This window comes from Lactiplantibacillus paraplantarum (assembly GCF_003641145.1).
Taxonomy (GTDB): domain Bacteria; phylum Bacillota; class Bacilli; order Lactobacillales; family Lactobacillaceae; genus Lactiplantibacillus; species Lactiplantibacillus paraplantarum.
Window position 1 is genome coordinate 807106 of sequence record NZ_CP032744.1, and the last position, 230686, is coordinate 1037791.

Below are 230686 nucleotides of genomic sequence, written 5' to 3' on the forward strand. Positions count from 1 at the left end.
CGATTTATGCCCAGCCGACTAGTCGCAGTACGGCCATAGCAATAATGCCCGTGATAACGACAGCTAGTAGGCTCTTGGTGAGAATGCCGGCAAGAATAGCGGGAATCGAGGCGTAAATGTTGGGTAGGTCGAATCCTGGCCAGTGCCCCGCATGGTAAGTTAGGAGACTTTCAACAAAGATGGCGGTCATGATGGCGACTGGAACAAATGATAGAAAATTAATTAACCAATGGGGGACCGTCAGATTTTTAATGATGGCAAAAGGGACGATGCGTGATAGCCAAGTTACGAGACCACAAAGTAAGATGGTCGCTAAAATGTAAGCACTCACTTGGGGCTCACCACCATTCCGAAGCCACAGCCAAGCAACGTTGCAAAGATCAAAGCTAAGTTGCCGGGGACCCAGCGCATGAGAAAATACATGGCGAGGGTGACGAATAGCACGACCCATAATTGGGTGGGTAGGGACTTACTACGATCCGTGATAATCTGTAAGTAAAGTAATCCAATAAACATGCCAACCACCGCGAAGTCTAAGCCAAATTGGTTAGGGTCAGTAATTAGGTTACCTAGGAGACAGCCAACCACCGTCGCAGCCGCCCAAACTAAATAGGCGACAAGATTAGCGGCGTGTAACCAACTTGTTTTCAATTGTTGCTTAGTTTGATTTAGTTTATTCATGCTGAGTGCAAAGGTTTCATCAGTTAATAACGATCCTAGACCAATATTTTGCAATAAGGAATCTTTTTTAAAATACTGGGCGACCGACATGCTCATTAAAATCATGCGTGAATTGATCAAAAAAGTGGACAAGACGATTGCTGAAATTGGACTACCGGCTAGCAGCATACTGATAATAATAAATTGGGCGGAACCGGCGTAGACAATTAACGACATCAGTAGAACGGCCCAAACTGACAGATGGCTCGTGTTAGCAACGATGCCCATTGCTAGGCCGACGCCAATGTACCCGAAGACAGTGGGAATCACATCTTTGATACCCGCACGAAAGGTTAAACTAGAATCCATAAATATACGATCTCCGATTCAATAAGTATGAGTTAACCAGCACTAAATGGGGTTATCTGACAGTTAGCGTGGTTAATGAAAAAGGATAACTATGTAGGTTAATGCCGAGTGCATATTGGTGATGAAAAAGTAGGCTTGATGCGTACTAGTGACTAGATAAAGGCGTGTTAAAAAATAGTTTACTACTTTCGGTGAAAATAATGAAGGAAATTATCATTGATTTTTAATCGTGACGTTACGAAATTGTCGCTTGCATTTCAAATGCTGTGGGCGTAACATAATCACATTGATTTTTTGAAAGGACAAATGGTGGGAGAAAATGACTCTGGAACAATTAGCAGCCCATAGCGGGGTCGCTGCTGATAAAATCGTCGCCTATACCAATGCTGGGTTATTACCTTGTAAGGACATTAACGCGCATTTTAGTGCCGATGATGAATATTGGCTAGATATGGTCAATTGCTTCTTAGAAAATGGCTCATCCGTTGAGGATTTGAAAGATTTAATGCCACTTTGCGAACAGTGTGCAGCTCAATAAACAAGTTAAAACAATCATACCAATTCTGCTGGAATTGGTACGATTGTTTTTTTACATGATTGTTTATTGGTTACTAAATATGAAAACTAAAGTTGGCAGTGCTGGATCGGCGGTTGTTTCCCCTGTGATCGTCAAAAAATGCGCAGGTGTTGTGCAAGTTTTTAGTTAGCATTAATTATGATTAAAACGCACCGATTAGTTAAAGTCAAAAGCGGCCAGCTTAAGCCCGCTGGAAATAGTTCTGGTTGGCGTAGAACTGTTTGGTTGGTGCTTCCTAGGCCGACCTCCAGGCATTTCTGCCAATTGCCGGAACGTGGTGGGCACAGATTTGAGCCGAAGTGCACGTCTCAAATGCTGGCCTTCCACTAACCAAGCCAAAAACGCTTGCCAAGTGGAATTTCACCACTTGGCATTGGCCGAAACGCCTTCCAGCCGGGACAGTATTCGAATGGCAGACATAGGAGTACTCAATTTTTGATAAACGGATTGTTGCTTTTCACAAACAGAAATTTTGTCGTTTGACTGTCAGATTGCCACTGATATTATGACAGATTAACGGTTTCTCAATAACCATACTAACTATCTGAGAAGTCTAAAAATAGTCAATGATAACTTAACGTTCAATTGAAGTTCCCGTATCAAGATATTCAACGACTAATTACACCAAGTTAAGCGGTCGTTCATTAGACATTCGAGCGGCTTACCGAAACGTGTTCGGGGCCACTAATGTGCTTGCTACGCCAACGAACTAATGCCAAGACCGTATTAATCCGTTGGCGTAGCAATGCTCGGCTTCAATTCGTGGCCCCCACACTCTTGAGACTGGAGGGGCTGGGTGACAATGCTCAGTAGCCAAATTATTCTTAGCTGGAAGTGGGTTGCTTCCGGCTTAGAATAAGACTCGTATTTGAGATGACGCGGGTTGGGCGTTAGCTCAAATCGATGTCGGCTACGTTCCAGCAATTGGCACCCAGCCCCGGAGGTCGGATTAGGATGCGCAACCACGGACAAACAACAATCCAAAATCGGTGCGTTTTAATCATGATTAGTCCGAATGAACTAATTGGTGTAATACGTATTTGTGGCGCGTCGTTGGGACAACTGTTAATAGGAATGTTGCTTTCCGCATAGGGGAGATGCGTTTCATCGGAATATAAATGAATTTATATCAGCTAGCAGGATTGGTGGACTAACGGTATACTTATTGAAGCATAAACACCAACCAAAAAGGATAGTGAAGCAGGTATGAAATCGGGGAAACAACGGGTGTCATTATTGATATTGTTATGTTTGATGGTGGTCGGCTTAGCTGGTTGTCGTAACAAGGATTATTCACGGTCAATCGAGAACGGGTTAAATGCGGTTGCTGAGAATAAGTATCAAAAAGCACTGACGTATTTTGATAACGCTTTAACGCAAAAGCCTAAGGACGAAAAGGCACAGGCGTACCGGGATCAAACGCAGGCCTACTTGACGACGACCGCTAAGTTGAAGTCTGGTGAAGTTAAAACAGCGTTGGCGACGGTTGATAAGGGGGTTGAAATCGCGAACGGTGCAACGAGCTTAACGAATAAGCTGAAACAATTGAAAGTCACCGTAACTAGTGATTATCAGGAATATCAGCAATTGTCGGACGATGTTAAAGCCCAGTTAAAGGTGAAGAACGGTAATTATTCAGCTAGCGTGCTCAAACGTTGCGCAGCGATCAACTGGGATAAAAAGCCTTATTTGAAATCGTTGAAGCCTAAGGTCAAACAGTTATTAACTGCAGCTAAGAAGGCCAAAACAAAAATGAAAGTCAGTGCAGCTGAAGCCAAACGAGCAGCAGCTTTGCGCCAGAAGATTGCCGCTGCGAAAAATAAGTGGGACATGGACGCCTTAGACGATGTGCCCGACTGGTTCATCTTGGCGCTCTTCGCAGACGATAGCGATGTGGATGATGCGGCTGAGACGTTAGATGACGAATATGATAGTCAGGCCGACGACAATGACGATGATTCGGATCGTGATGATCAAACGGCTGATTCGAATGATGATACGAACGATAATTCGACTGATGCTGATGATGATTGGGATGATCAAGATACGGATTCGACCGACGATTACGACGATGATTCCGATACTAACAGTGACGCCGACAGTGATTCAGATTATTCAGAAGATGATGACGATGAAGATTCGAATAGTGATTATGACGATGATAGTGAAAGCCAGTCTGATGACGATTATGATGATGACACTGATAGTGAGTCCGATGACGATTATGACGACAGTGATGATTATGATACTGATGATCAATATGACGATGATGATGACTACGATGACGCCGAGAGCCTGCTCAACCCGGCATCTGTTCAACCGTCAGTGGCCGACCGACTGTTTGCGTCGGTTAGTTGTTAGTCGTTCAGCGTTAAAATCACAAAAGATCGTCTGACAGTTTTAATAATGCAGTGATGTGCGATATAAAAACAAACGTCCGCGTTGATCTAATCAACGCGGACGCTTGTTTTATTACGTGGAATGTATGCCTGAGTACCGGTTGATCACGGGCAAGCCTTTGTCTTAGTGCTAATTAAGGTTGATGTTTAAAGCGAGCGTAAATCGAGCGTAAATCGAGCGAATTGTTGAAAATCCGATGACTATTAAGACCATGATTTGTACGACGCCAGTGGGTTGCTGAATTTGCCCGACGATAATGTAAGTCAGAATAGCCAAGTTGATCAGCCAACCAAATCGTCTTATTTGCTTAATTATAAAATTTTTAGGGCCTGTTTTACTGATCATATCAAGTAAAAGGGCGATGATGATCCAAAACAATCCTGATGTTGAGTTATCGTGCATGTAATCATTCCTTTAGACGTCTGACTTTCTAATGACATCGTAACAATCAACTTGGTACGTGATAATCGTATCATTTGCTCGAAAGCACCAAAATCATGTTTTAGTAAAGATAGTGTACATTTTCAGAAAAAAACGTGAATTTTTTTGTAAACCGCTGGCATAATTAACCAGCGCATCGATTTTTGAATAAGTGTGGTCTTGACGCTGGGACTCCGCCGCTAGTTTTGGCAAGACGTTAGTGGAAAGGGGACACAAACCATGATTATTTTTAGACAACAAAGACCCCGGCATGCCGGGGTCTTGCTAGTTATTTTTTATGGTTAGTTCAAGCTATTTGCTAGCCTTAACTGTTTTTAGCATACTCTGAATGGCATTGGCTTGATACTGAGCGGCCGCTGCTTTTTGAATTTTTGCGAGTTGCGCTTTGCTCATCGTTGGGTTCTTGACCATTGCGGCCTTGACCTGATTAGTCACGTAAACTTTAGCACGCGCTTTTAATGTTGCTTGTTGTTGCTTCATCAATTTGCTGAATTGCTTGGCTTGCGTTGTGCTCAGGACGACCCAGTTCTTGTTGATATAGAAGTAGTTGGTTCGCTTGATCAACTGTTTGTCATTGTTGGCTAAGCCAAACCAAAACTTCATGGCGTTACTCTTATAAGTCCAGCGTGTCGTCTTAGTAACTAACTTAGGCGTCGCGGTCGTCGTCTTAACTTGGTTAGCCGTCTTGACACTAGCCGTTGTATGGCTAACTTTTTTCTGATTAGTGGTCTTTTTATAAATATAGACCCGGTGCTTGTCAGCGGTACCCACACTTTGATAGAGCAATAAATCAAGTTGCTTGCTACTACCAGCGGACTTTAATGCTTGCGTGGTGGTGGTCGTCGTTTTGACCATCCCGTAATGTTGACCATCATTCTTGGAGACGAAGACGATCGAGGTCACTAAGAGCGCCGCAAAGATAACGGATAGGCTGATTCGTAACGTATTTTGGTGAACGTAGATAAATGATAAGAAGAGCGCTACTGCGCTAACAACGAGTAATACAAGAATCATTAGTCGTTCACCTCCTTAGTATTCATAACCGGTTTAACGGAATGTTGCTTGCCCTTCATGAAGAAGGCGACAACTAGGCCGACAACGGAGAAGCCCACGGCCACCCAGAAAGCAGCATGGTAACCATTTAAGGTTGCGTTAAAGTAGCCGTTCTGGTAGCCGAGTGGGTTACTCTTGATCAAGCTGTGAGCCGGTTTAGTGGCATCCGTAACGTTTGATAAGACGGAAGTCAAGATGGCCGTCCCAATGGAACTGGCAATTTGACGCGTCGTGTTATTAACGGCCGTCCCATGCCCCATTAATTCAACGGGTAGGGCGTTCATCCCAGCAGTCGTTGCCGGCATCATGACCATGGCGATCCCGAACATCCGAACCGCATAGAGCACAACAATATAGACGGTTGCGGTATTACGAGTAATGAATGCAAATGGAATGGTTCCGATGGTCAGTAAGAACATCCCTAAAATAGCTAAACGTTTGGCACCAAAACGGTCAAAGGCTCGACCTGTAATTGGGCTCATAACCCCCATCATTAATGCTCCGGCTAATAATGATAGTCCGGATTCAAAGGCGGAGAAGCCATGAATGATTTGCAAATAGAGTGGAATAACCATTTCAGCACCGACCATGGCCATGTTGGCAACGGAACTCAAAATCGCTGCAATCGTAAATTCGGCGTGTTTGAAGACCCGTAATTGTAAGAATGGATTTTCCATCGTTAATTGACGCCAGATGAAGCCAATGATGAAGATAACACCAATAATCAAAGTTGAGAGGACAACGGCAGAAGTCCAGCCATTGTCACCAACGGATGAAAAGCCGTATAGCAAACTCCCAAAACCAATGGTTGAAAGCACTAGTGAGGCAAAATCTAGTTTGGGCTTAGATGTTTCCAGAACATTAGCCATGAAGAAGAAGCCAGCAATCAAAACGATGGCGACGATTGGAACGATTAGACCAAATAAGTCACGCCATGATAGGTTGTCAATGACCCACCCAGATAACGTTGGGCCGATGGCTGGGGCTAAACCGATAACGATACCGGCAGTCCCCATGGCGGCCCCACGCTTATCAGCGGGGAAAATCGATAACATGATCGTTTGGAGTAGTGGCATGGTTACGCCGACCCCAACGGCCTGGATCAAACGTCCAGTCAGTAGGAAGCCGAAGTTAGGTGCCGTCCAGCAAATAATAGTTCCTATTTCAAAAATAGCCATTGCGGTCAGGTATAGCCATTTAGTAGAAATCCGTGAACTTAGCCATGCACTGACGGGAATCATAATCCCGTTGACTAACATAAATCCGGTTGTTAACCATTGAACGGTCGACGTTGTGATATCAAAATCTTTCATCAACGTTGGGAAAGCAGTGGTTAAAATCGTTTGATTAAGAACGGTACAAAAGGTACCGATTAATAAAACTGCAATGAGTAAGCCACGGTTATAGGGCTTCCCATGCGTATCAACAGGAGTTGACAAGTAAATCCCTTCTCTCTAAAAAAGTACGTTGTCTAATATAATCGGATTTATCAACTTTGTCAACAAACTTGACATTAATATCAAAAATAATATACTGAGTATTGAAATTGTTAGAAAAGGGGTTAACCTGTGGATAATCGAGAAGATGGCGTATTTTTCAAAAAATTCAAAGAACAAATTCATAAGCACCAATTTACAATTGGGATCAGTGATTTGGCGAAAATGACCGGTGTCTCCCAGACACAACTACGCTACTGGGAGCAAAAAGAATATATTCATAGTCTGAAAGCAACTGAGAAGAATGCGACACACCGCTATTCGTATGGTACGTTGATGCGTGTTCATTTTGTTAAGATGATGCTAGATGAAGGGTTTACACTAGCGGCAGCTGTTGAGCGGGCCAATGGTTATAATAATCAAATGGAAATGATGCGCATCTTTATGATGACGGCATTTCAAGGAATTGAAGAACGTGATGGGCACCATATGGTCAAATTGGGTTACTTTGATGAAGCAAAGACGCAACGTCTGTACTGCTACATTCAAGATGAACAGCCACACTATCGACTTTATCCGGTTAAGTCAGAAGGCTAGCAACCTTCAGCTTGTGTAACTGATTGATTAATGTTAAATTTAAGTTGGTAAGTATCGGTAAGTCACTTGGGCATTTAAGTTTCCCGTTCGTCAACCGATCTTATGGCTGGGTTGACCGTCGTCATGTTGGTCGTGTTTTGAAGTTTAACTTTGCAAAAGGATTTACAACGGAGCGCGAATAAGCGCTGAGAGATGCCTAGCTCGGCTAGGTAGTAATCGTGCATAAAAACAACGTGTAATTGAAACTAGTAGTAGTCTTCAATCGCCCGGTGATGATATTTGCCAGAGGTCCCAAGTGCTGCGGGAAAGCTTGGGGCTTTTTTTGTAGCGTTAACATGTAACACCACGACTATTGCGTGATACGCACAAAAAAGAGATTGAGCTTGAACTCAATCTCTAAAAATTAATCATAAATTGTAGAATTGTTAAGAAGTTGCGATTTGGGCAAACTGGGCGGCTAACCATTCATTCCATGGTAGCGCGGAATTACCACTAGTAAAATATTTTTGATCGAGCCGATCAATCAAATTGATATAGGCCGTAAATGAAAAGTTAACGGTATCATTCAAACGCTGTGCCTTGGTCATGTAGCGGCCATAAGTAAGGTGTTCATTGATGTCGGTCATATAAGTGGCAACGTCATAGTTGGACATCACTTCCAGGTTGTTAGCGTCAAAAAGCTGTAAGTAAAAGGCTGCAAAGTCTTCAACCGCTTTATGCTGCAAAGAACGATCTAATTGCGTAATTGATAATTGAGCATCATTATTCACGATGCGGTTCCTCCTTAGTCGAACAAGCACGCTTATAAATTAGTAACCAAGTTGGTTATTTTGCGCTACAATTAATTATGTCACGATTAGACAATTAATTCAAAGCTTTGTGACCATTAAAGACTAGAACTGGTGTCTTAATTGTAGTAAGATGGTAGAATTATATTTAGAGAGATTTAGAAGTAACTATTTAGTTGAGGTGAAGAATATTCATGACCCCCATGAAGGAAGATTACTTAAAAATTATTTTCGAGCTTGGTGGTACGAAGAAAAAGGTGTCTAATAAGCAGATTGCTTTAAGCCTAGACATCGCGGCTGGTTCTGTAACGGAAATGGTCGGTAAGTTAGTTCAGGAAGGTTTGGCAAAGCATACCCCTTATGCCGGCATTTCGTTGACCAAAAAGGGGATTCGCTACGCTGAGACGTTAGTTCGGAAGCACCGTATCTGGGAAGACTTTTTAGTCGATAAGCTTGATTACGATTTGCCGGATGTGCATACAGAAGCTGAAGTGCTGGAGCACGTGACGAGCGAACGGTTAGTGGATTCTTTAGAGGCCTTTTTAGGTCATCCCACGCATTGTCCACATGGTGGTGCTATTCCAGATAAGGACGGGCATTACCAGGAAGATAGTCATACGAGTTTGGCGGATACGCCAGATGGCACGACAGTTACGATTGAGCGTTTTATTGATAACCATGATTTGTTAGTTTACTTACATGATACGTTACTCAAAATTGGGCAACAAGTGACGGTTTTGAAACACGATCCGTTCGAAGGACCAGTGACCGTTGCAATTGAAACGACTGGTGAAGAAATCCCCGTTAGCTTTAAGGCGGCGCATAATGTCTTTGTTAAGTAGGGAATGTTAAGGACGTACCGAACAAACTAACTTATGATTAGTTAGTTATTCTGTTTCATTTATCATCACATAAACATTTCATGGAAATCATGGTGTTTAGCTACCTTTTTTAGAAACAATATGCTACAATTACTCTTGTAGCTTGGTTAGGTAATTTTGGTCAGATCGTTTCAATAAACTATCCCCATTTGTACCGAATCATGATTTACATTATTTTATACGTGCAAAATGCACTAGGAGGATTTTTTATTATGGAACACGGAACAGTTAAATGGTTCAACGCTGATAAGGGTTTTGGTTTTATCACTCGCGAAAACGGTAGCGATGTCTTTGTACATTTCTCAGCTATCCAAGAAGACGGCTTCAAGAGTCTTGATGAAGGCCAAGCTGTAAACTTCGACGTTGAAGAAAGCGATCGTGGCCCACAAGCAGTTAACGTTACTAAAGCATAATTAACAGCTTAAATGGCTTAAACCGGTTACGGGAATTACTTCCTGTGACCGGTTTTTTTATTGACCATATTTATGCTGACTAATGATGACAAATAAAGCTTTACTAACGGCCTGACATTGGCTAAAGTAAGGATAATTAGAGAAAGCAATTACTTAAGCACGAGGAGGGATGACCGTGACGACTGATGAAATGATTATTGCGACTTGCTTGAAGGCGGGGAAAATCATGGTCGAAAATGGTTCTGAGATTTCGCGAGTGGATGATACGATGATGCGGATTGCCCAGAATGCCGGGGTGGTTGCGGCCAATACCTACGTAACGATTACTGGAGTTATGATGTCGATTCAAGGGCGTAATGCCACCCAGATTGCTGCTGTCAATCAGCGAACAATTGACCTTGAAAAGGTGGCGCAAGTTAATCAGTTATCCCGGGAGTTTGCAGCGACCACGATTGATTTACCAACGTTATACCAGCGACTCAATCAGTTGGATGCAGCTTCCCGGTCATTTCCGTTGTGGCTTCAACTAATTGGGGCCGCACTAGTTAGCGGCCCCCTGATGATCATGTTTCGTCAGGAAACTATCAATACGTGGCCAACTATCATTATTGGAACGTTGGGTTATTTAGTCTTCTACTTGCTTAATCGGTACCTCAAAATCAAATTTTTAAGTGAGTTGACAGCAGCACTTCTAATTGGGTTTAGTGCGGAATGGGTGTGTCAGATTGGTTGGGGAACCAACGTCAACGATATTATTATTGGGGCATTAATGCCGCTAGTTCCAGGAGTGCCATTAACAAACGCGGTGCGGGATACCTTGGCCGGTAATTTTGTCAGCGGACCCGCACGCGGCGTAGAAGCAATGCTGAGTGCGGCGGCGTTAGGTTTTGGGATTGCCGTTGTCATTACACTATTTTAAGCACGGGCGTTACCCGGGCATTCGGAGGGATCACAATGGGTACGATTGGACAATTAGTACTCGCTTACATTGCGGTATTGGGTTTTGGCCTGATTATTAATATTCCGCACCAAGCATTAAATGTTGCGGGCTGGATTGGTACCCTGACATGGGGTGGATACTTGATTGTGCAGGCTTTTGATGGTGGGGTCGTCTTAGGTAGTTTAATTGGCTCAGTTGGCATTGGGGTGCTCAGTAGTTTGGCCGCCCGCTACAAGAAGATGCCAGCTATTATCTTTAACATTCCAAGCCTAGTCTCGTTTGTACCTGGTAGTCAGGCTTATCAGATGGTCCGTAATTTTGCACTTGGTAATTATCGTGAGGCCGTATCATTCACGTTACAAGTTATTATGATTACCGGCGCAATCGCATTGGGCTTTTTATTGGCTGAATTACTTAATCGGTTAATTGCATTTTGTATTCGTCAGTGGCGCTTACGTCGATTGGAATCGTGATGAGAACTAAGGTTAACAATAGCCAGTCCGGCTCTGCTGGCGAGCGAAACTGCAATAATTCATTTGTTTTTCAATTGCGCCGTTAGTATTGAATATGTCACACAGCCAACTCTGCTCTAACGCAGGTGTTAGCTGGAAAGTCCAGCACGACCAGCATTTAACGTTTGATTTCACCAAGCCGTATCGGCGTTCATCAACCATTCGAGTAGCTTTCCAAAATGTGTTCGGTGTACTGAAACTGGTAAATGCTATGCCAATGCTTAGTCAGAAGTGGAGTGCTTCTGGCTTAGAATAAGATTCGTATTTGAGATCATGCAGGTTGTGCGTGAGTTCACATCGATGTTGGCGATGTCCCAGTAATTGCGCCCGGCTCCGGAAGTTGGCTTGGACTAAGCGCACACAAGCTGTCGAACGAGATGCCAACTAATTAACATGATTCATAGCCAACTAACTTAGCGCCAAAAAGGCCCACTGAGCATCCTCACGATAGGGGAGTCTCAGTGGGCCTTTTTATTGTAATCCGCGACGAATAGTCGTTAGCTGCCTAGTAATGTCAGTTATTTAATTTTGGTTGGCGAATTTTTCACCGGTCGTTGCGGCCTTTAAGTCAAGGGACTTACGTAATACGTTAGTGACCCGTTGCTTTTCAGATTGTGACACAACTTCGAAGGATTGCCCATCAATCATCTTACCCGTACCTTGAGCGTGATCAGAAACAATGTTCTTAGTGGCGCTACGGTAATTAGTAACGATGCTAGTTAGGTTACCGAATGTCAAGTCAGTCCGCGTTTGTTTAGCAAGTGAATTTAAGAAATCTTGTTTCAATAAGTTGGAAGCACTAGTGCTTTCACCCAGAATAGCCGTGATCAATTGTCGCTGCCGTTGTTGCCGACCGTAGTCACCGAGGGGATCATCATAACGCATCCGGGAATAAGCTAAAGCTTTAGCCCCGTTCATGTGTTCCTTTTGACCCTTAGTGAAGGTGTAACCTTCATAAGTAAAGGTTCGAATAGGGGTAATGTCGACACCGCCAATTTCGTTGACGACCTTTTTCATCCCACCCATGTTGATTAAAGCGTAGTAATCAATCGGGACATTCAACCATTTTTGAACGGTTTTAATGGTCGTACCGGCACTCCCGTAAGCGTAGGCGGCGTTTAATTTAGTTGGAAAATCTTGTTCAAAACCGGAGACTGCCACTTCAGAATCACGTGGCAAACTCATCAGGGTCGTCGTTTTGGTCTTTGGGTTAATGGTGGCCAGAATAATCGTATCAGTGCGGCCTTTGTAGTTACGACCAAGAGCCCCCGTATCAGTCCCAAGCAATAGAATTGAGACGGGCTTTTTGCCATTTAACACGGCACTGGTATTTCGTGACTTCTTGATGCCACTACTTTTGAAGACCGTGTCGGCTGCGTTTTTGGCGTTAAAGTAAGTCCGTGCAGCAAACGCACCGGTCCCGACTAATAACACGGCAATAATAATCAAAATGGTATTGCGAACGGGGTGCTTTTTCTTGGGCCCGTTACCATTCCCCTGTGATTTTTCACGATGCATTTCTGAGCGACTTGGCATGTCTTCCATGAACTCTTCCTCCAATGGTAATAGTTATTCATAGTTTAGCATTTTTTTGAGTCAGCGGAAACTGAATCCACGTAAGATTTAGTTAGTTAACCGATGACTGTCAGAATAAGCATAACCTTTTTGTTAATAAAACGTGACTAAAATAAGATTTCTTTGTTTTTTTTTAAGGTTCCCTGAGAGATATTAAGGATTCGTTCAGTCGATTAATAGACTATGTTATAATTTTGGTAATTTATATATTAAATGGGGGTTCTTGTTTTGATGATCGATAAGTCGCGTAGTCGGCCGGTCAAGTTTGTCGTTGGGGTAATTCTATTTGCCTATTTAAGCTATTTTATTAGTGACGGCGCAGTTGGTATTGATTTGTTAGACGTGGCCTTAACATCACTGGTTCAAGTTAGTAACAGTGGTATTTGGGTTGCTTTTTACAAGGTAATTGCTTGGCTGGCTTCGCCCGGAATGGATGTTCTATGGATAATTATTCTGGCGTTTTTAATGTATGGGTTCAAGTATAAGATTCAAGCGTTTTGGTCACTAGCTTACATGGTCGGTGCGATGGTGTTGGGCTTCATTACTAAGCATGTAGTTGGCCGAGCGCGGCCAATCGGTCATCTGGCGCAGGACACCGGGTATAGTTATCCCAGCGGACACGTCTTAGGAACCTTCGTGCTAGTTAGCGTGATTGTCATGCTGGTAGTTCCGGAATTACCGAGCTATCGGATGGCGATGATTGTTAAATGGGTGAGTGTGGTTTGGTTAATCTTAGTTATCTTTTCCCGAATTTATTTGAATGCCCATTATCCGACTGATACGCTAGGAGCTGTGTTGTTAGCTTGGACGTGGAGCCAGATCATGCAGTGGCTTTACGTTTTTGGGGCACCAGGATTATTAAAGTGGCCGCTGTTTTATCGTTCGTATTTATAAAGATAATTAACGAACTTAATTCGATTATTATTTGGCAGGGCATCTGACATTTGAATAGTAACTTTGAAGTGAAAGTGATAAAAATCGTTTGACTTAACCGCTACTTGGCAATCAGCCTAGTGGGTTAAGTCAAACGATTTTTTGTTGATAGTCCATGATACTGTCAGTGGTAAAAATTGTTAGGGCGTATCAAATACTTAAAATCAAAAACAGTCAGTTTAGTCTCACTTGGAAAAGATGCAACTGAGCGTGAAACTGGCTGAAGCGGGTTGAGTTATACCGATTTCTAGGTATTATTGCCTAGAAATCAAGCGCTTATCGATAAATGAGAAACGACACCTAAATATTAGTAATGAGTCACGACGAATACGTGACAATGCTTTGCTAGCTTGCAAAGCTAACGATTATCAGCAAGCCATTCTAACGCTAATGTGAGCCAGTGTGCAACGTGAGGTTGGTCAGCATCTGGTTTCCAGGCCGTTTGTGAGTTAGCTAAGGCCAATCCATGGGGCCCGTGCTTAAATACGTGCAATTCATAAGGTATTTGAGCAGTTGCTAATGCATTGACATAAGCTAGTGTGTTAGTTGCGGGCACGATTGGATCGTCAGCGGTGGTCCAAATAAAAGTCGGTTGATTATTAGCGTTAACGTGTTGTTCAGCAGCTAATTCAGTTGGTGTCTGCGACCAAGTGGCCAAAGTGGCTGCATCTTTAGGAAAACCTAGTAAGGGACTGATCACTGGATAGCCTAATAGCACGTTGTTGGGTTTTAAAGTAGCTGGGGCTGTTTGCAGTGTGGTTGCGACGCTGGTTGCCCAGTAATCGTTATATAGCGCTACAATGTGACCGCCAACGCTAAAACCAGCGGGGATGATCTGCTGACTGTCGATGTGCCATTCAGCCGCATGTTGACGTAGTAAGCTGACGGCACGCCCTAGGTCTAGTACCGGGGCTAGTTCGAGTGGTTGCTGATCACTAAGTAGCGTGTATTCTAAGTAAAAGGCTTGATAACCATGACCAGCAAAAGCCATCGCGAGACTTTCAGCCTGTGCCACTGGAATATGCGTATATGAGCCACCTGGAACAATAATAATAGCTGGTAGAGTTGTTTGGTGTGCGTTAGTATCCGGTTGATGTAAATAACCGGTCAATTGCGCGCCTGTATCCGTTAATTTTTGGTTAATAACTTGCATGCAATCACCTCAATTTGATATGGTTAACATAACTATTATAACGCAAGTCAGGTGGAACAGATATGGGCATGGTTACGGTTACAGCTCGCGGCGAGCAACTCGAGTTACGGCCTTTTACGTTGGCAGATACCACGGATTATTACGATTTAGTTCGTGATCCGGCGATTGCAGCATCGGCTGGTTTTACACCAGCACACAGCTTAACGGAGGCCGAGTTTTTGTTAAAACAGCAAGCTAAGCTCCCACAGATTTTTGCGATTGAACTGGTGGCCTACCATCGCGCGATTGGCAGTGTTGGTCTATATGAACGAATGACAAATACGGGGGAACCGGCAACGCTGGAGATGGATCTAGGTTATATGTTGAATGCCCGGTATTGGCACCGGGGAATTATGACAGCAGCAGTCGCTCGTATTTTACAGTATGGATTTAAGACACTTCATTTACGGCGAATCACGGCCAGTTGTTTGGCAAACAATCCAGCTTCCCAACAAATCTTAGTACATGCTAATTTTCGGCAATACGATGCTGTGCGCCATCCGGACTATGCGCCGTTTGGAGCCGGTCAAACAGAACTATTTTATGACTGTGTGGAATTAAACCCTTAGGAGATGAGTTAATGCAACTCGCAAAATCATTTGAGCAGGCTGCCTGCGTGCTGGTGTTATTGGCCACCCAGCAACCTGAAATTCCGTTAACCGCGGATGTCTTGCATGAGCGAATTGGTGGTTCAGCCACGTATATTCGCAAAATCATTCGCAAGTTAGTGGTGGCGGGGCTAGTGACGTCTACTAGTGGTAACAACGGTGGGGTCCACTTAGCTCGCGCACCAGAAGATATTTCCATTACTGATGTGGTCGCGGCCATTGAGGGCACCTTACAGACTTTTCCAAACTATGGCTATTTTGATCAAGTCTTCAAGGATGTCGAACCGGTGGCTCACGAGGGAACTAAGGTAGTCAACGGGATTTTCTCGCGAGCCGATCAATTATGGCTGGATTTCTTGGATCAGCAAAAGTTAGCCACTTTGATCAAAGAATTGTTAGCGGTGAAGCAGATTCCAGTATTGGATTGGACGAACTATTCTGATGATAAAATGGCACAATTAAATACCTTACTTAGTCGAATGCGGACTAGTAAGTGAGACGCCGTACAAACTTAGTAAAAAGTGACAGCGTTTTCGCTTGGTAAACCAATATTGACGCGCTTTTACTAATCCGGGATCATTTTCAAAATGATACGCTTTACTTCACAAGGCTGAAAATGCTGTTATTAAAGCTTTTTTTATGGTATTCTAACAATGAATTTCACAAGATAAAGGAGAACAACATGGCAGATAAGAAATACTATGGGGCTGACGCAATTGTCGATAGCCTTGTAAACCACGATGTTAAGTACGTATTTGGGATTCCCGGAGCTAAGATTGATCGCGTTTTTGAACGGTTAGAACACCCCGTTAATCCAAAAAGTCCGCAGTTAATTGTGACACGGCATGAACAGAACGCGGCGTTTATTGCAGCTGGAATCGGCCGTATCACTGGCAAACCAGGTGTTGTGATGACGACTTCTGGTCCTGGTGCTAGTAATCTGGCAACTGGGTTAGTGACGGCGACGGCTGAAGGCGATCCCGTCCTGGCTATTTCTGGTCAAGTTCAACGTGCGGACTTGTTACGTTTAACTCACCAGAGCATGAACAACGCCGCTCTTTTTAAGCCAATCACTAAGTACAGCGCCGAAGTTCAGGAACCGGAAAATATTTCTGAAGTTTTAGCGAATGCATATCAAGAAGCAACGGCCGCTAAGCAAGGAGCCAGCTTTGTCAGTGTTCCCCAAGATGTGACGGATTCAGTCGTTCGGACGCCCGTTATTACACCAATCCAGGCCCCAAAGTTAGGACCAGCTAGCCCGGTTGAAGCAACGTTGTTAGCCCAAAAAATTAAGGCCGCTAAATTACCCGTCTTGCTAGTTGGGATGCGAGCTTCCTCGCCAGAAGTGACGAAAGCGATTCGGAATTTGGTAGCGGCCGCTAATTTACCCGTTGTCGAGACTTTCCAGGCGGCCGGTGTAATTTCACGCGACTTGGAAGCTAACCATTTCTTCGGTCGGGTCGGCTTATTCCGTAACCAACCGGGCGATATGTTGTTGAAGAAGTCGGATTTGGTCATCGCCGTTGGTTACGATCCCATCGAATATGAACCCCGTAACTGGAATGCGGAAGGTAAGGCTCGGATTGTGGTGATTGATGCTATGCGTGCAGAAATCGACCATAACTTCCAACCGGAAACCGAATTGATCGGTGACATTGCTCAGACCTTAGATTTCTTATTGCCATACATGAAAGGTTACAGTATTAGTGATAGTGCTCAGACATACTTGGGTGAACTACAGGAACGGCTTCAAACCCGTGATTTTGTTCCTAATATTGATAAGCATTCTAAATTAAGTCACCCGTTGTCAGTGATTGCAGCATTGCAACAGCGGGTCAGCGATGACATGACGGTCACCGTCGATGTGGGAAGCCACTATATTTGGATGGCACGTCATTTTCGAAGCTACGAACCACGCCATTTACTCTTCAGTAATGGGATGCAAACGTTGGGCGTTGCTTTACCATGGGCAATTGCAGCAGCTTTAGTTCGCCCTGAGACGCAAATTGTTTCGGTCTCTGGTGATGGTGGTTTCCTATTTTCTGCTCAAGAGTTAGAAACGGCTGTCCGGTTGAAGCAAAATATCGTACATTTGATTTGGAATGATGGAACCTATGATATGGTCAAATTCCAAGAAGAGATGAAGTATGGTGAGGATGCTGCGGTTCACTTTGGCCCAGTGGACTTTGTGAAGTATGCTGAGAGCTTTGGGGCGACTGGTTTGCGGGTGGACCAACCGGCTGACTTGGACAAGGTACTTGATCAGGCCTTTGCAACGGCTGGACCAGTTGTGGTTGATATTCCAATCGATTATTCTGATAACAAAGCCCTAGGCAAGACAATGTTACCAGACCAATTTTATTAAAATTAAACTTGATGGCCGGTTGTCAAAAGATGATGGGTCGGATATAATAGTTGAGTATATCGAAAGAAGAGGACGCGGTTAACAATAGTAACTGGCTAGAAGTGGGTCACCACTAGTGAAGGTCAGTGAACGGGGCAACCGCCGAAATCGATGAATCAGTGACCGATTCATCCGTTGGGCCTTGGTTGAACAAATCAAGGACTGTCGCAGCTAGAATAGTTGCGGGGCGCTATCGACGATGAAATCAGCAATTATGTCAATCAATCTGATTAAAGTCTTTTTGCGCACGTTATCGTGGGGCAGAGAGGCTTTTTATTTTGGTTGTGCTTAACTGAATCGGTGTGAACACTTTTAGATATAAATCGATTTTTGGAGGTTCTGCAATGGCAGAAGAACAACATCAGGAAGTGCACCGGTCCTTACAGACACGGCACTTATCCATGATTGCACTAGGTGGTAGTATTGGGACCGGTTTGTTTGTGGCATCTGGTTCCGCAATTTCAACGGCCGGCCCAGGTGGTGCGTTACTAGCCTATGTTGGTATTGGAATTATGGTTTACTTTTTAATGACCAGTCTAGGTGAGATGGCGACGTATTTACCGGTTTCAGGTTCGTTTTCCACTTACGCGACCAAATTCGTTGACCCGGCCCTCGGGTTTGCAATGGGCTGGAATTATTGGTTCAACTGGGCAATTACGTTAGCGGTCGATATTAGTACGGCGGCTATCGTTATGCAATTTTGGTTGCCGTCCGTTCCAGGCTGGGTCTTTAGTCTAATTGCGTTGGTCCTGATTTTTACGATCAACGCATTATCGGTACGTTCGTTTGGGGAAACCGAGTACTGGCTCTCCCTGATTAAAGTAGTGACCGTGTTAGTGTTCTTAGTCATCGGTGTTTTAACGATTGTGGGTATCATGGGTGGCCATGCTACCGGCTTAAGTAATTTCACCTATAAAAAGGCACCATTTGTCGGCGGTATTCCAACTATTTTAAGCGTGTTTGTTGTGGCTGGTTTTTCGTTCCAAGGTACTGAATTAATTGGAATTACGGCTGGTGAATCGGCAACACCTGAGAAGAGTATTCCCGCGGCTATCAAACAAGTTTTTTGGCGGATCTTATTATTTTACATTTTAGCTATCTTTGTGATTGCCGCAATCATCCCGTATACGTCGAAAGACTTATTAGGGTCGTCGGCCAGTGATATTGCTATCAGTCCGTTTACGTTAGTATTCAAACGAGCTGGGTTGGCGGCCGCGGCTAGTGTAATGAATGCGGTTATCTTAACATCAGTGCTCTCGGCCGCTAATTCAGGGATGTACGCGTCAACACGGATGTTATACTCATTGTCATTACAAGGCTATGCGCCCAAGACGTTTGGCCGAGTCAATCGGCGAGGAATTCCCGTAATGGCGTTACTGGGAACGACGGTCATTGGTTTGCTAACGTTCTTGTCAAGTTTGTTCGGTGCACGAATCTATATCTTCCTTGTTTCGGCTAGTGGGTTAACTGGGTTTATTGCTTGGTTAGGCATTGCCGTTTCACATTTGCGTTTCCGGAAGGCTTTTGTCAAGCAGGGCCACCAACTGAGTGAGTTACGGTACCATGCGAAGTGGTTCCCCTTTGGACCGTGGTTTGCTTTTATCTTGTGCTTAGTGGTTATTATCGGTCAAGACTTGCATTCGTTTGCCACCCTTGATTGGCAAGCCATTGGGGTCACCTATATGAGCATCCCACTGTTTATCATTTTGTATGTCTATTACAAACTTCGCTATCACACGAAGATGATTCCGTTGAATAAGGTTGATTTAACCCGCAAGCAGCATCATAAAAAATAATGAACTGAGTTAAGCTTTATTGAATGCAAAAGTGCGTTGGCCTATTTAATGGTCAAGCGCATTTTTTTATGGCATCTTTCGTGATTTGAGCTTGACTGACGATAACTTTTGAGATGGTCTAAGCGACCTGGGACGCTGATCGCATATCACTGTGAGGGACGTTTTATAAAGGTGCTTAAAATCTAAGGTCATATTTGAGACTAGTGCTATTGAAATTTCAATTGGCCACCAGATTTAGGATGCGATTCATCGATATTTATGGTAATTTGATAAAGGAGAAATAGCGGAATCATTAAAAATTCGCAAACATGACTTTAAGAATGAGCTAGTCCGGCATGACTATGCTAAGCTGAATTGAGAAAGGCAGCGAGAGAGATGTTAAAGAGAAATTTGGTAACAGGATTAGCGTTAGTGTCATTGGTAGGCGTATTGAGTGGTTGTGGTACTAATCAGACGACAGCTAAGAGCGCCAGTAGTACTAGTGCCAAGACGACCAAAACGCAAACTAAGCGGCAACGCTTGATTAGGGCATTGCCGAAGGGCGTTAAGTCAACGGATAGCGACTTAGTAGTCGTTAATAAGTGGCATAAGCGTTCTGAAATGACGTTTAGCAAGTCAAGTGTTGACGGTATTGAAGTTCGTAGTTCAATTGTCAAACCGTTAGAAGCTTTCTTAGCAGGTGCTAAGAAAGCTGGTTATCCCGCAACTTTGGTCTCAGGTTATCGGTCCGTGGCGTACCAAAAAGAAGTTTGGAATCAATCGATTCAAACTTATGAAAATCAAGGGAAGACGGCTAAAGAAGCCTTGAAGCTGACGAAAGAGTACGTAGCCGTTCCTAGTGGTAGTGAGCATGAGACGGGCTTAGCTGCCGATATCATGAATACACATTGGTATAGTACGCACGGCAATCAGTTGCTATCTTCATCAGATAAGAATAAGGGGCAACAATGGTTGATCAATCACGCAGCGGACTACGGTTTTGTATTGCGCTTTACCAAGGATGGTAAGCAGTCGACTGGGATCGATTATGAATCTTGGCATTTCCGTTATGTCGGTAAGGCCAGTGCCCAATTTATGACCAAGCACAACTTAACGCTAGAACAATACGTTAGTTTGTTACAGGCTAAAGAAAAAGCTGCTAAGTAAAATAAAATGCGATAGCTAAATCAGCATAATACCATGAAAGTACGTTAGGAACTAACTAACGTGCTTTTTTGTTCATGCTGGCCTGTCACAAACGGTGGTTGAAACGTGGTAATCAGTGAGTTTAGTTACTGGGCCATGTTATTCCCGTGTGAATAAGCCTAGAAGTTTTTTGCTGAATTGACTCACCAGATATTGCATTTTGAGACGGGGGTGCGTACAATATGTAGTGTTGCTTTTAGAGATAATCAAAATTTTAACGTGATTAAAAGGAGAGACGCCCCATGCTTGTAATGTCAGGAACAATCGGTGCCGGCAAGACCAGTTTGACGCAGTTAGTGGCCAACCATTTTGGCTCTAAAGCGTTTTACGAGTCAGTTGATGATAATCCCATTTTGCCGTTATTTTATAAGGACCCTAAGAAGTACGCGTTCTTATTGCAAATCTATTTTTTGAATAAACGGTTGGATAGTATTAAATCAGCTTTTGCTAACGATTTGGACGTCTTGGATCGTTCGATCTTTGAAGACTCACTATTGTTCCATTTAAATGGTGATCTGGGTCGGGCAACGAATACCGAAGTTGACATTTATGATTCATTGTTGGATAACATGATGCAGGAATTACCAGAAGCGTCGCACCAAAAGAGTCCAGATTTATTGATTCATATTAATATTTCTTTTGATACGATGCTTAAGCGAATCCAAAAGCGGGGCCGTTCTTACGAACAAATCGATCAAGATCCAGATTTGTATAAATATTATCAGACTTTAAATGAACGCTACACGAATTGGTATGCTAATTATGACCACAGCCCGAAGATGCAGATCGATGGTGATCAACTTGACTTTGTGGCTGATGCGGATGCTCGTAAAGAAGTCATTCGGCTGATTGATGAAAAAGTTGCTAGTTTGGGCTAGTTGCCTTTTTGGAATCAATGTTCTATAGTAGACAGTGAATATTAAACACGGCGCGTTTTAAGTAGACGTTCAGAGAACCGGTGGGTGGTGTGAATCGGTAGTCGAAACTCCGGCGCGACAATGTGGGCAGGCAATACTGCACGGCACGGCCGTTATCCGTTTAAGGGTGGGATTAATCATGATCCTGAACTTGGGTGGTACCGCGAATCGCAGTCTCTTCGTCCCAATTGGGAGGAGAGACTGTTTTTATTTACGATTAAAAGTGAAAAGGAGACGTCGTTATGTTAGATGTTAAGATGATTCGTCAGAATCCAGATTTTGTAAAAGAACAGCTTGGTCATCGGGGTGTTGCTGCTAGTGACATCGATGATTTATTAGCTGCCGATGAACAGCGTCGTGAATTGATCGCCAAGAGTGAGCAATTAAAGTCAACTCGAAACCAAGTTTCAGGCGAAATTTCACAAAAGAAGCGCAATAAGGAAGATGCCAGTGCCGAAATTGCGGAGATGCAAAAGGTTAGTGCGGATGTTAAGGCTTTAGATGAACAACGGCGGACAATTGATGCCCAAGTTCAGGATATGGCTGCACACTTGCCGAATATGCCACATCCAGATGTACCAGTAAGCTTAAAAGAGGAAGATGCCGTTGAGTTACGCCGAATCGGTACGCCACGGCACTTTGACTTTACACCTAAGGCGCACTGGGATATCGGTGAAGATTTAGGAATCTTGGACTTTGAACGTGGTGCAAAAGTTTCAGGTAGCCGTTTCTTGTACTATGTTGGCGATGGAGCCAAGCTGGAACGGGCCGTTTACAATTTCTTCTTAGATCAACATGAAGCTGAAGGGTATACGGAAGTATTACCGCCTTACATGGTTACTGATGAATCCATGTACGGTACTGGCCAATTTCCAAAGTTCAAGGAAGATGCGTTCCGAATCACAACGCAAGATTTAACGTTGATCCCAACGGCAGAAGTACCGTTGGTCAACTATTATCGTGATGAAATCATTCCAGCCGAAAAATTACCAGTTTACTTTACGGCTTTATCACCAGCTTTCCGTGAAGAGGCCGGAAGTGCTGGCCGTGATACTAAAGGCTTAATTCGTTTACACCAATTCAATAAGGTTGAAATGGTTAAGTTCACTAAACCAGAGGATTCATGGGATGAATTGGAGAAGCTAACGAACAATGCGGAATCATTGTTGAAGAAGCTTGGGTTACCTTATCACGTGATTACGTTGACGACTGGTGACATGAGTTTTACGGCCGCAATGACCCACGATTTGGAAGTTTGGTTCCCTGAACAGGATAAATACCGTGAAATCTCAAGTTGTTCAAACTGTACTGATTTCCAAGCCCGGCGTGCACACATTCAGTATCGGGATGACGATGGCAAGTTACAATTCGTGCATACGTTGAACGGGAGTGGCTTAGCCGTTGGTCGGACCGTTGCTGCAATTTTGGAAAACTATCAAAATGAAGATGGAACGGTCACGATTCCTGATGTGTTAGTTCCTTACATGCACGGCAAAACGAAGATCGAAAAACAAGGTTAATTAGAATAGACTAAGCGGACTCACAGTTGTGTGAGCCCGCTTTTTGCATAATTAATGAGTATTAAAGGAGGGGTTGCTTCAAGATGGAGGTGTAAATGAAGGCTAAGTACTGCAAATTAGTTCAATAAAGATGGTGAGAGCAGCGACGCAAGTCAATGATTCTCGGTGATAAAGGGCGCTAAAACTAGGCCTAATGAAATTTGTTATCCTTTTTTTGAAAATAGGGTTTGCTATTTTCGGCTACCGTGCTATAATATTTCTTGTCGGAAAAAATATAACTTGTTTATCCAATAAAAAGTATATTTATCCATTTATGTGAAAAAAGTTGTTGACAAGTATTCAACATGATGATAAAGTTAAATAGTTGTCAAGGCGTACCAGTAAGAACTGTTTAGACCGGCAACAAGGCATGATTTAATATCATGCGGGTGTGGCGGAACTGGCAGACGCGCTAGATTTAGGTTCTAGTGTCTTACGACGTGGGGGTTCGAGTCCCTTCACCCGCACATGCCGACTTAGCTCAGTTGGCAGAGCATCTCACTAGTAATGAGGAGGTCGGAGGTTCGAATCCTCTAGTCGGCATTTACAATTTAATAATTTATTATGCGGAAGTAGTTCAGTGGTAGAACATCACCTTGCCATGGTGGGGGTCGCGGGTTCGAATCCCGTCTTCCGCTTTTAATTTGCCGGGGTGGCGGAATTGGCAGACGCACAGGACTTAAAATCCTGCGGTTAGTGATAACCGTACCGGTTCGATCCCGGTCCTCGGCATTTTAAATAAGCACCCATAGCGCAATTGGATAGAGTGTCTGACTACGAATCAGAAGGTTGTAGGTTCGACTCCTACTGGGTGCATTAGTATCGGGAAATAGCTCAGCTTGGTAGAGCACCTGGTTTGGGACCAGGGGGTCGCAGGTTCGAATCCTGTTTTCCCGATCGTTTAACACAGTCTTAGTTACGTACTAAGGCTTTTTATTTAATATTCTCGGGAAGTAGCTCAGCTTGGTAGAGCACTACGTTCGGGACGTAGGGGTCGCAGGTTCAAATCCTGTTTTCCCGATTACGGTTAAACCAACTAAACCAGTCAATTGACTGGCTTTTTTTATGGCCTTTTTTTGGAACTGAGCATGTCTAAGCACATTACTAGCACGTCTTGATAATTAGCGGTAATACCTTACAAGCGGCATTCAGTGTCCTGATCAAGCTAGTTAACACTAACTAGCGTTTTTAGTAGGCCTAAGTAGTCGACTTTTGAGTTTAACGATTGCGCATACCGGATAAATTAGTTGTTGGTGATCTAGACTGGGACATCATTATTAAGATGGCACACAATGATCGGTGACGTAACTTGACATATTTTAAATAGGTAGTTCAATGAATATGAGGACCTCATAAATTAATCATTAGTGCGTGTTAGATGGTCCAATCAATTGAAAGCAAACGGTCAGCGTGCTATGCTGTAACAACCGTTAAGGACATACTGGTCCGCGGTTTGGGTGAAATTCTTTGCTTTTTTTCATTATCCTCGTATAATAATAGTCAATATTAGTCAAAGATAATGAAAAGGGTGAAGCACATGCAAAGTCAAAATATCTCGGATATTATTGAAAAGTATTTAAAAAGTATTTTGGCGGACTCGGAGCATGTTGAAATTCGACGGTCAGAAATTGCCGACCTTTTCAACGTGGTACCCTCACAGATTAATTATGTGATTAAGACCCGGTTTACGATCCAAAATGGTTACTTAGTAGAAAGTAAACGTGGTGGTGGTGGTTATATTCGCATTGAAAAGGTTAATTTGGTCGATGATGCTGATGTGTTAGATGCCCTCATTCAAGTGATCGGCGATTCTATCACACAACGAGACGCCTACGCAGTCGTCCAGAGTCTATATGAGGACGATGTCTTAAATCGTAGGGAAGCGCAGTTGATTTTAGTGGCCATCGATCACGAGACGTTAGGTTTAACGGACCGGGACTTAGAAAATAGTTTGCGGGCTCGGATAATTATCGGGATCTTGAACCACTTGCGTTACGAAAGCTAAAGAAAGCGAGGAATCGCAATGGATAACTTATTTACACCTAGTGCTAAGAGTGTCTTAGTACTGGCACAGGAACAGGCCAAATATTTTAAGCATCAGGCAGTTGGTACGGAGCATTTGCTACTAGCCTTGGCGATTGAGAAGAATGGAATTGCGAATAAGGTGCTGCAACAATATGCCGTTAGTGAAGATGACATTCGCGAAGAAATCGAACGGTTCACTGGCTATGGGACGTTGAGCAATGTTGGCAAGGATACTTACTTACCATATTCACCAAAGGCCAAAGAGATTTTATCCGTTGCTGGTGATGAAGCAAAACGGCTCGGTGCTAACAAGATTGGAACTGAGCATTTATTGCTAGCGATGCTCTCTGATGAAAGTATCCTTTCCTCGCGAATCTTGATGAACTTGAATTTAGATCTTGGTCAGACGCGTAAAGTCGTTCTTCGTAAGCTAGGTGTCAGTGACGCCATGAGCAAGCGCAAGGGGAATGCCACTAATCGCGGTGGTAAAAAGGCTGAAGGAACGCCAACGCTGGATTCATTAGCACGGGATTTAACCCAACTAGCTAGTGAACAAGAGATGGACCCAGTGGTTGGTCGTTCTAAGGAAGTCAAACGGGTGATTCAGATCCTGTCACGGCGAACCAAGAATAATCCGGTATTAATCGGTGAACCTGGGGTTGGTAAGACGGCGATTGCGGAGGGCCTTGCCCAAAAGATCGTTGCGGGCGATGTCCCAACTGATATGGCCGATAAACGGTTGATGATGCTTGATATGGGGTCGCTAGTGGCTGGTACTAAGTATCGTGGTGAATTTGAAGACCGCTTAAAGAAAGTGATTGACGAAATTTATAACGATGGCCACGTTATTTTGTTCATTGATGAATTGCATACCTTGATTGGTGCCGGTGGTGCTGAAGGCGCGATTGATGCTTCTAACATTTTGAAGCCCGCGCTTGCACGGGGCGAACTTCAAACGATTGGTGCCACCACTTTAAATGAATATCAAAAGTACATTGAATCTGACGCAGCTTTGGAACGTCGCTTTGCAACGGTGATGGTCAACGAACCAGCTGAGGATGAAGCCGTTGAAATTTTAAACGGGTTACGGCCACGTTATGAAGAACATCATCGGGTCACAATTACAGATGAAGCCGTTGATCAGGCGGTTAAGTTATCTAGTCGCTATATTAGTGACCGCTTCTTACCTGATAAGGCGATTGATTTGATGGATGAAGCGGCTGCTAAGGTACGGATCGATCAGATGGATCAGCCAACAAAATTATCCAAAAATCAAGATAAGCTGGCACAGTTACGTGAGGACAAGGAAACTGCGATTGAAGCGCAAGATTTTGAACAAGCCGCTGATATCCGTAAGCAGGAAATGCAACTTAAACAACGCCTTGATCGAATTGAGGCAGATCAGGAAGCACAAACCACTGAAGGGACGACCCCACACTATGATTTACAAGTGACGGGTGAAGATATCGCTCAGGTGGTTGCTGAATGGACTGGCGTACCGTTGACACAGTTACAAAAGTCTGAAAGCGAACGTTTAGTCAACTTAGAGAAGATCTTACATGAACGGGTAGTTGGTCAACCCGAAGCGGTGTCCGCAGTGGCCCGTGCCATTCGACGGGCTCGGAGCGGTTTGAAGGATCCGAGCCGCCCAATTGGTTCGTTTATGTTCTTAGGACCAACCGGGGTTGGTAAGACGGAACTTGCTAAAGCGTTAGCCGCAGCGATGTTTGGTTCTGAAGATAATATGATTCGAATTGACATGTCTGAATACATGGAGCGCTACTCAACGAGCCGGTTGATTGGTTCTGCACCGGGCTACGTTGGTTACGATGAAGGTGGCCAGTTGACGGAAAAGGTTCGCCAGAAGCCATACTCAGTCGTTCTCTTCGATGAAGTTGAAAAGGCCCATCCAGACGTTTTCAATATTTTATTGCAAGTCTTAGACGATGGTTACTTGACGGATTCTAAGGGACGTAAAGTCGACTTTAGAAATACGATCTTAATTATGACATCGAACCTTGGGGCAACCACGCTGCGTGACGAGAAGTCAGTTGGCTTTGGTGCAACTGATAAAGCTAATGACTACAATGCGGTTGCAGCAACGATTCGTGCGACATTGAAGCAGACTTTCCGGCCAGAATTCTTGAACCGGATTGATGAGACGATTGTCTTCCACTCATTGAATAAGGAAGAATTACATGAAATCGTTAAGTTGATGTCACAAGAAATCGTTAATCGGGTGGCCCAACAAGGAATCAAGATTAAAATCACGCCGGCGGCCATTGACGTAGTCGCTAAGGCAGGGTTTGACCCTGAGTACGGTGCCCGGCCAATTCGGCGAGCATTGCAGACTGAAATCGAAGACCGGTTAAGCGAAGAATTATTGACTGGTGCGATTAAAGTCGATGATCAAGTAACAATTGGTGCCAGCAAAGGTGCGATTACCATTAACATTAAAAATCAGCCTAAGCCGGATGGTCGTTCGACCGTTTCATCGAAGTAGGTTAAAATAACAACATGATGACGCTTGAAGTAAGTTTTACTTCAAGCGTCATTTTTAGGTTGAGGCATGATTAAAGTCAACTGTAAGGCCCAAGGCTGGTGGTTCGATGCTGATTGGTGTAAATTATAATAGGAAATAAAGTCAAGGAAGAAGATGATGACATGACGACACGAGCTGAGCAGATGGCAAAAACGCACCAGGCAATTTTAGATACGGCCAGAACGTTGTTTTTGAAAAATGGTTATGATGCAACGAGTACTCGTGATATTGCCAATGCGATCGGTATCACACAGCCGGCACTCTACCACCATTTTAAAGATAAAGAAGTGATTTTCTTAGCCGTAATTACAACGGTTGGTGCGGAAATCAGAGCTGGGATTGAAGCGATTCAAGCTCGAACGGATTGGTCACCGCTAGAACAGTTGACGGAAGTGTCATTATTATTGACACATAAACATCCGGCTGATGTTTTCACGTTGATTCACTCGAGCTTTAAAGCACTTACCCATGAACATATCCGTGAGTTAGGCGGAGTATTTGCAACTGATTATGTACAACCAATTCAAACTGTCTTTGAACAACCGGCTATGAATCTACAGTCTGGGGTGACACCACAAATGGCAACGAACTTTTATATTACCAGCCTAAGCCCGCTGTTTAACAGTTTTCATCGTATTGGTGATCCACATGCTGATGAACGAACCCGTGTACAGACCTTATTGAAGATGATTTTATACGGGGTTGCCAGTGAATCAGAAAATTAATCATCATATATAAGTCTACTGGTTGACAACGATAGTTATTCGATGTATATTATAACTTGTCTGTAACCGTGAACTCGAGCGAACGCGCAATCTATTGTCTGTGCGGCTCGTTAATATAAATCCAAAAATAGTCAACTTAAGCGACTATTTTTGGTTTTTTTATGCCCAAAATTCGGTCAAAAACGCATTTGTAACACAAATGTAATATTTGGCTGGAGGCGCGAGTTCCGGAATAATAAGAAGGGGTGAACAACTTGGCCGGACATTTAGTAAAATACGGTAAACACCGTACCCGTAGAAGTTATGCACGTATCAAGGAAGTCCTTGATCTGCCTAACTTGATCGAAATCCAGACCGATTCTTACCAATGGTTCTTGGATGAAGGTCTCCGGGAAATGTTTGAAGATATTATGCCGATCGATGATTTCGCAGGAAAACTTTCACTTGAATTTGTCGACTATCAATTATTAGAACCAAAGTACACCGTCGAAGAAGCTCGTGAACATGATGCCAACTACTCGGCACCATTGCACGTTACCCTACGTTTAACTAACCACGAAACTGGTGAAATTAAGTCGCAAGACGTATTCTTCGGTGATTTTCCATTAATGACTGAACAAGGGACGTTTATTATCAACGGTGCCGAACGGGTCATTGTTTCACAATTGGTTCGTTCACCCGGCGTTTACTTTAATGAAGAATTAGATAAAAATGGGCGTCCTAGCTACGGCACAACGGTTATTCCTAACCGAGGTGCCTGGTTAGAACTTGAAACCGACGCCAAGAATGTCTCATACGTACGGATCGACCGTACTCGGAAGATTCCATTGACGGAATTAGTCCGGGCCTTAGGTTATGGTTCTGACGACGACATTATCGACATGTTAGGTGAAACTGACAGTTTGATGTTGACGTTGGAAAAAGATGTTCATAAGAACACCGACGATTCACGGGTTGAAGAATCCTTAAAGGATATCTACGAACGGCTACGTCCTGGTGAACCTAAGACGGCTGACAGTTCACGGAGCTTATTGACTGCCCGGTTCTTCGATCCAAAACGTTATGACTTCGCACCAGTTGGTCGTTACAAGGTCAACAAGAAGTTAAGTATGAAGACGCGCTTAATGGACCAAACATTAGCTGAAACATTAGCTGATCCTGATACTGGTGAAGTGATTGCGCAAAAGGATACGGTCATTGACAAGAATGTCATGGCTAAACTATCCCCATACTTGGAACGTGACGACTTTAAGACGGTCACTTACACACCATCTGACGAAGCCGTTGTGACGAATCCAATGGTCTTACAAGTTGTTAAGGTTTATTCACAAAACGACCCTGAAAAGGTTGTGAATGTGATTGGTAATGGCAACATTGATTTGAAGTTCAAGCACATTGTGCCTGCTGATATCATTGCTTCCATTAACTACTTCTTCAACTTGCAAGAAGGTCTTGGCTCAACCGATGATATTGATCACTTGGGTAACCGGCGGATTCGTTCCGTGGGTGAATTATTGCAAAACCAATTCCGAATCGGGTTATCCCGGATGGAACGGGTTGTGCGTGAACGGATGTCAATTCAAGATGCTGCGACGGTAACGCCACAACAATTGATCAACATTCGTCCAGTGGTTGCCTCAATTAAGGAATTCTTTGGGTCATCACAATTGTCACAATTCATGGACCAAACCAACCCCTTAGGTGAATTAACGCATAAGCGGCGTTTATCAGCCTTAGGACCTGGTGGTTTGACTCGTGATCGGGCCGGATATGAAGTTCGTGACGTGCACTATACCCACTACGGTCGGATGTGCCCAATCGAAACGCCTGAAGGTCCTAACATTGGTTTGATCAACAGTTTGTCTTCTTATGCGAAGGTTAACCGTTACGGCTTCATCGAAACGCCATACCGGCGGGTTGATTGGACGACGCATAAGGTTACTGATAAGATCGACTACTTAGCAGCCGATGAAGAAGACCAATTCGTGATTGCACAAGCCAACTCCCCATTGAATGATGATGGTTCATTCGTTGAAGACACTGTTTTAGCTCGTAACAAGGAAGAAAACTTGGAAACACCAATCGAAAATGTCGATTACATGGACGTTTCGCCTAAACAAGTGGTTGCCGTCGCAACGGCATGTATTCCTTTCTTGGAAAACGATGACTCTAACCGTGCTTTGATGGGTGCCAACATGCAACGACAAGCGGTGCCGTTACTTGACCCGCATGCGCCATTAATTGGGACTGGGATTGAATACAAAGCCGCCCATGACTCAGGGATTGCCTTGATTTGTCGTCATGAAGGAACGGTTGAATACGTTGATGCTCGCGAAGTCCGCGTTCGTCGCGATGATGGTTCATTAGACACTTACAAGTTAATGAAATTCCGCCGTTCTAATGGTGGTAAGAACTATAACCAACGGCCAATCGTTAAAGTCGGCGATCACGTTGATAATGACGAAGTCTTAGCCGATGGTCCAGCAATGGAAGGCGGGGAATTAGCCCTTGGGCAAAACCCATTAGTTGCTTTCATGACTTGGAATGGTTATAACTTCGAAGATGCCATCATTATTAATGAACGTTTAGTCCGTGAAGACGTCTACACGTCAATTCATATTGAAGAATATGAATCAGAAGCACGTGATACCAAGCTTGGACCTGAAGAAATGACTCGTGAAATTCCTAACGTTGGGGAAGATGCATTGAAGAACCTTGACGAAGACGGGATTATCCGGATTGGGGCCGAAGTTAAAGATGGCGACATCTTAGTTGGTAAGGTAACGCCTAAAGGGGTTACGGAATTATCAGCTGAAGAACGACTACTCCATGCAATCTTTGGTGAAAAGGCGCGTGAAGTTCGGGATACGTCACTCCGGGTTCCTCACGGTGGCGGCGGTATCATCCAGGACGTTAAGATCTTCACTCGTGAAAACGGTGATGAATTATCTCCTGGTGTTAACATGATGGTTCGGGTCTACATCGCGCAAAAGCGGAAGATCCAAGTTGGTGACAAGATGGCCGGCCGGCATGGTAACAAAGGGACGGTTTCAATCGTGGTTCCTGAAGAAGACATGCCATACATGCCAGATGGGACGCCAATCGATATCATGTTAAGCCCAATGGGTGTGCCTTCTCGTATGAATATCGGGCAAGTGCTCGAATTGCATTTAGGGATGGCTGCTCGTAAGTTAGGGATTCACATGGCCACACCTGTCTTTGATGGTGCCCAAGATGAAGATATCTGGGAAGCAATTCGTGAAGCTGGTGTTGATTCTGATGCCAAGTCAATCGTCTATGATGGTCGGACTGGTGAACCGTTTGATAAGCGGGTCGCTGTTGGGGTCATGCACTACATGAAGCTTAGTCACATGGTTGACGATAAGATCCATGCTCGTTCAATCGGACCTTACTCTTTGGTTACGCAACAACCACTTGGTGGGAAAGCGCAATTTGGGGGCCAACGTTTCGGTGAAATGGAAGTTTGGGCCTTGGAAGCTTATGGTGCGGCTTACACCTTGCAAGAAATCTTGACTTACAAGTCTGATGACGTTGTTGGTCGGGTTAAGACCTATGAAGCCATCGTTAAGGGCGAACCAATTCCTAAGCCAGGCGTACCGGAATCATTCCGCGTGTTGGTTAAGGAATTGCAAGCACTTGGCCTTGATATGAAAGTCTTGGATTCTGAAGACAAAGAAATCGAATTGCGGGACATGGATGATGATGACGATGAGGTTGTCAACGTTGATGCACTCAGCAAGTTTAAACAACAACAAGATGAGAAGGCCGCTGACAAAGCCGCAAAAGCTGACGCTGCTAAGCCTTCTGAAACAACCAACGCTCAGCAAGATAATCAATAAAAAGGGAGGTCGGTCCTTTGATCGATGTCAACAAGTTTGAAAGCATGCAAATCGGTCTGGCATCCCCAGACAAGATTCGCAGCTGGTCATATGGCGAAGTCAAAAAGCCAGAAACCATTAACTACCGGACATTGAAACCTGAAAAAGACGGTCTGTTTGACGAACGGATTTTTGGTCCTACTAAGGATTGGGAATGTGCTTGTGGTAAATACAAACGGATTCGTTATAAGGGTATTGTCTGTGACCGTTGTGGGGTCGAAGTGACTCGTAGTAAAGTCCGTCGTGAACGGATGGGTCATATCGAACTTGCCGCACCAGTTACTCACATCTGGTACTTTAAGGGAATTCCTAGCCGAATGGGCTTAGTCTTAGACATGAGTCCTCGGGCACTTGAAGAAATCATTTACTTCGCTTCATATGTCGTTATCGAATCTGGTAACACGCCACTTGAAAAGAAGCAATTACTTTCTGAACGTGAATACCGTGAGAAGAAAGCCCAATATGGTAACGAATTCGAAGCTGCCATGGGTGCTGAAGCCATCAAACGGTTATTAAATAACGTGGATCTTGAAAAAGAAGCTCGTGATTTAAAGGAAACTTTGAAGGATGCTTCTGGTCAGAAACGGACCCGGGCCGTTCGACGGCTTGATATCATTGAAGCTTTCGTGACATCTGGTAACGAACCAGCTTGGATGGTAATGGACGCAATTCCGGTTATTCCCCCGGATTTACGGCCGATGGTTCAATTGGAAGGTGGTCGTTTTGCCACTTCTGACTTGAATGACTTGTACCGACGGGTTATCAACCGGAATAACCGGTTGAAGCGCTTGTTGGACTTAAATGCACCTGGGATTATCGTGCAAAACGAAAAGCGGATGTTACAAGAAGCCGTTGATGCGTTGATCGATAACGGTCGTCGTGGCCGTCCCGTTGCTGGTCCTGGTAACCGACCATTGAAGTCTCTTTCACACATGTTGAAAGGGAAGCAAGGCCGGTTCCGTCAAAACTTACTTGGTAAGCGGGTCGACTACTCTGGTCGTTCGGTTATCGATGTTGGGCCTTTCTTGAAGATGAACCAAATGGGCTTACCACGTCAAATGGCGTTGGAATTGTTCAAACCGTTTATCATGAAAGAATTGGTTAAACGTGAATTAGCTTCTAACATTAAGAACGCTAAGCGGAAGATCGAACATGCTGATGACGATGTCTGGGGTGTGTTGGAAGACGTGATCAAGGAACATCCCGTTCTCTTGAACCGCGCCCCTACGCTTCACCGTTTGGGGATTCAAGCCTTTGAACCCGTCTTAGTTAGTGGTAAAGCGATGCGGCTCCATCCATTGGCTTGTGAAGCTTACAACGCCGATTTCGATGGTGACCAAATGGCCATTCACGTCCCTCTTTCAGACGAAGCCCAAGCCGAAGCGCGGCTCTTAATGTTAGCTGCCCATCATATCTTGGCACCTAAGGACGGGAAACCCGTTGTTACGCCATCTCAAGATATGGTTATCGGTAACTACTACTTGACGACTGAAGAAATCGGTCGTGAAGGTGAAGGCATGATCTTCAAAGACTTGAACGAAGCTCAAAAGGCTTACCAATCAGGTTACGTACACTTGCATAGCCGGGTGGGGGTTCAGGTCTCATCAATGCCTGACAAGCCATTTACAGACGATCAGAAGCAAGCTGTCTTAGTGACGACGGTTGGTAAGGCAATCTTTAACAATATTTTGCCTGGTAAGTTCCCTTACTTGAACGAACCAACCAACGACAACTTGATTGCTGGTACGCCGGACAAGTACTTCTTGAAGCCAGGTGAAGATATTCGTCAATTCTTGGATGCGCAGGAAATTATTCCACCATTCAAGAAAGGCTTCTTGGCCGACATTATTGCCGAAGTTTACAAGCAATATCACGTGACGGCAACGTCACTCTTGCTTGACCGTATGAAGGACTTAGGTTACAACATTTCAACCAAGTCTGGTTTGACGGTTGGGGTTGCTGATATTACTGGTTTGAAAGAAAAACCAGAAATTATCGCTGAAGCTCATAAGCAAGTTAATACGATTTCAAAACAGTTCCGTCGTGGTTTAATTACTGATGACGAACGTTATGAACGGGTCATTGGTGTCTGGAACGACGCTAAGGACCAAATCCAACAAAAACTGATTGAAAGTTTCAACGCGGATAACCCAATCTTTATGATGAGTGATTCCGGTGCGCGTGGTAACATTTCAAACTTTACTCAGTTAGCTGGGATGCGTGGTTTGATGGCTGCCCCTAACGGTAAGATCATGGAATTACCAATCCTTTCAAACTTCCGTGAAGGTTTGTCTGTCTTGGAAATGTTCATTTCAACCCATGGTGCTCGTAAAGGGATGACCGATACGGCGCTTAAGACTGCCAACTCAGGTTACCTGACTCGGCGTCTGGTTGATGTGGCCCAAGATGTTATCGTTCGTGAAAAGGATTGTGGTACTGACCGTGGCTTGCGGATTCACGCAATCATGGAAGGTAACGAAGTCATCGAACCGTTGTATGACCGGATCTTAGGTCGTTACACGATGAAGACTGTCTTTGATCCTGAAACGCATGATGAAATTGTTGGTAACAACGTCTTGATCGACGAAGACTTAGCACATAAAATCGTTGATGCTGGTGTGACGGAAGTTACGATCCGTTCTGCATTTACTTGCAACACTAAGCATGGGGTTTGTGAACATTGCTACGGCCGTAACATGGCGACTGGTGATGAAGTTGAAGTTGGTGAAGCTGTTGGGACTGTTGCTGCACAGTCTATCGGTGAACCTGGTACCCAGTTAACCATGCGGAACTTCCATACCGGTGGTGTTGCCGGGGACGATATTACCCAAGGGTTGCCTCGTGTGCAAGAAATTGTGGAATCTCGGAATCCTAAAGGGCGTGCCGAAATTACCGAAGTTACTGGTACGGTTGAATTAATTGAAGAAAATCCAGCGGAACGGACGAAGGAAGTTACGGTTAAGGGTGAAACCGATACCCGGACTTACACGTTGCCGTTAACAGCACGGATGGCGGTTAGTGAAGGCGACTTTATTCACCGTGGTGCTGCGTTGAACATTGGGTCAATTGATCCTAAACAACTAATTCAAGTACGGGACGTCTTATCAACTGAAAACTACTTGCTCCGTGAAGTTCAAAAGGTTTATCGGATGCAAGGGGTTGAAATTGGCGATAAGCACGTTGAAATCATGATTCGGCAAATGTTACGTAAGGTTCGGGTCATGGATCCGGGCGATACCGACGTCTTGCCTGGGACGTTAATGGATATTGCAGACTTCAAGGACGAGAACTACAAGACCTTGATTGCCGGTGGTATTCCTGCAACGTCACGGCCTGTTATTCTTGGGATTACCAAAGCTGCGCTTGAAACGAACAGTTTCTTGTCAGCTGCTTCATTCCAGGAAACGACTCGGGTCTTAACCGATGCTGCTATTCGTGGTAAGAACGATCCACTGATCGGGCTTAAAGAAAATGTTATCATTGGTAAGATCATTCCTGCTGGGACTGGTATGCCGGTTTACCGTCATATCAAACCAAAGGAAGTTGGCAACGTGGCTGATGGGGTTTACTCAATCAGCGACCTTGAAAAACAAATGCAAGAACAAGATGCTAGCAAGTAATTGCTAAGCAACTAAAAAAGGGCGGCCATGATGGTCGTCCTTTTTGTGTACACTAGTGTAGGTAAGCCGCCGGGGTCGTCCGTCGATGAAGGCTAATTTTCAGGGGGAGAATGCCAGCTGCGTCCCGCTGAAAAAGTTCAAGTTTGTGTCAACTTGCCTGGCTAGTGCATCCTGCACCGCGCTCCAGGCATTTCTGCTAGTTGCTGGAGCGCGGTGGACATGAAGTGCCCTATAATTGGCACACAGGCCTGGAGGCCGGTATAGGATGCACAATTAATAAAGTTTACTGTGGAATGTTTTGATCATAGCTTGCAACAGCAGTGTTTATGCGAGGCCCGTGAGTTGGGTGACCATGATGAAGCTCCAACTGATGAAGGGGACGAATGGTAAGCGATGTCGTGGGTTACCGATGATAAAGCCGACTAGTGCGGCAACGGCTGCAATGGCAAGGCAGGTCAACAGTGTATCAGCTGGAATGATGAAGACGAGCATGAGGAGAACATCAACATCACCGAGGCCAAAGGTTGCAGTTAGCCGAGCTAATAAGTATAGTCCCACTAGTAGGACGAGTACGAGGTAAAGACTGATTGTCAGGGGTGGCCGTTGTTGCCACAAGCCAAGTCCGGCCGGCAGGAGCAATGTTAGCGGGTAGACTTCAAAAGTGAGATAATCAGTAAGACTATTGAAAATCAACACCAAGTAGCCAAGTAGGAGTGGCAACGTTAGCAAAAACGATGTGCTGCTAGTCGCCAGTAGAACACCACAAAGCAATTCAATCAGACTAGAACGAATGCTGATTGTGGCGCGACAGTCATGGCAACGTCCCCGTTGAAGCAAAATGCCGAGTAATGGTAGCAATTGCCAGAATCGCAATTGATGTCGGCAGTGTGGACACTGTGATCGCTGACGGCTAATGAGTACGTGTCCACTGCTAATGTGCTCTGCCATACAAGTAATGAACGAGCCCAGACAGAGGCCGGTAATAAAAAGCGCACTGGTTAACATGTTGAGGACCACCTTTCATTTATTAAGATACGCAATGTAAAGCGCAGCTATTTTTGCATAACATTTATTGACAACTTCGGTATGTCATGATAGTCTAGTAAAGGTGCTTTTTGCAGACAGATTCCTGTATCAGGAATACAGACATGCTGACTGGTCGGCTAAGCGCACAATTACCACGGTTCAGGATTTTTCTTTTGCTAAAAAAAGAACCACCTGGATGTGTGGACTTAAAAAACAGATATTTGGAAGGAGGACACTTTAGAACATGCCAACAATTAATCAATTAATTCGCAAAGGCCGTAAGTCTAAAGTATCAAAATCAAATGCCCCAGCATTAAACTTTGGGTATAACAGTTACAAGAAGGTTGCAACTAACAACCCAGCACCACAAAAGCGTGGGGTTGCTACTCGTGTCGGTACCATGACTCCTAAGAAGCCTAACTCGGCTTTACGGAAGTATGCCCGTGTACGTTTATCTAACTTAATTGAAGTTACAGCTTACATTCCTGGTATTGGTCATAACCTCCAAGAACATAGTGTTGTTTTAATTCGTGGTGGTCGTGTTAAGGATTTACCTGGTGTTCGTTACCATGTTATCCGTGGTGCTTTGGATACTGCTGGTGTCGAAGATCGTCGCCAAAGCCGTTCCAAGTATGGTACCAAGAAGCCAAAGAAATAATAAGGAGGTAAGTTAAATGCCAAGAAAAGGTGCACCTGCAAAACGCGAAGTTTTAGCAGATCCAATGTATAACTCTAAATTAGTAACGCGTTTAATTAACCACTTAATGTTAGATGGTAAACGCGGTACCGCATCAACTATTTTATATGATGCTTTTGATCAAATTAAAGAACAAACTGGTAACGATCCTTTGGAAGTCTTCGAAGAAGCAATGAAGAACGTTATGCCAGTACTTGAAGTTAAGGCCCGCCGTGTTGGTGGTTCTAACTACCAAGTTCCAATCGAAGTTCGCCCAGATCGTAAGACGACCCTTGGCCTTCGTTGGATCGTTCAATATGCTCGCTCACGTGGCGAACATACCATGTCCGACCGGTTAGCTCGTGAAATCATGGATGCTGCTAACAATACTGGTGCTTCTGTTAAGAAGCGTGAAGATACGCATAAGATGGCTGAAGCCAACCGTGCCTTCGCTCATTATCGTTGGTAATATTTCCGTGAAATGGTTAAAGGTCGCCTTTAACTAATCACAAAAAAGGTGACTATTATATGTGCGCATATAGTAGTCATTTTTTGAAACAAGCTTTATACTGTTAATTCCATTTAAATTGAGAGGAGTAACACATTTTCTAATGGCTAATACACGAGAATTCTCACTCGATAAGACCCGTAATATTGGTATTATGGCCCATATCGATGCTGGTAAGACCACGACAACTGAACGGATCTTGTACTATACTGGTAAAATTCACAAAATTGGTGAAACCCATGATGGTGCTTCACAAATGGACTGGATGGCCCAAGAACAAGAACGTGGGATTACGATTACTTCTGCTGCCACTACGGCACAGTGGAAGAACCACCGGATCAACATCATTGATACCCCAGGACACGTTGACTTCACTGTTGAAGTTGAACGTTCACTTCGGGTTTTAGATGGTGCCATCGCCGTTTTGGATGCCCAATCTGGTGTTGAACCTCAAACTGAAACAGTTTGGCGTCAAGCATCAACGTATAACGTTCCCCGGATCGTTTTCGTTAACAAGATGGACAAGATTGGTGCGGACTTCAAGTACTCTGTAAGCACGATCCATGATCGTTTACAAGCTAACGCCCACGCTATCCAATTACCAATTGGTGCCGAAGATAATTTCGAAGGGGTCATTGACTTAATCGAAATGAAGGCTGACCTTTATGATGAAGATCAACTTGGTACTGAATGGGATACGGTTGACGTTCCTGATGAATACAAAGAAGAAGCCCAAGCTGCTCGTGATGACTTAATCGAAGCCTTAGCTGACATCGATGACGGCATCATGGAAAAGTACCTTGGCGGTGAAGAAATCAGCAAGGATGAAATCAAAGCTGCCATCCGTAAGGGTACGTTAGCACTTGAATTCTTCCCAGTATTAGCTGGTTCAGCCTTCAAGAACAAGGGTGTTCAGATGTTGATGGATGCTACAGTGGACTACTTACCATCACCACTTGATGTTAAGCCTTACAAGGCCACTGATCCTGATACTGAAGAAGAAGTTGACTTAATTGCCGGTGATGACAAGCCATTCGCTGCCTTAGCATTTAAGGTTGCTACTGACCCATTCGTTGGTCGTTTGACTTTCATCCGGGTATACCAAGGAACTTTGGAATCTGGTTCATACGTCTTGAACGCAACTAAGGACAAGCGTGAACGGGTTGGTCGTTTACTTCAAATGCATTCTAACCAACGGAAAGAAATCCCAGAAGTCTTCTCTGGTGATATCGCCGCTGCGATTGGTTTGAAGAACACAACGACTGGTGACTCATTGACTTCGATTGAACATCCATATCATTTGGAATCAATGGAATTCCCTGACCCAGTTATCCAGGTTGCCGTTGAACCTAAGACTAAGGCTGACCAAGATAAGATGAACGTTGCCTTACAAAAGCTTTCTGAAGAAGATCCTACTTTCAAGGCTGAAACTAACCCTGAAACTGGTGAAACTTTGATCGCCGGGATGGGTGAATTGCATTTGGATATCATCGTTGACCGGATGCGGCGTGAATTTAACGTTGAAGCCACTGTTGGCGCGCCTCAAGTTTCATACCGTGAAACCTTTACTAAGAGCACTCAAGTTCAAGGTAAGTTCGTTCACCAATCTGGTGGTAAAGGTCAATATGGGGATGTTTGGGTTGAATTTACACCTAACGAAGAAGGTAAAGGCTTCGAATTCGAAGATGCCATCGTCGGTGGGGTTGTTCCTCGCGAATACATTCCTTCAGTTGAACAAGGTTTGAAGGAAGCTATGGCTAACGGTGTGTTAGCTGGTTATCCTTTGGTTGACGTTAAGGCTAAGCTCTATGATGGTTCTTACCATGATGTCGATTCTAGTGAAGCTGCCTTCAAGATTGCCGCATCATTAGCATTGCGGAATGCGGTTAAGACTGCTGGCCCTGTTATCCTTGAACCTATCATGAAGGTTGATATCGTTGCCCCAGAAGATTACTTAGGTGATGTTATGGGCCACGTTACTGCCCGTCGTGGTAACATTGAAGGTATGGAAGAACGTGGGAACGCTCAAGAAGTTCACGCCTTTGTACCATTAGCTGAAATGTTTGGTTATGCAACCACATTACGTTCAGCAACTCAAGGTCGTGGGACTTTCACAATGACCTTTGATCATTACCAAAAGGTTCCAAAGTCAGTTCAAGAAGATATTATCAAGAAGAATGGCGGCACTCCAGCCAAGTAAGCTTGATTAATCATATGAAGAACGTTCAGCTATGGCTGAACGTTCTTTTTTTATGGAATTGTTAGTTTTAATTAACTGTTAAACATGGGAAAAAGCGCAACGATTGTCAGTACATTGTCATAACTAGCCATTAATAAATGTTAAATGCCACTGTTGATGAAAAGCTAGGGTTGTCGAACTTAACTATAAATAATTAATTGATTATGGTAAAATGCTTTTTAGGTTAAGTTAAGGTTGTTATTAAACCCGTAAAGGAGTCACTCATGAAGATTCAGCAGTGGTACGGGTTAGGTTTAGTTGGTGTCATACTGATGGGGATTAGTCAGGTATTGACTAGTATTAACGGGGAAGTTGTAAGTTTTGCACTTATTATGGGGGTTCTTGGGGGTGCCGTGACGCAACGTCTGATGCCGCGGCACCAAACCAAACACCCCTTGTCAATGGTTACCGAAGTTGCATTTATCCTACAGAGTCTACTGATATTACTAGTGTTGGTGTTGAGTGTAAGTTGGCTTATGGAGCCTTCTTTTGTGCACATATATGGTGAGACAACGTTACCAGTCCGATCACTGATCTGGACACTTGGTGGTACAACGGGGGCAATGCATAACGTTTTCTCCCACCTGTGGCCGGTACTCATTTATATTTTAGGATTATTGTGGTTGCGCTCGACCGTGCAAGTTGTCATGATATGGCAATTATCTTGGCGACGCACGGTGATGATCAGTAACTTGGTTCTGATACTCCTAACCATTGTGTTTAATGGGGGCTGGTTGTTCACACGGACTGGGAGTCTGTTGCCAACAAGTTTATTTTTGCTTCCGTTTGCAATTGGCAGCTTAATTGCGACCAAGCGGCAAACTTCGCATGCTGAGCGAGCTATTCAGCGTGGACCAGTTGATGTTAATTTTGCGCTACTTGGTTATGTAGTTTTGATGCTGATTGGTTGTCACATGAGCGCCTTTCAAAATCATTGGCTACAACTAGGCTGGTTACTAATTGGCTGTATTGGGAGTAGTTGGCTGCTATTCATGGTACAACCAGTAATGGTAACGATCCGCCAGTGGCACGTTTTAATGGTCGGTTACTTGTGGTATTTGTACTATTGGCCATTGGTGTGGCTGTTCGATAGCGCGACGCACCCGCTTCGCTATGTTGGAATATTGCCATTGGCCTTAGTGCTAGCCGTGGTTGACTATGTGGGTTATCAATGGCTGACACGGCGCCCACATATTTATCAGCGGCGTTTATTGATTAGCGTGGCGGTGGTCTGTATCGGGGTCCTGGGCTCGTTTTCGAGTTATCAAGCTAGCAAAATTGCACCGCATCAGCAAACGAAGAGCGAGTCGTCAGTTGCGACTAGTACGACTAAGCAGGCGACAGCGCGCTCAACTAAGCACTTGGCCAAACACTCAACAGTTAGTCCAACGCGTCAACGGCAGCAGTTATTGTCAGCGTGGCAGAAAATTATTGATCGCCAAACGGTTAAGGTCGGAATTGCGATGTATTCCCCACGAACTAAACAGACGGTCACGTATACTAAGGATACTGATGGTAGTGGTTACTATGTCGCTAGTACCGTTAAGGCAAGTATTCTAACCGAGCTGTTGCATCAGCGTGATCAGGGAAACTTAACTTTTACGCCTGGAGAGCAAACCTTGGCTGAGTCGATGATTCGCAATAGTGACAATGATGCCGCTACTGGATTACTGAGTAACGGTCTAGGTAGTTATGGTGCTTTGAACAATTTATATCAGAATCTGAAAATGACACATACGACGGCTAACTTGTCTTCATGGAGTATGACGAAGACGACGCCAGCAGATCAAGTGCGGCTGTTACGAACGATCTATTACCCGTCGGATTATTTGACTAAGCGATCCAAACACTATATTCAAAATCTCATGGGAACCGTGAGCCATGAACAAAGCTGGGGTGTTTCCAAATCGGCACCTAATTACCAGTTAAAAAACGGTTGGATGGATTTGAGCGACAATGGCTTAGGATGGCAGGTCAATAGTATTGGGCATGTCTATGACCAGCACCGTGATCCTCAAGGCTATGTGATTGCGATTTATACCAATCAAGATGCGACGATGTCCCAAGGGGTCGATTTGGTTGAGTCACTGGCAGCGGTGACCCATCAAATTATGGCGCCATGATGTCTTAATATTGGATAGACTGGCTTGTTTAAAAAAACGAATTGACTGCTTCCCTTAAATCGGAGAAGCGGGCAATTCGTTTTTTTGTTAAGGCGACAACTAGCAGTTCGCTACATTATTATAGAAGTAAAAAATATTGTACTAGTTATTATTTAACATAAAGCATGCTAACAACGTGCCAGTGAGTTGGATTGTTGTTCGTCAGTCTGTGTTCCTTCTACGCTGGTTTTCAGAGCCATGGGTCAATTGTAAAAATGCAGCCGCCATTAATCTGCGCCGTACCCAACCCGCCCAGTCTCAAATATGAATCCTATTCTAAGCCAGAAGAAATTTACTTGCGGCTTAGAATAATACAGTTACTGAGCATTGCCACTGAGCATATTTCGGTAAGCGACCGCATGGCAAATGAATGGCACGTCACTCGGTACAATTGGTTATTACCTATCTGGGTACTGGAACTTCAATCAAATATCAAAGTGCCATTGATTATTTTTTAGACGTTTCAATCCTAATGTGGCGATTTAAGAACGGGGGAACTGTCCGCATATCATTGGTAGTCTGACTCGAACACGTTCTGGTAATAGGCAGCAACCAAGCAGATCTATGCCAGTCAAGACTTTTTTCAATGGATTTTAAGTTGGCTGTTTTTGAACTTAATCATGGGTTGTGTTAACTATGATTAACAACAGCGTCAATACAAACGCGTAAATGAAATAACTGACTAGCTGATGTGTGGGCGGTGGTAGGTCGTTACCAGAATGAATTGAAATTGGTCGTTGAAAACGATCGTATCATATCAAAATAAAGTGTTAACTCAAATAAATTAGGCGCAAACGCTATTAATCAAGTGGATTTTATGTTACATTAATTGAGCTGGTTCAAAAAAGGTAACACGGTTTACAACGATGGTTATAAAAAAAGTGCGAAAACACTTGCTATTACAGAGCTTTTCATTTATTATAGATTGTGCTTGGTATTTAGAAGGGGATAACTATATCCCCATCATCAAGTAGTCGTAGTTAGCTTTGATGTGAAAGGTTGCGACACGCCCGGCCACATTGTCATGGGACGTGGCGGTAATTTTCACGGAGCTAGTCTTATTTTCAAAATAGACGAAGGAGGTCACAACAATGGCAAAGCAAAAAATTCGTATTCGCTTAAAGGCATACGAACACCGCATTCTTGATCAGTCAGCTGACAAGATTGTCGAAACGGCAAAGAGAACTGGTGCTACTATTTCAGGTCCTATTCCATTGCCTACTGAACGGACTATTTATACCGTTCTACGTTCACCACATAAGTTTAAGGACTCACGTGAACAATTCGAAATGCGGACTCACAAGCGGTTAATCGATATCGTTAACCCAACGCCTAAGACGGTCGACTCATTAATGAAGTTAGACTTGCCTAGCGGTGTAGATATTGAAATCAAGCTTTAATTTACTAAACTAAAATCAATTAATTGGAGGTGTACTCATGACCACTAAAGGAATCTTAGGGAAAAAGGTAGGAATGACGCAAGTCTTCACTGAAAACGGCGAATTAGTTCCCGTTACAGTTGTTGAAGTTCAACCTAACGTTGTGTTGCAAGTTAAGACCGTTGAAAACGACGGTTACGAAGCAATCCAATTAGGTGTTGACGACAAACGCGAAGTCTTGACGAACAAACCTGCTCAAGGTCATGCAGCAAAAGCAAAAACGACTCCTAAGCGCTTCATTCGTGAAATTCGTAATGTTGAGCTTGGAGATTACACAGTAGGTGACGAAGTCAAAGCGGATATTTTCGCAGCTGGCGACGCCGTAGACGTTACGGGTATCACTAAAGGTCATGGTTACCAAGGTAATATCCATAAGGACGGCCAAAGTCGTGGACCAATGGCTCACGGTTCTCGTTACCATCGTCGTCCTGGTTCAATGGGTGCCATCATCAACCGGGTATTCAAAGGTAAGAAATTACCAGGCCGGATGGGTAATCACCAACGGACGATGCAAAACTTACAAATTGTTCGTGCCGACGTTGAAAACAACGTTTTATTAATTAAAGGGAATGTCCCTGGCGCCAACAAGTCATTTGTAACAGTTAAAACATCTGTTAAGAGTAAATAAGGAAGGAGGACATAATACATGACTAGCGTAGCATTATTTAAACAAGACGGTACGCAAAATGGTGACGTTACTTTGAACGACGCTGTGTTTGGTATTGAACCAAACGAAAACGTGGTTTTTGATGCCATCTTGATGCAACGTGCATCAATGCGTCAAGGAACTCACGCAGTTAAGAACCGTAGTGCTCGTCGCGGTGGTGGTCGTAAACCATGGCGTCAAAAGGGTACTGGTCGTGCGCGTCAAGGTTCTATCCGTTCACCACAATGGCGTAAAGGTGGGATTGTCTTCGGACCAACCCCTCGTTCATACAGTTACAAGTTACCTAAGAAGGTTATGCGCTTAGCTTTGAAGTCTGTCCTTTCACAAAAGGTCTTAGACAACAGCTTAGTTGCAGTTGATAGCTTAGCTTTCGACGCACCAAAGACTAAGGAATTTGTAAATGTATTAAATAACCTCAACGTCGATACCAAGACTCTTGTTTTGGTTGAAGAGGACAATGAAAAGGCTGCTTTGGCAGGTCGTAACTTACCAAATGTTAAGATCCTAAAAGCCAAAGGTGTTAACGTCTTAGATGTCGCTAATAGTGACAAATTAGTCGTTACCCAAAAAGCCCTCGATCAATTAGAGGAGGCGCTCGCATAATGGAAGCACGCGATGTAATTTTACGTCCTGTAGTTACTGAATCATCAATGGCTGACTTGGACGACAAGCGCTACACATTTGATGTCAACGTACAGGCAACAAAAACACAAGTTAAAAAAGCAATCGAAGAAATCTTCGACGTTAAGGTCGTTAAGGTTAACGTTATGAACGTTAAAGGCAAGCTCAAGCGCCAAGGTCGTTACGCCGGCTACACTAAGAAGCGTCGTAAGGCCATTGTTACCTTGAGTTCTGATTCTAACGAAATTAAGTTGTTCAACGACGATCAACAATAAATCTAATTTAGGAGGTAACTCTAGTGGGTATTAAGAAGTATAAACCAACCACTAACGGCCGTCGTAATATGACTGCTTCAGATTTCTCTGAAATCACTAAAACGAAGCCTGAAAAGTCATTATTAGACTCACAAAGTCACACTGCCGGTCGTAACAGTTATGGTCACATTACTGTTCGTCATCGTGGCGGCGGTCATAAGCAACAATACCGTTTGGTTGACTTTAAGCGGATTAAGGATGAAGTTCCAGCAACCGTTAAAGCAATCGAATATGATCCTAACCGGACAGCTAACATTGCATTATTAGTTTACGCTGACGGTGTGAAATCATATATCTTAGCACCAAAAGGTTTGGAAGTTGGGATGCAAGTTCAATCAGGTGTCGAAGCCGATATCAAGGTTGGGAACGCATTACCATTAACGAACATTCCAGTTGGTACTGTTATTCATAACATTGAATTGAAGCCAGGTAAGGGTGGTCAAATCGCTCGTTCTGCTGGTGCTTCAGCACAATTACTTGGTAAGGAAGGCAAATATGCAATTATTCGTTTGGCTTCTGGTGAAGTTCGTTTAGTTCTATTAACTAGCCGTGCTACTATTGGTACTGTTGGTAATGAACAACATGAATTGATCAATTCAGGTAAAGCCGGTCGTTCACGTTGGCAAGGTAAGCGCCCAACGGTTCGTGGTTCTGTTATGAACCCTAACGATCACCCTCATGGTGGTGGTGAAGGTAAAGCGCCAATCGGTCATCCATCTCCAATGTCACCATGGGGTAAGAAGACGCTTGGTAAGAAGACACGGAACAAGAAGGCTCGTTCAAACAAGCTTATCGTTCGTGGTCGCCGTCCAGGCAAACACTAATAAAATTTGAATTTACTGTAGTTATCGAGAGGAGGTCACACGATGGGTCGTAGTTTAAAGAAGGGACCTTTCGCAGATGCGCATTTATTAAAGAAAATCGATGCACAATCTGATTCTGACAAGAAATCTGTCATCAAGACGTGGTCACGTCGTTCAACAATTTTCCCAAGTTTCATTGGGTACACAATCGCTGTTTATGATGGTCGCAAGCATGTCCCAGTTTACATCCAAGACGACATGGTCGGTCATAAGTTAGGTGAATTTGTACCAACACGGACGTTCCATGGTCATGGAACTGACGATAAGAAAACGAAGTAATAGTTAGGAGGATATAAAGAATGGCTGAACAAGTAACATCTGCACGTGCAACTGCAAAAACTGTTCGTATTGCCGCTCGTAAGGTCCGCCTAGTTGTCGATCTTATCAGAGGTAAAAGTGTTGCCGAAGCTTTAGCAATCCTGAAGTTCACTCCACGGGGTGCTTCTCCAGTAGTAGAAAAGGTTTTACTTTCTGCTGTTGCTAACGCTGAAAATAACTTTGACTTAGATCGCGAAGATTTGGTCGTAAGCGAAGCCTTTGTTAACGAAGGACCAACCTTAAAACGGTTCCGTCCACGGGCAAAGGGTTCTGCTTCACCAATCAACAAGCGGACTAGCCACATCACGATTACAGTTACTGAAAAATAGGAGGGATAACGCGTGGGTCAAAAAGTAAATCCAACCGGATTACGTGTAGGAATCATTCGCGACTGGGAAGCAAAATGGTACGCTGAAAAAGATTTTGCTGCCTACTTGAACGAAGATTTACGCATCCGTAAGTATATCGAACAACGACTTGCCGACGCTTCCGTCTCCACCGTTGAAATCGAACGCGCTGCAAATCGCGTGAACATTTCAATCCATACCGCAAAACCAGGGATGGTTATTGGTAAGGGTGGTTCTGAAGTTGAAGCTCTTCGTAAAGAATTAAACAATTTAACTGGTAAGCGAGTACACATCAACATCATCGAAATCAAGAAGCCTGATTTAGATGCTAAATTAGTTGGTGAAAGTATTGCGCGTCAATTGGAAGGCCGGGTTGCTTTCCGTCGTGCGATGCGTGGTGCCATGCAACGTACAATGCGTTCCGGTGCTAAGGGTATTAAGACACAAGTTGCTGGCCGTTTAAACGGTGCCGACATGTCTCGTGTTGAAGCATACTCAGATGGTACGGTTCCATTGCATACGCTTCGTGCTGATATCGACTATTCATGGGTCGAAGCACGGACGACTTACGGTAAGTTAGGTGTTAAGACCTGGATCTACCGTGGCGAAATCTTGCCAGAAAAGAAATCTGCTAAAGGAGGAAACTAAACATGCTGGTACCTAAACGGGTTAAGTATCGTCGTGTTCATCGTGGTAAAATGCGCGGTGAAGCTAAAGGCGGTAAAACAGTTGCTTTTGGTGATTACGGTTTACAAACCCTCGAATCACACTGGATCAGCAACCGGCAGATTGAAGCTGCCCGTGTTGCTATGAACCGTTACATGAAGCGTGGCGGTAAGGTATGGATTAAGATTTTCCCTCACAAGTCCTACACTGAAAAAGGTGTTGGTGTCCGGATGGGTAATGGGAAAGGTACTCCTGCAGGTTGGGTAGCACCAGTTAAACGTAACAAGATTATGTTTGAAGTTGCTGGTGTTCCAGAAGAAGTTGCACGCGAAGCTTTACGCTTGGCTGGAACTAAATTACCTGTTAAAACTAAGATTGTTAAGCGTGAGGAAGTAGGTGGCGAATCAGATGAAGGCTAAGGAAATTAAAGCATTGTCCACTACTGAAATGCTCGAAAAAGAAAAGTCTTACAAAGACGAACTTTTCAACTTGCGTTTTCAATTGGCCACTGGTCAGCTTGAAAACACCGCTCGTTTAAAACAAGTTCGTAAGAACATTGCGCGTATTAAAACTGCGTTGCGTGAACAAGAGTTAAACAAGTAGAGTATAAAGGAGGCAATCACGAATGAGTGAAGATACTCGTAATAGCCGTAAGGTTATCCAAGGACGCGTTGTTTCTGACAAGATGGACAAAACCATCGTTGTTATTGTCGAAACTTACAAGAACCATCCGGTATACGGCAAACGTGTTCGTTATTCAAAGAAATTCAAGGCTCATGATGAAAAGAATGAAGCCAAAACTGGCGATATCGTCAAGATCATGGAAACTCGTCCTCTATCAGCTACTAAGCGTTTCCGCTTAATTGAAGTTGTTCAAAAAGCTGTTATTATCTAGATTATTAGCTGAATAAAATTACATGAAGGGAGGACACTTACTGTGATCCAACAAGAAAGTCGTTTAAAAGTTGCTGACAACTCCGGTGCCCGTGAAATCCTTACTATTAAGGTATTAGGTGGCTCTGGTCGTAAAACTGCTAACATTGGTGATGTCATTGTTGCTACGGTTAAACAAGCAACACCCGGTGGTGTTGTCAAAGCTCATGATGTCGTTAAAGCTGTGATCGTCCGGACTAAGTCTGGTGTTCACCGTGCTGACGGTTCATACATCAAGTTTGATGAAAATGCTGCAGTTATTATTCGTGATGACAAAACGCCACAAGGTACTCGTATCTTTGGCCCAGTCGCTCGTGAATTACGTGATAAAGACTTCATGCGTATTGTTTCATTAGCGCCAGAAGTTCTGTAGTCACACACCGTAAATAAGGAGGTGCGCAACCTAATGTTGATTAAAACTGGTGATAAAGTTCGAGTAATCAGCGGTAAGGATCGTGGTCAAGAAGGTACTGTTAAAAAGGTTATCTCTGCCAAGAACCGGATCGTTGTTGAAGGTGTTAACAAGATCAAGAAACACCAAAAACCTACGAACGTTAACCCACAAGGCGGTATCGTGGACATCGAAGCACCAATCGATGCTTCTAACGTTATGTACCTTGACCCATCAACCAACGAACCTACACGTTTAGGTGTTCGTCGTGAAGATGGCAAGCGTGTCCGTTACGCTAAAAAGTCTGGTAAAGACTTAGAAAACTAAGACTGACTGAAAGGAGGAAGCAAGTTTCATGGAAAACCGTTTAAAAGCTCAATATGAAAAAGAAATCGTCCCAGCATTAGTTGACAAGTTCAATTACACTTCAGTAATGCAAGTGCCAAAGCTGGCGAAAATCGTTTTGAACATGGGTGTTGGTGATGCAGTTACCAACGCTAAAAACTTAGACGAAGCAGTTGAAGAATTAACTTTGATCTCCGGTCAAAAACCATTGGTTACCCGGGCAAAGAAGTCTATCGCTGGTTTCCGTCTTCGTGAAGGTATGGCAATTGGTGCCAAGGTTGACTTACGTGGCGAACGTATGTATGACTTCTTGGACAAGTTGATCAATGTTTCATTACCACGTGTTCGTGACTTCCATGGTGTAAGTACTCGTTCATTTGATGGTCGCGGTAACTACACATTGGGTGTCCGTGAACAATTGATCTTCCCAGAAATCAACTATGATAATGTTAACCGTGTTCGCGGTTTAGACATTGTAATCGTTACGACAGCTGATAGTGATGAAGAATCACGTGAGTTGTTAACTCAATTTGGCATGCCATTTGCTAAATAACCGAAGGGGGTTAATCGAAGTTGGCTAAAAAATCACAAATTGCTAAACAAAAACGTGGTGCAAAGTTTAACGTACAAAACTACACCCGTTGTGAACGTTGTGGTCGTCCACATTCAGTTTACCGTAAATTCCACTTGTGCCGTATCTGCTTACGCGACCTGGCCCACAAAGGTCAAATCCCTGGTATGAAAAAGGCCAGCTGGTAAAAACAAACCCAAGTTAAAGGAGGTTAAACTTTCATGATGACTGATCCAATCGCAGATTTCTTGACTCGTATCCGTAACGCTAACATGGTACGCCACGATTCACTAGAAGTTCCTGCATCAAAAATCAAACGCAACATTGCTGAAATTTTAAAGAATGAAGGTTTTGTTCGCGACGTTGAATACATCGATGATGACAAACAGGGCATCATCCGCGTCTTCTTGAAGTATGGTAAGGACAACGAACGTGTAATCAGTGGCTTGAAGCGTATTTCAAAGCCAGGTTTACGTTCATATGTCAAAGCTGATGCTGTTCCTAAGGTTTTAAACGGCTTAGGAATTGCTATCATCTCAACTTCAGAAGGTGTCATTACTGATAAAGAAGCTCGCGCCAAGAAGCTTGGTGGCGAAGTATTAGCTTACGTTTGGTAATCATTAATTAAGACGGGAGGTGCAAGTAAGTGAGTCGTATTGGTTATAAAGTAATTGAACTACCTGCTGGGGTAGAAGTATCACAAGCTGGTGAAGTCGTTACGGTTAAGGGTCCTAAGGGGACTTTAACGCGTAACATCGCCAGTGATATTACGATGACGGTTGAAGGCAACGAAGTTAAATTCACTCGTCCATCTGATGACTATAAGATGAAGGCATTACACGGTACTACCCGTGCAAATGTTAACAACATGGTTGAAGGGGTTACTAAAGGCTTTACTAAGAACCTTCAATTGGTCGGTGTTGGTTACCGTGCCCAATTGCAAGGTAAGAAGTTAGTATTAAGCGTTGGTTACTCACACCCTGTTGAATTCGCAACGCCTGAAGGCTTAACAGTTGAAGTTCCTGATAACACACATATCAATATCTCTGGTATTGGTAAGCAAGCTGTCGGTGACTTTGCTGCCGAAGTTCGGGCCGTTCGTTCACCTGAACCTTACAAAGGTAAAGGGATTCGTTACGTCGATGAATATGTTCGTCGTAAGGAAGGTAAGACTGGTAAATAATGCAGCGTAAAGCTGTCCATACTAATATATAGAGGTGACTATTGTGATTTCCAAACCAGATAAAAACAAAACACGTCAACGTCGTCACGCACGTGTTCGCGGTAAGATTTCTGGGACTGCTGAGCGCCCACGCTTAAATGTTTATCGTTCAAACAAAAACATCTACGCTCAAGTTATTGATGATGTAGAGGGTGTAACGCTCGCAAGTGCCTCAACTTTAGATAGCGAAGTTAAAGGTAACAACAAGACTGAAAAGGCTGCATCTGTCGGTGAAGTTGTTGCTAAACGCGCTGCTGAAAAGAAGATCGCTGACGTCGTTTTCGATCGTGGCGGTTACTTATATCATGGTCGGGTTCAAGCCTTGGCTGAAGCCGCTCGTGAAAACGGACTTAAATTCTAACAAAGGAGGAATAATACCATATGACTTTCATTGATCCATCAAAATTAGATCTTGACGATAATGTTGTTGCCATTAACCGGATTACCAAAGTTGTTAAAGGTGGTCGTCGCCTACGTTTTGCTGCATTAGTAATCGTTGGGGACCACAAGGGACACGTTGGTTTCGGTACTGGTAAGGCTCAAGAAGTTCCAGAAGCAATTCGGAAAGCTTCCGAAGCTGCTAAGAAGAACTTGATCACTGTACCAATGGTTGGTACCACCATTCCTCATGAAGCACTTGGTGTTTACGGTGGTGGCCGCATCATGCTTAAGCCTGCCGTTGAAGGTTCTGGTGTTGCCGCTGGTGGCGCCGTTCGTGCCGTCATGGAATTAGCCGGTGTGGATGATGTTACTAGTAAACGATTAGGCTCAAACACGCCAGTTAACGTTGTTCGTGCAACGTTTGAAGGCTTAAAGAGCTTAAAGACTGCTGAACAAGTCGCTGCTTTACGTGGCGTTTCAGCCGAACATTTAGCTGAATAGGGAGGACAAACAACATGGCTCAATTAAAGATCACTTTAGTACGCAGTGCTGCTCACCGTCTTCCTAAGCAACGTAAAATCGTTAAGGAATTAGGTTTGGGTCGGATTAATAGTTCCGTTGTTAAACCTGATGACGCAGCTACTCGCGGTCAAATTTTCCACATCGCACACTTAGTCGATGTCGAAATCATCAAGTAATTCAAATTTTCAAAGAGGAGGTGCCTACTAAATGAAGTTACATGAATTAACACCTAGTGAAGGTTCACGTTTTTCACGTCGTCGTATTGGTCGTGGTGACTCAAGTGGCCAAGGTAAGACTTCTGGTCGTGGCCAAAAAGGTCAAAAGGCGCGTGGTAAAGTTCGTGTCGGTTTCGAAGGTGGCCAAATGCCATTGTACCGTCGGATTCCTAAACGTGGATTTACTAACATCAACCGTAAAGAATATGCGGTTGTTAACCTTGACGGCTTAAACCGTTTTGATGATGGTGCCGAAGTTACACCAGAATCATTAAAGGAAGCTGGCTTAGTTAAGAAGAGTTCTGCTGTTAAAGTTCTTGGTAATGGTAAACTCAACAAAAAGTTAACAGTTAAGGCAAGCAAGTTCTCTGCAACGGCGGTTGCAGCTATTGAAGCTGCTGGCGGTAAAACTGAGGTGATCTAATTTGCTGACTACCATGAAGAACGCTCTCAAAGTAAAGGATATTAGGAATAAACTTCTGTTCACGTTGGGCGTTTTGATTGTATTTCGTCTTGGCTCTTATATCACAGTTCCTGGAGTTAATGCACAAGCGCTTCAGTCGGTGGCATCTTCAGGGCTGATAAGTATGTTGAATACATTCAGTGGTGGCGGTTTAACAAATTATTCCATCCTTGCTATGGGGGTATCCCCTTACATTACTGCACAAATCATCGTTCAATTGTTACAAATGGACATTGTTCCTAAGTTTGTTGAATGGGGCAAACAAGGTGAGGTTGGTCGACGTAAGCTTAATCAAGCGACACGTTGGTTAACGATTGTCTTAGCCTTTGTTCAGTCGATTGGGATCACAGCTGGGTTTAACTCTTTGAGTCAACTTAAGCTGGTCAATGATCCAAGTATTTCGACATACCTGACCATCGGGGTTATCCTGACTGGTGGGGCTATGCTCACTACTTGGATGGGTGATATGATTACGGATCGTGGGATTGGTAATGGGGTTTCCATTATTATCTTTGCCGGGATTATTGCCCGGATGCCAACATCGATTTATCAGATTTATCAAGAACAGTTCGTCAATGTTTCACAGAGCGACTGGTGGAAGAGTGGATTGTTTGTTGTCGGGTTAGCTCTGCTTGTGATTATCATCGTTATGTTTGTAACGTGGGTCGAACAAGCTAATGACCGGATTCCAATTCAATATACTCGCCGTGCAGCTGGTGCACCTGACAGTAGTTACCTACCATTGAAGGTGAATGTTGCCGGGGTTATTCCTGTTATTTTCGCGAGTTCCTTCATTGCAACGCCCCAAACGATTTTGCTAGGTTTTCAAGCCAGTCATGGTGATGAAACATGGTATACCGTTTTGAGTAATATCTTTAATATGCAGTCGACAACTGGTGCGATTCTCTATACCGTTCTAATTGTGCTTTTCACTTTCTTCTATGCGTTTGTTCAGGTTAATCCTGAAAAACTCTCCAAGAATCTGCAAAAGCAAGGCAGTTATATTCCTGGCGTTTGGCCAGGTAAGGACACTCAAGATTGGGTTTCAAAATTGTTAATGCGGTTAAGTACAGTCGGTGCCCTTTACCTAGGGTTGATTTCATTAATTCCATTATTAGCTTCTGATATTTGGGGTTTGGATGAATCCATTGGTTTAGGTGGGACGAGTTTACTGATCGTTGTCGGGGTTGCCCTTGAAACAATTCGTCAAATTAAAGGATTGATGATGAAACGTGACTATGTCGGTTTTATTCGTTAATCAGCGAATGTGTTGGGGAGACTCAACACATTTGTGCATTCAGGAGGAAAAAACATGTCAACAATGAACCTGATTTTAATGGGATTACCGGGTGCCGGTAAGGGTACTCAAGCTCAGAAGATTCTCGAAGATTTTGATATTCCACATATCTCAACGGGGGACATTTTCCGAGCTGCCATTAAGAACGAAACAGCAATGGGCTTGGAAGCCAAAAAGTATATTGATGCGGGGAACTTGGTTCCGGACGAAGTCACTAATGGCATCGTTCGCGATCGGTTAGCCGAAGCGGATACAAAAAATGGCTTCTTATTAGATGGTTACCCACGTAACATCGATCAAGCGCATGCTTTGAAACAAATCGGTGAAGAACTCAACAAACCACTCGATGGTGTTATCAACATTCACGTTGAACCAGCGGTGTTAGTTGAACGGCTTTCCGGTCGGTTTATTTGCCGGACTTGTGGCGCAACTTACCATAAGTTGTACAACAAGCCTAAGGTAGAAGGAACCTGTGATGTATGTGGCGGTCATGATTTCTATCAACGGGATGATGACAAGCCTGAGACCGTTAAGAATCGGTTGGACGTGAACATTAAGTTGAACACCCCATTAATTGATTATTACGGTCAAGAAAAGTTACTCTACAATGTTGACGGTGATCGCGACATTGATGATGTCTACAAAGATATCAAGAAGATTCTTGATAACCTTTAAAACGGGGTTCCTTGAACGCCGGCGTTTGCTTTTCAAATGCCGTTGTGATAAACTTATTCAGGTTTAGCCGTTGACTGATTTAATATTTTCTTAATGTTATGATTAGACAATGACTGGTTCATTAACGGACCAAAACGTGGTAGCACGGAATCTGATAATAAGGAGGGACAGTACTTGGCAAAGGAAGACGTCATCGAAATTCAAGGCACCATTAAAGAAACATTGCCGAATGCAATGTTTAAGGTTGAACTTGAAAACGGCGCTGAAATCTTGGCACACGTGTCAGGTAAAATTCGGATGCATTACATTCGAATCTTACCTGGTGATAAGGTTACAGTTGAAATGTCACCTTATGATTTAACTAAGGGCCGCATTACCTACCGTTTCAAGTAGGTTCGGTCTACGTACCTTATAGGAGGTAAAAAACTCATGAAAGTAAGACCATCTGTAAAGCCGATGTGCGAACACTGCAAAGTTATTCGTCGTAAAGGCCGCGTGATGATTATCTGCTCTGCTAATCCAAAGCATAAGCAACGCCAAGGTAAATAATTTAACTAAGTTGGAGGTGAAATATTAATGGCTCGTATTGAAGGGATTGACTTACCACGTGACAAGCGTATTGTCATTGGTTTGACTTATATCTACGGTATCGGTAATACTTCTGCACAGAAGATCCTTGCTGAAGCCGGTGTTTCAGAAGACGTTCGTGTACGTGATTTAACTCCTGACCAGGAAGATAAAATCCGTGCCGTTGTCGATGGCTACAAAACTGAAGGTGACTTACGTCGTGAAGTCAGCTTAAACATCAAGTTATTGCAAGAAATCGGTTCATACCGTGGCATGCGTCATCGTCGTGGGTTACCAGTTCGTGGTCAACACACGAAGAACAATGCTCGTACTCGTAAGGGTAAAAAGGTCAGCATCGCTGGACGTAAAAAATAATTATAAAGGAGGTTTTCGAATTTTATGGCAACTAGAAAGACAACCCGTCGTCGTCGGGTAAAGAAGAACATTGAATCTGGTGTGGCTCACATCCATTCAACGTTCAACAACACACTTGTTATGATCACTGACATGCAAGGGAACGCCATTGCATGGTCATCAGCTGGTTCATTAGGTTTCAAAGGTAGTCGTAAGTCAACACCTTTTGCTGCCCAAATGGCTGCAGAAGCTGCTGCTAAGGCATCAATGGAACATGGCATGAAGACTGTTGAAGTCGCTGTTAAAGGCCCTGGTTCAGGTCGTGAAGCCGCTATCCGTGCTTTACAAGCTACTGGTTTGGAAGTTAGCGCAATTCGCGATGTTACACCAGTGCCTCACAATGGTTCTCGTCCTCCAAAGCGTCGTCGTGTTTAATCTGTGACGTTCATTTTGAGGGCAAACTTCATTTTGTACGCACAACTACTAAACACCACGCGTTTTGAAAGGGGTAAAAGATAAGAATGATTGAATTTGAAAAACCTAACATTCATAAAATTGATGAAAACGACAACTATGGTAAGTTTGTTGTAGAACCGCTTGAACGCGGTTATGGTACAACTTTAGGGAATTCACTTCGTCGGATTCTTCTTTCTTCTTTACCTGGCGCTGCTGTTACTAGTATTCAAATTGATGGTGTTCTTCATGAATTTTCAACGATTGAAGGCGTAACGGAAGATGTTACGGCAATTATCTTGAATGTGAAGAAGATTGCACTTAAATTGGAATCAGACGAAACTAAGACGTTGGAAATCGACGTTAAGGGACCTGCGAACGTTACTGCCGGTGATATCATTGGCGATGCGGACGTAGAAGTCTTGAATCCAGACTTGCCAATTTGTACGGTAGCAGACGGGGCACACTTCCATATGCGTATGACCGCAAATACTGGTCGTGGTTATGTTTCCGCTGAGGATAACAAACATCGTGAAGATGACATGCCAATTGGCGTTTTAGCTGTTGATTCATTGTATTCTCCAATCGAACGTGTCAACTATCAAGTTGAAAATACGCGGGTTGGTCAACGTGATGATTTCGATAAGTTAACCTTAGACGTTTGGACAAATGGTTCAATCACTCCAAGTGAAGCCATTAGTCTATCAGCCAAAATCCTGACTGATCACCTTTCAATCTTCGTAAATCTCACTGATGAAGCTAAAAACACTGATGTGATGGTCGAGAAGGAAGAAACGCATAAGGAAAAGATGTTAGAAATGACGATTGAAGAGTTAGATCTCTCCGTCCGTTCATACAATTGCTTGAAACGTGCTGGTATCAACACGGTCCAAGAATTAACTAACAAAACTGAAGCTGATATGATGAAGGTTCGCAACCTTGGACGCAAGTCACTTGAGGAAGTTAAAGCAAAATTAGCTGACCTTGGGTTATCATTACGCAAAGAAGACTAATACAAGGGAGGATATCCGTTCATGAGTTACCGTAAATTACAACGTACAAGTTCACAACGTCGTGCATTATTACGCGATTTGACAACGTCATTGATCGTTAACGGCAAGATCGAAACGACTGAAGCCCGTGCTAAGGAAGTTCGTTCAACTGCTGACAAAATGATTTCTTTGGCCAAGAAGGGTGATTTAAGTGCCCGTCGTAAGGCTGCCGCATTCATGCGGGACGTCGTTGCCGATGTCAAGGAAGATGGCGACAACGTGGCTGTACAAACTGCATTGCAAAAGCTATTTAGTGACTTAGGTCCTCAATATGCTGACCGCAATGGTGGTTACACACGAATTTACAAGACAATGCCTCGTCGTGGCGACGGTGCACAAATGGTTGTCTTGGAACTCGTTGACTAGTTAAAATTGTTTTACGGATCACTGGGACTGATGATTGACGGGCGCTATGATGGTGGTTACTAGCAAAATAGTAACTAAGTCTAGTTCGGAAGTTATTTATGGTTAGACATAGATGGCATATCGCAGTTCTAAGTGATTTTTTTTGCGAAGACCGTTAGCTTGGGTAGATACCTGAGCTAGCGGTCTTTTTTATGGTTCTAAAAGAAGTCGTTGTTGGTGATTAATGGCAAACTTGATTACTGCTTGCACTGTTGCAATCTGCCTGTCAGTGGAATGAGCAAAGGTTACGTGCGAGTAACGCTTCGTTAGGTGCTTTTAAAACCACATGACAGCAGCACATCAAAGTGATGTGACTGTTTGTGAAAAATAATCATTTTTGTGGTTAATCGGTTGGCCGGCCCGAAACTTGCTGGAAGTCACTTGGAGCGCCGTTATAACGGTGTTTTTGTCAATTAATTACGGGGAGATGTTACTTGGAGCTGGTCGACTTTGTTAAGTGTGTTTACAATTAGGTTTATCTGTTTTAAAATAAACTTAATTGTAAACGGGTACATACGCTGTTTATACATAATGTGTACCCTAAAACTTACCTAATCAGTTAATGTTCATCATTGCGCAAAGTGGATGACACCTACTGGGGCGGTATTAAATGTAGGGTAAAGGGGTATGCGGTTATGAAGAAATCAGTTACGACTAAAGAACACTACAAGATGTATAAAAAAGGTAAAATTTGGCTGTTCGCTGGCTTAGCAACGTTAACCTGGCAGGTTGGTATTGTTGCCCAGGCCGATACAGTTGAAGGGACAAGTACCAATGATGCGAGTAGCACGAGTACTACTGATCAAAGTCATGTGACCGCGTCCAGTGTGACCTTAGGGAGTAGTCGTGCGGCCAGTAGCAGTGCGACTGCCACTGAGAAAACCAATGCGAGCGCAACAACGACGGTGGCTGCTAGCGATGCCGCCGCTAAAGCAAGCCAAGCCAGCAGTACGACAACCTCAAGTTCGACGGTCGCCACGACTGAATCAACTGGTGCAACAGCTGCGACGAGCGCGGCCGCCAGTTCTGCGACTGCCACAGTGACCGCCAGTGCCGTGGTGACGAGCGCCAGTTCAGACGAAGCCACTCGTGTTGGCGCGGCCAGCAGTGCTGCGACTTCGACGGGGACGACAGCAACGTTATCAACGACTAGTGCGGCCAGCTCAGAAGCCGGTGCGGCTGGGAGTAGTGCCGTGACCAGTTCTGCTGACTCGAAGGCGACGGCTTCCGTGGCGACTAGTGCCAAGATAATGGCTTTGGATGCAACCGTCAGTACGTCGGATACCACCAGTGCTGCCAAGGACTATGCCGGCTATCATGCGAGTACCAATGTCAGTAGCGGTATTTTTGGGACTAGTGAATGGTGGGTCGATGAAGATGAAGTCTTACATATCGGGGGCGGGACTTTAGCTTCTACTGAGGCCTACATGACACAATCAGATACTATCAACGGTATAGCATATACTATTGGAAGTTTGAATACAAATACAATCACAGTCCCATGGTTTAAAGAATTTGTAACAAATTCGGATGGTGACGTTCCAATTACTAAGGTCGTGCTTGAAGATAAGGTAATAGCTGCAAGCGATGCGTCTGGTCTATTTGCTGGATTGGTAAATGTTACGAGTATAGAAGGTCTCGAAAATTTAGATACCTCGAATGTCGTTTACATGGCCGGGATGTTTGAACAAACAATGCATTTAACGTCTTTGAATCTATCAAATTTTAACACGAGCAAGGTTGTTGATATGACTGGAATGTTTTTTGGAATGGGTTTTCAAAGCGAGACGAGTTTTGAGCTGGATGTATCAAGCTTTAATACGAGCAATGTCACTAATATGGCTACAATGTTTGCCTATTCAAAAGTTTCGAGGTTAGACTTATCAAATTTTGATACGAGTCATGTCACTAATATGATGCAAATGTTTGCATTAGATGCGGATTTGACTCAGTTGAATGTGTCAAGTTTCGATACGAGTCATGTTCAACTTATGATGGCAATGTTTGGATTTTGCTCATCATTGACTAGTTTGAACGTTACGAACTTTGATACGTCTCAAGTTGTATTGATGCAGCAAATGTTTGAGAACTGTTCATCGTTAACTAGTTTAGATCTTTCAAGCTTTGATATGAGTAATGCTGCCGATACAACTGACGTATCTGATATTTATAACGGTCTTTATCTGATGCTGTACGAGGATAACGCCTTGAAGCAGTTAACCTTGAATAAAAGTTCAAAGTTAACTGTGCCTAGCGGGGCTGGTGTGCAGATTTCCGCAGGCTTACTGGATATTACCGCAAACGATGTCTATACCGGAAAATGGGAGCAACGTGATGCAGCAACTAACCAAAAAACGGGTAAGGCTTATACGACCAATGAATTAAATGATTTATACACATCTGCAACTACTGTCGATGCGACTTATACCTACGTTTGGCAAACCTGGATTGATACGCAAGCTACCACGCTCATTGCCGGGCCAACCACGACTTGGCATGCTAGTGACAATTTTATTAGTGCGATTAATCCTGAAGAAGTCAGTGTTGCGCTTGGTACGGGGACCGATGATGTGACTTACGCGATTGCGGATGCGGATGGTCAAGTGTATGCCGCTATGCCGACAACTACGCCAGGCACCTATACCGTGACGTATTCATTCGTGGATAATGGCACCACTTATGACAATACGGCGACCGTGACAATTGTGGCTTCACAGGCTGCATTAACGACGGCAGATAGTACGTTGGTGGCGACGACTGATCCTGCTGCGAAGTGGACGCCCAGTGATAATGTGACTGGAATTTTGGACAATACTGGTCAAACGATTGACTTTGCCGATGCTGACATTACGGTTAGCGGTGCTGATGGGATCAATCTTAGTCAGGCGGGAACTTATCCGGTGACATATACGTACACCGATGCTAGCGGTAATCAGGATACACAAGTCGCCACCATTACCGTCACGGCCAATAATTCCACCATCAATGCCAGTGTCAGTACCGTCATTGCTGGACCAAGTGTGATCTGGACGGCTGGCGATAACTTAGCTGGCGCCGTTGATACGACTGGTGATGAAGCAACTGCGACAACTAGTGATACGGTTGATGCTCAAACACCTGGTACTTACCAAGTGACGTATACGTTCACCGATAGTACCGGTAGCCTGATTAGCAAAACGGTGACCGTAACGGTTGTCGCTAGTGCGGCTGAGCTAGCGGTTAAGGATAGTACGTTCGTTGCGACGACGAATCCCGCTGCGAAGTGGACGGCGAGTGATAACGTGACCGCAATTCTGGACAATGCGGGTCAGCGCGTGAGTTACGTGGATGCTAATATTACGGTTGCTGGTGCCGATAAGGTTGACTTGCGCCAAGCAGGCACGTATCACGTGACGTACACGTATACCGACGCTAGCGGTAATGAAAAGACGGCCACTGCCACAATTACGGTAACGGCCAATCAGTCGATTATTGATGCTAACGACAGTACGGTGATTGCTGGACCAGCGACAACTTGGACGGCGAGTGACAACTTGATTGGTGCCACCGATACTAATGGGACTAAGGTCAGTGCGACAACTAGCGATACGGTCGATCCTCAGAAACCAGGCACCTACAACGTGCGGTATACGTTTACGGATAGTACGGGTAGTGTCATTACTAAGACGGTCGTTGTTACAGTGAAGGCTAGTCAGGCTAGCGTTACAGCGACTGATAGTGTGATCAAGCGCGGGGCAACTTGGCAAGCGGCTGATAATCTGATTAGTGTGGTGGATGCACAAGGACACCCGCTGAGTTTGACTAGTGCTCACGTTACGACAACGGGAACGGTTGACTCAGCTACTCCTGGCACTTACCACGTGACGTATCACTATACTGATGTGGGCGGCAATGTCGTCACTGCCCAAGCCGCAGTTGTGGTGACCGGGGTGATATTGAAGGAAAATGCCAAAACGATTGTGACTACCAGCGCATGGCACCCAAATGACAGTATTGCGTCTGCGATTGGGACAACTGGTGCGGATGCCATTGATGCAGTTAATGTGGCGATAACGAATGCGGTGGGGGCGACTGTCACAAGTTATACGGCCCTCGGACAATACGACGTGGCTTATGAGTTAAATGGTCAAACGACGGTCCTAACATTAACAGTCGCTAGTGCTGCTAAAATAACGGCAAGTGACGGTGCGGTCATTCTCGGCAGTGATTGGTCGGCGAGTGACAACTTAGTCGCCGTTGTTGATGAGAATGGGCAAAATGTTGATTTGACCGATGCACGGATTACCACGATTGGGACTGTGGACACTACGACGCCTGGTTCTTATCACGTGTCGTATCAATATACGGACGCGGCCGGTAATGCAACAATTAGTAAGCCAATTACGGTTAATGTCACTGGCATAACGTTGAAAGATAGCAATAAAACGATGACGACGACCAATGACTGGACACCTGCAGAGAATATCCAAGCGGCAGTTGATGCAACGGGTGCCAATGTCATTGGCGACGTGACGTATACGGTCAGTGCGACTCGTGCGCGCAGTATTGCCGCACTTAATCACCCAGGTGAGTATACCGTCACGTACAGTTTTACGGACCAATTAGGCACCCATACGGCATCAATGGTGGTGACCGTCGTGAGTGCGGCGCAGGTCAATGTTAAAGATAGCACCATTGTCGTTGGTAATCAGTGGACGAGCGCGACTAATCTAACGCGAGTGCTTGATGAAAACGGTGCTCAAATCAGCTTGACGGATGCTCGGATTACCACTAGCGGGGTTGTCGATACGATGACCCCCGGACGATATCACGTCACGTACGCGTATACGGATGGGGCTGGTAATGTTGTTTCGGCAGTGGCCACTGTGACAGTGGTTGCAGATACGACTGACGATAACGATACGGATGGCACCAATACTAGTGGTTCCGACAGTAACGATGGCGATGGCGGTGCGAATACCGAGGACACTAGTAATAATGCGGGAACTGATACAAAAACTGACAATGCCGGTCGCACTGATGATGACAGTAAGGACACAGCTATCAAAGTTATTGGCACTGCGACTGACCGCGTCACCGACACTAATGACACTGATACTGTCACTAATTCGGATGAGGATACGACAGTGAACGTCGCGGCACGTCATCAATCGACTTCAGCAACGCTGAAGTACGCGGCTAAGACTACGGTGGCTGGTACGACAGTTAAGCAACCAATGTCTAATACGCAGCCCGTTGCTGCGGCGGCGTTGCCACAAACGGATGAGACCAACTCGACGAACACCTTGACCATGGCGGGAATGGTGACCTTAGCGTTAAGCGGTTTACTCGGATTATTTGGTTGGCGTAAACGGGACCGAAACGAACAATAGCCCGTTAGGTTCCTGTTCAGCTATCGCGGTTTGATGACCATTGCACCACAGTAATGGTATGTTCAAGTAACGATGCGTCACAAAAAATCCGGGGCATGCGGTTAGCAAGCATGCCCCGGATTTTTGGCGATGTGCCGCAAGTGCGACTTAAATAGCAGACCATTGAATGACAACTAAGCGCTGCTGATGAGGTGGGTATTCAAACCAAGTGAGAGCTGGGTGTGACTGTCAATGGCGGCAACTTCACCTGATAAAGAGCTGATATTTATTAACGAGTCCAAATGAAAAACGAGCGGTGATGCAATTTGGCATCACTGCTCGTTTTTAGGTTCGTTTCAGATCAATTATGCCGATCTAGTAACCGGTTGGTCAAGCTAATCAAGTCAGCCTTGGCAGGTTGATCAGGTAGCTTATTCAAAACTGATAGGGCATCTGCGGTGTACTTAGCAGCCAGCTGTTGGGCTTGTGTGACCCCACCGGCATCAATGACTAGACGCTGGACTTGCCGGCGTTGAGCGGGTGATATGGCACCCTGGAGCCGCATCAGCGGTAATAACTCGTGCTTAGCTTCTGTCTGTAAGGCGAAGATCAATGGCGATGTGTAGACCCCTTCCGCGACATCTTCTAAGATAGGCTTGCCCGTCTCCTGACTAGCTTCCTGATAGTCTAAAATATCGTCAAGAATTTGAAAGGCCATCCCAATGGCGATCCCGGCTTTACGAGCACGTTGGGCAAAGCGGGGACTTTGACCAGATTCGTACGCACCTAAAAAACAGCTCAGGGCAAATAGTTCGGCAGTTTTACCTTGAATCTGTTCAAGGTATTCGGCCATGGTGATGTTGATGCGATAGTGACGATCCTTTTGCTGCACTTCGCCGACCAGAATTTTTTCCATGTTTTCAGAGTTCAGTTGAATGCTCTTAAAACTACTTGAATAATGGGCCAGAATCTTGAATACAACCACGAATAAATAATCACCAGCATAAACGGCAGTGTCCTTACCGAAACGTTCCTGAATCGTGACGTGGTGGCGCCGTAAAGCGGCATCGTCAATAATATCGTCATGGATCAGGGTCGCAGTGTGTAGCGTTTCTAGTGACGCTGCTAAAGCAACCATTCGTTTGCGGTCAGTCGTGGTAAATTGTGAGAAGAGGAGGCAGTACGCTGGCCGTAAGAGCTTACCACCACCATGAATCATTTCCAAAATGGCATCATTGATGGCGGCGTCTTGAATATTAATATTAGTCGCCATCAATTGCATGACTTGTTGTAACTCCGGCTGTAGCGCCGGGTAATCATGCCAGATTGGATGTAATTGCGTTGCCGATTGCATAAAAGTTACTCCTTTTTTTGACCTGGGTGGTGTTCCCGATTGAATTTAAGGTAGCGTAAGATCGTGACGTGGGTAAATAGATAGTTAGCTGCAATCCCCAGCGCACTCCCCGCCGCTAGACCAATGATTGACAGCACGGGAAGGTACAGCATGACCGTCCAAGTCTGTGCAATGAGACTTGCGACTAATAATTGCCCAACGTTGTGCATGACACCCCCGGTAGCCGAGATGCCAATAATGCTAACGCGTTTGGGTCCCAACTGTTTGACTAGCAGCATGGCAAACAGGCTGAGAAAGGCGCCCCCAAAACTGTATAGAAAGGTGGATAGGGTTCCGCCGAGGAGCGCTGTCAAAATCAGGCGTAGCCAGGTCAAGGTAATGACGTCATTTAAGGACAGGGTGTAAATTGCCACGATGGTAATCAGATTGGCTAGTCCGAGTTTGGCACCCGGTGCAAAGGCAAATGGAAACGGGATCATCCGTTCCAGAATTCCGATAATGACACCTTGAGCAACGAGGAGGGCGATATAAATATTACGATGTGTTTTATTAGATCGTTCAAATGAATTATTCATAGTCTACTCCGTAACTAAACCGTTACCGCCAGATTTGACCTGACCGTTGCTAGCTTTGATTTCAACTAAGAGTTTGTGTGGCAAACAAACAATGGTCTGTCCGGGTTTGTGGATCCAGCCACGCCGGACGCAGACTTGATCGGAACAGTTAGCCTTAGTAATCGCCACTCGCTTAGGTTTAAAAGTGATCGTGTTATAGTGCCCGTGATTATCGCGATAGGTGAAATGCTTAGTCGTTTTTAAGGTACTGATATTCACTCGTTTTAAAACTTTCCCATTGTGTGAGACGACGGCGTTATAGGTGGTGCGACTGGTGGTGGCTTTTCGCTTGGCCACGAGTGCCGCGTGCTCTGCTTGTTGCTTTTGTTGGTATGAAAAAATCGCTAGCGGGGTGAACGATAAAATAATTAGCGCAACAATAATAATAATATCAAACGGCTTGATCATATCCCCATAACGTTTGAATGTCCGGATCATTGTCCGTAATTTACGCATCGCTAACCCTCCAATTCAGTGGCATAAAAAATGGTTCAAGGGAAAAAGCCACCCTCGAACCATCGGGAAACTATTTAATTAATTATAACGCATCTAGCGGGTTTTAACAGCATCGTAATGTGAACGAACGTTGCCATACCACCAGTGTCCGAGGTGTTTCTGCATCCACGGAACGACCCAGTAATCTAATCCAAATGTCCGGCCAGAGCCGTTCATCAAGGCTAAAGCAACGAAGACCATCCAAATGTTGACCCAGTAGAACATTCCTGATAAGCAGAAGACGACAACTAAACCAATAGTGACGGCATTTGCAAACCAAGTAAAGAGTCCGAAGAAGATACAAAGGGCGATAATGATTTCGACACAAGTCATAAACTTCTGGAAGAAGAGTGCCATTTGCATGTTCGGAACAAAGAACTTCGTGATTGATTCGAACCAATGCGGCATTTTGTCAAAGACCATCAGTGGTTCTTTACCGTACATGTATGAAAGACTGAAAACGCCCTTAGCTGCCTTAGCAGTTGACGTTGCGGCTTCAGAGGCCCCGCTAGTAGCAGCTGCCTTGGTTGCTTGGGAAGCGCCACTAGTAGCTGCTACGGTAATCCAATCGAATGGTAAGCGTAACTTATCAGTAAACCACGATTCGGAACCCTGAACTTTAGTCCAACAATCCCATAACCACATAGCACCGTAGAAGAACCGCAGTGGAACACTCCAGAGCACGTTACCGGCCCGAGAGACCCAGCCGCGGAAGACGTTCCGGTTGTTGCGGGTCCGGAAGAATTCGTGCATGAAGTACTGGAATAAATAGTAGCCTGAGAAAATCTGAACGTAGTATAGCCAGTTGATAGCGTGTTTTAAGAGCACTGCAATAAAACCAGAAACGTTCCACTTGTCTAAGACTTGTGCTACGGCATACTTAGAACCAATCGAATCAACGGATGCTTGGTAAGCACCTTTGAATGGCTTGATCGTGACGTCTGTCTGATCAACGTTCTTAATGATGCCTTCAACCGCTTTAGCAGCTGTTTCTTCAGCGCCTTGAACGATTTGTGGAACTGGCCGTGGTTGGTCGGGTTCTTGGTAACTAGTTGAATCACCGGCTAAGAAGATGTTGTCGCTGTCCTTAGCTTGCATGAATTCGTTAGCTAACAAACGCCCACCGCGAGGGTTCGTTTCGATACCGAACTTTTTAACGATACTGTTAGCCCGTACTCCGGCTGTCCAAATTAACGTGTAGGTTGGAATTGGATCCTTACCCTTTAAGTTAACATGGTCTTCAAAGACTTCAGTAATCATGGAGTTAGTCATGATATTAACACCATGTTTTTCCATGTATTTAGCAGCTTTACCAGCTTGCGTCCGGTTGAGCATGTTAATGATGGTTGGTGCGGCTTCTACTAATTGTAACGTGATTTCGCTAGGATCGAGTTTGTTATCCCGCGCCAAGACGTCACGATATTCAATTAATTCACCAATCAATTCAGAGCCGGTAAAACCAGAACCGCAGACGGTGAAAGTTAACATCGCCTTGCGTTTGGCAGGGTCGAGCTCAGCCGCCCCGCGCCGAATAATTGCAGATAAATGAGCTCGTAAGGCCATGGCTTGTTCGAAGGACCACAATTCAAAACCGTGTTCCTTAACACCTGGTGTGCCGAAATCGTTAGATTCACCACCCAAGCTAATGAGGAGTTGATCATATTGATAACTCCCGTGTTCAGTTGTAACTGTTTGTGACTTTTTGTCGATGCCTGTTACGGTATCCGTAACGAGGCGAACGTTTTTCCGTCGTGCGAACAACCGTTGCAAATCATATTGAATATGCTCAGGTTCAACCCGTTCCGTGGCAACTTCATGTAATTCAGTCATATACGTGAAGTATGAATGCCGGTCGATCAACGTAATCTCAACGTCCGCATTTTTCTTAAAATGCTTAGACAGTTTTTTGGTTGCGTAGACGCCAGCAAACCCCGCACCGACAACGACAATATTTTTCTTTGCCATTGCGTAACAACTCCCTTGAATAAATAGTGTAAAAAGATAATTCCACTAACAATTATAACGATAATGTAAGCGGTTGTCTATGAATTATTGTGAAGAATGCATAAACTATCACATTATATGGGCCACGAAAATAGTGGGAGCATGGTTTGAACGTGAAGCGTTGCCAATAGTGCCATTATTAGGGTGAAATATTATTTTTTTAATGAATTAGGATTGACTATTGTGACGTTAAACGTTAAGATTAATGTGAATTTTCATACAAAAAGGTTAGGAGTGGGATATCATGAAATTCAAATCAGTTATTACAGGTGCTTCAGTTGTGGCTATTTCAGCTTTAGCTTTGGCAGGTTGTGGCAGTAGTTCTTCAAGTTCTAGTTCAAGCTCTTCAAAGAAGAGTTCATCTTCAAGCTCATCAGCTAAGACAACTAAGGTTGCTAAATTAACTGCTGGTAGCAAAATGAAAGCGGGTACTTATAACCTCGAAGAAGAAAATTATTCACATGGTTACCGGACTAAGATGAGCATTACCGTTAATAACAACGGTAAAATCACTAAGTCTAATTATGATCAAGTGAACAAGAACGGTAAGTCTAAGACCGATGATACTTCATATAACAAACAAATGAAGAAGATTGCCGGAACGAATCCTAAGACTTACATGCCTAAGTTGAACAAGACTTTGACGGGTTCTGCCGCGACTGGTAACGTTGGTTCAATTGACGTTGTGACTGGTGCCACTGAATCATCAAAGACATTCCAAAACTATACCCAGCAATTAGTTCAAGCTGCTCAAGCGGGTAACAAGTCTACGATCAAGATTGACAACGGTGCCAAGATGAAAGACGGTACTTACAAGTTGAACGAAAAGAATTACTCACATGGGTACAAAGTCACCTTCGCAATTACGGTTAAGGATAACAAGATTACGAAGTCTGAATACAACCAAGTTAACAAGAATGGCAAGTCCAAGGTTGACGATGCCGCTTACAACAAGCAAATGAAGAAAGTTGCTAAGACCAACCCTAAGACTTATCAACCAGCTTTGAACAAGTCATTGGTTAAGAGCAGTGACCCAACTAAGGTTGACGTTGTGACTGGTGCCACTGAATCTTCTAACACCTTCATCATGTATGCGGAACAATTGCAAAATGCTGCACAAAAGGGCGACACGAATACGATTACCGTTGACAACATGATTTTCTCTGAATAAGCAATTTAATTATTAAATTTTTCTGAGGCCTGAGGCGCATGCTGAGGGCCTTTTGTTTTTTATTGAAGCTGAATCAGTAGGTATGAAAATTAAGCTTCTTTCGGTAGTGTAAAGTGGTGGTTGGCCAATCGGGATCACCGAATGATGCCAAACTTTGGTATAATGACGATTGAAATTATAAATAGGGGAAGTATTAGGAATGAAGCTAAAAAAATGGATTCAAATTGGGCTAATTATGGCAATGATTGTGCCATTGACGGCGTGTAGCACTAGTACGAGCAACAAAGATGCGGCTAGTAGTCGCCCTAAGCCAACTAAGGTTGTAAAGACACCAATTGAGGATACGCAGTTCATGATGGGAACCGTGGTAACGCTGCGGATTTATAATAAGGGCAAAGATAAGGTGCTAGCCGGGGCGTTCAAGTTATTAAAATCGGAAGCTAAAAAGATCACGGTCAACCAAAAAGGCTCTGAAATCGATAAAATCAATGCGGCAGCTGGGAAAAATCCGGTCAAGGTTAGTAAAGATATCTATCCGATGATCAAAGCGGCCTACTACTATAGTAAGAATTCAGACGAATCTTTTGATTTAGCAATTGGACCGATTACATCACTGTGGCACATTGGTTTTTCGGATGCCAAAGTGCCAACTCAGCAAGAAATTGATCAAAATGTTAAATTGGTTGATTATAAGAAAGTTAAGTTAAATGATAAAAAGCGAACCGTCTATCTTGAAGAAAAGGGCATGCAATTGGATCTTGGTGGGATTGCCAAAGGATACATGACCGATCAAGTGAAGACTTATTTATTGGATCATGGGGTTTCAACGGCCATTATTGATCTTGGCGGCAATATTTACGTTTTGGGTGACAGTCCTAAGGGCACCAAGTCTGGCAATTGGACAGTCGGCATCCAAGATCCGAAAGCTTCTCGGGGGACTGCGATTGGTTCACTACCAGCCAAGAATAAGTCAATCGTGACTTCTGGGATTTATGAACGGTATTTGAAAAAGAATGGTAAAGTTTATAGCCATCTAATGGATCCCCAAACGGGTGCGCCGTATCAGAACAATTTGATGGGTGTCTCGATTATCTCGAAGAAGTCAGTGGATGGTGACGCGTTATCGACCGCGACCTTTGATAAGGGGTTGAAAGCCGGTATGAAGTATATTAATAGTAAGGCCAGTCAAGGAATCGGTGCGATCTTTATCACAAAGGACAAAAAGGTCTACGTTTCCGATAATTTGAAGAAGCAGTTTACGTTGTTTGGTGATGAGGGTTATAAATACGGGCCCATCAGTGATTTAAAGTAAGCTATGAGTGAAAGTTAGCTTAATACAAGTGGTACCAGATATGGTATGATAATAACCATGAATTTTAAGGAAATGAGGGACAATGGTGAGTCCGATTATTAACGTTGAACATTTAGATTATCGTTACCCGCAGCAGGCGGCAGACCAGTTAACGTTACATGACATTTCTTTTACAGTCATGCCGGGTGAATGGGTCGCCATTGTCGGCCATAACGGTTCTGGTAAGTCGACTTTGGCTAAGAATTTAAATGGCTTATTAGCGCCAGCCGCCGGAAAGATTACGGTTGACGGGCAGGTACTGTCTGAAACGACGGTCTGGGATATCCGTAAAAAGATTGGCATGGTCTTTCAAAATCCCGATAACCAATTTGTGGGCGCCACGGTGGAAGATGATGTTGCCTTTAGTCTTGAAAACCAAGGCATCCCGCGGCCTGAGATGCTAACGCGTGTGCGAGCAGCCTTAGCGCAAGTCAATATGCAAGACTTTGCGACCCGGGAACCGGCCCGCTTGTCGGGGGGACAAAAACAACGTGTGGCTTTGGCTGGCATGATTGCCGCGCGGCCACAGATTTTGATTCTGGACGAAGCCACGTCGATGCTGGACCCGCGTGGTCGCCAAGAAGTATTGACGACGATTCGGGAGATGAAGGCTAACTCAGCGCTGACCGTACTGTCGATTACCCATGATATTGATGAGGCTGCCAGTGCTAACCGGGTACTAGTCATTAATGACGGTGAAGTTAAGGAAGAAGGCACTCCGGCAGAAATTTTCCAGCATGGTGAGTCTTTAATTAAGATGGGATTAGACATGCCGTATGCAGAACGCTTGAAAGCAGCACTCAAGCGGCTAGGTGTTCAAGTGCCAACGCAGTATTTAACGGAGAAAGGAATGGCGGACTGGTTATGGCAATTACGTTCAAACAAGTAGATTTTACTTACCAACCGGGTACGCCGTTCGCAACAAAGGCGTTAACTGATATTAACGTCACGATTCCCACCGGTTCGTATACGGCCTTGATCGGTCATACTGGGAGTGGTAAATCAACGCTTCTACAGCATTTAAATGCCTTATTAAAGCCAACCAGTGGGACGGTAACGATTGGTGAACGGGTGATTACCCCGACGACGAGTAATAAGGACCTAAAACGATTACGACAACACGTTGGGATTGTCTTTCAATTTCCAGAAAGTCAGTTGTTCGAAGAAACCGTGGCGAAAGATATTGCGTTTGGTCCCCAGAACTTTGGGGTTAGCGAAGCGGATGCTCTGAAAACGGCGGCTGAAATGCTGTCCTTAGTTGGACTAGATGAATCGCTATTGACCCGTTCCCCATTTGACCTCTCAGGTGGTCAGATGCGACGTGTCGCAATTGCGGGCGTCCTTGCAATGCAGCCCCAGGTGCTCGTCTTAGATGAACCCACCGCCGGACTGGATCCGCAAGGCCGCTTAGACATGATGGAGATGTTCGCCCGATTACGTCGTGAACGCGACTTAACGGTCGTGCTGGTCACCCATCAGATGGATGATGTGGCCAATTACGCGGATAATGTTATCGTGATGGATCAGGGGCGGATCGTCAAAACAGGGTCGCCCCGGGAGATTTTTAAAGATCCAGCATGGTTAACGGCGCATCAACTCGGATTACCGAAAACCACTGCGTTTGCGCATACGTTGCAAAAACAGGGCTGGCAGTTTGCGGAATGGCCGTTAACAGAAGATGAATTGGCCCAAGCGATTGTTCAGCAATTACCACCGAATACCCTTGGGGAGGTGGCTACCCATGATGAATAAGCTGATTTTTGGACGCTATATTCCCGGCGAATCAGTGGTCCACCACATGGATCCCCGCGCCAAATTATTATTGAGTTTTTACTTTATTGGAATTATTTTTATTGCCAATAATTGGCCGACCTATGTGTTGTTATTTGCATTCACGTTAGCGGCAATTTACTTGTCCGGTGTCAAATGGTCGTTTTTTATTAACGGGGTTAAACCGTTAATTTGGCTAATCTTATTCACCGTCATCTTGCAAGTACTGTTCAGCGCTAGTGGTGGCCACGTGTACTTTCAGTGGGGGATTATTACCATCAGTCAACTGGGACTGATTAATGGGGTCTACATCTTCTGCCGGTTCGTGCTGATTATTTTCATGTCAACCTTGTTGACCTTAACAACGCCACCATTGGAGTTATCAGACGCCATTGAATATTTGTTGATGCCATTGCGAGCGGTGCATTTTCCGGTCTATGAGGTGGCCTTAATGCTGTCGATTGCATTACGATTTGTGCCAACGCTGATGGACGAGACGGAAAAAATTATGAATGCACAACGGGCCCGCGGTGTCGACTTTGGCGAGGGCAATATCTTTCAACAGATGCGCGCCGTGGTGCCGTTACTGATACCACTATTTGTCAGTTCGTTTAATCGAGCTGAAGACTTAGCGACCGCCATGGAAGCTCGTGGCTATCAGGGTGGTGAAGGCCGCAGTAAATTTCGAATTCTCAAGTGGCACGCGCGTGATACTTGGGCAACCGGCTGTTTTGCAGTATTGACGATTGCGCTGATCTTCTTGCGCGGATAATTAGGACGAATTAACGTGGGCATCACTGCTGGTGACCCACGTTTTTAACTGGAGGGATAGTGTGACCACACGGTATAAAGTAGTTTTAGCGTATGATGGGACCAACTTTGCGGGCTTTCAACGTCAACCACATCAGCGAACGGTAGAACAGGTCGTCACCAAGGCGGTGAACAAGATGGCAAAGGACCCGACCGAACCCATTGTCATCTATGGGGCCGGACGGACGGATGCTGGCGTACACGCCTTTGGTCAGACGTTACATTTTGATTTGCCTTATGAGATCAATCCAGAAGGGGTCCGGCGCGGCTTAAATAGCATGTTGCCCATGGACACGATCATCAAGGCGGTCACGATCGTGCCGAATGATTTTCATGCGCGTTATGATACCGTCGGCAAACGGTACTGGTATCGAGCTTATCAGGGTGAGTTTGTTGACCCGTTTAAACGGCACTATACTGGCCATTTTAAGTTTAATGCGGATATTGACCGCATTCAGCAGGCAATCGGTGATCTGGAAGGACGGCACGATTTTTCGACCTTTGTGGCATCCGGTTCGCAGGCCCACGACCACGTTCGTGAGATCTATTCTGCTAAGGCGTGGGCGTTACCTGATGAACATGAAATTCAGTTTGAATTTTGCGGCAGCGGTTTTTTATATAATCAAGTTCGCATCATGGTAGCGGTCTTGATGGAAATTGGACAAGGGCGGCGTTCGGTGGACTGTATTCCGGCATTGCTCGCTACCAAGGACCGCGAACAAGCCCGTGGAACGGCCCCGGCTGCTGGACTTTATATGAAAAAAGTGTATTATGAACAAAATGAATTACAAGCTGATTTGATAAAGTATTGACTTCTGAGGCAAAGTTGGGTAGACTAGTCGTTGGTATTGTTTGCCCCACGATAAGCCCCGGAAATCTTATTGAGTGTCAAACAAACACAGAAAATGGAGGAACACAACGTGCGTACAACATATATGGCTAAACCAGGTGAAATTGATCGTAAATGGTATGTAGTTGATGCAACCGATGTACCTTTGGGTCGTCTTTCAACTGTCGTAGCATCAATCTTGCGTGGTAAGAACAAACCTACCTTTACCCCTAACGTGGATACTGGTGATAACGTGATCGTTATCAATGCAAGTAAGATTGCTTTAACTGGGAAGAAAGCAGAACGGAAGATTTATTATCACCATACTGCTTATGCTGGTGGTTTAAAGGAACGGACTGCCGGTGACTTCTTAGCAAAGGAACCAACTAAATTGATTGAAACTTCAGTTAAGGGTATGCTTCCTCACAACTCTTTAGGTCACAAAATGGGCTTGAAGTTGCATGTTTATGCTGGTGCAGAACATACGCAACAAGCACAAAAGCCTGAAGTTTTGGACATCACTAACTTAATCTAAGGAGGAAACTACATTGGCTCAAGTACAATATCGCGGCACAGGCCGTCGTAAAGATTCAGTAGCCCGCGTACGCTTAGTACCAGGTACTGGTAAAATTGTTATGAATGACAAATCTGTTGAAGATTACATTCCATTTGCAGATATTCGCAAGGAATTGTTACAACCATTCGAAGTAACTGAAACAACTGAACAATATGATGTTTTAGTTAACGTTAATGGTGGTGGCTTCCATGGTCAAGCCGGCGCAACTCGTCATGGGATCGCTCGGGCATTGCTCGAAGTTGACCCAGATTTCCGTACTCCTTTGAAGCGCGCGGGTCTCTTAACTCGTGATGCTCGTATGAAGGAACGTAAGAAGCCAGGTTTGAAGAAAGCCCGGAAAGCTTCACAATTCTCAAAACGTTAATATTATCCAAAAACGTTGTTTTATCAACATTTTCTGGCTATATGAGAAAGCACCTGTCTACGGACGGGTGCTTTTTTTGTCATTTGAGTGAGAAAAAACCACATACCACGTTGGAACGCTCTGGCTTAAAGTTTGGCGAAAGTCTTGGTTCGATCCTGCGATTGGTGTTCGGCGATATTAGCAAATAGGCGCTAGCATAATAACACAGTTGGACAAAGTAACGCTTTGTTAGCAAAAAAACAGACTGAGATTTGCTCATCTCTAAAGTGAACCCCTAAGGTTGGACACCAAATCTAACCTTGGGGGTTTTACTATGTCAAAATTTAATTTAGAACTTCGAATAAAGGTCGTTACTGAATACTTATCTGGTAAAGGTTCACCGTCTCTAGCTAAGAAGTATCGCATTAGCAATCATGCAATCATTCTGGGTTGGGTTCATCGATTTGAGCGGCGAGGTATTGAAGGTCTAAAAGACCGGTCAATGTCCCAAGAATATTCTAGTCAGTTCAAAGTCGATGTATTAAACTGGAGGAAACGAAATCAAGCTTCGCTTCCAGTGACTGCCTTACACTTTGACTTGTCGTCGCCAAGTACGATTTGGCAGTGGGAAAAACACTTCCAGGAATCTGGAATAGCGGGACTTGAGTGCAAACGAGGGAATCCTAAGACCATGGCCAAACACAAGCAGAACAACCCCAAACCTGAAAAACCACAGACTCCAGCCGCAGAATTGAAGCAGCTAAAACAAGAGAATCAAATGTTAAAAATAGAAAATGAATTCTTAAAAAAACTCGATGCCTTAGCACGAAAGAAGTCAAAACACACGAACTCATCGAACTAGTAGACGAGTTAAGGCAGAATTTTCAAGTTTCCATCAAACTAGTTCTTAAGGCTGTTCGTATTCCTCGCAGCACGTATTATTATGCTAAGGAGCATCGTGGTCGTAACTTAGATGATTCACAAATTATTCAGGCAATTGATGAGATTCGTCAACAAGATCCAAAATATACTCGGAAATACGGGTACCGACGAATAACCGGTGCTTTACATGACGCTTATGGCTTTAAAATCAATCATAAGCGGGTCTTACGGATTATGCGGGAACAAGACTGGCTATGTGGCGCCTTTAATCGGCAGAAACGAAAGTATAATTCTTACAAGGGAACTGTTGGCGTCATCGCCCCAAATCGACTTAAGCGACGATTCAAAACAGATCGGCCTTACCAGAAGTTAGTCACCGACGTCAGTGAATTTCGATATGGGAACCAAAGCCAAAATGAACGGGTTTATTTAGAACCAGTCCTCGACCTCTTCAATGGAGAGGTTCTGGCTTTCAATATCAGTGACCACCCGACCGTTGAATTCGCTTTAAAGCCTTTGAAAGAAGCCCTAAATCAAATACCGGTGTTAGATTATCGGACGACTGTCCATACTGACCAAGGGTTTCAGTATCAGCATCGCCACTGGCAAAACACGCTTAAAGAGCACCATGTATTTCAGAGTATGTCGCGTAAAGCCACTTGTCTCGACAACGCCGCCATGGAGTCGTTTTTTCACATTATGAAAGTCGAGGTTATGGATGAACATTTTGAGACCAAAACAGCGCTTATCGAAGCTATGAACGAATGGATAGACTTCTACAATCATCGGCGCATCAAAACAAAACTGGACGGCAAGTCCCCGATAAAATACCGGGAACTTACCGTCCAGAAAGCAGCTTAATAAAGTTGTCCAATTTTAAGGGTTCACTTTACTCAATCTGTTTTTATTATTGCCGCTTAGTTTTCCCAAATGAGAAGACAGCCACGCATCCCAGACCAGTGTGGCTAGTAATGGTGGGACCGATGTGTTCTAGTAACACGTCAGCCGTCGGTAGCTGGGCCAGTATTTTATCACGCACAGTTTTGGCGGCTTCGGGCGCATCACTAGTTGCGATAATGATGCGCGGATTGTCCTGATTACGCAGGTCGGCTAGGGTATTATTAACGAGCGTCATGAGTGATCGGCGTCGTGAACGGACCTTTTGAACGGGACGCAAGTGGCCGCTGGGGTCAACATCCATGACTGGTTTGATCTGTAACAGCGAACCGACCGTGGCAGATGTCCGTGAAACGCGGCCACCGTGATAAAGGTAGTTCAAATCGTTGACAGTAAACCATTGGTGATAATACAAGCGATTGGCCGTCAACCAATCAGCTAGTTGTTCGATCGGCATACCAGCATCTCGTTTGTCAATCGCGTCTAAGAGCATTAGACCTTCACCACAACAGGCGGCTAATGAATCGACGAGGTAAATCTCAGCTTCTGGATTGGTTTGCATGAGCATCTGTTTGGCCTGTTGGGCGTTGTTAAATGTGCCACTCAACCCGGATGAAAATCCGAGATATAAGATCGGCGTATGTGCTTGGACGTACGGCTTGAAAAATTCGATAAACTGGCCGATATTGATTTGAGCGGTCGAAGGCATTACGCCATTGTCGATCTGATGATAAAAGTTTTTTAAATCAAAATGATGGCCTAAATCGTCAGCGTACTCCTGATCATCAATCGTGACGTTCATTGAGACGAAGTCGACGTGCTTGTCTTTGAGTCGTTGATAAGGTAAATCAACGGTTGAATCTGTTAATAGCTGATACATAACTTTCTCCCTTAAATGTACTTACTTGTTACATTGTACGCTTATTGTGTGGGGGGAGACAATTAATAACCTAGGTGTTTTCAATCAGTTAAGTATAGTGGACTGCTGGTGGTTGATTAGGAATACCAGAGTAAAGGTTATTTGGTAATTTTAAAACAGTGAAATTAGATCGGCGCAGGTAACGGATCAGTTGATCAAACGGGGCAGTTCAATTGAAATCAAACGGTCGATTGGATGAGCTTGTTGGTGTCGATAAGGGGCTGCCCCGGGTTCGTAGAGTAGTTGAGCACGCTTTTGGTGAATGCTAATTTGTTCAAGTTGTGGCGGGAGACGATAAGCGGCGACAGCATTGCGGCGTCGGTAACGCTGCGTGCGCTGATCGACTTTAAATAAAAACAAGTGTGATGCTTTAGTGCCATGCGACTGTGATAATAACAAATAGTGGTGGTAAAAGGCTAGTCCTTGAATGTTAGGCGGTAAGCTGCCATGCCAATCGCTCATAGCTTGGGGTAAGGTGGATTGGTTACCGGCTGTCTGGCTAGTCAGCTTACCGGCTGCTGTGAGTGGATAACGGACGAGTTGTGTGCGTTGGCCAGACTTGAACTGGCCAACATAGAGGGCGTGATGATGATAGGTTAGTAACGAAGCGTTGGTCAAGTCAGGTAATAACCAGCGTTGCTGGTAGTGAACAGCCGCTGAAGTGGTAGGATCAAACTGACGTAGGGCGGTTAGACTAATACTTACGAGGGCGCCATGGCCGTGTCGGTGACTGCACAACCAAATGCGGTGGTGTGTGGCATCGTAGGCAATGCCACCGACGTGTGGTTTACCACGTAGTATTACGGTAGTGCGTAATTGATGGCGATAACGATCTTGAACATACAGGACTGATTGGGTTTGACCCGTGGCATCATAAGCCGTAGTTAGTTGATAACGGCCAGCGGTGACACTTCCTTGGGGAATCATATTGGTGGAAGTTGTTAACTGGTGGCTAGTGAGATTACGCGTCAGTGTCGTTTGTAATCCCGGCTGTACCAAGGTTGCTCGCAACATGCCAATGGTATCCAAGTGGGCTAGTTTGATGAGGTCTGGATACTGACGTACAGTTTGGTAGAATTCGGTGGGTGAGAAAAGTGCGTGCGTGGTCGTCCTATGGGTGAACGTTAGACCAGTCGGTAACATTGGGCGTACGCGACTGGCATTGGCGTTCAGCGGATAGTGCAGTGATAGTATTAGGCCCATGAATAAATCTAATGTGAGCTGGTTAATGTGACGCATCGCGGCCCCTCCTCCCAACTTAATTGCGTTTAATATAGCATGCGGCGCGCCTGGCCGGGCAGATAGTGAAAGGTTAGTTAAGTGAAAGAAGTCGGTTCTACGATGGAAGTTCAACAGTGGTAGTATGAGCGAAAATCACACTGATAATTAATATTAATTTAATGATAGCTTGAATTTTCTAATTTTTAATCGGATAATTAGCGTTGTTGAAACGTTTCAAGCTTAAATAATAATGATATAAGCATTACAGTAACGGAGGCAATTATTAAGATGCGAATTAGTGCAGCAGCGGAGCGAGAATTTTTAGAAGCAGTGTTTAAGGCCCAACAATTTAGCCCAACGGATGGGGCGCTATTGGCTGATACGTTGGTCGATGCGGATCTGCGGGGAATCTCATCACATGGGATCCAAAGGCTGGCTTGGTATACGCGGATGATTCAAGATCATACGTTGGAACCGACCAATCAGCCGCGGATCTTAAATGAGACGCCTACGAGCCTGTTAATCGATGCTAACCAGAGCATGGGGCAGATTGCGTCGGCGTTCACCATGAATAAATTGATTGAAAAAACGCAACAACTTGGGGTTGCGTTGGCGGTCATTCGCAATTCGAATCACTTTGGTACGGCCGGGTACTATTCCCGGATGGCTTGCAAGGCGGGATTGATTGGTATTTCAACGACTAATACGCGGCCATTAGTGGTGCCCACGAATGCGACTGAAGCTTTTTTGGGTTCGAATGCTTTGGCCTTTACGTTCCCCGCTGATCCGCATCCGTTTGTTTTTGATGGGGCGACAGCGGTCGTGTCGAGTGGGAAAATTCAAGTGCTCGCCAAAAAAGGTGCGCAGATTCCGGGAGAATGGGCAGTGAATGATCAGCGCCACGTCTTACATGATGCTCAGACCGTTGAGGATAATTTGGCTAAAATTGCTTTTTCTGAAGATCGTCCTGGTGGTGGTGTGCTGACATTGGGTGGTCCAGATGAGGTCAATTCGAATTACAAAGGATTTGGCAACTCGTTGATTATTGAATTACTAACGGGAATTTTAGCGCAAGGGTCATTATCGGCCGATACGAATACTGGTAAGCACGACTTTAGTCAGTTCTTCATGACGATCAATCCCGCCTTATTTGGTGATCCCGAGGTGTTAAAGGCCAACGTAACGGCGATGTTTGACCGCATTCGCCAATTAAAACACTTGCCGGGGACAAAGATTATGATTCCTGGTGATCGTGAATACCGGCATTATGACGAAAATCTCGTTCAGGGTGTCAGCATTGACCCGCAGACGTTAACGGAAATGCAACAAGTTGGTGCTGAATTTGGGGTGCCGGTACCGAGTGCCTTGAAGGCGTAATTGGAAATCAACTAGGTAAGTGTGATTTGTCCGAATTTTGTGATGTGAATAGTAAGGTTATGGTAGTGTGGTTGGAATTGAACGTTGATTCTAGCGACACTATTTTTGTTGACCAAGGTTGGTTATCTTTGATACTGGTAAGAATAAGATTAGTAGAGCTGGTGGTGTTGCACCGACATGACGATAAACTGTTGGAGCAATCGTTCCGGCAAGTAATTTGATTAAAATGAATGGTTGCAACTAGCGGTCTGTTGGTTGGAATGCCCCGTTTGATACTGACTTGCGCGTTTAAACTGGCCGTTTTGACGTTGACTAGTGAGCGGGTCCTAACAGTTAGCGTGTAAACATAAGTTAACGCTGGCCTAAATTAGTTTCAAAAGAATTATTGACGATAATTTCAAGGGTGGTCCCGTGATCATTATCTTCAAAAACATTGATCTATCAGCGTTATTGATTAGTCAGCACGTCAATTAAATTGATAGCCATAGACATCATTTTCAATGACTGATAGAAAAAGATTGAAAAAACCATTTGACAATTCTATTGATTAGCCGTATATTTTAAATCATCAAATACACATTAGAAATTAAGGAGATTTTAATCATGACGATTAATACCAATTTACAATTGAATTCGTATTATTATTACTGGTTTACTTAGTGCCTTGGCATCCATTGCGAGGCACGCCCTCGCAACGGATGTGACCAGTAAATTTTGGAATGATTAAAATTTATGGAAAAGTCATATCAGTGTTGTGAACAACCACTGTGTGACTTTTCGGCTTCCTAGTTACGGTGTCTTTTTTGGGGCATCCAGTGAAGCATCTAAAGGGCTCACAGTTGGCGAAACTGTGAGTCTTTTTTTGTTGGTATGAAATGAGAGGGAGCGAGATTAATGCGAGCATTTGATGAAATTGATGAATTAGCAGTGAATAACTTACGAGTACTGAGTGCGGAAATGATTGAACGGGCTAGTTCCGGTCATCCGGGTTTACCGCTCGGCGCGGCCCCAATGATGTGGGCGTTATGGAGCCGACAATTACGGATCGATCCACAGCAGCCGCAATGGGCCAATCGAGATCGGTTTATCTTATCAGCCGGACACGGCTCGGCGCTATTATACAGCTTGTTACATGTGAGTGGCTTTAACGTGACGATGGCTGATCTACAGCACTTCCGTCAGTTTGGCAGTCATACGCCGGGCCATCCAGAATTGGGAATCGTGGACGGTGTGGAAGCCACGACCGGTCCATTAGGACAAGGCTTAGGGATGGCGGTCGGCATGGCCCTGGCTGAACGGCAACTAGCAGCCCAGTTCTCAAAGACATCGCAATTAGTTGATCACTACACTTACGCGTTAGTCGGTGATGGCGATTTAATGGAAGGTGTTTCACATGAAGCGGCTAGCTTTGCCGGTAATCAGCAGTTGCAGAAGTTAATCGTGTTGTACGACGATAACCAGGTTTCACTCGATGGTCCCACGAGCCGTTCATTCCGGACGAATGTCTGTCAACGCTTTGATAGTTACGGTTGGGATACGCAGACAGTTACCGATGGGAATGATATGACTGCTATCAATATGGCCATTGAACGGGCCCAGCATAGCAAGCGCCCCAGCCTGATTGCCGTTAAAACTACCATTGGATTTGGTGCTCCTCAAGCTGGTACTAATGCGGTTCATGGCAATCCGTTGGGGCCAGCGGGACTAACTAGTTTACGGCAACACTTAGGCTGGCGTGCTGCGCCATTCACAGTCATGCCGGCAGTTGCCCAACGAGCGCAACAGTTGATATTGCAACGTGGCCAGCGCGCACATCAACAGTGGCAAACACAGCAAGCCACATTGCCCCAGGCAGTTCGGCAGCAGTTTGAACAGCAACTCACCATGGGGTTACCCGTTGACTTAGCAGCCAGCTTGCCGACTTTTGATGAAGGTGCCCAAGCTTCGCGGATCACAAGCCATACCGTCATTCAACGCTTAGCCACCCAGTTACCAGGACTAGTTGGTGGTGCGGCGGACCTAGCTAGCTCGAATAAGACGACTATCGAGCATGATCATTTATCAACACCAATGACCCCCGATCAGCGCAACATTGCCTTTGGTGTCCGCGAGTTCGGGATGGGTACCATTTTGAATGGTCTCGCTTTACACGGCGGTTTACGTGTTTTTGGTGGTACCTTCCTTGTCTTTTCTGATTACACGCGGGCGGCAATTCGGTTAGCGGCAATGATGAAGCTACCAGTTACTTACGTTTTCACTCACGATTCGATTGCGGTCGGTGAAGATGGGCCGACCCATCAGCCGATTGAGCAGTTAATGAGTTTGCGCTTGATACCGAATGTGACCGTGATGCGACCCGCTGACCCGAATGAAACGGTCGCGGCTTGGTGGCAAGCTATTAACGCGACGGATCATCCAACGGTCCTTGTTTTGACACGTCAGAATTTGGCAGTATTGCCGGGATCCAAGTCTTTGGCCATGACCGGCGTCGCGCGGGGAGGCTATGTCCTTTCACCACAACAGGGCCGCCAACCAACGGGAATCCTAATTGCCAGTGGATCGGAAGTTACTTTAGCGATTCAGGCTCAAGCCAAGTTAGCCGCATTGGGCGAAGATGTTAGTTTCGTCTCGATGCCATCAATGGAAAACTTTGCGCGGCAGCCGTTGACCTATCAAACACAAGTGTTGCCACCGCATATTCGTCGGCGGGTGGCTGTTGAGATGGGGGCAACGTTAGGTTGGGAACGCTACGTTGGTTTAGATGGGACGGTATTAGGTCTTGATCATTTTGGGGCCAGCGGTGCAGCTGACCAGGTATTAGCTACCAACCAGTTCACGGTGGCCGACTTAGTGCGGACGTACCAACAGACGCACGTGGGCATCGGGCAACAATTGCGGGTCATTTAGAAAGGAAGTTAGTTAAATCATGATTGATGGACAAACGGCACTATTTGGATTTATTGCGCATCCTGCCAAACACAGTCGCTCACCACGGATGCACAATTTGAGCTTTGACTACTGGGGATTGAATGCCCGCTACTTAGCGTTTGACGTGGCACCGGATCAGTTAGCTGGCACGCTTGCTGGCATTCGTAGCATGGGAATTGCGGGAGTGAACCTTTCTATGCCGTTCAAGCAAACCGTGGTACCCCTGTTAGATGGACTGACAGCGCGGGCCCAACGGATTCAAGCCGTTAATACGATTAAGAATGAGGCGGGGAAGTTAATCGGGGACAGTACTGACGGGGCCGGTGTTTTTCAAGATCTCCAACACCAGGGAATGCGCTTGACTAATCAGCACATCATGGTTTTGGGGGCTGGTGGCGCTGGTAAGGCAATTATTGCGGCTGCGTTAGACTACAATGTGGCGAGTGTAACGGTCTTTAAACGGCATAATGAGCGGTATGCCGGTGTTCAGCAGTGGTTAGATCAGCTTAGGACTACTACAACAGTGCCACTTAAGCTATGTGCGTATGAAGATCAACAGCGGATGCAACAAATTGCATGTACCAGTGATTTGATCATTAATGCGACTAATATTGGGATGACTACGGCAGGAACGCCCTTACCATCAGCGATTATTCGCCAATTACGGTCACAACAGACTGTATATGATGTAATTTATCAACCATTAGAAACGACCTTCTTACGATTAGCACGGCAACAAGGGTGTGCGACACATAACGGCCTCGGTATGTTGATTTGGCAAGGGGCCTTAGCCTTTGAATTTTGGACCGGTAAGCCGATGCCAATTCAACAAGTTCGCCAAGACATGTTAGCCAGTATTCAAGCATTACCGCCGATTGCGGCCCAGGCATAGTGCTTAACTTATGAGAATTGATTTATATTTTAGGAGGAATTTATCATGATTATTGTTTTAAAACCAGCAACGGCCACTGCGATGCAAGCGAAGTTAATGAGTCGCTTTGGTGCGGACCACGAAATCTTTACACACGGTAACCGGATTGCAATTCAAGGGCTACGTCCCCAAGCAATTCCCGCGGATGTTCAGGCGGCTAGTGAAACGGTGCTTACAGACGTTCCTGCGGCGGTCCAAAGTAGCCGGTTGTTTCATCCGGAAGATACGATCATTACAACCCCGCATAGTGTGATTGGTGGTGATCAGTTCGTCATGATGGCCGGTCCGTGTTCAGTTGAGAGCGCAACACATGTTGACCAGATGGCGGCAGTGGCCAAGCAGGGCGGTGCGACAATTGTTCGTGGCGGGGCCTTCAAACCACGGACTTCGCCATACAGTTTCCAAGGCCTTGGTGAAACCGGGCTCCAATACTTGCGGGCGGCGGCTGATAAACACGATCTCGATATGATCACAGAAGTTATGGATGATGAACACGTTGCAAGGGTAGCGAAATACACTGATATTTTCCAAATTGGTGCCCGCAATATGCAAAACTTCTCGTTACTTAAAGCGGTTGGTCAAACGCAGATTCCAGTGGCGTTAAAACGCGGTATGTCGGCCACAATCGATGACGTTCTCAATGCCGCTGAATACATTGCAGCTGGTGGTAATCATCAGATCATGATTTTAGAACGGGGTATTCGGACCTTTGATAATAAATACACGCGCAATACCTTTGACTTAGGGGCGGTGCCAGTCTTGCAATCATTGACCCATTACCCAGTTATCGTTGATCCAAGTCACGCGGTCGGTACTTGGGAGCTCGTGACCCCGATGGCCATGGCGGGTGTGGCGGCTGGTGCCAGTGGGATGATCGTTGAAATCCATGACCAACCGACGCAAGCGTTATCCGATGGGCCGCAAGCGCTAAAACCCGCGACATACTTAAAAATGGCACAACAGGCCTTCCAGTTACATGACTTGATGCAGACTTGGGCGTAGGGTGATCCTATGACAACAATTGAAGTGAAGACCCGGATTAAACAGTATCAAATCAAGATTGTAGCGGATGGTTTACAGCAGTTAGGGTCGTTGGTGACCGCGGTCTGGCAACCTAGTCAAGTTGCAGTAGTGACAGATTCTAACGTGGGGGTGCACTATGCCCAGTTAGTGACTGATGAACTGACTGCGGCTGGTTTTAAGGTACTTGTTCTAACGATCCCAGCTGGTGAGTCGAGTAAAAGCTGGCAACAAGTGCAGCTGTTAATTGAGCAACTAAGTGCCGCGCATTTTAGCCGTAGTGACGGTATTCTAGCGCTCGGTGGCGGAGTGGTTGGTGATTTAGCTGGTTTTGTTGCGTCAATTTATATGCGTGGTATTGGCTTGATTCAAGTCCCTACGTCGCTATTGGCCCAAGTTGATAGCTCGGTGGGTGGCAAGACTGCGATTGACTTACCAACTGGCAAAAACTTAGTGGGCAGCTTTTACCAGCCGGATTTAGTCATTATTGATCCGACTACGTTGACGACACTCCCACCACGAATATTGGCAGAAGGCTACGGTGAAGTCGTTAAGTGTGCCGCGTTAGTCGGCGGTGATTTTTGGCAAGCGTTACAGCCAATTTCAGGAGTCGCGGCAATTTTACCAGCTGCACCGGCGTTGATTGCGGCGAGTGTGGCCTTTAAAGCCCAGATCGTTATGGCGGATGAACAGGAGCAGGGACAGCGCCAACGATTGAATTTGGGTCATACGATCGGTCATGCGGTTGAATTGCTGGCTAACGGTCAACTGATGCATGGTGAGGCAGTTGCGATTGGTCTGGTGCAAGTGTGCCGACTGTTCGCAGCCCATGACTTAGCACCTGCTAGTCTGGTGACCACGATTAAGTCTCGCTTAATGGCTGTCGGGTTGCCGACTGAGTTACCAACTGAATTACCGGCTGTATCACAACAAGCTGTCGTGGCGGTGATGCAACATGATAAAAAAGTACATGGTGCTGCGCTGACGTGGGTTTACTTAACGGCGATTGGTCAGCCACAGTTGTTCCCTGTGGCGATAAAGGATTTGAACGATTGGTTGGCTACGTTGTGGTAGCATCATAATTGGTATCGGATATGGTGGAAACTGACGATGAGATGAAGTATGGCGCTGGTAACGATAACGTTAACAAATAGGTGAATTGGACTAAATAATTTTTATTCAGATTTCAGTATCGATAATACAAAATGTCAATAGGATCGCTAAGCTTCTACTTATTAGCAATCCTATTGACATTTTGTTGTGGCTAGATAAATTTTTTATCTTAACGGAAATAAGTTCTAGATAGACTTACCAATAACCTAAAACTTTCATCCAAAGTGTGCCACCAACACCCCATATGAGCAAATAAAAGCCACCGAGAATTAAGTTCAAGCGCCACCATTCCGACTGTGTCACGTAACCGGGTCCGAACATGATGGAGGCTGGACCATTGGCGTAGTGGGTCGTTGAACTGAAAATGGCCCCATCGAACCCTAATAACAATGCTGCTAGAAGTGGCGGGGCTCCCGCCGAGACGGCCACGCCAAGGAAAGCACCATACATGGCAGAAACGTGGGCGGTGGCACCGGCAAACAGGTAGTGGCTGTAAAAGTACACGATCATTAAGGCTGCTAGTACCCACAGCCAACTGATACCATGTAGTGCGTGACCAATCATTTGTGAAAGCCATGGAATAAACCCTAAGCTGTTCAGCTTACCAGCCATAAAAATCAGAATTGAAAACCAAATGAGTGTGTTCCAAGCACCGGTCTCATGTAATAAGTCATCGACGGATAGTACCCCGGTCAGTAATAGGAGTCCCACGGCCATGAAAGCAACCAGCGTCGCGTCTAAGTCGATGAAGCTCGCCAATATCCATAGTATGAGCGCGAAGCTGAAAATCGCAGCCATACGCTTTTCGGCCGTGGACATTTGGCCTAACTGATGTAACTCATCTTCAGCCCAGGTACGCGCATTTGGTGTATCCTTGATTTCTGGTGGGTAGAGGCGATAAATAATGGCAGGGACGCCAATCAAGCAAATTAAACCAGGTACGAGTGCGGCAAGCAACCATCCCATCCATGTGATTTGGATGCCCATCGCTTGAGCCAGGGCGACCGCGACGAGGTTCGGGGCCATGGCGGTCATAAATAAACCACTGGTGGCAATGTTGCCATGGAAGGATGACATATGAGAAAGGCGCCAATTTTACGCTGAGTGCCGTTTTCCGGATTGGAGCCGTATGTCTTGGCTAGCGATTCGATGATGGGAAAGACAATCCCGCCAGCGCGAGCGGTATTGCTAGGTGTCGCGGGACTAGTCACTAGATCTACGCCGATTAATGCATAGGCTAATCCCAGCGTTTTACGACCAAAGCGTTTAACAAAAATCAATGCAATCCGGCGACCAAGACCAGTCTTAACAAAGCCGCGCGATAAAAAGTACGCCATAGCAATCATCCAGACGGTATTATTGCCGAAACCGGCCATGGCATCGCTCATCGGTGTAACGTTGAGCAGGATACCGAGCGTGAGCCCAATTAGGGCTACCCCGGCAATCGGCAGCGGTTGGGTGATGCAACCGATAATAGTCCCGACAAATAGTGCGAGCATCCGCCAAGCTAATAAGTTGAGGCCTGCGGGACGGAGCGGGGCACTCAGCCAAAGCAGCCCGCCGATAACTAGGGGCCAGATTAAGTGCTTGTATTTTACGGGTTGTAATTGGGTCATCAGAAATGACCACCTTTCTAATCAACTTGTGGCAACGTTACTAGGTGGAACAGACTCGTGGTGGCCGAAAGTTTTGTTGAATTAGTAGTGGCCATCACAATTCGCTTGACCACTGGGCTGTTGACATAAGGATCAGTGTAGACCGAGCGTCATCTTGGCTGCTCGTGACATTTTGTCGATTGACCACGCTGGTTCCCAGACTAAGTTGATGAGGACCTGGTCAACACCATCTAGGGCTAACAAGGCTTGCTCGATATGCGTGTTCAAGTAACCGGTTAGTGGACAGCCCATAATTGTCAACGTCATCGTGACGGAGCAGAGGTTCAGCTCAGGGTCGCGCGTGACGTTGTAAATAAGGCCTAGGTTGACAATGTCGACGCCAAGTTCGGGATCGATCACGGTGGCGAGCGCGTCTAGTGCTTGTGCTTTAAAGGTTGTGTTAGTGTTTAGATTAATCATGAAGTCGTGCTCCTTTTAGACGAACGGCCTAAGCAGTTGGCATCCACTTAGGTCGTTAACGGTTTCGTTATTTGATGAATTTGACTTGTTCGTTGATTTTCTTAATTTCGGCTTCCTTGCGTTCGTTAAAAATAATTTTATTTTTTTCAAACAGGTTGTCACCAGTCGTATCGATCGAGACGATGAAGGGGCCAAAGTCTTTAACTTCACAAGCCCAGAGCGTTTCCGGCATGCCGAGGTCCTTCCACTGAGCATCAACAATCTTTTCAACGTGTAGGGCTGCGTAAACGGCGTTACCGGCTGGATAGACGAGGTGTAGGGCATGATACTTTTTGCAGGCGCGTTCGGTACCGGGGCCCATGCCACCCTTACCGACGATGAGTTTGACATGGGTTTGTTTAACAAATTCTTCTTCGAACTTTTCCATCCGCATACTGGTGGTTGGTCCGACTGCGACCATTTCGTACTGGTCATTGCCCAAATCTTTAATAATTGGCCCGGCGTGAAGAATAGCGCGGTCAGTTACGTTAACCGGTAACGGCCGGTGTTCCTCGACGAGTCGACGATGGGCCACGTCACGGCAAGTTGTTAGTGAGCCGTTCAAATAAACGATGTCACCGATGCGGATATCCTTGATGTCATCGTCCGAAATCGGGGTAGTTAAATGGTAAGTTTTCATGATAATTCGACTCCTTTGTTCAGTGGTAAGTCATAGTTTAGATCTTCGTCAAAGTTAATGAGTCCACGGCGGTGTGACCAGCAGCCGGTGCTAACGGCGACCCCGATCGTTGAGGGGTGCCGAGCGGTGTTCTCGACGTTAACGCCCATGACGGACTTTTGACCACCGAAGCCTTGGGGTCCCAGGCCAATATGGTTAATACCATCTTCCAATAAGTGTTCAAGTTTGGCAGCATTAGCATTGGGATTTTCGCTATCGACACGCCGCATTAAGGCTAACTTGGAGTTGAGGGCGGCGGTTTCAACGGATGTTGCGACCCCAACACCCACGAGTAATGGTGGGCAAGCGTTGATCCCGTAACTCGTCATTCGATCCATGACGAAACGGACAACGCCTTCGTATCCTTCGCCGGGCATCAATACCTTGGCCGCACCGGGGAGGGTACAGCCGCCCCCAGCCATATAGACGTACATTGAAATATCGGTACCGTTACCATCAACTTGTAGGAAGATGGATGGAATCCCATCCCCAATATTCATACCGGTGTTGTATTCATCAAAGGTCTGGACGGCGTTATGCCGCAGGGGTGCTTTTTTAGTACCGCGATACACGGCATCTTTTAAGATTTGATTCAATTCACCTAATAATGGAAACTGGGCACCGCACTTGATGAAGAATTGTAGTGCCCCCGTATCTTGACAACTTGGGCGTTGCAATTTATTAGCGAGCAGCTGATTTTCCATCATCGTGTCATAGACTAGTTTTTGTAAGGGGTCAACTTCAATCTTGCTGAGTTCTTCAAGTTTAGCGGTCACATCATCTGGCAAGCGGTGGCTAATAAGGGCGATGTAGTTAGCCAGAATGTCGCGCATGCGCTGGCCCTTAGTTGATAAAACGGGTTCGGTATAGTCGTAAGTCATTGTATCCATAACTGGTTTCCTCCTATCAATTTACAGGTTTATTGTAGGTGAGCCGGGTGTAGAAAACTAACCGCTACTAGACAGATTAAAGGGTGGTATGAATTGTGAAAATAGTGATAAGGTCAGTAATTGTCGCTTTGAAATGACAAAAAAATACCAAGATACGTTGACAAGTGATGTTGTCATATCTTGGTATTAACCGATAATTAATAAAAATAACGGTAAGTTCAGTTGTTCGTTATCACAAAAATTGTTATGCCATTCATTATTGATTGAGCAATATTTTTAATTGTGCGATTTTTTGTTTGAGCGCTTGATATTCTTGAAAATGCAGTTTGTACATGCAACTTTCACAAGCGCTAAGCTGGTCGGTACTTGTGAGTTGAGCCCAATGAGTGAGCTGCTGATGGACAACGGTTCGTTGCACGGGTGTGAGTGGCTGCTTAAACTGGTCATATTCAAGACGCTGGCCGTGTGATAAGTGTTGGCGATAACTTGAGGGGGTCTGACCAAAATGTTTTTTAAACATTAGATTGAAAGATTTGACCTCCTGAAATCCGTTAGCCAGTGCCAAATCAGCGACCTTAATAGTTGGATCTTCTAGGTCATAGATGGCGTGTTGCAGTCGACAACGAGTCAGGTACTCGTAAAAATTGAGGCCGAGTTCCGCTTTGAAGATGCGTGAGAGGTAGGCCGGTGAATAGTGGCCAATCTTCGCGGCTTCGTTTAAGGTGATCGGCTGATCGTAATCCTGGTTAATATAATTAATGACCCGGGTCAGGGAACTTTTAGTTTTGGGCTGGGGGTAAGTCATCGTAACCTGAGTGTCAAAGAAATCATGATGAAGCAGGTTAGTCAGCTGAAAGTATAAGGCGTTTAAGTCAAAAGTTGACCAGTCATGTTGGTGTAGCCCTAAATATAATTGGGCCAGGATTTGATGGATTGTCTGGTAATCGTGGTGTTGCGGGGTCGTGACACTGTTGAGTAGAAAGGCACCTGCGCTGAGGTCGATACCCTGACTAGTGTAAAAATCTGGCATGATATGTAGGCGGAGTGCAAGACATTCCGGGGTCAGGGCAAAGGTGGCGTGGCCACGATTGGCGTTGATTAGGATGAGATCGTTAGTGTGTAATTGATAGCGGGTACCGTCAACGTTAACTTCGACGGTACCTTGCAGTAGCCACAAGAGTTCAATTTGTGGGTGCCAGTTATAGTGGTAACTGCCAATTACGTATGTTAATAAATCAAATTGAACGGTCGGGGTTGACTGGAAATGCTGACTAGTTGTCATAGCAATGTCCTCCTTGAAATTGGCTTAACTAGCTCTAGCTTACACGTTCAAAGGGTCCTTGAACAGCGACTAATGATGAATAAAAAAGAAAAATGACAAAAATTGACTAGTATCAGTTATGATGGAAGTATTAGTAATCATCATTGTGGCAACTTGAGATTACGACGGGTAGTGGTTGGTATTAGTTCATGTAGGCTGTAATCAAGTTGTCGCGTTTTAGTTATTAGTCGAATGATGAAATGGTGGGAAAATAGTGGATAATAAAAGAATTGTTAATCATGCGCTACGAGCACTTTTATATGAGGTGACGGTCAATCCGAAACCGGGGTTGGTTGATCCGTTATCGGCGGGGCCCCATCCAGACATGAATGCTTTTATGTTTATTGATAGTGCGTTGAGTTTGGAACCGTACTTTGACGCTTGTGCGGCAGCGGGAGCAACGTACACGGCTGCTGACTTAACAGGACTATTTCAACAGATTCGTCACATTGGTGTTCAGGCAGAACGGACCATGTTTGCGGCGACCAACGGCGTAAATACGCACAAAGGGGCGGTATTTTCACTGGGAGTGCTAGTGACTGCATCGGCCTATCAGTCACAGCACCTGAACGGCGATTTAGCGACGATTGTGCGGGCGATGCTGATGGGCCTAACGGCAAATGATTTTAGTACTTTGAATGCGAAGGAGCCGGCGACCTTGACTGCGGGTGAACGACAATATTTAAATTATGGAATCAAGGGGATTCGTGGTGAGGCTGAGGCAGGCTATCCAACTGTGATGCAAGTAGCACTACCAGCCTTACAACGCAGTCATGGTACGATCAATCAACGTTTATTGGATACTTTGATGGCAATTGTGCAAGCGACGGTCGATACTAATCTGGTTAAACGGGCGCAAGATCCTCACGTCATTGACTGGGTGCATGGTCAAGCACAACGGTATTTTGACTTAGGTGGTAGTCGCAGCGAAGCTGGAATGGCGTTTTTGCGCGAATTGAATCAAATCTTTGTTGATCGTAATTACAGTTTGGGTGGGTCAGCCGACTTGTTGATTTTAACAATTTTTATTGGGTTACAGTTACAAATATTAGCCTAATAATGCGTGTTGTGGTTATGAACCACGACACTTTTTTTATACCAAGTATTAATGGAAAATAAATGGCTACTTCAATACCTAGTTACTGATTGAAAGGTAATTACTAGGTGGTAAAGTTCTTGATAGCTGTGTCAGTAGGCTCTTAAGAGAATGCTGAGTCAACTGGGGTGGGTGTTTTAACTATTGAAAACCATATTTAAATAAGCAGGAATTTAATACCGGTTATAAAAAAGTCAACACTGCCTAACAATTATTTGCATTGGTGTTAATTATCGGTTATGCTTATGACGATGTAGAAAACCGACTACCGCGATGAACGGAGGAAATGTGATGTTAAAAGTACAAAACCTCACCGTGGCATACAGTGACACACCAGTCTTTACTGATGTTGCCGTTAACTTTAACGCCGGCAAAATTACTGGAATCATTGGTCCCAACGGTGCGGGTAAATCAACAATGATCAAGGCCATGCTTGGTTTGATCAAGTCCCAATCTGGAACCGTCGAATATGAAGGTCGTGCGCTAAAACAATTTCAAAAACAGATTGCTTACGTCGAGCAACGCAAGGATCTCGACTTAACTTTTCCAATCAATGTTTTTGACGTCGTTTTGACTGGGACCTATGGCAAGCTTGGACTCTTTCGAGAACCAAGTAAGGCTGATCGCCAACGCTGCCAAGCAGCCCTTGAACAGTTAGAACTAGCTGACTTAGCACAGCGTCAGATCAGCCAATTGTCTGGGGGGCAATTACAACGGGTCTTTGTGGCTCGGGCACTAGTTCAACAAGCCGATATCATTATTCTTGATGAGCCCTTCGTCGGCATTGACTTACAGAGTGAGACGGCGATTATGACGATCTTGCATCAGTGGCGTGACGCCGGCAAGATGATTATTGTCGTGCACCATGATTTGAACAAAGTCTCACGCTACTTTGATGACCTCGTGATTTTAAATCACGGCATCGTCGATTATGGTCCCGTGGACGCGGTCTACACACCCGCAAACATTGAACGGACGTTTAGTGCTGATCTTTCGGCCGTCCTGTTTACGAAGGAGGCAACGCAATGATGCAATCAATGACGAGTTTTATTACCGCTTTGGGCAAATATGACTTTTTACAAAGTGCTCTAATTACGGCCATTATGGTCGGGGTCATGTCAGGAATTATTGGTAGTTTTATTATTTTACGAGGTATGTCAATGATGGGCGATGCCATCTCACATGCTGTACTACCCGGTGTTGCGGTGGCTTATATGCTTGGCATCAACGTATTGATTGGGGCCTCCGTTTTTGGCATTCTAGCAGCCAGTTTGATTGGGTTCGTTGCGAGCCGGAGCAAGATTAAGACTGACACCTCAATCGGGATTGTTTTTAGTGCCTTTTACGCACTCGGCTTTATCCTAATTTCATTGGCTGAGAGTTCAACGAACTTACACCACATCTTATTCGGGAACATCCTCGCTGTGAGTGATACCGACATGATGACAACGACGGTGGTGTTAGGACTAGTGATTTTATTCGTGGTCTTCTTCTACAAAGAATTGTTGATTACGTCGTTTGATCCGACCTTTGCTAAAACCTATGGTCTCAAGGTCCAACTGTTACATTACGCGTTAATGCTGGTCTTGACGCTAGTGACCGTTTCTGCCTTGCAAACTGTTGGGATAATTTTAGTGGTCGCGATGTTGATTACACCGGCGGCGACCGCCTTCTTATGGACAGAACGGCTAGCGGTTATGCTCGGGTTGTCAGCTTTGATTGGCGTCCTTTCCTCGGTGGTGGGCTTATATCTTAGTTACACATTGAACTGGGCTTCGGGACCGGCCATCGTGTTAGTGGCGGCCATTTTCTTCGGTATTTCTTTCGTTATTTCGCCTAAGCAGGCCTTGTTGCCGACGCTTTGGAAAGGGCCAGCGGCAGCGCGACGGGTGACGGCATGAAAACGAAATTAATTGCACTGATTGGGGTCATCGCGATGGTTACCGGGATGGCCGTATTCCTGAATCAACGTCAGCAAAGTGCCAAAGCGACGACCACTAGTGCCAAAATTCGGGTCGTAAGTACTAACTCGATTCTTGATGATATGGTGAAAAATGTGGGTGGACAATACGTCCAAAATTATAGTATTGTGAAGCGTGGCACCGATCCGCATGAATACGAACCACGGCCAACGGATATTGCGGCCACCGCCGAAGCCGACGTCATCTTTTATAATGGGTTAAATCTTGAAACTGGCGGCAATGGCTGGTTTAAAAAGTTAGTGACGGCGTCTAAAAAGGATTTTGATCATGATGTTTTTGCGGCCAGTAAAGGAATTAAGGTCAAATATTTAACGACGAACGTGAATGAGCCCGATCCGCACGCTTGGTTGGACCTTGCCAACGGGATTCAATACGTCAAGAACATCAATCGGACGTTGCAGGCCAAGGATCCAAGCCATGCTGCTGCTTACCAAAAGAATACGGACCGCTACGTGGCCAAATTAACCAAGTTGCATCAGGCCGCGCAAACTAAATTCAAACAAATTCCAACGAGTCAACGATTATTAGTGACGTCGGAGGGGGCCTTTAAGTACTTCTCGGCGGCTTACCATGTACCGGCTGCTTATATTTGGGAAGTTAATACGGAGTCGCAAGGGACACCAGCTCAGATGCGAACGGCGTTGAAGAAAATTGAAGGAACCCAGGTCCGGAGTTTGTTCGTCGAGTCATCGGTATCACCGAAGTCGATGAATAAGCTGTCACAGGAGACCGGAATTCCCGTTGCTAGCACGATCTTTACCGATTCGCTGGCAGCTAAAGGTAAACCGGGGGACACTTACTATTCAATGTTGAAGTGGAATCTGGATAAGATTTATGCTGGTTTGACACGGTCATAGTGTTTAGAATAGTTTACTAGCTAATGTTAAGGCTGATAGGCCAATCAAAATGGACTGCCGAAGTGAAAACTTCGGCAGTCCATTTTTAGTTTTGAGATATTTGGTGTGTATCTAGTCTTCTGATTCGAATGACAATTCCGTCATCGATAGTTCCAGATCATCGAGTACGTCATTTTCACTCAGAAATTGTTCCCAGGCAGCGGGGGTTTGTTCCCGGGTGTGGGGGACGATTTTATCATGAATATTAGCAATCACATCATCGAGCATCTTATCAGCTTGACGAGCAATTTCGGCATCGTTGTAGCGCCGCGCCGGGGCCCGGTCTTCATTTTGACGATTTAGAAAATCGGTTGCTTTATCCATGAAAATTGTAATTACTTGCGAGTTGTTCGCGAGGTAGTCTTTTAAAGTATCGTTATCCAAAGTATTTGTCCTCTCATGGTTGGATTGTACTTCTAATATACCACGTTATGCGATTTTTGACTGATATCGGGCACATACTAGCTGGTTAAAAGGGTGAGTTATGGTGGTGCAAGATGAACTAATCGACGTAGCAAGCCGTCAGTAATTGGAAAAATGCAATCGCTTACGAATATGTTTTCACAAACTGACACTTTAGAAATCGTTCACAATTTAAATAATCTCAATGAGCGCCATAACAGCACTTTTAAGCATAATTATATTTAAATTTTTCAAAAAAATAATTTATTTTTAAAAAATTAGCAAAAATGAAAGCATTTGCGTTATAATACTTGTGAGTTAAGTAACTAACTTAGTGAACGTGTTTTATCTAAAAGTTTTTAATGGAAGAAGGATATGGATATGGATAAGAAACAACGCAAAATAGTCATCGTTGGTGACGGTTCAGTTGGATCATCATTTGCCTTTTCACTTGTTCAGAATTGTGCACTTGACGAATTAGTCATCGTTGATTTGGTCAAACAGCATGCGGAAGGTGACGTTAAGGATTTAGAAGATGTGGCAGCCTTCACTAACGCGACTAATATTCATACCGGAGAATATACGGATGCCCATGATGCCGATATCGTTGTGATTACGGCTGGGGTCCCTCGTAAGCCGGGCGAGAGTCGGTTAGATTTGATCAACCGCAATACGAAGATTCTTGAATCAATCGTCAAACCGGTTGTTGCGAGTGGCTTTAACGGGTGCTTTGTGATTTCTAGCAATCCAGTCGATATTCTAACTTCCATGACGCAACGGCTGTCGGGTTTTCCACGCAATCGGGTCATTGGTACAGGGACTTCTCTTGATACAGCGCGCTTACGAGTTGCATTAGCACAGAAGTTGCATGTGTCAACGAATGCGGTTAATGCGGCGGTGCTTGGCGAACATGGTGACAGTTCAATCGTCAATTTTGATGAAATTACTGTTAATGAGCAACCCCTTGCAACGGTGACAACCGTCGATGAACAGTTCAAAACTGAGATTGAACAAGCGGTTCGCGGCAAAGGTGGACAGATTATTAACCAAAAAGGCGCGACGTTCTATGGAGTCGCAATTAGCTTAATGCAGATCTGTCGGGCAATTTTAAATGATGAAAATGCCGAGTTAATTGTCTCAGCCGCTTTGTCTGGCCAATACGGAATTAATGATTTGTACTTAGGGTCACCGGCAATCATTAATCGTAACGGTCTTCAAAAGGTGATTGAAGCTGATTTATCAGAGGATGAACGTACACGGATGCAACACTTTGCAACTAAGATGCTAGCCATGATGAATGTAGCTTCATAAAAAAGAGTAAGTAGGTAGGAGGAATTGAGATGACACTAAATAAAGTCAAGTACCGTGATTTTATTGCACCGTTACTGGTGGGCTTAATTATTTGGTTAAGCAGTCCCATTAAGCCCGCTAGTGTTTCCATGAACGCCTGGCATATTTTTGCAATCTTTGTGGCCACGATTATTGGTTGCATTACTCGGCCATTACCAATCGCGGGGGTCGCCATTGTTGGGCTGACGCTAACGGTACTGTTAGGTATCGTGCCGATGGATACGGCGGTCGCTGGATTTGGGAGTAGCACGGTCTGGATGATTGCGATGGCTTACTTCATGTCACGCGGCTTTATCAATACTGGTTTGGGACGGCGAGTCGCGTTAGTGTTTGTGCGGCTGTTTGGTAAACGAACGCTGGGATTGGCTTACGCTCTGATTGGGGTTGATTTGGTTACGGCACCCGCAACGCCAAGTAACACTGCTCGTGCCGGTGGGATTGTTTATCCAATCATTCAATCGTTAGCCGAAACGTTTGGCTCTGATCCCAAGGATGGAACACAAAGTAAAATTGGCTCTTTCTTAGTATTTGCTGAATTTCATGGTGATTTGATTACGAGTACGATGTTCATGACGGCGATGGCACCAAACTTGGTTGCCGTAACGTTAGCCAAGAGTTTACACATCACGTTATCGTGGATGCAATGGTTCTTAGCTGGGATCGTCCCAGGGATTATTTGTTTATTGATTGTGCCATATTTAATTTATAAAATGTATCCACCAGAAATTAAAGATACGCCTAATGCTAAGCAATGGGCTGATGATGAATTAGCTAAAATGGGTAAGATGAGTCTACCAGAAAAAATTATGGGTGGTGTCTTCTTATTAGCCTTAGTTTTATGGATGTTATCCAGCTTTATTGGCCTAGAAGCATCATTAGTTGCCTTTATGGCCGTATCCTTGCTTTTAATTGCGGGTGTCTTATCAGTTGATGATGTCCTGCACGAAACCGGTGCTTGGAACACGTTGGTTTGGTTTTCAATTTTAATCTTCATGGCTAATGAATTGAATAGCCTCGGCTTTATTCCATGGCTGTCTGGTGCAATTGGTGGTGCTTTGAAGGGCTTCAGTTGGGGAATTGTCCTAGCTGCACTAGTTCTATTCTACTTTTACAGTCATTATTTATTTGCCAGTGGGACTGCTCACGTCTCCGCAATGTACGGTGCCTTACTTGGCGTCGCTGTTTCCGCGGGGGCCCCAGCAACCTTTGCTGCTTTGATGCTGGGCTTCACCGGCTCAATTTTCGCTTCGACAACGCATTATGCGAATGGCCCAGCGAGTGTGCTCTTTGGTTCGGGTTACGTCACTCAAGGTAAGTGGTGGCAACTGAACTTTGTCTTAGGGTTGTTCTACTTAGTTGTCTGGGGTGGCATTGGTGCTCTCTGGATGAAAGTTATCGGTATTTGGTAGTCTGATTTTAATAAATTAAAACAGGTACCAAGCTGCCGGTAACGGTCAGCCTTGGTACCTGTTTTCGAAAAGTGAATCAGTGGCTGCGGGGTGCCACTTGAGCTTCTTGGAGGACCCGGTTAGCCACGGCTTCATCGATGATGATGTCAGTCAGGAGTTGGCCCCGCAGCGCACCGAGTAATGCTTTACTTTTGAATTTACTCTTAATGATGCCAAAACGCCGTGGTACCTTGAGAATAGTTGGAATCTTGGCACCAAAGAGTTTGTCGTGGTTGGTATTAAGAATCTGGCCATTAATATCATAAGGGCGACCATATAATAAGCCGACGACAGCCTGCGGATCAGCGCCACCAAGAATGGCTTGCCGATGTTGCTGCCAGACCGGAATCGAGTCAATCGAGGCCAGGGTTCCGATACCAGCAAACAGCATGTCCATGCGATCAAAATTGCTAATTGCTGGTGTAATCGCTGGTTCTTGTGCCAGGGCTTGGTGCGCTTGGTCATTGAATAAGTAGAGTGGCGCCGGGATGGTAACGTACTGGGCGCCGAACTTTGCCGCTGCCTTTTGCACTAATGGTGTTGATCCGTTGGCTGCGTTCGTCTTCAGGTTATCACCCATGAATTGCGTGAATAATAAGTTGTCACGGGTGCTAGTTTGGAAATTATCAATGACACTTAAGACGGTACCACCCCACGCAACGCCAATGACTTGGCTTTGTAAGATTTGCCGTTGAATAGTTTCAGCGGCGAACTCAATGACATGCCGTTCATCGTCACTCGTTGTATCCGCATCTTTAATGATGTAAATATGCGGAATCGGAAAGCGCTTTTTGAATTTGGCTTCTAGTTCGCTATTACGTTCGATCGGGGTATTAATGTCGATTTTAACGAGCCCCGTTGCCATGGCTTCGTCTAAGTATTTAGAAATTAAGTAACGGCTAACTTGATACTTCTTGGAAATATCAGCAATGTTGATTTTAGATAGGTAATAATCGTGTGCAATGCCGATTAACAGGCGGCGATGATTTATATCGTCCATATCGATGACCTCTTTATCAAAGTGAGATTTAAAATTTTGAAACTCGTTTTTAATATTTTAAGTTCATTATACCAGAAAATCGGATTTTAAAAAATTTAAAAAATATAATCATAATTTGATATTTTTCAAAAACGGTCGTACACTGAGAGTAACAAAGTGAACGGTATTATTTTGAGAAGAGAAGGCAGATATTGATGGTAGAACAAGATGAGATTTTAAAGTTACACGCCGCCCATACGGGGGTTTTGGATATTCACTCGGACTTAGCAGTGACCGACAAGGCTGAACTCGGCAAGGCCTATACGCCCGGTGTGGCCGTAATTTCCAAGTTGATCGCCGCCCACCCTGAATTAAAGGCGAAGTATACGATGAGTGGCAAACTAGTGGCCCTTATCACTGATGGCTCCGCAGTGTTAGGCCTTGGTAATATTGGCCCAGCCGGTGGATTACCGGTAGTTGAAGGCAAAGCCTTGCTATACAAGAATCTAGCTGGTATTAATGCGATTCCACTGGCACTAAATCAGGTTAGCGTACCAGCGATGGTGGCGACGATTAAAAATATGTCCTTGTCATTTGCGGGCATCCATCTGGAAGACATCACAGCGCCCAAATGTTTTGAGCTTGAGGCAGCTTTAAAAGCTGAGCTAGATATTCCAGTCTATCATGATGATCAGGAAGGCACCGCAATCGTCGTTTTGGCTGGCCTGATCAATGCCGCGCACGTGGTCGGTAAGACATTGCAGCAGATGCGAATCGTGGTTAATGGCGTCGGCGCGTCCGGGTTGGCAACGGCCCGGTTGTTAGCCGCAGTTGGCGTCAAACAACTGACTTTAGTTGACGTGTATGGGGTGGTGACGGCGGATGATCAACGGTATAACCGCTATCAACGCGACCTCGCCAAACAGTTAGGAACGCCGGCACAACTTAAGGGCCGGCCACTAGCTAAGGTGATGGCTGACCAGGATGTGTTCATTGGGTTGTCCGATGCCAACGTCTTATCAGCGGGAGCGGTTCACTTGATGAATCACGATCCCATCGTGTTTGCCCTTGCCAATCCAGTCCCTGAAATTGCGCCAGCCGTAGCTGAAAAAGCCGGGGCGGCCGTGATTGCCACCGGTTCTAGTCAATATCCGAACCAAGTGAATAATATCTTAGCCTTTCCGGGACTATTCAAAGGGTTGCTAGCCAATGGGGTCAAACAAGTGGATGACGCGCTTCAAGTCCAAGTTGCCCAAGCGCTGGCGAAGACGGTGACTAATCCGACTGCTACAATGATCGTTCCAAGTGTCTTTGACGAACAAGTCGTTCCTAACGTCACAGCTGCAGTTGCAGCGTACGCGCAAGCACAGCATTAATCATAGGAGGTCCGCTGATGGCAGCACAAGTTGTTGAAATGCAGTTAAATAATCCGCACGAGCACGCCCAGTGGCAACAGTTTCTGACGTCGCTGGGAATTACCAATTTTAGTGCTCAGGAGGTTGAGCAGATTGACGTCACCCTGGGTTTGATTGAAGATGATCAACTTGTCGGGACGGGCTCACTTGCGGGCAACGTGCTCAAATATGTTGGTGTTTGTCACAAGAATAGCCAGCCGGGAGCCCGCTTCAACCAAATCGTGAGTGCGCTAGTCAATCGGCTGTTTCAAGAACAGATCTTTCATATGATGGTATTTACAAAAGCCAAGTATTCGTTGAGCTTTCAGCACGTGGGCTTCAAAGAGTTAGCACATTCGGATGAGGCGGCAGTTTTAGAAAATGGGGCACCGGACATAACGGATTTTGTCAGGCAGTTGCCGACGATTACGAATCAGGCCCAGCGGCAGGTGAGTGCAATCGTGATGAATGCCAATCCGTTTACTCGGGGGCATCGTTACTTAGTCGAACAAGCGGCGGCCGTCAGTGATTTAGTTTACGTCTTCGTGGTTGCTACCGATGCCAGCCTGTTTCACACAGCCGAGCGTGTTGAACTTGTTCGACAGGGCACGGCCGACTTAGCCAATGTTCAGGTCGTCAGTGGTGGTGATTATCTCGTGAGTGCGGCGACTTTTCCGGCTTACTTCTTAGACTCCGCGGCTAGCGCGATCGAAGCACAGACGACTTTGGATGCGCGGATCTTCAAAAATCAGCTGGCGCCCGCCTTAAATATCTCGACGCGGTTTGTTGGCAGTGAACCGACATCCAGAACGACCGCGATTTATAATCAGGTCTTGCAGCGTGAATTACCACCGACAGTGGCCGTGCAAGTCGTACCGCGGACAACGGTCGCTAATCAGCCAATCTCGGCGCGAACCGTACGACAACAGATTCAAAGTGGTCATTTAACTAAGTTAAACCAACTAGTACCGCCAACAACGGTCCAGTTTATAAAAGAGCATTTAACAACATTACAAACGCGAATTCAGGAAGGAATGAAAATTGATGGAAATTAAGACAACGGCAGTCGCCGGAACCTTGGAATCATCTGATATTCAAATCATGTTAATGGCGGGAGATAACGGCATTCAAATCGATCTTGAATCGGATGTGATCAAACAATTCGGCGCACAAATCAAACACGTCATTACGACCACGCTACAGCAATTAAATATCGATAACGTCAAGGTTCGTGCTGTCGATAAAGGGGCGCTGGACTGTGTCATTAAAGCGCGGACCATTACGGCAGCCCAGCGAGCATTAGAAACCACGACACCAGCATGGGAGGTATTATAATGGCTGAAAAAGAAGAACGATTACGGCGAACCATGATGTTTGTGCCCGGCAACAATCCGGCCATGGTCAAGGATGCTGGGATTTATGGCGCTGACTCGATTATGTTTGACTTGGAAGATGCGGTCTCGATGGCTGAAAAGGATGCGGCCCGGGTACTAGTTTACGAAGCGCTGAAAACCCAAGATTATGGCAACGCTGAATTGGTCGTCCGGATCAATGGTCTGGATACGACGTACTATGCTGACGATGTTAAGGCGATGGTCAAGGCAGGGATTGATGTTATTCGTTTGCCGAAAGTCGAATCTGCTGACATGATTCAAACGTTAGAAAAAGATGTTGTGGCTGCGGAAACTGAATTTGGAATCCCAGTTGGGACAACTCATCTGATGGCAGCGATTGAAAGTGCTAAGGGTGTCTTGAATGCCCCGGCGATTGCAGCCGCTTCAAACCGCATGATTGGGGTCGCCTTGTCGGCTGAAGATTATACGACGGATATGAAGACGCACCGGTATCCCGATGGCGCCGAGCTTGAGTTTGCTCGTAACATGGTACTGCATGCGGCTCGGGCGGCCGGCATCGCTGCCTTCGATACGGTCTTCACTAATATGGCTGATCCAGACGGTTTCTACCGCGAAACCCGGCATATTCATCAATTAGGATTTGACGGTAAGTCATTGGTCAACCCACGGCAGATTGCGATGGTCAACTCGGTCTATGAACCGACCAAGGACGAAGTTATTAAGGCCCAAAAAGTCATTGCCGCGATTGAAGAAGCCCGGATTAAAGGTTCTGGCGTTATCTCCATGAACGGTCAAATGGTTGACCGGCCAGTTGTCTTACGGGCTCAACGTGTGATGAGCTTAGCCAAAGTTTCCAACTTACTTGATGAGGAGGGCAATTACATTGAAAAATAGTGTAGACCGCGAATTACCAGCGGAATTAATGTCAAAGTTAAATTACCAAGGTTTTGAATCGACCGAAATCGGCCATCCAGAGATTCAACGGGTGGCACCCACAGTGCACGTTTCAACGGGGGACGACAAGGTCGTTGATTCCGTTGCCGACGTGGTCAAGTCGACCGTCAAGGATGGGATGACGATCTCATTTCACCATCATTTTCGTAATGGCGACTTTGTCTTTAATCAAGTGATGCGGGCCATCATTGATGCCGGCATTAAAGACTTAACGTTGGCACCATCTTCCTTAACCGGCGTGATGAATGACATGGTGATTGAAGCCATCAAGGCTGGTACGATTACGAACATTACTAGTTCTGGGATGCGTGGTTCCCTGGGCGATTTCGTTTCACACGGCGGCTTAAATAATCCCGTGATCTTCCGTTCTCACGGTAATCGGGCCCGGTCCATTGAACATGGTGATATTAAAATCGACGTGGCCTTTCTAGGGGTACCGAATGCTGACCGGTTAGGAAATGCGAATGGGATGGCCGGTAAAGCGGTCTTTGGTTCCTTAGGTTATGCTCTTATGGATGCGCAATATGCCAATCAAGTGGTCTTATTGACCGATAATATCGTGGCTTACCCGAATACGCCAGCGTCAATCAAACAAACGCAAGTTGATTACGTCGTCCAAGTCGACCAAGTTGGTGATCCTGACAAGATTGGGTCGGGTGCGACACGCTTCACCAAGGACCCGAAGGAATTGAAGATTGCCCAAACCGTCAATGATGTGATCGTGAACTCACCATACTTTAAAAACGGCTTCTCATTCCAGACCGGTTCCGGTGGTGCCGCATTGGCCGTGACCCGTTACTTGCGGCAAGCCATGCTCGATAATCAAATCAAAGCATCGTTTGCCCTTGGTGGGATTACGAAACCAACGACTGATTTACTCGAAGAAGGCTTAGTCGACAAAGTCATGGATGTTCAAGACTTCGACAAAGGTGCGGCCGCTTCGATGCACGCCAATCCTAATCAACAAGAAATTGACGCCTCATGGTACGCTGACCCTGATAACAAGGGGGCGATGGTTGATCAATTGGATGTTGCCATTCTGAGTGCGTTGGAAATTGATACGCACTTCAACGTTAACGTCATGTCCGGTTCGGATGGCGTGATCCGTGGTGCCATTGGTGGTCACCAAGATGCGGCGACGGCCAAACTGACCATTATTTCCGCACCGCTTGTTCGGGGCCGGTTAGCCACGATTGTTCCTGATGTAACGACAATCGTCACACCCGGTGATTCGATTGATGTTGTGGTGACAGAATACGGGATTGCCATCAATCCGCGGCGCCAAGACTTAGTTAAAGCACTAAGCCATGTCCCAGGTGTGCCCGTTTATACGATTGAAGAATTACAACAGTTGGCCGAAAAGAAAGTCGGCCAACCGCAACCACTTGAATTTACTGATCGGACCGTTGCCTTGATCGAATACCGTGATGGTACGATTATTGATACAATTAAAGCAGTTAAGGACTAAAAGATATTGATTACAAAAATGACCTTGCTTGGCAAATTTTGCTAGCTAGGTCATTTTTATTTGGCAATTCGGTAAGTAAAACGCAAGGTAGTCACAAAATAGAACAATCATACAATATGAGATGGCTTGTTAATTAGTGTGAATCATGATAAAAACGTGCCGATTGATTAAAGTCAAAACCAACCAGCTTAAGCCCGCTGGGAAAAGTTTAAACTAGTGTAAACCTGCTTGATTTGCGCGCCCTACGCCGACTTCCAGGCATTTCTGCCAATTGCTGGAACGTGGTGGGCACAGATTTGAGCCGAAGCCCACGTCTCAAATACTGGCCTTCCACTAACCAAGCAAAGAACGCTTGCTAAGTGGAATTTCACCACTGAGCATTGTCAGAAACGCCTTCCAGCCGGGACAGTGTTCGAATGACAGATATGGATGTACCCAATTTTTGATGGATTGATCGTTATTCTTCTCAACCGATAATCTTGTTATTTGTCTGTGAGACTAGAAATGCAATTATGCCAGCTCAACTATGTCAAAATTGCGATGCTTAGTATTGGAATGGCTAAAATGATCGACGTCAACTCAACGTTTAATTGAAGCTCCAGTTTCAAAATAACCAACAACCAATTGTACCAAGTTAAGTGGCCGTTCATCCGCCATACGAACGGCTTACCCGAAACGTGTTCGGTGCCACTAAAGCCTGTGCTTGCTACACCAATGGACTAATGCCAAACCACATTAATCCGTTGGTTAGGCACAACCCGTGGTCCCTCACAGGCTTGAGACTGGAGGGGCTGGGTGACAATGCTCAGTAGCCAAATTATTCTTAGCTGGAAGTGGGGTGCTTCCGGCTTAGAATAAGACTCGTATTTGAGATGACGCGGGTTGGGCGTTAGCTCAAATCGACGTCGGCTTACGTTCCAGCAATTGGCACCCGGCCCCGGAGGTCGGAATAGGACGCGCATATACTGACGCATAGTAATCCAACTAATGGGCATGTTTTAACCATGATTAATGACAGCTTAATTAGTTTGGTGAATCAAGTAAGTTGATTAAGAAACACGTGTTCAGTTATACGCTAAAAAATATCAAAGCATTGGGGTGAATGAAGGATGGATAAACAGCCAAATTTTAACTTGTTTGTCGATAAATAGTGGTCGTAATCAGCTGTAATCGAATAGAATTTATAACTAAGAATAAATCACACCATGTGAAAAAATAAACATTTTTATCCAAAGGCTGTAATTTTCTTTTTTAGTACGCTTAAGCGCCGATATATCAACCTCATAATTAATACTTATAGCTAAAATACAGTTTGACTATAGCGGTATTTGGACGGTAAACTTAGTTTATAAACTAAATGTTATTTTTTTCACACACTTAGTAAGCGCTTACCAACACATTAATTGGAGGTTATCAACATGACAGAATATCGAGTTGAATCAGATACTTTAGGCGAAGTTAAAATTCCTGCGAACGCACTATGGGGTGCCCAGACGGAACGGAGTCGCCATAACTTCCCAACTGGTACGAAGATGCCGTTGGAAATGATTCGGGCACTACTTCAAATCAAGCGGGCCGCCGCAATTGCGAATAAGGAAGTTGAAGCAATGACTGCCGAAAAAGCTGATTTAATCGTGGCTGCCATTGATAAGTTATTAGCGCTCGACGATGAAGATTTGCGTAAGGACTTTCCACTGGTTGTTTACCAAACTGGTTCAGGGACGCAAACAAATATGAATGTTAACGAAGTGGTCGCGCATATGGCTGGCAAGATCAACCCAGATATTGAAATCTTACCAAACGATGATGTGAACCATGGTCAAAGTTCTAACGATATTTTTCCAACCGCAATGAACATTACGGCCGCGGTTGCCGTGGATAAGTTGATTTCTGCTGCAGAACACTTGTTAGCAGAACTGAAAATTAAGCAAAAGAAGTACTGGCGGGTAGTAAAGATCGGTCGGACTCACCTTCAAGATGCCACGCCACTAACTTTTGGTCAAGAAGTGAGTGGTTGGGCCAGTGCGATTGAACATGATATTGCTTACTTGAAGCAATTGAATCCAACTTTAGGCGAACTCGCAATGGGTGGGACCGCTGTTGGGACTGGTCTAAACGCTGCCCCTCATTTTGCTGAAAATATTGCCGCTGCCATGAGTAAACTGTACGGCATTGAATTTACGGCTGATTCCAACAAATTCTATGGTTTAGCTCATCATTCTGGTTTGAACGTGGTCCACGGTGCCATCAAGACGTTGGCGGCTGATTTAATGAAGATTGCCAATGACGTACGATTCTTGGCAAGTGGTCCACGGGCCGGTTATGACGAATTAAACATTCCAGCTAACGAACCCGGCTCATCAATCATGCCTGGGAAAGTTAACCCAACCCAAGCTGAAGCTATCACGATGGCGGCTGTGCGGGTCATGGGAAATGACGTGGTCGTCGATTTAGCTTCTAGTCAAGGTAACTTTGAAATGAACGTCTACAAGACGGTCTTGATTGATGCCTTCTTAGAATCCGCTGAATTGTTAGCCGGAACGATTACCGGCTTCACTGACCGGATGATTGCTGGTTTGACCGTTAACCAAGATCGGATGGCAGAATTAGTCGACAGTTCTTTGATGACTGTTACGGCATTGTCACCACATATCGGTTACCATGATAGTGCGATGATTGCCCAAGCCGCTGAAAAAGCCGGAACAACTTTACGTGAAGCAGCGATCAAGTCGGGGAAAGTCACGGCGGAACAATTCGATGAATGGATGGTTCCAATTGATATGACGAATATTGATGATTAAGGTAAAATAAGCAGAGGTCAAGCGTCGGTTAGCTGACGTATCTTAACGTGGCACGGGCCGTTATTCCTAGATTTGGAATGATGGCCCGTGTCGAGTTAACCGCAGTAATCTGCTTGTTAATTGTTGGGCTAATAAAAATGGGGCCTTGAGCGTTAGGTTCATTTGCTAGCCCGGACGAATTGAGAGGAGTAGTGGTATTCAATGGCTGATAAATTTACATTTACACCAACCGCATTAGCGGATTTAAAACCAAACTATGACGTGATTATTATTGGATCAGGTGGTGCTGGCCTAACAGCTGCCATTCAAGCACATGAATTGGGATTGAAACCCGTTATTCTAGAAAAAATGCCTAAGATTGGTGGGAACACTACCCGGGCTTCATCAGGAATGAATGCGGCTGAAACCAACGTGCAACTGCATCACCACATTGTTGATAGTTTTGGTGATTTCTACGGCGAAACCCTTAAAGGTGGCGGCGGAATGAATAATCAAGCCCTATTGAAGTTCTTCACAGAACACAGTGCATTAGCAATTGACTGGTTAGCGGATCACGGCATCAAGTTAGACGATTTGACAATTACGGGTGGCATGAGCGTGATGCGAACCCATCGCCCAAGCTCAATGGCACCAATTGGTGGTTTCTTAGTTACCGAATTATTAAAACAGGTGGCGGCTGCCCAATTGCCATTGTTCACAGACATTAAGGTTGATGAACTGATCGTCGACGCTGACAAAATCAGTGGCGTGAAGGCAACGACTGCTGATGGTGCTGTCACGATTACGGCTGGCGCTGTGTTGCTAGCAACTGGGGGCTTTGGTGCGAACAAGGCGTTACTCGGTAAGTATCGTGATGATCTCAAAAATTATCAGACGACTAATCAGCCGGGTGCGACTGGTGACGGCATCTTGTTAGCGGAAGCCGTTGGTGCGAAAGTTGTTGATATGGACCAAGTCCAAGTTCATCCAACGGTTCAACAAGATACCGACCACGCATACTTGATTGGCGAGGCTGTCCGGGGTGAGGGCGCCATTTTAGTCAACCAACAGGGTGCACGTTTTGTCAATGAGTTGGATACCCGTAAAAATGTGACGGCTGCCATTGATCAATTAGGCGGCACCGGGGCCTACCTGATTTTTGATCGGGGCATTCGTGACCGCGTCAAAGCGGTTGAGTTCTATGACCACATTGGGCTAGTGAAGACTGGGGCCGATTTGACCACTTTAGCAACTGAGACTGGATTAGATGGGGCGACGCTCGAACAGACCGTTACTGACTGGAATCAAGCAGTTGCCAGTCACGACGATGCGGCCTTTGACCGGACAACTGGGATGGATCGTGATATTGCAACGGGACCATTCTATTCGATTCATATTGCACCGGCCGTTCACTATACAATGGGTGGCATTGCCATTAATCCGGCGACTCAAGTCTTAAATCAGCAGGAACAGCCAATTGCTGGTTTGTTTGCGGCTGGTGAAGTCGTTGGCGGTTTACACGGTAATAACCGTATTGGTGGTAACTCGATTGCTGAGACGGTGATCTTCGGGCGGCAAGCTGGCCAACAAATGTTTAAGTATTTGCAATAAGATTCGTTTAGATACTCGAACCGAGATTAATCGGCCCCGTCATCGATATTGGTGACGGGGCCGATTTTTATGAGTTATAACGGGTTAAAGTGAGCATAATTGGTTTAAAAATCAGTGATTTTCAGTTAAGCTGAGAGTATAAGCATCTACTATAGGAAGAAAGTGACAGCGATGGCGACTATTTTTACAGCGGGGACGCCCCAAACGATTACGGATATGCTAGCGGCCCGGGATCAACGAGTGGCATACCAACAACAGTTGATGACGACTCATCCCCAGGCTACGATTGCGGCGATCAAATTGAATATTCCGGGACCAATTAAGAATAACGACGCACTGCGACGGCTGTTCTTAGCGGGGGTGCAGCGTTTTGAAGCTGAGCTACCGACATATACGGTGGCTGCTGACTGGAACCATCCGGCCGGTAATGAGCGTTTCCTAATCTTGACAACTGACTTTGCGACTAGTAAGCGGATGGCCGTGGCATTTGAAGAACAAGATCCGTTGGGGCGCTTGTATGATATAGACATCTTGCAGGCGGGCTCGCAGCGGGCACTATCACGGACTGATTTAGGACTACCGAAGCGGCGGTGCCTATTATGTCGCCGTGAAGCCAAGGATTGTGCACGTTCACGACGACACTCGGTAGCCGAACTCCAGCAAAAAATCATGACGATGTACGTCACGGAATTTGGTGATCGCGCATGAATACTCGGGATTTAGATTACTTTCGCGCGTTGGTCGATTGTCAGAATTACACGATGGTGGCGAAACAGTTTGCCGTTTCACAGCCCGCGGTAACGCAGGCGATTCATCGACTAGAAAAGGAATTTGCAGTTAAGTTGGTGATTCAAGACCGGCGTCATCAACAAACCAATATCACGCGGGCGGGACAGTTGCTGTATAAAAACGCACAACAAATTCAGGCTAGTTTAAAGCTGGCTCACCGAGAAATTAAAAGCGCCCAACAAGCTGAGATTCGTTTTGGCTTGCCGCCAATCATTGGTACCTTATATTTTCCACAAATTGCCGGTGAGTTATTACAAAATGGGTTACTCCAGCAGTTGAAAATAACTGAAACGGGATCGGACGAACTATTACGTAAATTAGTACATGGCGAAATCAACATCGCTTTATTGGGATCGTACTTACCGTTTGATTTACCCGCGGTGCATGCGGTTCGATTAGGCGCACGGCCATTTAGTATCATTGTGAGTCCCCAAAATAGTTTGGCAAAACAGACGGCGGTCAGTTTTAAAGATTTAGGGCGAGCCGAGTTTATCGGTTTGGATGGCAAGTTCGTACATCCCCAGGCATTTCAAGCATATTGTGATTTTGCTGGGGTCCATCCAGAAGTGATTTATCGCACACCGGATATTTCTTGGGTCAAGGCGTTGGTCAAAGCTAATTTAGGCATTAGTTTGTTAGTTCGCGATGTCGTAAAAGCGGACGATGGTGTCGTAAGTCTGGCCATTAACGATCAGTTACCGGTCAGTTTTAATATTTCAGTCGTCACGCGGGCCGGTTACTTACCGACAGCGGATGAGCAGCGCTTTATTGATCAGTTACTTAAAATGGAAATTTAAGGACCGTTGTGCCTAGTGGCTTGCAGCTCAAAGCAATCATTGGAACGTCGCCAATCTGTTGGTGTTCATACAGCTAGGTTGACTTTTGGACGGAATTAAACTGATACCTTTGAATTCAACAAGTTGCGTAAGGGCGACCATGACTAATGATGACTGAATGTTAGACTTAATAAGTATTTAACGCATTGGGTCTGTTAAGCGACTATGATTCATGGCCAATCATAATTATAATACTGATACGCGTTGTGCTAGTTATTTTGTCATGAATCATGATTAATACGTGCCAATTGGTTAAAGTCAAAGCCAACCAGCTTAGGCCCGCTGGAAATAAGTTCGAGTTAGTGTAGACCTGCCTGGTTGGTGCGTCCTAGACCGACTTCCAGGCATTTCTGCCAATTGCTGGAACGCGATGGACACAGATTTAAGCCGAAACCCACGTCTTAAATGCTGGTCTTCCACTAACCAAGCCAAGAACGCTTGCTAAGTGGAATTTCATCGCTGAGCATTGTCAGAAACGCCTTCCAGTCGGGACAGTATTCGAATGGCAGACATGGACGTACCCAACTTTTGATGAATTGATCATTATTTTTCTCAAACGATAATCTTGTCAGCAAACTGTCAGACTGATAATCCTATTTTGACAGTTCAACTATGCCTAAATCACCATATTAGTATTGGAGTAGCTAAAATGGACGATGATAACTTAACGTTTAATTGAAGTCCCAGTATCAAAATATTCAACGACCGATTGTACCAAGTTAAGTGGCTGTTCATCAGCCATTCGAGCGGCTTCCCGAAACGTGTTCGGTGCCACTGAAGCCTGTGCTTGCTACGCTAACGGACTAATGCCAAAACCGCATTAATCCGTTGGCTAGGCAATGCTCGGCTTCAACCCGTGGCCCCTCACACTCTTGAGACTGGAGGGGCTGGGTGACAATGCTCAGTAGCCAAATTATTCTTAGCTGGAAGTGATTTCCTTCCGGCTTAGAATAAGACTCGTATTTGAGATTGCGCAGTGGGGTGCTGCGTGAGCTCAAATCGACGTCGGCTACGTTCCAGCAATTGTCACCCAGCCTCGGAGGTCGGACTAGGACGCATCCGTGCTGATGAACAGCAATTCAGCCTAAATGGCACGTATTAATCATGATTAGTACTAAATTAAATAACTAGCACAAGGCGTATACTGATACTTAATTTAATAGCACCACCATCACAAATTATTTTGACTGTGATGGTGGTGCTATTCTTGTTTGCCAGTAACTCATTTTGACTGCTCGTCATGGGTGGCTAGCGTCTCATGCAAAATGGTAAGTAATTGCTGTTGTACTGGTGTCAAAATGTGGGTTGTCCGGTAGACGATGCTGGTAATGAATTCAGGTGGTTCGATGTCCATTAAGTCAAGCCGGACCACGTCAGTTCGATAATGATCGACGATTTTGGTGAAGAAGCCAATCCCGACATTTTCTCCGATTAACTTCATCAGGACGTGGGTGTCATTGGATCGGAAAACGATATTGGGGCGAAAATGATTTCGTCGGGTCAGTTTATTGAAAGCCGTGTTGTGAATGAAATTGCTATTAAAAAAAACGAATTTTTCACGGCGGAGCTCATTAAAGTAAACCCGCTTACGTTGTGCCAGGGGGTGTTGTTTAGAAACATAGATACAAAAGGGTTGGCGGTCAAATTCTTCGGCAATCAAGGTCTGATAAGCGAGGGGCTCTACCGATCCGAGGAGGGTCATGTCAACGCGGCCATCCCGGACCGCATTACGCAACCAGATGGAACCACCCTCAACAGTTTCAAGACCAGCAAGGAGATCTTCAGCGGCTAACCGGGCACCAATCTTAGGAAAATAGTGATTTTCAATAATCGGTGGTAAGCCTAAAATTAAACGATTTTGTGATAAATTGTCAATTTCTTGATGAGCCAACCGTAATTCATGCAATACGATTTTGGCATGTTCGGCGAGTTGAGCACCACTATCAGTGACGTGCAAGGTGTTCTGGACCCGGTCACGAATGACTAACGGGGCGCCAAATTCAGCCTCTAGTCGTTTGATTGCAGTCGTGATGGTCGGCTGGCTGACACCGAACGTTTTCGCAACTTTTGAAAAGTTTTTTTGAGAAATTAATTCATCAAAATAAGCCAAGTCTTTTGTGTTCATTTTTATTCCTTTCTATATCAGCTTTTGTGGCGACCTTATTTAATATATTTATATCATAGCATAGTTTTGACTATAACATTTTACGGGCGTTACAGTATTATTTGTAAATTGATAGGACGTTTTTCCTAGCAATGAAAATTGATGAAAATGTAAATTAATTAGGAGGCCGCAGTAATGACAAAAACTGCAAGTGAAATTTTAAATAACCCATTCTTAAATAAAGGGACTGCCTTTACCAAAGAAGAACGCCAAGCACTTGGCTTGACTGGAACGTTACCAAGTAAGGTACAAACGATTGATGAACAAGCGACGCAAGCTTATGCCCAATTCAAGAGCAAACCAAGTCGTTTGGAACAACGGATTTTCTTGATGAATCTCTTTAACGAAAACCGGACGCTATTCTTCCATTTGATGGATGAACACGTGGTTGAATTTATGCCAATCGTTTATGATCCCGTCGTTGCTGATTCTATTGAACAATATAATGAATTGTTCTTGGACCCACAAAATGCGGCCTTTGTTTCCGTAGATGCACCTGAAGATATTGAAGCAACTTTGAAGAATGCAGCGGATGGCCGTGATATCCGGTTAGTCGTTGTTACGGATGCTGAAGGGATTCTTGGTATGGGTGACTGGGGTGTTAACGGGGTTGATATCGCCATTGGTAAGTTGATGGTTTACACCGCCGCTGCTGGTATCGATCCATCACAAGTACTTCCAGTTAGCATCGATGCTGGGACGAATAACCAGAAATTGTTAGACGATCCTTTATACCTCGGTAACCGGCACAAGCGTGTTTCTGGCGAACAATACTATGATGTGATCGACAAGTTCGTTGCTGCTGAACAACAATTATTCCCAGATTCATTGTTACACTTTGAAGATTTCGGTCGCGACAATGCGCAAGTAATCTTGGACAAGTACAAAGATCAAATCGCAACCTTTAACGATGATATCCAAGGAACTGGGATGGTTGTATTAGCTGGTATCTTAGGCGCATTGAACATTTCAAAGGAAAGCATCAAGGATCAAAAAATCTTATCATTTGGTGCCGGAACGGCCGGCATGGGAATTGCCAACCAAATCTTGGATGAATTGATGCAAGCTGGTTTAACAGAAGCAGAAGCAAAACAACACTTCTACGCTGTTGACAAGCAAGGTTTACTATTTGACGACACGGAAGGCTTAACCCCAGCCCAAAAAGCCTTCACGCGCAAACGGAGTGAATTTAGCAACGCTGACGAATTAACCAATTTGGAAGCCGTCGTTAAAGCCGTGCACCCAACTGTCATGATTGGGACGTCGACGCAACCAGGAACCTTTACTGAAAGTATCATTAAAGAAATGGCAGCTCACACGGACCGGCCAATTATTTTCCCACTTTCTAACCCAACCAAGTTAGCGGAAGCTAAGGCAGAAGATTTGATCAAATGGACCGATGGCCGGGCCTTAGTTGCTACTGGGATTCCAGCTGATGATGTTGAATACAAAGGTGTCACTTACCAAATCGGTCAAGGAAACAACGCCTTGATGTACCCTGGTTTAGGCTTTGGTTTGATTGCTTCAACAGCCAAGGTACTGAACAGTGAAACGTTATCGGCCGCTTGCCATGCATTAGGTGGCATTGTTGACACGTCGAAGCCGGGTGCCGCAGTCTTGCCACCCGTTGCGAAGATTACTGAATTTTCACAAACATTAGCTGAAGTCGTGGCACAAAGTGTTATCGATCAGAAGCTCAACAAAGAACCAATTGCAGATGCTAAACAAGCGGTTGCTGATATGAAGTGGGTCCCAGAATACCGGGCCATCAGCAAATAGTGTCGGCAAAATAAGAGAATTGTAAGAGGGTATAAGCGCACATGGGAGTTTTATGGAATTCAATTCAAAGCGTCTTAGTTGTCGTTTTGATCATGATATTAGGGTTCGTTTTACGACGGGCCGGTTGGTTTGATGATAAGTTTGCAGGGACGATTTCTAAATTTATTAAGAATATCGCCTTGCCAGCATCGATTTTTGTGTCAGTACTGAGTCGATTGACGCGGGGGCAGTTAGGATCGTTTGCGGGTTACTTAGCCTATGCGTTTCTGGCAGTTATTATCGGTTACTTGATTGCCTTTGCATTAGTTAAAATCATGCGGGTTCGTCCAGGCCGTAAAGGGATTTTCATTAATGCGGTCGTTAACGCCAACACGATCTTCATCGGGTTACCTTTGAACATTGCGTTGTTTGGTGAAAAGAGTATGACGTACTTCCTAGTTTACTATATCGTCAACACTGTTTCGACGTGGGCATTCGGGGTCTTCTTAATCTCGAACGATGACCCAACGAAATCCAAGGAAAAGACGCATAATAAGATTGACTGGAAGAAAGTTATTCCAATGCCATTAGTCGGTTTCTTAGTAGCGTTAATTTTCTTACTGTTGAATATTCCGATTATGAAGGTTTCCTTCGTTAGTTCGACGTTAACCTACGTTGGTAACTTGGTCACACCACTTTCATTGATTTATATTGGTATCGTGTTAGCTGATGCTGGTCTGAAGAGTATTCGGTTCGACCGTGATACGATTGTTGCTTTAATTGGTCGTTTCATCTTGTCACCAATCATCATGATCCTTGTCTTGATGGTTGCTGGTAACTTGGGCGCCAGCTTCCCAACACTAGCATCGCAAACGTTGATCGTTCAATCAGCGACGCCAATGTTGGCCGTCTTACCAATTTTGGCTAATGAGGCGCATGGTGATGTGGAATACGCAACGAATATCGTGACAACGAGTACCGTGTTGTTCATCGTGGTTGTTCCAATCTTAATGACGTTAATTCAATATATCTAAAAACTTGTTAGAAGCATTCCGATTGAGAGAGACGGAATGCTTCTTTTTTTGACCACAAGTCATAAGTAAAACTAGTACAAGCGGGTAACCTAACTAGTTATGATTAAGATAAACGATGATTAAAACGGGCCAGTTAGCTAGATTGCAAGGTGTCAGTATATGCACGTCCTAGCCCGCTCCCTAAAGCTTTGGGTCTAAGCTGGTTACTTTTGATCTTAAGGACTAGCATATTTTTGATCATAAGATTTTGCCAGATCAACTAGCCAATGTGAACACGGTGTATTAGCGACATGCTTGATTATTGATCGTGGCTCTAATAACAATGTGGTTAAATTAAAATTAGTGAATCTTATGAACTGTTAATAAATTTGTTTAAAATAACCAACGATGTAAAACGTTATCCTGCAACGATTCGGTTAGGATTCAATTGAAATCAGTAGATTTACTTGACTAATCGCACAAAAATTAATAGAATTAACAACGTTGTATTATTAAGATTTTGATTAGGAGGCGTACCATATGAAAGCATCACAACGATTGTTGGTTAAGAAACCAGTCAATCCAGCTAGTTTTAATAAGGGTGGCCTCGCCAAGACGTTGAGTGCGTTTAGTTTAACGATGATGGGTGTCGGGGCGATCGTTGGTTCCGGGATCTTTATTACACCAGGAATTATTGCGGCCAAGTATGCCGGACCAGCAGCGATGCTCTCGTTTGTAATTGCTGCGATCGTTTGTTCATTGGCCGCATTATGTTACGCTGAATTTTCTTCGACTATCCCACTTGCAGGGAGCGCTTATACTTATGTTTATACGGTATTTGGCGAATTTCTGGCATGGATCTTAGGTTGGTCGCTAATCTCCGAGTATTTGTTTGCAGTCTCATCAGTAGCCGTTAGTTGGTCATCTTATTTTCAGAATTTAATGAGTGGCTTCGGGGTGAAGCTCCCCGCATTCTTGTCGGCTGCAGCGGGAACCGCTGGCACTAGTGGCGCTGGGTTCAACCTGATTGCCTTTGTGGTGGTCTTAGCAGTTTCACTATTACTAGTGGGTGGCCTGCAAGAGTCGACCCGCGTTAATTCAATCATGGTGATTATTAAGATTCTTGTCATTATGCTATTTATTGGTGTGGCGATTTTCTTTGTTAAACCAGCTAATTATCATCCGTTTATGCCCCATGGGGTTAATGGCCTAGTGAAGGGGGCATCGTTGGCTTTCTACGCGTACATTGGGTTTGACGCCGTATCGACAGCCTCAGAAGAAGTTAAGAATCCTAAACGTAATATGCCCATTGGGATTGTTGGCTCGTTGGTAGTGGCCTCGATTTTGTACGTGGCCATGGCGGCTGTCTTGGTCGGTGTCGTACATTATAGTAAGTTGAATGTTGGTGACCCAGTCGCTTACGCGTTAGCTGTTATTCATCAAAACTGGGCGGCGGGCATCGTTTCGCTCGGTGCCGTTGTCGGGATGACGACCGTCCTAATCGTGATGTTATATGGGGGAACGCGGTTGCTGTTTGCGATTAGTCGTGATGGTTTATTGCCAAAAGTGTTTCGGACGGTCAGTCCGCATACCAAAGTTCCGGTTAAAAGTACGTGGATCTTTGGAATAATTGCCAGTATTTTTGCAGCGGTGATTCCGTTAGACAAAATTGCCGAATTAGTTAATATTGGAACGCTATTTGCATTCGCTATGGTCTCGATTGGCGTTGTCTTCCTGCGCCGTCACGAAACGCTACAGCAAATTGATAGTTCGTTTAAAGTGCCATTTTATCCGGTACTGCCGATCGTCTCATTTCTGGCGTGTATTTATCTCATGTTGAATTTACAAGCGTTCACGTGGCACATGTTTGGTGTTTGGCTAGCGATTGGTATCGTAATTTACTTCGCTTATAGTTATCGCCATTCCCGAATTCGCGCCGGTCTGCGTAATAAAGAAGCAAAATCATAATTAATTGAACGTGCGCCCAAAGGTAGTCTGCTTGCAAGCAACCTTTGGGCGTACGTTTTGATAATTTTGATAGAAAAACCATGCTCGGATTCTTAAGTGAACTGAGCATGAATTAGTTTTGTTTCAGCCTTTTTTTGCCCCCACGTTTATCGTGGGGGTATGCTATAATTAAGCGCGTAATTTATAAGGTAAAGAGAATTGAGGTGGCTGATGATGCAAAGACGTTCAAACGCCTATCATATCAGTGTATTAGCAGTACTAATGGCAATTGTGATCATTCAAAATATTGTCCCATTTTTTGGCTATATTCCATTACCAGGATTGAGTATTACGACGATTCACGTGACGGTCATTATTGCGGCCGTTGTTTTAGGGCCACGAGATGGTGCTATTATTGGGGGAGCATGGGGGCTAATCGCATGGATTCGGGCATTTGTGGCGCCGACCAGTCCGTTAGCGCCAATTGTATTTACTAATCCGTTGATTTCAGTCATTCCACGGATTCTAGTTGGGTTAATTGCTGGTTGGATCTTTATTTGGTTTCAGAAGCGGCATCAAAAGGTGCTGGGGCTGACCTTGGCAGGCGTGGCAGGTGCGTTAGTTAACACGATTCTAGTCTTAGGCTTGATTGGATTATTGTATCGTCACCAAGCTGCTGGTTTTTATCAAGTTAATTTGAGTAAGCTAATGCCATATTTGTTAACCATCGTTGCCTCTAATGGGATTCCGGAAGCAATTTTGGCTGGAATCTTAACACCACTAATTGGGACACCGTTACTACGCTTTAAAAAATGATTGTTAGGACTCTCGTTAAGTTCAATGATTTGTGAGTTGAGCAATTTAAAAGATCAAACAGCCACCGCCGGAAATTGATATTTCTGGCGGTGGCTGTTTGATAACTGCTATTTAACAAGCTGAACTTTTTTCTGACTAATAATTACTTTGTTGTGATACTTATCAACGATGGCGGGATCAGGACTTGTAAAAGCAATTAGATACGAATTGGTGTAACTTTTCGTAATTGTTCCCGTATAAGTTTGACCTTCCAAGACGAATGTCACTTGTGTACCAATGTCCATGGTGATTCCTCTTTTCTCACAATAGTTGTATTAAGGATACCACATTGACAAATTGTGCTGGTAAAAGTTGACTAATTAAAACGTCGCCGAATGTGGGCCCAAAATCCAGTTATTACGGCTAGGAGACTGGCACCTAGCGCACCTAGCCATGACTGAGTTGTCTCGCTTGTTTGTGGGAGACTGGCCGTGGCTTTGGTAGCCGGTGAAGAGACGGAGACCAGATCAGTATTGCTGGTCTCCATTGTCGCGGCAGTGACCGTTGTAGGGGTCGAAACACTTACTTCACGGTCACTGAAATCTTGACGCAGACTAGCTGTGACTGCCGAACCGCTGTCATCGTGGTTAACTAACCAGTCAGTGTTGGTCGTAGCATTTGCAACGCTGATAGTTGAATCATTGGCCTGAGCTTTGATAACGCTGTTCTGATTGCTAGAATGTGTCTCGTTATTAGTGGTCGTCGAATGTGTTGCGTTCACGGTTGTCTCTGGATCACTATCCACTGCGTTACCTGTGTCGGTCAGATCAACATATCCAGTCGTTGAATCGTTACTGGTCTGAGTCTTGTCGGTTGTGTCAGCTACATTATCGTTAGTTGCGGTGTTATCTGCGCTGGTTTGATGATCACTAGTTGTCTCATTAGTCGTCGTGGTCGTTTGAGAATCGCTCGCATCGGCATCAGTGTTGCTAGCAAGACCATTGCCCTGTGTCGAAGAATCAGTCGTTGGCTGGTTGTCAGTCGTGTTCTGATTAGTGTTATCCGGCACTTGATCAACATCGACAGCTTCATCCTCAGCATCCGCTACGGATAACAGTGGTGTTAAGAAAGCTAACAAATGTTGACGGTATTGGAGAATCGCATTATTGGCCGCAGCGTGTCCACCGACCGTTCCTGGTAGGATCCAAACTTCTTGGTCAGCCGAATGATTGGCGGCAGCTAATTCTAATGATTGGGTATATGGAATAAAAGCATCATCTTGGGTATGAATTAAGAGTAGTGGCACGGTAATTTTGCTAGCCGCGTCCGTCGCTGACAAGTCATCGACACTAAAACCTTGTTCCTTGATCAAGCGTGCGTTCATTGCCGCCACGATTTTATCATAAGATAAAAATGGCAAGCTCGTAATGGTTGGTAAAACAACGGATTGAAGCGCGTTAGAAACGGCGCTGATGGCTTTCGTGTACAGCGAACTACCCAGTTCTGGCAAGGTGGCGTACCCGGCATCCGCGACGACGGCTTTCACAGATTTTGAAAGGCCAGGGACCGAGGCTGCTTCTAACACGGTATCGGCACCTAAGGATTGCCCATAGAAGACAACTTGACTATTGGCACCGTTTCGTTCGTCGACCATCTTGACCCAGTTCAACCAGTCATACTTGTCTTGATAACCAAAAGTCAAGTTGTCGCCATCACTTAGGAACTGGCCCCGCTGACTTGGCATTAAGACGTTATAGCCCATGTCATACCAGATCTTAGAAACATAGCCGATCCAATCAACGTGTTCCGTCCAACCTTGACCGATGATGACAGTCTTGGTGGAGTCACCATTTTGGATGTAGTAGGCGCGAACGTTTTGAGTCGGATCATTATATTCAGGCAGGGTCCAAGTCTCTTTAGTGACATTGTCCCACCAAGTCACGGTTGTCGGATAATATTCCTCGGCTGCAGCACGGTCAGCGGCGTAAGCAACTGGATCAAGACCTTCCCACGTGTTAGAAATGTCATAACGGTGTTCGTTCATTTCGGTTCGTAAATTAGAAAGGGTTTCTGAGCCAGTTCCAGTGAAGACGATCGGATAAAGCACGTTGCCCACAATCGTACTAGCAATATCGGTTGGAAGTTCCTTAAGTTCGGCTAGAATTGTCGCTAACTTGGCCTTAGCGGCTGCCAATTTTTCCTGACCGGCTGGCGTTGCGGCTTGATTTGCTAAGTCCTTGATCGTATTAACAACGGCGACGATGTCACTTGCATCTAACGTGACCGTCGTAGTGTCCGTCTTATCTGAGGTGGTCACTTTTTTCCAAGTCACACTGTAAGGACCACTTTGTGTAATCGTGACCGTACTTTTTTGGTTGCCGGTCGTGTCGTTGGTTTCATAGATTAAGCCGTGACCACTGTCACTGGTGGCAGCACTGGCGGCACTTGTGGCCGTGACACTAGTTGGTACCGGCGTAGTGGTCGAATCAGGGTTAGCGCTTGTCGTAGTGGCCATTTTAGTGGTGGTAGTATCAGCAGTTGATTCGGTCGTGGTCGTACTACTGGATTGATTGCCGTTACTAGTGGCTGAGCTAGCGGCTTGTTCATCATCACCGACAGTACTGGTTACCGTCGAACTAGTACTGTCGGTGATACGATTAGTCGCCGTGCTACTAGCACTGTTAGCAACTACAGTGGCCTGGTCAGTAACTGACTTGGTAGTAGCACTAGCATCAGCAGCGCTAGTGTTGACTTGATCCTCGGTATTGCCAGGTGTTGGCTCGCTATTGGAATCGGTCGTTACCTTGTCAGCGTGGCTGGCAGCAGTGGTGAGTGTTGTGTTTGAATCAGTCACCGTTGCCCCGGCGGCTTGACTGAGTTGGCTAGCGACACTCGCGGGGGCATTGGCAGCAGAAGTGGTCGTGGCACTCGTTGGGGTAGTCGTTGCTGCTAGCGCGTTAGTGGTCAGCATTAAGGTACTGCCGAGCCCCGCAATGGTAATCCCCGCATAAACCCAATGTTTGCCATCTTTGAACATTTTATAATGATCAACGGTGGTCGTTTGTTGTGAATTCCTTTTCATGATATTTACTCCTCGTAACGTTTTATTCTATTGCACGTTTAAAAATATAGCACGTCATCGCGCCCTTGTTTGCGTTTTCGCAGGCGAAAATTTTCAAAATAGGGGTTTTTTTAATAACGCCGTCATTTATTTATACTATAAATCTATCCTTGAACTGGTTAACCATAATTATTATTTTTACCGACCCTTGAAAAGGAGGGATGGTAAGCCCTTATCCCAGCTTTTTCTCCAATAATTAATTAGTAAAATGTGAACTTACAAACGAGCAATTGTACTAAATAGTGGCTTTGAAAATTAGCGGCTTTGACTATTTTGGGAATAAAAGTTGAGATTGATTGAAATTTCACTTATCACTTGCTATTATGAAAGGTGAATAAAGTGTTTCCGCTTTCGTAGGGAATAAATTAAAAAAGGGGGGACCATCATGAATCTCGGATTAAGTATTTTATCCTTGGCGCGCTTTCAGTTCGCGATGACCACGGTGTTTCATTTTTTCTTTGTGCCATTATCAATCGGCTTAGCCTTGGTTGTTGCCATCATGGAAACGGTGTATGTCGTCAAAAAAGACGTCATGTACAAGCACATGGCACAATTCTGGGGCCGGATTTTCTTACTTAGCTTTGCCGTTGGTGTCGTGACGGGGATTATACAAGAATTCCAATTTGGGATGAACTGGTCTGATTATTCACGTTTTATGGGTGACATTTTTGGAGCGCCGCTAGCGATTGAAGCGTTAGTTGCCTTTTTTATGGAATCCACGTTTATTGGATTATGGATGTTTGGCTGGGACCGTTTTAATGCCAAGCTCCACTGTGCGTTTATCTGGTTAACGTCAATTGGGACGATGATTTCCGCCATGTGGATCTTAGCAGCGAACAGTTTCATGCAAAATCCAGTTGGTTTTATGATCAATACCAAGACTGGTCGGGCACAAATGACTAGTTTTTCGGCAGTTATTAAGAACGAACAGCTCTGGTACGAATTACCGCACGTGTTGTTCGGGGCCTTTGTGACTGGCTCATTTGTGGTTGCTGGGATGGCGGCGTTTGCATTACTCAAGAAGAAAAACGTCACCTTTTTCCGCAAATCAATTAAAGTTAGTTTGATTGTTGGTTTGATTGCGTCCATCGGTGTAATTGGGATGGGGGATTTACAAACCCGCTATATCATTAAAGAACAGCCGATGAAGTTTGCTGCGACTGAAGGCTTGTACAAAGATTCTGGTTCGCCAGCTTCGTGGGCAGTTATTGAAGGGATGGATACCAAGAATCATAAGGCCAACTGGTCAATTGAAATCCCGTATGTGTTAGACATTTTAAGTTATCATAAATTGTCCGGTAACGTTAAGGGACAAAATACCCTTAATAAAGAATTACATGCCAAGTATGATAAGAAATTTGGCAAGGATATGAATTACTATGTTCCAACCAAGACACTCTTCTGGAGCTTTCGGGTGATGACCGTGGCCGGTGGGCTTTTTGCCCTCATTGCCATTATTGGTTTGTACTTCAATCGCGCTAAGTCAACGCTGATTGAACGCCAACGTTGGTTCCTATGGATTCTTGGTATCTGTACGTTCTTACCATTCGCTGCCAACACGGCCGGGTGGTTAATTACTGAATTAGGTCGTTATCCATGGGTTGTCTATGGCCTGTTGACGATTGCGGATGCCGTCTCACCAAATGTTAGTGTGGCCTCGTTATTGATTTCTAATATCGTGTACTTCTGCTTGTTCAGTGGCTTAGGCATTGTGATGATCGTGTTATCACGGCGTGCCTTACATCAAGGCCCTGACGATTTACTACAAGCTAGTGATGACGCACCGTACGATCCTTATGGTAAGGAGGCGTTCAGTCATGAGTAATCTACAATTTTTATGGTTTATTCTGGTGGGCGTTCTATTCAGTGGTTTCTTCTTCCTTGAAGGCTTTGACTTTGGGGTCGGCATGACCATTAAGAGTTTAGCCCAGACGCGCGCTGAGCGCGATGTTGTGATTCATACAATCGGTCCACATTGGGATGCCAATGAAGTGTGGTTAATTACTGCTGGTGGGGCGATGTTCGCTTCGTTCCCAATGTGGTATGCTTCCTTATTCTCAGGTTTCTATCTCATTTTGTTATTAATTTTAGTCGCGCTTATTATGCGAGGCGTGTCATTTGAATTCCGGAGCCGGATGGAAAGTGACGCTGGTCGTAATTTCTGGGAATGGGCCGCTGCTTTAGGCAGTTTCTTTGCCGCCTTCCTATTTGGCATGATGTTTACCGCGCTGGTCAAGGGCATGCCAATCAATGCTAATGGCGATATGACCGCGCATTTTACCGATTATGTGAACCTGTTCTCAATTGTCGGTGGGGTTGCGGTGACGTTACTGTGTTACTTGCACGGATTGAACTTTATTCGCTTGAAGACAACCGGTACGCTGCGTGAACGAGCACTTCAATGGGCCAAACCATTGTATTGGGTTTTATTTGCTGGTGAAGTCGTCTTTGCGATTCTCCTGTACTTCAATACTGATTTCTTTACCAAAAAGCCAATTTCAACGACGATTTTAGTAGTGGCATTGGTAGCCTTAACGGTATTAGCAACTTGGGGTGTCTATGGTAACCACGAGTGGTTGTCATTTATCAGTAGTGGGTTGTCGTTAATTGACGTAGTAGTCCTATTGTTCAATGGATTATTCCCACGAGTAATGGTTGCCAATAATTCGGCTTACAGCATCCTCATTAAAGATGCGTCTAACTCGCCGTACACATTACACCTGATGACAGTCATCTCATTGTCGGTATTACCGATTATGTTGATTTACTTTATTTGGAGTTATTGGGTCTTCTACAAACGATTGGCATCGTAATTTAAATGCTGATGACGACAGTATTATAGGTGCGGTGGTACAATTAACTCAACAGCACCAACGGGGTCGCGACCTTGGCTAAGTGCCAAGGTCGCGACCCCGTTCATTTTAAGCAGGGAGGGATCGGATGTGTTTGATCCAGCGTTATTTAAACTACCAGGTATGCGCCGTGCAGCGGTCATTCTAGGATTGTTAGCAATCATTGAAGGTGTCTGTATTGTCTTTCAAGCTTACTATCTATCGGTGGCCATTGTTGGTCTGTGGCATTTGCATTCACTGGCGTCGATCAGTCGGCCAATGTTATGGTTTGCACTAGCCTGGGTAGGGCGACAATTATTAGTTGTCGTTAAAAACCGTGTCATGTATCCGCTAGTTGAACGGACGACCGGCGATTTACGGCGCCAAGTTATGCAGAAACTCTACCGACTAGGTCCCGGGTACGTCGCTAAGACTGGGACCGGTAATGTCGTTACAACGGCACTTGAAGGTATCGATAAAGTTCAGACGTACTTGATGTTAGTTGTCATCAAAGTGATTGATATGATGATTATTCCGTGGATCATTTTGATTTATATTGCGTGGTTACGTTGGCGCGAGGCCCTTTTTCTACTAGCTATTTTTCCATTAATTATTTTATTCATGATTATTTTAGGCTACGCCGCCCAAGCAAAGGCTGATAAGCAATACGTTGGTTATCAGCGCATGTCAAACCACTTTGTTGACACGCTACGTGGTTTACCGACTTTAAAGCAGTTGGGCTTGAGTAAGCGGTATGCTGATAATGTGTATCAAGTCAGTGAGGGGTATCGTAAACAAACGCTGGCAGTGATTAAAATCGCCATGTTGTCGACGTTTGCCTTGGATTTCTTTACGACGTTATCGATCGCGGTGGTGGCCGTATTTTTAGGATTTGGTCTCATCAACGGTACAATTACGTTACTACCAGCACTAGTTATTTTAGTTTTGTCCCCAGACTATTTCTTACCGTTGCGGACATTTGCTAACGATTATCACGCGACGTTGAACGGTAAGAATGCTTTCGCCGATGTCCAAAAAATGTTGGCGTTGCCAGTTCCGACTGAGCGTCAGCAACTAGGAACTAAGCCAGTTGAATGGCACGCTGATAGTACGTTAAGTTTACACGATGTTGATTTTAGTTATGATAATAAGCAGCTAGCCTTGCAACACATTAATATTGATGTACAAGGTTATCAACGAATTGGCATTATTGGTGCTTCAGGGTCTGGTAAGTCCACGTTGATCAACTTGTTAGGTGGTTTTTTGACACCGGTTGCTAAGCAGGGTCAAATTCAAGTGAACGGTCAAACAGTGGCCCATTTAAGTCAGGATGCTTGGCAACAGAGTTTCTTCTATATTCCACAAAATCCTTATTTATTTCACGCGACTTTGGCTGAAAATCTGGCCTTTTACCAACCAGCTGCCTCGCGTGTCGCCATTGAGCAAGCTGCTGAAAAAGCGGGATTGAGCGCGTGGATTGCGACATTACCGGCGGGCTTGGATACACCGATTGGTGAGGGCTCACGGGGCGTGAGTGGTGGTCAGGCGCAGCGCATTGCTTTAGCTCGGGCTTTCCTTGATAGTTCACGACGTATCCTATTATTCGATGAACCCACGGCTCACTTAGATATTGAGACTGAGGCAGAATTGAAAACGACGATTTTGCCGGTCCTTGATGACCACTTAGTCTTCTTTGCGACCCACCGATTACATTGGATTAATCAGATGGATTACGTGTTGGTGATGGACCATGGTCAAATCGTCGAACAAGGCACACCGGCAGAATTAGCCGCTCATGACGGGGCGTATGTCCGGTTACGTGATGAAATGGTAGGTGCGATCTAATGAAGAATTTTTTAGCAACTTTTAAAAATGATACTTGGGTCATGCCGTATTTGCGGAAGTATAAAAAGCTGTTAGCATTGACCTTATTCTTAGGCTTAATGACTTTTTTCTGTGGTTCAGCGTTGATGTTCAACTCTGGATATTTAATCAGTAAGGCCGCACGGCACCCATATAATATTCTGATGATCTATGTTCCAATCGTCCTGACAAGGGCGTTTGGGATTGGTCGGCCCGCGTTTCGTTATGCGGAACGAATTACTAGTCACAATTGGGTATTACGGATCGTGTCGGATTTTCGAAAGAAATTGTATCAAGCGGTTGCCAAGCATGCGGTGGCAATCCGTCAGAACTTCCAGACTGGCGATGTTCTCAGTATTTTAGCTGATGACATTGACCATATTGAGAATTTGTATTTACGAACCGATTTTCCAACCGTAATCGCGTGGCTCATGACGGTAATTATTGTGATTGGTCTCGGTTATTTCAGTTGGTGGTTCGGGTTACTGATGTTATTAATGTTAGGGTTGGTCGTTGTGGTGATGCCACTGTGGTCAGTTCTATTGAATGGGGCTCGTGAATCGCGTAGTCGCCAAATTCAACAGGGTTTTTATACCCAGTTGACAGATTCAGTCATGGGACTGGGTGATTGGTTGATAGCGGGCCGACAAACTGATTTTTATGAACGGCAGACTAAACCGATCGAAGCCATTGCAGCATTACGTAAGCAAGACCATCGCTTTCAGTGGTGGCGTGACTTTACGATTCAAATCATCTTTGGCGTGATCTGCTTAGCGCTACTGGTCTGGAGTAGTTTTTACTGGACGACGAATGCAGCTAGTTCTAATTGGATTGCAGCTTTTGTCCTTTCCGTCTTTCCATTAGTTGATGCAATGCAGTCTGTTAGTCAGGGTGTTAGCGAATGGCCAAGCTATCAACGGTCAATCAAACGGGTGAACGCGTTAGATACGACACCTGAAGATGCTCATGATCAGACGGTCTTAACGGAACCGTTTCAAGTTTTGCGGATTGCTGATCTTGATTTTAAATACGCGGAGGGAGGCCACTCAATTTTTGATGGCTTGAATCTGACTTTAAAAGCTGGTGAGAAGTTAGCACTGTTAGGCCCTTCCGGAACAGGTAAGAGTACTTTGCTCAAATTGATTTTAGGTGACTTGACACCGGATACCGGAACGGTTCAATTGAACGATGTCCCGGTTGCACGATTACAAAATCAGCGAGCACAGTTGTTTGGTGTCTTAGATCAACAGCCATACTTGTTCAATACGACCATTATGAATAATGTGCGCATGGGCAACTTACAGGCGACGGATGAACAAGTTAAAGCTGCGCTGAAAGCCGTTGAATTGGAACCGTTGATTGCGACACTATCTGATGGTTACGAGACGGTCGTGGAAGAAGGCGGCGCGCGTTTCTCTGGTGGTGAACGGCAACGGTTAGCGTTGGCCCGAATCTTATTGCAAGATGCGCCAATCATTATTTTGGATGAACCAACCGTTAGTCTTGATCCGATTACTGAGGCCCATCTGCTCACAACGGTGTTCCGAGTATTGCACGATAAGACGATTCTGTGGGTCACGCATCATTTGGCAGGTGTTAACCATGTTGATCAGGTGCGCTTCCTGGAAGACGGCAAGTTTGATATGGCCGGCACGCCGAGCGAGTTGTATGCGAGTGCGCCACGATTTAAACGCCTTTATGATTTAGATCAGGGCCATGACGATTTTGAGTAGTTAGACTATCGTTGTGAATAAGCACTAGCACAAGCGTGGAGGGCATACCTTAATTTCAAACGAACTAGTAAAGGACTTGGCAGTTACTGCCAAGTCCTTTTTAGTACACGAGATTGGGACACAACTAAAAGTGTTCAGTCTCTTAAGAAAAGACTGCTTCTCAATAAACTGAACCCAATTTTTCTGTCAAGCTGGTCGAAATGTGCGCCAAAAGGTGGCTTGCTCCGCTTAACCCAAATTCGGTGACTGGTCCAAGCCCAGGAATAATTGCCGAATTTACGTTAATGCTCGCAAGCAGACCACCTTTTGTCCTACTCGCTAGTAATTTCTTAATTGAGACTGATTTTGAACGTCTACAATGTAAGCCTTAGTGCCTAAGCGGCTGAGTAACGTCCGGACGTCATTGTAATTAATCGAAACGCATCCGGCTGTCGCCCATTGGTTCTTAACGTGAATAAAGAAGCCGGAGCCATTCCGCTGGCCGTGATTATCCATGACGATAGCTAACTGATACTGATTGTGTGGTGCAGCTTTGGTGTAGTTGATCAAATGCTCGTTCTTATTATTAGCCCATTTACGGTTTTGCCAAGTATTGTACTGCCGATCGTGCAGATCTTCAATCCAGTATGAGTTAGACTTGATCTGGCGGTAGGCCATGCCGCTAGTTCGGGCACTGGCAGCCTTACCAAATGCAAAGCTTAAATGGTAAACGCCTTTCGGAGTCGTACTACTACCTTCATGTGAGTTACCAATCCCAGCAGCGCCAATGCGACTAGTCGATGTTAATGTGTTTTTCCAACCAGTCCTGTTTTTTTGCCACAATTTGAGGGTTGCAGTGGACGAGCCATTTTGAATGACCGTAACGATTTGTTGCGCTTTTTTAGCGACTTTCATTCTGGAGACGAGCGTGGCAATCGATGGGGCTGATTTAGGTTTGGTAGGCTTTAAGTAGCCGCTCCAAATCCAACCGGTAGCGCCGTTCTTACTGTTATGAACCCAGTAGTAGCGTACCTTTTTACCATGCATGGTAATGTCAGTTTGTTGCGTCGTTGTCCAGACCGTGTTGCGATAATTTTTTAAGTCATGATTAGCTTTAAACGTCCAGCGATTATAATGACCATTGGCCCTAAACGTATGCGACTTAGTATCGGTCGTATAGTAAGTCTTTTTGGCCGTGGCCTTAGTTGGCGTACGGTGATAGTAAGTATTGGCGGTCGCCGAGACTGAACTCAACATCGTAATTGACGCCACCACCAGTGCGACCCCCAGCAATCGGTTAACCATCTTTTTCATAAAACCCCTCCTGAATAAAAAGCATACCCCGTTATTACAAACTTTATACAGATACTATAATACTATTTATACTCAGGGGATGGTAACTATTTTTAACTAGCCAATCGCTACCATCTAAATAAAGTTGGATGCTAACAGTGTGGATAGTTAGCAGTGGGCATCTTTTAAGGCGCAACAAAGCTAACTCGGGATTCCAATTGGTCGGCTAGCTTTGTATGATTAGGATGTCACAATTGAATTTGCGAGATTGTTTGCATTTTAAACAGGCAAACAATTGATGGAATCAAAAGGGAACGGGACTTATAGTCTGAAAGACTCAGGGGCAGTTAGAACGATGGAAAATGGTGGTTGGTATGATATTGCCGATCCCGATGTTAATGACTTGATGCGGACCGCTAGTAAATTGAATTATCAATTAAATTATGGTGATGCGACGCACTTGAAATTAAGCAACAGCTATTTGGTAAAGCGGATAAATCCAACATGATATTTTTACCAATTAAAGTGGCGACCGGTCAGCATACGTATCTTGGTAGGGGAGCGATGATTAATTACGACTGTGATTTAATTGATCAAGGTCGAATTGAAATTGGTGAGCGGACTTTAATCGGGCCACATTGCCAACTGATTACGATTTATCATCCATTACATGCTGGAAGCCGATCGTTGGGAAAGGTTAAGACTAGACCAATTAAGATTGGAGCGGACTGTTGGATTGGGGCTGGCGGCACTATTATGGGCGGTGGTCATTGGGGCTTTCAAGGCACCAATGATGCGGTTATTTCCGTTAGTCGTGATGGCTCGGTTACAGCAACTGGTGTGGGGACGGCTCAGGTGAGACTAACCTTCGTACAGCCTAATTTTGAGCAGGTTTTAACTGACGCCATTGATTTTACGGTATCTGCTAGTCGGCCAACCACTTCAGTTGCTCATCCTAGTTGGAGACTTGTGGATTAATCAGTAACGCTTTTAAATGGACGATGGGTTCAGCGGAATAACCAACCTTTTGGCGTACGTTTCGACCATCTTGATAGAAAAATTGTGCGCAGTTGCTTGAGAAGTCTTTTAAGAAACTGCGCACAATTAGTTTTGATCTAGACTCGATATTAGTCTGGTTTTGTTACTAAAGTAATCGAAATCAATGGTTACGAACTAGCAATTCTGTGACCAACCGTCGTAAGGTTTGCTGCGTTTCACCGGTTGGTAGTTGGTCGATTAAGTTAAGGGCAGTTTTTGTATAGTGGGTAGCTAACTGTTGGGCCTGCGTGACTCCACCTAGCGCAATGACCTGATCGCGAATGGTAAGCAACTGTTCGTTACTGATGTCATGTCCTGATTGTGGTAGCTGCATTGCTAATTGTGGCGCCGTAGTTAGGGCGTAGATCAGGGGCAATGAATAAACACCATCACGGAGATCATTAAGGACTGGTTTTTGAGTTAAGACCTCATCACCGGCATAATCGAGGACGTCGTCAAGCATTTGATAGGCTAGTCCCATGCGTTCACCAATTTGTTGTGCTAATTTAACAACGTTTGCGGGGGCCCCGGCAAAGTGCGCCCCTTGTTCACAGCTCAGGCTGAATAAACGGGCCGTTTTACCACGAGCAATCGTTAAGTAGTCATCAACCGTCGTTGTTGGATCGAAGTTATGTGCCATCTGGTCAAGCTCACCTTGGAGGATTGACCGCATGGCGGCGGTATTAACCTTGACGTCGTCAGCACTTTTAGCAGCAATTAAAACCTGATCGAAATAGCAAGTGAATAGCAAGTCACCAGCATAGATGGCGTTGCGTTGACCATAATCTTGGTGAATCGTCGTGACGTGGCGCCGTTCGGGTGACTCATCAATCACATCATCGTGGATCAAGGTAGCCACATGCAGTAATTCCATAGCTGCAGCACCGGCGCGTAAACGAGTCGTGTCATGGTCCGGTCCAAACTGACTGAATAAGTAAAAGAAGCCAGGACGCAAAAACTTGCCACCCGCTGCGAGTAAGTCGTGAACCCGGTCGTTAATGGCCGCATTATTAATTTTTACGTTGGTAGCTAGGTAGGGCTTTAAAGCTGCTAATTCTTGTGCGATAAGGCTTTCTGGTTGCCAAATGGTTTGCATCATGATGAGATCCCCCGTTTTTTTGAGATGGCTCCGGGGCGTTTTGACGCCAACACTTGCAGCCAGTCACATTCTAAAATACAATCTATATTAAAGGTACAAATAACTAGTAAGGTTGTCAAACAAAAGGATGGTGTAAATCATTGAAGCCAAAAGTGTTTCTTGAATTTGTTGAAATTAAATCATTGATTGCGAGCGTGTTACCGTTCGTTTTGGGGAGTATGTACGCTTATTACAATTATCATCAGTTGCATCTTGGGTATTTATTGCTATTTTTTATTGCCTCGTCACTTTTTCACATGGCGACTAATGCGAATGATAATTATCAAGATTTTCTACACGCGCCTCGTAATGATGACAACCAAGAGTTTTTGCAGGAAACTAACGTGGTCGGTGTCAATCAAATCTCCATTGGCCAGGCACGAACGATTACATTTGGGTTAGCAGGAATTTCCCTAATTATCGGGCTATGGTTAGTGACCCAAACAGGGTTGCCATTATTATGGATGGGCTTGTATTCATATGCGGTTGGTTACTTTTACGCCGGCGGTCCCAAGCCGATTTCACAAGGCCCATTCGGTGAGTTCTTCTCTGGTTTTACGATGGGTTTCATGATTTTTTGGATTGCCGTTTTTATTAATACTTATGACACAGCTGCTATCACGTGGCAGTCAACACTTGCTGTTTTGATTGCTTCAGGCTTGGCGATTTTTGCAATTTCCAACATTATGTTAGCTAATAATATTTGTGATATGGATGAAGACATTGCGCTGGGGCGGCATACGATTTTGTATTATCTTGGTAAACCAGTAATGCTCCAAGTGTTTGCCTGGAGTTACGTGGCTGGATACGCTTGTTTGGTGATGGCCGTTTTCATGGGGGTACTCCCCAAAATGAGTCTATTGACGTTGATCAGTATCATTCCGGTCTGGAAAAATACGCGGGTTTTCATGCACAGGCAAGTCAAACGCGAGACCTTCACGATTTCAATCAAAAATGCAACGTTGATCTGTCTTTCTTTTATTGTCTTTATGGGCTTGGGCTTGATTTTTAATTAATTTCTTGATGAGTGCGTTTTAATTTAAAGTAGTTGCAATATTAATCTTAACAATATTGCGTACTAGCAATCCTAAAACACTGCAAAAAGCAGCCTGAAAATCGTGGCATCGCACGGTATTCAGGCTGCTTTTAAATAAAGTTAGGAACTAGTTTTCAAAGGGATAGCGGTAATCCCACTGCGCGCGAGCGGCGGTCATGACATCCATGACGTCAGTTGTTTTGGCAAGACTTGTATTGTGAAGTTTGCCAGCAACCATTTTTTGCATATCAGCAATTTCATAATTCATGGCGTTAGTGCTGTCACCAGCCGTAATTGTCTCAGCGTGTCCCGCATTATCCGTGAAAGTGGCACTGTCAGCACGTGGGTAAGTATCAACGGTAAAGTAGCCATTTTCGTACGCTACAATTCCCCGCTTAGGCATCTTGGCTCGGAAAGTTAAGGCGATGGTTGCCAGTTCATCGTTGGCATTTCGTAACGTGATTGTTGAGGACTCGTCGACGCCACTACTGAATCGGTGCATGGTCGTCCCAGTAATGTATGGCGTAGCAGTCAAGAATTCTTCAACGAAGGCAAGGGCGTAAACGCCGATGTCCAGCAGAGCACCACCGGCCAAGTCGGGATTAAAGAAGCGATTAGTGGGATCAGGTTCTTTAAAGCTCCCAAAACTAGCTTGAATCATCTTTAAATCACCCAGATGACGTTCGGCAGCGAAATCATGGAGTTTCTCATATAGTGGCATATGGTAGAGCGTCATCGCTTCTGCTAGGATCAAGTGATTGCTAGCCGCGACTTCTTTGGCAATGGCGAGCTGGTTACTAGACATGGTGATTGCTTTTTCACTGAGCACGTGTTTACCAGCGCGTAAGGCGGGCAAAATTGTGTCGATGTGATAGTTATGCGGTGTTGCAACGTAAACGATGTCAACTTGTTCGTCAGCCAGTAAATCGGCTAAATTGCCATAGGCTTTAGGAATATTGTGCTCGGCCGCAAAGGCACTTGCTTTTTTCTGCGAACGCGAACAAACAGCGTAAATCTCCCCATCAGGCTGATTGAAATATTTAACGAAACTGTGTGCGATGTTACCAAGGCCGACGATGGCCCAGCGATAAGTTTTCGACATTAAAAGATTCCTCCTAGAATTAATCGAATGTGAACACTTACATTTTAGCAAAAAAATAAAGAATTGGCGCTGGATAATCATGTAAAATTAATTCAGAAGTCGGTAAAATAGAGTGTGATCGGTGATGAGTCAGCTATTATTTAGTGTTCAGCGGGATGTATGGCACAGATTAACAAGCACAGGATGTAATGGGATTACTAGAAAGGGGGGCGTAACGTGGCAGTTAAGCGGCGGCGACCGCGTCGAAAGCAGCGGTCACAATTATTTGTTAAAAAGGGCCGCCTCCAATGGGTCAATATCTTATTAGTCATTACGGCAATGGTTGGTATGGTCTGGTATATTCAGCATAATTGGGCGGCTAAATCACAAGTGACGACGACCGCACCAACGACGACGCATACTGCGTTTATTAAGAACTTAGTCCCGGCTGCTCAACAACTCGACCAACAATATCATGTCTTGGCGAGCATCACACTGAGTCAAGCAATTCTAGAATCAGATTGGGGTCAAAGCACTAATGCGACTGAAAACAACAATTTGTTTGGTGTTAAGTCCGCATCGGGACGATTGATGACGACACAAGAATATTATGATGGCGCCTATCACACGGTCAAGCGCCGCTTTGCAGTCTACGATAGTTGGCACGCGTCGCTTGTCGATCATGCGAAAAAGTTGGCTTATGGGACAACCTGGGATTCCCAGCACTACGCCGCAGTTATTAAAGCCACTGATTATCAGACGGCCGCCCAAGCATTACAGACGGCTGGCTATGCGACTGATCCAAGTTATGCACAAAAATTAATTAATATTATTCAAAAATATGACTTACAACGGTATGATAGAAAGTAATCAAACTAATTGCAGTATTTTAATGTCGGTTATAATTCTAGGAGGGTACTATGCGAGAACTTGAAGAACGTATTTTGAAAGATGGTCGGGTGCTTCCCGGTGAAGTATTGAAAGTGGATGGCTTTTTGAATCATCAAGTTGATCCTGACTTGATGTTTGCCATGGGAACGGAATTTGCCCACTTATTTCAAGATGCTGGTGTGACTAAAATCTTGACGGTGGAATCATCAGGAATTGCGCCGGCAGTCATGGCTGGGTTAGCTATGCACGTGCCCGTCGTGTTTGCGCGTAAGCACAAATCGGTGACGTTAATTGATGATTTGTATACCGCCGAAGTGTATTCTTACACTAAGAAGACGTCTAACCATATCTCGATTGCGAAGAAGTTCTTACAGGCGGATGATCAAGTCTTGTTAATTGATGACTTCTTAGCCAATGGTCAAGCGGTTCAAGGGATGTTTGAGATTTGTGACAAGGCCCACGTCAAAATCGCGGGGGTCGGGATCGTGATTGAAAAGGTCTTCCAAACTGGTCATCAACTGATTGCTGATCGAGGTGTCCGATTGGAATCATTAGCCCAGATTACGTCATTTGATGGTGATCGGGTACACTTTGCTTCGGAGGACTAGGATTAAGCTAAGAAAGCGGGGATTGTGATGCACGTTGACATTGGGATGCTCGTCCTTATTTTTGTCATCAACTTTGCTTACATTACGTTAAATACTGTCCGTTTTCTACTCGTAATGCGTGGGTACCGGTATTTTGCGGCATTTGCGAGTGTGATTGAGATTACGATTTACGTGTTAGGATTGTCGCTTGTCTTGGATCGGCTGCATAATCCGATTAACTTAGTCGTATATGCGTTAGGCTACGGTGTCGGGGTGTATGTTGGTATGGTGATTGAAGATCATTTGGCATTAGGTTACACGATGATTTCAGTTATTTTACCTGATCCCAAGTCGTCATTACCTGGGGTGCTTCGCGAAAATGGTTTTGGGGTGACACAACATGCCGCTTACGGCTTAGAAGGTGAGCGGTTAGAGCTAGAAATATTGGCGCCGCGGAAGAATGAGCGCCGGCTATACGGCTTGATTAAGGATGCTGCACCCAACGCGTTTGTGATTGCCTATGAGCCACGCTACATTTCTGGTGGGTTCTGGCTCAAACGGGTCAAGCGCCGGAACGCCCGCCGAAAAAAGCAGTGATAAACTTGCAACCATGCGCGTCAGCAAGTATGATTGTTACAGGATAATGTACGCTAAAAGTGATTCAATAATCAGATTATAATTATTTAAAGCATAGGAAAGTAGGGACTGAAGTGGACAACTCGATTTTAAACCCAGGTGGTACGCTTGGCATTATTGGAAGTAGTACTAATGGTGTTGGATTAGTAATTGCCGCGCGTAATGCTGGCATCAATGTCGGGGTATACGGCGATAACGAAAATACTGAGACCATGGAACTGGCAGATTTTCGCGTTGTCGGGGCCCTCAATGACCAACAACAGTTACAAAATTTTGCGGAACGCTGCGATATGGTGACTTATGAATCGGAAACCATTGATGCGTCGGTCATTAAGTTTTTGGCGGCCCACACCCGGGTTCCCCAAGGTGCCGATGCGCTAGAAATTACGCAAGACCGCTCTTTGGAACGGGCATTTTTTAGCCAACTTAATTTGAACGTAGCACCGTCAGCCACAATCGTGAGTCTGGATGATGTCTACCAATCAATTGGCTCAATTGGTTACCCAAGTATTCTGAAGCCGATTCAGAAGGGCTTGGGTCAGAATCGACAGCTCGTCATTAAGACGCAGACTGATATTGTCAAGGCAGCTGATCTGTTGGATTGGGGCACCTATTTGTTAGAGTCACTGATCCCATATGATAAAGAACTCTCCGTGTTTGGTGCCAAAAGTGGTGATACGACAGCGTTCTTCCCAACGGTTGAGAACCGGTATCGCAATCACGAGTTGGTTGCTTCGATTGTCCCGGCGCAAATTGATGCGGCGGTGAATGATGAAATGTTGCGGATCACGAAAGAAATTAGTGATAACCTGAGTTATACTGGTGTCTTTGAAGTCGCCTTCTTCTTAACGGAGAGTGGTAATCTGTATGTGAAGCGCATCGTCCCAGCTATGCACCAAGCTGGGTATGTGTTTGAACGGGCAACGAATATCAGTATGGCTGAACAACATTTGCGAGCAATCGCAGGGTTGCCGTTGATGCCGGTCAAACAATTGATGCCCGTAGTTGCAGCCTACTTTACGCCAGCTCAGGAGAGTGGTATTCGGACACAGTGGCAGATCAAGACTAACTGGTTCTTTAACTTCTACCACCGGACACTGTTACAAGCGCACCGAGCACCGGTTGCTGGTCATGTGTTAGTGGAGGCGCCGAGTGTCAAGGAAGCGCTCGAACAGATTGAAGATACCAGTATCTGGCAGTTTGGTAAAACGACACCGGCTGATAACGACACCGAAGCCGAGTAGGCCATGGGTGGGTGCTGTAACTAATGAAAACACGGGCGTTACTAAATAATTAACCGTGTTCGGCTAGTTAATTTGTGTCATGAATAATGATTAAGACATGCTATTAACAGGATTCTTATTCGTCGCTTGGGTAATTGGCATAACTATCTGCAAGTCGGCATAGGGTACACTGGCTAAGCTAGTTTAATAAACTTCAGCTGGTCGCTTTTGGCCTTAAGAGCCAGCATGGTTGTTTGATCATCGTTCACACTCAATAATAATTTGCACGCACAATACGTAATATTAAAATATAGCTATTCAAAGCAGGGCACTAGCAGTTAAGGCAAGCGGTCTTGAATGAGTGGTGATTAGAATCCAATTTATTTATGAATTGGATTCTTTTTTGTGCGGGCAAGGGTTCAAGCACAGGCGCTTAGCTTGAGTATTAACTGTCAACGAATGAATGACTTAAGGTATCTTAATATTGAAGCTAATCCGTTTTCTTGTGAATGCCAGATGTTGTAAAATTAATATGGGTGTCACTGCGTATGGTAAAACCGTGATTTTGAGGAGTGATGATGACCTTAAAGTTCAGCAATCACGGCCAAAATTTGCTATAATGTTTGGTGACTGATTTTTAGAAAGGGTGGCGAACAGCGTGTCGAAAGAAAGCCTATTGGCAGGAATGAATGACAAGCAACAGGAAGCCGTTTTAGACACAGAAGGACCGCTACTAATTATGGCCGGTGCGGGCTCAGGAAAGACCCGGGTACTGACGCATCGGGTAGCTTATTTAATTGAAGAACAAGGGGTCAACCCTTGGAACGTTTTAGCAATTACCTTTACGAATAAGGCCGCTCGTGAAATGCGTGAACGGGTCGGTAAGTTGCTAGGTGAATCGGCGCAGGAAGTATGGGTTTCGACGTTCCATGCCCTGTGTGTCCGAATCTTACGACGCGATATTGAACAGATTGGATATAACCGGGCCTTTACGATTGCGGGAACCAGTGAACAACGGACACTAGTTAAACGAATCCTGACGGAACAAAATATCGATTCGAAAAAATTTGATCCACGTTCGATTTTATCCGCAATTTCAAATGCTAAAAATGATTTGCAGACGCCAGAAATGTACAAAGAATCGGCTGCAAGTCCTTTTGAGAGTGTCGTGGCGGATGTTTATTTGCAATACCAGCGTGAGTTGGCCGCTGATCAAGCAGTTGATTTTGACGACTTGATTATGTTGACGATTCAGCTATTTAAACAGAATCCTGAAACGCTGGCGTGGTATCAAAATAAATTCCATTATATTCACGTGGACGAATATCAAGATACGAACAATGCGCAGTATACGTTGGTCAACATGTTAGCTGACAAGTATAAGAATTTGTGTGTGGTTGGGGATGCTGATCAGTCAATCTATGGCTGGCGGGGTGCCAACATGGAAAATATTCTTGACTTTGAGAAGGATTACCCGCAGGCCGACACGGTCATGTTGGAACAAAATTACCGTTCGACCAAGACAATTTTGTCGGCGGCGAATGCAGTTATTAACAATAATTCAACTCGGCGGCCCAAGAAGTTATGGACCGAAAACGAACCGGGTGACAAGATTTCCTATTATCGTGGTCAAAGCGAAAGTGACGAAACGCACTTTGTGATTGCGAAGATTCAAGAAAGCATGCAGGCGGATAAGCTTGATTATGGTGACTTTGCGATTCTTTATCGGACAAACGCACAGTCCCGGGTTATGGAAGAATCCCTTGTTAAGGCGAATATTCCGTACACGATGGTCGGTGGCAATAAGTTCTATGATCGTAAAGAAATTCGGGATGTCTTATCCTACTTAACCTTGGCTGTGAACGACCAGGATTCGATGAATTTTGAACGGGTCGTTAACGAGCCTAAGCGGGGCATTGGTCAGACGAGTGTTGAAAAGTTACGGTTATTTGCGGACGAAGCAGGTTATTCTATGTTGGAAGCGGCTAGCAATGTCGATATGGCTAACGGTATTTCGGCGCGTGCTAAAGGTGCGTTGGCGAAGTTTGCAGCGACAATGAACGAATTGCGCGCCATGCGGGAATACTTGTCTGTGACGGACCTGACGCAAGAAATCCTTGACCGTACGGGCTACATGAAGGCCTTGAAAGATGCCAAAGCAACAAAATCATTAGAAGCGCAAGCACGGATCGAAAACATCGAAGAATTTTTGTCTGTGACGAAGCAATTCGATGACAGCTATCAGCCAGAAGATGAAGATAGTGATAAGTTTGTTGACTTTTTAGCGGATTTGGCACTAGTTTCGGACGTTGATAACGTTGAAGAAGAACCTCAAGCAGTGACGTTGATGACGTTGCACGCGGCGAAGGGGCTAGAATTTCCAGTCGTCTTCTTGATTGGGATGGAAGAAGGAATCTTTCCACTCTCACGGGCAATGATGGACGAAGATGAGCTAGAAGAAGAACGGCGACTAGCTTATGTTGGGATCACGCGAGCTGAGAAGAAACTGTACTTGACTAACGCGTACTCACGGATGTTATATGGTCGGCGGCAGAATAATCCCGCTTCTCGTTTCGTTGAAGAAATCGAACCAGAATTGCTCAAAAATGAAAATACGTTGGATGGCGCTAGTAGCACTGGCCCCAAAGTCCCATTTGGTGCGGATCGTGAACGTCGCGCCTTTACACCATCGTATAAGAAGAATCCTGTTGGTACGCGGGCCACGGTCAAAAAGGCGAGTGGTACGGGTGCTGATAAGAATAGTTGGTCGATTGGTGACAAGGTCAAGCATCGTAAGTGGGGCACTGGAACAGTTGTAAAAGTAACGGGTGCCGGTGAGGATGCTGAATTGGATATTGCCTTTAAGTCTGAAGGAATTAAGCGGTTATTAGCAGCATTTGCACCAATCCAAAAAGTACAGAATTAGTTAGGAGGACTAGCTGATGGCGGACAAACCCAACACAATGACCGTTGAGCGAGCAGCTGATGAAGCGGCCACTTTACGGCAAACGTTAAATGAATGGCGTCGGCAGTACTATGACGAAGATGCGCCGAACGTGGAAGACAATGTCTATGATCAACAGTATGAACGGTTAGTGGAACTTGAACAAACCTTTCCACAACTAGTTACGCCGGATTCGCCGACCCAGTTAGTTGGTGGCACGGTTAAATCAGGCTTTGATAAAGTGACTCACGAGATTCCAATGTTGTCACTGGGTGACGTCTTTTCACAAGCTGAATTGCAAGAATTTGTGGATCGCTTGGAACAAAATGTCGGTCATCAGGTCGATTATAATTGCGAGTTGAAGATTGATGGGTTAGCACTGTCATTACGTTACGAAGATGGCGTGCTCGTTCAAGGATCAACGCGTGGTAACGGTACGGTTGGCGAAGATATTACGACTAATATTAAGACAATCAAGTCAATTCCCCAGCGCTTGACGCGACCACTGACCATTGAGGTACGTGGCGAGTGTTACATGCCGAAAGCGGCGTTTGCTGCCTTAAACGAACGGCGGGAAGCGGCGGGCGAGCCAGTCTTTGCCAATCCGCGGAATGCGGCGGCTGGAACCCTAAGACAGTTGGATTCACGAGTTGTGGCGGAACGCCAATTGAGTACATTTATGTATAACGTTGCGGATTATGAACCATTGACAGCGCGGACTCAGAGCGAGATGTTGACCGAATTTGCGGATCTAGGTTTTGCCATCAATCCAGATTTTAAAGTGGCCCATTCGATGGCTGACGTCTTTAGTTACATTGACCATTATCAAAATGAGCGACCAGAATTGGCTTACGGTATTGACGGCATCGTGATCAAAGCTAATCCGTTACCACTACAACGTTCGCTAGGTGCGACGGTTAAGGTACCGCGCTGGGCCATTGCTTATAAGTTTCCACCTGATGAGCAACCAACCCAGCTAATCGACGTTGAATGGACCGTTGGACGGACGGGGGTGGTTACACCTACTGCTGTGATGGAACCCGTTCAATTAGCTGGGACGACCGTTGCCCGTGCTTCTTTACACAATCCCGATTACGTGGCGGCGAAGGATGTGCGCATCGGGGATACCGTTTTACTGCATAAAGCGGGTGATATCATTCCCGAAATCTCATCGGTTGATCTAACCAAACGACCTAAGGATGCCCAACCGTTAGTTATTCCAACGAATTGTCCATCCTGTGACGCACCACTGGTTCATTTGGAAGATGAAGTAGCTTTGCGGTGTATTAACCCGAAGTGTCCCGCTCAAGTCCAAGAAGGATTGGTCCACTTCGCTTCCCGCAATGCGATGAATATTGACGGCCTCGGCCCACGGATTATTGCGCAGCTATACGCCAATCAGTTAGTCAGTGATGTTGCCGGTCTATATCGGTTAACTAAAGAACAACTCTTAACATTAGATAAAATAAAAGATAAATCTGCTGAAAAGCTCTTGACATCAATTGACCGTAGCCGTGATAATTCACTTGAACGGTTATTGTTCGGTCTTGGTATTCGGCACGTCGGTGCTAAAGTGGCGCGCTTAATTGCGCAACATTTTGGTACGATCGAAGCGTTGATGGTGGCTAGTCAGGAAGAAATTGCGGCGATTGATTCAATGGGTGACGTGATTGCTAACGCCGTGGTACAGTACTTTGAAAGCGACGAAGTGCATACGTTAATCAGTGAATTGCAAGCGGTCAATGTGAATACCACGTATCAGGGCCCTAGTGCCACCGTGGCAGCAGATAGTAATAGTTGGTTTGCAGGTAAGCGGGTCGTCTTAACGGGTAAGCTGGAAAGCTTTACCCGGCCAGATGCGACTCAGTGGCTACAAGCCCACGGCGCCACGGTAACGGGGAGTGTCTCGAAGAAGACGGACCTCGTGATTGCAGGTAGCGATGCCGGAAGTAAGTTGCAAAAAGCACAGCAGCTGGACATTACCGTATGGGATGAAGCCCGGTTCAGCGAAACAATGAGGGAGGATACACAAGCGTGAATGTCAAACGCATACGCACGATGGGTCTAGTAGCAGTGGCTGCCATTGTTCTAGCCGCCTGCGGTAATTTAAAGAATTCGTCCTTTGGGTCGACTAGTAGTAGTACGACAACGACTGGAACGAAAACAACGACCACCACTGGAACTGCTGATAGCGAGTTCTATCAAGGGGTGATCAAAAATGGCCGTTATCGGACGAGTAAGTCCCGAGGCGTCGTGGTCTCACAAAATGATAACGTCATGAACTTGAAGAGCTTTGAAAGTGGCTTATTGGACGTGTCTAAAAAAGTCTTTCCAACGAGTAAATACGTCTTCCAAGAAGGTCAGTATTTAAGCTCATCGACGGTTGAAAATTGGCTTGGACGTAAATCAAGCAGTAATTCAGAAGGGTTGAACCCGGAGAATAATGGTAAGAAGGATCCGAATACTCGGAACCCAATTTACTTACAACAACTTGAAGAACAAGATTACATGGTTCAAAATGGCAGTAAGCTGTCACTTGGTGGTGTAACGATTGGCTTGGGAATGAACTCGGTCGATTATTATACGAAGGTTGAGTATGGCGCCACTTATGAAACCAACATTTCAACGACCGAGTTAACGGCGCAAGGTAAGAAGATGGCCAATACTGTCCTGCAACGCCTACGTCAACGTTCAGCTTTGAAGAATGTGCCGATTGTGTTGGCACTTTATAAGCAATCTTCCAATGATAGCTTAGTTGGGGGTGACATGATTGCTTATGCCGTCTCCAAGAACGGTTCAACTTCGATCTCGAACTGGACGTCGTTGAACTGGAAGAATTATGTCTTCCCAGCGACCTCTGAATCGAAGAACTCGGGTGCTAATAGTAATGATGAGTCGGACTTTAGTCAGTTTAAGTCCCACGTGCAGAACTTCTTCCCGAACTTGTCTGGTGTAACAGCGAATGCTCATTACAAGGACAAGTCGTTGAGTAAATTAAGTGTTAACATCACGACTAAGTTCTACAGTGAAACGGAAATTATTAGCTTTACGCAGTACTTAGCCACGGCTGCTAAACGTTATTTACCATCCGGTGTGCCGGTTGAGATTACGGTCAAGAGTGCCAATGGCGATATTCAAAGCTTCCTGGCCAGAACAGCGAAGGGCAGTTCTTATTACACCCATGTCTTTAGTGACCAGGGCGACGATTAATTAAATTATATTAAGTAAGATTTGAGAAAGAAGGAAATCTGATGGCTGAAGAACGAATTAATGCCGAACAAGTCCAACACGTTGCGAGCTTGGCTAAGTTGGAATTTACACCAGACCAATTAGCGATGTTCACGCCACAACTGGAAAAAATTATCGGTATGTTCGAGGAATTAAGCACGGTTGATACAACGGGCGTACCCGTAACGTCACGGATGAGTGACCATACGAATACGTTGCGTGAAGACGTGGCGGTTAAGAGCGACGAAGCACTTCGGGAAGCATTATTGAAGAATGCACCGGAAACGGCTAACGGCTTAATCAAAGTGCCAGCAATTATTGATGAAAGTGGGGACGGTGAATAATGACTTATTTCGACCAAAATCTAACTAGTTTACATGCTGACCTGGTTAATAAAAAAATCAGTGCCACTGAACTAGCTAAGGCCACTTTTGAAAATATGACTCAGGTTGACCCTAAGCTTGGGGCTTTCTTGAATTTGAATGAAGAACAGGCCTTACAACAGGCTACTGCCTTGGATCAAAACGGCATTGACGCCAATAACCTTTTTGCTGGGATTCCAGTGGCGGTTAAGGATAACATTGTGACGAAGAATCTAACAACGACGGCGGCTTCTAAGATGTTGGAAAACTTCGTGCCGGTCTACAACGCCACGGTGGTTGACAAGCTATTGGCCAGCAATGCATTGATCGTTGGTAAGACTAACATGGATGAATTTGCCATGGGCGGTTCGACTGAAACGTCGGCGTTTCATGTCACGCGTAATCCTTGGGACATTAGTCGGGTGCCTGGTGGTTCTTCGGGTGGTTCTGCGGTTGCAGTGGCTTCTGGTCAAGTGCCGGTTGCATTTGGTTCTGACACGGGTGGTTCGATTCGGCAACCATCATCATTTAACGGAATTGTCGGCATGAAACCAACGTACGGTCGGGTCTCACGCTGGGGTCTGATTGCCTTTGGATCTTCATTAGATCAAATTGGGCCGATGACACGGACGGTCAAGGATAACGCGGCCGCTTTGAATATGATTGCGGGTAACGATGTGCATGATACCACGTCATCAAAACAAACTGTACCAGACTTTACGGCCGGTTTGACTGGTGATATTAAGGGTATGAAGATCGGGTTACCAAAAGAATATATGGGTGACGGCATCGATCCTAAAGTTCGTGAAGTCATTCAGCAGGCAGTCAAGCAGTTTGAAGACTTAGGTGCGACGGTTGAAGAAGTCTCCTTACCAAACAGTCGCTACGGTGTGGCTGCTTACTATATCATTGCGTCTTCAGAAGCTTCCTCAAACTTACAACGGTTTGATGGGATTCGTTACGGTTTCCGGGCGGACGATGTCAAGAACTTGGAAGACGTCTATGTTCGTAGTCGTTCAGAAGGTTTTGGTGACGAAGTTAAGCGCCGGATTATGTTAGGAACATTCTCCCTCTCAGCTGGTTATTATGATGCTTACTTCCACAAAGCGGGCCAAGTTCGGACGATGATCATTAATGACTTTAATAAGGTCTTTGAAGATTATGACTTAATTATGGGACCAGTTGCGCCAACCCCAGCTTTTAAGTTAGGTGACGAATTATCTGATCCAATCACAATGTATATGAACGACGTCTTGACGATTCCAGTCAACTTAGCTGGCTTGCCAGGGATGTCGGTACCAGCTGGGTTTGCAGATGGGTTACCAGTTGGCTTGCAATTAATTGGTAAGGCGTTTGACGAAAGTACGATGTATCAAGCGGGCTATGCCTTTGAACAAGCGACGCAAGTTTACAAGCAAACCCCGAAAGTCGGAGGTGCTAACTAATGAATTTTGTAACCACGATTGGTTTGGAAGTCCACGTTGAGTTAAAGACCAACTCAAAAATCTTTAGTCCCTCACCCGTGCAATTTGGTTCGGAACCAAATGCCAACACGAACGTGATCGACTGGGGATATCCCGGGGTATTACCAACGCCTAACAAGGGCGTGGTCGAAGCTGGAATCAAAGCAGCAACGGCTTTGCACGCGGACATAGAGCATCATACGTACTTTGACCGGAAAAACTACTTCTATCCAGATAACCCGAAAGCTTACCAAATTACGCAGCACGAAAAACCAATTGCCCATGATGGGTGGATTGAAATCGAAGTTGATGGTAAGAAGAAAAAAATCGGTATCGAAGAAATGCATATTGAAGAAGATGCCGGGAAAAACACCCATGAAAACGATTATTCCTATGTCGATTTAAACCGGCAAGGGACGCCGTTGATTGAAATTGTGTCTAAGCCAGATATTGCCTCCCCAGAAGAAGCTTATGCTTACTGTGAAGCATTGCGGCAACGGATTCAATTTACGGGCGTTTCGGATGTTAAGATGGAAGAAGGGTCAATGCGGGTCGACGTTAACATTTCGATTCGACCAGCGGGTTCTGATAAGTACGGTGTAAAGACCGAAATGAAGAACTTGAACTCCTTCAACTATGTTCGGAAATCACTGGAATATGAGGAACAACGGCAACAACAGGTTCTCATGGCCGGTGGTAAGATTCAACAAGAAACGCGGCGTTTTGATGAAACAACGGGCCAAACGATCTTAATGCGGGTCAAAGAAGGTAGCGATGATTACCGTTACTTCCCAGAACCTGATATTCCAGCTGTCGATATCGATGATGACTGGATTGCATCCGTTAAGAAGACCATTCCAGAAATGCCTGGTTCGCGGCGTGAACGTTACATCAATGAATTTGGTTTGACGGCCTATGATGCGGGTGTGTTAACCCAAACTAAGGAAATGTCTGACTTCTTTGATGCAACGGTTGCTGAAGGTGCGGATCCTAAGTTAGCTTCAAACTACTTGCAAGGGGACGTTAACGCGTACTTGAACGAGCATAAAGTTGATTTGTTAGCGACTGACTTGACGCCAACTAACTTAGCTGGGATGATCAAGATGATTTCGGATGAGACTATTTCAAGTAAAATTGCTAAGAAGGTCTTCAAGGCCATCATGGCAGGCTCAGAACCGGTTCAATGGGTCAATGACAAGGGCTTAGTTCAGTTGTCTGATCCGGCGAAGTTACAACCAATTGTTGATGACGTATTGGATAATAATCAACAATCGATTGATGACTTTAAGAACGGGAAAGATCGGGCCGTGGGCTTCCTTGTGGGTCAAATCATGAAGAAGACGCGTGGTCAAGCGAACCCGAAAGTCGTCAATCAATTATTAATGACATCATTAAAAGCACGGTAAATTCGAGTAGGTCGTTGGGGTGTTGAATCTAGATGACGATTCCATGACTAGTAGTTGGTCAACGCCAACCACTGAACACCCGACCGTGTGAGCGGAGGAATAGGAAACATGCGTAAACGGGCACGACTTATTTATAACCCGACTTCTGGACGTGAGGCGTTGGCCCACGATTTAGTTGAAATTCTTGGTATTTTTGAACAAGCTGGTTATGAGACTAGCGCATACGCAACGACACCAGCTCCCAACTCGGCGGCTGATGAAGCGCGGCGCTGTGCCAAGGACGGGTTTGAACTGATTGTAGCAGCTGGTGGCGATGGGACCATCAATCAAGTGGTAAACGGGTTAGCTGGGTTGAAACGGCGGCCTAAGATGGCAATTATTCCGGCAGGTACAACCAACGATTATGCCCGGGCGCTGCGGATTCCACGTAATGATCCGGTTGCGGCGGCTAAGGTGGTTTTGAAAGATCAGACGGTCAAGATGGACATTGGTCAAGCTGGCGAACAGTACTTCATTAATATCGCGGCGGGTGGCATGCTAACCGAGTTGACCTATGACGTGCCGTCACAATTAAAATCAATTTTTGGGTATGCGGCATATTTAGCCAAGGGGGCTGAGTTGCTTCCCCGGGTAAAACCGGTTGAGATGGATTTGAAGTATGATGGTGGCCATTATCAAGGCAAGGCTTCGATGTTCTTCCTAGCACTAACTAATTCGGTCGGCGGCTTTGAGCAATTGGTGCCAGACGCATCGTTAGATGATGGTAAATTCACGATGATCATTGTGAAGACGAGTAATCTGGCGAAGATGCTACACCTGATGACGTTAGTGCTCAATGGTGGCAAGCATATCAATGATCCCAGCATTATCTATGTGAAGACAAGCAAGGTCGTTGCTAAGCCGGTAGATCAAGATCGGTTGATGATCAACTTAGATGGTGAATACGGTGGTGATGCACCGATGACGTTCCGTAATTTGAAGCAGCATATTGAGATGTTTGCAGATACGGACCGAATTCCAGATGAAGCGATCACGGATACGGATCCAGAATTAGAAGATGCTGAACGGCATTTTGTTTCGGCGGTTGATCAGTTGCCAGCAGCGGCTGAAGACGACGAAAAATAGAATAACTTGCTTAAATTACCGTTTACCGATACAATGGTGGACGGTAATTTTTTTAAGAGCGTGGCTTTCAGCGAGGGTGCGGAAGCATTATCTAGCCAGTGAATGATTACGATTTTGGTAATGATCTACTGGCGTAACCGGTGGCATGCACGGCTGAGATTACACGTTTTGGCAGTTAGAATAGCAGTGCGAGCGGTAAGTTTGATGAACCTGGTTTTATAAAATGCGCTGTGAAGTACCACATCAACAAGTTGAGATACCACTAGTTGACTGGAGCAGTGGCTACTAGTCAGCAATTAAAAATAATAAGGTCACTAACAAAGAAAGCAAGAGGAAACAAATGAAAGTTAATTTACCAGTGCATAAGGGTGAAGTCTTAGACGTCACTATCATGGATTTAACCTATCAGGGCATGGGTGTTGCCAAAGTCGATAACTACCCAATCTTTATCGAAAATGCGTTACCGGAAGAAAAAATCACGGTTAAGGTCACGAAGACAACGAAGAACTTTGCGTTTGGTGACGTTGAAAAAATCAATCAAGTGAGTCCACACCGGGTCAATCCAAAAGGTCGCGTTTATCGGCAAACGGGGATTGCCCCACTGCAACACTTGGAATACAGCGAGCAGTTGAAGTTCAAGCAGCACCAAGTGGCTGAACTATTTGCTAAAGTCCACATGGATGACGTGGAAGTCTTACCAACGATTGGGATGGCCAACCCGACCCAGTATCGGAACAAGGCCCAAGTACCAGTACGCCAAGTTCAAGGACAATTAACGACTGGATTTTATAAGAAAAATAGCCATCAATTAATGCCAATTGAAGATTATTATATTCAAGATCCCGCAATTGATAAGGCCATCGTGGTGGTTCGCGATATCTTACGGAAGTATCATGAAGCCGCTTATGATGAATTCCATCATAGTGGGACGATTCGAACGATCATGGTTCGGCGTGGCTATTACAGCCATGAGATGATGATCGTGATTGTGACACGGACGAAACACTTGCCAATGGCTGACGTGGTCACACAAGAGATTCAGGCGGCGTTACCAGAAGTCGTTAGTGTGATCCAAAACGTTAATTCCAAGAAGACTAACGTGATTTTAGGGCCGGTTAACAACGTCTTAGCTGGTAAGTCGACTATCGATGATCAGTTACTGGGCTTAACGTTTGCGATTTCAGCGCAATCTTTCTACCAAGTTAACCCACAACAAACTGAAAAGCTTTATCAATTAGCCATTGATCAGGCTGGTTTGACTGGTAACGAGACGGTGATTGATGCTTATTCCGGTATCGGAACGATTTCGTTAACGATGGCCCAACATGCCAAGCAAGTTTACGGTGTGGAAATTGTACCGGCAGCGATTGATAACGCGCGGCAAAACGCGGATAAAAATGGCATTACTAATGCCAAGTTTGTCTTAGATAGTGCTGAAAAGGCCATGGCAAAATGGCAGGAAGATGGCATTAAGCCCGACGTGATCGTGGTCGATCCCCCACGTAAAGGCTTGGATGCTGACTTTATCAAGAGTGCTGGTGAGATGGCCCCTAAACGGGTGGTTTACATTAGTTGTAACCCATCGACCTTAGTTCGGGACGTCCAACGGTTTGCGGAATACGGGTACCATATTAGTGCCCCGGTTCAACCCGTGGACCAATTCCCACAAACGCCACATATTGAATCTGTGACGGTGTTGGAACGGGAACAATAAGATTTTAAAATTGTTGCATTAATAAACTTATAAAAAGTGTGCTGGTCGTCTAATGTTTCGTTAGACGACCAGCACACTTTTTGAGTCATTTTGTTATTTCCAGTTCGTGAGATTAAGTTGTGACACCAATAAGGCACTAATGATTTTAGCGTTCAACGTAATATAAGGAAAATGGCCAGTAGTAGTAGTTTTAGTACAAATGCGATACAGTAGACTTATAGTTCAGAAGTTAACTTGGCGGAGTGGTTCTAATGAAATTAAATGACCTGCTAAATTCGACATTAATGACTATCAAGTTATGGAAGCTTGCATTGCCCAATTGTCCGTGGGTCGGCAAGCTGAGACGCTAGAGATAGCAATTAGTAGCCGGGGTGCTTTTCGTCGGTTGCGGTCATTAAGTGACGATTTGATTAACTAGATCAATGGTACCAGTTTGAAGAACAAGCCTATCAGAATATGGCCGTTATTTGGTGTGATGGCATGATGTGGCTGAAGAATAAACCGAACTTTTTAAGATGGGGTGCTTGAAAAGTGTTATTTATAGATCAAGCTATTAGAGACCTTAATTAGTAATAATAATTGCTGAATTAAATAGGTGATTTATTAACGAAAGGAATGCAGCTTAATGGCAGCGCAAGATTTACGTACCATCAAAACAAACCGGGACCTAGAAGCAGGGTTTATTCAAGCTTGTCGAATGAAACCCTTTGCTAAGGTCACGGTTAACGATATTTGTAAAGCGGGGTTAGTGGGACGCAGTACGTTTTACCATCACTATCAAGATAAATACGCACTACTGGAACACTTAGTCACAATGCAAGCGACTAAATTTGAACAACTATTGGGACAACGAATGACCGTATTAACGAATGATGCGGGATTAATTGCTTTATATCAGGCATTGGTTGCGGATGAAGCATTGCTTAACGTACTATTAATGATTCATACTGAGCATGCGGATTTGAGTCAGCGCTATTTAATTAGCCTACAACACTATTTAAATCCACTGCTACCAGATCTTGAGCTGGAAGTACCACGTGACTTTGTCTTACGACTTTATGCCAGTAGTGCTCTAACCGCGATAACTTGGGCGCTAGCGCATGGTGATGCGACTAATATTGCAACTTTTATGAATCGACTTGTAAAAAATATGCTAATACGGTAATGACAAGACTTGTTGATCAGTTTGAGGATCATGGTTAGCTAGTGTTGCAATACAATTTTGACGGTGGGCTTGCTCCCGTATCCATCCGAGTGAGGTAATGGCGGCTTTACGGCTTGTACAAATTCCTGGTGTCAACATCTTCTCCCAAGAAATATTAGCGTAACCGGTATCGGCCGCAAGCAAGATAAAATGCCCATCTGCTCCGCGAATTAATGTCGCAGCCATCCCGTTAGCGTGACCAGGGGTATGCACTTGTAAGACACTGCCGTCACCAAATACATCGTAGCTTTCGCCAATAGGTCCGATACCGGTTTGAGAAAAGTCGTAGGTTTGAACCTTAACACCATGCCATTCGTGCGGTAAGTAGACGAGTGGTAAGCGATTGGCGATTTGCCATTCTGGCTGAGATACAAGAATGTGTTTGGCAGTTTGCACATGCTTTAAACCGCTAACATGGTCACAATGTAGGTGACTGAGAAGCACGTAGTCTAAATCTTCTGGAGTGTATCCAAGGGCTGCTAAGCGTTCATCGATGGCCCAACCAGCCGGTAAATAACCAGTGTTGATTTGGACTTGTGGACCAAGTTCTTGCCAATTACTCTTGCGAACCGTCTTATGCCAACCGGTATCGATGAGTAATAACCCTTTAGGATGCTCAATGAGGTAACTGGAGACGGGGAGCGTTATTTGATTGCGCGCACTTCGAAATAGACCGGTGAAGGCCAGTGGGTTGCGATACTGACCGTGGAATGGCAAAGCCTTGTCCACTTTGACAAGACCAGTATGAAGTATGTGAATTTTGATTTGTTGCGTTGTCATTTATATTCCCTCGCTTTAGTTTGAATATGGTTATTATAGAGTGGTTAGGATTAGATTCCTAGAATCAAAGTAAAGCATTGTTGACCAATATGGGACAGGCAGACCTCAGAATGTCTCATAGACGTGGAAATTGTTTGGTCAGTAGCTAACACAACTAGTGTTAATTGCTGGTTACGTGGAATTATATGGATTTAATGTTAAGTGTTGTCCTAGTTGTAATATCAAATAAATGAGTGGCATCGGCCAGTATTGTGACGAGATTATGAGTGGTTTCATTGTTTGTTGCCTATTGTGACTGCGTAACTATTTAGAATCAACTAATGAAACAACTAATTGATAATTATAATTATCGATTTAAATAATTTAATAAATATTAGACTGTAATCAGTGTAAACTAATTTACTACCGCTATTCTGATCATAATTGGTGGGCTTAATTAGATGATTGTATTTATTGGTCAAAAAATAGCCACAAAACCCATCAATTATATTAATTTCGATAAAAATATGCGTTTCATCTCGGTTTTTGAACAGTTTGGGTTATAATGATAAACGAAATAAACCGATAAATGGGGGAGCATAATGGTAAAGAGAAGAACACTGACACAGGCAAAAGTATTAGCAACAGCTAATCAGTTAATTGAGAGTAAAGGAATTAACGGGTTAACAATTCGGGATCTAGCGTTAGTTTTGGATGTGCGGCCACAATCGATTTATAATTATGTTGATAGCTTGAGTGATTTATTGGATCAGGTTGGCCTCCAATTTGTACAAAATGTTGCGGATCGCTTAACGGAAAAAATTACGGGGATTGATGGTGATGAAGCGTTGATGGCCTTTGCCCAGGAATTCCGGGCAGCTTGTGTACATCATCGTGGCTTGGCACCGTTACTACTAGATTTAAATGACAATCTAAGAATTCCACGTTCTCGTAAGGCAATTGTTCAGTTATATCAAGATATGTTTAAACCATTACAGTTGGATGATTCGGCTCGCGTAGAGAATACCTTATACCGTTCCACGCTATTTGGATTCATCATTCAAGAGATTGGTGGCTTCTTTAAGATGCAAGGTGCTGAACTTGACGAACGCTTCACGAAGGTTATGCAGTTGGCGATTGACCAGACTCATTTGCCAGCCGATGATGCAAAAAATTAATTAATAATGTAAGTAGCGACCATCTCAACGGATGGCCGTCTTTTTATTTTAAGTGGTGTTTGTTCAAAAATGGGAATCAGGGGCGCTGAGCTGAAGTAAAGATGTTGGTGACGATTAGATGATGGGCGTGAGTACTGTAGTTACTGTGACTAAACATAATGAAAAGCTTAATTCTGCAAGGTAAACATCAAATTAGGGCGTTATTTTAGCCTTAGATTAAAAAAATCGTTTACAATAAGATTAAAGTTACGGATTGTGCTAGTTAATCATGATTCAGATTAAACAATAATTAGCACAATGCGTTAAAGTTAATTTTAGGAGGCGCGCCATGTCAGAACGTTATTTATCAACAATTGAACACGGGTTAACGACTGAGGAAGTTGACCAGCGCCTGACAGCGGGCCTGAAGAATGAACCGTTACCGCCTTTGACACGTTCCGTCAAACAAATTTTTCGCGATAATTTACTGACGCTTTTTAATTGTATCAATGTGCTGTTAGCAGGATTAGTCTTGTTGACAGGTAGTTATAAGAATATGTTGTTTTTGTTCGTCGTGATTGTCAATACAGCGATTGGAATTTTTCAAGAGATACGAGCCAAACGACAGGTCGATAAGCTTTCACTGTTGTCCGCAACCAAAGTTCAAGTCCGTCGTGATGGTCAGAAGGTGGCCATTGGTCAGGACGAAATTGTGCAGGATGATTTGTTATTAGTGACCCGTGGTGAACAATTACCTGTAGATGGGCTCGTTCGTGAGACAACCGGATTAGAAGTGGATGAATCGCAAATTACCGGTGAGGCCGACCCAGTCATTAAAGGGCCAGGTGATGAACTGGTCTCGGGGAGTGTCATTTTAGGTGGCCACGGGGTCGTTCAAGCAACTCAAGTTGGCCACGGCAGTTTTATTAAGCAGATGGCGCGGGCGGCAAAACAAAAACGCCGGACACCTAGTCAATTGTTAACAATTATTAATCGAATTATTAAGATTTTGACGTTCACGATTATTCCCCTCGGGGCCGGACTGTTTGTTTCGACAATGATGCGGGGTGAAAGTCAAAACCGAGCAATTTTAGGCACGGTAGCTGCAATGGTTGGCATGATTCCAGAAGGGCTCGTCTTGTTGACATCGGTTGCGCTAGCGGCTGGCGCCTTTACCTTAGGTCGGCATCAAGTCTTAGTACGTGAGTTGCCGGCGATTGAAGCACTTGCGCGCGTGGATACGTTGTGTCTGGACAAAACGGGCACGATCACAAGCGGCAAATTAGTTTTTGAACGGGTCGAACCATGGGGCCAGCATGGGCTCCCAACTGTGGAACGCCAACTGGCCGCATTAGTTACAGCTATTGACGACGATAATGAGACCGCACAGGCAATCAAAACTGCTTTTGGCCAGCCGCACGTGCAGCCAACGGAAGTATTACCGTTTTCTTCAAGCCGGAAGTGGAGTGGCGCGACCTTTGACGGACGAACGTATGTCATGGGGGCGCCGGAGTTCATTTTTGAAACGGTACCTGTTGAGTTGCAGGCGCGAATCAAAGCCCTCGCACAACAAGGTTACCGGGTATTAGTGCTAGCAGAAGTTACGGCTTTAACAACGCCAAAACCAGCGCAGCCGATGACGTTAGGGCTAATACTAATTACAGATGAATTGCGACCGCATGCGAAAACTACGTTTGGTTTTTTTGCTAATCAGGATGTGGCATTAAAAGTCATCTCAGGAGATAATCCAGTGACGGTTGCTAGTATTGCCCAGCGTGCAGAAATCAAGAACGCGGATCAACTAGTCGATATGAGTCAGGTTGGCGTTAAACCGGATTATGATCAACTAGTTGCAGATTACACGGTGTTTGGCCGGGTGACACCGCAACAAAAAGAGCAACTGATTAAAGCTTATCAGCGGGGTGGCCATACGGTAGCGATGACCGGGGATGGTGTTAATGATTTGTTGGCGCTAAAACAAGCGGATTGTAGTATCGCCATGGCGAGTGGGAGCGAGGCGACTAAGAGTCTAGCTGACTTTGTCTTGATCGATTCGAACTTTGATGCGATGGTCCAGGTGTTGAATGAGGGGCGGCGCGTTATCAATAATATTGAACGAGTCGCTGCACTATACTTGATCAAAACGATGTATTCCGTGGCACTGACACTGATTTTTATCTTTATGAGTCATAGTTATCCGTTTGAACCGATCCAGTTAACACCGATTTCGTCGTTAATGGTTGGTATTCCAACATTTTTCTTGGCTTTGCAACCGGATTATACCCGCATTACTGGCCGGTTCATGAAGCAAGTCATGGAGATTGCGGTTCCCGCAGCGATTTGCGTGGTCGGTTATATCATGGTGATTATGATACTGGGTAACAAGTTCCAACTTGATTTTGAAACCACCGCGACGTTGAGTGTGCTGATGACAGGAATCTTTAGTTTGAATGCGTTACTGATTGCAGCACGCCCGTTGAATCGATTTAAAATCGGACTGGTCGTTCTAATGGCAGCCTTGTTCGTTCTCGTCTTTTTATTTGCCGGGCGGATTTTTTCCTTGGTTAATTTGCTTGATTGGTCGTTGGCGGTGATCTACTTACCACTGATGATTAGCGCGTATCCGGTCTTCATTATCTTGCAAAATGGGTTGGGAAAACGAATTCTTAGTAGGATTAATTGGCGGTAAAGCAGTTATACCTAGAAATTAAAATTGTTTTGGACCAAGCTGATTGTGCTTAGTTTCTTAAAAAATTGAGCACATTTTTTCTATCGATATGGTCGGAACGTGGCCCGAAAGGTTGCTTGCAGAGCACCTTTTGGACCACGTTTTTTGCATCATGGAATGGAACGTGGATTTGAAAAAAGCGTTGAACCTTGATAGCGCTGTGGCCGGATTATGCAATGATGGTTGAGATGGTTTAGCTAAAGGGCCTAGCAATGGTAATGATGAGATATAAGGTGATTTAAAAAGTTGAGGATATTGTTGTCAGACAAATTACTTTGACACGCACAGTAATCGGTGGTATATTATGTTCATCAAATTACTGTGTGTCACAAAGTAGTTAAGAAGAGGTGTTGGCAGTGAAACCGGAAATATCTAAGGACACGATTCGGGGGCATACAACGACCATCGTGCTCAATATTTTGAATCAGGGTGACAGTTACGGCTATGCGATTGCTAAGACCATCAAGCAATTGAGTCATGCGGCCTATGTTATCAATGAAGCAACGTTATACACGGTGTTTCGACGTTTAGAGAAGCATGGCGATATCAGTAGTTATTGGGGAAATGAGACGCAAGGTGGTCGGCGAAAGTATTATCAAATTACGACGCAAGGACGGACCACACTACGACACAATATCGATGAGTGGAATTTTGCAAAACAGGTTATTGACGACTTGATTTTAGGGAGGCTTGACGACAATGTCAGCAAAGATTGAACAACTTGTGGCGATGCGGTTAAATACTTATTTTAAGCAGCAACCAGTGACCCCCGCCTTAACGGAACTAAAAACAGAATTAGCAACTGATTTGAATGAAGCGGCCAACGATAAAGAACGTGGCGGCTTAGATCCTGAAGCGGCCGTTGCGGAAGCATTTAGTGATTTTGGGGATATTAATGATCTGATCCAGCAAGTGAATACTGAGAATGGCGATACAGACAAGGTTCGTAGACACCAGATAACGGTGGACGAAGACGGGATTGCCATTGATAATGGTGAAGCTTTAAAGATTAATGCTGAGGGTATCTCCATTAATAATGGGGCCATTAAAGCTGATGTGAATGGCTTAAAAGTGGGCCGTTGGACTTTGGATGCTGATGGAATCAATGAACAAGAACCCGCCAATACGGCAGCGCCCAGTTCCCGCCCAGTTAATTTGGCTGGTGAATACGTGGAACGGTTACCGCTAGTCAATGAACAACGTGTGGCTGTGGCTGACCTAGCAAGTGTGACCATTAGTTACCGGTCTGCCACAGTGAAGGTGCTGCCAACGCGTGGCACAACGGATGAAGTAATTGTGCGTGAATACATGAATTACAAGAATCCTGCTTATCAAGGACAAGTTACGCAGCGTGGTACTGATGTCCAAATTGTTCAGGGAAAGGTCCCATTTTTAATTCCGTTACGGGTACACGTTCAAATCCTGATTCCAGTACAGTTCAGTGGTAAGCTGGCTTTGAACAGCCGCTCAGGTAATGTTTTAGTAGGTGGTCTAAAACAATTGATGGCAGTTAACCTGAAAGTCATTAGTGGTAGTGCTCAAGTGACCGCCATGGCAGCAACATCAATGGTAGGTGAACTGACATCTGGTGGTTTGATCATGGATGATGTTCAAGTTACTGAACAACTTGAGTTAGCAGTTAAGAGTGGGCGCATTCGCTTGAGCAGCGTGACTGCAGGCGCATATGCGGTCAGTGCAACGAGTGGTAGTGTTACCGGTCAGCACTTACGTGGCGGTGGTCGCTGGATAGCTAAGTCCGGGAGTATCAAGTTAGGTTTTGCTACTATTGCTGGTGATATCGACTTAACGGCCAACAGTGGTTCAATCAAGGTAACGACGCCTGTGGATAGTAGTTATCGCTACGAGTTGGAGTCGCAAAGCGGCCGGGTACTCGCACCGAAACACGCGACGGTCGAACATCAGGCGGATGGGTATCAAACGGGACGAGTTGGTCAAACAGGAACTTACTTGATTCATGGCCGGGCCCGGTCTGGCACGATTCATTTAAGTTAGGACTGACTGCTAATCATTTCGTTTGGGATAACCATTAGCTAGATTGTTGCTAGTGCGCCCATGATTAATTTAATAATTGTGAAATTTACAAGCGGCCGTTTAACGATGATTGATCAGTTAAACGGCCGCTTAGTTTGAGTTATGTGAACTGGGAATTTCTCTAAGAACATCGCGGGTTCGTTGATTAGTACACTGATAGTTAGGGACGCTAAATCCACATTAGAATGAGCCAAGATGAGTATATCTAGAATTTATAACAGATTTTCGTAGGCAGATGTGATCAAAACAGCTTATAATGAAGACCAGTAGATTACCGGAATGGGGGCGTTGTTAGTGCGAATTAATGAGCAACAATTAATTCAGCGATTAGTACCGCGGTTGCTAAGGGTACGACAAACTAACTTCTATCGAATCATTCAGCGAACCTTGATGTTAACGTTCCCGTTTATTTTAATCGGGACGTTTAGCCAGATTATTCAGCTGACTGTTTTGACGAAAACAGGTTTTATAGCTAGTATTTTTCACTTATCAAAATGGGTCTCATATTATCGTTACTTGCACTACCCGTTTGATAGTTTAACTGCGTTGACATTAAACGGCGTTGCTGTGGTAGCCGCGTTTGGGGCGGCCAAGTACCATGCCAAGTTGAATCAACGTGATGACCAATTAGCGGGACTGACCGCGGCAATGGTATTACTGATTATGGCATATCAGTATACGAATCAAAATCAGGTCGGTATTTTTAATACGTTATTAATTGGAACGAACGGGTTAACGGGGGCCTTGATTGTCGGTGGCTTGACTGGTTTATTCTTTAAATGGTTCAGTAAACCGGTGCCCGAACAGAGTAGTCCGCATACCACGGATATTCTGGCACGAACGTTTGGTTCGTTGTTACCGATGGCGTTGATGTTAGTCATTGCTTTGGCTGTGAGCCTCGCTTTGAACTGGCTGATGATCGTCACGTATTCAGCAGAAAGTTGGTCGGCGTTTCAAAAATTTGCGACGACCAGCCATAGTTTGTGGCTGACTTTTGGGATGGCTGCCTTAACCTTACTGCTAGAAATTCTAGGACTGGCCGGCCCTTATCAAGAACGACTAGTGACTAATAGTGCAACCATGACGGCTAACTTAAATTACGCCTTAACACATCACTCTGCGTATCATGTGCCATATCCGTATACGGCCAATACGTTGTATCACGCTTTTGGAACCTTTGGTGGGACCGGGATGTTATTAGCGCTAGTTATTGCGATTTATATTGGGAGCAATAATCATAATTATCACGTGGTCGCACGCTGGAGTCTATTGCCCGCACTCTTTAATAGTAACGGCCCGTTACTAACGGGATTACCAGTTCTGTATAATCCGATTTATCTAATTCCGTTTATTTTAGCCCCCTTAGTTAATATGGGCGTGGCAGCACTGGCAATTGGCTGGCACTGGATTCCACCGGTAGTTTATCCGGTTCCTGTGGGGACACCGGGACCGTTAATTGCCTTTATTGGAACTAACGGCAATGTGGTGGCACTATTACTAGGAATTATTGACTTAGCCTTGTCAGTGGCGATTTATTTACCGTTCATGCGGCTGGCTGAAGCTATCGTGCAGGCAGCCCAAAAGCAGGCGGGAGGTGTTGAGCATGCGTAATCATCCTAATTGGCAACGCCGTCGACGTAGTCTGTTAGTTCTCATCTTAGGCCTACTGTTTTTGGGCTTTCTGATTCGCCCGTCTTACCAGTGGACCCAGGCGAACGTGGCCGCAATGGCTGGCCGCCATGATTCACAACTGTCGCCAATTATCATGATTCCTGGCAGTAGTGCGACGCAGAATCGGTTTGATACCTTGGTCAAGCAGCTTAACAAGGCTGATCATCGCCAGCATAGTTTGATTAAGCTAACGGTGATGACCAACGATACGATTAAAATGACTGGGACGTTGCGTGCGCGGGATAATGAACCAGTCATCGTGGTTGGTTTTCAAAATAATCGGGACGGCTATGACAACATTAAGCAACAGGCGCGGTGGTTTTCACTGGCTTTTAAAAAATTAGCTACCAAATATCAATTTAATAATTTCAAGGCGATTGGACACTCGAATGGTGGCTTGATCTATACCTATTTCTTTGAACATTATTTCAATCGGGACGACATCACTGTCAAACGGATCATGACCATTGGTTCGCCGTATAACTTCTCGGAAGCTAATTTGAACCATAAGACACAGATGTTAGCTGACTTTATTAAGTATCGGGACCGGTTACCTAAGACGGCGACCATGTATTCAGTTGCGGGTACGGAAAATTATGATTCGGATGGGCTTGTACCAGCGCGGAGTGTCGAGGCTGGTAAGTATATTTATCAAGGCCAAGTCAAACATTTTACGGAAATTACGGTTACGGGAACGGATGCCCAGCACTCCGACTTGCCCCAAAATGCGCAAATTGTGACGTTGATTCGAACGTACATGTTAGACAAACCAAAGCAGAATCGCAAGGGTTTAGTGACGGCCAATACGAGTGAATAGCAACTTACTTGTGTCAATTGACGTATTCAGTCCAATACGTGGTTGGCTGGGATGGCCGTGGTTATTAGGAAATTTAGGGTGTTATTAAGAATTGTGGTAAAATTTGGTCATGGAGGTGGCTGAAATGTCCACACAAACACCAGTACATCGCAATCGGGTCCTGACCTTAATTCGTTCCTATTATCCGAATTTAAGTGTGACCGACCGTAAAATTGCCGACTATATTATTGCCGACCCTGTTAAGACGGCGGCTCAGTCGATCTCAGATTTAGCGGCCGCGGTCGGCGTTTCAACGGCCACGGTTTCGCGGTTTGTCAAGCGAATCAGTTTTAGTAGTTTCCGTGACTTTTCGCGTGAACTAACTGCGGCTGAACCGATTGAACAAACTAATGCGGAAGCTTTTCAAGATGTCGAAAAACAAACAACTTTCAAAGGAATTGCCGAATCAACGTTCAATAGCATTCGTAGCTCGCTCGATCAGACGAGCCAGGTCATGACGGAAAGTGATCTTAAGCAAGCGGTGGAATTACTATTAAACGCGCGTTCAATTGGCTTTTATGGTCTCGGAGGTTCTGCTGTGGCGGCCTTAGATGGCTACCATAAGTTTGTTCGTACCGGCATTCCATGTGCGCATAATAGTGATTATGATATGCAGCTCATGCAGGCGGCCCAGATGAACGCCAATGACGTGGCGGTAGTTATCTCGCATACGGGTCGTAATCAACAAACGCTACAAGTGCTATCGACTTTAAATGCGCAAGGGGTGCCAGTGATTGCACTGACCAGTTTTGGTAATTCACCACTGGCTAAGGATAGTACCGTCGCGTTTATTTCAGTAGCTGAAGAAATTAATTATCGGTCAGAAGGCCTGACATCGTTAATTGCTCAAATGAGTATTATCGATAGTCTTTTCTTGATGACTGCCGTACATGGCAATATTGAGATGGCAGAAAGTCTTGGCCGAGTTCGCGAGGCTATTAGTCAGACGCGAACGGAGCTTTAACGCTGTAGGCAAAGGATTGATGAGATGACAAAGCGACAACATTATCGACCGGTATATGCGAAAACGCGCTGGGCGCGGTGGCGCCATCGAATTGGCTGGTTATTAGTCTTAGTAGTCGTCATTGGAAGCGTCTGGGGCGGCTTGCTCTGGTTACGGTGGCGTAGTAACGCTGTTGTAAGTGGCTTCGATGTGCGTGGGGTCGCCGTTTCACAGAATGACGGTTATTTAGATTTTGCCGCCTTGCAAAATGACGGTCTTAAATTTGTCTATTTGCATGCTACCCAAGGTGCCAGTTATACGGATGATAACTTTTCCAGTAATTATGAACGCATTGTCGGCACGAGTCTTGGAGTGGGCGTCGTTCATACCTTTAGTTTTTCATCGACGGCTGCGGCTCAAGCGGCCTATTTTGAAAAGACCGTGGGTGACAGTGTAGGGAATTTACCGATTGCCATTCAGGTGCAATATTACGGTGACTACACGGATAAGACGATTGCGGTCAGAAAGAGTCGTGCCAAACTTAAGGCCTTGGTTACGACGCTGACGCAAGATTATGACCGCGCATGCGTGGTTTGGTCAACACCAGCGGTTGCTAAGCAGATCGTTAAGCCAGCACTTAAACATACGGCTTTGTGGCTTGATACGGTTAAGACACATCAACAAGGCCAGCGCGTGATGTTCATGCATTATTCTGATCGGGCAGTGTATCGCCAAAATGGCACGCGGCAAGAATTTACGGGCGTTTTATTCAACGGTAGTACTGAGGCGTTCAATAAAGTTGTTGCGCAGGGGCTGAATTGAAACGAGTGACCAGCATCATCTGATGAGTCGATAACTGGGTAGGCTAGTAGTTTGTGTGCTGCCATAGCGCTGCCTGAAAAGTTCACTCAATCGCAGAAGGGCGCGTGAACGGCAAGCCAATTAGCAAGTCCGTTTTAATCATGATCGGTAAATTGACAGCATGTGGTTACTTAAAATAGTTAAAAATAAGTCGCAAGTGCAGGCAAATAGCCTAACTTGCGACTTATTTTATGAAGCATTCGGTGATAGGATAACGTAACTACGATCATCAGCTTCATCGAAGAGGGTCACGGGACGTTGTTCGTTAGCGCGTACCTCAAGGTGAAAGCCATATTGGTCAAGTAAGACGAGCGCACTTACCGAGATTGATTCAACAGTTGCTGGCATTGAGCGCCCGTCGATGCGAATCATCATATTGGGGTCGATTTCAAGGGTATGATCCCGGTGATGTGCTTCGTCACGATAGGTCCAAGTCCCAGCGTAAAAGACTGCCAAGTCACCATCAGCGACTGTACTAGGATGTCGTTTGCGAACTAATGTACTGGAGAGCCCTGCTAGCAATGATAAACCAAATAAAATTACACCACGCCGCTTCACTGGATCAACCTTCTTTCTGAATAAATCTATAGTTAAAATATACCACTAAAATGCCGTTAACGTCACGTAATAAGTGGATTCTTATTAAAGCCTTTATGTGGCTGTCACTTGCAAGTAATGAACGTAATATTTGCCGAAATTGGTAAGGGCGGTAACTATTTTTTTTGAATAAATTGGCGTTCTGATTGGAAATTACTGGGTGAGTGTGTTAATCTATATAATGTGATTGGCATTTATGTGAAGTTTTAAAGTATCATTTAATTGTGTTACCGTAAATTCTTTATAGGTGTTAATAACAGTTGTTTTGTTACTTTTATTTTTTTATATCCTAGGAGGATTTAGTTCATGAAAAATGGTACTGTAAAATGGTTCAATGCTGATAAGGGTTATGGTTTTATTACTGGTGAAGATGGCAACGATGTATTCGTTCACTTCTCAGCTATCCAAACTGACGGTTTCAAGACCTTAGAAGAAGGCCAAAAAGTTACCTTTGATGAAGAATCAAGCGATCGTGGCCCACAAGCTGCTAACGTTGTTCCTCAATAAGCTTAGCTTTTAAAAGGGCTGCCCGCGTGGCGGCTCTTTTTTTATGGCTTTAAACGGGCGGGACATCTTTTAATCCTTCTAGCCCAACTCAGCGGTGAAAACTGGTAAAATAGAACCTAAGAAAGCAAGTTAAGTAAGCGCCACCAATCACGACTGGTTGACTAGCGCCGTTGAGAGGGGTCAAATCAATGTTAAAATTAGGAATTATTGGAACGAACTGGATTACGCAACAGTTTATTGATGCCGCGGTTGAATCAACTGAATGGCAGCTGACGACTGTTTATTCCCGGCACGCGGAAACTGCGCGGGCCTTTGCTGACAAGAATCATGCTGATGAAATTTTTACCGACTTGGATGCATTTTTCAGTCAGGGAAGTTTTGACACGGTCTACATTGCGTCACCGAATAGTCTGCACTTTGCTCAGGCTAAACAGGCTATTGCGTACGGCAAGCATGTTATTGTTGAAAAGCCGGCCGTGGCGAATCAGCAAGAATTTGAACAGTTAGATGCCGTTTTGAAGGCCCACCCAGATGTGTTACTGTTTGAGGCGGCTCGGCAAATTCATGAAGTTAACTTCCAGCGTGTCAAGGACCAGATTAAGAAGTTGTCCTTAGTTCAAGGTGCAACGCTAACTTACATGAAGTACTCGTCACGGTATGATGCTGTACTGGCCGGCGAAGAACCCAATATTTTCTCACTGAACTTTGCGGGTGGGGCGCTTCAAGACTTAGGGGTCTACTTAGCCTATGACGCGGTTGGCTGGTTCGGGATGCCAGAAGAGGTAGCTTACTACCCAACACTGACTCGAACAGGCGTAGATGGTAAGGGTGTTGCGATTTTGCGTTACGCGGATTTTACAGTGACGTTGAACGTTGGTAAGACAAGTAACTCGTTCTTACCATCAGAAATTAACGGTCTGCGCGACGCTATCGTGATGGACAACCCAGCCGAACTAGGCCAAGTTACCTATCAAGATAAGGCGGGGCAAGCACATGATTTAGGGGTGCAACCGGATGCCAATCCAATGCTGGCTGAAGCACGCGATTTTGCGGCTGTCATCAATGATCCGACTAGTCATCAGGCGGAATACTTAGCTTGGCGACAACTTAGTCGAAATGTTAATAAACTATTATTTAATTTGCGGCAGTCAGGGCACCTTTATTTTACGGGTGAAGCGCCTGAGACCGATAAATAGAAATGAGGCACTATGTTAGACGTATTTAAAACTAAATTTGCAGCGGCGGGGTTCACGGAATTATCACCGATTCAGACGGCGGTAGCCGAGCCACTCGCGGCTGGTCAATCGGTATTAGGACTTGCGCCCACAGGTTCTGGTAAGACCCTGGCGTTTACGTGGCCGATGCTTGAAGCACTCCGGGTAGGCGAAGGGACTCAGGCACTCATCTTAGCGCCATCCCAAGAGCTGGCGATGCAAACAACCAACGTGGTGCGTGAATGGGGGCAATTGATTGATGCCAAAGTCCTTGCGATTACTGGTGGGGCGAACGTAAAACGGCAGATGGAGAAGCTCAAGAAGCATCCTGAAGTGATCGTCGGTACGCCGGGACGAATTACTAACTTGATTGCGGATGGTAAAATCAAGCTGGGGCATTTGAAGATGATGATCGTCGACGAGGCGGATGAACTGTTGACGGATGAGACCTTGGATCAGATTCGCGAGATTCTTGATGCAACGTTTGCTGAAACGTTACAGTTAGGCTTCTTCTCGGCAACGGAAACGAAAATCTTAGACGAGCTTCCTCGGTGGTTTGGGCAGCAGGTTGAAAAGATCGATGTGCGTGCCATTGATCAGACACAGGGGGTAGTTCGTCACCGGACGATGCAAGTGGGTAATCGTCACCGGGTCGATCTATTAAAGCGTATCAGTCGTGTCGATCACATGCGGGCACTAGTATTTTTCAATAAGATGCAAGAACTCCAGCATGTAGCCTTGGAATTACGTCACCAGCACGTGAGCTACGTTGCTTTGACGAGTAATCAGCGGCAAGTTGAACGGGAAAAGGCGCTACGGTTGTTCCGGCAAGGCAAGGTCGGTTTATTGTTAACGACAGATTTGGCAGCTCGGGGCTTAGATGTGCCTGAGTTGCCAGCGGTAATTAATTATCAATTGCCTAAAGACGTCACGACCTACATTCACCGGAGTGGCCGGACAGGTCGAATGGGTGCTGACGGGTTAGTCCTGACTTTTGGGGATGACCATGATGTGCGGGACTTTAAGAAAATGATGGCTAATACGAACTATGAGATCAAGCCAGGATATTTAGTTGATTATCATATTGTCGACACCAAGCCGGACAAAGTGATTCCACCATTGACGTTTGACCATCCAGAGAAGGCTGGCAACGCGGCTAGCAGTCGCCACCGGGTTACGCCTGCTGGACATCCGGATAAGGTTAAACACGTTGAGACGAGCCGCGAGCGGCCTGTTAAGACGATACCTAACAAGAAAAAAGGTCATAATAAGCATTCTAAGAAAAAAGGCATGCGTAAAAAGAATCGTGACCGCTTTAGCAATCAGTAATTGCCAAAATGCACAATCCGTGAGATGATATTTTACGGATTGTTAATGGCCTCATAGCACAACTGGATAGGGCACCCGCCTCCTAAGCGGTTGATCCCGGTTCGAGTCCGGGTGGGGTCATATTTATATCAAACTAACCGCTTCGTATCAACTTAAAACGTTGGTATGAAGCGGTTTTTGTTTTTGATAAAACGCTTAAAAACGGTATAAAATGATATTTTGGTGCACATTTTGGTGCACATTAGGCGTTTTTGTAAGATTTGTGCACCGACTTGTGCACCAAACCGTCCATCGAACTTAGAGCCACAAGGGCTTTGCTCGTCTCCTTTTTTTCCATTTCTCGTAAAAGGTGCGAGTAAACACGGATGGTTGTAGAATAATTAGAATGACCCAATCGTTCAGAGATATAGTAAATTGAGACACCTTTGTAAATCAAATATGAAGCGTGTGTATGGCGCAGTCCGTGAAAGGTAATATCTTTAGACCCAATACGTTTTAAAACTCTGTGAAGCGTCTGATTGGCGCTTGTGTTGTCCGGTACACGTCCATACTGATTAATAAATATCAAATCAAGTGGATTATCAATTCCTAGTTCTTCTAACTTTATAATCTGCAGAGCGTGAAAACTTTTTAAAATATCAGCTAAGTGATCAGTAATTTTTATTAGCCGCTTGGACTGTTCGTTTTTGGTATCAGCGAATCCATTTCGTTGTAATGTATCCCAGGTCTTATTGATTCTCAGAGTTTTGAAATCAAAAGAGAAACAATCCCATGTTAGACCGGCAACTTCACTGTAACGAGCACCAGTTTGCAAACTAACCAACGCCATCAGCTTAGTTAAATGAGCAAACGTTAAGTCTGATTCAAGCGCGCGAGTCAGCTTTTCCGCATCTTTACCGTCTAAATATTTCATTTCTTTAGGCTTTTCTGGGCGCCCACTAATTTTAGTGTGCGCTGTAAAATTGCGCTTAATAATGCCATCATCGATAGCATATTGGACGGCTGACTTAATTTGCACGTTAACTTTTTCGGAGCTGCTAAGCGAACGAGGGGTTCGACCTACAGGATTAGCATAATCGTTTAGAAACTTCTGATAATCGGTGCGTGTTATTTCATCTAACCGTTTGCCCGCAAAATAATTATTAACAATTCCAAGTGTATACTGATAACGTAATCGACTGGACTTTGCTAAAGTTGGCTCCTTATAAGTCTGATACCATTTTAAAAAGTAATCCGTAAATAGTTGCTTACCTAATCTTGGATTTATACCATTGCTAACATCAATTTCATTTTGGTTAGCCCATTCTTGGGCTTCACGCTTAGTTCGAAAACCACCTTGATTGATAAATTTACGATTTCCTAAATCATCGTAATATGAAACACGCGCATTCCACTTTTTACCACGCTTATTAATACTTGCCATTTATATTTCCTCCTTAAATTTCACCTAGGCGGGTAGAATTTTAAGGACTTACAGGCATCACCTCCTTAGTTGTGATAATATTATGTATGTAAAAAGAGTGGAGCAATCCACTGGCTTTTATTGGTAGCACATCTTACTTCTTGGCGGGAGGGGGTGTGCTTTTTGTGATATAATAGGTGAAAATATTTCATTTATTATTATTAAAAGTGAAATTATCTAATAATATTCAAATGTTTGGGACTTTCCCATGCTAATATTCATTTGGGAAATAGAAAAATTGGCTGTATTGTTTGAAAAATTTGAATCATGGTTGGAAAATGTGTAGGTCTCAGGTAAAAGATTCATTTTGTCAAAGCTCAGCAATGTTTCATGAACAATTTGTCTTAACAGAGCAAGATTAAGCTCTTTATAATGACCTCCATTATTATCTTCCATTGAAAATAAATTACGTTTTAACTTACTATATTTTTCATCCAATGCAAGGTCTTCATGAGCACCGCCATCCTGGTTTGCCATGTATCTGACAAGTTCCCATCTTTTAAAGCCTTCGCCATTTACATAAAGTATGCGTCCATTCCACCAGTGATCAAAACTTATCCAATGTATGGATTCCGTGCTAAACAATGGGAGATAAATCTTTTTAGGCTTTTTGAAATCAGAATCAGGTACTTGCCCATTTAACACTGGACCACCGTATAAGACGGTATCATTGGCGATACTCACAGATGATGCAAAGCTTTCAAAATCAATGGAAATTTCTGGGGGCAATATTTTTATCATTATTTCCCCATACCTTTGTTTATAAAATAGTGTTCTAAGAATGGGTGAGGCAAGTTTTATGCGCCTGCGATTTCCAGCGTCATATTGGTTAGCAGCGAGAATTAAATCTGATAAATGATCATTAAAGTTGTCTCGTAATTCCTGATGCGTTTTTGGCACTTTATTTTCTTTCATATTTGTAAGTGGGAGGTGTTCGTATGTGTTCAAAACAATATATATTTCCGGCAAAATCGAAGAATGATGTATTTTGCTTTCCCGGTACGGAAACTATGTTAAGCCAGTTCCCACAAGAAAAAAATATTTCTATTACTTCACTAAAGAGTTTACTAGCTGGCAATGCTATTGTTGATATTGGCGATGGCGAGTACATCCATTGGTTGCAACTGGATGATTCAGCAATCGAATACGTTAAACACCATGTACGTTAAGACCCAATCCTTTCTTCAAATTTATTATAAGCACATCTCAAACTTTGACCGGTGGGGATGTGCTTTTTAGTTTAATTAGATTGAAACTTTGACCAAATTTTCAAAATCTTCTTAACTTCAGCTGGTGCAGTTTGATAATCAAAGCGATTTGCATCAAACATAAAGTATATTGCACCAAAATTAAATGTTCTATCATAGAAACCAGTGTGAAGTATATACATACCATTTTCTCTAAGATATTTGTAAACAGGAGCCATGTGTTTATCAGTGTTTCCCGTATCATTAAGCTTTGGAAAGGTGGCATCTGTCATAATGCCATGCACTTCCATGTAATCTAAAGCTTCTTCTTTTGTTTGAAGTATTTCGTCAGGATCAAAATATGTCATATTAATCACCCCCAAACAAGTCAGCTTTTAATGACATCAGTATTTGGTCAACGCGAGCGGCAGGAGTCGGACCTACGTGATGCTTGTTGAAAGCAGAGAACCTTGTATGACTTTTGTTGTTCTACCGTTGAACTACGCTCGCATGTTGCCCGCTAAGCTGTAGTGGGCAGGGTGCTATTTTCGCTTGTGATTCCAGTAAACTAACATGACGACTAGCGCTATGAAGCAAATGATGCCAATTGCAATGGTAAAGTCGAACACGTGTGTGCTGTACGTTCCTACATACAATTCCATAGCTTTACCCCTAATTGTCGGTTTTAGTGTTTTAAGTTAAGTTTAATTGTTCGAGTTCCGTCGATTTGATCATAGTCTTTAGTTTCGGCCCCGGCAGTTTTAATTTGTAAGTAGGTATTTGGAATTTTATTGAGCGCGGCTTTGAGATTCTTACCTGTAGCGAGAATAATAATCATGTCTTTATCTTCTACAGTTTTTCCCGCTTGCACATCTACATCAGCAGTTTCGTCATTGTACAAAACCTTTTCGCGATCGAATTGTTTGCCATCTGGAGTAGTGAAGTCGTAATCTCCACCAGCGTATCCAGATAAGCCATCGTAACTAAGCGTTTGATCAGTTGTATTTTTGAAATCAGTTTCAACTGTTACCATAACCACAGCATCACCATCTTTAATAGTGTCATTATCACTATTAAACACTGGTTTTGTATCGTCACTGCCAGATACAATTTGGTTTAATGAGGACTTGCTTATTTTATCAATAGAGGATAACCAGTACTGCGTATTAAAAAGTTTTAAGCCCTTAATATTTTGATCGGGAATATCAATTAAATTTGATAAATAGGTCATTTCAAGTCCATTTTTAACTGAAATCTGGTAATCTCCCTTCTTAGGGTTGGTATTTGAGTTAGAGATATGCTTTTTGTGATAGTCATCGGAATCCCTTGAATATGAGTTTACCAAAGAACTGGCATATTTTTTGTAGTTGGATTTTGTTAATGAATCAGCAGTGCCATCTTGCAGATTGGAAATGTCACTATTGGTAATTTTGATGTTTGAACTACTCGAAGATTTGACAGTGCTCGATGAGCCCTTGCTCGATGCACTCGAATTCCCACATCCTGCAAGTAACAATCCCCCTAATAAAACAGAACTGACCATAATAATTTTTCTCATTACAATAATTCCTCCAAATTCCCCAGCTTTTACCGACATCCGTATCTGGTCTATAGTTAGCTAATTAGCATAATACTCTCTAATTTTGCTGATTACATAATCTTCCATGAACGATGGAACTTCGAATTCCTCCATAAAAGTGTATTGATCTGCAAATTCTCTTTCCATGTCTTGAAAATAAATAGGAATCAATATATCAATAGCTCCGCGGTTAGCCTTAGCCTCAATTGGGGTTTTGGCAGTCCCACTGTAATATAATACCCCAGAATCTTGGTTCAACACATGTGAGGCTTCATGTGCAGTTATATACGGCAGTTGACGTTGCTTGTACCATTTCGTATTAATTACTATTTGCCTGTTATGAGGATTTGACCCAGATGGGGTGTGTGAAGAAAAATCACCACACAAAGTAATTCCAATCCCGTGATCGAATACGTAGTCTAACACCTCTCTAAAATAGTCAATCATTATTTCTACCACCTCTCAAAAGACGTTTCATCAATTCTAAGTCTTCAGGAGGGATTGGCTTACCTTCAAATGTCATAATGACATCATCATCAGCAATATCAACTTGTTTGGGCTTCATTGAAGTAGAATTATCATCCGTTTTGCCTAATAAGTAATCAACAGAAACATTTAGAACATCGGCAACGGCTTTGACCTTGTCGACAGAAGGTGTTTTTGTTTTCCACGAATAAATAACATTCTGTTTAAATCCCACTTTTTCGTTTAATTGGGCAAGGGTTAACCCTCTCTTTTTAGAAATTTCTTTTATTCTATCAAACATTGTCATAATGGTATTTCTCCCATGTTTGATGAACAACAAATAAACTTTAGTTATAAATATGTTGCAATTATTAAACTATAGTTGTATTATTAGTTCATCAAGTAATTAAGCAACAAAAAAATACACATCTATCAAAACAATAACTTTGGCGAGGAATTGCGGTAGTAGTAGGTTTTTAATTGCTTATTTAATACGCCTTAATATTAAACTATAGTTTAATTAAAGTCAATAACTTGATGAATAAATTATGCAAAGGAGGAGTAAAAATGCCAGAACAAACAATCGAAGATGTCGCATTGGAAATTGAAATTAAATACAAAACTGCATTGAGCCGCCACAAAATTTCTCAAAAAGAAATGGCTGAAATGCTTACCACTAAGTCCGAAAAGGTCACACCGTCACAAGTTAACCATGCAATCAAAGGTGGTAACGAACCCAAGTCAAGACGGATTCGGTCACAAATGGCCAAAATTTTAGGAATTCAATGAAAGGAATGATTCACATGCAAGAAGTACAACAAGTTAAATTTAACGGAGATCTAATTTTAACTACTGAACAGTTAGCTGAATTTTATGGAACAACATCGCGAAGAATCCAAGAGAATTTTAAAAGGAATAAAGACAAATTCATCGAAGGAAAGCATTTCTATTTGGTTGCAAACGATTTGTTGAAGCAGTTTAAGGACCAATACGCAAAAAGCGGTTTGGTTAATGAGCATGTTAGTTCTTTATATCTTTGGACTAAACGTGGTGCTAGCCGGCATTCTAAAATGCTTGGAACTGATCAAGCTTGGGACATGTTTGATGAGCTGGAAGAAAACTACTTTAACCCGAAACAGTTTGCGCTACCAACATCGCCACGTGAGATTGCCAGATTGGCGCTGCAAGCCAATGAGGAAACGAACCAGCGCCTAGACAGTGTAGAGGGCGATGTGAAAGACCTCAAAGAGAACCAAGTTATTCCTAATCCTGAATACAGCGCACTTAGCCGGCGTGTTAACCAACGTGTGTCAGAAGTAGCTCACAGTTATGGGCACATTACGAAGAAACAACGTGGCGAGTTATTTAAGGATATTAACGGTGGCGTCAAGAAGATTGCTAACGTGAGTGCTCGGTCAATGCTACGCAAGAAGGACTACCAGATGGTAATGGACTTCATCAACGATTGGGAACCGTCTACAGCAACTAAGACAATCATTCGACAGACGTCACTTCGATTCGACAAGGAGCCAGCATAGGAGGTAAAACAATGGAATTTGAAAATGTACGTGAAGCACTGAAATTCTTGCTTGAGTATAACGATACGATGTTGAACCCTAACCTTAAATCTCGGGTTAACGGTGGTAAGTGGGAGCCGAGCACAGTTAGCGAAGTTCAAGCGACGAACTATGACGCTTTAGCACAAGCAGCGGACATGCTTGGTATGAGCGACCTTTACTTAAATGAACAGCCAGCATAGGAGGTGAGTTAGATGGAACAATTAAATGTAACAATTGAAAGTTTAGATGAATTAAAAAAGCTGCTTGACGAGGCATCAGACCAGGTCAAACAACTTCAAAATACGATGTCTAAAATTACTGAATATCAAATGAAGTTCCATTAGATAAGCCATTTAGAACATAAAATTCAATAGCTTCATCTCGCATTTCAGTAAAACTTGAAAACTGTGAATTTTTGTTAATGATTTCGTCAACTACAGGTTTATCAAAATCATCAAAGGATTTAACGTTATCTGCCAAGATAGCGCTTAGCAAATCACCTGTTGTCTTGAAGCTTGTATATTTGTTCAAGAAATCATTGGTAAATAAATTCTCAAAGGAAACTTTATGATCGCCATCAAGTTCTTGGGCATTGTTGCTCATGCGATCAAAATCGGACACCAGTTTATCCAAACCATCCATATCTTATCACCTCGATTTATTGGGATAAGCAAAGTATACAACTAAGCAAACATAGGAGGCGAGTTACATGGAATCTAACGACATCTCTTTAAGCCTGCCTAGCAAGGTATTAGAGCCAATCAAGCAAGAGCTAACAGGGATAATCAAATCTGTATTTAAAAGTATGATGGACCGTGAAGCTTTACCGTATTGGATGAAGAAACAGGAAGCTCAAATTTACATGAATGTTAGTGACAAAACTTTAGACAAATTCATTGTTGACGGTTTGAGGGTTTCCGTTGTTGACGGAGTTCAACGGATTTCAAAAAAATCCGCTGATAAATATTATGAAGATCATGAATTATAAATAGTCTATGCGAGGGGCCATTTATTGGGAGGAATTGCCATGGTAGAAGTAGCGGCATTAACCTGGGCGCTAACAACCGTGTGGTGCAAACGCCGAGAGATTAGAAACTGGTTTGGAATTTAGGAGGAAACGATATGTATGAAGAAGACATTGAGCACGCGTTAAGAGCACGTAAGTATAACGCGATTCGTGCAGATGAACGTGAGCTGATTAACGCTATCACGTACGATACAGAAGGAATCATTAAGCGGCACCCATGTTTTGGCTATTCAGAAGAATTTATTGGCGAGTTGCAAGAACACGATATTAATGTTCGCGAGCCAGATGAAAATTCTGATGAGAACTGGACGTTCACATTGCCACCAATGTATTAGGAGGAATGATCATGAAAGTTCATGTAGGTGATCGAGTGAGTTACAAGGCTGAGTATAGTTGCGGCCAATTAATACGAGAAGCCGGCGTTGGCAAAGTAGTGGATATTAAAAAAATTCCGTTCACATTGCGCACTCAAAAAGATGTGGCTGTAGTTGAACAAAATGGACAGCAATTTGAAATCATTACTAATGGCATTCAAGTGCTCAAGTAGGAGGAATGATCATGCAAAAAGCATTAATTTTACCACTCCACGAGTGGAAACGAGCGCAAAAAAAGCCATCGCTAGTAACGGCTAACGATGGACTAATGGAAAAAATGTTCAGCACCAACATCTACTCTATTCCAAAGCAGTCTCTTTTGCAAGTGCTAAGAAAGCGAGGACGGTAGCTATGGAAGAAATCGTGAACAATCACATCAAGTTTCTAAAGCATGTTATCAGCAGTGTTTGGATCAGTGATGGTGAATCGCTGACCAAGCTGTACAAGATGTTGGATAAGAGTGAAACAGAATTGAACGAATTACGGGGGCTTGAATAATGGCGAATGAAGTAATTAATCTGCCAGACTACACGGTGGACTATCACCCAGTACCAATTAAAATTAACAATTTGAAAGGATTGCAGGCGTCCATTGCGCAATATGTATCGCGCTACTCGAATTTAGTAATTACCGAAGATAACGTAACTGACAGCAAGCAAGTGCGAGCCAAATTGAACAAGCTCAAAAAGGCGCTTGATGATCGGCGCAAAGAAATCAAGCGCAATTATAATCAACCATTACGTGAGTTTGAAACCGAGGTAAAAAAGCTTGAAGCCAGCATCGACATGATCATTGATCCGATTGATGAAGGACTTGGTGAGCTGGAGGTTCAACGCCGTGAACAACGCAAAGCTGACGTGATGGGCTTGATTGCTGAAATGGCCCCCAATTATGACGTTGGGGTGGATGAAATTGAATTCGATCCTCGTTGGCTGAATAAGAGCATCAGCAACAAACAAATCACTCAAGAAGTTGCATCGTCGATGACGGTGGTAAAGCAAGCCAAGGATAAGTTGGCTACTGCCACAACGATGATTACCAAGTATGCTCAAGCAGTCGACGTTGATCCCATCCCATGGATTGACCAGTTGAAGCAAGGACAGGACGTCCAGTACTTGTTACAGGCAATTGACCGGCAAGTTGAATCAGCCAAAGAACGTGAACGTCAGCGAGAGCTTAAACAGCAATTAGCTGCAGAACATCAGCAAGAAACGAGTACCGGTAAAATTGTCGATACAGACACCGGTGAAGTAGTGTCCCTTACTCGAACTTTGAAAATTACAGCCACTAAAGACCAGATGTGGGGGCTATCTTCATATATGAAAAAGAATGGTATTAAATTTGAGGCAGTGATGTAGATGAAGTTTTATGCGGATGGCAACATTCCAGTGATACCAAATATGTACTTCATATACGGTGATGGTGGTACCGGTAAGACCAGTGTAGTGAAACAGTTTGTAGGCCACAAGTTGTTGTTCAGCTTCGATATGTCGAGTAATGTCTTGATCGGTGATAAGGACGTCGATGTTATTATCTTTGAACATCGTGACATGCCAAATATCCAGGCAATGGTTGAACAATATGTCATGCAAGTAATTTCAGATGCTAAGTATCAGGTGATTGTATTAGACAATATCACAGCACTTCAAAACTTGGTATTAGAAAATATTGATAATGCCGCAAAGGACAATCGCCAGAATTATCAAAAATTACAATTGTGGTTTAGAGATCTCGGTACGATTTTGAAAGAAAGTGGCAAGTCCGTATATGCTACTGCTCATCAACTTGACAATGGTTCATCAGGTATTAGTGGTGAAGGTAGATACCAAGCTGACATGAACGAAAAGACGTTCAATGCGTTTACTAGTATGTTTGACCTCGTTGGACGGATCTATTTGACGGGTGGTGAACGCATGATTGATTTAGATCCCGAAAAGGGGAATCACGCCAAGAACCGAATTGATAATCGCAAATTGATTAAAGCAAATGAACTAATTCAAATAACTAAAGGAGCAAAATAAAATGGCACTTTTTACAGTAGATTCAAATAACACTTTCGGACAAACTGTCGAAGAAGCAGGTAAATATAATGTGGTTATCGCGTCTAGTTCGCAATACACGAAAACCAAAGAGGCTGGCAAGCCCATGGCAATCTTTGACTATGAGGTTTTAGACGGCCCATACAAAGGTGGCCTAATCCGGTTTGACAATGAGGTCTGGGACAGTACTTCGGAGGACAAAGCCAAGTTGTCCGCCAAACGCTTTAATACCATTGCAGTAGCTTTAGGCGCAAGTAATGGCACGACATTTGATTCAATTGAACAGTTTGTCAGTCAAGCAGTAGGGCATCAATTGGCAATCACGGTTGATTGGGATACTGGTTCAAACGGAAAAGCCTATTTAGCGGTTAAAAGCTACGAGCCGTTTATGCAGGATGGTAGCAAACCGAATGGTATTAAGCGGCCAGCAGGCAGTAGCAATACAGGAAATAGTGGCTTTGGCAATCACAAAAGCACAAGTGGTGGTTTTGGCACGACGACTAATAAGCAACAGGGTAATGGATTCAGCACTCCAGCAAGTAGTAATGCTGGTAATGTGCAAGCCCCAGGATATAGTAATCAATCAGCTAATAGTTACCATGGCGGTGGGTTTCCCCCAATTCCAGACGAATCGCCCTTCTAATTTAAACTGTTTATTAAATAAAGCTTCCAAACATTGGGGTGACTAGATGCAACAGTCACGAGCGCAGTTAATTGAGCAGGATGGCCAATACTATTTGGTTACACGGTTAGATGAGAAGCCTAATTTAGACCATATAGAGACCGTTAGCGGCTCCTACAGCCAATTTTATGTGGATTGGGAAATAGCTGACACACGTAAAGCTAGGCCACAACAACGACGCTTGTTCTTCGCGTTGCTTAGTGACATCTATACGTGGTCAGGCATGCCGACAGACTTCTTGAAAAACCTGTTTTATTTGCAATATGAGTCATATACGTTTGGCAAGCAGATTAGCTTGTCAGACACCACAGAATCGTCTGTGAGTGATGCTAACCAGTTACTCGACCTAGTCATCGACTTCATGTTTGAGTGGCACGTGCCGTTCAAGGAAGGCTATAAACTATTACCACGTGAGCAAGAGTATTACCTGTTTCAATGTTGCCGCCACCGAGTTTGCATGATCTGCGGTAATCGTGCTGATATCCATCATGTAGACGTTATCGGATCCGGCTTGAACAGAACACACGTTGACCACACCAAACGGCACGTTATGGCATTGTGTCGAGTTCATCACAGCGAGATTGAGCAAATTGGATCCGTGGCATTTAGTGCAAAATACCACGTCCCAGTAGAGGGGATAAAACTAGATAAAGAAACACTAAAACGAATTGGCTTGAAAGGTAAATACAGCAGTGACTAATACACCGGGTGGGTGGAATGCCTACTAGTAAATAAGGGAGGATTAAGAGATGGCACAGAGAAGAATGTTTAGTAATACGATCACGGATTCTGATTTGTTTATGGATATGCCTAAGTCAGCTCAGCTACTATATTTTCATTTGAATATGCATGCTGATGATGATGGGTTTGTGGGTAATACAAAATCTATTATGCGGATGACTGGTTCAAGTGATGATGATTTGAAAATTTTGTTAGCCAAGCAGTACCTTATTCCGTTTGAGAATGGCGTCACTGTGATTAAAGATTGGCATATTCATAATTACATCCGATCAGATCGTAAGCACCCCACGAAATATACCAGTGAGCTTAAACAATTAGAGCTAAATGAAGACGCTAGTTATAGTAAATTACCATTCGGTAGTCAAGTGTCAACCAACGGTCAACCAAATGACGGACACTTGGTAGGCAATTGTCATACCGAGGTTAGGTTAGGTAAGGATAGGTTAGGTAAGGTTAGTAAAGGTAAGTATATAGAACCAGATAATCCTAAGCCAAAAAAAGCCAAACCAGTACGACACAAATATGGACAATACCAGAATGTCTTACTGACGGATGAACAATTGGAGAAACTCAAATCGGAGTTTCCTTCTGACTGGCAAGATCGTATTGAGCGAGTCTCTGTGTATGTTCAATCTAGTGGTAAACACTACAAAGATTACTTGGCTACCATTCGTAATTGGGCTAAGAGAGATCAGCAAAGTAACCAAAGTAACAAAGTAGCGCCACAAACACGAGAGGACTGGTTTGGCTAATGGAAAATGTAACGAAGTTATTCAATCAAGCCACGATTCAGAAAGTAGTAGCGGCTAGAGGAATTGATACAACTAAGTTGCCAACCAAAGAAGAATTGGATCATCAAACGATTGACCGTGCCAATGCTGGTGTGGTTGCTAACCGGAAACGGTATTACTATCGCATGTCAGTCTGGTCTGGAGGCGTGCCACTACGATTTAGCTTTAATGATTGGCGGGTTGATAAACAGCCTAATCAAGCTAAAGCTAGAGAGCTTGGCAATCAAGCATTTAAGTTAGCTAGGCAATTAGAGACTAACCAGTTCAACGTAGCACTTGCAGGCGGCCCTGGTGTCGGCAAAACGTCATTAGCACTGGCAATTATGTATCAGTTAATGGGTGTAGGGCAGACAGCAATGTTTGTCTCAACAGCCGAGTTGCTACGGCTGGTAAATGAGAAATACGAAGCACCGGACGTACGTCAACGGTTACTATACGTTTTAAAAGACATGCAAAACGTTGATGTTCTAGTTTTAGACGATTTTGGTACTGAAGGCGGTAAACCAACCGAAAAAGGATTCTACAAGCCAGTGCACAAAGATTTGCAGACATTAATGTATCAAGTGGCGAATGCGCGTTGCGATTTTGATCATAACGAAGTCAAACATATAACCATCATTACGACTAACAACACACGTAAGCAATTAGAAAGTATGTATGATGGCAAAACAATCGACCGCTTATATACCAAGGATACTAGCTGTCAATTGCTGTTTGACAACATGGAAGGAGTCAGAAGTGTATGAGTTGTGAATTATGTCATGGTAGTAAAGTTGTTCAGCAACCACTTGAAAGCTATGGTTTCACGTTTGGGCCATGCCCAAATTGTACGAATGAGATACACGCTCATTACGAACAAGAGCTTGAAAGGAAGTTAGTCTATGGCGAGCAAAAATTGGTCGAAAGAGCTGGAAGTAATTCATAAGCTAGAAGCGAGATATGGCAGCATGGATAACGTACCTCCTAGCAAACTAGCTAACCTGCATAAGATGCCCGGAATTAAGGCCGTATCAGGCGATTACAAGGAGATTACGCGTACCCAGTATAATGCCATTAAATTAGTCATGAAAGGCAAGCAGGGTAAAAATAGGGTGTCTCGGGAGCTAAAGCACAGTAACAGTTGGATTGATAGACGTATTCGCGCGATTGACGAAAACAAATACTACATTACGGAGGACGAAGATGCCTAAACACACTAAGAAGCGTTCAACGATTAAACGGAAACACCGGCGAATGAAGGAGCACGCCGAAGCAAACAAAGCTAAAACGCTGGATAGTAAGCAATTGGCCAAGAAATATGAGCCGTACAACATTAATAAGCGGGCGTTCGGGGAGGATTGAAAATGGCTTATATATTGATGATTAATAGTGATGTGGCAGCTGTATATTCCAATAGACAAGCCGCTAGAAAAGATGCGAAACATTTCAGAGAAAAGGGCCAGAACACGTCAATTATGACTGTTCCTTACCATAAGCAAAGTATCTTGGAATGAAACTAATCAAGGAGATGGCGAAGATGATTAAAATCGATAAATGTGTTGCTAAACCAACAGAATTTAACGTAATTAAGATTACAAGTTCATTGGGTGATGAAGTACAAAAAGCGTTTAAGGCTGCTAATAAGCTCGATGAAAAACTAGATAAACCAAGAAACACTTGGAAAGCAATATTTCAATATCATGGGTTGATTTGGACTAATATATGGGGATTTGAATTCATAGCAAATTATGGGAAGGAGAATCAGTGTAGACGACAGCCAGTTTCACTTAATGATCGAATTGTCGAAGACCGTGCTAGTGAGCAATTCTTAATACCTAATGAGCTATTTGAACGCTATTTTATGTAGGAGATGGCGACGATGATTAAGTTTAGAGCGTGGGACAAGGAAACCAACAAGTATTTTGAGCCAACTTATCAAGCCTATATGGGCAGGCTTGAAGAATTAACAATTGGTTTAAGTGGCAGATTGCAAAAAAGAACCTACAGAGGAGTAGTGGATGAGTCTGTGTTCCCTGGTAGGTATGTTGTTGAGCAGTTTACTGGCTTGAAAGACGTGAATGGCAAGGATATATACGATGGTGACATTGTGTCAGTTTTTAACGAGGACGGGAATTACTACAACGATGTAATTGAATGGTGCATAAAATACAATTACCCAGCATTTGAATTGAAATACCATTCACATTTATACGAATCTAATGCGTTGTCTGAAATCATGAATGCTGGTGTTGAAAATATCAAAGTTATTGGCAACGTGCACGAGAACCCGGAGCTATTGGAGGCGGACAAATGAAATGTCCTTATTGTCACAGTGATGGATCACGTTTAGACAATGTTAGTGTTTGGGGGTCAAAACCAATTGACAATTTAGCCGGTCCTGGTTATCCGGATTTGTACGTTGATCTATCAACACATAGATTAGTTTCAGGTGACGCCATGCAAGACTGGCGAATTAGGCATTGCCCCATGTGTGGTCGAAAGTTATGGGAGGAAAACAAATGATTAAAATTTATCGTAAAACGGCCACTATCAAGGCCAAACAATTTGATGGTAGTACAGAAATGATTGAACGTTATGACATGGGATTTCAATTAGCGCCTAATGGCAAAGGTGGAGCAATCATTAAGACCCTAGAAGGTGACCTTTTAGTGCATATAGGTGATTGGATTGCAACTGGCGTCAATGGCGAACACTGGGCGATTGCAGATGACGTTTTCAAGAAGGCATATGCCGAACTACCAGTGATTTCGAGAATGTATGCAGATACGATTGAAGAGTTTAAGGCCAACCACTACCGATTAAGCGAAATGTTTGATGATTGGGATTGGGGATATGCTGAACAAGAATTGATTGCCCGCGCGTGGCTAGACGGGTACACGGTGGAGGAAGATAAATGACTGACACCGAATACGCCAAAGCAATTCAAATGAAAGCCACAGTTGCCAACCTGGAAATGAACGCGGCACTGACAACTGAGCAACAGGCACAAATTGGCCAGGACTTCATTGCTGACATTATGGAGTTGAGTGAAAGGGGAATTGGTAGTGAAACGAACGACGATTAGAAAAGTTGAAGATATTTTACGTGACTATCCCAAGATTGACAAGTATATCGAGAAACGTGAACAGGAATTACGTTATCCAACTGTACCACGTGATGATAATGTTGGAGGTGGCAAGGCACAATACAAATACCCAGATACGGCGTTAAATACGCTCATTACAATTGACGATGATCGGCGCATTAACACATTGAAGCGTCAGCGAGAAGTAATTGATGATTGTCTAGACGGCGTTGGCCGTGATACAGAAGTAATTATAAATGAGCTATATTTTAAGAAACACCAGCAGTACACAATTGACGGATTAATTGCAAATCACATGATAAATGTTAGCCGTCGAAAAGCGTTCGACTTAAAGAAAACTTTTATTAACGATTGTGCTAAGGGGTTTGGATTGTATGAAATATAAAAACGTGCACTAATCGTGCACTTTTGACCCCTACAATTGTGCTAAATTGGTAGTATGCCAAATGTGATTGACGTGCATGAAGTAATCCTCCAAATTACAGACTGGTAATCGCTGTGGGCTAATTGGTAAGCCACAATGGGATGTAGGTTCGAGGCCTACCGGCGATATAGTTATACAGCATGGCCACTCATGAGGGCTAAAACTGTATAACATGTGCTTGTGGCGGAATAGGTAGACGCATGTCAGATGGCAAGTACGTTAAAAAATAGCGCCCTGCTGACAAGGGGAAGTGCGGTCATCATGTAGAGTGCAAATCCCTACCAAGCACATTGAAAGTACCGTGGCTTTATCCATGTCCTTCATAAAACCACGCCCTTTCAAATTGTTGACGATTGAATCTCCAAACTAGCTCTCGCTTATTGGCGGGAGTTTTTGTATAGTTAAAGTAGTTTGGAGGAATGATTTTATGTATATGAATATTATAGCTACAATCTTTACCGTTTTATTAGGTGTTTTAATTTTATTTTTGCGGCAGCTTCCTGCGCATATTAGTAATAAATTGATTGCAAACACAAAATTTTTGAATAATCGTCAATTGCAAGTTGAACAGTATTTCAGGCAACTTGGTGGATCCGAGTTAAAAGAAGTTATGGAGGAATGGACTAAATATATCACATTCATAGATGAAACAATGGAAACTTTAAATTCAGATGATGGAATCGCACGTTTTAAAAGTTTAACTCACAAAACGTTATTATATGGATCTGATAAAACAGTCGCTATATTGGGGCTTCTTAATCAATACAATTTTAAAGGTCAACGAGATGGTGGCGCTAAGCTAATGTTATATATAGCAAACTTAATTGCTTCACTTAAGTACGACTTTACTGGTTATCAGATTGATCCCTTAGATTTATTAAGAACTGAAATAACTGACTTCGATTCTAACGAACGTGATTATAATAAAATGAATGCTGATATAAATGAAGAGTTACATAAGCTTTTTAGTCATAGATAGATTAGGAGGAGATAGCGTGTTAGGAGTAACAATTACTGATTATACAATTGTTGTAGTAACAGCGGTTATTACCCTACTATTTCTATTATTGATTTTTGTGTGGGTATATAACCGATTTATAAAATAGTTAAATTGTACACAATTTTATTTGAAGGCTCGGCTAATTACTGGGCCTTTGATACATAAATTTAGGAGTGACGTCAAAGAAAGTAGGTAAGTAGAATAATGACCACATATAAAGACCACGTTGGGGTCTATGGTAATTACTATCCAGACAAGCTAAGAAGAAAGCAGGTAAGTAGAATGGAAGTATCACACACGCTCGATGGCTACTGGGTACTATCAGGATATATTGACCCAAAGCATGAGGACGCACAGGCTACCATGAGAAAAGCAAAGGAGCAGTTTATCAGAGTCAATCCTTTAATTGACTCAGCTAAAGTGGTTGTTGTTAATGGTGAGTTCAAGCAACCTATTAATAAGAGCTTAGCGTCAATGATTATCGATGGTGCAAATTCGGAGTGTGTCGGTGATTAACTATGGCAAAGATGATTAACACAAAATATGGCTACGTCACGCCACAGGAAGCGGAGATGGATGCCCACTTAGATAAATGGATGAAGCGTCGTGCTAAACAGCATGGCGCTTTTAGTTTGGAAAAGAAACGGAGTAAGCAACATGCCAAGGACAAGAAGATGCCGTTATCCTAACTGCCATGCAATGGTCACTTTCCCTGACCACTATTGTCAACATCACTATGAGCATGAAGCTGAGTACTTGGCTAGTCGGCAACGTTGGGCACGTAGCAATGACAAACAATACACACACAAGTACAACACGGTTACACGTTATCGTAATGAGGATAAGCGTCAGCAATACAATTTCTATCGGACAAGGCAATGGTCACATCTAAGGCAACAAGTCCTAGAGCGTGACCATTACTTGTGTGCTTACTGTAAAGTGCAAGGCGTCATCACGCCTGCTAAGACAGTTGACCACATTGTGCCAATTGAGTTTGACGAAACACTGAAAGCTAACGTTGATAACTTAGCTGTTATCTGCGGTAAGTGTCACCGACTCAAGACTGACTGGGAACAACTAACTTATGGCACAGGTCAAGGCAAAGAGCTGCAAAGCGTAACGCCGATCAATGATGTGTCAGCAATCGTTGTGTTAATGAATGAGAAATAAAGCTAAATCAATTTATTGGTGCCTGTCGTTCGATTTAAACGATTTTAAATTTATTAGTGTAATTGGTCGTGACGAAAATTAAAACAACCCCCGCCCCCTAACACGTCCCAGGAAGAGCACACACATTGGCGTTATTTTGTGATAGAAACAATTTTTGAAAATTTTTAGGTAGGGGGGGTCACCCAATAACGAAAGGAGGCATAGAAAATGAAAAAAGCAGATAAAGACGTCAACGACGGACAATTGTCACGTACACCGCCAGCTTACTTGGGGCGGCAGGCTAAGGTCGTTTGGCGTCGATTAGTGCCGTTTTTAGAAGACAATACCCCGGTTAAACGCATTGATAGTGGGCTTGTAGAGCAATATGCTTCCCAATATGAGATTTATCGCAATGCGTATAAACATATCCAGGAAAACGGTGAAGTCCAAGCAATCTATAAAACGTTACAAGATCAGACCGGTAAAAAAATTGGTCGAGACTTCGTGGGCTACAAGCGTAATCCCATGACACAAATTTACGATTCAGCGGTTAAAAATCTGACTAAACTAGGCGCTGAACTAGGCTTGTCGCCGAAGTCACGTAGTGATTTGCTCAAGTTAAACTTAGATGACCACAAGGACGAGCGAAGTATTAGTGATCGTATGAAAGAATTTCTAGGAGACTGATAATGAAGATTGATTTAACACAAACACATGATGTTATTGGAGCTTATCAATCATTAGACTGCTCAGCAATTCGCCAACAATACACTGATTTGGGCACAAAGTATGCCTTTGATGTCCTTGATGAGAAGGTGGTTACTGGCTATTTGATTAAGTTAGCGGCTTTTCGCCATATCCGAGACTTGCAGCGTCAAGGTAGCGTTGAATTTCCATTTACTTATTCGGTTAAGAAAGTAGACCAAGTGCTTAAATTTGCTTCCATTTGTCCGAACGTTGACACAGGCGAACCGACCAAGCTTATGCCGTGGCAAGAATTCATTATGGCAATGCTGGTTGGCTGGCGTAATGACGACGGTGGCAAGCGTTTCTCACGAGCTATAGTTTCCGTTGCGCGTGGACAAGGTAAGACGTACTTGATGGCGATTATCACTGCTTATAGTTTTTTAATTGAGTCATTGGGACTATCTAACCAAGATTACTTAGTTTCATCCATTAATTACAAACAAACGAGCAAGATTCTGGGCTACATTAAGTCGATGCTTGCTAAGATTGCAACTATTGAGCCATTTAAGTCATTGATTGCTGATAGTGGATTAGATACACGGACACTGTCCTCACAGGCCGATCAAGTCACAATGAGCAAGACTAATAACAAGCTACGGGCGATTAGTCACGAAGCCGGTCAGTACGATAGCTTTCATTTTACAACGGCTATATTTGATGAAATTGGTGAAATTAAGACACGACAAAAGATTTCTAAAATTGTTTCTGGCCAAGTTAAGGTGCGTAATAAGCAATTTATTCAGATTTCAACAGCTTATCCCGATCCAACCGTGCCATTCCATGATGATGAGCGCATGATTCAGCAAGCTATGGAACAAGATTATTTGCGCGATGCTGATACATATTTGGGGCTTATTTGGTCGCAGGACAATCTGGATGAAACTTATAAGCCCGATATGTGGGTTAAAAGTAATCCCTTGCTAGATTTACCAAGCCAACGAGAAGTGTTACTGAACGGTTTGACAGATAAGCGCGATTCTGACGCTTTATCGGGCACACTCAACGATTTCCAAAATAAAAACCTTAACCTGTGGCTAGAACAATCGACCGACAGCTTCTTGAAACTGCCTGACGTTGAAAAAGCCATTGTGCCGTCGTTTAGTTTTGATGATCGGCAAGTTTATATTGGTTTTGACTACTCAATGTTTAGTGATAACACGGCGCTAGCGTTTGTATTTCCTTATCGTGATAATAATGACAAACCACGATGGTTTATTTATCAGCATAGCTTTATCCCCTGGCAGAAAGCTGGTTCGATTGAAGCCAAAGAAAAGCAAGACGGTATTAATTATCGGGACTTAGCTCAAAAGGGCTTTTGTACAATTAGTAGTCACCCGCAAGGACTAATCAATGACGAACAGGTTTATCAATGGTTGCTTAACTTTGTTGAGCGTCACCGGTTAGAGGTGGTATTTTTTGGTTATGATGCTTGGGGAGCCACGCCAACTATCAAACAGCTAGAGCTTAATTCTGGTTGGCCGTTACAAACCATTCGACAGCGGACTAGTGAATTGAAGGATCCAACTAAGTTTTTGCAGAAGATGTTTGTCGAAGGGTCGGTTGACCGACTTGATGATCGAATTATGGAAAAGGCGCTACTGAATGCAGAAATATATGAAGACAAAGTTGGTATTCAAGTTGATAAAGCTAAGGCCACGTTGAAGATTGATGTGGTAGATGCGTTAATTGACGCCTTATTCCAAGCCATGTATCACTTTGAAGACTTTGCAGACGTAAACAATTCTGATAAACAGGTCGAACGCATGAACGAAAAACAAGTTCTCGAATGGTTTAATAACCCAGAGTCGGGATTGCTAGGAGATGATATTAATGATTTTTAAACAATTTTTTGCAGCTATCTGGCATTACTTTGATGTGCTGTGTTTTATTCTAAGTATGATTGCTGGGGTATATGCAGCCTTTTTATTTGGACAGGCACAGGGAATTCTAGCAACCGCTATAGCCTTGTTTTTAATTGGCTGGCTTTCGGAAGTCGTAACAGCTGGCCAAAAAGGAGGTGATTAACAATGCCTTTTTTTGAACCACCAACGGCAATAAATAATTCAGTTAGTATTCAAAGCGTGCCAGTAGAAGACGATAATATCGTTAATTTTTTGTCACCAACTGGCAATAATGAGTATATTAGTGCCAATGACGCTTTAGAAAATTCAGATATTTATTCAGCAGTTAACCAAATATCTGGAGACTTAGCCACGGTACAATTAATGGCCAATATGCCACGCACGCAAGGAATTCTAAACAATCCTAGCACGACAGCTAATGGGCACACGTTTTGGCAGTCTATGTATTCACAATTGTTATTGGGTGGTGAATGTTTTGCATATCGCTGGCGTAATCCTAATGGCTTAGATCTGCGCTGGGAATATTTGCGGCCAAGCCAAGTGCAAACCTACAAATTAGATGATGGCAGTGGTTTAACCTATACGGTTACCTTTGATGAGCCTAATTTGGGCGTGCTTCAATATGTACCACAGTCTGACATGATTCATATTCGCTGGGCTAGTACCGATGGCGGTATGACAGGTAACAGTCCATTAAAAGCATTATCGAGTGAGTTACAAGTCAAGAGTTCGTCTAACAGTTTAACGTTGGCTGCATTAGCGCGTTCAATTAGTGCTCCTGGCGTCCTATCTATTCAGCACGGTGGGCTGCTGAGTGAGAAGATGAAAGCCAGCCGTTCACGCAATTTCATGAAACAGGTGAACAAGTCAAACGGTGGCCCGGTAGTTATTGATCAACTTGAAGATTACAAGCCACTGGAAATGAAAGCCGATGTTACCAAGCTGTTAAGCCAAACAGATTGGACGAGTAAGCAAATTGCTAAAGTTTTCGGCATTCCTGATAGCTATTTGAATGGCCAAGGTGACCAACAAAGTAATATCGACCAAATCAAAGGCATGTACACCAATGCCCTTAATCGCTATTTACAGGCGATTTTAGCTGAGCTGGATAATAAGCTTAATGCTAAGATTACGGCCAATATACGGACTGCTGTAGACCCATTGGGAGACTCATTTGCAGCTACCCTATCAGGGCTAGCTAAAGATGGCACAATTGCTAATAATCAAGCAACTTGGGTTTTACAACAAACAGGCTATTTCCCAGATGAAATGCCTGCAGCTGAAAAGTCACCAACACAACAAGTTGTGATTCAATCAGGAAAAGGAGGTGATAACGATGGAGACAGTACCAATTAAAGGAGTTGTTTCTAGCGATGATGACGCAGAGGTCTACCAATTTTTTGGGTATTCAACCGTTACGCCAACCGGCGTAATAACAGCACTTAAAAATGCAGGCGGGATGCCAATCAAAGCTGAAATCAATTCTCCAGGTGGTGATGTATTCGCCGGTTCCGAAATTTTTACAGCGTTGAAAAATTATTCTGGTAATGTTGAAGTAGACATTGTTGGATTAGCAGCAAGTGCCGCTTCAATTATTGCAATGGCAGGTGATCAGGTTAAAATTTCACCAACTGGTCAGCTGATGATTCATCGAGCATCGACGGTATCTCAAGGAAATTCAGATGATTTATCCAGTGATTTGCAAGGACTTGATTCAACTGATCAGGCTATTGTTAATGTGTATCAAGAAAAAACTGGTATGGATCCTCAAAATATTTATCGTATGATGTCCGAAGAAACGTGGATTAATGCACAAGAGGCTGTTAAGCAAGGATTTGCTGATGAAATAATGTTCACAAACCAGACTACTACAGTGGCTAATACTATCGATAGTCAGAAACTACTTAGCAAGGATATTATTTCTAAAGTTAAATCTTTGATGCATAAATCAAACGATAAAAATACGGCCAAAAAAGAAAATACTACTAATAGTCAATTTGTGGAATTACGAAAAAGTAAATTGGCTATTTTGTTTGGCAAAAATTAAAAGGAGATCAACTAATGCATAAAAATATTAACGATTTAAATACGGCTTGGATTGAGGCTGGTAGCAAAGTTGCTGACATCCAAGACCAAAAACAACAGATGGCAACTGAGCTTGTCGCAGATCCTAGCAAATATTCAGACGAAGAAATCAAAAAAATTTCTGCCGATTTAAAGGCCGCTAAGACTGCCCGTGACTTTGCCAAGTCTGCCTTAGAAGATGCTAAAGCAGAAAATGAAGTTGCCAGTAAAAGCGTGCATATTGTGAAAACAAAAGATGAAAAGCATAAATTTGTCGATACATTTAAAGATATGCTTCGCCATCCATCACAATATATGGATATGGTTACTTCTTCCGGTTCAGATGATTCAGCGGCCGGATTAACTATTCCAGTTGACGCCCAAACCCGGATCAATGAATTAATGCGGCAATATGCTTCTTTACAGCCCTTGGTGAATGTTGAGTCTGTCGGAACATTAACTGGTACTCGCAATATTGAAAAGTTTGGATCAATCACGCCCGCTACCCTGATTACTGATCAAAATACAGATATTCCAGAAGGAGATTATCCAGCGTTAAAGCAAATCAACTATAAGATTGGTGATTATGCAGATTTGTTCTATGCGCCAAATTCGTTACTTGCAGATTCTGCTGAAAACGTGCTGAACTGGCTGCAAACACATATTGCACGCAAGAGCGTTGTCACGCGGAACAATGCTATCCTAACAAAACTACCTAATACGCAGAAGAAAGCAACGATTACTAAATTTGATGATTTGTTTGATGCTATCTTCCAATTGGATGCGGCTTTAATGAGTTCTGCAACTATCCTGACTAACAAATCAGGCTTCTTAACTTTACGCAAGGTAAAAAATGCTATGGGAGATTATCTGATTAAACCGGACGTAACACAAGATAGTGGAACATATCAACTTGACGGGAAGACAGTTGTATGGGTTGAAGATACGTGGCTGCCTGATAATTTAGATTCAAATGGTAAATATGTGAGCCACCCATTCTATATTGGTAATTTCAAAGAATTCATGACAATCTTTGATCGGCAACAATTAAATATTGCAACCTCAACACAAACTGAACGTGCGTTTAATCGTAACCAAACGGCCATTCGTTCGATTGATCGGTTCGACGCAGAATTAGTCGATGACGAAGCACTGGTTGCGGGATCATTTGACAAGATTGCTGATCAAACGGCCAACTTTGCGGCTAGTGCTGCTACAACGACCCCTGGGAATTAATTAGCCAACTATGTCGCCAATAAATACACAGTACAGTGATAATCTGGGCGGCTAAGCAAGGATGTGATTTAAGTGGCAGCTGATTTAAAAACATTGAAATCATCTTTGCGAATTGACGGGGATGATGATGACGAGCTGCTAAAAGGTTATTTGTCTGCAGCCACTAGCTACATTGAACAGGCCATTGGGGATGAAAATAGCGTTCCGGGGTTCTATGAAATGGAAGGCGTGAATGACTTGTTTGAAACGGCTGTGTACGCCTTAGCTGGTTCATATTGGACTTATCGAACATCGATTACAGCCATCGCTGTTAATCCAGTTGATCTGGTCGTGGACTCAATCATTGGTCAACTCAGAGGGTTGTACAGTCAAAAGCAATATGAGGTGGGGACAAATGACGAAAGCAATTAATCCTGCACGAATGAATTTTAGATTGGAGTTTGGAACTCAGGCAGCTATTGGAAAAGTTAACTCTAATACGGGTAATCCTATTACTGATTTTGTCCCTCAATTCAGTTTGTACGCCGGCGAATGGTCATTGTCGTTTCAGCAAAGGTTAGCGTTAAATGGCGACACCTCACAACAGAATGCTGTTTACTTTGTGCGCCATAATCGAAAAATAGCTACCGGCATGCAATTACGACGCAATCATCAGGATGTTTACCAGATTGATGATGTGGCCTACGATGATGGTTTACCACCGGATGGTTTTGACCTCATAACTTGTCATAAGGTGGTGATCGGGCGTGGCGAATGAGATTAAACATGCAGACTCATTTGAACATATTTTAGATACTATGGCGGAAGGCTTTGGACGTGAAGAGAAGCTTAAAGCTAATGCAGCTGGAGCAGATAAGTTCATTAAAATTATGAAGCCTAAGATTCCTGTGGGAAAACTACGCAAGGCACATGGTCATGCTGAAAAAGCACATCTACGTGATTCATTAATTGCTGTAGATCATCCTAATGGCTCGGTTAACGTTGGTTTTACAGCCAAAGGTGAAAAAGGGTACATTGCACGTTTTCAAAATGATGGCTGGGACGTCGTTGACCGTAATGGTTCCAAACATGGCCATGTTTCCGGGAAACACTTTTGGGAGACTACTCAGCGTGAAGCAAAAGGCCAAGTTGGCAAGGCAGTTGTTGAACAATTAAAGACTGCTATGGACAAGAAGGTGGGCAAGTGACGCCGGTAGCTTTTATTAAAGGCATAATTGTTGCAAATATTAATGAAATACCAGAACTAGCTGTGGAACATATCCATAGCTTTTTTATTCCAACTAACGATACTTCAACTGACGAGCCTATTGTAGTAATCAGTGGGTTACCTGAGCGTAGTCAAGATTATGGCAACGGGATTCCATTCCAATCGACGAAGCAAGCTCAGATACAGCTCTATTATCCTAAAGATTACTTGGGCGATATGGATGCCATCGAAGCCGGGTTAAAACAAGTGCTATTGACCAATGATATTCGTTATTATAGCGATGCCGGCCAGACATTAACACCAGATTCAGAAAGTATCACGAACACTTTGAAATTTAATTATATAAAGGAGGCCATTTAAATGGCAACGTTAGGTTTAAATATGTTATACACCAGCATCAAGAATACTGATGGTTCAACAGTTATTGATGCGGATAAAGGATTATCAGCGACGGGTGTTTATCAAATTGATACTAGCAAGGCAAACGGTAACTTGGGTACTAAGACTGCTAACATTACCGGGCTATCTGGGACGGTATCTAAGATTACTGGCAACAATGAAGTTGTGGACGTTTCTAATCCACCTTCGGCACCGTCAGTGGCAATCGACGCAAATGAAATTAATTTCATCGTCAAGCAAAAACTATTAGGCCGGGTATCAGATGGTAAAGGTGGTTACATTGATTCTGACACACCCGTTGAAGCTGGCCTTATTATTGAGTCACGTTCACCAGTGACACGTACTGCTGTTTATTTCTGCTTTGGTCGTGGGATTTTTAACGAAGCTGGCCAGAACATTCAAACAAACACGGATACAGCTGAAACTCGTGACGATGATAATTTGACATTTACCGCCTTGAACTATGATAAATTCAGCGGCCAACCATACAAGGTATATGCTGAGTCAGATCCTAAATTTGATAAGCAAGCAATGTTTGACGCTGTATTCCCTGGACAAACGTTTTATAAAAACGCGAGTAACGGCACCAGTGGTCAATAAAGCTACAACTGACACAGGCTCACAGACTAGTAAAACTGATAGTGACTCATCTGCGCTAACCAGTAATAAATGATAATTATGGTCGCCTAAAATAAATCCACAATACCGCTAGGGGCGGCTTTTAAACATGCTGAGAAGCGCATTCTAAGCACGGGTTCACAATAAATGATAATAAACAATACACAAAGGGGCATATAAATAATGGCAAAATCAGTTAAATTTGATGGCAAGAAAATTGGGACGGGCACGCAGTATACGTTGATTGATAGTGGTCAAAATGTTGAAAAAATGGCCGAAGCATATAAGAAGTTCATCAAGACTACTGAAGAAACTGAGGACAGCATTACAGGTGTAGTCGAATTAACACCTAAGCTTGCAAAGGTTGTGGCTGAAACGACCTGTGATTTATTGGAACTAAATGCTTCGCAAAAGAAACGTGTCATGTCCATGGAATTTTCGGTTAGCGACGAATATGACTTCTTTAATGACTGTTTAAAACAATTCTTGGGAGTAGAATTACCATCTGTAGGCAACAGCAACGATCAGGAAGAGGAAGAAGACCCAAAATTGCCAAAGCCAGAATGATTTGGCAACTTGATAATTTTATTCAGGATATTGATTACATCGCTAATCAATTGATTTCACAAGGTATATTGCCTAGTGACTTTTATCAAAGCTCATTTAGTGAAATGCAAACAGCATTGAATGCAAAGTCACGTAAAGACCGTGTTCAAGATCCGCTCGAATTAGCACGTCAAATCGGTGCGTTGTAAAGGAGGCAAAGTATGGCAACAGAGAAAATTCAAGGCTACGAATTCGCAATTAACATGGACGATGGTGGCATGACTCGCACGTTGCGAGAAATAAAGAATGAAGCAAAATTACTAAAATCTGGTATGCAAGCTAACTTTGCTGAAATTCGTTCAGGTGAAGGTGTTATGGCGGCCTATGCGGGTAAAGTCAAAGATGCTGGTCGAGCTATTGAAGCACAACGATTAGTAATTGAGCGTCTCAAAAGCGAGCAAAACGGATTAGACCAAACCACTCAAAAAGGCCGAGAAGCTTATGTTAAATATGAAAATCAGATTAACGCTGCCAAGCGCTCAATCGCCAGTTTAGAGGGGCAACAAGAACGAGCACAGAAGTCACTTGATCTGCAAAAAAGTGGTGTCTTACAATTAAAAGATGCAACCGAAATATCAGCCAAAGTAACAGACTCATATGTAGCTAAACTAAAAGCCGAAGGCCACGAGTTTGAAGCCAACAAAGTTAAGGCTAGCGGGTTACATCAGTCTTATAATGAGCTTAACAAGCAGCTAGAGGCTGAGCAAAACAGACTGAATAAGATTGCGAGTGCTAGTGGTAACAGTTCTAAAGAGTTCAAAGAACAACAGATTAGGGTGAACGAATTAGGCGCTAAAATTGCCCAAACTCGGACTAAGATGAAAGAGCTTGATGAACAATTAAGCAAAAAGCCACAGTCAGGATTAACGTCAGTCATTAGCCAGCTAAATAGAGTAAACGAGCACGCAGATAAGGCCAATCATTTATTTGGCAAAATTCTGGGTGCTCATTTAGTTGCCAATGGTATTACGAGCGCTTTTCAATCAATCACTTCACATATTCACGAAGCTATTAGTGCTGGTATGGAATATGAAAAAGAGCAGCAGAAGATGGCGGCCACTTGGTTGACTTTAACTGGCACTGTTGGCAAATCTAACGCAATGGTTAAAACGATCAATGACTTATCTGTTAAGACCGGTCAAGCCGTAGATGTTGTAAATGAATTAGAGCAAGGCTTTTATCACTTACATTCCAATAAAAAAGAATCAGATGAACTAACCAAATCCATGCTAAACATGTCGGATGCGGTTGGATTAGATAAACAACAGATACAAGCAGTTACACAAGACATGGTTAACGGTCTGTCACGGGGAAAAGCAAACGCTGGTATGTTAAACCAAATTAGCCAGTATTTCCCGATGTTCCGTGAACAATTAGCCAAGTATGAATCTGGATTAAAAAAGACGGGTGATACGGCTGCTTCAACAGGTAAAGGTGCTGCTAAAGCCGTAAGTGCTTATAACAAAAAAATGACCTTGATGTTTGAAGGAATGCATTATGGAACAAATAATAGTTTATCTGACCTAGAAACATATCGTCAAAAAGGTATTGTCAGTGCCCAGCAATTTACAGTTTTTAGCAAGCAAATTGCAAGTGGGCACAAAGTGACTAATGCAGAAATTAAGCAAGCTATTAAGGTTAACTCGCAATATGCTGCTCAACAAGAGACAAGCGCCCAAAAGGCTCACAAAAGTAGTAAGGTAACAGTTGCTGATTTGAGTGAGATGGCTAAAGAAGGAAAAATATCTGCTAAAGATATTGAAAATACGTTTAATCAACTTGGATCCGGAAAATACGATAAAGCCGCCGACAACATGTTACATACGATGGTTGGTATGGAACGAACGATCAAGGCACGTGTTCCAGCTTTAATCGGTGACATTGAAAAGCCGATTTTAACCGCTCAAAATCCAATCTATGGCGCGGTTTCAAAATGGGTATCTGATAAACGGACTGACGAGGAATTTAATAAGGTCGGTGTAGCGGCAGAAAAAGGTATTAGCACGATTACTAAAGCCTTTGCTAAAGCTTTTGATGTCAAGTCGGCACCAAAAGCAATGAATGATGCAATGGATAACTTGGCCAGGGGTGTCACCAAAGCTTCTGACTCCATTGCCAAAAACGCTCCGGAAATTGTTAATTTCTTCAAAACTGTCAAAAACTTGGGCGGCCTGGGATTTGAAACGTTAATTGAATCGCTTAAAATAACCAATGCGATTTTAAAGCCATTACTCAGTATGGTTGGTGGGCACACAGAAACCATTGCAAAATTTGGAGCAGCATGGTGGTTAACAAGTAAAGCCGTCAAAGAGACTAGTTCAGTTCTGTCAACTTTTAAAAAAATCAGTGATACTGTTAGCTGGGCTGAAAAAGTTCTAGGAATTAAACAAGAAACTAAAGCTTTAGAAGAACAAAACGCGGTTCTTAAAACTAATGCTGAACTAAGTACGGCCAGTGAAGAAAATATTGGAACTGGTTATCGGGGAGTTAAAGGTAGAAAGGCTGGGAATATAGGCGCTGATTTAAGCTCTATATCAGTTGAAGCAAAGAACACTGAAAAAATTGCTAAAAGCAGTAAATGGTCATTGCTAGGAGGAACAATTGGTACAAGAATTATCAATGGTGCTGGATTAGCCATGACTGCTTGGGACGCTGGTAGTAGCATTGCGAAAGCAGTTAGCTCCGGTAAGGCGTCTGATAAATATAAAGCAACTGGTAAAACAGCTGGAACACTTATTGGGGGCGGCATTGGTGCAGCCCTTGGAAGTGTTATCCCGGGAGCAGGAACAGCCGCGGGAGCAATGTTAGGAGCAAGCATTGGTGATGGTGTTGGCGGTACTAAAACTGCAAATACGATTGTTAAAAGAATTAGTGATGCGCTAAAAGGGAAGACCATTGAAGCTCCCAAGATTAAGACAGAGTCCACTAAGCACTCACTTAGTGATCTAGGAAAGGCGTATAGTTCCTATTATTCTAAAAAGCAAAAGCAAGATTTAAATGATGTGAACGTACTTCATAAAGCGGGTATGCTAACCGATGCGGAGTATAAAAAGCAATTAGCTTCAATTAAAAAGAATGATAGTGAGACAAATCGTTTTGAAAAAATGTCAGCTTCTGATCGCAATGCTATTGCGAAGTATTATGCGCAGCAAAAAGCAAGTATTATTAGTAAATGGAATGCTAGCGAGAGAAAAACTAGTTCTAGCTGGGATGCTAAAATAGCATCTGACGAACGACGGTTTGGTGCCAACTCGATTATTGTTCAGAAAGACATGTCTAAAAAGAAAACAGCTATTAAGGCTGAAGAAAACAAAAAGTCAGCCGCTCTTGATAAACTCCGGATTAAAAGTGCAACGGAAACTACTGCACAAGAAGCCCGTTTACACACAACTTTAACGGGAAAGATAAAGTCAGCTGCTAATAAGCAGAATGATATTTTGAGAAATCTTGCCAAGAGCAAGGGGAAAATCACTCGTGAACAAGCAAATGATGCTATTTCACAGTCGAATAAAGAGTACAAAAAGACAGTCTCGCTGGCAGACCAAGAATACAAAAATCGTGTTTCTGCGGCTGAAAAGCAACACAATAAGGTTATAAAAGCAGCTGAAAGACAAGCTAGCGAGGCAATCAGTCAAGCAAAGCGCCAGTATAGTAAAACAGTTGATGCTGCTAAAAATCAATATTCTGGTAATTCTAAGTATGCCGAGAAGCAACGTGCAGCTATTATTAGTAAAGCTAAGGACCAAAAACAAAAGTCAATTGACAACGCTTTAGAGCAGGAAAACAAAACTGAACAACATGCGGATCGTCAGTACAAGCACACTACTGGTGACGCAGATAAGCAAAGATCACAAGTTGTTAAACATGCTAAGGATCAAAACAGTTCGGTAGTTGATCAGGCCAATTCACAGTCAAAAGGTGTTTTGGGGCATGCTGTTAAGCAAGCCAACGGCTCCATGAAAGCTGCCGATAAGCAAGGCTCCGGTATTCATAGTATTTGGAAAAACATTACTAGTTTCTTTAGTAATCTAGTTAAAGGATTTGGTATTAAACCAATCAATGTTGGCGCTTATCAATCTGGATATAATCCAGTAAGCATAGAAGCCCATGCTTCCGGCGGTATTGTTGGCACTGCTAGAGCTTTAGTTGGTGAAGGCGGTGTCGAGGCTAAAATTGATAGAGACAATGGTAAAGTGTCATTTCTAGGTATGAATGGTGCTGAAGTGGTTAATGTTAAACCTGGTGATCAGATTCTTAATGCTGGTGATACTGCTAAGCTTTTTAACGGTGGCCTAGGACATACGCTTCCTGGCTATGCTAAAGGCACTATTGACATCGCGTCGTTTTTAAAGAAAATTAAGAGCGGTGCTACTTCTATCTTCGACAGCGTTAGTGATAAAGCAATGGATGCATTGTCTAAGATAACTCACCCATTGAAAACTTTAAAGTCAATGGCTTTAAAGAAATTTGATCCAACCAAAACTCCAGGAGTCGGTTCAATCGGCCATGATTTAGGTAAAGGACTAGTTGACCGAGCTTTAAAGGGATTTGCGAAAGCTATTTCTGATTTAGCTGACAACTTCGGTGGAGGAGTTGGCAACATTAAGCTGTCCGGTAGTGTTGCTTCCCGTGCACGAGAATTGGCTAGAGCATTTAAACATGGCTATCCCGCTTCAAATAATGGTGGTATTGCCGGTGTTCTAGGAAATTGGGTTATCGAATCAAACTTGACCCCTACTGCCATTGATCCACTTGATCATGGTACTGGGTTGGGGCAATGGACGTTCACTCGTGAAACAGCATTAAGAAGCTGGCTTAGAAAACATGGATACGCATGGGACTCAGCTACTGGCCAAATTAATTACGCTCTTAACGAGCCCGGTGAGAGTAGTTTGTTAAAATCTGTTCTACGTATGACCAATCCAACAGAAGCCGCATATAAATTCTTTGCAACGTGGGAATCAGGCGGTGCTATGAATGGCACCGGTGGGCTTCGTGAAAATCAAGCGTCAGCTGTTTATCGCTATATTAAAGGATTTGAGAATGGTGGCTTTGGAAACAAAGCAGGCGTTTACAAATTATTTGAAGGCAACTTGCCGGAAGCCATAGTTCCGATGGACTTATCTAAGCGTTCACGGGCTTACCAAATTATGCAACAGATAATGGCTAAGTTCGGAGCTCAAGATGGCACTAATGTGATAAACACCGGTAACAACCAGATTGATTCCGACGAAGCATTCAAACATCGGGTTATAGCTGCACTAGATGCTTTGGTCACTGGCCAAGGAGATGTTAAAGCAGTTGTTGCCAACTCTGACGTGGTTAATGCTGTCAAGTCAAATACCAAGAAGACGTCACAATATAGTCAAATGATGGGGTATTAGTATTAATATATTGAAGAGCCTTAGAAGGCTCTTTTTTTACATAGTTAAAATTAAACAAGGATGGCGATATAATTGTCTGTTTTGAATAAAAATGATTTTGAATATGCTGGCTTAAATAGCCGCAATGATTTGCAAGCCATTATGGGAGCAGTGGCACTGCCTAGTGCACCAGCCATGGCCGAGCAAGCAACCGATATTCCCGCCATGTATGGCAATCAATTTAATGGTATGGACTATACTAGTCGGACAATCAGTATTCCAATAACTATTATCGCTCGTGGCAGTCAGGACAAATACAATCAGATTATGCATAATTTGAGCGGCTTATTGCTAAGTGATGACCCAAGTGATAATGGTAAAGAGTACCCACTAGTCTTTGGCTTTGAACCCAAAGTGACTTACTGGGGGCATATTAATGCGATTAGCGATCCACAGTTCATTAACCAGGGGGCGTGGGACGCTACACTAACCATTACCTTTGTGCAGTCTGATCCCAGGGCGAACTTACCACAGGTTGAGAAGCCCTTAAATAATGGCTTAAACACGATTACTGTTGATGGCACCGCACGAACAGCCCCAGTTATTCAGGTTGTGCCTAAACGGCCGTTAAAATACATTGGTTTTAATCTCAATGGTGGTCAATTTGGTTTAGGGCCGGAAACGCCTAACGACCAAGCTAATGCTGTTCAACCCGATGTTCACGTGATTGATGACCCTATTGCTAGTATGGCGATGTGGACTAACGATGCCAATGCCATTAGCGGTATTAAGACCGATGGTAAGTACAATTATCAAGGTAGTGCTGAGATTAATGCTGATACAACGGTCATGAGAGTGGCCTATGTTAATGGTGGCAAAGACTTTGGTAAGATGCCAACTAATCAACTTGATGGAACTTGGCTAGGCCCAACTTATCGGTATACTGGGATGACCAATGCCTTAACCAACTATCGTGTCCGTGCTGGGTTACATCATATGAAATATTGGGGCACGCATAACTTCCGAGCGATGGGTAAAGCACAATTTTCATTACTCGATGCCAGTGGTAATACGATTGGCCGGTTTGTCATCGGTGACCATATGCAAGGTGGTCAGACCTATGTGGCGCTACAGTTGTGTAAGCCGGGGAGTACGTTTGATGATGATGACCACCAGACGCTTTACTGGGGCTATGGCCCAAGTGGTGCTTTTAGAAAGTATCATACCCACTACAGTGACCTTGTTAATAAGAGTTCATTAGTTAATAGTAAGTATGTAACGGTGGTCAACCGTGAAGAAGTAGACTGTTTAACCAGTTCTTGGGTCTTTATGGACTTGACGAAAGCCGGTAACGTTTATACGTGGGAATTGCATCAATATAGTCTCTATGACGGCCAGCCTTATCGCAATGCAAACAGGTATTTAATTGCGAGCGGTCGCTGGGTAGATACTAACAATGAATATGAGTCAGCCTTAGGCGGGTTTGGTCAAACATTCCTCAAACAGCCTATCACGGAAGATATTGACAATGTACAATACATGGCGCCTTATATGACCCTAACCGATTTACAAGTCTGGCAACATAACCAGCCACAACCTAATGAACCCACTTATATTGCCAATGCAGGTGAAGAGATTGTCATGGACTGTGAGACTGATACCGTAACCGTCAATGGGCGCTTGGTATCACCAGTCTGGTCAACTGATTATCCGCAATTAAAGCCGGGTGTTAACGGGGTAACTATGGTTGGTGACCTAGCTGACGCTAAAATGACACTTAAATACCTACCTAAACTATTATAGCAACACTTTAAGGGCTTCCCAATGGGGTGGCCTTTTTACATAACTAAAACAAGGAGGTTAACCGATGGCTTTAACCAATCAATATTTAATTCTAAATCCAAGTTTGAAACGGATTGGTACCCTGACTGTTGACGGTGCCACTAAATTTTCAAACGACAGCGTCAAGATCCAACTTGCCGATGCAGACACAACTAGTACCGCCTACGATGATGAAGTCAATGTGGGAACTAAGGACAGCTACACCGGCACCATCAACCTAAACGCTCAGTCTAAAAAGTTTGACCACCAAGGCCAACTAGACGTGCTTCAAGGCCAGCCTGATTCAGACAAAGTAGTTGCTGGCAATAATCTCGCTTATTATGATGCCTTATCGGGGCACTGGTATGTGATGCACATTTACAGTGTTGAGGAGAGCAGTACAGCCGCTACTAAGCATGTCACAACCGCTAACTTTACTAATTTGTGTCTATTCACGTTGGCTCATCATTATCCTGTTGCTATGGCTGGTTCAGATACAGCTATCAAGGCCGCTTTTACGAGTGTATTCAGTGATACTGGCTGGACACTCAAATTTAACACAGCCAATGCAATGATTCCGTATATCTCAATTGATGGTAAAACTAAAGCATCAACACTATTACAAACGTTATTGCAGGCCTATAACGTGGAAGTTGATTGCTACGTTGAAATTGACTCACAAGGTAATGTTCAATCGAAGACCTGTGAAGTTGTCGATCAGTTGAATGTCGATAAGGTTTATAACGAAGCAATCTTCGGCAAAAACGTCACTAGTATTAAACGCACGACCGTCTCAACACCAATTACCAAGCTGATTGCTTATGGTGATAACAGTAATACCATAGCCGCTGCCAATGATGGCAAAATTTACATTGTTGACGATGAATCTAATCGTAAGTACAACCCAGACTGGCAGAGTGGACTGTATTACGAGGGTGTTATCACTGCTAATAGCATTGAACATGCGGCTGGATTAAAGTCGTGGGCTGAACAGATGTTACAGCTTTTCAATCACCCCAGGACATATTATGAGGTTAATGTGACGCCGACTTTCAACCCACCATTAGGGGCCACCATTCGCTTTAAGGATGACCAGATCACACCAGCCCTAGATGCCAGTGGCCGGGTGATTCAGCGGACGATCTCTTTTGCCAATCCATATGGTAATACCGTTGGCTTTGGCGAATACGTCACGGTGCCAGTTGCCACTCCAGCTTGGTTAACGGGTTATCAGAGTGCCATTAGTAGTGCCATTGAGAAGGCTAGAGCCGATGCCAGTTCCGTTAAACCGGTTGCATTGACCCCTGATGGCAATAACTTCACGGACCCCAGTCAAACTAAACGGTTAATCTTACAGGCTTGGGAAGGTAGCACTAATATTTCGGCCTATATTGATAGCAAGGGGTTTATCTGGCGCCGATACAACCAAAACGGCACTGTTGATACCAGCTATGCAACTACGGGATTTTTAGTACAGGCACCCTATAGTGCCGTTGGTACTTTGCATGGCACGATTGAAACGGGTTATATTCAATCAGACCCTGAGGTGACACTAGATACCACTAGTATTAAGCATTGGGGTGACTTTCAACGATCAGATGATACGGTAGGGTCATATAGTGCCGTTCAATATATGTGTCCGTTAAGTAACGGTCAATATTTAACTAGTCGTGCGTTGAATACCGATTCAACCAAAGACACGATGTATGTTTTGCATGACAGCAACTTTAAACCACTTAGTAAGATGATTATGCAACATGGCGGCCACGGAGCTAGTTTTGATGTTGAAGAAGTCAATGGGGTACCCTATATTTGGGCAGCAACTTACACCGACAATACACACAGCGTGTCAACCGTCTCACGTTTCCCCTATGTCGCCGGGACAACCATGCAAGCTAATGATAGTCGAATTGAACGCTACTATTCCATGAACGGCTATATGCGCGTAAGCATGGATTTTAAACATGGTTATGTGCTAGTTGGTGACGGTAATGGTGCCATGTATATCATGACGCTAGCTGATTTAAAGAATGGCAGTTATAACATTAAATACGCCTTTAGCATCTTCAATTATGGCTATGAGGCTAGTCAAACGTACCAATCACAAACGCTTGATTTCCCATATGTTTACTGGGATTCCGGTGACGTTGACTTACACGATAATCGCATGTTGTATGGCGTTAATGTTGTGCATGGCGGTCAAGAGTTCGCCCTAAACTTAATGCTTGATATGGACTTTAAAACTGCAGATGACGTGATGGAACCTGAAACGGTCAAAGCAACCTATGATTCAACAGGCAACTCAGCTTTGCTGTTAACGTTCAACTGTTGGGTCAATGGTAATCCGATCGAACGAGTCTATTCGCTACCAATTAAAGCTAGGCCAGCTGCTGACATCCTAAATACAAGTACAACTGATGATAACACGGCCGATTAGAAGGGAGGTGAATTAAATGGCAGAATCTAACGCAACTCAGGTCATCTTAACCGATGATGGCATTAAGATTATCAATGCTCAAAATACAGCTGATAGTGCAGCTAGTCAGGCAGAAAATGCTAATAGTGCCACTTTAATCGCACAGTCAACAGCTAATGCTGCTAAATCAGCCGCAGATAGTACCTACGATTATGCTAGCTCTGAAATGGCCGTACATTCAATGGCTACCGCTAAGGCTCAAAGTGCAGCTGATAATGCCTTTAGCCAAGCTCAAACAGTTTTTAGTCAAGCCGATTCAGAAATAGCCGTACAGTCTACAGCTACCGCTAAAGCTCAGAGTACGGCTGATAATGCATTTAGCCAAGCGACTACAGCAATAGATAATGGTCAAGCAGTTAGTCAAGCAGTGACAGCCTTAAAAGATGGTTCCACGCTAACGATTGCGGAACTAGGAAATGGACTAGCTACAAAGGTCGCTAACTCAGACTATGCTAGTTACCAAACACAGACAGCTAGTCAAATTGCTAGCAAAGTTGATAATGGTGCTTTCTCAGCTTATCAAACGCAGACTGCTGACTTGATAGCTCAAAAGGTAGCCACTAGTGACTTCTCAGCCTACCAAGCTACAACCGCTAAGTCGATTGATAATAAGGTATCGTCTAACGACTTTAACACGTACAAAACCCAAACTGCTGACTTGATTGATGACAAGGTTTCTAGTTCACAATATAGCTCTGACAAGACACAAACGGCTAGTCAAATAGCGGATAGGGTAAGTAATAGTGCTTTTTCAACTTATCAAACACAAACTGCTAGTCAGATAGCCCAGAAAGTTGATAATGGCACCTTCTCAGCTTACCAAACAACTACTGCTGACTTGATTGCCAGCAAAGTAGCTACTAAGGATTTCTCGGCTTATCAAGCTACAACCGCTAAGTCGATTGATAGTAAGGTAGAGTCTAGTGATTTTAACACGTACAAGACACAGACTGATAAATTAATTTCTAGCAAGGTTTCCACTGTTGATTTTAACAACCTAGCGATAAGCAATCGTAACTTAGCACTTGGAACGGCAACAGCGTTCAAAATGACTGGTAACGGTGCAGGAAACAACGCGGTACACATGTATTCACTATCTAACACGATAGCAAAAGGAACTACTATTACGATAGCTTTTGATATTACATCAACAAACGCAACGGGTTTCTACAATGCGCAATTGTTAGGTGGTTCGTGGCAGGGTTCTGGTGCTGCAATACCATTGACTTCTGGAACACAACATCAATCATATACTATCACAACAAGCGCTGACTATTCAGACGGAATTCAAATGCGGTTAGATGGCTCAACTTCAACGGTAACTGTTTCCAACTTAATTATCTCTAAATCTTCAAAAGAGGTAGGTTGGAATCCAGCACCTGAAGACCAAGCTACACAGTCTCAAATCACACAATTAAGTGGTGATATTAACCTTAGAGTTACTAAGGGCGACTTAATTGATGAAATTAATCTTCAAGCCGGTAACACCCTAATTTCATCTAGCGGTCAGTTAACACTAGCCGCTGACACGATTTATTTTGATACTAAGAAACCAGTTATAATTCCTAGTGCTAATATCACGGGGACGTTAACGGGTAAAAACATCAATCTAGATATTAATGGACTGATTAATTCGCCATATACTGGTATTGAACAGTCTGCTGATCAATACTACCATCCATGGAAGTTGAACACAGGCCAGTTAACAATCGGCCAGGGATATATAACTTCTGTATCATCTGGAACACGTAGCATCAATGGTGTTCCTAAACAGTTCAATTCTTTGCAAGGAACCTTATCGGCAAGCTACTTAAAGTTCACCAATGACTATGGTGCTCGTACTTATATTGACGCAGATATGTTTACCTATTCTAATCAGACGAATGATACAGCTATGGTTGCAATTAGCGCTGGTGGCATTGGAATCAATATGGGAACACCACATGCCCCAGCGTTAACTATTAGTAATGGCTATATTGACGCATCATCATCTTCATCATATGGTGTATTTGGTGCTATAACTTTAGGTTATACTGCTCAAACCATCAACTCTGATAGCAGTATTTTCTTTGAAAGCGGCCATGGTAGTGGCAATCCAGGTATCAATATCTGGGCTAAAGGTTTCCAATCATTGTCATCAAGACTATCAACTAAGCGTCAAGTAAGATTGTTGGATGATGAGCACTCGAATAGTTTGTTGCTTGGAGCTGACACGGCAACCTTCAAATATAATCAAGACACCAATGCTGACAATCCTAATGAAGGTGTCATCATTGATGATGTCAACACATCGAAACAATATAGCTTACCAAATGAGCTTATGACTCGGGATGGTAAAGCGCCAACAGACTTAATGAGTTTCATTGCTAGGGTAATCAGTCAAAACAAATATCAAGCACGTCTAATTGAAGATTTGCAAATTAGATTAAGAAAGGTCGAAATTAAAAATGAATAATAATTATTATTATGTTTCAAAAACAGAGCCTGTTAGAAATGGTGATGGGACTAATGTTTACTTTACGTTTTCCTACCCTGATGGTGGTTCTCAGTTGAATGGAAATGTAAAACTAACTAATAAAGAATATATTGAGGCTTTGGAAAACGGCACTGATGACGATATGTATTCAGGGTTGTATAAAGCGATTAAAGCCAAAATTATTGAGATTAACACAGCTGTCACGACTACGACAACGACTGCAAAGGAGGCTTAATATATGAATGTCGATGCACAGGCTTTGATTAACAAGCTGACGAGTAACTATGCCCAAGCGATTGCCCTTAAAGACCAGCAATTAGCGATGGCTCAAGTTCAAATTGACCAGCTTAATGCTAAGTTGGCCGAGAAGGAGGCGCCTAAAGATGGCGAAAACGCTTAGTTTTACTGATATGTCCCCACGGACGGTTAAAATCGGTGATACGACTACCAGTTTCACGTTAATTTGTGGCAATGATAATGTGGCAACGGACTTAACTAAAGTCACTTCAATTACCGTTAAATTGGGCAATACTAGTGGCTATCTTAAATCGGCCACAGTTGACCCAGCTAGTTTAACAGACCCAACGACTGGTCAAGTTACCGTTAACTTTACTGCTGACTTGATGACTAGTTTACCAGCTGGTAGCTATTCAATCGAAGTATGGGTGGTTGATAGTACCGGGACGTCAATCTACCCTAGTGATGGGTCAACCGGGTTTACTATTACCAATAACATTCAAAGCGCCAATGGCAGCACGATTACAACCATTACTTTTGATGATTTTGTGGAAGCAATGAATAAAGCCGCAAGTACTATTGCTAAGGGCGATAAAGGCGACAAAGGTGATACGGGTACTGTTGATAATGCCGGATTGACCACAGCACCAGCTTTTGTTGAGCTTAAAACGCAAGTTGATAATAGTGCAATTGGGACTAACTTATATGTTGACACTCGTGACTTTGATAATTCTTCCGTGTGGAGCACGTTTAATAACTGGAGCAAAACTGGTGATAAATATGATGGCCTAACAGTTATGAAAGGTGCTCAGAACTATAATGGCCTCGGGCAAGCTATTCAAGCTAAGAAAGGTGAAACGTACACTTTTGCAGTCTACGCTAGATATGCAAGCGGGACGGGGACGTCATATATATATTTCAGATTAACTGACGCCAACACCAACATATCATCAGCTGCAGTCTCGTTGGACGAGAATTGGAAAAGAGTGTCTGGGACTGTAACAGTGACTGAAGACGGCCCGATAAATGTACGCATAGAAAGAGGTGGTTTGAATACAAACACCTTGCTAATTGCAGGTCTTAAGCTCGAACGAGGGTCCGAGGCAACTGACTGGTGCCCTAATCCATCAGAAATTTTGACACAATCAGATTACGCAAAAATACAAGCAGCTATTATAGCACTAGGAGGTTCTTTGAAATGAGTTTTGATTTAAGCGAATTTTTAACAGAAGGGTTAATTAGCAGTATTAACAATGGATTGATTCCATCGGACTTAGCAACTGTATACGCTGGCAATTATCTAGTAAAATCACTGATTACCCAAGCTCAGGTTACTCAGGTATCTGATGCAATTACAGCCTACAAGGCCGCACAGGTATCAGCGTATCAAGCACAGCAGCAAGAGGCGAATCGGACGTCTGCGCCGGAAGACATATTAAAATAGGAGGCAGACAATTGAATAAGCACAAATTAAAGGCACTCATCTTAATGGTGGGCGCCATTTTTATGGCCTTTTTAATGGTCAATGTTACCAGTCAGGCTGCTCGCATGGACATGGTCGATGTGTCGAATAACAACGGCTACATGAGCACCGCTGAGTACACATCCATGCGTAACGAGTTCGGTGTTAAGGCCCTCACCGTTAAGATTAGTGAAGGCACAACCTTCAAAGATGGCTATGCTGCTAGCAATATCGCTAATTGTCAAGCGGCTGGCTTATACGTCAACGGCTATCACTTTGCCCATTATAAAACTAAGGCTCAAGCAATTGCCGAAGCTGACTTTGCTGGTCAGGCAGCCAAAGCGGCCAGACTACCAGTGGGCGCAGTATTGGCAACGGACGTAGAATCGGCTGAAGAACAAGGAATCTTGTCACAAGCAACCAATGACCGCAACAATGCCGCCTTCATGAAAGAGATTCAGAAGTTTGGTTATCGGGCCGACATTTACACGTCTGGATCATGGGCTAACAACAAGATGACCATCAAGGGCAAAACAGGGTGGGTTGCTGGCTACCCCTATGTCATGTCTGGTCAGAAATGGTATACGAATAACAATGCCTGGCAATGGTCTGGGTCAGCCCATTTCCGGATTAGTTACGGTGGGTTTGACGTTAGTCAACTTTATACTGATTACTACACAGCTGGTCAAAAATCAACGGTCAAACCGACCAATAAGGATGCGGTTAAGGCCAACAACCAGGGAGCCAACAAAAACACTTCCAAGCCATCTACGTCAGCCAAGTGGGTCAAGGAAGCGAAGACCTACACACTCAAGACTGCGGTTAAGCTGCGCACAGGCGCGTCAACGTCATCAAATGCGATCACTATTTTGCCAGCTGGAACCACGGTTAAGACGGACCAGGCCATTATTCAAGGTGGCTATCGTTGGGTGCGTCAACCACGTTCACATGGGTATGGTTATCTAGCAACCGGCCCGGCAAGCAATACGCTGGAATATGTAAAGAGTGGTGCAACTCATACGTATTACACAGTCAAGTCTGGCGACAGCTGGTGGACAATCGCACAACGCAACGGCCTGAGCATGACTACACTAGCTAGCCAGAATGGAAAGTCAATTTACACCACTATCTATCCTGGCCAGCGATTGGTGGTGCGGTAATGGCACAATACGACGATACAACCAAGTTATTAATGGATATTCAAAAGGATGTGGCCGCCACCAAAACGAAAGTTGAGAACATCGAAGAAAAGCTGAATCAAGTTGATGACATTGGCGATAAAGCGGACAAGGCCCTGGCCAAGTCCATCGAGGTTGAGCACGAAATAGGACGGGTTACTCAGATTCAGAATTGGGTTATCGGTGTCCTAGTTTCCGGCACTCTAGTCACGTTAGTTATTTACATCGCAGAAAAGTTCCTTTAGGAGGGAAAATAATGATTAAAAAAATTAGCTTCAAGAATGCCGACGGAAGCTTGAATGGTAAATTGATCGCTGGGATCGTTTCCTTGCTAATCGTTTTGATTCAACAAGTCTTTGCCATGTTTGGCATTAAGTTTACTGGTGACTGGACGAGTATTGTAGCCGTTGTTAACACGGTTCTAACCATCCTTGGTATGCTGGGCGTTATTACTGACGTTCAAACAGTGACAGCACCAACAGTTAAAAGTGACGAGGAAAGCCAAGTTGAAGCGACGGCTAATAAGGTTGCTGACGAAGTTAAAACACCAACGTCCGCAGTTGCTGCAGCGGATAGTTCTGCATCATCTGACACCGAAACGGCGTCAGAATCCGCCTCACAAGCAGCAAAATAGTGCTATAATTAATCCCCTGCGCTTCGGCGTGGGGGATTTTTATGTATTACCCGCCTAGGAATTTTGGTGCACATTTGGTGCACGCCGTGAAACAAAACGTTGCTATGTCAGTACCTAACCACCGTATACTACTCCGGGTGGGGTCATCAAAATTTTATTTATGAGTAGTGATCATAAATTTAAAAAGCGTCAGAACGTTGGTTTAACAACGCCTTGACGCTTTTTGTGAATTCAGTTTTTTTGATGGGATGATACACAAATAACGTTTCACCAATTATGATGAGATGTTATTTTTCTAGTTGATTTAGTCAAAATCGACATAGTCTTTAGTGACTGTGTAGGACGTAAAGTCTTTATCGGTGGCGAATTTTAGCTGTACTTTTTCATTTTTGTTCCAATTTTCGGTATTAATATACTGTGTATCGGTAGTCACGTTCGACTTATCTTTTAATTTGACTACTGCGGAAAATGATTTAATATCATAGCCCGTAGTGTTTTTGACAGTCGCACTATATTCAATAAAACCAGAGCCATCGTCAGATTTATCGTTGAATTTAATGGATTTAATTAAGCTATTTAAAGCTGTATTTTTGGCTGTGTTCTTGTTGGTTGCATTTCCTGATCGTCTAAGTTCCACTAAATAAGAATTATACTTCTTATTAATTTTTAGATGATATTTTTTGTCTATTTTTACTAGAATAGCGTTGCGAGCATCATATGCTTTATCCCATTTAGTTTGAAAGTCAGCGTCATTATAAGACTTCAGTGCTTTTTTCTGATTTTTTAAACTATTGATGTAAGCGATGGCATTTTCCTGTAAGAAAGTGCTCTTGTACTTCTTAGAGGAGTAGTCCGAAATCCGTGTAAGTTCAGCATTAATAAAAGCCTCATAATCTGATTTTTTAATATCTTGAATTTCAACGGCGTCTGTTAGTTTCCAGCGTGCTTCAAGTCCGCGTTCTAGACTAGCGATAAAAGCTTTGTCGTCGTATTTTGTTTTTGTCGACTTGCTTGACGAACAGCCGACTAGCGTAATTGATAATAATAATGCTAGGATAATACCGGCTAATTTGTGTAGATGATAGTGTGTTTTCATGATGAATCCTCCAGAGTAATGCTATCGTATTAATAATGTGAATTGTTATCCGGCAGTTATGTTAGGATGACGAGGAAAAGTTTCCCCAAGCTTTCCCGGTAGGCAATATACTAAACACTCTGTCGCTATCTTTTTATCGAAAATACTAGTGTTTGTTTTGATACTACATAAGATAGTGGGGTATTTTACATGTAAATTATGGGTAAGAAAATATTAATTTAATTAAAGCTTGTCTTGGTAGTTGTCACTAATTTGTTATTAGTAAACGTGAATGAAACAGATGCCCCCGATTTTCCCTTAATGCTCGTATAGTTGATGATTTGGGCACTTAGCGTACCTGAACCAGAGATTGATTCGGCATTAGGTGTACCTAGTTTTGCTTCGACTGAGCTAAGTGTATCACCTTGCTTGATTCCGTTAACCGTGGCAACTGTTAACTTACTATTTGGCGTTAATGAAGCATTGCTGTAGGCTTTAGCAACTGCCTTACCATCGTAAAAGCTGGCCGTGACAGTTGCGCCACTTAATGTTTTGCCCACATTTGTCCAAGTGTATTGGATGGCTTCTTTATCTAGCCCTGTAATACTAGTCTTAGTACTCTGATCGGGTTTACCAAACATGTTTTTGACCTTAGTCTCATCCGTTGCCGTGCCACTATTAGGTAGTGCGACCTGAATATCTTTATAGTTCGCGAGTGTGATACCGCTACTAATTGATTTGGAACTCGATGTTGACTTTTGGCTAGTTGTCGACTTGGAACTAGATGATGCACTGCTAGTATTACCGCACGCAGTAAGTGTTAATCCTGCTATAAGTGCCACAGTAATGGTGGTGATTTTCTTCATGGTAATTCCTCCAAAATAATTACACCTTTTTATGACATAAGATTGTTGGTCAAAAGATGGTAATTGTACCGAATAGACTTGTATTATAATTTTATAAAATTGTTTAAAATATATCGGAAAGCGCTTACGATACTGCTGGAATTAAAGCAAGATACGGGCGCAGCTACTAGTATTCAAAATTGATAATAATTAACAGTTGTATAAACAATAACTATACATGGATACCTCAACCAATAACTACTATACAGTATAGTAGTGTTAATATTTGGTGGTATTTTCATTATTTTTTTAATAGCGGTACATATTTATACTATAACCATTATTGAAAGCAGATGTATTTTCTGGCCGACTAACTATTATAGGCACTCGCTACCTAACGGGTTATTAAAGTTAAGCGATCTTACTGAAGATTATGTCAGCCGATGAAATAAGCGTTCAAATACTGGTATGATCAATAGCACTTGGATTGGTGGTTATGTGAATGTTTTGAATCAAAAACTAGCAACGTCACAAACAAGTTATAGTTTCATCAGAGCTATTGTGAATGTTGTTATGATTGGCAACCATTTATCAACATGAGATGCACCTCAAGTAATCTTAAGAGCGTATGCTTTGACACAATGTATACAGACCAGCCGTTAAATTATCAAAATGAAGACCAGCAGCGTTTGTTTAGGCCATGTTAACTATGAAGCGAGAAGGCTCATGCCCCTTGTCGATTATTCCCATAAATAGCTGTACAAAAACGCCCGCCACCAGTCACAAATGACTAGTCAGCGGGCGTTATAATTAGTATTAGCGAACGACAATCACGTTACAAGGTGCGTGGTCAACCACGTAACTCGTAGTCGAACCAACGGCCACGCGGTGTGGTGAATTGGTTCCGGTGGCGCCAAGCACAATCAGGTCAATTTCAGGGTGCTGCTTGGCGTAGTCCTCAATGGTATGTTTTGGGATCCCATAACTGATTTCAGTCTTTAAGTTAGGCGCGGACGTGGTGGCGACAAATTGTTGTCGCTGCCGCATGGCGTCCTTTGCGTGCGCGGCTTCCGCATCCAATAGTTCGGATAGCACTGGGTCAAGCGCAGGGGTGTGGTAAGCACTGTCATCGACGACATACAGTGCCGTGAGGTTTGCTTGGTGACGTTGTGCAATGTTGACGGCCTCGGTAAAGGCAGCTTGGGCAGCGTCGGAACTATCAACAGGAACTAGAATATTAGTATAACGGCTTGGCATCTTAACCACCTCCAGTTATCTTTATTATAATTATAATGGATTAATAGCTCGCAATAAAATTAAACGCACCTAGTGGGCAAGTTTCATGAACTAGCGTATATTATAGACAGTAAATTTCTTTGGGGGTCAGGCATGATTAGGCAAGTACAAAAGACGTTATTAAAATTTGAACGGGTTGTTGAACGTCAACGGTATTGGCGCGCATTGCGCGATACGTTAACGTTACTTTTCCCGTTTGTCTTAATTGGGGCGTACGTTAGTTTTTTGAATCAAGCAATTTTTCAGCGTAATGGTTTTTTGAATCATATTTATGGCATCAGTCGTTGGTTTCCAGGTTTTAAGCGGTTGACCACGTACACGACGATGCTCAATCTGAGTATTAACGGCATTATTGCCGTAATTGCCGCCTTTGCTGCGGCTAATTTTGTGGCTCGATCGGCACACCGTGATAATTTACTGGCAGGCTTGACAGCAGCAATTAGTTTTATGATGCTTAATATTAATTATAATTTTTTTAGTGCGCATGGGCAGGCTAGTGGTAGCCGCTTTTTAGAGAATAATTTAGGCACGCAAGGTATTTTTTTAGCATTATTAGTTGGTTTATTGACGGGCTGGTTTTTCAGCCACTTAGCCCGGCGCGCACATAGCCATCAGGAATTAGAGACACAGACTCATTTACTCGCACGGGCGCGCAATAATTGGGTACCGATGGTCGTTGCATTACTTGTTTTCAGTCTACTAGGATATGGACTTAGCTTTGTTAGCAAAGGTGGGTTGAACGGGCTATTTTACGCAGTCTTCACCTTGCCATTCAGCAATCCTGGTGCTGCGATACTGGCAATTGTTGGGGTAGCTTCACTCAGTAACTTATATTGGTTGATTGGTATCATGGGGCCAGTTGATTTTAGTGGTAATAGTGCAACGAGTACGGTTCAAAATTTGGAGTATGCACTACAACACGGTTCTGCGTGGGGCGCGCCTAATCCGGTGACCTTGCATACGTTGTTTGACGCCTTTGCGAATGTCGGTGGTCCGGGGATGACCCTCGCACTATTGATTGCGATTTTGTGGCGTTCACGTAACCATAATTATCGGCTGGTCGCGAAAACCAGCGCGTTACCAGTGTTATTTAATCTCAATCAGCCCTTACTTGTTGGGCTACCGATTGCGTATAGTCCGCTATTAGCCATTCCGTTCTTGTTAGCGCCGCTTGCCAGTATGGTGATTACTTGGTGTGCTTTGAAGCTACAATGGATGCCGCCGGTTGTTTATCCGGTTAGTAAAACCATGCCCGGCTTTTTAACAGGGTGGCTAGGAACTGGTGGCGACTGGCGGGCGTTGTTAGTCAGTCTAATCAATATCGCGGTCGCAACTGCGATTTACTTACCATTTATTTTGTTAGCAAATCAAGTCGATGAGGGGGCGCAGGCGGATGCTTAAACGAGATTGGTGGCGGTGGTTACTCGGGCTAGGCTTGTTGATTGCCGTCTGCTGGCCAGCTTATACTTGGAGTCAAGCTAATATTAAAACGTTAAAAAACACTGGTCGCACCCGGATGGCCCCGGTCATTATGGTGCCCGGGTCAAGCGCATCGCAAAATCGGTTTGATAGCTTGATTACTGAACTGGGGAAGGAAACACCGCAAAAGCACAGTGTGTTGAAACTAACGGTCCAAACGGATGGTTCAATCAAGTACAGTGGTTCGATTGCAGCTAATGACAATGAACCGTTTATCGTGATTGGCTTTGCCAATAACCATGACGGTAAGGCCAATATCGATAAGCAGGCGGTTTGGTTAAATACAGCATTTAAAGCACTAGTCAAGACTTATCATTTTAATCATTTCTACGCATTGGGGCATTCCAACGGTGGTCTGATCTGGACCCTTTTCTTAGAACGCTACTTAAAAGAAAGTCCTAAGGTACACATTGACCGGTTGATGACGATTGCTTCGCCGTATAACATGGAATCGACGAGCACTACGGCCAAGACGAGCATGTTTAAGGAGTTATATCGTTATCGGACGGGGTTGCCACGCTCGCTGACGGTTTACTCGATTGCGGGAACCGAGAATTATACGAGTGATGGGACCGTGCCGTACAATAGTGTCAATTATGGCAAGTACATTTTTCAAGATCAGGTCAAACATTTTACGGAAATTACAGTAACGGGAGCCAATACGGCGCACTCGGACCTCCCACAAAATAAGCAGATCGTTAGCTTGATCCGTCAGTACTTGTTAGCCGAAACGTTACCGAACAAGGAACGACAGCAAAACGCCCAACGGGTACAAAATTAGCGGTTACTGGTCGTTCATGTCGGCACTTAGTTAACAGTGCGCAACTCGGCGAGACAGTGAGTGATCCGGTTGTTCGAATGAAAGGACCGTGAACGCTAGTTGAAGGTAAGTGCCAGCATCGTAGCTGACTAATTCAGGCTATGAAGGCAATCGTTCCAGCCGTTTTAGGACCAACCTTTTGGGGCACGTTTCGACAATATTGACAGAAAAGCTCTGTAAAACTATTTCGGTTTTACAGAGCTTTTCTTAGTATGTTTTTAAGGTAACGCTGGTACTTAATATTAACGATTTGGTTTATTTGTGCTAATTAACCTTAGCGACGATGTTTGACATGGTGAGTGCGGGCTGGCCGCTTAGTGCGGTGATGGTGTGAAGTTTTCGTTCGGTGTTTAACGTGTAGCGTTACGCGAGTTCCCCGAACTCGGAGCGCTTGGGCATTTGTTGCTGGCGTAGCTAACAAGCCGCCACAGATACCTAATATAAGTAACGCTGAGATCCCGTAATGCATTTTCATAATAAACCGCCCCTTTAATTGAAAAATCCTTATTAAGTTTATAAGTAATTTCGGTCAGCGTCAACTTTGGCAGGGTGGTTGACTTTACGAAACGTTAACGGCTTGTTAACGAATAATTCACAAAAAGCCCGTTAATTTGATTGTATTTTGAATCATTTTCCTTTATGGTGAGAGTAATATAAAAAAGGGAGTTTGGCTAAATGAATATTGAAATCTTAAACTCAGCAATTCAAGACTTACATTTCCAAATCGTTTACGATCGTTCCGAAGATGATGAGAATCCTGGTCAAGGCCAATTCAGTTACACGACGGCCAACCCAGATGTTAAGAAGACGTTTGGCGATGACGTTGTGCAAGCACAATTACAAGTGACTTACAAAGAAGAAATGTTTGATCTTTCCGCCACGGTTTTTGCGATTGTTCGCTTAAGTGGTGAGATGGTCGGCATTATTGAACGTCAATCTGATAATAAGTCGATTGAAGATGACGAACAAGCAATGTTGGATAACTTAAACGGGGCCATCATTCCTGCCTTGTCTGCGAAGGTTCGGGCCTATGCAGCACTACTATCAACGGAAGCTAGCAATTTTGCCATCATGCCGGCTGATTTTGATGATAGTCAGCCGAATGATGCTGAATAAAGCAAGTGAGCTTGTCAATTGACAAGCTTTTTTTGTATCATGATGCTTAGTGATTATCATTGTGTAAGCGCTAACAAAGATGCTATAATTAGGTTGGTCAGGGTTGACCAAGCAACGGATGTTGTCATTATGAGGTCAAAAGGTATTTATGGTGACTTCAGCAATTATTGCTTTGATTAGCTTACTGGGAAGCTCAAAGCGGGGGTGACTGTTCAGCAACGGTCAACACACATAGGGGTCTATGGTTATAACACACATAGTTTGGGATCGACCAGTAAGTAAGCACGCCTGGTGGCTAGATTACTTGGGTAATTTAGCCACCATTTTTGGTTGCGTTTGATCAGGGACCCGCGACAAAAAATGAAAACTGTCGTGGTGAAATTACTGTCATTTACAGTATGAAAGCGTATACTGACGGTGAGAGGGGTGAGCGTCATGTTTAAACCAATGGCATCTATTTTTACTAACCATCAAATTGCCGGGCATTACCGAGCGATTGAGCGGGCGCAAAAGTGTGTCGTCCCGTTTCATTTTGAAATTCAGGGACGGGAATATCCGCAACCTAAGCCGGAGCGGAACTGGCTGCGACGACTATCGGGGACGTCGAGTGAAAAGTACGCAATGGTCGAATTGACACCGACTAAAGTTGTACTCTGGTCGCCAGAAGGCCGCAATCTAGGGGAAATGCCGCTCAGCAATGTTCGCCGTATTCAAATCGGGGCGATTCGCTGTCACGTTACGGCTGGTCTTGATCCCCGGCACGCATTTCGGTCCACAATATTTGTGCTAACAGATACCGGCAACTATTATTTTGCTAATTCTGATATGGAAGTCTTACCAGCTATTTTTAAATTCGCCCATGAACACCAAATTCCAGTTGAGGATCCGTTACGATTAATTCCATTATTAAAAGTCGGCTGGCGGGTCGCAGCCGTCACGTTACATGAGACGTATGCGCAACTCGTCGCACACACGGGTTACCCGGCGGATAAGGTCTAGCCTAATTATTAGGGTCGGCGTTGGGGGTTGAGCGGACGCCGTCATATCTAATGGCGATTAATCATATAAAAAGCCGGACTGTCTGCGGACAATCCGGTTTTTATGTGCAATTAAACTTTTAAACTAAGCCTTGAGCAAGCATCGCATCGGCCACTTTAGTAAAACCAGCGATGTTGGCACCGCTGAGATAATCACCGCTAACGTGATATTCGTCGGCAGCAGCAACTGAATGTGCAAAAATATCTTGCATGATTTGCTTGAGGCGGTTGTCGACTTCTTCAAAAGCCCAACTTAATCGCATGCTATTTTGACTCATTTCTAGTGCGGAAACGGCGACCCCACCAGCATTGGCTGCTTTGGCTGGACCATATAATAAGTCAGCCGCTTGGTAAGCTGCAATTGCTTCGGGACTGCTTGGCATGTTAGCACCCTCAGCAACTACTTTAGCGCCATTAGCAATCAGGTTCTTGGCTTGGTCACCACTGATTTCATTTTGCGTTGCGCATGGTAAGGCGATGTCATAAGCAACTTGGGCATCCCAAACGCTGCCTTCATGGTAAGTCGCACTGGCAACGCGGTCCGCGTATTCCTTGATACGACCACGTTCGACTTCTTTGATTTGCTTAACGATCTTGAAGTCGATACCATTTTCGTCGATCACATAGCCGTTAGAATCTGAGCAAGTGATGACTTTACCACCGAGTTCTTCGACTTTTTGAATGGCATAGATGGCAACGTTACCTGCGCCGGAGATGGCGACCCGTTGTCCAGGGAAGGAGAGCTGGTTCGCTTTTAACATCTCGTTAGTGTAATAAGCTAAACCATAGCCAGTGGCTTCGGTCCGCGCGAGTGAACCACCGTAATCAAGGCCTTTACCGGTCAAGACGCCGCGGTCAGCACCACGTAAACGTTTGTATTGACCATATAAGAAGCCAATCTCACGGCCACCAACGCCAATATCACCAGCTGGAACGTCGGTATCAAGACCGATGTACTTGCTCAGTTCAGTCATAAAGCTTTGACAGAACCGCATGATTTCGTTATCGGATTTGCCTTTCGGATCAAAATCAGAACCACCCTTACCACCACCGATGGGGAGACCGGTTAAGGCATTTTTGAAGATCTGCTCAAAGCCTAAGAACTTAACGATACTGAGGTTAACCGATGGGTGTAAGCGCAAACCACCCTTGTAAGGGCCGATGGCGGAGTTGAATTGGACCCGAAAACCACGATTAACTTGGGCATGACCGGCATCGTCGAGCCACGGAACTCGGAACTGAATGACGCGCTCTGGTTCGGTTAGTCGTTCTAAAATGTTGGCTTCGATGTATTCGGGATGCTGTTCTAAGACTGGCGTGATGGTTTTAAAGACGTCGTTGATAGCCTCTAAAAATTCAGTTTGATTCGGATCACGGTGTTCAATGATTTGGTAGACGTGTTGGACATATTCGGTTGCTTGACTCAATATGATCATCCTTCCTTGAATAAGTTAACTATAATCTTAATTCTAATGGTCATGTTCGGAAATTGCACGAGTTAAATCAACTAAATTTTGATAAAATTTTAGTGACTTTGGTCAAAGCGTAAGCTGATCAACGGGATTGATTTGGTTCGGCGGACTAACAATAATTCGCGTTTTAATGCAAATTCGGTCGGGGGAGTGTATGCTGAAAGCATCAAAAAGTAGTGGTCATGTTCAATCAGCGAATGGACTACTCACCAGGGACAGGGGGGATTGTGATGCGCAAACGTCGTTGGTTATTAGGGTTAATACCAATCTTATTGGGGTTGATTGGTATTGGTATTTGGGGATCACAGCAGTTAGGTCAAGGAGCACGGCAAGTCACGCCGAAGACGCTCAAAGTTCAGCAGGCGGCTTCAAAAATTAAACCGGCCACTAAGAAGAAGCGGGTGACACCACAGAAGCGTCAGCCACGGTCCGGACAACTCAGCGAAGCACAGGCCATTAAGCAGATTGATCAGCTAATTAAAAGTCATCATATTATGGGGACGTTACTGCTGACGACCAATGGGCCAGCGGGGGTTCGGATTCGGACGTACGGTTATGCGGATGATGCCGGTCGGATACGCAACACTAAGACGGAAGCTTATCCGTTGGCGTCACTGCAAAAGGCAGTCACGGGGGCCATTATTCAGAAGTTGATCAATCAGGGTAAGTTAAGCATGACAACGAAACTCAGTCATTTCTATCCGGGGATACCATATGCTAACCAGATCACTGTTCGGCAACTCTTAGATCACCGTTCCGGGATTCGGATGGCCGAGATGACGCCGAAGTCGATCTTGCCAACTGAAACGGCGCGGTTGAATTTTACTTTGCGGCATTTGCTGTCAACGGGTAACCATGCGTATGCTTATTCCAATGCTAACTTTACGGTTCTCGCGGGAATCATTCGTAAAGTAACGCACAAGTCGTATCAAACGGCGCTCAATAATGATATCATTCGGCCATTAGGATTGAAGCATACTTATGAATATAATGATATTCCGGGTAACGTGTTGAATCCGTCCTCGTATCGCTTGACGAATGGTCTGGGACAAGGCGGCATTATTTCTAAGCCACTGCAGTCAAGCGAACTTGGTTGCGGCAGTTTGTACATGAGTGTGGGTGATTATTATAAATTCATGTACGCACTCCAAAGTGGTCAGTTATTGGGGTCAGCGGGTTTGCGGTCGGTCGCCGATAATTTCCAGCTCAAATATTCTGCCGGGGTTTATTACCAAGCCGGCCAATTGATCCGGGTTGGTGGTAATGATAATAATTTCCACACCTATTATATGGGGTCACGGAATGCGAAGGTCGCCTTGGTCTTATTTGAGAATCAGGGGGTCTTCGGTGGTGACAATCAGGTTGCTTATAAGATTCGTAATATTCTTCTGAAGACAGCACCGTTTTAGGCGTATTTTCACACTAACTAGGTTGCAGATAACTTACGCTGCGATTGGGTTAGTGTGTTTTTTGTAGTCTGCTTGATAGCCACTATAAATGACGTTAAGCTGGTTGGCGCTATTCGGGTTACAACATCGCCGTGATTAGAGCACTGCCCCTAGTCGATGACGATTAAGTCGCCAGTAGGAGTGTTACTAATGACTAGTGGTGGGCCAGAAATGTTGCGAAAACTCTTAAAATAAGTAAATATTCATCTGAAAAGATGGCGAATAAGTTGAAGTAACGCTATGATGAGGTTAGAAATTAAATGATGCAGGTGAAAGTTAATGACAAAACCAATTAAGGTAATGACGATTTTCGGCACGCGACCAGAAGCAATCAAGATGGCACCGATCGTCTTGCAATTACAGCAGCAAGCACAGTTTGAACCCGTAACGGTGGTGACGGCCCAACATCGTGAAATGTTGGATCAGGTTCTAGCCATTTTCCACATTACACCGGACTATGATTTGAATATTATGAAGCCCAATCAGACGTTAGCGGGGATCACAAGTCGGGTGCTCACCAAGTTGGATGCGATTATGGATGCTGAACAGCCGGATATCGTATTAGTCCATGGCGATACGACAACCACGTTTGCGGCTAGTGTTAGTGCTTTCTATCATCAGATTCCAGTTGGTCACGTGGAGGCGGGCTTACGGACGTGGCAAAAGTATTCGCCGTATCCAGAAGAGATGAATCGGCAGTTGACGGACGTGCTCGCTGATATGTACTTTGCACCGACAGAACTGAGCCGCCAGAATTTGTTGAAAGAAAATCACCCCGATGCGGCTATCACTGTTACCGGGAATACGGCTATTGACGCCTTAAAGCAGACGGTTTCAACGGACTATCAACATGCCGCCCTCAATTTGATACAGCCCGGTCACCGGATGATTTTACTGACGATGCACCGGCGTGAGAACCAGGGGGCCCCAATGGAAGCCGTCTTTACGGCCATCAAGCGAGTCGTCGCGCAACATCCTGATGTCGAAGTGGTCTACCCAGTGCATCTGAGCCCGGCAGTACAGACGGTGGCGAAGCGGATCTTAGGGGATACCGACCGGATTCACTTGATTGAGCCACTGGATGTGCTTGATTTTCACAACATGGCAGCCCGGAGTTACTTTATTATGACGGATTCCGGTGGGGTGCAGGAAGAGGCTCCCTCATTGAATAAGCCAGTGTTGGTTCTGCGGGATACTACCGAGCGGCCGGAAGGAGTTACTGCCGGGACGTTGCAACTAGTGGGGACGAATGGTGATCAAGTTGCGGCCGCCATGACGACATTATTAGATGACGCCACGGCATATCAGCGGATGGCGGATGCTGAGAACCCATACGGAGACGGTCATGCTGCGGAATATATCTTACAAGCGATTATGAAAGAAATTGGTACACATTAAATTATTTACATTTTTGTATAAACAGTGTAATATATGGACTGACATAGTGATAATAATTTTCACTTCTCCTGTAAAGATGTGAAATTAGTGAAGTAGCCGGAGATGGATGCCGCGGGGGTATCGCTGCCGGTTATTTTTTTGTGCTAAAATCTGGACGACTGATGGGGCGCTATTAGCACTACGTACCACTGAGTACCCACTACTTGATTGGTAGCGTAAAGGTGGAGGTATAGTTACTGCGCTGTTGCAAGTAATTGTCAATAACAATTACCACTTGATGGTCTGATTGCCAGCCCCTAACACGTTAGAAAACAGTAATCCTAGTGTAAAAGGTGTTTCCTACTGAATTCCATTGTATAATTGTAGATACTATAAGTGAGCGTTGAGGATAAGTGAATGAATTTAAAAGCCCGTTACCCTAAAATTACGAAAAGCCTGGAGATCATTATTCGGCGATATGGTCAAGCGAACGTCAGCAATAATGCGATTGTGTTGGCTTATTACGCGTTGATGTCAATTGCACCGATTATTTTGATTGCTGGGAACATCATTGCCCGGTTTAATCTGAAGACGGGGCAGATTTTAGCATACGCGCAAGAAGTCATCCCTAGTAATGTTTATCAGACGTTCAAGCCGATTTTAGTCTCGTTCTTATCTAGTGGTAGCAGCAGTAGTTTGTCGATTGGGATTTTGGTGACGGTCTGGTCGGCGTCTAAGATTATTGCCGCGATTCGTCGGAGTCTGAATGAGGCTTACGGTGTGACAGATGCGCAGAATGCTATCCTGACGAGAGTTATCGCCTTCTTCTTGACTTTGGGACTATTACTCTTAATTGTGGGGCTGGCGATTTTCTTCACCCTGAGTCAGTTGATTCTGGATGTCATCTTGAACTTGACGAATCTTACCCGGGCAATCATTCCGAATTGGATCAATCAATTATTAGAAAATAAAAACTTGATTACTTTCGTTGGGATGTTCGTTGTTGCCATGTTGCTGTATTACTTTGTGCCGAATGCCAAGGTTAAACTCCGCTATATCTGGACGGGCGCGTTAGTTACAACGATCGGTTGGATCGTGATTTCACAAGGGTTCCGGGTGTATATCGAGTTATTCGCTAAACGGATTACGACGTATCAAACGATTGGGAGTTTGATTGTACTGATGTTCTGGCTGAATTTCTCAGGAATCTTATTGATGTTTGGCGGGGTCGTCAATGCCTCGGTACAAGAATGGTTTGAGCACACGATTGAGCCGAAATCACCACGGATGATTCGCCGCATTCGCCGACAATTTTTCAAACGTAAAAAGCCTAGTAACGAAAAGTAGTCAGAATTTTAAAAGTATAATCAGAACTTTTTAATTGAATCCGGGCGTTTAATCCTGTAAAATCAAAACTTTTTGCGATTTACATATCAAACGATTCGGATTTTGTGTATAATGGTGTTCGTGTGAAAAAAGTGCCGGTGCTTTCTGAAAGTAAGAGGCGTCTATTTCAAAATAAACAGGCGTAACAACGCCACAGGAGGAGAAAGATAGTGATTCATCAGCTTTTGGCAGAGTTCATGGGAACCGCCTTGATGATTATTTTTGGTGTCGGTGTACATTGTAGTGAGGTTTTAAAGGGGACCAAGTATCGCGGTTCTGGCCATATCTTCGCAATTACAACATGGGGTTTTGGGATTACAATTGCCCTCTTCATTTTCGGCAATGTCTGCATTAACCCGGCCATGGTGTTAGCCCAATGTATGTTAGGGAACATCTCGTGGTCATTGTTTATTCCGTATTCAGTTGCAGAAGTTTTGGGTGGGGTCGTTGGTGCTGTGATCGTCTGGATCATGTACGCGGACCACTTTGCCGCTTCTGCTGATGAGATTTCCCCAATTACGATTCGGAACTTATTCTCAACCGCACCCGCTGTGCGGAACTTACCACGGAACTTCTTCGTCGAATTCTTCGATACATTTATTTTTATTTCTGGGATTTTAGCTATTTCTGAAGTGAAGACGCCGGGGATCGTGCCGATTGGTGTTGGGCTCTTAGTCTGGGCCATTGGGATGGGTCTAGGTGGTCCAACCGGATTCGCCATGAACCTTGCACGGGACATGGGTCCACGGATCGCCCACGCCATCTTACCAATTAAGAACAAGGCTGACAGCGACTGGCAATATGGGATTATTGTTCCTGGGATTGCACCTTTCGTTGGGGCTGCTTGTGCGGCGTTGTTTATGCATGGGTTCTTTGGGATTGGGTAGATAATATTTGTTTTAAAGACAGAAATATCAATTCTGTCTTTTTTTTATTGTAAAATAACGGTTGAGCAAGGTTACATATGTGTTTGCTATTTGATTGAGCTAAGAAAAAAGATAAAGATGTTACGTGTGTTAACGGATAATTAGACGAAGCACTGGACGATAAAACGTTAAAATCCAAAAGACATTATTATAGAAAGAATATTTTCGATGAAGATTACGTATTCTTTGACAATTATAAGTGGGAAGTTTTATTTGAGGTAATAGTTAAATTGAAGGAATATCTAGCAAATAAGCAATAGAAAGAGTAGTGAACAGCTACTTATACATATCATAAAATCAATTCTAAGAACAGTGTTTGAGTAATAATTTGTAGTTAGCTAGTTTTACGGATGAGTGTCATATACTGTATTTATATAGCAAAATTAGTACTAATATAATCAATGTCAGAATTTATGGTAGTTAATTTAAAAAGCGAGATCAAGATTAGATTTTTATCTAATTTTGATCTCGCTTTTTAAACCATATGATGAGAACTATTTAAACAAAATGGTAACAAATAATTATTTTTTTGTTTAAACATATCATTGTGAAAAAGTGCAAATCAATACCTACGTTCAATGTATATACAATGTATCATATTTTTACTTTTGATATTTCTGTCTATAATTTTCTATTTTTGCAATTTCTCTTTTATATCAATGCTTTTTGCGTATTTATAAAAATAATATTTTTATTTGCTTGTTTATGTTAGGGCAAATTCTATAATTAATCCGAACAGAAATTAAAAAGCCCAAAGCAATCACTTACAATGGTAGTAGCTAATTCCAACCAATATAGGGAGTGATTACTTTGGGTACATCTACTTTATCACGTTTTCAACGTGGCGCACTAGCACAACTGGTCAATGAGGGGAATAAATCTTACCAAGTAATGGCTGACGCCTTAGGCGTCGCCAAAGCTACGATTAGCTATGAGTTGGACCGGGTTAAACCTTATGATCCAGAATTAGCTCAGCAAGATGCAGATCGCAAAAGGCGGAATTGCGGTCGTCGTTCGATGCTGACGGCAGCATTAGCGACTTTAATTACCAATCACTTACGATTAACCTGGTCACCAGAAACCATTGCGGCCGCTTATAACTTGAGCACTGCGTCAATTTATAATTGGCTTAATCGTGGCTGGCTCCCCTTCAAATTGACTGATCTACCCAATCGGAATGTCCGCCAGCACCGAGTGAGCGAAAATCGGGGGAAATTTACAAGTGGGACTTCCATCGAACAACGGCCAACAACTGTTAATCAACGGTTAGCTTTTGGTCATTGGGAAGTAGATACGGTGCTTTCTAGTCGAGGTGAGTCACGATCATGTCTGGTTACATTCGTAGAACGTAAGACCCGACTTCTATGGGCCATCAAAGCCCCTAATAGAACGGCTAAGGCTCTAAACACCGCCTTTGGCAAGTTTATGGGGGCCTTCGGTCCCCAAGTAAAATCCATTACTGTTGATCATGGTAAAGAGTTTGCCAATTATCAGGCCTTAGAACAGGATTATCAGATCAAAGTTTATTTTTGCCATCCATATTCACCATGGGAGCGAGGTTCCAATGAATATTTTAATAGACGGTTACGCTGGTTCTTCCCGAAAAAGACCAATTTTAGCCAAGTAACGACTGATGAGATCCTAGCAGCACTTGAACTAATTAATCAACGACCATTAAAAATACATCATCAACAGACTGCCATTGAAAGATTCCGGGCTTGTTCGGATTAAACTTGTAATTTGCCAGATGCAATTATTAGTAGCCTAAAACGCGATGATAATGACTAAATAAAACGCGTGGTAAAATTAGTTAATGAACAGAATGATGCCAGGCTCAGTAGTTCAAGTTTCTTACATTCCCCCTAGGTTTTCCCCGCCGTTCACGGTACAATTAGACAAGAGCTCAAATTCAAGTGAAAAGGATGTCCGACATGAATGACGATTGGATCACGGTTTTCCCCGCGGATTATAATAATTCGTACCACTTAATTTTGAAACGGGGGACGGCCCATTTTGCGTACTACTACTTTAAGGTCGATAAGTTAGATCAGCGGGTCATTTTCTATGATGATATTGAGCGTAGCGGCATTTCAATCAAGACCCAAATTACGCGGACGTTTATGCGAGCACTCGTCAAAGCGATTGATTGGCATCCAGTCGGTAATAGCATTATTATCGAGATTTATCCAGTTGATCGCAATGAGACTAGGGCAATCCGGCTTTCTTGTGATATCTAGCGCCGAACGTGGTGCCATAAGCTAACTGAATATAATAAAAAATCCCCGGTCAGCAATTGACCGGGGATTCTTGTAATAGCAGGTAACGCGGATTAAGCCTTTGGTGCGGTGACAATTGGTGTTTCGATGGTTTCAACGTACTTGGCGGCGAGTGGTTCGGCAACGAGGTTCTCGCCGTCCTTAACGAACAGCTTCGTGGCTGCTAGATCCGCCATGGCTTTGCTAACGACATCCTTACTCAAGTTATCGTTGGCGTAGTGTAACTTCAAGTGGTGAACCTTGTTAGTACTAGTTTTAAAGCTTAAGTCTAAAGTTTTCATGGGCGTTTCCTCCTATATTATGAGTGTGTTAAGCGACGGGTTGTGGATCGTAGCGGTAAGCATTGACCAAGTTAGCGGCCATGAATTGATCGCCCGTCAAGACTTCGACGACCTTACCAAAAGCAGCGAGTTGTTCGTCAGTCGCGTCTTGGGCGATGCCGTTAAACGTTTGTTTACGTTGTTCGTCCAATTCCGTTGTCGTTTGAACTGTCAGGGTAGCTTTTAACCAAGTTTTAGTCATGATGAGTTCCTCCTCGAATTTTGTGGTGGTAGGCTGGCCAGCTTACATTAATACAGACGGCTGAGCGAGTCGATTTGTGCACCGTTTGATTAAACTTTTTTGATTGGCGAGCGTTTAGTCGGCAAACTCGGTGACAGTTTGGACAGTAATACTGATAATCGTGTCAGCAAATAGTGGGCTGAGGACGGCCATTAGAGTGGCGAGATCAGCGTCCGTTAGCTCCCGACCAGCGGACCAGTGTTGATGCGCCTGATGTTGTTTGGTGTCAGTTGTTGTAATAATGAGGTGAGTGTTCATCCAATTATGCATATGGGGCTCCTTTCGTATTGAGCAAATGTCGGTTTTAGTATTAGTTACGGGCTTGTTGCTGATAGAGTTGGTGAGCTTTAGTGAGCAAGCGGGTTCGCCAGTTATAGACGGTCCGACGGCTGACTTGATGACGGTGCATGATGCTTGCAACCGACTGTTCTTCCAGAAAAAATTCAGTAAGGTAAATGCGTTCACCCGGACGACATTGTGCTAAGAGTTCCGTTAATAATGCGGCTAATTGCCAATGGATCTCTTGATCAGCCATCGGGTCAATGGCGATGGGCAGGGCGTGCTCCAGCTTGACCTGCGATTGCGTCCGCAAAGTTTGTTTACGCAAATAGTCAACGGTTCGCCACTTGATGCGCCGAAAAGCAAATTTGCGAAAGTCTGCCAAGTTGGCAGGCAGTTCAGGCTCATAGTTCTGATAGGCGGCTAGCCAGGTCAGATGTGCCACGGTAACACAATCCTCAAATTGCGGGTGATATTTGGTCACGTGTGCGGCCTTCAAAGCGCCATACAACAGGCGTTGGTGTTCTGGCTGTGCGAGTAGGTCAAAGGCGGCTTGATTATCAAAACGGTCAGCGTGCATTGAAATAACCTCATTCTATCGTTAATTACCTTGGCCAAGGTTGAGTCTAGTGTAGTGAGTGGTCAGTAATGGTGCAGGTGGTGAAAACGGACTGAAAAGTGACGATTTGTTTTCATTATTAATGTTCCGGTTAGATTTGAGCAATTCAATGACCAAGTGCTTTCCTAGATTGTATGTAATTGTTATGATGTGATTAATCTAATTAACCGCGAACGGGCGGGGGCGTTCAGCCGGTGAATGTTAGAGAAAATACTTATCTCTAGGGGGCTTTACCACCTATGACCCAAAATATTGACGATCCGCATCACGTTAACTCTTTTTGGCATCTCGAATCTGGTACTTGGGACACCCGACAGCCACAGCGATTATTACCAATAGCGACGCGTTCAGATATTGATATAATCGACGTGCTGGAGACAATTTTTCTGCTTGACATTAAACACTTGGCATGCGCCGAGAATACCTTGATTTTTGACCGTCAACGGGGACTGATTAAGACTAAGCTGACAACGCGACAAATCATGATGACTTATGCAGTCCAACTAGGCTTTTCTGGGACCCAACTAATTAAACGGCTGGCTAGTCAGTTAGGACTATCGATGCATAAACTACCGGTGATTCATGGTGCTGCTATCTTGATGCCGCTAGGAACGGCCAAACGGGGAACGACTAGTTGGTATAATCGACATTATTTGGCGCATATCGAAGATCAAGGCTTTATGACTGCTTTGATTTATGACGGTCCCATCACGGTTCGCGTCGATGCGAGCAAGCGGGTCGTTACTCGTCAATTGGCTAAGGCGGGGCAACTGCAACTAGCAGTCCAGGAACACCATCACCGCCGCGCAGTTCCAAATCAGTCATCACCGACCGTATTGGATGCGGATCAAGCGATGATGCAGTCATACACCGATCAGGTCTTAAAACATTATGGAATTTTAGCACTGCCTGGGGAAATTAGTTGGTTGACCCGGCAGTTTTTCGGTAAACTATAATCGTGATGATTAAATGAGAGGAGGGTGATGTCCGTGACGAAGAAAGTGACGAAAATCGTAGCCCAGAAACGTGCGGGGCGCTACAACATATACTTAGACGAGCAGTATGCTTTTCCAATCAGTGAGTCAGTGATGATCAAGTTCCGTGTTTTCAAGGGCATGGAAGTTGATGAACAACTACAAGCGGCAATGATTGCGGCTGACGATGTATCCAAGGCTTATACGCGCGCATTAGATTATTTATCACATCAACTGCGGACGGAGAAGGAAGTCCATGACAAGCTGCGGGATGAAGAAATCGACGAAACGGTGATTGACGCGACGATGCAACAATTACGCGAGTTACGGTTATTGAATGATCAACAGTATGCCGATGCCTTTGTACGGACGGCTAAACGAACTAGTGACAAGGGACCGCGGGTGATTCGACAAAATTTGCGGCAAAAAGGCGTTGGTGAGCAGTTGATCGATGACGCTCTCGCTGGGCAATTTAGTCCTGAAGAACAAGTTGATAACGCCGGTGAACTAGCGCGCAAGTTGGCTAAACGTTATCACCGGCAAGCCTTCAAGACAATGCAACAAAAAGTTCGTCAAGGGATGATGACGAAGGGGTTTGACAATGATACGATCACGGCGGCGATTGCTAGTTTGGAATTGCAACCGGATGAAGATGAACAGTGGGCCGCCCTTGTGACGCAAGGCCAGAAGTTGTGGCAACGTAATCGCAAGTATGCTTTTCGTGAACGCACGATGCGCACTAAGCGAAGCCTGTTTCAAAAGGGTTTTATGATGGATGACATCAACCGATTTATCGACGAACAAGTCGCGGATGAGTGAAAAGGTTGAATTACCTGCCCGCACGCTATAAAAATCTGGTATAATGTTTAATGAAATTCGATGAAAATTTACCCTCAAGTTAGAAAGTTGGGTTAATATGGCGCGCGAGGCTAAAGGACCTAAGGAAGGCGACTTCATTACGATCAAAAGCTATAAGCACGACGGAAGTTTACATCGAACTTGGCGCGATACAATGGTACTCAAAACAAGCGAGAACGTACTAATTGGTTGTAACGATCACACACTGGTTACCGAAGATGATGGCCGCCGGTGGGTGACGCGGGAACCTGCCATCGTTTATTTTCATAAGCATTATTGGTTTAATATCGTGGCGATGATTCGCGATAACGGCGTTTCATACTATTGCAACTTAGCATCACCATACGTGTTAGATAAAGAGGCTTTGAAGTACATCGATTACGATCTGGATGTTAAAGTCTTTCCCGATGGTGAGCGGCGGTTGTTGGATGTGGATGAGTACGAAGAACACGGTGCCCAGTGGCGTTATTCGGCTGATACTGATCGCATTTTAAAAGCAAATGTGAAAGTGCTGGTTGATTGGATTAAGAATAAAAAAGGCCCGTTTTCGCAAGACTACATCGATATCTGGTATAGTCGCTATCAAGAATTATCACGTCGGCAATAGTTCTGCTGACGGTCTGTCAGCGGCGTAATTAAAGTACAAAAGGGAGTGACCCCGTGGTGGGTGCTCCCTTTTGTGTTGGCTGGGCCATCTTTAGTGGTGTTGATTAAAATGACTAACTGACCGTCACAGTTGACACCGTTTGCTATAATTAGGAAAATAAAAAATGACCCACAAGCATTACTTGCGAGTCATTGGGGAACTTGAACGATCAATATAATTAAGCGCCAAAGTTGACTGGTCGTGAATAACCGACTGCGTGCCACCAAGGAACGTAGACTTTTTCATTCTTAACGCCGTTATTTTGAGCATCGATCATCTTTCCACCACCGACATAGATGCCGACATGCGAAATCGAGCCGGTATTATTGCCGAAGAAGACGAGATCGCCCTTTTGAGCGCGTTGCTTAGAAATTTTGGGATACTGACGGTATTGCGCTTGCGCGATCCGCGGCAGGGTCTTTTGGGCCGCTTGCTGGAAGACATATTTGGTATAACCAGAACAATCGAAGGTGTTTGGACCGACTGCACCGTAAACATAACGATGACCAAGCTTAGACTTGGCGACGTTGTAGAGGTTGGTGAAGGATCGGGTGCTCTTCTTAACGGAACCAGTCTTGACCCAGCCCCGAACGCGGTTATTCGCACTCGTGATGAAATAATAATTAGCCGTCGTACGATTTGCTAAGCGGACTTGCCGTTGTTGGGTAACAAACCAAGTTGGATTGCCGTAACGACGGAGCGTACCGAGATTTTTGATTTTGAGATTGTTAGTTGCGCCACTCATATTATAAAGTCCACCCTGTGGATTTTTAGTAAGGTAGGCGCTTCGTGTGACGGTCGTGGTTTTGATGATACGATTGGTTGCTTGGGCATCGACGTTAGGCGCTTGCCAAAGTCCAATTGCGAGGCCTAAAATAGTAACAATTAGTGCGATAAGGCGTTGTCTCATATGTAGTTCCTCCCCGAAATTCCCCGTGTCCATTCCATTCATTAACGCTGACCTTATCATAAGCGGTCATTGTAACAAAGCTGTTGCAAATGGGTTGCGGTTCGATTAAGTAATGTCAACAGCTTGAGTGGATTAATAATAATTGATGAGATCTTGATTGATAGGAGTGACGAAGATGGCTTTTTTGAAGATTGATAATGGTGAACTACTTAAAAACATTCGGCAGTTTGCCAAGAAGAATGGGCTCACCTTAGCGGAAGTCGCAACCTTAGCGGGGTTGAGCGCGAGTGCCATCTATAGTTGGAAAAAGCACACGCCGTCAGTGGGCACGCTTAAAGAAGTGGCCCAAGTGCTCGGTACGAGTTATACCAAGTTGGTTGGTAAGGATAAAGAACCGACTGCCAAGACTACGAATGCTGCGGCGGTCGATCTGAAAAAAGTAGTTGAAAACAAGAAAAATCAGTTTGAATATGACGGCCAGCCAATTACTAATGAACAGATGAAAATCATTCGCAACGTCTTGAAATCAATGTTCAAGACGCCACGCCTTTAATTTTAAGTAAAATCCGGTTCTTTTAAGTGCAACTACGGCGTGCTTAGTGTAAAATATTGCTCAGTTACTCGAATAATTGCTAGCAGCGCTTGACGGTTTTAGACGAATGGTGCACAATGGCAACAATTATGGAACGAATTGGGAGATGGGCGTATGAAAAAAGTTACTACCGCATTAGCAAAAAAGAATATCAACCAGTTGTTAACGATTGTTAATCAAAGCCACGATACCATTGAGGTGGAAAATCCCAATACCCAAGATTCGGCGGTGATGGTTAGTATGAAGGACTGGTTACAGATTGTTAGTCAGTTAGCCAAAACGAATCATCATGATATGGAATTTAGTTAAATCAATCAAGCGAACTAACTAGGCATCAGCAGGCTGGTTGTTAGTCCGATAATTTTAAAAAGGCACCGTCGACAGTGATTGTCGATGATGCCTTTTTAGTATGGTTTAAAGCGTTGCGGTTTGTGTTAAGATTTGCTCGATTTGGCCACCAATTGTATTCATAGTCGACCATTTTGCTTGATTGGCAAAGAAAACCATCGCAATTTTACTATCATTAGATCCGACGTAAAGGCTGTACAAATTGTTATCAGCACTTCAACACAGATTTGAGCCGAAGTCCGCATCTCAAATACTGGTCTTCCACGCTTCAAGGCAATACTGTTGAAACGTGTTCGGGTCAGACCAGGACTTCCAGTTAGGGACGCTAGGACGCCAAGCGGAAGCCCACCGCTTAACGCCCTAGCTAGGCTAATCCTCAGTCCCACCCGTCTGAACCGCACACTCTTGAATCACTGAGCATCATCAGAAATACCTTCCAGCCGGGATCGTGTTTGAATGTCAGCTATTGATGGTCTCAACTTTAATTAAACTAGTCGCTGTTTCATATACAGCAACAGCTTAAGATGCAATTATTTGGATTGGCAGTAACTGCAATCAGCTATTCCACAATCAATTGTACCAAGGAGCGTAAGCGTTTATCAGCCATTCGAGCGGTTTTCCGACACGTGCTCGGTGCCACTGAAGCCTATACTTGCTACGCCAACGGACTAATGCCAAGACCGCATTAATCCGTTGGCGTAGCAATGTTCGGTTTCAACCCGTGGTCTCTCACAGGCTTTTAGATCGGAGGGGCTGGATGACAATGCTCAGTAGCCAAATTATTCTTAGCTGGAAGCGAATTTCTTCCGGCTTAGAATAAGACTCGTATTTGAGATGACGCGGGCCGTGCGTTAGCTCAAATCGACGTCGGCTACGTTCCAGCAATTGGCACCCAGCCCCAGAGGTCGGCATCGAACGTGCATTGCTGACGAACAGTAATCTAACAACGGCATCTTTTTAACCAAATTAATAACAAATTACTAACAAAACACGTGTCATCATATATGAGCGCAGTTAACTGAGTATCAGTTTAATCAGTCTGACTTTCCGCATACTTTGTCTTGATGTAATCTGCTGAAACTTGTAATTTCTTTAATTCTTCATCGGTCAGATCCAATTGAACTTGTTCAACGATGCCGTCGCGACCAACGACTGCTGGATATGAGAGGTAAACGCCGTATTCTTCCCGGAAGTTTGAGACGGGGAGTTCGGTGAGTGCGTCATTTAAGACCGTGGTAGCTAAGCGCACCGCAGCCGTTGCAACGCCGTAACTCGTATACTTTTTACCATGAAAGACTCGGAAGCCGCCATCCCGTGATTCGGCATCTAATTTTGCTAAATCCAAGCCGCGTTTGGCCGCCAATTCAGTAATGGGCTGGCCCAGAACTCGGACGGTTGACCAAGCCGTGAATTGAGAATTACCATGTTCGCCTAAGTTGTAGCCGGCCACTGATCGTGAGTCGAGGTGTAAGGCACTGGCAACAGCGCGTTTCATCCGTGCAGAGTCCAACAATGTTCCGGTTCCAATTACGTGATTCTTAGGCAAACCAGTGACTGCTTGGTAGATCGAGGTGATGACGTCCACCGGATTGGTGATGACAACTAGAATTCCGTTAAAGCCACTCGCCTTGATCTTAGCAGCAACGTCTTTGACTTGTGTGCTGGTGAAGGGCAGTTCAAGAAAGCGGTCATTAGTTGGTGAATCTTGTAACTTAATATTACCAACGGCCGAAATAATGACGTCGGCATCAATTAGACTGCTATAGTCATTGACGATAATGTTTGTGTGGTAAGGTAAATTGGGCATGGCGTCTTGAAAATCGAGAGCGTCAGCTTCCACTTTGCTATTATTCGTATCGATTAGGACGAGGTCGTCTGCAAATCCGTTGGCAACGATGTAGTGTGCAGCGGTTGAACCGACGTGGCCCATTCCAATGATGGCAATTTTACGTGACATAAATAAAAACTCCTTTAAAAGTTTATCGTTCATTAATTAAATTACCATTATTCTCATTGATTTTAAATAGAATTTGTGAGAAATTTCAAAATCGTATTCGAATGAATTGAAATAGGGTATAATTAACGCATTATATGGTTGTATCAAGAAAG

The 230686-nt window shown here is 44.1% G+C and carries 232 protein-coding genes, 9 tRNA genes, 1 pseudogene and 1 riboswitch; of the genes and pseudogenes, 193 read left to right on the forward strand and 49 right to left on the reverse strand.

Annotated elements, in window-relative coordinates; genetic code table 11:
• Positions 1-4 precede the first annotated feature (4 nt).
• Entirely contained in the window at positions 5-331 is a 327-nt protein-coding gene (locus tag LP667_RS03830; protein WP_033609215.1) for an AzlD domain-containing protein, read from the reverse strand.
• On the reverse strand, positions 328-1029 hold the full coding sequence (locus LP667_RS03835) for an AzlC family ABC transporter permease (RefSeq protein WP_021730236.1): 702 nt from the start codon (positions 1027-1029) through the stop codon (positions 328-330). The genes LP667_RS03830 and LP667_RS03835 overlap by 4 nt, the downstream gene beginning before the upstream one ends.
• Before the next feature lie 319 nt (positions 1030-1348).
• On the opposite strand from LP667_RS03835, the gene LP667_RS03840 reads away from it, so the two are divergent.
• Positions 1349-1567: a helix-turn-helix domain-containing protein gene (locus LP667_RS03840; RefSeq protein ID WP_021730237.1), complete on the forward strand. Its 219-nt coding sequence runs from the start codon at positions 1349-1351 to the stop codon at positions 1565-1567.
• A gap of 1245 nt (positions 1568-2812) precedes the next feature.
• Complete coding sequence (locus LP667_RS03855; RefSeq protein ID WP_021730238.1) at positions 2813-3967, forward strand: outer membrane protein assembly factor BamD; 1155 nt, start codon at positions 2813-2815, stop codon at positions 3965-3967.
• A 168-nt stretch (positions 3968-4135) separates the two neighbouring features.
• Here the strand turns inward: LP667_RS03855 and LP667_RS03860 are convergent, their stop codons facing one another.
• From LP667_RS03860 to LP667_RS03870, 3 genes are all read right to left on the reverse strand, one after another.
• Positions 4136-4408 (reverse strand): hypothetical protein, encoded by a 273-nt coding sequence (locus LP667_RS03860; RefSeq protein WP_021730239.1) that lies wholly within the window; start codon positions 4406-4408, stop codon positions 4136-4138.
• 330 nt (positions 4409-4738) lie between these two features.
• Complete coding sequence (locus tag LP667_RS03865; protein WP_021730240.1) at positions 4739-5461, reverse strand: DUF4811 domain-containing protein; 723 nt, start codon at positions 5459-5461, stop codon at positions 4739-4741.
• The gene (locus tag LP667_RS03870) at positions 5461-6939 is read right to left on the reverse strand and encodes an MDR family MFS transporter (protein WP_021730241.1); all 1479 of its coding nucleotides are present in this window, start codon (positions 6937-6939) and stop codon (positions 5461-5463) included. The genes LP667_RS03865 and LP667_RS03870 overlap by 1 nt, the downstream gene beginning before the upstream one ends.
• Before the next feature lie 129 nt (positions 6940-7068).
• On the opposite strand from LP667_RS03870, the gene LP667_RS03875 reads away from it, so the two are divergent.
• Entirely contained in the window at positions 7069-7533 is a 465-nt protein-coding gene (locus LP667_RS03875; RefSeq protein ID WP_021730242.1) for a MerR family transcriptional regulator, read from the forward strand.
• 425 nt (positions 7534-7958) lie between these two features.
• On the opposite strand, the gene LP667_RS03880 is transcribed toward LP667_RS03875, so the two are convergent.
• Positions 7959-8303, reverse strand: coding sequence for a hypothetical protein (locus LP667_RS03880; protein ID WP_021730243.1), 345 nt, complete (start codon positions 8301-8303; stop codon positions 7959-7961).
• A 212-nt stretch (positions 8304-8515) separates the two neighbouring features.
• Here LP667_RS03880 and LP667_RS03885 point away from each other — a divergent pair, with 212 nt between their 5' ends.
• The 4 genes from LP667_RS03885 (at position 8516) to LP667_RS03900 (ending at position 11028) form a co-directional block, all read left to right on the forward strand.
• On the forward strand, positions 8516-9163 hold the full coding sequence (locus LP667_RS03885; RefSeq protein ID WP_021730244.1) for a metal-dependent transcriptional regulator: 648 nt from the start codon (positions 8516-8518) through the stop codon (positions 9161-9163).
• 251 nt (positions 9164-9414) lie between these two features.
• Positions 9415-9615, forward strand: coding sequence for a cold-shock protein (locus LP667_RS03890; RefSeq protein WP_003641227.1), 201 nt, complete (start codon positions 9415-9417; stop codon positions 9613-9615).
• A 169-nt stretch (positions 9616-9784) separates the two neighbouring features.
• A complete protein-coding gene (locus tag LP667_RS03895; RefSeq protein ID WP_033609218.1) occupies positions 9785-10534 on the forward strand; it encodes a threonine/serine exporter family protein in 750 nt (249 codons plus the stop codon).
• A gap of 35 nt (positions 10535-10569) precedes the next feature.
• Positions 10570-11028 (forward strand): threonine/serine exporter family protein, encoded by a 459-nt coding sequence (locus LP667_RS03900; RefSeq protein WP_056988582.1) that lies wholly within the window; start codon positions 10570-10572, stop codon positions 11026-11028.
• Positions 11029-11589: 561 nt separating this feature from the next.
• On the opposite strand, the gene LP667_RS03910 is transcribed toward LP667_RS03900, so the two are convergent.
• The gene (locus LP667_RS03910) at positions 11590-12612 is read right to left on the reverse strand and encodes an LCP family glycopolymer transferase (RefSeq protein ID WP_021732416.1); all 1023 of its coding nucleotides are present in this window, start codon (positions 12610-12612) and stop codon (positions 11590-11592) included.
• A gap of 261 nt (positions 12613-12873) precedes the next feature.
• Here LP667_RS03910 and LP667_RS03915 point away from each other — a divergent pair, with 261 nt between their 5' ends.
• Positions 12874-13536 (forward strand): phosphatase PAP2 family protein, encoded by a 663-nt coding sequence (locus tag LP667_RS03915; protein ID WP_021732417.1) that lies wholly within the window; start codon positions 12874-12876, stop codon positions 13534-13536.
• Between the two features lie 397 nt (positions 13537-13933).
• Here the strand turns inward: LP667_RS03915 and LP667_RS03920 are convergent, their stop codons facing one another.
• The gene (locus LP667_RS03920) at positions 13934-14728 is read right to left on the reverse strand and encodes a lp_1002 family arylesterase (RefSeq protein WP_021732418.1); all 795 of its coding nucleotides are present in this window, start codon (positions 14726-14728) and stop codon (positions 13934-13936) included.
• 62 nt (positions 14729-14790) lie between these two features.
• On the opposite strand from LP667_RS03920, the gene LP667_RS03925 reads away from it, so the two are divergent.
• The 19 genes from LP667_RS03925 (at position 14791) to rpoC (ending at position 36047) form a co-directional block, all read left to right on the forward strand.
• Entirely contained in the window at positions 14791-15336 is a 546-nt protein-coding gene (locus LP667_RS03925) for a GNAT family N-acetyltransferase (RefSeq protein ID WP_021732419.1), read from the forward strand.
• A gap of 11 nt (positions 15337-15347) precedes the next feature.
• The gene (locus tag LP667_RS03930; RefSeq protein WP_021732420.1) at positions 15348-15872 is read left to right on the forward strand and encodes an Rrf2 family transcriptional regulator; all 525 of its coding nucleotides are present in this window, start codon (positions 15348-15350) and stop codon (positions 15870-15872) included.
• Between the two features lie 185 nt (positions 15873-16057).
• Positions 16058-17740 (forward strand): acetolactate synthase AlsS, encoded by a 1683-nt coding sequence (gene alsS, locus LP667_RS03935; RefSeq protein ID WP_021732421.1) that lies wholly within the window; start codon positions 16058-16060, stop codon positions 17738-17740.
• 58 nt (positions 17741-17798) lie between these two features.
• A riboswitch (Lysine riboswitch) is annotated at positions 17799-17980 on the forward strand.
• A gap of 143 nt (positions 17981-18123) precedes the next feature.
• Positions 18124-19575 (forward strand): amino acid permease, encoded by a 1452-nt coding sequence (locus LP667_RS03940; RefSeq protein ID WP_056988583.1) that lies wholly within the window; start codon positions 18124-18126, stop codon positions 19573-19575.
• A 375-nt stretch (positions 19576-19950) separates the two neighbouring features.
• Positions 19951-20721, forward strand: coding sequence for a M15 family metallopeptidase (locus tag LP667_RS03945; RefSeq protein ID WP_021732424.1), 771 nt, complete (start codon positions 19951-19953; stop codon positions 20719-20721).
• Positions 20722-21002: 281 nt separating this feature from the next.
• A complete protein-coding gene (locus LP667_RS03950) occupies positions 21003-21638 on the forward strand; it encodes a deoxynucleoside kinase (protein WP_021732425.1) in 636 nt (211 codons plus the stop codon).
• A gap of 281 nt (positions 21639-21919) precedes the next feature.
• Complete coding sequence (serS, locus tag LP667_RS03955) at positions 21920-23197, forward strand: serine--tRNA ligase (RefSeq protein ID WP_021732426.1); 1278 nt, start codon at positions 21920-21922, stop codon at positions 23195-23197.
• A gap of 424 nt (positions 23198-23621) precedes the next feature.
• A tRNA-Leu gene (locus tag LP667_RS03960) sits at positions 23622-23703 on the forward strand.
• 3 nt (positions 23704-23706) lie between these two features.
• A tRNA-Thr gene (locus LP667_RS03965) sits at positions 23707-23779 on the forward strand.
• A 23-nt stretch (positions 23780-23802) separates the two neighbouring features.
• Positions 23803-23874, forward strand: a tRNA-Gly gene (locus LP667_RS03970).
• 8 nt (positions 23875-23882) lie between these two features.
• A tRNA-Leu gene (locus LP667_RS03975) sits at positions 23883-23968 on the forward strand.
• Between the two features lie 10 nt (positions 23969-23978).
• Positions 23979-24052: transfer RNA gene (locus LP667_RS03980), tRNA-Arg, on the forward strand.
• Between the two features lie 7 nt (positions 24053-24059).
• A tRNA-Pro gene (locus LP667_RS03985) sits at positions 24060-24133 on the forward strand.
• Positions 24134-24183: 50 nt separating this feature from the next.
• A tRNA-Pro gene (locus LP667_RS03990) sits at positions 24184-24257 on the forward strand.
• Between the two features lie 516 nt (positions 24258-24773).
• Positions 24774-25241, forward strand: coding sequence for a CtsR family transcriptional regulator (locus tag LP667_RS03995; protein WP_003644086.1), 468 nt, complete (start codon positions 24774-24776; stop codon positions 25239-25241).
• 18 nt (positions 25242-25259) lie between these two features.
• Positions 25260-27764 carry an ATP-dependent Clp protease ATP-binding subunit gene (locus LP667_RS04000; protein WP_021732427.1) on the forward strand — a complete coding sequence of 835 codons (2505 nt, stop codon included), beginning with the start codon at positions 25260-25262 and terminating at the stop codon, positions 27762-27764.
• 161 nt (positions 27765-27925) lie between these two features.
• Positions 27926-28528, forward strand: a complete 603-nt coding sequence (locus tag LP667_RS04005; RefSeq protein ID WP_021732428.1) for a TetR/AcrR family transcriptional regulator — start codon at positions 27926-27928, stop codon at positions 28526-28528.
• A gap of 245 nt (positions 28529-28773) precedes the next feature.
• Positions 28774-32388, forward strand: a complete 3615-nt coding sequence (gene rpoB, locus LP667_RS04010) for a DNA-directed RNA polymerase subunit beta (protein ID WP_033609627.1) — start codon at positions 28774-28776, stop codon at positions 32386-32388.
• A 17-nt stretch (positions 32389-32405) separates the two neighbouring features.
• The gene (rpoC, locus tag LP667_RS04015; protein ID WP_021732430.1) at positions 32406-36047 is read left to right on the forward strand and encodes a DNA-directed RNA polymerase subunit beta'; all 3642 of its coding nucleotides are present in this window, start codon (positions 32406-32408) and stop codon (positions 36045-36047) included.
• Between the two features lie 324 nt (positions 36048-36371).
• Here rpoC and LP667_RS04020 read toward each other — a convergent pair whose 3' ends face one another.
• Positions 36372-37052 carry a prepilin peptidase gene (locus LP667_RS04020; RefSeq protein ID WP_033609628.1) on the reverse strand — a complete coding sequence of 227 codons (681 nt, stop codon included), beginning with the start codon at positions 37050-37052 and terminating at the stop codon, positions 36372-36374.
• A 265-nt stretch (positions 37053-37317) separates the two neighbouring features.
• On the opposite strand from LP667_RS04020, the gene rpsL reads away from it, so the two are divergent.
• From rpsL to LP667_RS04195, 34 genes are all read left to right on the forward strand, one after another.
• Positions 37318-37731: a 30S ribosomal protein S12 gene (gene rpsL, locus LP667_RS04025; RefSeq protein ID WP_003641249.1), complete on the forward strand. Its 414-nt coding sequence runs from the start codon at positions 37318-37320 to the stop codon at positions 37729-37731.
• 16 nt (positions 37732-37747) lie between these two features.
• On the forward strand, positions 37748-38218 hold the full coding sequence (rpsG, locus tag LP667_RS04030) for a 30S ribosomal protein S7 (RefSeq protein WP_021732432.1): 471 nt from the start codon (positions 37748-37750) through the stop codon (positions 38216-38218).
• A 142-nt stretch (positions 38219-38360) separates the two neighbouring features.
• Positions 38361-40457 (forward strand): elongation factor G, encoded by a 2097-nt coding sequence (gene fusA, locus LP667_RS04035; protein ID WP_021732433.1) that lies wholly within the window; start codon positions 38361-38363, stop codon positions 40455-40457.
• A gap of 263 nt (positions 40458-40720) precedes the next feature.
• Complete coding sequence (locus LP667_RS04040) at positions 40721-42619, forward strand: serine hydrolase (RefSeq protein WP_021732434.1); 1899 nt, start codon at positions 40721-40723, stop codon at positions 42617-42619.
• A 1130-nt stretch (positions 42620-43749) separates the two neighbouring features.
• On the forward strand, positions 43750-44058 hold the full coding sequence (gene rpsJ, locus LP667_RS04050; RefSeq protein ID WP_003638059.1) for a 30S ribosomal protein S10: 309 nt from the start codon (positions 43750-43752) through the stop codon (positions 44056-44058).
• A gap of 37 nt (positions 44059-44095) precedes the next feature.
• Positions 44096-44725 (forward strand): 50S ribosomal protein L3, encoded by a 630-nt coding sequence (gene rplC / locus LP667_RS04055; protein WP_021732435.1) that lies wholly within the window; start codon positions 44096-44098, stop codon positions 44723-44725.
• A gap of 18 nt (positions 44726-44743) precedes the next feature.
• Entirely contained in the window at positions 44744-45367 is a 624-nt protein-coding gene (gene rplD / locus LP667_RS04060) for a 50S ribosomal protein L4 (protein ID WP_021732436.1), read from the forward strand.
• The gene (gene rplW, locus LP667_RS04065; RefSeq protein ID WP_003641254.1) at positions 45367-45660 is read left to right on the forward strand and encodes a 50S ribosomal protein L23; all 294 of its coding nucleotides are present in this window, start codon (positions 45367-45369) and stop codon (positions 45658-45660) included. Before rplD ends, rplW begins: the two co-directional genes overlap by 1 nt.
• A gap of 23 nt (positions 45661-45683) precedes the next feature.
• Complete coding sequence (gene rplB, locus LP667_RS04070) at positions 45684-46523, forward strand: 50S ribosomal protein L2 (protein WP_021732437.1); 840 nt, start codon at positions 45684-45686, stop codon at positions 46521-46523.
• Between the two features lie 42 nt (positions 46524-46565).
• A complete protein-coding gene (gene rpsS / locus LP667_RS04075; protein ID WP_003638064.1) occupies positions 46566-46841 on the forward strand; it encodes a 30S ribosomal protein S19 in 276 nt (91 codons plus the stop codon).
• A gap of 20 nt (positions 46842-46861) precedes the next feature.
• Positions 46862-47209 carry a 50S ribosomal protein L22 gene (gene rplV, locus LP667_RS04080; protein ID WP_003638065.1) on the forward strand — a complete coding sequence of 116 codons (348 nt, stop codon included), beginning with the start codon at positions 46862-46864 and terminating at the stop codon, positions 47207-47209.
• A 12-nt stretch (positions 47210-47221) separates the two neighbouring features.
• Positions 47222-47875 (forward strand): 30S ribosomal protein S3, encoded by a 654-nt coding sequence (gene rpsC / locus LP667_RS04085; protein ID WP_003638066.1) that lies wholly within the window; start codon positions 47222-47224, stop codon positions 47873-47875.
• A 2-nt stretch (positions 47876-47877) separates the two neighbouring features.
• Entirely contained in the window at positions 47878-48312 is a 435-nt protein-coding gene (gene rplP / locus LP667_RS04090) for a 50S ribosomal protein L16 (RefSeq protein ID WP_003641256.1), read from the forward strand.
• Positions 48302-48496, forward strand: a complete 195-nt coding sequence (gene rpmC, locus LP667_RS04095) for a 50S ribosomal protein L29 (protein ID WP_003638068.1) — start codon at positions 48302-48304, stop codon at positions 48494-48496. Before rplP ends, rpmC begins: the two co-directional genes overlap by 11 nt.
• 22 nt (positions 48497-48518) lie before the next feature.
• On the forward strand, positions 48519-48788 hold the full coding sequence (gene rpsQ, locus LP667_RS04100) for a 30S ribosomal protein S17 (protein WP_003638069.1): 270 nt from the start codon (positions 48519-48521) through the stop codon (positions 48786-48788).
• A 42-nt stretch (positions 48789-48830) separates the two neighbouring features.
• A complete protein-coding gene (rplN, locus tag LP667_RS04105) occupies positions 48831-49199 on the forward strand; it encodes a 50S ribosomal protein L14 (RefSeq protein ID WP_003641257.1) in 369 nt (122 codons plus the stop codon).
• Positions 49200-49232: 33 nt separating this feature from the next.
• On the forward strand, positions 49233-49544 hold the full coding sequence (rplX, locus tag LP667_RS04110; RefSeq protein ID WP_003641258.1) for a 50S ribosomal protein L24: 312 nt from the start codon (positions 49233-49235) through the stop codon (positions 49542-49544).
• Positions 49545-49572: 28 nt separating this feature from the next.
• Entirely contained in the window at positions 49573-50115 is a 543-nt protein-coding gene (gene rplE / locus LP667_RS04115; protein ID WP_003638072.1) for a 50S ribosomal protein L5, read from the forward strand.
• A 20-nt stretch (positions 50116-50135) separates the two neighbouring features.
• Entirely contained in the window at positions 50136-50321 is a 186-nt protein-coding gene (locus LP667_RS04120; protein ID WP_003638073.1) for a type Z 30S ribosomal protein S14, read from the forward strand.
• Positions 50322-50354: 33 nt separating this feature from the next.
• Positions 50355-50750, forward strand: a complete 396-nt coding sequence (gene rpsH / locus LP667_RS04125) for a 30S ribosomal protein S8 (protein ID WP_003638074.1) — start codon at positions 50355-50357, stop codon at positions 50748-50750.
• 29 nt (positions 50751-50779) lie between these two features.
• Positions 50780-51316: a 50S ribosomal protein L6 gene (gene rplF, locus LP667_RS04130; RefSeq protein WP_021732438.1), complete on the forward strand. Its 537-nt coding sequence runs from the start codon at positions 50780-50782 to the stop codon at positions 51314-51316.
• 34 nt (positions 51317-51350) lie between these two features.
• A complete protein-coding gene (gene rplR, locus LP667_RS04135) occupies positions 51351-51716 on the forward strand; it encodes a 50S ribosomal protein L18 (RefSeq protein WP_033609629.1) in 366 nt (121 codons plus the stop codon).
• A gap of 20 nt (positions 51717-51736) precedes the next feature.
• Complete coding sequence (gene rpsE / locus LP667_RS04140; protein WP_003638077.1) at positions 51737-52237, forward strand: 30S ribosomal protein S5; 501 nt, start codon at positions 51737-51739, stop codon at positions 52235-52237.
• A 14-nt stretch (positions 52238-52251) separates the two neighbouring features.
• Positions 52252-52434: a 50S ribosomal protein L30 gene (gene rpmD / locus LP667_RS04145; protein ID WP_003641261.1), complete on the forward strand. Its 183-nt coding sequence runs from the start codon at positions 52252-52254 to the stop codon at positions 52432-52434.
• Positions 52435-52465: 31 nt separating this feature from the next.
• Positions 52466-52897 (forward strand): 50S ribosomal protein L15, encoded by a 432-nt coding sequence (rplO, locus tag LP667_RS04150; protein ID WP_003638079.1) that lies wholly within the window; start codon positions 52466-52468, stop codon positions 52895-52897.
• A gap of 1 nt (position 52898) precedes the next feature.
• The gene (gene secY / locus LP667_RS04155) at positions 52899-54194 is read left to right on the forward strand and encodes a preprotein translocase subunit SecY (RefSeq protein WP_033609630.1); all 1296 of its coding nucleotides are present in this window, start codon (positions 52899-52901) and stop codon (positions 54192-54194) included.
• Positions 54195-54257: 63 nt separating this feature from the next.
• On the forward strand, positions 54258-54908 hold the full coding sequence (locus tag LP667_RS04160; RefSeq protein ID WP_279628460.1) for an adenylate kinase: 651 nt from the start codon (positions 54258-54260) through the stop codon (positions 54906-54908).
• A 174-nt stretch (positions 54909-55082) separates the two neighbouring features.
• The gene (infA, locus tag LP667_RS04165) at positions 55083-55301 is read left to right on the forward strand and encodes a translation initiation factor IF-1 (protein WP_003638082.1); all 219 of its coding nucleotides are present in this window, start codon (positions 55083-55085) and stop codon (positions 55299-55301) included.
• Positions 55302-55337: 36 nt separating this feature from the next.
• Positions 55338-55457, forward strand: a complete 120-nt coding sequence (gene rpmJ / locus LP667_RS04170; protein ID WP_003638083.1) for a 50S ribosomal protein L36 — start codon at positions 55338-55340, stop codon at positions 55455-55457.
• A gap of 27 nt (positions 55458-55484) precedes the next feature.
• Positions 55485-55850, forward strand: coding sequence for a 30S ribosomal protein S13 (gene rpsM / locus LP667_RS04175; protein WP_003641265.1), 366 nt, complete (start codon positions 55485-55487; stop codon positions 55848-55850).
• A gap of 24 nt (positions 55851-55874) precedes the next feature.
• Positions 55875-56264 carry a 30S ribosomal protein S11 gene (gene rpsK / locus LP667_RS04180; RefSeq protein ID WP_003641266.1) on the forward strand — a complete coding sequence of 130 codons (390 nt, stop codon included), beginning with the start codon at positions 55875-55877 and terminating at the stop codon, positions 56262-56264.
• An 86-nt stretch (positions 56265-56350) separates the two neighbouring features.
• A complete protein-coding gene (locus tag LP667_RS04185) occupies positions 56351-57295 on the forward strand; it encodes a DNA-directed RNA polymerase subunit alpha (protein ID WP_003641267.1) in 945 nt (314 codons plus the stop codon).
• 21 nt (positions 57296-57316) lie between these two features.
• The gene (gene rplQ, locus LP667_RS04190) at positions 57317-57700 is read left to right on the forward strand and encodes a 50S ribosomal protein L17 (RefSeq protein WP_003641268.1); all 384 of its coding nucleotides are present in this window, start codon (positions 57317-57319) and stop codon (positions 57698-57700) included.
• 674 nt (positions 57701-58374) lie between these two features.
• Positions 58375-63111, forward strand: a complete 4737-nt coding sequence (locus LP667_RS04195) for a bacterial Ig-like domain-containing protein (RefSeq protein WP_021732442.1) — start codon at positions 58375-58377, stop codon at positions 63109-63111.
• 340 nt (positions 63112-63451) lie between these two features.
• Here the strand turns inward: LP667_RS04195 and LP667_RS04200 are convergent, their stop codons facing one another.
• The 4 genes from LP667_RS04200 to LP667_RS04215 all read right to left on the reverse strand — a co-directional run bounded on the left by LP667_RS04200 (position 63452) and on the right by LP667_RS04215 (position 67518).
• Entirely contained in the window at positions 63452-64444 is a 993-nt protein-coding gene (locus LP667_RS04200; protein WP_021732444.1) for a polyprenyl synthetase family protein, read from the reverse strand.
• Between the two features lie 5 nt (positions 64445-64449).
• The gene (locus LP667_RS04205; protein WP_021732445.1) at positions 64450-65019 is read right to left on the reverse strand and encodes a Gx transporter family protein; all 570 of its coding nucleotides are present in this window, start codon (positions 65017-65019) and stop codon (positions 64450-64452) included.
• Between the two features lie 3 nt (positions 65020-65022).
• The gene (locus LP667_RS04210) at positions 65023-65514 is read right to left on the reverse strand and encodes a NusG domain II-containing protein (protein WP_021732446.1); all 492 of its coding nucleotides are present in this window, start codon (positions 65512-65514) and stop codon (positions 65023-65025) included.
• A 93-nt stretch (positions 65515-65607) separates the two neighbouring features.
• Positions 65608-67518 carry an FAD-dependent oxidoreductase gene (locus LP667_RS04215; protein WP_021732447.1) on the reverse strand — a complete coding sequence of 637 codons (1911 nt, stop codon included), beginning with the start codon at positions 67516-67518 and terminating at the stop codon, positions 65608-65610.
• 283 nt (positions 67519-67801) lie between these two features.
• Between LP667_RS04215 and pplA the strand changes: the two genes are divergently transcribed.
• From pplA to LP667_RS16975, 10 genes are all read left to right on the forward strand, one after another.
• Positions 67802-68728: an extracellular electron transfer flavoprotein PplA gene (pplA, locus tag LP667_RS04220; RefSeq protein ID WP_021732448.1), complete on the forward strand. Its 927-nt coding sequence runs from the start codon at positions 67802-67804 to the stop codon at positions 68726-68728.
• 199 nt (positions 68729-68927) lie between these two features.
• Entirely contained in the window at positions 68928-70040 is a 1113-nt protein-coding gene (locus LP667_RS04225; RefSeq protein ID WP_021732449.1) for an FAD:protein FMN transferase, read from the forward strand.
• A gap of 85 nt (positions 70041-70125) precedes the next feature.
• The gene (locus LP667_RS04230; RefSeq protein WP_033609633.1) at positions 70126-70968 is read left to right on the forward strand and encodes an energy-coupling factor ABC transporter ATP-binding protein; all 843 of its coding nucleotides are present in this window, start codon (positions 70126-70128) and stop codon (positions 70966-70968) included.
• Complete coding sequence (locus LP667_RS04235) at positions 70944-71831, forward strand: energy-coupling factor ABC transporter ATP-binding protein (protein WP_021732451.1); 888 nt, start codon at positions 70944-70946, stop codon at positions 71829-71831. Before LP667_RS04230 ends, LP667_RS04235 begins: the two co-directional genes overlap by 25 nt.
• The gene (locus tag LP667_RS04240; RefSeq protein ID WP_056988471.1) at positions 71821-72621 is read left to right on the forward strand and encodes an energy-coupling factor transporter transmembrane component T family protein; all 801 of its coding nucleotides are present in this window, start codon (positions 71821-71823) and stop codon (positions 72619-72621) included. The genes LP667_RS04235 and LP667_RS04240 overlap by 11 nt, the downstream gene beginning before the upstream one ends.
• A 61-nt stretch (positions 72622-72682) precedes the next feature.
• Complete coding sequence (truA, locus tag LP667_RS04245) at positions 72683-73471, forward strand: tRNA pseudouridine(38-40) synthase TruA (RefSeq protein WP_021732453.1); 789 nt, start codon at positions 72683-72685, stop codon at positions 73469-73471.
• A gap of 108 nt (positions 73472-73579) precedes the next feature.
• Positions 73580-74023 carry a 50S ribosomal protein L13 gene (gene rplM, locus LP667_RS04250; RefSeq protein WP_021732454.1) on the forward strand — a complete coding sequence of 148 codons (444 nt, stop codon included), beginning with the start codon at positions 73580-73582 and terminating at the stop codon, positions 74021-74023.
• 13 nt (positions 74024-74036) lie between these two features.
• Positions 74037-74429, forward strand: coding sequence for a 30S ribosomal protein S9 (gene rpsI, locus LP667_RS04255; RefSeq protein ID WP_021732455.1), 393 nt, complete (start codon positions 74037-74039; stop codon positions 74427-74429).
• Between the two features lie 313 nt (positions 74430-74742).
• Positions 74743-75270 carry a helix-turn-helix domain-containing protein gene (locus tag LP667_RS16970; protein WP_054519414.1) on the forward strand — a complete coding sequence of 176 codons (528 nt, stop codon included), beginning with the start codon at positions 74743-74745 and terminating at the stop codon, positions 75268-75270.
• Positions 75261-76151: an IS3 family transposase gene (locus tag LP667_RS16975; protein ID WP_056988819.1), complete on the forward strand. Its 891-nt coding sequence runs from the start codon at positions 75261-75263 to the stop codon at positions 76149-76151. Before LP667_RS16970 ends, LP667_RS16975 begins: the two co-directional genes overlap by 10 nt.
• A 46-nt stretch (positions 76152-76197) precedes the next feature.
• Here the strand turns inward: LP667_RS16975 and LP667_RS04265 are convergent, their stop codons facing one another.
• Together LP667_RS04265 and LP667_RS04270 are read right to left on the reverse strand one after the other, a co-directional pair.
• Positions 76198-77067 (reverse strand): DegV family protein, encoded by an 870-nt coding sequence (locus LP667_RS04265; protein WP_021732456.1) that lies wholly within the window; start codon positions 77065-77067, stop codon positions 76198-76200.
• Between the two features lie 186 nt (positions 77068-77253).
• Entirely contained in the window at positions 77254-78345 is a 1092-nt protein-coding gene (locus LP667_RS04270) for a hypothetical protein (RefSeq protein WP_021732457.1), read from the reverse strand.
• A gap of 270 nt (positions 78346-78615) precedes the next feature.
• Here LP667_RS04270 and LP667_RS04275 point away from each other — a divergent pair, with 270 nt between their 5' ends.
• From LP667_RS04275 to aroB, 5 genes are all read left to right on the forward strand, one after another.
• Entirely contained in the window at positions 78616-79704 is a 1089-nt protein-coding gene (locus LP667_RS04275) for an Ldh family oxidoreductase (RefSeq protein ID WP_021732458.1), read from the forward strand.
• 894 nt (positions 79705-80598) lie between these two features.
• Positions 80599-82611, forward strand: coding sequence for a transketolase (gene tkt / locus LP667_RS04280; protein ID WP_056988545.1), 2013 nt, complete (start codon positions 80599-80601; stop codon positions 82609-82611).
• A gap of 19 nt (positions 82612-82630) precedes the next feature.
• The gene (gene aroE, locus LP667_RS04285) at positions 82631-83524 is read left to right on the forward strand and encodes a shikimate dehydrogenase (protein WP_021732462.1); all 894 of its coding nucleotides are present in this window, start codon (positions 82631-82633) and stop codon (positions 83522-83524) included.
• A gap of 45 nt (positions 83525-83569) precedes the next feature.
• A complete protein-coding gene (gene aroF / locus LP667_RS04290) occupies positions 83570-84565 on the forward strand; it encodes a 3-deoxy-7-phosphoheptulonate synthase (RefSeq protein ID WP_056988544.1) in 996 nt (331 codons plus the stop codon).
• A 9-nt stretch (positions 84566-84574) separates the two neighbouring features.
• Positions 84575-85657, forward strand: coding sequence for a 3-dehydroquinate synthase (gene aroB / locus LP667_RS04295; protein ID WP_056988543.1), 1083 nt, complete (start codon positions 84575-84577; stop codon positions 85655-85657).
• A gap of 234 nt (positions 85658-85891) precedes the next feature.
• Here the strand turns inward: aroB and LP667_RS04300 are convergent.
• The 5 genes and pseudogenes from LP667_RS04300 to LP667_RS04320 form a co-directional block, all read right to left on the reverse strand.
• Positions 85892-87243: pseudogene (locus tag LP667_RS04300) on the reverse strand (DASS family sodium-coupled anion symporter).
• Positions 87244-87444: 201 nt separating this feature from the next.
• Positions 87445-87771 carry a metal-sulfur cluster assembly factor gene (locus tag LP667_RS04305; RefSeq protein ID WP_021732467.1) on the reverse strand — a complete coding sequence of 109 codons (327 nt, stop codon included), beginning with the start codon at positions 87769-87771 and terminating at the stop codon, positions 87445-87447.
• Between the two features lie 67 nt (positions 87772-87838).
• Positions 87839-88450: a L(+)-tartrate dehydratase subunit beta gene (gene ttdB / locus LP667_RS04310; RefSeq protein WP_021732468.1), complete on the reverse strand. Its 612-nt coding sequence runs from the start codon at positions 88448-88450 to the stop codon at positions 87839-87841.
• Positions 88447-89379, reverse strand: coding sequence for a L(+)-tartrate dehydratase subunit alpha (gene ttdA, locus LP667_RS04315; protein ID WP_021732469.1), 933 nt, complete (start codon positions 89377-89379; stop codon positions 88447-88449). Before ttdA ends, ttdB begins: the two co-directional genes overlap by 4 nt.
• A gap of 256 nt (positions 89380-89635) precedes the next feature.
• Positions 89636-90661 carry an AraC family transcriptional regulator gene (locus LP667_RS04320; protein WP_021732470.1) on the reverse strand — a complete coding sequence of 342 codons (1026 nt, stop codon included), beginning with the start codon at positions 90659-90661 and terminating at the stop codon, positions 89636-89638.
• Between the two features lie 253 nt (positions 90662-90914).
• Here LP667_RS04320 and LP667_RS04325 point away from each other — a divergent pair, with 253 nt between their 5' ends.
• The 4 genes from LP667_RS04325 (at position 90915) to LP667_RS04340 (ending at position 94635) form a co-directional block, all read left to right on the forward strand.
• On the forward strand, positions 90915-91757 hold the full coding sequence (locus LP667_RS04325) for a triphosphoribosyl-dephospho-CoA synthase (RefSeq protein ID WP_021732471.1): 843 nt from the start codon (positions 90915-90917) through the stop codon (positions 91755-91757).
• 330 nt (positions 91758-92087) lie between these two features.
• Positions 92088-92825, forward strand: a complete 738-nt coding sequence (locus tag LP667_RS04330) for a metal ABC transporter ATP-binding protein (protein WP_021732472.1) — start codon at positions 92088-92090, stop codon at positions 92823-92825.
• Positions 92825-93697, forward strand: coding sequence for a metal ABC transporter permease (locus tag LP667_RS04335; RefSeq protein ID WP_033609636.1), 873 nt, complete (start codon positions 92825-92827; stop codon positions 93695-93697). The genes LP667_RS04330 and LP667_RS04335 overlap by 1 nt, the downstream gene beginning before the upstream one ends.
• Positions 93694-94635 (forward strand): metal ABC transporter solute-binding protein, Zn/Mn family, encoded by a 942-nt coding sequence (locus tag LP667_RS04340; RefSeq protein WP_021732474.1) that lies wholly within the window; start codon positions 93694-93696, stop codon positions 94633-94635. The genes LP667_RS04335 and LP667_RS04340 overlap by 4 nt, the downstream gene beginning before the upstream one ends.
• Before the next feature lie 111 nt (positions 94636-94746).
• Here the strand turns inward: LP667_RS04340 and LP667_RS04345 are convergent, their stop codons facing one another.
• The gene (locus tag LP667_RS04345; RefSeq protein ID WP_244926168.1) at positions 94747-94998 is read right to left on the reverse strand and encodes a hypothetical protein; all 252 of its coding nucleotides are present in this window, start codon (positions 94996-94998) and stop codon (positions 94747-94749) included.
• A 459-nt stretch (positions 94999-95457) separates the two neighbouring features.
• Between LP667_RS04345 and LP667_RS04350 the strand changes: the two genes are divergently transcribed.
• The gene (locus LP667_RS04350) at positions 95458-96387 is read left to right on the forward strand and encodes an L-lactate dehydrogenase (protein WP_021732476.1); all 930 of its coding nucleotides are present in this window, start codon (positions 95458-95460) and stop codon (positions 96385-96387) included.
• 29 nt (positions 96388-96416) lie between these two features.
• Positions 96417-97835: an anion permease gene (locus LP667_RS04355; RefSeq protein ID WP_021732477.1), complete on the forward strand. Its 1419-nt coding sequence runs from the start codon at positions 96417-96419 to the stop codon at positions 97833-97835.
• A 76-nt stretch (positions 97836-97911) separates the two neighbouring features.
• On the opposite strand, the gene LP667_RS04360 is transcribed toward LP667_RS04355, so the two are convergent.
• Positions 97912-98874, reverse strand: a complete 963-nt coding sequence (locus LP667_RS04360; protein ID WP_021732478.1) for a sugar-binding transcriptional regulator — start codon at positions 98872-98874, stop codon at positions 97912-97914.
• 194 nt (positions 98875-99068) lie between these two features.
• On the opposite strand from LP667_RS04360, the gene LP667_RS04365 reads away from it, so the two are divergent.
• The 9 genes from LP667_RS04365 (at position 99069) to LP667_RS04410 (ending at position 110001) form a co-directional block, all read left to right on the forward strand.
• Entirely contained in the window at positions 99069-100229 is a 1161-nt protein-coding gene (locus LP667_RS04365; protein WP_021732479.1) for an NAD(P)-dependent malic enzyme, read from the forward strand.
• A 17-nt stretch (positions 100230-100246) separates the two neighbouring features.
• The gene (gene citC, locus LP667_RS04370; RefSeq protein WP_021732480.1) at positions 100247-101302 is read left to right on the forward strand and encodes a [citrate (pro-3S)-lyase] ligase; all 1056 of its coding nucleotides are present in this window, start codon (positions 100247-100249) and stop codon (positions 101300-101302) included.
• Complete coding sequence (gene citD / locus LP667_RS04375) at positions 101292-101582, forward strand: citrate lyase acyl carrier protein (RefSeq protein WP_003641303.1); 291 nt, start codon at positions 101292-101294, stop codon at positions 101580-101582. Before citC ends, citD begins: the two co-directional genes overlap by 11 nt.
• Entirely contained in the window at positions 101582-102496 is a 915-nt protein-coding gene (gene citE, locus LP667_RS04380; RefSeq protein ID WP_021732481.1) for a citrate (pro-3S)-lyase subunit beta, read from the forward strand. The genes citD and citE overlap by 1 nt, the downstream gene beginning before the upstream one ends.
• The gene (gene citF / locus LP667_RS04385; RefSeq protein ID WP_056988542.1) at positions 102486-104024 is read left to right on the forward strand and encodes a citrate lyase subunit alpha; all 1539 of its coding nucleotides are present in this window, start codon (positions 102486-102488) and stop codon (positions 104022-104024) included. The genes citE and citF overlap by 11 nt, the downstream gene beginning before the upstream one ends.
• Positions 104025-105442: 1418 nt before the next feature.
• The gene (locus LP667_RS04395; RefSeq protein ID WP_021732484.1) at positions 105443-106825 is read left to right on the forward strand and encodes a class II fumarate hydratase; all 1383 of its coding nucleotides are present in this window, start codon (positions 105443-105445) and stop codon (positions 106823-106825) included.
• Between the two features lie 201 nt (positions 106826-107026).
• Positions 107027-108415: a flavocytochrome c gene (locus LP667_RS04400; protein WP_021732485.1), complete on the forward strand. Its 1389-nt coding sequence runs from the start codon at positions 107027-107029 to the stop codon at positions 108413-108415.
• Positions 108416-108586: 171 nt separating this feature from the next.
• The gene (citX, locus tag LP667_RS04405; protein ID WP_033609637.1) at positions 108587-109123 is read left to right on the forward strand and encodes a citrate lyase holo-[acyl-carrier protein] synthase; all 537 of its coding nucleotides are present in this window, start codon (positions 108587-108589) and stop codon (positions 109121-109123) included.
• Positions 109120-110001: a LysR family transcriptional regulator gene (locus tag LP667_RS04410; protein ID WP_021732487.1), complete on the forward strand. Its 882-nt coding sequence runs from the start codon at positions 109120-109122 to the stop codon at positions 109999-110001. The genes citX and LP667_RS04410 overlap by 4 nt, the downstream gene beginning before the upstream one ends.
• Before the next feature lie 1261 nt (positions 110002-111262).
• Here LP667_RS04410 and LP667_RS04425 read toward each other — a convergent pair.
• On the reverse strand, positions 111263-112165 hold the full coding sequence (locus LP667_RS04425) for a LysR family transcriptional regulator (protein ID WP_021730682.1): 903 nt from the start codon (positions 112163-112165) through the stop codon (positions 111263-111265).
• A 174-nt stretch (positions 112166-112339) separates the two neighbouring features.
• Here LP667_RS04425 and LP667_RS04430 point away from each other — a divergent pair, with 174 nt between their 5' ends.
• The 4 genes from LP667_RS04430 (at position 112340) to LP667_RS04445 (ending at position 117738) form a co-directional block, all read left to right on the forward strand.
• Complete coding sequence (locus LP667_RS04430; protein ID WP_021730681.1) at positions 112340-113983, forward strand: malolactic enzyme; 1644 nt, start codon at positions 112340-112342, stop codon at positions 113981-113983.
• A gap of 41 nt (positions 113984-114024) precedes the next feature.
• Entirely contained in the window at positions 114025-114996 is a 972-nt protein-coding gene (locus tag LP667_RS04435; protein ID WP_021730680.1) for an AEC family transporter, read from the forward strand.
• A gap of 519 nt (positions 114997-115515) precedes the next feature.
• Complete coding sequence (locus LP667_RS04440) at positions 115516-116943, forward strand: amino acid permease (protein ID WP_021730679.1); 1428 nt, start codon at positions 115516-115518, stop codon at positions 116941-116943.
• A 213-nt stretch (positions 116944-117156) separates the two neighbouring features.
• Positions 117157-117738 carry an ECF transporter S component gene (locus LP667_RS04445; RefSeq protein ID WP_021730678.1) on the forward strand — a complete coding sequence of 194 codons (582 nt, stop codon included), beginning with the start codon at positions 117157-117159 and terminating at the stop codon, positions 117736-117738.
• Between the two features lie 107 nt (positions 117739-117845).
• On the opposite strand, the gene LP667_RS04450 is transcribed toward LP667_RS04445, so the two are convergent.
• Together LP667_RS04450 and LP667_RS04455 are read right to left on the reverse strand one after the other, a co-directional pair.
• Positions 117846-118022, reverse strand: coding sequence for a hypothetical protein (locus LP667_RS04450; protein WP_021730677.1), 177 nt, complete (start codon positions 118020-118022; stop codon positions 117846-117848).
• Between the two features lie 71 nt (positions 118023-118093).
• Positions 118094-120799, reverse strand: coding sequence for a serine aminopeptidase domain-containing protein (locus LP667_RS04455; protein ID WP_021730676.1), 2706 nt, complete (start codon positions 120797-120799; stop codon positions 118094-118096).
• A 424-nt stretch (positions 120800-121223) separates the two neighbouring features.
• On the opposite strand from LP667_RS04455, the gene LP667_RS04460 reads away from it, so the two are divergent.
• The 4 genes from LP667_RS04460 (at position 121224) to cydC (ending at position 127265) form a co-directional block, all read left to right on the forward strand.
• Positions 121224-122663 (forward strand): cytochrome ubiquinol oxidase subunit I, encoded by a 1440-nt coding sequence (locus LP667_RS04460; protein WP_021730675.1) that lies wholly within the window; start codon positions 121224-121226, stop codon positions 122661-122663.
• Complete coding sequence (cydB, locus tag LP667_RS04465) at positions 122656-123651, forward strand: cytochrome d ubiquinol oxidase subunit II (RefSeq protein ID WP_021730674.1); 996 nt, start codon at positions 122656-122658, stop codon at positions 123649-123651. Before LP667_RS04460 ends, cydB begins: the two co-directional genes overlap by 8 nt.
• 129 nt (positions 123652-123780) lie before the next feature.
• Positions 123781-125514 (forward strand): thiol reductant ABC exporter subunit CydD, encoded by a 1734-nt coding sequence (gene cydD, locus LP667_RS04470; RefSeq protein WP_021730673.1) that lies wholly within the window; start codon positions 123781-123783, stop codon positions 125512-125514.
• Positions 125514-127265: a thiol reductant ABC exporter subunit CydC gene (cydC, locus tag LP667_RS04475; protein WP_056988402.1), complete on the forward strand. Its 1752-nt coding sequence runs from the start codon at positions 125514-125516 to the stop codon at positions 127263-127265. The genes cydD and cydC overlap by 1 nt, the downstream gene beginning before the upstream one ends.
• 318 nt (positions 127266-127583) lie before the next feature.
• Here the strand turns inward: cydC and LP667_RS04480 are convergent, their stop codons facing one another.
• A complete protein-coding gene (locus tag LP667_RS04480; RefSeq protein ID WP_021730671.1) occupies positions 127584-128558 on the reverse strand; it encodes a L,D-transpeptidase family protein in 975 nt (324 codons plus the stop codon).
• Positions 128559-128835: 277 nt separating this feature from the next.
• Here LP667_RS04480 and LP667_RS16675 point away from each other — a divergent pair, with 277 nt between their 5' ends.
• Together LP667_RS16675 and LP667_RS04485 are read left to right on the forward strand one after the other, a co-directional pair.
• Positions 128836-129045, forward strand: coding sequence for a hypothetical protein (locus LP667_RS16675; RefSeq protein ID WP_131505616.1), 210 nt, complete (start codon positions 128836-128838; stop codon positions 129043-129045).
• Positions 129042-129515, forward strand: coding sequence for an LbetaH domain-containing protein (locus LP667_RS04485; RefSeq protein WP_021730669.1), 474 nt, complete (start codon positions 129042-129044; stop codon positions 129513-129515). Before LP667_RS16675 ends, LP667_RS04485 begins: the two co-directional genes overlap by 4 nt.
• A gap of 181 nt (positions 129516-129696) precedes the next feature.
• On the opposite strand, the gene LP667_RS04490 is transcribed toward LP667_RS04485, so the two are convergent.
• Positions 129697-130674 (reverse strand): polyprenyl synthetase family protein, encoded by a 978-nt coding sequence (locus tag LP667_RS04490; protein WP_021730667.1) that lies wholly within the window; start codon positions 130672-130674, stop codon positions 129697-129699.
• Between the two features lie 140 nt (positions 130675-130814).
• Here LP667_RS04490 and LP667_RS04495 point away from each other — a divergent pair, with 140 nt between their 5' ends.
• Positions 130815-131729 carry a prenyltransferase gene (locus LP667_RS04495; protein WP_021730666.1) on the forward strand — a complete coding sequence of 305 codons (915 nt, stop codon included), beginning with the start codon at positions 130815-130817 and terminating at the stop codon, positions 131727-131729.
• Between the two features lie 147 nt (positions 131730-131876).
• On the opposite strand, the gene LP667_RS04500 is transcribed toward LP667_RS04495, so the two are convergent.
• Positions 131877-132851 (reverse strand): Gfo/Idh/MocA family protein, encoded by a 975-nt coding sequence (locus LP667_RS04500; protein WP_021730665.1) that lies wholly within the window; start codon positions 132849-132851, stop codon positions 131877-131879.
• Positions 132852-133067: 216 nt separating this feature from the next.
• Between LP667_RS04500 and LP667_RS04505 the strand changes: the two genes are divergently transcribed.
• From LP667_RS04505 to LP667_RS04565, 13 genes are all read left to right on the forward strand, one after another.
• Positions 133068-133700 (forward strand): glycoside hydrolase family 73 protein, encoded by a 633-nt coding sequence (locus LP667_RS04505; protein ID WP_021730664.1) that lies wholly within the window; start codon positions 133068-133070, stop codon positions 133698-133700.
• Between the two features lie 50 nt (positions 133701-133750).
• On the forward strand, positions 133751-134329 hold the full coding sequence (locus tag LP667_RS04510; RefSeq protein ID WP_033611415.1) for a xanthine phosphoribosyltransferase: 579 nt from the start codon (positions 133751-133753) through the stop codon (positions 134327-134329).
• Positions 134330-134356: 27 nt separating this feature from the next.
• Positions 134357-134905, forward strand: a complete 549-nt coding sequence (locus tag LP667_RS04515; protein WP_021730662.1) for a DUF2179 domain-containing protein — start codon at positions 134357-134359, stop codon at positions 134903-134905.
• Positions 134906-135018: 113 nt separating this feature from the next.
• Entirely contained in the window at positions 135019-136188 is a 1170-nt protein-coding gene (locus LP667_RS04520) for a 5-(carboxyamino)imidazole ribonucleotide synthase (RefSeq protein WP_021730661.1), read from the forward strand.
• A 637-nt stretch (positions 136189-136825) separates the two neighbouring features.
• A complete protein-coding gene (gene pcrA / locus LP667_RS04525; RefSeq protein WP_021730660.1) occupies positions 136826-139093 on the forward strand; it encodes a DNA helicase PcrA in 2268 nt (755 codons plus the stop codon).
• A 16-nt stretch (positions 139094-139109) separates the two neighbouring features.
• Positions 139110-141149: an NAD-dependent DNA ligase LigA gene (gene ligA / locus LP667_RS04530; RefSeq protein ID WP_021730659.1), complete on the forward strand. Its 2040-nt coding sequence runs from the start codon at positions 139110-139112 to the stop codon at positions 141147-141149.
• Complete coding sequence (locus tag LP667_RS04535) at positions 141146-142321, forward strand: CamS family sex pheromone protein (protein WP_021730658.1); 1176 nt, start codon at positions 141146-141148, stop codon at positions 142319-142321. Before ligA ends, LP667_RS04535 begins: the two co-directional genes overlap by 4 nt.
• Before the next feature lie 41 nt (positions 142322-142362).
• On the forward strand, positions 142363-142683 hold the full coding sequence (gene gatC, locus LP667_RS04540) for an Asp-tRNA(Asn)/Glu-tRNA(Gln) amidotransferase subunit GatC (protein WP_003641341.1): 321 nt from the start codon (positions 142363-142365) through the stop codon (positions 142681-142683).
• Complete coding sequence (gene gatA, locus LP667_RS04545) at positions 142683-144146, forward strand: Asp-tRNA(Asn)/Glu-tRNA(Gln) amidotransferase subunit GatA (RefSeq protein ID WP_021730657.1); 1464 nt, start codon at positions 142683-142685, stop codon at positions 144144-144146. The genes gatC and gatA overlap by 1 nt, the downstream gene beginning before the upstream one ends.
• Positions 144146-145570: an Asp-tRNA(Asn)/Glu-tRNA(Gln) amidotransferase subunit GatB gene (gene gatB, locus LP667_RS04550; protein ID WP_021730656.1), complete on the forward strand. Its 1425-nt coding sequence runs from the start codon at positions 144146-144148 to the stop codon at positions 145568-145570. Before gatA ends, gatB begins: the two co-directional genes overlap by 1 nt.
• A gap of 108 nt (positions 145571-145678) precedes the next feature.
• Positions 145679-146695 carry a diacylglycerol kinase gene (locus LP667_RS04555; RefSeq protein WP_021730655.1) on the forward strand — a complete coding sequence of 339 codons (1017 nt, stop codon included), beginning with the start codon at positions 145679-145681 and terminating at the stop codon, positions 146693-146695.
• A gap of 340 nt (positions 146696-147035) precedes the next feature.
• The gene (gene rlmD, locus LP667_RS04560) at positions 147036-148409 is read left to right on the forward strand and encodes a 23S rRNA (uracil(1939)-C(5))-methyltransferase RlmD (protein WP_021730654.1); all 1374 of its coding nucleotides are present in this window, start codon (positions 147036-147038) and stop codon (positions 148407-148409) included.
• Between the two features lie 625 nt (positions 148410-149034).
• Positions 149035-149574, forward strand: a complete 540-nt coding sequence (locus LP667_RS04565) for a TetR/AcrR family transcriptional regulator (RefSeq protein ID WP_021730652.1) — start codon at positions 149035-149037, stop codon at positions 149572-149574.
• Here LP667_RS04565 and LP667_RS04570 read toward each other — a convergent pair.
• Positions 149563-150393, reverse strand: a complete 831-nt coding sequence (locus LP667_RS04570; RefSeq protein WP_021730651.1) for an N-acyl homoserine lactonase family protein — start codon at positions 150391-150393, stop codon at positions 149563-149565. The two genes, LP667_RS04565 and LP667_RS04570, sit on opposite strands and share 12 nt — an antisense overlap.
• Positions 150394-150974: 581 nt before the next feature.
• Between LP667_RS04570 and LP667_RS04575 the strand changes: the two genes are divergently transcribed.
• From LP667_RS04575 to LP667_RS04610, 8 genes are all read left to right on the forward strand, one after another.
• Positions 150975-151550 (forward strand): TetR/AcrR family transcriptional regulator, encoded by a 576-nt coding sequence (locus tag LP667_RS04575; RefSeq protein WP_021730650.1) that lies wholly within the window; start codon positions 150975-150977, stop codon positions 151548-151550.
• A gap of 328 nt (positions 151551-151878) precedes the next feature.
• Complete coding sequence (locus tag LP667_RS04580) at positions 151879-154218, forward strand: cation-translocating P-type ATPase (RefSeq protein WP_021730649.1); 2340 nt, start codon at positions 151879-151881, stop codon at positions 154216-154218.
• 395 nt (positions 154219-154613) lie between these two features.
• Entirely contained in the window at positions 154614-154973 is a 360-nt protein-coding gene (locus tag LP667_RS04585; protein ID WP_021730648.1) for a PadR family transcriptional regulator, read from the forward strand.
• On the forward strand, positions 154957-156270 hold the full coding sequence (locus LP667_RS04590; RefSeq protein WP_056988403.1) for a DUF4097 family beta strand repeat-containing protein: 1314 nt from the start codon (positions 154957-154959) through the stop codon (positions 156268-156270). The genes LP667_RS04585 and LP667_RS04590 overlap by 17 nt, the downstream gene beginning before the upstream one ends.
• A gap of 318 nt (positions 156271-156588) precedes the next feature.
• Positions 156589-157920, forward strand: a complete 1332-nt coding sequence (locus LP667_RS04595) for a PTS transporter subunit EIIC (RefSeq protein ID WP_478210440.1) — start codon at positions 156589-156591, stop codon at positions 157918-157920.
• Positions 157913-158797, forward strand: coding sequence for an alpha/beta hydrolase (locus LP667_RS04600; RefSeq protein WP_021730645.1), 885 nt, complete (start codon positions 157913-157915; stop codon positions 158795-158797). The genes LP667_RS04595 and LP667_RS04600 overlap by 8 nt, the downstream gene beginning before the upstream one ends.
• A gap of 124 nt (positions 158798-158921) precedes the next feature.
• A complete protein-coding gene (locus LP667_RS04605) occupies positions 158922-159800 on the forward strand; it encodes a MurR/RpiR family transcriptional regulator (RefSeq protein ID WP_021730644.1) in 879 nt (292 codons plus the stop codon).
• Positions 159801-159824: 24 nt separating this feature from the next.
• Complete coding sequence (locus LP667_RS04610; RefSeq protein WP_021730643.1) at positions 159825-160601, forward strand: GH25 family lysozyme; 777 nt, start codon at positions 159825-159827, stop codon at positions 160599-160601.
• Between the two features lie 228 nt (positions 160602-160829).
• Here the strand turns inward: LP667_RS04610 and LP667_RS04615 are convergent, their stop codons facing one another.
• Positions 160830-161198 carry a DUF4828 domain-containing protein gene (locus tag LP667_RS04615; RefSeq protein WP_021730642.1) on the reverse strand — a complete coding sequence of 123 codons (369 nt, stop codon included), beginning with the start codon at positions 161196-161198 and terminating at the stop codon, positions 160830-160832.
• Between the two features lie 345 nt (positions 161199-161543).
• Here LP667_RS04615 and LP667_RS04620 point away from each other — a divergent pair, with 345 nt between their 5' ends.
• The 4 genes from LP667_RS04620 (at position 161544) to LP667_RS04635 (ending at position 164407) form a co-directional block, all read left to right on the forward strand.
• Positions 161544-161744 (forward strand): cold-shock protein, encoded by a 201-nt coding sequence (locus LP667_RS04620; protein WP_003638174.1) that lies wholly within the window; start codon positions 161544-161546, stop codon positions 161742-161744.
• 188 nt (positions 161745-161932) lie between these two features.
• Positions 161933-162940: a Gfo/Idh/MocA family protein gene (locus tag LP667_RS04625; RefSeq protein WP_056988405.1), complete on the forward strand. Its 1008-nt coding sequence runs from the start codon at positions 161933-161935 to the stop codon at positions 162938-162940.
• Between the two features lie 12 nt (positions 162941-162952).
• On the forward strand, positions 162953-164287 hold the full coding sequence (locus tag LP667_RS04630; protein ID WP_021730640.1) for a DEAD/DEAH box helicase: 1335 nt from the start codon (positions 162953-162955) through the stop codon (positions 164285-164287).
• A 47-nt stretch (positions 164288-164334) separates the two neighbouring features.
• Positions 164335-164407 (forward strand) — tRNA-Arg (locus LP667_RS04635).
• A 121-nt stretch (positions 164408-164528) separates the two neighbouring features.
• Here LP667_RS04635 and LP667_RS04640 read toward each other — a convergent pair.
• Positions 164529-165710 (reverse strand): site-specific integrase, encoded by a 1182-nt coding sequence (locus LP667_RS04640; protein WP_056988406.1) that lies wholly within the window; start codon positions 165708-165710, stop codon positions 164529-164531.
• Between the two features lie 216 nt (positions 165711-165926).
• Positions 165927-166664, reverse strand: coding sequence for a hypothetical protein (locus LP667_RS04645; protein ID WP_156648179.1), 738 nt, complete (start codon positions 166662-166664; stop codon positions 165927-165929).
• Positions 166665-166687: 23 nt separating this feature from the next.
• On the opposite strand from LP667_RS04645, the gene LP667_RS04650 reads away from it, so the two are divergent.
• Positions 166688-166918 carry a hypothetical protein gene (locus tag LP667_RS04650; protein ID WP_056988408.1) on the forward strand — a complete coding sequence of 77 codons (231 nt, stop codon included), beginning with the start codon at positions 166688-166690 and terminating at the stop codon, positions 166916-166918.
• 71 nt (positions 166919-166989) lie between these two features.
• Here LP667_RS04650 and LP667_RS04655 read toward each other — a convergent pair whose 3' ends face one another.
• The 5 genes from LP667_RS04655 to LP667_RS04670 all read right to left on the reverse strand — a co-directional run bounded on the left by LP667_RS04655 (position 166990) and on the right by LP667_RS04670 (position 169287).
• Entirely contained in the window at positions 166990-167304 is a 315-nt protein-coding gene (locus tag LP667_RS04655) for a hypothetical protein (RefSeq protein ID WP_003641356.1), read from the reverse strand.
• A 51-nt stretch (positions 167305-167355) separates the two neighbouring features.
• Positions 167356-167446 (reverse strand) — tRNA-OTHER (locus LP667_RS16680).
• A gap of 175 nt (positions 167447-167621) precedes the next feature.
• Positions 167622-168494, reverse strand: a complete 873-nt coding sequence (locus LP667_RS04660; protein WP_056988409.1) for a hypothetical protein — start codon at positions 168492-168494, stop codon at positions 167622-167624.
• A gap of 60 nt (positions 168495-168554) precedes the next feature.
• Positions 168555-168962: an ImmA/IrrE family metallo-endopeptidase gene (locus tag LP667_RS04665; protein WP_056988410.1), complete on the reverse strand. Its 408-nt coding sequence runs from the start codon at positions 168960-168962 to the stop codon at positions 168555-168557.
• Entirely contained in the window at positions 168955-169287 is a 333-nt protein-coding gene (locus LP667_RS04670) for a helix-turn-helix domain-containing protein (RefSeq protein ID WP_056988411.1), read from the reverse strand. Before LP667_RS04670 ends, LP667_RS04665 begins: the two co-directional genes overlap by 8 nt.
• 260 nt (positions 169288-169547) lie before the next feature.
• Here LP667_RS04670 and LP667_RS04675 point away from each other — a divergent pair, with 260 nt between their 5' ends.
• Genes LP667_RS04675 through LP667_RS17220 form a run of 4 tightly spaced genes read left to right on the forward strand, consistent with a single transcriptional unit; the run spans position 169548 to position 170883 of the window.
• The gene (locus LP667_RS04675) at positions 169548-169769 is read left to right on the forward strand and encodes a hypothetical protein (protein ID WP_056988412.1); all 222 of its coding nucleotides are present in this window, start codon (positions 169548-169550) and stop codon (positions 169767-169769) included.
• 14 nt (positions 169770-169783) lie between these two features.
• Positions 169784-170518, forward strand: a complete 735-nt coding sequence (locus LP667_RS04680) for an ORF6N domain-containing protein (RefSeq protein WP_225428788.1) — start codon at positions 169784-169786, stop codon at positions 170516-170518.
• 11 nt (positions 170519-170529) lie between these two features.
• On the forward strand, positions 170530-170739 hold the full coding sequence (locus LP667_RS04685) for a hypothetical protein (RefSeq protein WP_050339257.1): 210 nt from the start codon (positions 170530-170532) through the stop codon (positions 170737-170739).
• Positions 170740-170751: 12 nt separating this feature from the next.
• Positions 170752-170883 carry a hypothetical protein gene (locus LP667_RS17220; protein ID WP_015380502.1) on the forward strand — a complete coding sequence of 44 codons (132 nt, stop codon included), beginning with the start codon at positions 170752-170754 and terminating at the stop codon, positions 170881-170883.
• Here the strand turns inward: LP667_RS17220 and LP667_RS04690 are convergent.
• Positions 170855-171181: a hypothetical protein gene (locus LP667_RS04690; protein ID WP_056988413.1), complete on the reverse strand. Its 327-nt coding sequence runs from the start codon at positions 171179-171181 to the stop codon at positions 170855-170857. The genes LP667_RS17220 and LP667_RS04690 overlap by 29 nt on opposite strands.
• Positions 171182-171248: 67 nt before the next feature.
• Here LP667_RS04690 and LP667_RS04695 point away from each other — a divergent pair, with 67 nt between their 5' ends.
• From LP667_RS04695 to LP667_RS04905, 46 genes are all read left to right on the forward strand, one after another.
• Complete coding sequence (locus tag LP667_RS04695; protein WP_050339256.1) at positions 171249-171527, forward strand: hypothetical protein; 279 nt, start codon at positions 171249-171251, stop codon at positions 171525-171527.
• A gap of 134 nt (positions 171528-171661) precedes the next feature.
• Entirely contained in the window at positions 171662-171901 is a 240-nt protein-coding gene (locus tag LP667_RS04700) for a hypothetical protein (protein ID WP_056988414.1), read from the forward strand.
• 11 nt (positions 171902-171912) lie between these two features.
• The gene (locus tag LP667_RS04705) at positions 171913-172113 is read left to right on the forward strand and encodes a hypothetical protein (RefSeq protein ID WP_003641371.1); all 201 of its coding nucleotides are present in this window, start codon (positions 171913-171915) and stop codon (positions 172111-172113) included.
• Between the two features lie 11 nt (positions 172114-172124).
• Complete coding sequence (locus tag LP667_RS16685; protein ID WP_162985025.1) at positions 172125-172289, forward strand: hypothetical protein; 165 nt, start codon at positions 172125-172127, stop codon at positions 172287-172289.
• 2 nt (positions 172290-172291) lie between these two features.
• Positions 172292-172438, forward strand: a complete 147-nt coding sequence (locus LP667_RS16690; RefSeq protein WP_162985026.1) for a hypothetical protein — start codon at positions 172292-172294, stop codon at positions 172436-172438.
• Positions 172438-173298, forward strand: a complete 861-nt coding sequence (locus tag LP667_RS04710; RefSeq protein ID WP_056988415.1) for a DUF1351 domain-containing protein — start codon at positions 172438-172440, stop codon at positions 173296-173298. The genes LP667_RS16690 and LP667_RS04710 overlap by 1 nt, the downstream gene beginning before the upstream one ends.
• Positions 173299-173961, forward strand: a complete 663-nt coding sequence (locus LP667_RS04715; protein ID WP_056988416.1) for an AAA family ATPase — start codon at positions 173299-173301, stop codon at positions 173959-173961.
• 1 nt (position 173962) lies between these two features.
• Positions 173963-174622, forward strand: coding sequence for a DUF669 domain-containing protein (locus LP667_RS04720; RefSeq protein ID WP_056988417.1), 660 nt, complete (start codon positions 173963-173965; stop codon positions 174620-174622).
• Positions 174623-174668: 46 nt separating this feature from the next.
• Positions 174669-175361, forward strand: a complete 693-nt coding sequence (locus LP667_RS04725; RefSeq protein WP_056988418.1) for a putative HNHc nuclease — start codon at positions 174669-174671, stop codon at positions 175359-175361.
• A 49-nt stretch (positions 175362-175410) separates the two neighbouring features.
• The gene (locus tag LP667_RS04730) at positions 175411-176154 is read left to right on the forward strand and encodes a hypothetical protein (protein WP_056988419.1); all 744 of its coding nucleotides are present in this window, start codon (positions 175411-175413) and stop codon (positions 176152-176154) included.
• Positions 176154-176939 (forward strand): ATP-binding protein, encoded by a 786-nt coding sequence (locus LP667_RS04735; protein WP_056988420.1) that lies wholly within the window; start codon positions 176154-176156, stop codon positions 176937-176939. The genes LP667_RS04730 and LP667_RS04735 overlap by 1 nt, the downstream gene beginning before the upstream one ends.
• A 135-nt stretch (positions 176940-177074) precedes the next feature.
• Positions 177075-177383 carry a hypothetical protein gene (locus LP667_RS04740; RefSeq protein WP_056988421.1) on the forward strand — a complete coding sequence of 103 codons (309 nt, stop codon included), beginning with the start codon at positions 177075-177077 and terminating at the stop codon, positions 177381-177383.
• A complete protein-coding gene (locus tag LP667_RS04745) occupies positions 177376-177534 on the forward strand; it encodes a hypothetical protein (RefSeq protein ID WP_121018925.1) in 159 nt (52 codons plus the stop codon). Before LP667_RS04740 ends, LP667_RS04745 begins: the two co-directional genes overlap by 8 nt.
• A 175-nt stretch (positions 177535-177709) precedes the next feature.
• Positions 177710-178039, forward strand: coding sequence for a hypothetical protein (locus tag LP667_RS04750; protein WP_056988422.1), 330 nt, complete (start codon positions 177710-177712; stop codon positions 178037-178039).
• 12 nt (positions 178040-178051) lie between these two features.
• On the forward strand, positions 178052-178486 hold the full coding sequence (locus tag LP667_RS04755; RefSeq protein ID WP_050584278.1) for a YopX family protein: 435 nt from the start codon (positions 178052-178054) through the stop codon (positions 178484-178486).
• Between the two features lie 205 nt (positions 178487-178691).
• Positions 178692-179090 carry a DUF1642 domain-containing protein gene (locus tag LP667_RS04765; RefSeq protein WP_021732017.1) on the forward strand — a complete coding sequence of 133 codons (399 nt, stop codon included), beginning with the start codon at positions 178692-178694 and terminating at the stop codon, positions 179088-179090.
• Positions 179087-179257: a hypothetical protein gene (locus LP667_RS04770; protein ID WP_021732016.1), complete on the forward strand. Its 171-nt coding sequence runs from the start codon at positions 179087-179089 to the stop codon at positions 179255-179257. Before LP667_RS04765 ends, LP667_RS04770 begins: the two co-directional genes overlap by 4 nt.
• A complete protein-coding gene (locus LP667_RS04775) occupies positions 179238-179663 on the forward strand; it encodes a RinA family transcriptional regulator (protein WP_021732015.1) in 426 nt (141 codons plus the stop codon). The genes LP667_RS04770 and LP667_RS04775 overlap by 20 nt, the downstream gene beginning before the upstream one ends.
• A gap of 466 nt (positions 179664-180129) precedes the next feature.
• On the forward strand, positions 180130-180681 hold the full coding sequence (locus LP667_RS04780; protein WP_056988423.1) for a hypothetical protein: 552 nt from the start codon (positions 180130-180132) through the stop codon (positions 180679-180681).
• A 303-nt stretch (positions 180682-180984) separates the two neighbouring features.
• Positions 180985-181218 carry a hypothetical protein gene (locus LP667_RS04785; RefSeq protein WP_146969917.1) on the forward strand — a complete coding sequence of 78 codons (234 nt, stop codon included), beginning with the start codon at positions 180985-180987 and terminating at the stop codon, positions 181216-181218.
• Positions 181219-181220: 2 nt separating this feature from the next.
• A complete protein-coding gene (locus LP667_RS16695; RefSeq protein ID WP_056988425.1) occupies positions 181221-181391 on the forward strand; it encodes a hypothetical protein in 171 nt (56 codons plus the stop codon).
• Positions 181360-181872, forward strand: coding sequence for an HNH endonuclease (locus tag LP667_RS04790; protein ID WP_056988426.1), 513 nt, complete (start codon positions 181360-181362; stop codon positions 181870-181872). Before LP667_RS16695 ends, LP667_RS04790 begins: the two co-directional genes overlap by 32 nt.
• Positions 181873-182079: 207 nt before the next feature.
• Entirely contained in the window at positions 182080-182538 is a 459-nt protein-coding gene (locus LP667_RS04795) for a phage terminase small subunit P27 family (RefSeq protein WP_056988427.1), read from the forward strand.
• Between the two features lie 2 nt (positions 182539-182540).
• On the forward strand, positions 182541-184439 hold the full coding sequence (locus LP667_RS04800) for a terminase large subunit (protein ID WP_056988428.1): 1899 nt from the start codon (positions 182541-182543) through the stop codon (positions 184437-184439).
• Positions 184429-184623 carry a DUF1056 family protein gene (locus LP667_RS04805; RefSeq protein WP_056988429.1) on the forward strand — a complete coding sequence of 65 codons (195 nt, stop codon included), beginning with the start codon at positions 184429-184431 and terminating at the stop codon, positions 184621-184623. The genes LP667_RS04800 and LP667_RS04805 overlap by 11 nt, the downstream gene beginning before the upstream one ends.
• Before the next feature lie 2 nt (positions 184624-184625).
• The gene (locus tag LP667_RS04810; RefSeq protein WP_056988430.1) at positions 184626-185816 is read left to right on the forward strand and encodes a phage portal protein; all 1191 of its coding nucleotides are present in this window, start codon (positions 184626-184628) and stop codon (positions 185814-185816) included.
• Positions 185797-186507 (forward strand): head maturation protease, ClpP-related, encoded by a 711-nt coding sequence (locus LP667_RS04815; RefSeq protein WP_056988431.1) that lies wholly within the window; start codon positions 185797-185799, stop codon positions 186505-186507. The genes LP667_RS04810 and LP667_RS04815 overlap by 20 nt, the downstream gene beginning before the upstream one ends.
• Positions 186508-186521: 14 nt before the next feature.
• Positions 186522-187760, forward strand: a complete 1239-nt coding sequence (locus LP667_RS04820) for a phage major capsid protein (RefSeq protein ID WP_056988432.1) — start codon at positions 186522-186524, stop codon at positions 187758-187760.
• Positions 187761-187832: 72 nt separating this feature from the next.
• Positions 187833-188171 (forward strand): head-tail connector protein, encoded by a 339-nt coding sequence (locus LP667_RS04825; protein WP_056988433.1) that lies wholly within the window; start codon positions 187833-187835, stop codon positions 188169-188171.
• Positions 188155-188517 carry a phage head closure protein gene (locus LP667_RS04830; protein ID WP_056988434.1) on the forward strand — a complete coding sequence of 121 codons (363 nt, stop codon included), beginning with the start codon at positions 188155-188157 and terminating at the stop codon, positions 188515-188517. Before LP667_RS04825 ends, LP667_RS04830 begins: the two co-directional genes overlap by 17 nt.
• Positions 188507-188947: a hypothetical protein gene (locus tag LP667_RS04835; protein ID WP_056988435.1), complete on the forward strand. Its 441-nt coding sequence runs from the start codon at positions 188507-188509 to the stop codon at positions 188945-188947. Before LP667_RS04830 ends, LP667_RS04835 begins: the two co-directional genes overlap by 11 nt.
• Positions 188944-189327: a DUF806 family protein gene (locus LP667_RS04840; protein ID WP_056988436.1), complete on the forward strand. Its 384-nt coding sequence runs from the start codon at positions 188944-188946 to the stop codon at positions 189325-189327. The genes LP667_RS04835 and LP667_RS04840 overlap by 4 nt, the downstream gene beginning before the upstream one ends.
• Complete coding sequence (locus LP667_RS04845) at positions 189328-189966, forward strand: phage tail protein (RefSeq protein ID WP_021732001.1); 639 nt, start codon at positions 189328-189330, stop codon at positions 189964-189966.
• Positions 189967-190167: 201 nt separating this feature from the next.
• Positions 190168-190551 carry a hypothetical protein gene (locus LP667_RS04850; RefSeq protein WP_021732000.1) on the forward strand — a complete coding sequence of 128 codons (384 nt, stop codon included), beginning with the start codon at positions 190168-190170 and terminating at the stop codon, positions 190549-190551.
• Complete coding sequence (locus LP667_RS04855; protein WP_016058335.1) at positions 190548-190739, forward strand: hypothetical protein; 192 nt, start codon at positions 190548-190550, stop codon at positions 190737-190739. The genes LP667_RS04850 and LP667_RS04855 overlap by 4 nt, the downstream gene beginning before the upstream one ends.
• A gap of 12 nt (positions 190740-190751) precedes the next feature.
• Complete coding sequence (locus LP667_RS04860; RefSeq protein WP_056988437.1) at positions 190752-195974, forward strand: phage tail tip lysozyme; 5223 nt, start codon at positions 190752-190754, stop codon at positions 195972-195974.
• A gap of 141 nt (positions 195975-196115) precedes the next feature.
• Positions 196116-197756: a phage distal tail protein gene (locus LP667_RS04865; protein WP_082618918.1), complete on the forward strand. Its 1641-nt coding sequence runs from the start codon at positions 196116-196118 to the stop codon at positions 197754-197756.
• Between the two features lie 64 nt (positions 197757-197820).
• Positions 197821-200211: a phage tail spike protein gene (locus tag LP667_RS04870; protein WP_056988439.1), complete on the forward strand. Its 2391-nt coding sequence runs from the start codon at positions 197821-197823 to the stop codon at positions 200209-200211.
• Between the two features lie 16 nt (positions 200212-200227).
• A complete protein-coding gene (locus LP667_RS04875) occupies positions 200228-202705 on the forward strand; it encodes an autotransporter outer membrane beta-barrel domain-containing protein (RefSeq protein WP_056988440.1) in 2478 nt (825 codons plus the stop codon).
• Positions 202698-202961, forward strand: a complete 264-nt coding sequence (locus LP667_RS04880; protein ID WP_056988441.1) for a hypothetical protein — start codon at positions 202698-202700, stop codon at positions 202959-202961. The genes LP667_RS04875 and LP667_RS04880 overlap by 8 nt, the downstream gene beginning before the upstream one ends.
• Before the next feature lie 3 nt (positions 202962-202964).
• Positions 202965-203126 carry a hypothetical protein gene (locus LP667_RS16700; protein ID WP_162985027.1) on the forward strand — a complete coding sequence of 54 codons (162 nt, stop codon included), beginning with the start codon at positions 202965-202967 and terminating at the stop codon, positions 203124-203126.
• Entirely contained in the window at positions 203110-204165 is a 1056-nt protein-coding gene (locus LP667_RS04885) for a phage head spike fiber domain-containing protein (RefSeq protein ID WP_056988442.1), read from the forward strand. The genes LP667_RS16700 and LP667_RS04885 overlap by 17 nt, the downstream gene beginning before the upstream one ends.
• Entirely contained in the window at positions 204162-204407 is a 246-nt protein-coding gene (locus LP667_RS04890) for a hypothetical protein (protein ID WP_056988443.1), read from the forward strand. The genes LP667_RS04885 and LP667_RS04890 overlap by 4 nt, the downstream gene beginning before the upstream one ends.
• An 11-nt stretch (positions 204408-204418) precedes the next feature.
• Positions 204419-205585 carry a GH25 family lysozyme gene (locus tag LP667_RS04895; RefSeq protein ID WP_244926170.1) on the forward strand — a complete coding sequence of 389 codons (1167 nt, stop codon included), beginning with the start codon at positions 204419-204421 and terminating at the stop codon, positions 205583-205585.
• Positions 205585-205848 (forward strand): hemolysin XhlA family protein, encoded by a 264-nt coding sequence (locus tag LP667_RS04900; RefSeq protein WP_056988591.1) that lies wholly within the window; start codon positions 205585-205587, stop codon positions 205846-205848. Before LP667_RS04895 ends, LP667_RS04900 begins: the two co-directional genes overlap by 1 nt.
• An 11-nt stretch (positions 205849-205859) precedes the next feature.
• Positions 205860-206237, forward strand: coding sequence for a phage holin (locus tag LP667_RS04905; RefSeq protein ID WP_056988592.1), 378 nt, complete (start codon positions 205860-205862; stop codon positions 206235-206237).
• 304 nt (positions 206238-206541) lie between these two features.
• Here LP667_RS04905 and LP667_RS04910 read toward each other — a convergent pair whose 3' ends face one another.
• The 3 genes from LP667_RS04910 to LP667_RS04920 form a co-directional block, all read right to left on the reverse strand.
• A complete protein-coding gene (locus tag LP667_RS04910; protein WP_021730639.1) occupies positions 206542-207333 on the reverse strand; it encodes an FxLYD domain-containing protein in 792 nt (263 codons plus the stop codon).
• A 218-nt stretch (positions 207334-207551) separates the two neighbouring features.
• Positions 207552-208178: a DUF3862 domain-containing protein gene (locus LP667_RS04915; protein ID WP_021730638.1), complete on the reverse strand. Its 627-nt coding sequence runs from the start codon at positions 208176-208178 to the stop codon at positions 207552-207554.
• Positions 208179-208973: 795 nt separating this feature from the next.
• Positions 208974-209414 carry a universal stress protein gene (locus tag LP667_RS04920; RefSeq protein ID WP_021730636.1) on the reverse strand — a complete coding sequence of 147 codons (441 nt, stop codon included), beginning with the start codon at positions 209412-209414 and terminating at the stop codon, positions 208974-208976.
• A gap of 132 nt (positions 209415-209546) precedes the next feature.
• Here LP667_RS04920 and LP667_RS04925 point away from each other — a divergent pair, with 132 nt between their 5' ends.
• Both LP667_RS04925 and LP667_RS04930 read left to right on the forward strand, forming a co-directional pair.
• Positions 209547-210854 (forward strand): PTS transporter subunit EIIC, encoded by a 1308-nt coding sequence (locus LP667_RS04925; RefSeq protein ID WP_021730635.1) that lies wholly within the window; start codon positions 209547-209549, stop codon positions 210852-210854.
• A complete protein-coding gene (locus LP667_RS04930; protein WP_021730634.1) occupies positions 210847-211713 on the forward strand; it encodes an alpha/beta hydrolase in 867 nt (288 codons plus the stop codon). The genes LP667_RS04925 and LP667_RS04930 overlap by 8 nt, the downstream gene beginning before the upstream one ends.
• 313 nt (positions 211714-212026) lie before the next feature.
• Here the strand turns inward: LP667_RS04930 and LP667_RS04935 are convergent, their stop codons facing one another.
• On the reverse strand, positions 212027-212227 hold the full coding sequence (locus LP667_RS04935; RefSeq protein WP_033609289.1) for a hypothetical protein: 201 nt from the start codon (positions 212225-212227) through the stop codon (positions 212027-212029).
• A gap of 200 nt (positions 212228-212427) precedes the next feature.
• Here LP667_RS04935 and LP667_RS04940 point away from each other — a divergent pair, with 200 nt between their 5' ends.
• Both LP667_RS04940 and LP667_RS04945 read left to right on the forward strand, forming a co-directional pair.
• On the forward strand, positions 212428-212868 hold the full coding sequence (locus LP667_RS04940) for a hypothetical protein (RefSeq protein ID WP_021730633.1): 441 nt from the start codon (positions 212428-212430) through the stop codon (positions 212866-212868).
• Between the two features lie 435 nt (positions 212869-213303).
• The gene (locus LP667_RS04945) at positions 213304-213867 is read left to right on the forward strand and encodes a hypothetical protein (protein ID WP_056988593.1); all 564 of its coding nucleotides are present in this window, start codon (positions 213304-213306) and stop codon (positions 213865-213867) included.
• Positions 213868-213985: 118 nt separating this feature from the next.
• On the opposite strand, the gene gdhA is transcribed toward LP667_RS04945, so the two are convergent.
• Positions 213986-215341, reverse strand: coding sequence for an NADP-specific glutamate dehydrogenase (gene gdhA / locus LP667_RS04950; protein ID WP_171284604.1), 1356 nt, complete (start codon positions 215339-215341; stop codon positions 213986-213988).
• 263 nt (positions 215342-215604) lie between these two features.
• On the opposite strand from gdhA, the gene LP667_RS04955 reads away from it, so the two are divergent.
• The 6 genes from LP667_RS04955 to LP667_RS04980 all read left to right on the forward strand — a co-directional run bounded on the left by LP667_RS04955 (position 215605) and on the right by LP667_RS04980 (position 222751).
• Positions 215605-216786, forward strand: a complete 1182-nt coding sequence (locus LP667_RS04955; protein WP_033609291.1) for a serine hydrolase domain-containing protein — start codon at positions 215605-215607, stop codon at positions 216784-216786.
• 318 nt (positions 216787-217104) lie between these two features.
• Positions 217105-218223: a non-hydrolyzing UDP-N-acetylglucosamine 2-epimerase gene (wecB, locus tag LP667_RS04960; RefSeq protein WP_021730629.1), complete on the forward strand. Its 1119-nt coding sequence runs from the start codon at positions 217105-217107 to the stop codon at positions 218221-218223.
• 396 nt (positions 218224-218619) lie between these two features.
• Positions 218620-219549, forward strand: a complete 930-nt coding sequence (locus LP667_RS04965; RefSeq protein WP_021730628.1) for a YihY/virulence factor BrkB family protein — start codon at positions 218620-218622, stop codon at positions 219547-219549.
• A 209-nt stretch (positions 219550-219758) separates the two neighbouring features.
• Positions 219759-220475, forward strand: a complete 717-nt coding sequence (gene larD / locus LP667_RS04970) for a D/L-lactic acid transporter LarD (protein WP_021730627.1) — start codon at positions 219759-219761, stop codon at positions 220473-220475.
• Positions 220476-221324: 849 nt separating this feature from the next.
• Complete coding sequence (locus LP667_RS04975; protein WP_057717442.1) at positions 221325-222245, forward strand: IS30-like element ISLsa1 family transposase; 921 nt, start codon at positions 221325-221327, stop codon at positions 222243-222245.
• Positions 222246-222445: 200 nt separating this feature from the next.
• Positions 222446-222751, forward strand: coding sequence for a hypothetical protein (locus tag LP667_RS04980; protein WP_021357387.1), 306 nt, complete (start codon positions 222446-222448; stop codon positions 222749-222751).
• Positions 222752-222843: 92 nt separating this feature from the next.
• Here LP667_RS04980 and LP667_RS04985 read toward each other — a convergent pair whose 3' ends face one another.
• The 4 genes from LP667_RS04985 to LP667_RS05000 all read right to left on the reverse strand — a co-directional run bounded on the left by LP667_RS04985 (position 222844) and on the right by LP667_RS05000 (position 224210).
• Entirely contained in the window at positions 222844-223071 is a 228-nt protein-coding gene (locus tag LP667_RS04985) for a DUF2922 domain-containing protein (RefSeq protein ID WP_003643208.1), read from the reverse strand.
• Positions 223072-223099: 28 nt separating this feature from the next.
• The gene (locus LP667_RS04990) at positions 223100-223312 is read right to left on the reverse strand and encodes a DUF1659 domain-containing protein (RefSeq protein WP_021732377.1); all 213 of its coding nucleotides are present in this window, start codon (positions 223310-223312) and stop codon (positions 223100-223102) included.
• A gap of 114 nt (positions 223313-223426) precedes the next feature.
• Positions 223427-223621 carry a hypothetical protein gene (locus tag LP667_RS04995; protein WP_021732376.1) on the reverse strand — a complete coding sequence of 65 codons (195 nt, stop codon included), beginning with the start codon at positions 223619-223621 and terminating at the stop codon, positions 223427-223429.
• Positions 223622-223661: 40 nt separating this feature from the next.
• On the reverse strand, positions 223662-224210 hold the full coding sequence (locus LP667_RS05000; protein ID WP_021732375.1) for a sigma-70 family RNA polymerase sigma factor: 549 nt from the start codon (positions 224208-224210) through the stop codon (positions 223662-223664).
• 278 nt (positions 224211-224488) lie between these two features.
• Between LP667_RS05000 and LP667_RS05005 the strand changes: the two genes are divergently transcribed.
• The 3 genes from LP667_RS05005 to ntdP all read left to right on the forward strand — a co-directional run bounded on the left by LP667_RS05005 (position 224489) and on the right by ntdP (position 226688).
• Positions 224489-225205, forward strand: a complete 717-nt coding sequence (locus LP667_RS05005) for a hypothetical protein (RefSeq protein WP_021732374.1) — start codon at positions 224489-224491, stop codon at positions 225203-225205.
• Between the two features lie 33 nt (positions 225206-225238).
• The gene (recX, locus tag LP667_RS05010) at positions 225239-226042 is read left to right on the forward strand and encodes a recombination regulator RecX (RefSeq protein WP_021732373.1); all 804 of its coding nucleotides are present in this window, start codon (positions 225239-225241) and stop codon (positions 226040-226042) included.
• Positions 226043-226139: 97 nt separating this feature from the next.
• A complete protein-coding gene (gene ntdP, locus LP667_RS05015; RefSeq protein ID WP_003643214.1) occupies positions 226140-226688 on the forward strand; it encodes a nucleoside tri-diphosphate phosphatase in 549 nt (182 codons plus the stop codon).
• Positions 226689-226905: 217 nt separating this feature from the next.
• On the opposite strand, the gene LP667_RS05020 is transcribed toward ntdP, so the two are convergent.
• Positions 226906-227637, reverse strand: a complete 732-nt coding sequence (locus LP667_RS05020; RefSeq protein WP_021732371.1) for a C40 family peptidase — start codon at positions 227635-227637, stop codon at positions 226906-226908.
• Positions 227638-227812: 175 nt separating this feature from the next.
• Here LP667_RS05020 and LP667_RS05025 point away from each other — a divergent pair, with 175 nt between their 5' ends.
• Both LP667_RS05025 and LP667_RS05030 read left to right on the forward strand, forming a co-directional pair.
• Positions 227813-228190, forward strand: coding sequence for a helix-turn-helix domain-containing protein (locus LP667_RS05025; protein WP_021732370.1), 378 nt, complete (start codon positions 227813-227815; stop codon positions 228188-228190).
• Positions 228191-228343: 153 nt separating this feature from the next.
• Complete coding sequence (locus tag LP667_RS05030; RefSeq protein ID WP_021732369.1) at positions 228344-228538, forward strand: type II toxin-antitoxin system Phd/YefM family antitoxin; 195 nt, start codon at positions 228344-228346, stop codon at positions 228536-228538.
• Between the two features lie 1069 nt (positions 228539-229607).
• Here LP667_RS05030 and LP667_RS05045 read toward each other — a convergent pair.
• Positions 229608-230534: an L-lactate dehydrogenase gene (locus LP667_RS05045; protein ID WP_021732367.1), complete on the reverse strand. Its 927-nt coding sequence runs from the start codon at positions 230532-230534 to the stop codon at positions 229608-229610.
• Positions 230535-230686: the final 152 nt, after the last annotated feature.

Excerpts from the sequence above, each read along its gene's own strand:
- LP667_RS03900 (WP_056988582.1), top strand. The coding sequence starts at position 10,570 with ATGGGTACGATTGGACAATTAGTACTCGCTTACATTGCGGTATTGGGT.
- LP667_RS04160 (WP_279628460.1), top strand. The coding sequence starts at position 54,258 with ATGAACCTGATTTTAATGGGATTACCGGGTGCCGGTAAGGGTACTCAA.
- LP667_RS04740 (WP_056988421.1), top strand. The coding sequence starts at position 177,075 with ATGGCGAGCAAAAATTGGTCGAAAGAGCTGGAAGTAATTCATAAGCTA.
- LP667_RS04785 (WP_146969917.1), top strand. The coding sequence starts at position 180,985 with ATGGAAGTATCACACACGCTCGATGGCTACTGGGTACTATCAGGATAT.
- LP667_RS04715 (WP_056988416.1), top strand. The coding sequence starts at position 173,299 with ATGAAGTTTTATGCGGATGGCAACATTCCAGTGATACCAAATATGTAC.
- LP667_RS04980 (WP_021357387.1), top strand. The coding sequence starts at position 222,446 with ATGAATGACGATTGGATCACGGTTTTCCCCGCGGATTATAATAATTCG.
- LP667_RS04755 (WP_050584278.1), top strand. The coding sequence starts at position 178,052 with ATGATTAAGTTTAGAGCGTGGGACAAGGAAACCAACAAGTATTTTGAG.
- LP667_RS04900 (WP_056988591.1), top strand. The coding sequence starts at position 205,585 with ATGGCACAATACGACGATACAACCAAGTTATTAATGGATATTCAAAAG.
- LP667_RS04965 (WP_021730628.1), top strand. The coding sequence starts at position 218,620 with ATGAATTTAAAAGCCCGTTACCCTAAAATTACGAAAAGCCTGGAGATC.
- LP667_RS03950 (WP_021732425.1), top strand. The coding sequence starts at position 21,003 with ATGCTTGTAATGTCAGGAACAATCGGTGCCGGCAAGACCAGTTTGACG.
- rpsG (WP_021732432.1), top strand. The coding sequence starts at position 37,748 with ATGCCAAGAAAAGGTGCACCTGCAAAACGCGAAGTTTTAGCAGATCCA.
- LP667_RS04805 (WP_056988429.1), top strand. The coding sequence starts at position 184,429 with ATGATTTTTAAACAATTTTTTGCAGCTATCTGGCATTACTTTGATGTG.
- rplX (WP_003641258.1), top strand. The coding sequence starts at position 49,233 with ATGTTGATTAAAACTGGTGATAAAGTTCGAGTAATCAGCGGTAAGGAT.
- ttdA (WP_021732469.1), bottom strand. The coding sequence starts at position 89,379 with ATGGATACAATGACTTACGACTATACCGAACCCGTTTTATCAACTAAG.
- LP667_RS04040 (WP_021732434.1), top strand. The coding sequence starts at position 40,721 with ATGAAGATTCAGCAGTGGTACGGGTTAGGTTTAGTTGGTGTCATACTG.
- wecB (WP_021730629.1), top strand. The coding sequence starts at position 217,105 with ATGACAAAACCAATTAAGGTAATGACGATTTTCGGCACGCGACCAGAA.
- LP667_RS04780 (WP_056988423.1), top strand. The coding sequence starts at position 180,130 with ATGTATATGAATATTATAGCTACAATCTTTACCGTTTTATTAGGTGTT.
- LP667_RS04210 (WP_021732446.1), bottom strand. The coding sequence starts at position 65,514 with ATGCGTAAATTACGGACAATGATCCGGACATTCAAACGTTATGGGGAT.
- LP667_RS04565 (WP_021730652.1), top strand. The coding sequence starts at position 149,035 with ATGGCAGCGCAAGATTTACGTACCATCAAAACAAACCGGGACCTAGAA.
- LP667_RS17220 (WP_015380502.1), top strand. The coding sequence starts at position 170,752 with ATGGAACAATTAAATGTAACAATTGAAAGTTTAGATGAATTAAAAAAG.
- LP667_RS03945 (WP_021732424.1), top strand. The coding sequence starts at position 19,951 with ATGTTAAAGAGAAATTTGGTAACAGGATTAGCGTTAGTGTCATTGGTA.
- LP667_RS04305 (WP_021732467.1), bottom strand. The coding sequence starts at position 87,771 with ATGATTAATCTAAACACTAACACAACCTTTAAAGCACAAGCACTAGAC.
- LP667_RS04920 (WP_021730636.1), bottom strand. The coding sequence starts at position 209,414 with ATGCCAAGCCGTTATACTAATATTCTAGTTCCTGTTGATAGTTCCGAC.
- LP667_RS04365 (WP_021732479.1), top strand. The coding sequence starts at position 99,069 with ATGGTAGAACAAGATGAGATTTTAAAGTTACACGCCGCCCATACGGGG.
- LP667_RS04685 (WP_050339257.1), top strand. The coding sequence starts at position 170,530 with ATGGAATTTGAAAATGTACGTGAAGCACTGAAATTCTTGCTTGAGTAT.
- LP667_RS03915 (WP_021732417.1), top strand. The coding sequence starts at position 12,874 with ATGATCGATAAGTCGCGTAGTCGGCCGGTCAAGTTTGTCGTTGGGGTA.
- LP667_RS04195 (WP_021732442.1), top strand. The coding sequence starts at position 58,375 with ATGAAGAAATCAGTTACGACTAAAGAACACTACAAGATGTATAAAAAA.
- LP667_RS04595 (WP_478210440.1), top strand. The coding sequence starts at position 156,589 with ATGGGGGCGTTGTTAGTGCGAATTAATGAGCAACAATTAATTCAGCGA.
- LP667_RS04850 (WP_021732000.1), top strand. The coding sequence starts at position 190,168 with ATGGCAAAATCAGTTAAATTTGATGGCAAGAAAATTGGGACGGGCACG.
- LP667_RS04330 (WP_021732472.1), top strand. The coding sequence starts at position 92,088 with ATGTTAAAAGTACAAAACCTCACCGTGGCATACAGTGACACACCAGTC.
- LP667_RS03930 (WP_021732420.1), top strand. The coding sequence starts at position 15,348 with ATGCAACTCGCAAAATCATTTGAGCAGGCTGCCTGCGTGCTGGTGTTA.
- LP667_RS04865 (WP_082618918.1), top strand. The coding sequence starts at position 196,116 with ATGGGAGCAGTGGCACTGCCTAGTGCACCAGCCATGGCCGAGCAAGCA.
- tkt (WP_056988545.1), top strand. The coding sequence starts at position 80,599 with ATGCGAGCATTTGATGAAATTGATGAATTAGCAGTGAATAACTTACGA.
- ntdP (WP_003643214.1), top strand. The coding sequence starts at position 226,140 with ATGGCGCGCGAGGCTAAAGGACCTAAGGAAGGCGACTTCATTACGATC.
- LP667_RS04200 (WP_021732444.1), bottom strand. The coding sequence starts at position 64,444 with ATGCAATCGGCAACGCAATTACATCCAATCTGGCATGATTACCCGGCG.
- ligA (WP_021730659.1), top strand. The coding sequence starts at position 139,110 with ATGGCGGACAAACCCAACACAATGACCGTTGAGCGAGCAGCTGATGAA.
- rpsH (WP_003638074.1), top strand. The coding sequence starts at position 50,355 with ATGATGACTGATCCAATCGCAGATTTCTTGACTCGTATCCGTAACGCT.
- LP667_RS04440 (WP_021730679.1), top strand. The coding sequence starts at position 115,516 with ATGAAAGCATCACAACGATTGTTGGTTAAGAAACCAGTCAATCCAGCT.
- LP667_RS04645 (WP_156648179.1), bottom strand. The coding sequence starts at position 166,664 with ATGAAAGAAAATAAAGTGCCAAAAACGCATCAGGAATTACGAGACAAC.
- LP667_RS04345 (WP_244926168.1), bottom strand. The coding sequence starts at position 94,998 with ATGGATAAAGCAACCGATTTTCTAAATCGTCAAAATGAAGACCGGGCC.
- LP667_RS04590 (WP_056988403.1), top strand. The coding sequence starts at position 154,957 with ATGTCAGCAAAGATTGAACAACTTGTGGCGATGCGGTTAAATACTTAT.
- LP667_RS04265 (WP_021732456.1), bottom strand. The coding sequence starts at position 77,067 with ATGTATCAGCTATTAACAGATTCAACCGTTGATTTACCTTATCAACGA.
- LP667_RS04925 (WP_021730635.1), top strand. The coding sequence starts at position 209,547 with ATGATTAGGCAAGTACAAAAGACGTTATTAAAATTTGAACGGGTTGTT.
- rpmC (WP_003638068.1), top strand. The coding sequence starts at position 48,302 with ATGAAGGCTAAGGAAATTAAAGCATTGTCCACTACTGAAATGCTCGAA.
- LP667_RS04235 (WP_021732451.1), top strand. The coding sequence starts at position 70,944 with ATGGCAATTACGTTCAAACAAGTAGATTTTACTTACCAACCGGGTACG.
- LP667_RS16970 (WP_054519414.1), top strand. The coding sequence starts at position 74,743 with ATGTCAAAATTTAATTTAGAACTTCGAATAAAGGTCGTTACTGAATAC.
- rplP (WP_003641256.1), top strand. The coding sequence starts at position 47,878 with ATGCTGGTACCTAAACGGGTTAAGTATCGTCGTGTTCATCGTGGTAAA.
- LP667_RS04820 (WP_056988432.1), top strand. The coding sequence starts at position 186,522 with ATGCATAAAAATATTAACGATTTAAATACGGCTTGGATTGAGGCTGGT.
- LP667_RS04600 (WP_021730645.1), top strand. The coding sequence starts at position 157,913 with ATGCGTAATCATCCTAATTGGCAACGCCGTCGACGTAGTCTGTTAGTT.
- LP667_RS04665 (WP_056988410.1), bottom strand. The coding sequence starts at position 168,962 with ATGATTGACTATTTTAGAGAGGTGTTAGACTACGTATTCGATCACGGG.
- LP667_RS04680 (WP_225428788.1), top strand. The coding sequence starts at position 169,784 with ATGCAAGAAGTACAACAAGTTAAATTTAACGGAGATCTAATTTTAACT.
- LP667_RS04935 (WP_033609289.1), bottom strand. The coding sequence starts at position 212,227 with ATGAAAATGCATTACGGGATCTCAGCGTTACTTATATTAGGTATCTGT.
- LP667_RS04860 (WP_056988437.1), top strand. The coding sequence starts at position 190,752 with ATGGCAACAGAGAAAATTCAAGGCTACGAATTCGCAATTAACATGGAC.
- LP667_RS16695 (WP_056988425.1), top strand. The coding sequence starts at position 181,221 with ATGGCAAAGATGATTAACACAAAATATGGCTACGTCACGCCACAGGAA.
- LP667_RS04450 (WP_021730677.1), bottom strand. The coding sequence starts at position 118,022 with ATGGACATTGGTACACAAGTGACATTCGTCTTGGAAGGTCAAACTTAT.
- LP667_RS03910 (WP_021732416.1), bottom strand. The coding sequence starts at position 12,612 with ATGGAAGACATGCCAAGTCGCTCAGAAATGCATCGTGAAAAATCACAG.
- LP667_RS03995 (WP_003644086.1), top strand. The coding sequence starts at position 24,774 with ATGCAAAGTCAAAATATCTCGGATATTATTGAAAAGTATTTAAAAAGT.
- LP667_RS04625 (WP_056988405.1), top strand. The coding sequence starts at position 161,933 with ATGTTAAAATTAGGAATTATTGGAACGAACTGGATTACGCAACAGTTT.
- LP667_RS04500 (WP_021730665.1), bottom strand. The coding sequence starts at position 132,851 with ATGTCGAAAACTTATCGCTGGGCCATCGTCGGCCTTGGTAACATCGCA.
- LP667_RS04185 (WP_003641267.1), top strand. The coding sequence starts at position 56,351 with ATGATTGAATTTGAAAAACCTAACATTCATAAAATTGATGAAAACGAC.
- rplW (WP_003641254.1), top strand. The coding sequence starts at position 45,367 with ATGGAAGCACGCGATGTAATTTTACGTCCTGTAGTTACTGAATCATCA.
- LP667_RS04355 (WP_021732477.1), top strand. The coding sequence starts at position 96,417 with ATGACACTAAATAAAGTCAAGTACCGTGATTTTATTGCACCGTTACTG.
- LP667_RS04995 (WP_021732376.1), bottom strand. The coding sequence starts at position 223,621 with ATGCATAATTGGATGAACACTCACCTCATTATTACAACAACTGACACC.
- rpsM (WP_003641265.1), top strand. The coding sequence starts at position 55,485 with ATGGCTCGTATTGAAGGGATTGACTTACCACGTGACAAGCGTATTGTC.
- LP667_RS04695 (WP_050339256.1), top strand. The coding sequence starts at position 171,249 with ATGGAATCTAACGACATCTCTTTAAGCCTGCCTAGCAAGGTATTAGAG.
- LP667_RS03885 (WP_021730244.1), top strand. The coding sequence starts at position 8,516 with ATGACCCCCATGAAGGAAGATTACTTAAAAATTATTTTCGAGCTTGGT.
- gatC (WP_003641341.1), top strand. The coding sequence starts at position 142,363 with ATGGCTGAAGAACGAATTAATGCCGAACAAGTCCAACACGTTGCGAGC.
- LP667_RS16675 (WP_131505616.1), top strand. The coding sequence starts at position 128,836 with ATGGAATCAAAAGGGAACGGGACTTATAGTCTGAAAGACTCAGGGGCA.
- LP667_RS04675 (WP_056988412.1), top strand. The coding sequence starts at position 169,548 with ATGCCAGAACAAACAATCGAAGATGTCGCATTGGAAATTGAAATTAAA.
- LP667_RS04940 (WP_021730633.1), top strand. The coding sequence starts at position 212,428 with ATGAATATTGAAATCTTAAACTCAGCAATTCAAGACTTACATTTCCAA.
- LP667_RS04930 (WP_021730634.1), top strand. The coding sequence starts at position 210,847 with ATGCTTAAACGAGATTGGTGGCGGTGGTTACTCGGGCTAGGCTTGTTG.
- LP667_RS04705 (WP_003641371.1), top strand. The coding sequence starts at position 171,913 with ATGAAAGTTCATGTAGGTGATCGAGTGAGTTACAAGGCTGAGTATAGT.
- LP667_RS04490 (WP_021730667.1), bottom strand. The coding sequence starts at position 130,674 with ATGATGCAAACCATTTGGCAACCAGAAAGCCTTATCGCACAAGAATTA.
- gatA (WP_021730657.1), top strand. The coding sequence starts at position 142,683 with ATGACTTATTTCGACCAAAATCTAACTAGTTTACATGCTGACCTGGTT.
- rpmD (WP_003641261.1), top strand. The coding sequence starts at position 52,252 with ATGGCTCAATTAAAGATCACTTTAGTACGCAGTGCTGCTCACCGTCTT.
- LP667_RS04225 (WP_021732449.1), top strand. The coding sequence starts at position 68,928 with ATGAAGCTAAAAAAATGGATTCAAATTGGGCTAATTATGGCAATGATT.
- rpmJ (WP_003638083.1), top strand. The coding sequence starts at position 55,338 with ATGAAAGTAAGACCATCTGTAAAGCCGATGTGCGAACACTGCAAAGTT.
- LP667_RS04770 (WP_021732016.1), top strand. The coding sequence starts at position 179,087 with ATGACTGACACCGAATACGCCAAAGCAATTCAAATGAAAGCCACAGTT.
- LP667_RS04480 (WP_021730671.1), bottom strand. The coding sequence starts at position 128,558 with ATGAAAAAGATGGTTAACCGATTGCTGGGGGTCGCACTGGTGGTGGCG.
- LP667_RS04670 (WP_056988411.1), bottom strand. The coding sequence starts at position 169,287 with ATGACAATGTTTGATAGAATAAAAGAAATTTCTAAAAAGAGAGGGTTA.
- LP667_RS04990 (WP_021732377.1), bottom strand. The coding sequence starts at position 223,312 with ATGACTAAAACTTGGTTAAAAGCTACCCTGACAGTTCAAACGACAACG.
- cydB (WP_021730674.1), top strand. The coding sequence starts at position 122,656 with ATGAGTAATCTACAATTTTTATGGTTTATTCTGGTGGGCGTTCTATTC.
- LP667_RS04800 (WP_056988428.1), top strand. The coding sequence starts at position 182,541 with ATGAAGATTGATTTAACACAAACACATGATGTTATTGGAGCTTATCAA.
- pplA (WP_021732448.1), top strand. The coding sequence starts at position 67,802 with ATGAAATTCAAATCAGTTATTACAGGTGCTTCAGTTGTGGCTATTTCA.
- LP667_RS04725 (WP_056988418.1), top strand. The coding sequence starts at position 174,669 with ATGCAACAGTCACGAGCGCAGTTAATTGAGCAGGATGGCCAATACTAT.
- LP667_RS04215 (WP_021732447.1), bottom strand. The coding sequence starts at position 67,518 with ATGGCAAAGAAAAATATTGTCGTTGTCGGTGCGGGGTTTGCTGGCGTC.
- LP667_RS04870 (WP_056988439.1), top strand. The coding sequence starts at position 197,821 with ATGGCTTTAACCAATCAATATTTAATTCTAAATCCAAGTTTGAAACGG.
- rlmD (WP_021730654.1), top strand. The coding sequence starts at position 147,036 with ATGAAAGTTAATTTACCAGTGCATAAGGGTGAAGTCTTAGACGTCACT.
- citE (WP_021732481.1), top strand. The coding sequence starts at position 101,582 with ATGGCTGAAAAAGAAGAACGATTACGGCGAACCATGATGTTTGTGCCC.
- rplQ (WP_003641268.1), top strand. The coding sequence starts at position 57,317 with ATGAGTTACCGTAAATTACAACGTACAAGTTCACAACGTCGTGCATTA.
- LP667_RS04580 (WP_021730649.1), top strand. The coding sequence starts at position 151,879 with ATGTCAGAACGTTATTTATCAACAATTGAACACGGGTTAACGACTGAG.
- rpsS (WP_003638064.1), top strand. The coding sequence starts at position 46,566 with ATGGGTCGTAGTTTAAAGAAGGGACCTTTCGCAGATGCGCATTTATTA.
- serS (WP_021732426.1), top strand. The coding sequence starts at position 21,920 with ATGTTAGATGTTAAGATGATTCGTCAGAATCCAGATTTTGTAAAAGAA.
- LP667_RS04720 (WP_056988417.1), top strand. The coding sequence starts at position 173,963 with ATGGCACTTTTTACAGTAGATTCAAATAACACTTTCGGACAAACTGTC.
- LP667_RS05045 (WP_021732367.1), bottom strand. The coding sequence starts at position 230,534 with ATGTCACGTAAAATTGCCATCATTGGAATGGGCCACGTCGGTTCAACC.
- LP667_RS04915 (WP_021730638.1), bottom strand. The coding sequence starts at position 208,178 with ATGAAGAAAATCACCACCATTACTGTGGCACTTATAGCAGGATTAACA.
- LP667_RS04640 (WP_056988406.1), bottom strand. The coding sequence starts at position 165,710 with ATGGCAAGTATTAATAAGCGTGGTAAAAAGTGGAATGCGCGTGTTTCA.
- rpsJ (WP_003638059.1), top strand. The coding sequence starts at position 43,750 with ATGGCAAAGCAAAAAATTCGTATTCGCTTAAAGGCATACGAACACCGC.
- LP667_RS04700 (WP_056988414.1), top strand. The coding sequence starts at position 171,662 with ATGTATGAAGAAGACATTGAGCACGCGTTAAGAGCACGTAAGTATAAC.
- LP667_RS04460 (WP_021730675.1), top strand. The coding sequence starts at position 121,224 with ATGAATCTCGGATTAAGTATTTTATCCTTGGCGCGCTTTCAGTTCGCG.
- LP667_RS04985 (WP_003643208.1), bottom strand. The coding sequence starts at position 223,071 with ATGAAAACTTTAGACTTAAGCTTTAAAACTAGTACTAACAAGGTTCAC.
- LP667_RS04650 (WP_056988408.1), top strand. The coding sequence starts at position 166,688 with ATGTGTTCAAAACAATATATATTTCCGGCAAAATCGAAGAATGATGTA.
- LP667_RS04340 (WP_021732474.1), top strand. The coding sequence starts at position 93,694 with ATGAAAACGAAATTAATTGCACTGATTGGGGTCATCGCGATGGTTACC.
- LP667_RS04910 (WP_021730639.1), bottom strand. The coding sequence starts at position 207,333 with ATGAAAACACACTATCATCTACACAAATTAGCCGGTATTATCCTAGCA.
- LP667_RS05005 (WP_021732374.1), top strand. The coding sequence starts at position 224,489 with ATGACCCAAAATATTGACGATCCGCATCACGTTAACTCTTTTTGGCAT.
- LP667_RS04875 (WP_056988440.1), top strand. The coding sequence starts at position 200,228 with ATGGCAGAATCTAACGCAACTCAGGTCATCTTAACCGATGATGGCATT.
- LP667_RS04605 (WP_021730644.1), top strand. The coding sequence starts at position 158,922 with ATGTCCACACAAACACCAGTACATCGCAATCGGGTCCTGACCTTAATT.
- rplE (WP_003638072.1), top strand. The coding sequence starts at position 49,573 with ATGGAAAACCGTTTAAAAGCTCAATATGAAAAAGAAATCGTCCCAGCA.
- LP667_RS04810 (WP_056988430.1), top strand. The coding sequence starts at position 184,626 with ATGCCTTTTTTTGAACCACCAACGGCAATAAATAATTCAGTTAGTATT.
- rplV (WP_003638065.1), top strand. The coding sequence starts at position 46,862 with ATGGCTGAACAAGTAACATCTGCACGTGCAACTGCAAAAACTGTTCGT.
- LP667_RS04240 (WP_056988471.1), top strand. The coding sequence starts at position 71,821 with ATGATGAATAAGCTGATTTTTGGACGCTATATTCCCGGCGAATCAGTG.
- aroE (WP_021732462.1), top strand. The coding sequence starts at position 82,631 with ATGATTGATGGACAAACGGCACTATTTGGATTTATTGCGCATCCTGCC.
- aroF (WP_056988544.1), top strand. The coding sequence starts at position 83,570 with ATGATTATTGTTTTAAAACCAGCAACGGCCACTGCGATGCAAGCGAAG.
- LP667_RS04690 (WP_056988413.1), bottom strand. The coding sequence starts at position 171,181 with ATGGATGGTTTGGATAAACTGGTGTCCGATTTTGATCGCATGAGCAAC.
- LP667_RS04270 (WP_021732457.1), bottom strand. The coding sequence starts at position 78,345 with ATGCGTCACATTAACCAGCTCACATTAGATTTATTCATGGGCCTAATA.
- LP667_RS04515 (WP_021730662.1), top strand. The coding sequence starts at position 134,357 with ATGCACGTTGACATTGGGATGCTCGTCCTTATTTTTGTCATCAACTTT.
- LP667_RS04660 (WP_056988409.1), bottom strand. The coding sequence starts at position 168,494 with ATGAGAAAAATTATTATGGTCAGTTCTGTTTTATTAGGGGGATTGTTA.
- LP667_RS03940 (WP_056988583.1), top strand. The coding sequence starts at position 18,124 with ATGGCAGAAGAACAACATCAGGAAGTGCACCGGTCCTTACAGACACGG.
- LP667_RS04630 (WP_021730640.1), top strand. The coding sequence starts at position 162,953 with ATGTTAGACGTATTTAAAACTAAATTTGCAGCGGCGGGGTTCACGGAA.
- rpsQ (WP_003638069.1), top strand. The coding sequence starts at position 48,519 with ATGAGTGAAGATACTCGTAATAGCCGTAAGGTTATCCAAGGACGCGTT.
- LP667_RS04750 (WP_056988422.1), top strand. The coding sequence starts at position 177,710 with ATGATTAAAATCGATAAATGTGTTGCTAAACCAACAGAATTTAACGTA.
- LP667_RS04610 (WP_021730643.1), top strand. The coding sequence starts at position 159,825 with ATGACAAAGCGACAACATTATCGACCGGTATATGCGAAAACGCGCTGG.
- LP667_RS04350 (WP_021732476.1), top strand. The coding sequence starts at position 95,458 with ATGGATAAGAAACAACGCAAAATAGTCATCGTTGGTGACGGTTCAGTT.
- LP667_RS03860 (WP_021730239.1), bottom strand. The coding sequence starts at position 4,408 with ATGCACGATAACTCAACATCAGGATTGTTTTGGATCATCATCGCCCTT.
- LP667_RS04830 (WP_056988434.1), top strand. The coding sequence starts at position 188,155 with ATGACGAAAGCAATTAATCCTGCACGAATGAATTTTAGATTGGAGTTT.
- LP667_RS04320 (WP_021732470.1), bottom strand. The coding sequence starts at position 90,661 with ATGACAACTAGTCAGCATTTCCAGTCAACCCCGACCGTTCAATTTGAT.
- LP667_RS03890 (WP_003641227.1), top strand. The coding sequence starts at position 9,415 with ATGGAACACGGAACAGTTAAATGGTTCAACGCTGATAAGGGTTTTGGT.
- LP667_RS04335 (WP_033609636.1), top strand. The coding sequence starts at position 92,825 with ATGCAATCAATGACGAGTTTTATTACCGCTTTGGGCAAATATGACTTT.
- aroB (WP_056988543.1), top strand. The coding sequence starts at position 84,575 with ATGACAACAATTGAAGTGAAGACCCGGATTAAACAGTATCAAATCAAG.
- LP667_RS04790 (WP_056988426.1), top strand. The coding sequence starts at position 181,360 with ATGCCAAGGACAAGAAGATGCCGTTATCCTAACTGCCATGCAATGGTC.
- LP667_RS04425 (WP_021730682.1), bottom strand. The coding sequence starts at position 112,165 with ATGAACACAAAAGACTTGGCTTATTTTGATGAATTAATTTCTCAAAAA.
- LP667_RS04020 (WP_033609628.1), bottom strand. The coding sequence starts at position 37,052 with ATGTTAACCAGTGCGCTTTTTATTACCGGCCTCTGTCTGGGCTCGTTC.
- LP667_RS05020 (WP_021732371.1), bottom strand. The coding sequence starts at position 227,637 with ATGAGACAACGCCTTATCGCACTAATTGTTACTATTTTAGGCCTCGCA.
- LP667_RS04890 (WP_056988443.1), top strand. The coding sequence starts at position 204,162 with ATGAGTTTTGATTTAAGCGAATTTTTAACAGAAGGGTTAATTAGCAGT.
- LP667_RS04795 (WP_056988427.1), top strand. The coding sequence starts at position 182,080 with ATGAAAAAAGCAGATAAAGACGTCAACGACGGACAATTGTCACGTACA.
- LP667_RS03895 (WP_033609218.1), top strand. The coding sequence starts at position 9,785 with ATGACCGTGACGACTGATGAAATGATTATTGCGACTTGCTTGAAGGCG.
- LP667_RS04435 (WP_021730680.1), top strand. The coding sequence starts at position 114,025 with ATGGGAGTTTTATGGAATTCAATTCAAAGCGTCTTAGTTGTCGTTTTG.
- citD (WP_003641303.1), top strand. The coding sequence starts at position 101,292 with ATGGAAATTAAGACAACGGCAGTCGCCGGAACCTTGGAATCATCTGAT.
- LP667_RS04005 (WP_021732428.1), top strand. The coding sequence starts at position 27,926 with ATGACGACACGAGCTGAGCAGATGGCAAAAACGCACCAGGCAATTTTA.
- alsS (WP_021732421.1), top strand. The coding sequence starts at position 16,058 with ATGGCAGATAAGAAATACTATGGGGCTGACGCAATTGTCGATAGCCTT.
- LP667_RS04855 (WP_016058335.1), top strand. The coding sequence starts at position 190,548 with ATGATTTGGCAACTTGATAATTTTATTCAGGATATTGATTACATCGCT.
- citC (WP_021732480.1), top strand. The coding sequence starts at position 100,247 with ATGGCAGCACAAGTTGTTGAAATGCAGTTAAATAATCCGCACGAGCAC.
- LP667_RS04410 (WP_021732487.1), top strand. The coding sequence starts at position 109,120 with ATGAATACTCGGGATTTAGATTACTTTCGCGCGTTGGTCGATTGTCAG.
- citX (WP_033609637.1), top strand. The coding sequence starts at position 108,587 with ATGGCGACTATTTTTACAGCGGGGACGCCCCAAACGATTACGGATATG.
- ttdB (WP_021732468.1), bottom strand. The coding sequence starts at position 88,450 with ATGAAAACTTACCATTTAACTACCCCGATTTCGGACGATGACATCAAG.
- LP667_RS04845 (WP_021732001.1), top strand. The coding sequence starts at position 189,328 with ATGGCAACGTTAGGTTTAAATATGTTATACACCAGCATCAAGAATACT.
- LP667_RS04555 (WP_021730655.1), top strand. The coding sequence starts at position 145,679 with ATGCGTAAACGGGCACGACTTATTTATAACCCGACTTCTGGACGTGAG.
- LP667_RS05030 (WP_021732369.1), top strand. The coding sequence starts at position 228,344 with ATGAAAAAAGTTACTACCGCATTAGCAAAAAAGAATATCAACCAGTTG.
- rplC (WP_021732435.1), top strand. The coding sequence starts at position 44,096 with ATGACCACTAAAGGAATCTTAGGGAAAAAGGTAGGAATGACGCAAGTC.
- LP667_RS03920 (WP_021732418.1), bottom strand. The coding sequence starts at position 14,728 with ATGCAAGTTATTAACCAAAAATTAACGGATACAGGCGCGCAATTGACC.
- fusA (WP_021732433.1), top strand. The coding sequence starts at position 38,361 with ATGGCTAATACACGAGAATTCTCACTCGATAAGACCCGTAATATTGGT.
- LP667_RS04445 (WP_021730678.1), top strand. The coding sequence starts at position 117,157 with ATGCAAAGACGTTCAAACGCCTATCATATCAGTGTATTAGCAGTACTA.
- LP667_RS04510 (WP_033611415.1), top strand. The coding sequence starts at position 133,751 with ATGCGAGAACTTGAAGAACGTATTTTGAAAGATGGTCGGGTGCTTCCC.
- LP667_RS04485 (WP_021730669.1), top strand. The coding sequence starts at position 129,042 with ATGATATTTTTACCAATTAAAGTGGCGACCGGTCAGCATACGTATCTT.
- gdhA (WP_171284604.1), bottom strand. The coding sequence starts at position 215,341 with ATGATCATATTGAGTCAAGCAACCGAATATGTCCAACACGTCTACCAA.
- LP667_RS04275 (WP_021732458.1), top strand. The coding sequence starts at position 78,616 with ATGCGAATTAGTGCAGCAGCGGAGCGAGAATTTTTAGAAGCAGTGTTT.
- LP667_RS04885 (WP_056988442.1), top strand. The coding sequence starts at position 203,110 with ATGGCGAAAACGCTTAGTTTTACTGATATGTCCCCACGGACGGTTAAA.
- LP667_RS04000 (WP_021732427.1), top strand. The coding sequence starts at position 25,260 with ATGGATAACTTATTTACACCTAGTGCTAAGAGTGTCTTAGTACTGGCA.
- LP667_RS04745 (WP_121018925.1), top strand. The coding sequence starts at position 177,376 with ATGCCTAAACACACTAAGAAGCGTTCAACGATTAAACGGAAACACCGG.
- LP667_RS16685 (WP_162985025.1), top strand. The coding sequence starts at position 172,125 with ATGCAAAAAGCATTAATTTTACCACTCCACGAGTGGAAACGAGCGCAA.
- LP667_RS04945 (WP_056988593.1), top strand. The coding sequence starts at position 213,304 with ATGTTTAAACCAATGGCATCTATTTTTACTAACCATCAAATTGCCGGG.
- LP667_RS04765 (WP_021732017.1), top strand. The coding sequence starts at position 178,692 with ATGATTAAAATTTATCGTAAAACGGCCACTATCAAGGCCAAACAATTT.
- LP667_RS04620 (WP_003638174.1), top strand. The coding sequence starts at position 161,544 with ATGAAAAATGGTACTGTAAAATGGTTCAATGCTGATAAGGGTTATGGT.
- gatB (WP_021730656.1), top strand. The coding sequence starts at position 144,146 with ATGAATTTTGTAACCACGATTGGTTTGGAAGTCCACGTTGAGTTAAAG.
- LP667_RS03925 (WP_021732419.1), top strand. The coding sequence starts at position 14,791 with ATGGGCATGGTTACGGTTACAGCTCGCGGCGAGCAACTCGAGTTACGG.
- LP667_RS04400 (WP_021732485.1), top strand. The coding sequence starts at position 107,027 with ATGGCTGATAAATTTACATTTACACCAACCGCATTAGCGGATTTAAAA.
- LP667_RS04205 (WP_021732445.1), bottom strand. The coding sequence starts at position 65,019 with ATGAATAATTCATTTGAACGATCTAATAAAACACATCGTAATATTTAT.
- LP667_RS16690 (WP_162985026.1), top strand. The coding sequence starts at position 172,292 with ATGGAAGAAATCGTGAACAATCACATCAAGTTTCTAAAGCATGTTATC.
- LP667_RS04430 (WP_021730681.1), top strand. The coding sequence starts at position 112,340 with ATGACAAAAACTGCAAGTGAAATTTTAAATAACCCATTCTTAAATAAA.
- LP667_RS03835 (WP_021730236.1), bottom strand. The coding sequence starts at position 1,029 with ATGGATTCTAGTTTAACCTTTCGTGCGGGTATCAAAGATGTGATTCCC.
- LP667_RS04655 (WP_003641356.1), bottom strand. The coding sequence starts at position 167,304 with ATGACATATTTTGATCCTGACGAAATACTTCAAACAAAAGAAGAAGCT.
- rpsK (WP_003641266.1), top strand. The coding sequence starts at position 55,875 with ATGGCAACTAGAAAGACAACCCGTCGTCGTCGGGTAAAGAAGAACATT.
- LP667_RS04570 (WP_021730651.1), bottom strand. The coding sequence starts at position 150,393 with ATGACAACGCAACAAATCAAAATTCACATACTTCATACTGGTCTTGTC.
- LP667_RS04815 (WP_056988431.1), top strand. The coding sequence starts at position 185,797 with ATGGAGACAGTACCAATTAAAGGAGTTGTTTCTAGCGATGATGACGCA.
- LP667_RS04455 (WP_021730676.1), bottom strand. The coding sequence starts at position 120,799 with ATGAAAAGGAATTCACAACAAACGACCACCGTTGATCATTATAAAATG.
- LP667_RS04710 (WP_056988415.1), top strand. The coding sequence starts at position 172,438 with ATGGCGAATGAAGTAATTAATCTGCCAGACTACACGGTGGACTATCAC.
- rpsE (WP_003638077.1), top strand. The coding sequence starts at position 51,737 with ATGACTTTCATTGATCCATCAAAATTAGATCTTGACGATAATGTTGTT.
- LP667_RS04395 (WP_021732484.1), top strand. The coding sequence starts at position 105,443 with ATGACAGAATATCGAGTTGAATCAGATACTTTAGGCGAAGTTAAAATT.
- cydC (WP_056988402.1), top strand. The coding sequence starts at position 125,514 with ATGAAGAATTTTTTAGCAACTTTTAAAAATGATACTTGGGTCATGCCG.
- LP667_RS04575 (WP_021730650.1), top strand. The coding sequence starts at position 150,975 with ATGGTAAAGAGAAGAACACTGACACAGGCAAAAGTATTAGCAACAGCT.
- LP667_RS05025 (WP_021732370.1), top strand. The coding sequence starts at position 227,813 with ATGGCTTTTTTGAAGATTGATAATGGTGAACTACTTAAAAACATTCGG.
- LP667_RS04730 (WP_056988419.1), top strand. The coding sequence starts at position 175,411 with ATGGCACAGAGAAGAATGTTTAGTAATACGATCACGGATTCTGATTTG.
- LP667_RS04735 (WP_056988420.1), top strand. The coding sequence starts at position 176,154 with ATGGAAAATGTAACGAAGTTATTCAATCAAGCCACGATTCAGAAAGTA.
- LP667_RS16700 (WP_162985027.1), top strand. The coding sequence starts at position 202,965 with ATGAATGTCGATGCACAGGCTTTGATTAACAAGCTGACGAGTAACTAT.
- rpsL (WP_003641249.1), top strand. The coding sequence starts at position 37,318 with ATGCCAACAATTAATCAATTAATTCGCAAAGGCCGTAAGTCTAAAGTA.
- LP667_RS04880 (WP_056988441.1), top strand. The coding sequence starts at position 202,698 with ATGAATAATAATTATTATTATGTTTCAAAAACAGAGCCTGTTAGAAAT.
- LP667_RS03865 (WP_021730240.1), bottom strand. The coding sequence starts at position 5,461 with ATGATTCTTGTATTACTCGTTGTTAGCGCAGTAGCGCTCTTCTTATCA.
- LP667_RS05000 (WP_021732375.1), bottom strand. The coding sequence starts at position 224,210 with ATGCACGCTGACCGTTTTGATAATCAAGCCGCCTTTGACCTACTCGCA.
- LP667_RS04360 (WP_021732478.1), bottom strand. The coding sequence starts at position 98,874 with ATGGACGATATAAATCATCGCCGCCTGTTAATCGGCATTGCACACGAT.
- LP667_RS04905 (WP_056988592.1), top strand. The coding sequence starts at position 205,860 with ATGATTAAAAAAATTAGCTTCAAGAATGCCGACGGAAGCTTGAATGGT.
- rplD (WP_021732436.1), top strand. The coding sequence starts at position 44,744 with ATGACTAGCGTAGCATTATTTAAACAAGACGGTACGCAAAATGGTGAC.
- rplO (WP_003638079.1), top strand. The coding sequence starts at position 52,466 with ATGAAGTTACATGAATTAACACCTAGTGAAGGTTCACGTTTTTCACGT.
- LP667_RS03840 (WP_021730237.1), top strand. The coding sequence starts at position 1,349 with ATGACTCTGGAACAATTAGCAGCCCATAGCGGGGTCGCTGCTGATAAA.
- LP667_RS03855 (WP_021730238.1), top strand. The coding sequence starts at position 2,813 with ATGAAATCGGGGAAACAACGGGTGTCATTATTGATATTGTTATGTTTG.